Here is a 230686-nt window from a genome sequence, read left to right as displayed (position 1 = left end):
CCCCTGGTGCCCGGAGGCCCAGCCGTTCCCGGCGTACGCGTCGAAGTTGCGCAGGAACGGGAACCGGGTGTCCGACCTGTCCCCGTTGTTGGCGTCGGAGGCGAGCAGCTTGGCCATCGGCCCCCAGCTCGCCGCCCACGCGGAGTCGTACCGCGCCACCGTGGCGGCGGCCATCAGGTAGTAGCCGTAGTGGAAGTGGTGGTCGTTCACCTCGGTGTCGCTGCCGTACGACGCGGGGTATCCGGTGAGCACGCCCCAGGTCGCGTCGTAGCGGAACTGCTCGCCGCCCGCGGTGAACCAGCTCTCCAGCTTCGCCTTGAGGAGGCCGAGCAGCTTGTCCCTGGACGCGGTGTCGCCGAGTTGCTCCGCGATCGGCACGAGCTGGGCCAGGCGGCCGAGAGCCTTGCCGGTCCAGTAGGTGTCGGTCGCCGCCTTCCACGGATCGGAGGCGTTCGCCTCCTGCCTGACGTAGCCGCCGAGCCTCGTCCGGTCGTACGCGCCGAGGTCGGGCAGCGAGGGCAGCACGCCGTGGAAGGTCTGCTTCGTGGTGAACGACGTGCCCTCGCGCAGCTTCATCGTGCCGCGCGGCGAGACGTACGTGTACGGGGTCAGCGTGTCGCTCGTGGCCAGCCACTGGTGCCGGTAGAGAGCGAGGAGCGTGCCGGTCTGGGCGCCCTCCTTGGCCGTCGTAGTCGCCGTGTAGGTGGTGGTGAGCCGGGCGCTCGCCTCGTCGTACGCCCAGGACACCCTGGTCCCGGTGACGAAGCTGAAGGCGTACTTCGCGAACAGGTCGAGCGTCGAGGCGGAGGTGTCCGGCAGCGCGGCGACGGAGAAGTAGTTCTTGCCGCCGAGCGCGTCGGTCGCGACCGTGCCGCTGATCGTCCAGTCCGTCCCCGACGGGGCGAACACGCCGTAGTGGTGGCCGTTGACGGTGACGCCGAGGATGTTGCCCCGGTCGGACCAGACGTTCGGCGTGGCGACGAAGGTGACCTGCGCGTTCCCGCCGCTCGGGGTGGCGTAGACGTACGGCATGCCGTGCCCGATCGTGGCCCTGAGCGTGCGCGTGCCGTCCGACCAGTACGGCGTGACGGCCCAGTCGGACCACCCGTCCACCTTGGTGTCGGGCGAGTTCAGCCCGGTGACACCGATCGTGAGATCACGGGCGTGCGGGTACTCGTACATCCGTCCGTCCCCGCTGATCAGCGGTGTGGTCGGGTAGCTCACCTCCAGCCCTCCGGCGACCGCGTGGAAGGCGAGCGGGTGGCCGTACATGTTCTCGGAGTAGGGGTTGCCGGCGTACCGCTGGAAGGCGAGGGACGACCACCAGTCGTTCGTGGGGACCTTGCCGGTGACGTTCCCGGTCACCTTGGGCGTGACGGGAGCTCCGTCCGAGCCCGCCGGACCGCTCGCCCCGGCGGGCAGGTCGGTGGTGTAGCTGCCCGCTCCGACGGTCACCGTCGCCGCGTGGGCGGGGAGGGCCGGGGCGGTCAGCGCGAGTGCGGTCAGCAGGACCAGGCAGGCTCTCGCCGACATCATCGATCTCATGGAGCGACCTCCGCGAAGTGGGGGGTTCAGGCGGAATCGGGCTGGAAGCGCTCTCAGCGCCGCTGACGCTAGATCCGTGTCAACCGCATGTCAACGAAAAGAGAATGTTTCTCGAAGATCAGGAGAGCGCTCTCTTCCATGGGGCGGTCGAGGGTGCGGGGACCGTGGGTGCCCCGCCTGTCCACCGGGCGCGCACAGCACCGGGCCCGCACGGGACGAAGGGCCTGGGGCGCGGAAGAGCGCGGCGGCGACACTCCACACCTTCTCCCACCTGGCGATTCGTGCCGTGGGAGCGCTCTCACGCATTTCGGGGACGTGAACAGGTAACGGGGATCGTTACTGATCCAACCCTTGACGCTGCGAAACGTGAGACTGAATCTTGTCGGAGAGCGCTCTCTTCATGATCGTTAATTCAGGACCCGAGGAGGGTTCATGGGCATCCCCCGCACGGGCCGCCGGATCACCCGGCTGTTCGCCCCCATGGTCGCCGCCACGCTGCTGACCCTCACCGCGTGCGGTGGAGGCGGCGGCTCCTCCCCCGCGAGCGGAGACTCGGCCGCGCCGGCCGAGAAGATCAAGCTGACCGTCGGCCTGTTCGGCGACTTCGGTTTCAAGCCGCTGTACGAGGAGTTCAGGAAGACGCACCCGAACATCGAGATCGAGGAGCGCCAGGCGGCCTACGCCGACCACCACACCAACCTCGCCGCGCACCTCGCCACCGGCGCGGGCGCCGCCGACGTCGAGGGCATCGAGGTCGGGTTCATCAGCCAGTTCACCGCGCAGCCCGACCGGTTCCAGGACCTCAGGCAGTACGGGCTCGACAAGCGCCAGGGCGACTACCTCGACTGGAAGTGGCAGCAGGGCGTCGGAGCGAACGGCGCCGTGGTGGGCCTCGGCACCGACGTCGGCGGCCTGGCCATGTGCTACCGCACCGACCTGTTCAAGAAGGCCGGCCTGCCGACCAAGCGCGACGAGGTGTCGGCGCTGTGGCCCACCTGGGACCAGTACATCGAGACCGGCAAGAAGTTCGGCGCCGCCGCCGACAAGGGCACGAAGTTCTTCGACAGCCCCGGCGAGATCATTCGCGCGATGATCGCGCAGGCACCGGTCGGCGTGTACGACGCGCAGGACAACGTCGTCGTCGCCAGCAACCCGGACGTGAAGAAGGCCTGGGACCTGTCGGTCCAGATGATCAAGGACGACCTGTCCGCCAAGATCGGCGCGTGGACGCCCGAGTGGAACACCGGGTTCGCCAAGGGCTCCTTCGCCACGATCATCTGCCCGGCCTGGATGACGGCGTACATCCAGGACCAGGCCAAGAACGCGGCCGGCAAGTGGGACATCGCCACCGTCCCCGGCGGCGCGGGCAACGCCGGCGGCACGCACCTCACGGTGCCCAAGCAGAGCAAGCACCCCAAGGAGGCGGCGGAGCTGGTCGACTTCCTGACCTCGGCCGACAGCCAGGCCACCGTCTTCAAGGCGATCGGCAACTTCCCCTCGATCCCGGCGCTGTACGACCAGCCGGACATCCAGAACTTCACCAAGGACTTCTTCAACGGCGCCCCCGTCGGCAAGATCTACTCCGACGCCGCCAAGAACCTCAAGCCGCAGCACCTCGGCCCCAAGGAGGGCGACGTGCGCACGGCGATCGGCAACGGCCTCGGCCGGGTCGAGCAGGGGCAGCAGACCCCCGAGCAGGCGTGGGCCCAGGTCCTCAAGGACGTCGAGAACATCAAGTAGCCAGGCGCCCGGGTGGGCCCCCGACCGTGGGGCCCACCGAACGACCGGAACGTCCGGAACAACCGGAACGAAAGGAGTCCCGATGCCCGTCGCCCATCGGGCGCCGACCCCCGAGACACCGCCGCGACCGCGGCCGGACGGGAGCCGTGCGGGAGCGGCGACCTCGCCGTGGCGCCATCGGCTGGACCGGAAGGTCTCCCCCTACGCCTACGTCGCGCCGTTCTTCCTGCTCTTCGCCGCGTTCGGCCTCTTCCCGCTGATCTACACGGCGTGGGTCTCGCTGCACGACTGGAACCTGCTGAGCAGCGCCAACCCGTTCATCGGCCTGGACAACTACCGGGAGCTGTTCGCCGACGGCTACTTCTGGAACGCGGCGTTCAACACGCTGTCGATCGGCGTCCTGTCGGCGGCACCCCAGTTGGTGCTCGCGCTGGTGCTGGCCCACCTGCTGAACCGGCCGCTCCGGGCGCAGACGCTGTTCCGCATCACGCTGCTGCTGCCGAACGTCACCAGCGTCGTCGCGGTCGTGGTGATCTTCAGCCAGCTCTTCGGCCGTGACTTCGGCCTGGTCAACGCGTTCCTGGACCTCGTCGGCATCGACCGGGTCTACTGGCAGGCGCACGTGGCGTCCTCCCACGTCGCCATCGCCACCATGATCATGTGGCGGTGGACCGGGTACAACGCGCTCATCTACCTGGCCGCGATGCAGGCCGTACCACGGGAGATCTACGAGGCCGCGACCATCGACGGCGCCTCGGCGGCCAGGCAGCTCTGGGGCATCACGATCCCGATGATCCGCCCGACCATCATCTTCACGGTCATCGTCACCACGATCGGCTCCATGCAGATCATCGCCGAGCCGCTGCTGTTCGGCGCCCAGGTGAGCAACGGCGCGTCGACCACGGGCGGCACCGACAGGCAGTTCCAGACCCTCGCGCTCTACTTGTACGAGAAGGGCTTCCGGAGCTTCGAGTTCGGCTACGCCTCGGCCGCCGCGTGGGTGATGTTCCTGCTCGTCGTGGTCGTCGTCGGATTCAACTACCTGGTGGTACGCAGGATGCGCGGAGGACTCGATGTCTAGCGGCTGGTTTCGCAGGAACCCGCTCACCTATCTCACCCTGCTGGCGGTGGCGTTCTTCTCCGCCTTCCCCGTCTACTGGAGCGTGATCGTCGCCTCGCACGACAACGCGGCGATGGCCGAGATGCCGCCTCCGCTGCTGCCGGGCGGCAACTTCCTCGCGAACGTGTCGCGGGTCTTCGACACCACGCCGTTCGCGCTGGCGCTGGTCAACTCGTTCGTGGTGGCGGGCACGATCACCGTCTCGGTGACGTTCTTCTCCACTCTGGCCGGCTTCGCGTTCGCCAAGCTGCGCTTCCGGGGGCGGAACGCGCTGCTGCTGCTGACCGTGGTGACCATGATGGTCCCGACGCAGCTCGGCATCATCCCGCTCTACATGCTGATGATCAAGCTGGAGTGGACCGGGAAGCTGTACGCCGTGATCGTGCCCGCGCTGGTCAACGCGTTCGGCGTGTTCTTCATGACGCAGTACCTCAGCCGGGCGCTCCCCACCGAGTTGCTCGAAGCCGGGCGGATCGACGGCTGCGGCACGTGGCGGCTGTTCCGGCACGTCGTCGTCCCGGCGGCGCGGCCCGCCGCGGCCGTGCTCGGGATGCTGACCTTCATGACGGCCTGGAACGACTACTTCTGGCCGCTGGTCGTCCTCACCCCGGACGACCCGACGGTGCAGGTCGCGCTGTCCCAGCTCGCCAGCGGGTACGTCCGCGACTTCACGCTCGGGCTGACCGGGACGGCGGTGGCGACGCTGCCGCTCGTGCTCGTCTTCGTCCTTCTCGGCAAGCAGATCATCGGAGGAATCATGCAGGGAGCTGTCAAAGGATGAGCGCCACGACCACCGCGTCCCGGGGGCAGGACGGGGACGTCGAGCCGGACGGACGCCACGGGCGACGGCTGGCCTTCCCCGACGGCTTCGTCTGGGGTGCCGCGACCGCCGCGTACCAGATCGAAGGGGCCGCCGCCGAGCACGGCAGGGGGCCCTCCATCTGGGACGGTTTCTCCCGCGTGCCGGGCAAGGTGGCCGACGGCCACACCGGGGACGTCGCCTGCGACCACTACCACCGCTACGAGGAGGACGTCCGGCTCATGGCCGGGCTCGGCCTGGCGGCCTACCGGTTCTCCGTCGCCTGGCCGCGGGTGTGCCCCACCGGTTCCGGCCCGGTCAACGCGCGGGGGCTGGACTTCTACGACCGGCTCGTGGACGAGCTCCTCGCGCACGGCATCGTGCCCTACCCGACGCTCTACCACTGGGACCTGCCCCAGGCGCTCGAGGACGCCGGCGGCTGGACGTCCAGGGACGTCGCGTACCGGTTCGCCGACTACGCGGCAGCCGTACACGATCGGCTCGGTGACCGGATCCGGACCTGGACGACGCTGAACGAGCCGTGGGTGGCGGCCTTCCTCGGCTACTGCTCGGGCGTGCACGCGCCGGGACGGGAGGATCCGGCCGCCGCGTTCCGCGCCGCGCACCACCTGCTGCTCGGGCACGGGCTGGCCGCCTCGGCACTCCGTACGGCCGGCGCGGCCGAGATCGCGCTGACCCTCAACCTGGCGCCGGTGATCGGTACGGACGATGCCGTGGCGGCCGTGACCAGGGTGGACGGGCTGCTCAACCGGCAGTTCCTCGACCCCGCGCTGCGCGGGCACTACCCGCGCGACGTGCTGGAGATCGCCGAGAGGCACGGCGGACTCGGCCACATCCGCGACGGCGACTTGGAGATCATCCACCAGCCGCTGGAACTTCTCGGGATCAACTACTACAACCCGTCCTTCGTCTCCGCCGCCCCCGGAGAGCCGGCGAACCCGGCGTTCCCCGGCAGCGAGGGCATCCGGTTCGATCCGCCGGCCGGGCCGACGACCGCGATGGACTGGCCCATCGACCCGGCCGGTCTGGAGTCGCTCCTGCTGCGGCTGTCGCGCGACTATCCCGAGGTGGGCCTGCTGGTCACCGAGAACGGCGCCGCCTTCGACGACGTCGTCCGGGACGGGCGGGTCGCCGACGCCGAGCGGGTCGGCTATCTGGACGCGCACCTGCGTGCCGCGCACGCGGCGATATCCGCCGGTGCGGACCTGCGGGGTTATCTCGTATGGTCACTGCTGGACAACTTCGAGTGGGCCTACGGCTACCACAAGAGGTTCGGCATCGTGTACGTCGACTTCGCGACCCAGCGGCGCATTCCCAAGGAGAGCGCGCTGTGGTATCGCGAGGTCATCAGCCGCAACGGGCTCTCCTACGGTTCTCAGGGGGACGAATGAAACGACCCACGCTGGAGGCGGTCGCCGCGCGTGCGGGGGTGTCGCGCGCGACCGTCTCCCGGGTCGTGAACGGCCAGGCGACGGTGACGCCGCAGATCAGAGAGGCCGTGATGCGCGCGGTCGACGAGCTGGGATATGTGCCCAACTCGGCCGCGCGCAGCCTGGTCACGCAGCGGACCGACTCGATCGCCCTCGTCGTGTCCGAACCGCCGACCAGGGTCTTCTCGGAGGACCCGATGTTCTCCACGGTCATCAGGTCGGCCAGCCTGGAGCTGGAGGCCGCCGACCGGCAGGTGGTGCTGATGCTGGCGGGCTCGCCCAAGAGCCACGCGAGGATCGAACGCTACATCGCCGGCGGCCACGTGGACGGCGTCATGCTGATCTCGATGCACGGCGCCGACCCGCTCCCCGCCGCGATCACCCGCATGTCCGTGCCGATCGTCTCGTACGGCAGGCCCGCCGTTCCCGTGCCCCTGCCGTACGTGGACAACGACAACGTGGGCGGCGCCGAGAAGGCCGTACGGCACCTGCTGGACAGGGGACGGCGCCGCATCGCGACGATCGCCGGGCCGCAGGACATGATCGGCGGCCAGGACCGGCTGGCCGGATACCGCAACATGCTGCGCGAATCCGACCGCCGCTCGATCGTCGCCGTCGGCGACTTCACCCGCGAGTCCGGCGCGGTGGCCATGCGCCAACTCCTGCGGGACGACCCGGACCTCGACGCCGTCTTCGTGGCCAACGACCTGATGGCCGTCGGCGCGCTGCAGTCGCTCCGGCAGACGGGCAGACGGGTTCCCGACGACGTGGCCGTGGTCGGCTTCGACGACATCGAGGCGGCCAAGTTCACCGAGCCCCCGCTCACCACGATCAGGCACCCGTTCACCGAACAGGCGGCGGCGATGGTCAAACTCCTGCTCGGGCTGTTCGAGGGCGGCCCGGCCGACCCGGTGATCCTCCCCACCGAACTGGTCGTCCGCGAGTCGGCTTAGGTCGTGGTCCGCTCGCACCAGGCCCCCCGTACTAGGGCGAATGCCCCCAAACCGGGGGGCCGCGCCCCTATACTCGCCGGATGCTGAAACGGCTTCCGCTGGCAGTGATCATGGTCACGCTGGCGGGATGCGCCTCGCTCCAACCGGCGGAGCCGACGGGACACCGGAACACGCCGCACGGTACGGCCGACGCCCGGTCGCGGCCGACGGCCACTGCCGTGAGCCCCCGCTGGAGTGTGGTCGGCGACAGCGGCTCGGGCGGTTCCCTGGTCGACGTCGTGGCGACCACCGCGCACGACGCCTGGACGGTCGGCTACCACAACGAGGTGGACCCGTCCATCATGCGCTGGAGCGGCGGCCGGTGGCGCGACGTGCGAGCGCCGGAGGGCGCGAAGCCCGCCGCCGCGGTGGTCGCCACGTCCCCGAGCGAGGTGTGGGTGTTCGACCACACCGCGCACGCGTGGCGGTGGAACGGCACCGGCTGGACGAGCATGGGCGGGCAGGGCGGGCAGGACGGGCGCTGGGTGAGTTCGGCCGCCGCGTCGGGACCCGACGACGTGTGGGTGGCCGGCTCGACCACGTCCGAGCCGCGGCGCGCCTTCGTGGGCAGGTGGTCCGGCGGCCGCTGGTCCGAGTCCGAACTGCCCGCGGGCGTCTCGACGATCTACGGGATCGGCGCGACCTCGCCCGACGACGTGTGGGCGATCAGCCAGACCACCGTCCTGCACTGGGACGGCCGCGCCTGGACCGCGCTGACCATGGGCGACCCCGGGTTCCCGGCGCTGGACGTGCCGGGCCCGCCCTGGCCTGGCGACGGCACGCCGCCCCTTTCGCTGCGGGACGTGGACGCGGTGTCCCCGAACGAGGTCTGGGCAGTCGGGACGGTCAGCACCGGGACAGGGGCGGAGCCCGTGGCGCTGCGCTTCGACGGCGACCGCTGGACCGCCCTGGACGTCCCCGCCCACCCGGACCACGCCGGCAGGGCCGTCGCGGGCGCGTTCAGCGCCGTCACCGCCGACGGGCACGGCGGTTTCTGGGCCGCCGCCGTCCATCCGGTGTCGATCCTGCACTACGCGCGCGACGGCGGCTGGACGGACGAGGGGATCCCACCCAAACCGGGGGCCGACCCCAGGGCGGTGGCCCTCGCCCGGGTGCCCGGCGGCGATCGTGTGTTCGCCGTGGGCGGTCACCCCAGCTACGACGAGGACAGCTCCGGCTGGATCTGGACGCGCTCTCCCTGAGGCGACCGGCCCGGAGCTACGCGAGCGCCCCCGGGATGCGTCCGAGAACGTCGAAGGGCGCCAGGCCGTACGCGTAGAAGTCGACCGCCTCGGCACCGGCGGCCCTGGCGGCGCGGACCTTGGCCGCGAGCCGATCCTCGGAGTCGGTGTCGGGCGAACCCGGCCGCAGTACGGCGCGCAGTTCCCGGTCCTTGCCCACCGACCGCTGGTAGGCGGCGACGTCGTCGGCCACCCGGGCGGCGTCCCTGGCGTACGCGAGAACCGCGAACGACGGCACGATGTCCCCCAGCGCGACCAGGTCCACCCCGAGCTGCCAGGCGTCGTGGGCGGCGAGACCCGCCGGCGGGAGGCCGTCGGCGTACCCCTTGCAGGCGCCGGTCGCGTCCATGAAGGTCAGCCGCGCTCCTTCCGCGCTCACCGCCTCCGACACCTCGGCGACGAGGGACGTCACGGTCTCCGAGCGCGCCCGTGCGTACGCGACGACCTCCGGACCGGCGTAGGCGGTCAGCGCGGCGCGCGTCACCTCGCCCTGGGCGGGCGGGTCGCCGTCCAGGACACCTCCGACGATGCGGGCGCACTCCTCGCGGGCGACCTCGGCGTTCACTCCGAGGTCCGTGGCGCGGCGCATGCACTGGTCGCAGAAGCACAGACCGAACAGGAACGCGTCCATCGGCCCGAGCGCCACGAAGCACCGCTCATGGTGATAACCGTGGCCGAACGTGCCGAAGTGCAGCGCCTCCGCCACCACGCTGTCCACTCCCTGCCGGGCGGCGGCGCGGCCGAGCGCCACCGCGTACGCGCGGACGTCGGGGTGCGCCGGACAGAGATCGGCGGGGGATCCCCGATCGCCGAAGCAGTTCTGCACGGTGACGTCGGGGAAGGCCAGCCCGAGCGTCGTGTTGTGCAGGAAGACCGTCCAGGCGTGCATCTTCAGCCCGCGCTCGGTGCAGGCGCGGCGCAACTCGGCGAGCGGCCGTTCGTCCGCGCCCTCCTGCACCGGGGGGATCAGCCGCAGCCCGGCAAAGATGTCCTCGGGTGGCGGGAAGTGCACACCGTCGCGCCTGAGCGTCACCCGGGAGGCGCCGTGCGGGGTGACGTCCCGGGCCCGGTGGTAGGCGGCGGCGATCGTCACCCCTTTCGCGCCGTATCCGGAGACCCGGTCGAGGACCTTGTCCATTCCCTCGCCGCGCAGGTCCTCGACGAAGACGTAAAGCGAGCTGTCCACGTCAGCGGCCCTTGTACGCCACGAAGTCGATCTCGACCAGGATGTCCTTCAGGTCGGAACCGACCGTCGTACGCACCGGGTAGGGCGCGTTGAAATACGACTTGTAGACCTCGTTGTACGCGGCGAAATCCTCCTTGAGGTTCTGCAGATGGACGGTGGCCTTGACGACGTCGTCGAAGGTCAGCCCCTCCGCCGCGAGCACGGCGCCGAGGTTGCGCATGGTCCGGTGCGTCTGGGCGGCCACGTCAGCGCCCACGACCTCTCCGGTCTCCGGATCGAGGGGGCCCATACCGGAGGTGTAGAGGAAATCACCGACGACGAGCCCCTGCGAGTACGCCCCGACCGGCGGTGCGCCCTCAGATGTACGGATCTCCCGCTTCATGTCTCACAACTCCTGGAAGTCCCTAGAAATATGTTTTGATCAAATCAATCACGACATAGTCATCATCAACCACCGGAATCACCCGCCACTTGTCGAACGCGGTGCAGGGATGGGACACGCCGAACGACACCAGGTCGCCCGGCCGCACCCCCTCCTCCCCCGGCGGGAAGCGCAGGTAGGTGTGCTGGTCCTGGACCTTGACGACCCTGGCCCGGTCCAGCCACCCGGGTGTCCGGCCGCCGACCGTCCGCACCATCGGCAGGTCGATGTCGTACGGGACGTCGCGCTTGCCCATCCCGACCAGCGCGAGACCGGGCTCGGGCACCGACAGCACCTGCGCCCACGCCTCGAGTGCGGGGAGCAGCTCGCCCTCGATCCGGTTGTACGGCGTGACCTCGCGGTAGAAGCCGTCGTCGTGGGCCACGTAGGCGCCGCTCCGCAGGAGCACGAGCGCGCCCGCGGACCGCGACCGGCCCGGCTCCGCACGCGGATGGGCCAGGGGCGCCAGCTCCTCGGCGACGAGATCGAACCAGGCGCTCCCGCCCGCCGAGACGACGAGCCGCCCGTCGACGTACGGGGAGACGGCCTCGGCCGCCGCACGGAGTTCGCGGAGCGTGTCCCGCACCTCGGCCGGCCCCGACCGGGTGCCCTCGTAGCACGCCACGCCCGCCAGCTCCACACCCGGAGATCTCCGTACGGCCTCGGCGACCTCCAGCAGCTCGGTGAGACTCCGGCAACCGGTGCGCCCGTCCATGTGTCCCAGCTCGACGAGGACCCGGAACGGCACGGCGCCGGCCGCGTCGGAGAGGATCCGCACCCCCTCCACGGAGTCGGCGTAGCAGAGGAACTCCAGCCCCCGCTCCACCTCGTACGCCAGCCGGCGCAGCGCGGCGGAGTCGACGATCTCGTTCGCCAGGAGCACCCGGGGCACGCCGAGGCCGCGGTAGACCAGCGCCTGCCCGGGCGTCGCCGCGCTCAGCCCCCACGCGCCGGCGTCGAGCTGGGCCTTGAAGATCGCGGGCGCCATGGTGGTCTTGCCGTGCGGGGCGAACGCGAGCCCGTGACTCCGGGTGAACGCGGCGAGCGTGGCGATGTTGTGGTCGAGCGCGGACCGCTTCACGACCAGCAGCGGCCAGGTGAAGCTCCCGTCGAAAAGGGAGTGCCGCGCCGCGACGAAATCGCGCCCGCTGACCGGTTCCCCGGTGTGCAGGAAACCGCGCGTGCTCCAGTCGATCAGCACGTCCTGAGCGGCTTCGGGCGCGGCGCCGGGAACGCCGAGGCCATCCGCGATGTGCACGCCGCCGCCCCCCTTGCCCCGGTATAGACCACCTGGGTGGATCGTACTGGACCGAGACCCCCGTCAGGAGGGTCGTAGTGCCCGGCCCGGGGTGGCCCCGGTCGGCTCGCCTCCCGCGAGCACCGGGACACCGGAGACCAGCACGTCGTCGATCCCGACCGCGAGGGAACGCGGGTTCTCGTACGTGGCGGTGTCGGCCACCCGCAGCGGGTCGACGACGATCAGGTCCGCGACCTGGCCGCGGCGCAGGAGGCCGCGTTCCGGCAGGCGGAAGCGGCGGGCGGGGTGCGACGCGAGATGGACGGCGGCCTGCTCCCAGGTGAGATCGCCCAGTTCCCTGACGTGCCTGCCCAGATAGCGGGCGAACGCGCCGAACCCCCGGGGATGCGGATGACCGCCCACGTAGATGCCGTCGGAGCCCCCGGTGTGGCCGGGATCGCGCAGGATCGCGCGGACCGACTCCTCGCCTTCCGGTCCCTCGTCGGGCCGGGCCGCCACGCATCCCGCTTCCAGCCGCGTCTCGATCAGGAGAGTACGGCAGAACTCGGCGGGATCCGTGCCGTGCCGCGTGGCGGCGTCGGGCAGGGTCAGGCCCTCCGCCCACTCGAACCCCGGCGCGTGGGACAGCGTGATCCGCTCCCACAGCCCGGCGAATCCCTCCCACTCCCGCGCCAGCCGCTCGGGCTCGGCACGGAGTACGGAGATCGCCCGGTCCGGGTCGGCCGCGGGCACCCACGGCGGAAGCAGCACCATCGCCAGGATCGTGCTGCCCCGAAGGTAGGGGTAGGTGTCGAAGCTCAGGTCGACGTCCCGCCGCCGGGCGTCGTCGAGCAGCGGGAGCAGCGTCCGCGCCGGTCCGTGATAGTGCGAGATGTGCACGGGGGCACCCGAGCGGACGCCGATCTCGGTCGCCTCGGCCATGCCCGTCACCGCCGCCGCGCCGTACCCCCTCATGTGGGTCACGTACGGCAGGCCGCCCAGCGGTTCGCAGAGACGCGCCAGCTCGGCCGCGTCGGCGTACCGTCCCGGGGCGTACTCCAGGCCCGACGACAGGCCCACGGCGCCCTCGGACAGTCCCCGCTCGACGCGTTCCCTCATGACACGCAGCTCGCCCGCGTCGGCACGCCGTTCCGCCGCTCCCATGACATCGAACCGGATGGTGCCGTGCGGCAGGAGGTAGGCGGTGTTCAACGCGGTGGCGCGGTCGTAGGCCGCGAGCAGCTCGGAGACGCCCGTCGGCCCGTCGATGCCGGGAAGCTCGCCGTTGACCGCCGCGAAGTAGCGGCTGGCGTAGTCGAATCCGGCCCGGGTCGTGGTCGGCGCGAACGACAGACCGTCCTGGCCGAGCACGAACGTGGTCACTCCCTGGCGTAGCGCCGCGAGCTGGATCTCCGGCTCGAACACGGCCGCGTCGCCGTGGGCATGACAGTCGATCAGACCCGGAAGCACGTACCTGCCCGACGCGTCGATGACCGTGGCGGCACCGATCTCGCCGGGCGTCCCTGGCACCTCGTCCCGCGCGGCTGGTCCGAGATCTCCCAGGATCGCGACGCGCCCGTCCACGATGCCGACGTCGGCCCGGAACGGGGGCGCCCCGGTCCCGTCGACCACCCAGCCGCCCCGGACCACCACGTCAAGATTCACACGCCCGATTCAATCACTTTCCCAGGAAACCGGCCGTTATCGCCGATATCGGCGCATGCGACGGGAAGCAGCTATCCCCGGAATCGGGACGGGGGACCCGGACACTCGGCGTCCTTCTGGACCGGGTGGCGACGGAGCACGTCACGGGCGCGTTCCCTGGCCAGGTTCCAGCCGTTCCAGGGGTCGGGCCGTTCCAGGTCGTTCGCGACGACCACGTCTCGCAGCACACAACTTCTGACCGGCTCGGGCAACCGGTCCAGGGCAGGTACGGCCTCGGCGCTGAGCCCGGCCAGATAGTCGTGGTCCAGCCGGTTCACCCCGCGTACGGAAAGCTGGGTCTCGGCCACCCGCGCCTCCGGGTTCCAGACGGCGAAGGCCAGCAGCGAAAGGCCCGTGACCAGCACCAGCGTCCGGGAGAACCACGTCGTCCTGCGGCGCGACAGCCGTACCGCGCCCGCCACGAGAACGAGAACGAACACCGCGGCCAGCCACCAGAGCGTGGCCTCGACGATGCCACGCAGCCGGGACAGGCCGTACGCCCCGGTGTACAGGTCCAGGCGGTGCAGTGCCGAGGCGAGGATGACCAGCGTGAACGCGCACAGCGGCCCGAGCAGCCCCGCGAGGAGCCAGCGGTCGGCCGCTCCCCTGAGTTGGAGGAGGACGACGGCGGCACCGACGACGCCCAGCACGAAGACGCTCACCGTGACCAGCTCGAAGAAGCCCGACCGCGCGTACTCGGCATAGGTCAGCCCGGCCGTCGAGAGAACCCGGCGGCTCCCTCCGAACAGCACGGTGATCTGCACCGTGACGAACGACGCGAACAGCAGGTCGAGCCCGGCCAGCGGGACCACCCACACCATGCGGCTGACCGGGGCCCGCAGGTTGGGCGGCTCGGGCTCGACGACGGGCCGCAGGCCGACCAGGACGGACGCGACCACGAGCAGACCGAACACCCCGAAGAGGAACGTCCGGTACGGCAGCTCCGCCGTCCATCCGGGTGCCTGCAGCAGGTCCCGCGCGAAGGCCGAGAAGACCGCGTCGGCCGAGCTGAACAGCAGCCCGAACACCCCGAGAAGCACCACCGTGATGCCGGCGCTCCCCAGGGCGGGGAGCAGCCACCTGCCTTTGAACAACCGTTTCGTCGGCGCGGAGATGAACCAGGGCAGAGGCGGCAGGGCGAGGACGACGGACAAGCCGCCCCTGATCACTCCGAGCCAGCCCGTACCGGCGCCGGACACTCCGAGAGCGGCGATTCCGAACGCCGCCAGCAGCAACGGCGTCACCAGCCAGTCGGCGTCCCGGAAGATCGCCACCGACACGAGAGCGTAGGCGAGGAGGCCCAGCCCCACCGTCCAGGGGGTGATCCGCCTCCACCCGACCGACAGCAGCACGATCAGCGCGGCGACGCCCATGGCCGCCGCCGTCAGCGCGACCCCCGACCCCACCGACGCGTACGGCATGGCGACCGCGGCGACCAGACCGCCTATCGCCGCCGCCGGCAACATCCATCGCGGGGCCTCCGGCAGGTCGGGCCGGGGGAACAACGACGGAGGCACGTATGCGGGCGGAGCGGGCGGCCCCTGGTGCCCGTGAGGTCCGGGGCCTCGGGGTTCTTGCGGTCCCTGAGGTCGCTGAGGTCCGTAGGGCATGTGAATCGGCGGCCCCTGGGGTGCCGCAGGCACGAGTGGCGGCGCCGCAGGATCCGGTACCGGCGAAACCGGCCCTGACGAAGCGGCTACCGAAGGAACCGGCTCCGAAGGAACCGGCTCGGAAGGCACCGGCTCGGAAGGAACCGGCTCGGAGGAGTCCGAAGGCGAGGGCGCCGACGACGGCACCGCTGAGGACGACGACACCAATGGCTCTGACACCGATGACTCCGAATATGAGCGCGAGGCAAGAACCCGCGACGGTGCCGGCGAGTGAGCCGGCGACGGAATCGGCGACTCCGTCTCCGAAGCCGCCGAAGCGGCGGCCATCCCCGGTGACGGCACTACCGACTCCCCCGCCTCTGCCGACGGTGGGACTCGCTCAGACGATGCGGCGGGCGCGGATTCGGCGGGAACGGGCACGGGCGTGGGCACAGAAGGCGCAGCCGGCGTCGCTTCCGACGCTCCTTCAGGTTCCGGCGTCGAATCCGCTACCGACGCAGACGCCTCCGGCGCGGACACTTCGGCCGTTTTCCGTACGACCGCGCGACCGGGCAGGTGGATGACCATGTGGCAGCCGGGGCGGTCGGCGATGCGGATCAGGCCGCCGTGCAGTTCGACGATCTCCCTGGCGATGGCCAGCCCGAGCCCCGCGCCGCCCGCGTCGGCGGCCCGGCCCGCGTCCAGCCGGGAGAAGCGTTCGAAGACCCGCGCGCGCTCGGATGGCGGGATGCCGGGGCCGCCGTCGACGACCGCGATCTCGACGTCGGCCCCCGACACGCGCGCCGACAGCCGTACCGTCCCGCCGGGCGGGCTGTGCCGTACGGCGTTGTCGAGCAGGTTGGCCAGCACCTGGGCCAGGAGGCCGGGGTCGGCGACCAGCGCCGTACCCGGCCGCACCCTGCTCTCGACCGTGACGTCGTCACGAGCCAGCGCGGCCTCGCCCGCGGCCTGGCGGCACATCGACACCATGTCGAGCGTCTCGGGTTCGATCAACCGGGCGCCGGAGTCGAGCCGCGACAGGTCGAGAAGCTGGGCGACCAGGCGGCCCAGCCGCTGCGTCTGGGCCAGAGCGGTGCCCAGCGTGTCGACGTCGGGCGTCGACACGCCGTCCACGACGTTCTCCAGTACGGCCTGCAGGCCGGTGATCGGGGTGCGCAGCTCGTGGCTCACGTTGGCGACGAGCTCACGCCGTTGCCGGTCCACCTCGCCCAGGTCCGCGGCCATCGCGTTGAACGCCCGGGCGAGCTCGCCCACCTCGTCCCTGGACGTGGCCGAGACACGCATGCCGTACCGGCCCTTGGCGATCGTCTGCGCGGCGGCGGCCATCTCGCGGAGCGGCTTGGTCATCCCCCGGGCGAGCAACTGGACCATGATCAGCGCGAGCACGACCGCGATGGCGATCCGGATGTTCCGCGTCAACCCGGAGTTGATGCCGACCTCGTTCACCACGAAGGCCGCGACCACGGCGAGCACGATCACGATGCCGAGCTTGACCTTGATCCGGCCGAGGAAGTCGAGGGGCCTCATGATCGGACCAACGCGTACCCGACGCCGTGGACCGTGCGGACCACCTGGGAGCCGAGTTTGCGGCGCAGGGCCCGGACATGGCTGTCCACGGTCCGCGTGGCGGCGGCCTCCGAGAAGCCCCAGATGTCCGACAGAAGCCGCTCTCGCTCGAATACCTGGCCGGGGCGTTCCGCGAGCCTTCTGAGCAGGTCGAACTCGGTCCTGGTGAGCTGCGCCTCGGTCCCGCGCACGAACACCCGCCGCTCGGCCGTGTTGATCTCCACCTCGCCCACCCGGATCACCGCGTCCTCGTGCGCGAGAGCCGCGGCCCGCTCCACCCGGCGGAGCAGCGCGTGGATCCGCGCGACCAGCTCCCGCATGCTGAACGGCTTGGCGATGTAGTCGTCCGCGCCGACGCCGAGGCCGACCAGGACGTCGGTCTCCTCGCCGAGCGCGGTCAGCATGAGGACGGGGACCGGCCGCGCCGCCTGGATGCGGCGGCACACCTCGAGGCCGTCCACGCCGGGGAGCAGGCGGTCGAGGACCACCACGTCCGGCTCGGCCTTGGCGTACGCGATCAGGGCGGCCTCACCGTCGTGGACGACGCGCACGTCGAAACCCTCGGCGACCAGCCGGTTCCGTACGGCTGTCGCGATCGTCTCGTCGTCCTCGACCACGAGGACCCGCCGATGTTGTGGGGGAGCCATGTCGGCAGCCTAGAACCGCCGTGTGCAGAGAGATCGTGTTCACGTGTGCAGATCCGGTGCAGTACCCCCCGTAGTACCTTGAGCTGGTGATTGACCGATATCTCCGGCGGCTGGGGTTGAGCGAGGAGCCGCCCAGCGTCGAGGCCCTCTTCCGCCTGCAGAGCGCCCACGTCGAGCGGGTGGCGTACGAGAACCTGGAGATCTGGCTGGACCGCCCGACGACGGTGGATCCTGCCGAGTCGGTCCGGCGGATCGCCTCAGGCCGGGGCGGTTACTGCTTCCACCTCAACGGCGCCTTCTCCGTGCTGCTCAAGGAGCTGGGATACCAGGTCACGCGGCACTTCGGCGGCGTGCAGAACTCGCCGGACAACCCGCCGGGCGCCGACGGCAACCACCTCGTGCTCGTGGTCTCCGGGCTGCCGTCCGACGGCAATCCGGACGGGCGGTGGTTCGTGGACGCCGGGCTCGGCGACGCGATCCACGAGCCGCTCCCGCTGGTGGAGGGCGCCTACACGCAGGGCCCGTTCCGGTACGGCCTGCGCCGGTCGGAGGCAGAGCCGGGCGGCTGGCGGTTCGATCACGACCCCCGCGGCGGCTTCGCCGGCATGGACTTCCGGCCGGAACCGACCGGGATGGACGCCTTCGCCGCGAAGCACGAATACCTGTCCACGTCCCCGGAGTCCGGCTTCGTCCAGGTGGCGGCGATCCAGCGGCGCGACATCACCGGCCTCGACAAGCTGACCGGGCTGGTCCTGAAGCGGGTCGGCGCGGGGCCCGAATCCTCGACGACGCTCGACCGGCCGGAGGACTACTTCGGGGCGCTGGCCGATGTTTTCGGTCTCACGCTCGACGACGTGACCGCTCCGGAGAGGGAGAAGCTGTGGCAGCGCCTGTACGGCGCGCACGAGCGGTGGATGGGCCGCAATGATCTCTCCTGAATGGGTTTCGGCTGGTAGGTAAGGGTAGGCCAGACAGAACCCGGAAGGAGGAGCTATGGACCGCCAGACAACGCCGGAGACGATGCGTGAGAACGACGTCATCGACCTGCTATTGCGGCAGCACAGCCTCATCAGGGAGCTGTTCGACGAGGTCGACAAGAGCCAGGGCGACGCCCGCACGGAAGCCTTCAGCCGGCTGCTGCGCCTGCTGGCCGTACATGAGACGGCCGAAGAGGAGATCGTGCATCCCTTCGCCCGGCACAAGCTCGTCAACGGCGACACGATCATCGACAGCCGGCTGCACGAGGAGCACGAGGCCAAGGAGTTGCTGTCCCAGATGGACGGCATGGACACCTCCACCACCGAGTTCTCCCGCCAGTTGGAGATCCTGCGGGCCTCGGTGTTCGCGCACGCCGCGGCCGAGGAACGCTACGAGTTCGCCGAACTGAGGGCGTCGACGAGCCAGGCCGAGCGGCGCGCACTGGCCGTCGGGGTCAAGGCGGCGGAGGCGCTGGCGCCCACCCACCCGCACGCCGGGGTCGAGTCGGGCGCGGCGAACCTGCTGCTCGGACCGCCCGTCGCGATCATGGATCGGGCGCGGGACGTGATCCGCAAGGCGATGGGCAAGAAGACCGGCGGCGAGTAGCCCGGCGCGGCACCGCCAGGAACTCGGCCGCGCCCGTGGACGTTGTCACAGGCGACGCTCTGGACGGAAAGGCCCGGACAATGTCTCCACTCGGGAAGTACTACATCGGCGCGGCTGTGGTTTCCGTGCTCTCGCTCTGGTTGCTGCCGGGCCTGATCGCCTGGCTCGTCGTGCTCGGAGTCCTCGGCGCACCGGTCGTCGCCTACTTCATGCTCGACGAGTCCCAGCGGAAGCGGCTGCGCCGGATCAGAGGCCGCCAGATCGGGCGCTGAACTCCGCTGAGGCCGCGCACCACCTGGTGGCGACCGACTGGTATCGACGCAGTGGCGCCCGTGACCGTTGAGGTCACGGGCGCCATCGTTCTCGGTCAGGCCGTGGCGGCAGCCGCCTTGATCTGACGGTTCACCCGCTCGGTGACGTTCTTCTCGACGACGAACGACAGGAACGGGATGGTGCCCGCGATCAGCACCAGCAGCAGGTACTTCACCGGCCAGCGCGTCTTGAGTCCCAGGTTGAGCGCGGCCAGCAGGTAGATCATGTACAGGAAGCCGTGGACCGGCCCCACGACGGCGACGAGGGAGCCGTTGTCGAATCCGTACTTCACCACCATGGCCACACAGAGCAGGAGCAGCATCACGCCGACGATGTAGGCCATGACACGGTACGGCTTGAGCGCTGATTCCACGACGATCATTACCTCTGCTGGGAAACCTGTTGTCACACGATATCCGCGACGGGGGCCGGTCCTTCCGCCGGTCCACCCCTCGTACCACCCGCTGATCCACTGGCGGGCCGCTCCCCGCGCGATTCGCGTACGGCGTCACGGACGAAGTGGAACCACATGAACACCGCGAAGATCGCGAAGATCCACCACTGGGCGGCGTAGGCCAGGTTGCGCCAGGTGAGCCCGCTTCCGACGGCCGGGGCGGGCACCGCGACCGACTTGGCGCCCGACGGCGTGTCCTGGGCGGTGGCCACGACGAACCCGCTGCGCAGCTTGCCGTCCGTCCACAGGTTGATCAGCTCACTGGTGGACACGGTCGCGACCTGGCCCGCGGGCAACACCCCCGTCCGTTGCACGGCGTCCGTCTGCTCGGCCGGCCGCAGCCGCCCGGTCACCGTCACCGTCCCCGTGGGTACGGCCAGCGCGGGATCGCTCGCCGAGGGAACCCAGCCCCGCACGATGGGGATGATCGTCCCGTCCGTCAGCCGCATCGGCGTGAGGATCCAGAAGCCCCGCCCGCTCGCGACCCGCCCGCCCGGCGCCGAGACGTCGGCCTCGCGGTCGGCGACAAGGAGTTGGCCCTGCGCGTCGAAGGTGCCCTGCGCCGTCACCTGGCGCCCCGCCACGTCCGATTCCGTGTGCCCGCCGAGCGCGGCGAGGTCGGTGACGGCGACCGGCGCCGGGTCGGCGGCCGCCTTGGGCATGCCGGACTCCTCGAACTCACCGAGCTGCCAGCGCCCGAGGAAGAAGAAGGAGACCAGCACTCCGACCGCCAGCAGGTGAAGGGCCACCAGCCGGGGAGAGAACAGGGTACGGAGCATGACTAACACGCTATCCGGCACCCGTACCGGTCCGGCACGTGCGGTCAGCCGGGGCGCCGACACTCCCTCCGGCCCGTCCACGCTCATCGCGAAATCCGACAAAACGGTGCCGCGACCGCAAAGCCTCTCGATAGAGTGCCCCTCATGTCCGAACCGCAGATTGACCCGGCCGGGAACACGCAGGCGTTCCGTGCGTTCGCCCGCGAGCAGGAAGTCGAAGCCGCCAACGAGCAGCCGTCCCGACTGCCGATCTGGATCGTCGTGGGGGTCGTGGCACTGGTCGCGGTCGCCGTCGTCGCGTATCTCCTGATCGCCTGATCTCTGATGTGATCCCGCGCCGGCTGAACGTTCTGCCCGGCGGACATCGCCAATACCCGCCGCCGACGACCGCGCCCGTCGGCGGCTTCCCCATGCCCTGGCCTGCAGTGCCCGGGTACCTGCTGGTGCCCGCCTCCGAATGAACGCGCTACATACAGGGACGCGAGGTTCGGCCTGTCACGGCAGGCGGTACCTCCTCGTGATCGCCCTGGCCTCGTCGAGGGTCACCTTGGGTGGGGTGCGGGCCAGCTCCCCGTGCAGGTCGGCCAGGAACTTGTCCGCCGAACCGCGAACGCGGGCGCGGTGGTGGGCGAGTTGCGCGTCGAACCGTCGGGCGGCCGGTCCCGACCATACATTGCCGGAGTGGAAGTCCTGGTAGGGCGCCTCGATGGTGCTCTCGATCTCGCGGACCAGCGGCTCCACGGTCCGCAACGCGTTCCCCAGCGCCTCGTAGAGAGGGTTCGGCACCATCTCTGTCATTGCCTGATCAGCCCCCCTTCGGAGACGAGGGCGTGGCCGACGGGCTCGGCGATGGCCCACTGGCAGCGGTGATGAGCTTGGGTGCGATCAGCTTCATCAACGCCAGCACGTCCGCCGCGTTGTCCCGCCCCTTGACGCCGTACTCCAACTGCACGCTGAGCTCTGTCTTTCCGCGAGCGAGCACGGCATGGGCCCCGTGCTTCTCGCTGTCCCGGCCCCTGAAGTAGTACCCGATGGAGCCGGGGATGATCTCCGGCAAGGGAGAGGCGCCATCGAGTTCTTCCTCCACCTCACCGGGGACTCTCTCCGGCGTGAGGGTGATCTGCAAGACCTTCAGCCGATCACCGTCTCGGCGATAGACCGCACAGCTTCCATCCCCACTGTCCTGTGAAAGGTCAAAGAAGCCGCGGACCAGAGGGTCGCTCACCCCGGTCATCAACTCCACCGCCTTCAAGGGGATGTATTCACAGATGTACGGCGGAGCGGCCACCGTCTGCAGCGGAGCGTGATCCGCCGTCCTCCGCTCGCCCTGGCATGCCGCCGACAATGCCAAGGCACAAGCGAGCACGACCGTCACGGCTACTCGTGTCCTCATCATGCGTACTGAGCGAAACCGTCGGAGAAGCTCTGGTTAAGGCGAAGCTCGATGTCGTGCCAGAGATCTCCCGACGGCCCCTCGTACAGCCACCGATCGTAGGCGTCCAGCCGGCGGCTCTCATCGGTGCTGTTGGTCGCCGTCTTGTCGATCATCTCCTCCTTGGTCATGAGAGTCCGACCGTCATCCTTCAGGAAGTTGTTGGGATTGTCCCTGGGATCATCTCCCGTGCGCAGGCCTTCAAGAGAGGCCCACGGATGGGTGGGGGCGGCAGGATCCGCCGACCCGAACAACCCGTGGTTGAGCATCGCCTGGACGGTGAGGTCGTGCACAAGGGTCCGCGTCTGGTCGACAGCGGCGTTGGCCTCCCTGCGGGCCTTGGTCTCCGCGCCGCCGTCGCCCTTGAAGACGTCCTCGATCAAACCGGTCCAGGCCCCGATCACCCCAGCGGTGATCGGCCACCCTCCCTTCTGTGGGATGGCCAGCCCGGTGTTGACCACCCCGGTGAACACCTTCATCTTCAGCTGCTGCACCTCATCCAGCGCCTTGCCTTCCTCGATCTTGGCCAAGCCGGCCGCGTCGGTGATCATGCCGAAGCCGGCGCCGCCTCGTTGCGCATTGGTCTTGAGCGTGCCGTCGCCATGCCCGGCGGCTATCTGGGCCGCTCCGTGGTCGAGCAGCCGTCCGGTGAAGGCCGTCTGCGCCAGCAGGACAGGCGTGAACGCGTGGACATCAGCGAAAGCTTCACGCATCACCTGCCGCAACTCCTGCTGGTCGAACTTCGCCCCCCAGGGGTCCTGTCCCGGTGTGCCTGGATTGTCCGCGCCCCCGACGCCGGGTACGACCCGGTCCGTTTTCTGAGCGGCACGGTCGATGTCGGCGATGTAGCCGGCGAGGATGCGGCCGGTGCTGGGCGGGGACACGAGCGACGAAGGCGGATAGCCCTTCTCGATCCGTCCGGCCTCGATGTGCACGAACTCCGATGCCAGCCTGGCCGACAGGTACCCGCGCGAGGGGTTCTGCGGCGAGCCGTCGTGGTCGCGGAACGTCAGCGTCGCGGCCTCCAGGGCCTTGCCCAGCGCCACCCCCTTGTCGGCCATGCCGCGCTCGGTCAGCAGGCGCTTCAAGACGGTCGGATCGGCGGCGAAGAAGTCCTGGGCCGCCACCGGATCGCGGCTGAGCGCCTCCATCAGCGTGGACATGACGCCGGGGTCCTGTCCGGTGGGTGCCTTGGAGACGTTCCGATCCCACGCGTCGAGCTTCCTGGCCGCCGCGAGGAGGAAGCCGGTGGCGACGGTGCCCTGCTTGAGTGCCAGCGCGACCGCATACCCCTCGCTCCATCCGACGCCGAGATCGGAGGTGAGCCCGTCCCGCCAGGTGTCACTCAACCGCGAACTCGCCGTCCCCAGCAGCGTGCCGAGAGCCGCCCGCAGCCGTTTCGTCTCCTTGCCGTCCCCCTGCTCGACGGTCGTGGCCATCAGCTTCCGGTACCCGGTCGCCCCCAGGGCGTTCAGCAACGCGGTGGCGAACGCCGCGTCCCCGGTGCGCTTCTCCAGCGCGGCCAGCGCCTTCCGATCCACCTCGCCCTGGTCGGCGGCTCGGGCGAGCGCGCCCACCGCCGCGTACACGTCCGGGTCGCCGGCCGCCTGGCCGTAGCGTGCCTCGTCGAAGGCGGCGAGCGCGAAAGGGCCGGTGGACACGCCCCAATCGGAGCGTTCCGACGTGATGGCCTCGCTGCGCCGCCGCAGGTCGGGACGGCTCGTCTCGATCCAGCTCCGTGCCTCGCGCAGCACGCCCAACCCGGACGTGTCCAGGTCGAGTTGCTGCAGTACCCGGCGGAGCACCGGCTCGTTGCGCTCCAGCGTGTTCTCCGCCCGCCCCAGAGCCCGCTCGAAAGCGTCCATCCGCGCCGGATCGATGCCCGAATATCCCTCGCTCGCCCCCGTAGAGCCCGGCGGGGCGGTCCAGATCGGCTTACCACCGGACGCACCCGCGGCATCGCCCGCCTTGTGCTCGGAGGACGGCCGAGGATCGGCCGGCGGATCAGGGGTGGCCTGCGACTGGGGCGTGGCCGACGGCCGCTGATCTGACGGCGGCTTGTCCGGCGGCTCGGGCGAGCCGGTCGAGGGCTGCGGGCTCGGCGACGGCTGGGGTAAGGGGTGGGCCATGAGGGCGATGGACTCCAGCGCGGTCGGCGGAACGCGACAACTCCAGCGAAAGATTAATTTCGATTCCCAGGCGAGTAAAGATATCCGTCAGACCGGATATGTCCCTATAGGTGCGACGCGGCCACCACCGCCCGAACCGGGCTGCCCGCGACCCTCTGGACCAGGTGGCATTCCGCCATTAAATTAGACAATTGTTCCAATAATGCGCCGGCAATGTGCCGGCAGGTTTCCGGCAGGGTGAGGAGGCCGCATGGGGATCGCGATCATCGGGGCGGGCTTCGCGGGGCTGTGCATGGCGATCAAGCTCAAGGAAGCGGGCTACCACGACTTCGTGATCCTGGAGAAGGCGGCCGACCTCGGCGGAACCTGGCGCGACAACACCTATCCCGGATGCGCCTGCGACGTCCCCTCGCCCATGTACTCGTTCTCGTTCGAGCTCAACCCCGGATGGTCGCGGATGTTCTCCCCGCAGGAGGAGATCTGGGCGTATATGCGAGCGTGCGCCGACAAGTACGGCGTGACGCCGCATTTCCGGTTCGGCGTGGAGGTCACCGGACTGGAGTACGACGACGACCGGAACCTGTGGCGGGTGTTCACGAGCACGGGAGAGCCGATCACGGCCAACGCCGTCGTCTCCGGAATCGGAGCGCTGCATGTGCCGTCATTTCCTGACATTCCCGGAAAATTCGGGGGCCCGGCCTTCCACTCGGCCCAGTGGGACCACTCCGTCGACCTGACCGGCAAACGGGTGGCGGTGATCGGGACGGGCGCGTCCGCGATCCAGTTCGTCCCCCGGGTGGCGGAGCAGGCAGCCGAGCTGCGCCTGTTCCAGCGCACCCCACCGTGGATCCAGCCGAAACCCGACTTCGCCGTCTCCGACCGCGCGAAGAAGGTGCTGCGACTGCCGGGCGCGGCCAGGATGGCCCGCAACTCGATCTACTGGCTACTGGAGTCGCGCGCGCTGGGCTTCACGATCGACCCCCGGCTGATGAAGGTCCATCGGCGGATGGCCGAACGGCATCTCGCCCGGCAGGTCGCCGATCCCGGGCTCCGTGCCAGGCTGACCCCCGACTACACGATCGGCTGCAAGCGCATCCTGCTGTCCGACGACTACTATCCCGCTCTCACCAGGGACAACGTCGAACTCGTCACGGACGCGATCACGGAGATCCGGGACCGTTCGATCATCGACGCCACGGGCCGCGAGCACGAGGTCGATGTGATCGTCTACGGCACCGGCTTCAAGGTCACCGACGCGCTGAGCGAGCAGCGGATCATCGGCAGGAACGGCCGGAAGATCCAGGACGCCTGGCAGGACGGCGTCGAGGCCTATCTCGGCATCACCGCCTCCGGCTTCCCGAACCTGTTCTTCCTGCTCGGCCCCAACACCGGCCTGGGCCACAACTCGGTCGTATTCATGATCGAGTCCCAGGTCCGGTACGTCATGGACTGCCTGCGGCTGCTGTCCAGGACCGGTGCGAAGGCGTTGGACGTACGGCCCGAGGTCCAGCGTGCCTACAACGACCGCCTCCAGCGGCGGCTGGACCGCCTGGTGTGGACCGACGGCGGGTGCACGAGCTGGTACCTCGACGAGCACGGCAGGAACCGCGCCATCTGGCCCGGTTTCACCTTCGAGTACTGGACCCGTACCCGCAGGATGCGGCCGAGCGCCTACGAGCTGCTCCGCTGAACCACGGCTGAGCGCACGGCGATCCTGAGCAGCGCGCGGGGCCGGATCAGAGGCGCGTGGTCACATAGGTCTTGCGCACGGTCTCGTGGACGTGCCACTCCCCCTGCCATCCCTCGGGCATGACCAGGGTGCTGCCGGGGCCGACCTCCTGGGTCGTGCCGTCCGCGCCGACGATGGTCGCCCGCCCGGAAAGGATCTGGCACACCTCGTGGTAGCCGTCGCGCACGGCGGTGAAGGTGCCGGGGGTGCACTCCCACACCCCGGCGCTGGTCTTACCGTCGGCGGAGGTCCACGCCTTGAGCGACGCCTCCCGCTGCTCCCCGGCGATCGAGGTCGGCTTCGGCGCGTACGGTCCCAGGTCGGCCGTGATCGCGTCCGGCACGACGATGCTCTGCAATGCTCTTCTCCTTGTCGATGAAGCCGCCCGGTCGGACGACCACGGGTCAGTGACGGCGGGCGACCATGTCGGCGACCTTGGCGATGGGCGACGTGGTGGGGCGCCCCTCCACGATCTCGGCCCGGTCGGCGGCGCGGTAGGCCGCGTACATGCCCCGCACGCCGATCCAGCGCAGCGGCTCCGGCTCCCACTTGCGCACCTTCCTGCCGACCCAGGGCAGCCGGGTGAGTTCGGTGTCGGCGCCGAGCACCAGGTCGCGCAGGGTACGGCCGGCGAGGTTGGTGGTCGCCACGCCGTGTCCCACGTACCCGCCGGCCCAGCCGAGACCCGTCCGCTGGTCGAGCACGGCGGTGGAGCACCAGTCGCGCGGCACGCCGAGCACACCGCACCAGGCGTGCTCGACCGCCGCGTCGCGCACCGCCGGGAACAGCCTGACCAGGGCGTCGCGGAGCGCGCGCACCGTGGCGGCGTGCGTGCGCCCGTCGTCGTCCGTCCTGGAGCCGAACCGGTACGGCACGCCGCGCCCGCCGATCGCGATGCGGTCGTCCGCCGTCCGCTGGGCGTAGATGTAGGCGTGCGACATGTCGCCGAGCAGCTCGCGGCCCTCCCAGCCGATCTCGCCCCAGACCCGCTCGGGCAGCCGCTCGGTGACGATCAGCGAGGAGTTCATCGGCAGCCAGGTGCGGCGCTCACCGCTGAGCCCGGCGGTGAACCCCTCCGTCGCCCGCAGCACGAACTTCGCCCGGACGGTGCCGTACGGCGTGCGCGCCTCGTGCGGCACGATGTCGGTGACCGGGGTGGACTCGTAGATGCGCACCCCGAGGTCCTCGACGACCCGTGCCAGGCCCTGCACGAGCTTGGCCGGCTGGACCCGGGCGCAGTGGGGACTGAACGAGGCACCGAGCGCGCCGTCGACCCGGATCCTGGCCGTGGTCCGCGCGGCGTCGAGCAGTTCCAGGTCGTCGTCGCCCCACGAGCGGGCGGTCCGCACGCCCGAGACCAGCCTCGGGAGGTGCGACGGGGCGTGGGCCACCCGCAGGATGCCGCCCTTGACGATGTCGGCGTCGATGCCCTCGGTCCTGGCGACCTGGACGACCTCGTCCACGGTGTCGTTCATGGCCCGCTGGAGGGCGTACACGCCGTCACGGCCGTGGGTCTTGGCGAACCTGCGCGGGGATCCGGCCAGCGCCGCGGTCAGCCAGCCGCCGTTGCGCCCGGACCCGCCGAACCCGGCGAACTTCCGCTCCAGCACGACGATGTCGAGTCCGGGGTCGGCCTTCTTCAGGTAGTAAGCGGTCCACAGCCCGGTGTATCCGGCGCCCACGATGCAGACGTCGGCGGTGATGGAACGCTCCAGCGGTGGGCGCCGGGTGGGGAGCCCGATCTCTCGGTACCAGAACGACACTCCGCCGTTGACGGTCACGTGAAGATCCTTTCAATGGTCGGGTCGTCGGGCAGCAGGACGCCGTCGTCCGGATGCCAGCACAGGGTGGCCCGGTCGCCCACCCGCAGGTCGCTGAGCGCGCCGGCCTGCTCGCGTACGAGGCCGCGAGCACCGCCGGGCAGGATGACCTCCAGCTTGCGGGCCGCGCCCAGGTAGATCTCCTCCACGACCGTGACGGGGACGGCGTTGGTCCCGGACGGGATTCCTGCCGGATCGTCAGTGGTGAGGCGCAGCCGCTCCGGCCGTACGACCAGGGCGGCCGTGCCGCCTGCGCCGCCTTCGACCCGCCCGGCCGTCCGTACGGCGAAGCCGTCGCCGACGAGGGTCGATCCGGCGCCGTCGGGGCGTGCCGTACCGCGAAGGATCGTGGACTCGCCGAGGAAGCGGGCCACGAACAGCGTGGCGGGCCGCTCGTAGAGCTCGTGAGCGGTGCCGACCTGCTCGATCTTGGCGTTGTTGAACACCGCGATCCGGTCGGAGAGGATGAGCGCCTCCTCCTGGTCGTGCGTCACGAAGACGAACGTGGACCCGACCTCGCGGTGGATGCGCTTGATCTCCAGCTGGAGGAACTCGCGGAGCTTGCGGTCGAGCGCGCCGAGCGGCTCGTCCATGAGCAGGACGCGCGGGCTGAACACGATCGCCCGGGCCAGGGCGACCCGCTGCTGCTGCCCGCCGGAGAGCTCGCCCGGATAACGGGCGGCGTGGTCGGGAAGCTGCACGGTCTCCAGGGCGGCGGCGACCATGCGCTGCCGCTCGGCCTTGGGAATCTTGCGCTGGCGCAGCGGGAAGGCGATGTTCTGCGCGACCGTCATGTGCGGGAACAGCGCGTAGTGCTGGAAGACGACGCCGATGTCCCGCTTGTGCGCGGGTATGCCGCCCACCGGGAGGTCGTCGATCTCCAGGCCGCCGGCCGAGATGTCGGTGAATCCGGCGATCATGTTCAGTGTCGTGGTCTTCCCCGAGCCCGACGGGCCGAGGAAGGTCATGAACTCTCCCGGTTCGACGGTCAGGGTGCAGTCGTCGACGGCGACCGAGGCTCCGAAGCGCTTGGTCATCCCGCGCAGGTCGATGCGGGCTCCCTTGGCTGTCGGCGCGGTTCCGCCTTCGGGCCGGTCAACGGGCACGGTTCCTCCTTGCGGACAGGGCGAGTCCACCGGTGACCAGGACCGTGGTGAGCACCAGGATCATGGTCGCCGCGGCGGCGAGCGTCGGGTCGGTCTCGCGGGTCACGCTCGAATACATCTGCACGGGCAGGGTGACGAGGGTCGGGCTCTGGATGAACAGCGACACCACGACCTCGTCGAACGAGGTCACGAAGGCGAACAGCGCGCCCGAGACGACGCCGGGCATGATCAGCGGCAGCGTGACCTGGCGGAACGTCGCCAGGCGGCCGGCGCCGAGGCTGGCCGCCGCCGTCTCCAGGCGTACGTCGAACGTCCCGAGGGCGGCCGTCACCGAGGTGACCACGAACGGCAGCGCGAGCACGGTGTGCGCGGCGACGAACCCGGCGAGGGACCCGGCGAGCTGGAGCTTCAGGAAGACCGCGTAGACGCCGATCGCGACGATGATCCCGGGGACGATCATCGGGGCCAGCAGGAACACGTTCGCGACCGCGGCGCCGCGCCTGCTCGCCCAGCGGCTGAGGCCGAAGGCGGCGGCGGTGCCGAGGACGGTCGCCACGACGGCCACCAGCACGCCGACCAGCAGCGAGTTCGCCAGCGCCATCATCCAGGCGGAGTCGCTGAAGAAGTTGGCGTACCACCGGGTGGACCAGCCGGTCGGCGGGAAGGTCAGCGACACCTTGTCGGTGAAGCTGAGCGGGATCACCACGAGCGTGGGCGCCACCAGCCAGGCGGCGACCAGCACGCCGGTGGCCCACAGCGCGACGCGGGCGAGACGGGCGCTCATCGGGCACCCACCTTGCGTCGGCGGCCGGCTCGCATGGCCAGGCCGAGCAGGCCCATCAACAGCAGCGTGGTCGCGAAGAGCACGACCGCCATGGCGCCGCCCCTGCCCCACATCAGCATGCCGCTGACCTGCGTGTACATGAACTGCGAGATCAGTGCCTCGCTGGGCGACCCGAGCAGGGCCGGGGTGACGTAGAAGCCGAGCGAGGTGATGAACACCATCGTCGATCCGGCCGCGACCCCGGGCAGCGACAGCGGCACGAAGATCCGCGCCAGCGCCACGATCGGGCGGGCGCCGAGGCTCTGGGCGGCGGTGAGGAGCCGCCGGTCGATGCCGCTCATCACCGAGTACAGCGGCAGCACCATGAACGGCATGAGGATCTGCACCATGCCGACGAGCACGCCCACCTGGCTGCGGACGAGACCGAACGGCCCCACCCCGAACAGCCCGAGGAAACCGTTGATCACCCCGGTGTCCTGCAGCAGCACGAGCCAGGCGAAGGTGCGCACCATCAGGCTGGTCCAGAACGGCAGCATGACGATCAGCAGCAGCGCCGCGCGCGCCCGCGGCGACGCCACGGTCATCAGGTACGCGTACGGGTAGGCCAGGGCGAGGCAGATGAGCGTCGACCACAGCGCGGTCGAGAACGTCCGGGTCAGCACGGCGACGTTGGCCGACGAGCCGAAGAACCAGCTGAAGTTCTCCATCCCCGGGTTCGGCGTGGTGAACGCGCTGACGAACGTCTGCGCCACCGGATAGACGAACACCGCGAGGAGGACCAGCAGCGCGGGGACGATGAGCAGGAACGGCCAGTGCCTGGCCAGCCACCCCGACCGCCCGGACGGCGCGGGCGCCGTCCGGGCCTGCCCGCCTGGGGCGACGGGGCTCAGGAGAGCAGCCACTGCTGGAACCTGTCGTTGACGGCGTCCCGGTTCTCGCCCCACCACACGTCGTTCACCTTGATCTGGGTGTCGAGGTGGGTCGTGGGCAGGTTGTCCTTGGCCGAGGGGTCGATCTTGTCCTGCGCGCCGACGTTGACCGGGCCGTACGGCAGGTACTTGGTCAGCTCGGCGGTGGGCTCGGCGGAGGTCATGTGCGCGATGAGCTTCATCGCCTCGGCCTTGTTCTTGGTGCCCTTGGGGACGACCCAGTAGGCCTCCTGCGACAACCACGAGTCCCAGGCGATCGTGATGGGGGCGTTGGCCGCGGACTGCAGGGCGCGGGCGATCCACACCATGCCCATGACCGCCTCACCGCTCTCCAGGTACTGCTGGGCCTGCGCGCCGGTCTCCCACCAGATGAGCTGGTCCTTGATCGTGGCGAGCTTCTTCAGCGCCCGGTCCACGTCGATCGGGTAGAGGTCGGCGGGGGCGACGCCGTCGGCCAGCAGGGCCATCTCGAAGATGCCGCCGCCGACCGACTTCCACGCGGTGCGCTTGCCCGGGTACTTCTTGACGTCGAAGAAGTCCACCCACGGCTTGGGCGCGGTGGCACCGGTCTTGTCCGAGCGGTAGGCGAGGACGGTGCCCTCGACGTCGGCGCAGATGCGGTAGGTCTGCGCGTACCCCTCGATGATCGACGCCTTGTCGATGACGGAGTAGTCGATGGGCTCCAGCCACTTGGCGTCGGCGTCGCCGCCGAAGTCGTTGCCGACGACCACGATGTCCCAGGACGGGTTGCCCGACTCGGCCTGCGCCTTGATCTTGGCGTTGTCCGAGGGGCCGTCCTCCTTGATGGTGATGCCGTTCTTCGTGGCGTACGGCCCCCACAGCGCCTTGGCCTGGAACTTCTGGTAGTCGCCGCCGTAACTGGCGATGGTGAGGGTGGTGCCGCCACCGCCGCCCGGGGACGAGGAGAAGCCGCCGCCGCAGGCGCTGAGAACGCCGGAGGCCGCGAGCAGGCCGAGCCCCTGGCCGCCACGGACGAGCAGGGTCCGGCGGGAGAGCTTCCCGTGCGCGCCGGTGTCACTCACTGGTTCCTCCTGAAGGAGATGGCCGCCCAGCCTGGCCGGGCGAGAGGGGGTATTTCGAAATTTCGGGCCGATCCGAGGAGAGGACTCGGACCACCCTGGAGTGCCGGGTCACGGCGACCACCGGGCCAGGCGGGCGCCTTCCTCTGCGCCCATGTCCAGCGCGGCGGCGGGGTCGGTGACCCCGGCGGCGCCGCCGGCCACGGCCACGCCGCCGGGCAGCCCGCCGTCCCCGGAGGCGCCGCCGAACCCGGCGTCGAGCGTGATGTCCCCGTGGTAGAGCCGCTGGAGGAGCAACTCCTCGGCGGGGCGCCGTCCCGCGGAGACCACGACGACGTCGCAGCTCAGCCGCACGATACGCGCCCCGTTCCGGTGCTGGACCACCAGGCCGGTCACCCTGCGGCGGCCGAGGGCCTCCCGCACGGTGTGTCCCGTCAGGTGCGGCACCCCCGAGGCCGCGACTCCCGACGGGAAGGATGCCGCGGCGTCCGCCCCCGCCTCCGCCTCACCTCGGGCGTCGACCAGGGCGACGATCTCGACGCCGACCGCGCGGAGCTGCGCGGCCACCGCGTAGCCGTGGGGGTCGGCGGTCACCACGACGGCACGGTGGCCGGGCCGTACGTGATCGACATTGATCAGGCGCTGGACCGCGCCGGCCAGCATGACGCCGGGACGGTCGTTGCCGGGGAAGAGCAGCGGCTGGTCGTAGTCGCCGGTCGCGACCAGGAGCCGTTCCGGCCGCAGCGTCAGCACCCCGGCCGGGGTGTGCACCGGCAGCACGCCGCCCTCGTACCAGCCGAGCGCGGTGGATCCGGCGAGCACCTCGATCGACGGATGGGCCGCCGCTCTGGCCGCCAGCCCGGCGACGAGCGCGAACCCCGGCGTCTGGCCGCCGTCCGGCGTCCTGACCGGGCCCGTCTCCGCGCGCAGCGTCCCGCCCGGCTCCTCGCCCTGGTCCACCAGGATGACCTCCATCCCGGCGTCCGCGGCCGCGAGCGCGGCGGCCAGCCCGGCCGCCCCTCCGCCGACGACGGCCAGCGCGGTCCGCCGGTGGCCCAGGCCGGGCCGCGCGGCACGCGCGATCGCGTCGGGCGTGACCTCGCGCGCGCCGCCCGCGACCAGGCCCATGACGCGCTCGGCCAGGTGGGCGAGGCGGGGCGAGCGGCGGAACAGGCGGAACTGGAAGCCCGCGGGGACGAACGCGGAGAACCGGTCGATCAGGCCGAACAGGTCACGGTCCGCGCTGGGCCAGGAACGTTCGCGCCGCACGGTCTCGCCGCCGCGCAGTGGCGTCGCGCACCCCGGCACGCCGTACTGCCCGTCGATGGTGAGCTGGCAGTTGGGGCACGACGGCGCGCCGCAGGTCAGCCCGATGCCCCTGGGGCGGTGGTACTTGAAGCTGCGCGACAGCACCCGCACCCCGGCGGCGTGCAGGGCGGTCGCCACGGGCTCGCCCTCGTATCCGTGGAGCGTGCGGCCCTCGAAGGTGAAGCCGACCCGGCGGGCCCGCGCGTACGGCGCGGCCGGGTGGCCGGTGATCCGCAGGTTCACGCGGCGTTCCCCTCCTCCGCGGCGACCACGAGGGCGCCTTCCTCGATGAACCGGCCCTCGTGCAGCCTCGTGACTGAGAAGGGACGGATCAGTTCGGGCATGACGCCGTCGTGGATGCCCCGGGCGAGCAGCGCGCCGGTGGCCGGGGCGCCCATGAAGCCGTAGACCCATCCGCAGGTGAGGTAGAAGCCGCTGACCTCGGGGACCGGCCCGATCACCGGGGACAGGTCCTCGCTCTGGTCGACCAGCCCGGCCCAGTGCCGGAGCAGCCGGACGCCGGCCAGCCGGGGCAGCAGCCGTACGAACTTGGCGGCCATGTCCAGGAGCAGGTCGTAGGTGCCGTTGAGGCTGTCGCTGACGTCGGGCACGGGCAGCTCGGTGCCGCCGACGAACTCGCCCCTCGCGGTCTGGTGGCAGTAGCCGAGCAGGTCCAGGGTGGCGAGCGCGGGCCGCAGGAACGGCGCGACGGACTCGGTGACGATCATCTCCAGGCGGCAGGTGCGCGTGGGGAGGTCGACCCCCGCCATGTCGGCGATCCGCCGGGCGGCCCCGCCCGCGGCGTTCACCACGATCGGCGCGGAGACGGTCCCCTTGTCGGTGCGTACGCCACGGACCGCTCCTCCGGCGACGTCGACGCCGGTGACGGACACCCCGGTGTGCAACTCCACGCCGAGCCGCGCGGCGGCCCTGGCGTAGCCCCAGACGACGGCGTCGTGGTGGGCGAACCCGGCGTGGTCCTGGTAGACGCCGCCGAGCGCCAGATCGGGGTTGACCTCGGGGACGATCTTCCGCGCCTCCTCGCCGGTGACGAACTCCGAGCGCAGGCCCAGCTCGGCCTGCCGTACGACGTCGGCCCGGCAGCGCTCGACCTGCTCGGGCGTGGAGGCCAGCACGAGGTAGCCGCTGCCGGAGAACAGCACGTTGAAGTCGAGTTCGGCGGACAGCGTGCGCCAGCGGCGCAGCGACTCGTCGAACAGCCCGCTCCATTCGCGGGAGCCGAACGCCGAGCGGATCATCTCGCCGTTGCGCCCGCTGCCGCCCCCGCCGGGGTAGCTCCGGTCGAGCACGGCGACATCGCGGACGCCGAGCTTGGCCAGCTCGTAGGCGAGGGCCAGGCCCTGCACGCCCGCTCCGACGATGACGGCGTCGTACGAGCGGCGCAGCGGGGTCCGGGCGGCTCCGGGGATCGCCATCGCTCAGGCACCCCCCGCCCGCGTCTCGGCGGCCGGTCCCGCGGTCTCGGCCGCGGCGGCGAGCAGGCCGAGCGCGACGGGCCGCAGCGGCGGGCGGGCGGTGGGACGGCGGGTCACGGGCGCGTCGTGCTCGCCGTGCTCGCCGCCCGCGCCGGTCAGCTCGCGCAGCAGCGCCATCACCACACCGGCGCAGTGCTTGCCCTGGCAGGGGCCCATGAAGGCGGCCGTCGCCCGCTTGAGGGTCTCGGGATGGGTGTAGCCGGCCGCGTGCATCGCGCGGACGTCCTCGACGGTCACGTCATGACAGGGACAGATGATCGTCTTGCCCATCGACCCCCTCCAGATCTGTCGCTCACCGGACCGCTCAACTGCTGCTCAAACGGCCTGTCCGTTAGTACCGCATTATTAGAAGAGGGCTCTCACCTGCTTGTCAATAGGCATTCTGAAGTTCCTTTCAGCCGAGATCCGCAGTTATAGTTCCGTCCAGCGCGACAGACGCGCCACGGTCGCCCGCCGCCCACGGCCGGCGAAGAAGGGGCAACGGGTGGACGCCGCACGGCAGTTACGGACCGACGGTCAACGGGGCCGGATCCTCGCCTCCGTCATCGAGCTGGTCTCCGAGATGGGCTACGAACGCGTACGGCTCCGCGACGTCGCCAAGCACGCCGGGGTGTCCATCGGGACCCTGCAGCACTACTACGAGACCCGTGACGGCCTGATGCTGGCCGCCTTCTCACACCACACCGGAAAGATCGTCCAAGGGCTGGAGGAGATCGCCTCCCGCCACGCCGAGCCGTGGGACCGCATCCGCGGGCTGGTGGAGTACATCACCCAGCCGCGCGGCTTCCGGAACCGCTGCCTCACCTTCATGGAGATCGCCGCCGCGTCGGCCAGGGACAAGGAACTCCGGCGCCTCTTCGGCATCCAGTACGACGGCTGGCGGGCCCCGATGAAGGCCGCGATCGAGGAGGGCCTCGCCAGCGGCGCGTTCCGGCTGTCGTCCGACATCGACGAGACCGTGGACCTGATCCTCACCCAGATCGACGGCCTGGAGATCGCGGTGGCGACCCAGGTGGCCGGCCTGACCAGGACGCGCATGCACGACGCACTGCTCCGCGTGATCTCCGTCCACCTCGGCCTCCCGCCGTACACGCCCGGCGCGACCGGCGCGACCGGCGCGACCGACGCGACCGACGCGTCTTAGCGGTCAGGTCCGCGCCGCGGTCAGGTCCTCCTCGCGGGAGCCGAGGGCGAACGCGCCCAGCGTGGTGATGGAGGTGACGCGGGCGAGGACCTCGGGCGGCAGATGCCGCTGGTTGGTGGTCGCGTAGAGCACCGCACAGACGGCGGATCCGACACCCGCCACGAGCGCCGCGCCCGCGACCAGCACAGTGGGCAGGCCGGCCGCCAGAGCGGCCGAGGGCAGCGCCCAGCCGACCGAGGCGACCGTCGCGACCACCAGCGGGCGGCGGGGCGTCCCGCCGCGTCTGCCGCATCGCCCTGGCGAGCCCGCCCGCGACCCCTCGGGCGGCTCCTCTCGGCCTGTCCCCGAACAGGTCGCCGCGCTCTTCGGCCTCCCTGCCGGCCTGCGCGAGCAGGCGTGCTGGCGCCTGATCTACGAGACCACCGCACCCGTCGAGCGCCTGCTCGCGCTCAACGTCGACGACTGACCTCCTCCGGAGGCGGGTACGCGCGGACCCCGGCGTCCGCTGGGGGTCCGCGACCGCTGCCCGGTGACCGGAGGGGGCCGCCTGTCCTACCGGCGCGCGGCCGAGTTGTTCACGGTCGCGACCCGCCCGCTCGACCCGGACGGACAGGGCTGGACACTGCGTCGGCTGCGCTCGGCCGGCGGGTACCGGCGATCAGGGGGACACGACCAGGGCGCTGCCGCCGCCCCTGCGGACCGGCTCCGCGACGGCCTGGACCCTGCCGCGGCCGAGGAACTCCAGCCCGGTGGCGGCGCCGATCTCGGGCGTGGACGTGAACGCGTGCCCGAGCGCGGCGAGCGCCGTGCCGTACCGGTCGATGAAGGCGGGCTCCGCCTGCGTGGCGGCCGCGTTCCGCTGTGAGGCCCGGGGCGCGGCGAGCGCCTCCGGCAGGGCCATCCCGCGGTCGAACCGGTTGACCAGGATCTGCAGCACGGTCGTGATGATCGTCGCGCCGCCCGGGGAGCCGACCGCGAGCAACGGCCTGCCGTCCTTCAGCACGATCGTGGGAGCCATCGACGAGCGCGGCCGCTTACCGGGCGCGGGCAGGTTCGGATCTCCGGGAGCCGGGCCGAACGTGAAGTCGGTCAGTTGGTTGTTCAGCAGGAACCCGCGACCGGGCACGACGATGCCGTTGCCGCCGGTCTGCTCGATCGTGATGTTGTACGCGACGACGTCGCCCCACCTGTCGGTCACCACGAGGTGCGTCGTCTCCGGCCCCTCGGGTTTCTCCTCCTGAACCGCCTGCTCCGTGACGCCCTTGTCCCGCAGGTCACCGGAGGCGCCGGCGGGGGACGCCGCCGAGCAGGGCTCGTACGTCCCGTCGGGTGAGCCGGGCGCCGCCGGGTTCGGCATGGCGACCGGGCCGACGAGGCACGCCCGCTCCTTGGCGAACCCTTCCGACAGCAGCCCCTCCAGCGGCACGTCCACGTACGCGGGATCGCCCACGAACGCGTTCCTGTCGGCGAAGGCCAGCCGTGACGCCTCCAGATACCTGTGCAGTCCGGTGGTCTCGCCGTCCTCACCGAGAGCCGCGAGGATGCCGAGCGCCTCGCCGACGGTCGAACCGCCCGAGGACGGGGGCGCCATGCCGTACACGTCGAGGCCCTTGACGCTGACGTGCGTCGGCGGGCGTTCGAGTGCCCGGTAGGCGCGCAGGTCGGAGAGCTCCATCAACCCGGGCCTGACCACGCGGGAGGAGCCGGTCGTGACCGGCGGGCGCTTCACCGTGGCGACGAGCTCCGCGCCGAGCGTCCCGCCGTACAACCAGGACGGGCCGCGCCTGCCCAGCTCGCGGTAGGTGGCGGCGAGGTCGGGATTGCGGAATGTGGAGCCGACGGCGGGCGGCTGCCCTCCGGGCAGGTACAGCCGGGAGGTGGAGGTGAAGTCCTTGAACCGGTCGGCGTTGTCCGCCGTCTGGTCGCGGAACGTCTGGTCGACGACGAAGCCCCGCTCCGCGACCTCGATCGCGGGGCCGAGGGCCTGGCGGAGCGGGAGCGTGCCGAACCGGCGCAACGCGAGGTCCCACTGCGCGACGCTGCCGGGCACGCCCGCGGAGAGCCCGCTCGTCACCGCCTCCGCGAACGGGATGCCCTCGAAGGAGGTCGCGGTCATCGCCCGCGGCGCGGTCTCCCTGCCGTCGATCGTGAACACGCCCTTGCGCCGGGCGTCGTAGTAGACGATGAAGCCGCCGCCCGCGAGCCCCGCGGAGTACGGCTCGGTCACGCCGAGGGTGGCGGCCGCCGCCACGGCCGCGTCCATCGCGTTGCCGCCCTGCCTGAGGATCTTCAGTGCCGCCCTGCTCGCGTCCAGGTCGACGGTCGCCACCGCGCCGCCGTACCCTTCCGCGACCGGGACCTTGCCCGGCTCGCGGCCGACCTTGGGGCCCAGCTCCGGCAGAGCGTGTGCGGGCGGGGAGACGAGACCGGTGACGAGGATGAGCGCGAGCGGCGCGAGTGCGCCCTGGTGTCCCTTGATGCGCATGAGCGACCTCCACAGATCACTCCAGCATGACTGAGCGAGTCAGGAACGGCCATGGCGTTGTCCGCATCCGGCCAACGGCCGACCGCGGACGGCGGGCTCGACTCAGGGAGCCGAGGGCGCCCGCAGGCTGTGGAACGCCGGGGCGAGCCGGGCGATCTCGGCGAGCATGGCGTCGGCCGACTGGTTCATGACGTCGTTGGGCCGCACGCGCCCCTCCTCGTCGACGAACTCCCGGACGAACGGGATGGCGACCGCCTCGACGACGGGCAGCATCTTCAGCCCGGAGACGATCTGCTTGAGCATCTGCACGGCCCGGGTGCCCGCGGACACGCCGCCGTAGCTGACGAAGCCGACCGGCTTGTACTGCCACTCGCCGTGCAGGTAGTCCAGCGCGTTCTTCAGCACCGCGTTGAAGCTGTGGTTGTACTCGGGGGTGACGAGCACGAACGCGTCGGCCCGCTCGACCGTCGCGCTCCACTCCTTGGTGTGCTGGTGGACGTACTGCCGGAGCCGCGGGTGGTGCGGCTCGTTCATGAACGGCAGGTCGACCTCGGCGAGGTCCACGACCTCGACGTCGAAGACGCCCTGGGCGACGGCGCGGTCACGGAACCACTCGGCCACCGGCAGGCCGACCCGGCCGGGACGGGTGCTCGCCACGATGATCTGGAGAATCGGCCTGGACATAATGCTCCTTACCGCATGCACAAAATGGTTGAATCCTCAACATACCTGGAGGCCGCGACTACTCCCGGCGGTGTAGTCCACGCTCCGGCGCCGGGCGGATGAAGTGGTCGGCCGTACTGGCTAGCGTGCTGATGTGCGCAACCGCTCCCGATGGCACCACCTGGCTCAGTGCGTCCTGCCGCTGACCGTGGCGGTCGCCCAGACGCTCGGATCGCGCGGCGCGGAATACGGCCAGGTCTCGGTCGAGAGGCTCGGCCGGGTGCCGCTGGACTGGCGCGGCTACGCGCTGCTGCTCGTGGGGCCGCTCGCCCTCGCCGTGCGCCGCCGGTTCCCGATCGGCGCCCTACTGGCCACGCTGGCCGCCACCTGGGTGTACCTGCTGCTGGACTTCGCCTACGGCCCGGTGTTCATCAGCCCGGCGGTCGTGCTCTTCTCGGCGATCGTCTCCGGGCACCGCCTGGCCGCGTGGCTCGCCGGGGGCGCCACGTTCCTGTTCTTCGTCGCGTACGCCACCTGGCTCATCCCCGAGCCGCAGGGCTGGTTCCACCACACGGCGGTCGCGGCGTTCCTGCTGCTCACCCTCACCGTCGCGGAGTTCTACCGGGCCAGGCGCGGGCGGCTGATCGAGCGGGAACGGGTGGCCGCCGAGGAGTCCAGGCGCCAGGCCAGCGAGGAGCGGCTCAGCATGGCCCAGGAACTGCACGACGTCCTCGCGCACAACATCTCGCTGATCCACGTCCAGGCGTCCACCGCCCTGCACCTGATCGACGACCATCCCGAGCAGGCGCGCACGGCCCTCGCCACGATCAAGCAGGCGTCCAAGGACGTGCTGACGGAGATGCGCGGCGTGCTCAGCGTCCTGCGGGACGACGCGCCGCGCTCCCCCACCGCCGGGATGGACCGGCTGGACGAGCTGGTCGAGCGCAGCGGCCTGCGGGTGAACGTCACGATCGACGGCGACGTCAGGGCCGTGCCGCCCGGCGTCAACCGGGCCGGATACCGGATCGTCCAGGAGTCCCTCACCAACATCACCCGCCACGCCCCCGGCTCCCGGGTGGCCCTCCGGATCTCGTACGGCCGCCGCGAACTGGCCGTCCTCGTCGAGGACGACGGCGCGGGCGCGGCGAAGGCCGTACCCGGTCTCGGCGGCGGCAACGGCATCCCCGGCATGCGCGAGCGGGCCGCCGCGCTGGGCGGGTCGTTGTCGGCCGGACCGCGGGCCGAGGGCGGTTTCCGCGTCTCCGCGACGCTTCCTTTGCCCGCACCGTCCGACGAGGAGCCCAAGTGATCACAATCGTGCTGGCCGACGACCAGGCGCTGGTCCGGGCCGGGTTCCGCGCCCTGCTCGACGCCCAGGACGGCATGACCGTGGTGGGCGAGGCCGGAGACGGCGCGGAGGCCGTACGGCTGGCGCGGGAGCTCCACCCCGACGTGGTGCTGATGGACATCCGGATGCCCGGCACGGACGGCCTGACCGCCACGAAGACGATCGGCGCCGACGCCTCGCTCGACGCCACGAGGATCATCATGCTGACGACGTTCGAGCTGGACGAATACGTCTTCGAGGCCCTGCGGAACGGCGCGAGCGGCTTCCTGGTCAAGGACACCGAACCCGCGGAGCTCATCCAGGCGGTCCGGGTGGTCGCGTCCGGAGACGCGCTGCTGTCGCCGAGCGTGACCCGCCGCCTCATCGGCGAGTACGCCGCCAGGGCGAAGTCCCCCGGGGCGGCGCGGGAGCTGGACGTGCTGACCGACCGGGAACGCGAGGTCCTCGGCCTGGTCGGCACGGGCATGACCAACGACGAGATCGCGGGCACGCTGTTCATGTCGCCGGCGACCGCCAAGACCCATGTCAGCCGCACGATGATGAAGCTCCGCGCCCGCGACCGCGCCCAGCTCGTCGTGATCGCGTACGAGTCCGGGCTGGTCCGGCCGGGCTGGCTCTGACGGCCCGGCGGCATCGACGAAGTCAACCCGAACCCACGACCTCGGATGACCGCGGTACTCCCAAATGGCCGTACTGTCCTGTGATCGGTTAATGATCGGTTACGGCACGGAGAAGAACACATGAACAACCAGTTCGATGACATTCCCGACATCAGCGCGGAGTGGTACCGGGACATCGTCGAGTTCGCCGGGAGCACCCCGCACTGGTTCCAGAAACTGGCCGAGGTCGGGACGGACGGAGTGCTCTTCGTCTTCGCCGTGCTTTTCCTGGGCGCGTGGTGGCGGGCCAGGAGGCGGGACGACCGCACGATGGCCCTGGCGCTGCTCGCGCCCGTCGCGATGGTGGTGGCGTACGTCGCCAGCGAGGTGATCAAGACCTTCATCCGGGAGGACCGGCCCTGCCGGATCGTGCACGACGTCGTCACGATCGCCCAGTGCCCGCCGCTCGGGGACTGGTCCCTGCCGAGCAACCACTCGACGCTCGTCGCCGCGGCCGCCGCGGCCCTGGTCGTCGCCTGGCGCCGCACCCTGCCGTACGTGACGGTCCTCGCCGTACTCGGGGCGTTCTCCCGCGTCTTCGTCGGCGTGCACTTCCCGCATGACGTCGTCGCCGGAATCCTGCTGGGCGTGATCGCGGCGCCCCTGTTCATGCTGGCCGTGTCCGTGCCCGTGACCTCGCTGGCCGGGTGGGCGCGAGGGCTGACCGCCCTGCGCGTCCTGCTCAGCGACACCAGGACGGATAGGTCAGCCCCGCTTCATAGGCGATGAGCGCCGCTTCCACACGGCCACGCCCACCTCGGTCCCTCACTTTCGGTCGACATCCCAGGAAGCCGGAAGTCGTGGAGCCGGGAACCCCCGCACAGCCGGGAGCCCGGCTCGGCGCGTTTATTCGCCCTTCCGCCCCAGGAACGGAACATCGATCAAGGCAGTGTGCGGTCGGTAACCCTGTGCGACAAGGCGTACAACGGGCGGAGTACGGGCGGGCGGGCGGAACACCACCGGAACGGTAGACGGGGATGATCCGCTCCGGGGACGTCCGAACCGATCGGAGAAGACAGGCTGGGAGCCGTCCACTCGTACCGATCGAAGGCCTAGGGGGCCGTCATGAACCGGATCTATCCCGACCTGCAGGGCAAGGTGGCCGTCGTCACCGGAGGATCGCGCGGCATCGGCGCGGCGACCGCGTACGCGCTGGCGATGAGCGGAGCGAAGGTACTCGTCAACGGGCGGGACAGCGCGGCCATCGACGCGACGGTGAAGGGGATCGCGGCGGCGGGCGGCACGGCCGACGGGTTCGCCGCCGACTCCACCGATTTCGCCGCCGTCGAGGCCATGCGCGGCCACACGGAGAGCACGCTGGGACCCGTGGAGATCCTCGCGGTCTTCGCGGGCGGCGGCATCGCTCCACCGGGGCCGATCGAGCGGCTGACCGAGGAGGAATGGCACTCCAGCGTCGACGGCAACCTGACGGCCACCTTCCTGGTGCTCAAGAGCTTCCTGCCCGGGATGAAGGAACGCCGGTCCGGCTCGATCATCACGATGGCCTCGACGGCGGGCCGCCAGGCCAGCCAGGCTCCCGCGCCTTACGCCGCCGCGAAGGCCGGGATCGTCATGCTGACCAGGCACGTCGCCGCCGAGACCGGACCGTACGGCGTCCGCGTCAACTGCGTGTCGCCCTCGGCCGTACGGACGGAGAGGACGGCCCGGCACATGTCGCCCGAGGCGCAGGAGCAGGTCGCCGCGCTGCACCCGCTGCGCCGCCTCGGCACGCCGGAGGACGTCGCCGACGCGACGTTGTTCCTCGCGTCGGACGCCTCGTCCTGGCTCACCGGGTTGACCATCGACGTCGCGGGAGGCCGGGTGATGTCCTGACGGGGCCACCGAACTGTTACTGGTCGTCCTCGGGTCACCACGTTACGTTGCGCGAGTAGACACGCCTCAAGGAGGACGCTGTGAGATCCATCGCGCGTTTCTGCGGCAACTGCAGCTGCGGCTGCCCGGAGCTCTTCGTCGACTCGTCCGCTCCGCCGGACCGTCAAGTGGTCATCACCGATGATTTCGGGCAACGGGTGGAGATGAGCCTCGACCAGTTCGGGTCCATCGTCGAGGCCGCGAAGAACGGCACGCTGGACGACCTGGCTCTCGTCACCTGAACGTGGGTCCGGTCGCCCTCTTCGCCGGCGGGTTCGCCGCGGGCCTCGCGGCGGGCACCGCCTCGTGCACGGCGGTTCAGGGGGGCCTGCTCGTCGGCCTGACCAGACCCTCCCGATCGCCCACGCGCCCGGAACCGGGGCCGGTGGGACCCGATCCCTCGCGCTCCCCTTCCCCGGCGGCCTGTCACGGGAGCGGGAGGCCGACGGCGACGGACGCCATCGCGGTGGGGGCGTTCCTCGCCGGGCGGCTGGCCTCCCACACGCTCGCCGGTGCGCTGCTCGGCATGGCGGGCTCGGCCGTACGGCTCGGAGCGCCCGTGCGGGCGGCGCTGCTCGTCGGGGCCGGGCTCATGGTGATGGTCTTCGCCATCGGGCTCCTCCGGCGCCGAGAGGCGCCGGGCTGCTCGCCGGGGCGTCCGGACCCGCGTCCTGTCGTCCGGGCGACCGGGCCGTCCGCGTGGGCGGCGAGGTCACCGGCACGGCGCGGCCTGTCGCTGGGCGCGGCCACGGTTCTCGTTCCCTGCGGCGTGACGATCAGCATGGAGGTCGCGGCCGTCTCCACCGGGTCGGCGCTCGCGGGCGCGGCGGCGATGGCCGGATTCGTCCTCGGGACCGCTCCGGCCTTCGCGGTGCTCGGGCTGCTGCTGCGCCGTCTCTCCTCGACCCGGCTGGCGGCCCTCACCGAAGTGGTCGCGCTCATCGCCGGGCTCGTCACGGTGTCGTCGGGACTCCGCCTCGGTGGTTGGCTGCCCGAACTCGGGGGCACCGCGTTCGGCCTCGCCGCGGGGGCCGGCACCCGGGCGAACACCGCCGCGTCGGCCGGGCCCGGCGGCGTCCAGCAGATCACGGTCTGGGCGACAGAACGCGGGTTCCGGCCCGGAATCGCCACGGCCCGGGCCGGCCGACCGCTGGAGATCGTCTTCCGTACCCGGGACAACCACGGGTGCACCCGTACCGTCTCGGTGGACGGCGACGACGTCGTGCTGCCCGTGACCGGCCAGGGCGTCGTACGGCTGGCGTCCCGGCCGCCGGGCGACCTCCGCTACGCGTGCGGCATGGGGATGTACACCGGGTTCATCCGCTTCACGGCACCGTGAGCCCGTGGGCCGTCAGCGTCAACCGGGGCGCGGCGCCACCCCCGTGGCACCGCGCCATAAACGTGTCGTGAACCGTGTCATGAACCGAGTCGTGAACGGGATCAGGCGGCGACGAACTCCTCGACCGGGGTGAACGGCAGGTCGTGCGCCACCGCCACCGGCTCGCTGGTGATCCGGCCCGCGTGGGTGTTGAGCCCCAGCCGGAGCGCGGCGTCACCGCGGAGCGCCTCGCGCCAGCCCAGGTCGGCCAGCTTCACCGCGTACGGAAGCGTGGCGTTGGTCAGGGCGTACGTCGAGGTGTTCGCCACCGAACCCGGCATGTTGGCCACGCAGTAGAAGATCGAATCGTGTACCTGGAACGTCGGCTCGGCGTGGGTGGTCGGGCGGGAGTCCTCGAAGCAGCCGCCCTGGTCGATCGCGATGTCGACGAGCACGGATCCCGGCTTCATCCGGGAGACCAGCTCGTTGGACACCAGCGTCGGCGCCTTGGCACCCGGGATGAGGACCGCGCCGATGACCAGGTCGGCGTCGAGCACGGCCCGCTCGATCGCGTACGCGCTGGACACGACGGTCTTCAGCCGGCCCTGGTAGATCGCGTCGATGAAACGCAGCCGGTCGATGCTGATGTCGAGGATGGTGACGTCGGCCCCCATGCCGACGGCGATCTGCGCGGCGTTGAGGCCGGAGACGCCGCCGCCGATGACGACCACCTTCGCCGGGGAGACGCCGGGGACGCCGCCGGGAAGGATGCCCCTCCCGCCGTTGAACCGCATCAGGTTGTACGCGCCGACCTGCGGGGCGAGCCGGCCCGCCACCTCCGACATCGGAGCGAGCAGCGGGAGGCCGTTCCCGACCTGCACCGTCTCGTACGCGATGGCCGTCGTCTTCGACGAGAGCAGCGCGTCGGTGCAGGGCCGGGAGGCGGCCAGGTGGAGATAGGTGAAGAGCACCTGGTCCTCGCGCAGGCGGTGATACTCCTCCGCGATCGGCTCCTTGACCTTGAGGATCATCTCCGACTCGCCCCAGACGGCGTCGGCGGTGTCCACGATCTTGGCTCCGGCGGCGAGGTACTCCTCGTCGGTGATGTGCGAGCCGAGGCCGGCACCACGCTGTACGTGGACGTCGTGACCGTGGCGGACGAGTTCGTGAACTCCCGCCGGGGTCGCGGCGACGCGGTACTCGTGGTTCTTGACCTCGGCCGGCACTCCGATTTTCATGCTCTAGGTTCCCTTCATGGGGTCACGGTTTCATAGCCGGGCCCAAGCCTCGGTGAGCACCGAGCGGAGGATCCCCTCGATCTCGTCGAACTCCTTGGGGCCACAGATCAGTGGCGGCGCGAGCTGGACCACCGGGTCGCCGCGGTCGTCGGCCCGGCAGTAGAGGCCCGCGTCGTAGAGAGCCTTGGAGAGGAAGCCGCGAAGCAGCCGCTCCGACTCGTCCTCGTTGAAGGTCTCCTTGGTCGACTTGTCCTTGACGAGCTCGATCCCGTAGAAGTAGCCGGAGCCGCGGACGTCGCCGACGATCGGCAGGTCGAGCAGCTTCTCCAGCGTGCCGCGGAACACCGGCTCGTTGGCGGTGACGTGGCCGAGAAGGTCCTCGCGCTCGAAGATGTCGAGGTTGGCCAGGGCGACCGCCGAGGCGACCGGGTGGCCGCCGAAGGTGTAGCCGTGGGCGAACGTCTCGGTGCCGTTCTTGAACGGCTCGAACAGCCGCTCGGAGGCGATCATCGCGCCGATGGGAGCGTAACCGCTGGTCAGTCCCTTGGCGCAGGTGATGATGTCCGGCACGTAGTCGAACTTCTGGCCGCCGAACATCGTGCCGAGGCGCCCGAAGGCGCAGATGACCTCGTCGGAGACGAGGAGCACGTCGTACTGGTCGCAGATCTCGCGCAGGCGCCGGAAGTATCCGGGCGGCGGCGGGAAGCAGCCGCCGGCGTTCTGGACCGGCTCGACGAAGACGGCGGCGACGGTGTCCGGGCCCTCCATCTCGATGGCCCGGCCGACCTCCTCGGCGGCCCACCGGCCGAACGCCTCGGGGTCCTTGTCCGACCCGGCGAAGCCGGTGATCTCGTCGGCGCGGTAGATGTTGGTGTTGGGCACCTTGATGGCGCCGGGCACCAGCGGCTCGAAGACCTGCTTCAGCGCCGGGATGCCGGTGATGGACAGCGCGCCCTGCGGCGTGCCGTGGTAGGCGATGGCGCGGCTGACGACCTTGGTCTTCAGCGGCTTGCCCTGGATCTTGAAGTACTGCTTGGCGAGCTTCCACGCCGACTCCACGGCCTCGCCGCCGCCGGTGGTGAAGAAGACGCGGTTGAGGTCTCCGGGGGTCATCCCGGCGAGCCGCTGCGCCAGCTCCGCCGCCTTCGGGTGGGCGTACGACCAGAGCGGGAAGAACGCCAGGTCACGCGCCTGCTTCGCGGCGGCCTCGGCGAGCTCCTCCCTGCCGTGCCCGACCTGGACGACGAACAGTCCGGCCAGACCGTCGAGATAGCGCTTGCCGTGGATGTCGTAGACGTACGCACCCTCGCCCTTGACGATCATCGGCACTTCGGCGCCCTGGTGGGCGCTGTGCCGGGTGAAATGCATCCACAGGTTGTCCTGTGCGGCCTTGAGAACGTCGGGGTCCGTCATCGCAACCTTCCTAGGGTGATCTGGTGCTTGCTTCAGTCTGCACGTCGAAGTCGCAAAAGCCAAGCGATTGCGTGGCTTCAATGTGCATGAACCTCGGAATCCGTGATATCGACATGTAACCACAACGAAATCCGTTAGGCGATTCTTGGACAAGCCTGGCTTCGCCGGCCGCTGGCGCACGTCAGCGGTGTGATCCAATGAGGCGCATCAGACAAAGGGGTCGGAGAGGGGAAACGCATGACACCCGAAGAGATCGAGAGCGCCGTCGAGGCCGGCATGCCACAGGCGGTGGAGGATCTCAGGCGCCTCGTCGCCATCCCGTCGGTGGCATTCCCCGGCCACCCCGACGAGCCGGTGCTCGCCGCCGCCGCGATGACCGAGGAGTTGCTGCGCGGCGCCGGTCTGCCGAACGTGCGCCAGATCCCGGTCGAGGGCAGCTTCCCGGCCGTGTTCGCGGAGGCGCCCGCCCCCGAGGGGGCTCCCACCGTGCTGCTGTACGCCCACTATGACGTGCAGCCGCCCGGCGACTCCGCCCAGTGGCGTACATCTCCGTTCGAGCCGACGATGATCGACGGCGCGATGTACGGCAGGGGCGCGGCCGACGACAAGAGCGGCGTCATCGCGCACGTGGCGGCGCTGCGCGCCTTCGACGGCGAGTTCCCCGTCGGCGTCAAGGTCATCGTCGAGGGCCAGGAGGAGTACGCCGGGGAACGCCTGGAGGACTTCGTCGAGGCCAACCCCGACCTCGTGCGCGCGGACGCGATCGTGGTCGCCGACTGCGGCAACCCGCGCCTGGGCGAGCCGGCCCTGACGACCACGCTGCGCGGGATGGCCGCCTTCACCGTCGAGGTGCGGACGCTCCGCGAGTCCCTGCACAGCGGCGCGTTCGGCGGCGCCGCCCCGGACGCGCTCGGCGCCCTCATGCGGATGTTGTCCGCCCTGCACGACGATCGCGGCGACGTACGGGTGCCGGGCCTTCCGCAGGGCACCTTCGAGGGCGGCTCCGAGGAGACGGATGACGACTTCCGGGCCACCGCGGGTGTTCTCGACGGCGTCTCGCTCGTCGGCTCCGGGTCAGTGGCCGACCGCCTCTGGTCGTCGTACGCGATCACCGTGACCGGGCTCGACGTGCCGACCGTGTCGGGCGCCATCAACGCCGTGCAGGCGGTGGCCCGCGCCCGCGTCACGATCAGGATCCCTCCGGCGGGCGACGCGAAGACCGCGCTCGACGACGTGACGGGCTTCCTGCAGAAGGTCGCGCCGTGGGGCGCCCAGGTGACGTTCGGCGACTTCGTCACCGGGTCGGGCTTCATGGCCGGTTCGGGCGGCCGGGCGCGGGCCGCGATCGACCGCGCCATGGAGCGGGCCTTCGGCCGGGCGCCGCGCGACGTCGGTCAGGGCGGCTCGATCCCGCTGGTCGCGAAGCTCTCCGGGTTGTTCCCCGAGGCCGAGATCCTGCTCTACGGCGCCGAGGACGGCGACTCGTCGATCCACGCCCCCAACGAGCGGGTGAACCTCGACGAGTTGCGCAAGGTCATCACCGCCGAGGCTCTGTTCCTCGCGAACTACGGCGCCTGATCCGCGTGCCGGACGTGCGGCCTCTTCCGAGAGGTCGCGCGTCCGGCGTTCGCGTTTCCGGGCGTGACCCCTCCTGACCTCAGGAGTCACCGAAATCACATTTCGCCTCACCCTTGCATGGGTCTAGATTTGTACTGACTGGTCAGTTCAAGGAGGAGGCGTGGCGTGGCGTTCACAGGGGTCCGGGTCGTGGCGAAGGACCTCTCGCTGAAGGGCGAGCACGGCCCCGTCTACTCGGGCGTCTCCCTCACCGCCGGGCCGGGCGGCCTCACCGCCGTCGCCGGGGCGGCGGGCAGCGGGCGGACCAGCCTCCTGCTGACCGTCGCCGGCCGGATGCGACCCACGTCCGGCACGCTCGCCGTCGGCGGCCAGAGCGGTATCCGCCGCATCCAGCGGGCCGCCGCGCTCGGCCTCACCTCCGGCGTGAACGAGCTCGACGGCGCGCTGTCCGTACGGGATCACCTGCACGAACGGCTGGGCCCGTGGGGGCTGCCGTGGCGCAGGCGGTACGCGCGCACCGCCGGTGCCGCGCTCGCGCGGGCGGGGCTCGACGTCACCGCCCTGCCCGAAGGCGAGCGCACCCTCGCCCGGCGCCTCACCCGCGACCAGGCGGTCCGCCTCGGGATCGCGCTCGCGCTCCTCGACCGGCCGGGACTGCTCCTGGTCGACGACGTCGATCTCGGCCTGCCCGAGGCGCGCGGGCACGAACTCTGGCGCACCCTGCGCGACCTGTCCGACGACGGCCTCACCGTCGTCGCCTCCTGCACCGGCCCGGACCTCGCCGGGCGCTACGCCGACGCCGTCACAGAACTCCCGTGAAGGACCTCCCGTGAAGCCGCTTCCCCTGCACCTCGGCCGCCTGGAGCTCCGGCGGTTCACCCGGTCCCGGCTGACCCGGGCCGCCCTGGTGGGCGTCGTCATGCTGCCCCTGCTGTACGCCGGTCTCTACCTGTGGTCGTTCTGGGACCCGCAGGGCAACCTGAAGAACATCCCCGTCGCCCTGGTGGTCGAGGACCGGCCGGCGACGGTGGACGGCACGACCGTCAGCGCGGGCCGGGACCTGGCCGAGGAACTCCAGGACCGCGAGGTCTTCTCCTGGCACAGGACCGACGCCGCCGAGGCCGACCAGGGCATGCGGGACGGCACCTACTACCTGTCGCTGACGATCCCGCGCGACTTCAGCGCCAACCTCACCTCGCCCTCCGGCGACGGCGAGCCCCGTCCCGCCTGGCTCGGCGTACGGGTGGACACCGGCCGCAGCTACATCATGCGGACGATCTCCGACGCGGTGTTCGACGAGGTCAAGGCGGCGGTCGACCGCAGCGCGGTGAAGGGCTACCTCGACCAGGTCTTCCTGTCCTTCGCCGATCTGCACGACGCCACCGCCGAGGCGGCCGACGGCGCGGGCCGGCTCCACGACGGATCCGCGACCGCGCGGGAAGGCGCGGCCACGCTCAACAAGGGCCTCGGCAGCGCGCAGAGCGCCGTGCGCAAGCTCTCCACCGGCGCGACCACGCTCCAGGACGGGTCGGGGACGCTCGCCCGTGGGCTCGGCGACGCGTACAAGGGCTCGGCCCGGCTGACGAGCGGCCTGGCCACGGCGGGAAAGGGCGCCGCCGATCTGCGCGCGGGCCTGTCCAGCCTCGACAAGGGCGCCGCGAAGCTCGCCGAGGGCAACCGGCAGGCGTACGAGAGCGTGCACGCGCTGTCCCCCACGATCAACCGCGCGGCGGACACGTACGTGCCGATCCTGACCGAGAACGGCCCGGCCATCCGGTCGGCGGCGCTGGCCGTGGCCGAGGGCGCCGACACGATCGCGAAAGCCCTCGGCGACCTGCCCGACTCGGTACGGAGCCAGGCCGGGGAGGCACAGCGCCACCTGCGTGCGGTCGAGCGGTGGCTGGACGGCCACCCCGACGCCGACCCCGAGCTGCGCTCCCTCGTCAGCCGGGCCTCCGGCTCCGCGGGCGAGCTGGCCGGTACGGCCGGCCGCCTGCAGGACCGGGTCGCGGCCCAGTCCGGCGCGGTGGACGACCTCGCCCGCAAGGCGCGCGCCCTCGCCGACGACGCCCGCGCGCTCGCCGAGGCCGCCCCCGCGCTGGGGAGCAGGCTGGACAAGGCGCGTGACGACTTCAACACGCTGGACGGCGGGCTGAAGCGGCTCACCAAGGGCGCCTCCGACCTGCACGACGGCACCGGAAAGGCGCTGAAGGGCGCCACCTCGCTCGCGAGCGGGGTCGGCGAGCTCGGGAACGGCGCGAAGACCCTGTCCGCCGGTCTGCGTACGCTCGACAGCGGCGCCGACCGGCTCACCGCGGGTCTCGGCACGCTCGCGTCCGGCGCGGGGAGGCTCGGCGACGGCATCGGCGAGCTGCGCGGCGGCGCGGGAAAGCTCGATTCGGGGCTGGGTGAGCTCGCCGACGGCTCGGGCGAACTGGCCGCCAAGCTGGGCGACGGTGCGGCGCGGATCCCCTCCTACGACGCCGCGGGGCGCGACAGCCGTACGGACATGATGAGCGAGCCGGTCCGGCTCGACACCGAGGTGGACAACGAGGTGCCCAACTACGGCACCGGTTTCGCGCCGTTCTTCGTGCCGCTCGCGCTGTGGGTGGGCGCGATGGTGACGTACATGGTGCTGCGGCCGCTCAACCCGCGCCTGCTCGCGGGCTCCGCCCCGGCCTGGCGTACGGCGCTGGCGGGGTGGCTGCCCGGCGTGGCGATGGGCACGTTGCAGGTCGCGGTGCTGCTCGGCGTGCTGCGGTTCGGCCTGGGCCTGGAGGCACGGAACTGGGCCGGTGTCGCCGCGTTCCTGCTGCTCACGGTGGCGGCGTTCCTCGCGATCGTGCAGGCGGTCAACGCGCTCGCCGGGCCGCCGGCCCGCGTGCTGGTGCTCGCGCTGCTGATGTTGCAGCTGACCTCGGCCGCCGGCACCTATCCGATCGAGACGTCGCCCGGGTTCTTCCAGACCATCTCTCCGTGGTTGCCGATGAGCTGGGTGGTCGCGGGGATGCGGCGGCTGATCAGCGGCGGCGATCCCGCCGTCGTGTGGCAGGCTTGCGGCGTGCTGTCCATCTTCGTCGTCGCCGGCCTCGCGCTGACCATGGTCGCCGTGCGCAGGGGCCGTACCTGGACCATGCGCAGGCTCAAGCCGGAGCTGGCGCTGTGACCCGGCAGGAAACGCCGTGACCCGCGAGGACACCAGGAACCGGCTCTTCCGCGCCGCGGTCGAGCTGATCGCCGAGCAGGGGTTCGCCGGGACGACGGTCGACGCGATCGCCGAGCGTGCGGGCGTCGCCAAGGGCACGGTGTTCTACAACTTCGGCAGCAAGGACGCGCTGTTCTCCGCCCTGCTCGACCACGGCATCCAGCGGCTCACCATGTCGCTGGCCGAGGCGGCCGGGGTTCCCTCCGATGCCACCCCGCTGGCCCGGCTCGACGCGGTCGTGCTGGCCCAGCTGCGCTTCTTCGACGAGTACGGCCCGTTCGCCCGGGTGCTGTTCGGGGAGATGTGGCGCACGGCCTGGCAGGACGCCGTCACCCGGCTCCGGGAGGGCGCGCTCGGTGTGTACGAGCGGATCCTCGCGGACGCGGTTGAGGCCGGGGAGCTGCGCGAGGACTTCGATACCGGGACCGCCGCCACCGCGCTGTTCGGCATGGCGTTGACGGTCTCGATCGAGCGGCGGGTGCTGCGGCCCGACCGTCCGCTGGAGGAGGTCCACGCCACGCTCGTCGAGCTGATCCACGGCCGAGTGACCAAATCGGTCGAAGCGGGTTAGCCCTCCGAGACGATCTGCAACTAACGTGGTTCGCCGTTCGTCAGGATAAATACGATCTCAACAGCGCGATTCGAGGTCGTGCCCCGCCTTCCCCCACGGAGGACGCGTGTACCAGCCCCAGCAACAGAGGCGCCGTCGCAGCTTCGCTCCGTTCATCGTCGCGATCATCCTCGCCGGCGCGCTGATCGTCGGGTTGAAGCTGTTCTTCGGCGGGGGCACCGGCCCGGGTGGCGGAGGCGGCACGTCCGGCGGGGACGGCACGGCCCAGAAGCTGGCCTGCGACGACGACGGCACGACGCTGACGATCGCGGCGTCCAGCGAGAAGGCCGAGCTGCTCAGGAAGATGGCGAACGGCTACAACGGCCGCGAGGTCGACGGCCGCTGCGTCGACGTGGTGGTCACCTCCAAGCCGTCGGGCGGCGCGATGCAGGCCCTGGCACGCGGTTGGAACACCAAGCTGGACGGCCCGAAGCCGGACGTCTGGTCCCCGGCGGGCACCGGATGGATCACACTCCTGCGGCAGCGCACCGAGGGGACGGACAAGGGCCAGGTCGTCGGCACCGACACCCCGTCGATCGCCACGACCCCCCTCGTCATCGCCATGCCGAAGCCGATGGCGCAGGCGCTCGGCTGGCCGTCCAAGAAACTCGGCTGGTCGGACGTCCTCGAACTCGCCAACGACCCCAAGGGCTGGGCGAAGTACGGCCACCCCGAGTGGGGGCAGTTCCGGCTCGGCAAGACCAACCCCAACTTCTCGACGGCGGGGCTGAACGCCACGGTCGGCGCGTACTTCGCGGCCACCGGCCTCTCCGGTGACCTGTCGGAGCAGAACATCACCGACCCCAAGACGCGGGCGTTCGTCCAGGGCGTCGAACGGTCGATCGTGCACTACGGCGACACCACGCTGACCTTCCTCGCCAACCTGCAGCACGCCGACGACCAGGGCGCGGCGATGTCGTACATCTCGGCCGTGACCGTCGAGGAGAAGTCGGTCTGGGACTACAACCAGGGCAACCCGAGCGGCGACCCGAAGACGCTCGGCAAGCACGCCAAGCCCAAGGTGCCGCTGGTCGCGATCTATCCGAAGGAGGGCACGCTCTTCTCGGACAACCCGTACGCCGTGCTGTCCTGGGCGGACGACGCCAAGCGCGCCGCCGCGCTCGATTTCCTGAAATATCTCCACAACGAGGAGCAGCAGAAGGAGTTCGCCTCGTACGCGTTCCGCTCCGCCGAGGGCAAGGCGGGCGAGCTGATCACCACGGCGAACGGGCTGAACCCGAAGGAGCCGGGCACCACGCTCAGCGTCCCCATCCCGAACGTGCTCGACAGAACCCTCAAGAGCTGGGCCGAGTTGCGCAAGCCGGCCAACGTGCTCGTCGTCATGGACACCTCGGGCTCGATGGGCGCGGACGTCGCCGGCACCGGCAAGTCCAAGCTCGACCTCGCCCGTGAGGCCGCGATCAACGCGCTGCCCCAGTTCGGCCCGAACGACCGGGTCGGCCTGTGGATGTTCTCCCTCAAGCAGGACGGCAACAAGGACCACCTCGAACTCGTCCCCATGGGCAAGAACAACCGGAAGGCCCTGGTGAGCAAGTTGAACGGCCTCATCCCGAACGGCGGGACCGGGCTGTACGACACCACGCTCGCGTCGTACCGACACGTGTTGGCGCACAAGAGCCGTGACGCGATCAACGCCGTGGTGTTCCTGACGGACGGCAAGAACGAGGACAACAACTCGATCTCCCTGGACACGCTGCTCTCCGACCTGCGCAAGGAGTCGGGGCAGGAGACGGTCCGGGTGTTCACGATCGCCTACGGCGCGGACGCCGACCTCGACACGCTCAAGACGATCTCCCAGACCACCGACGCGGCGGCCTACGACTCCCGCAAGGCCGGGAGCATCGACGAGGTCTTCACCGCCGTGATCTCCAACTTCTGAGCCAGGAGCCCTCCGTGTCCCGATTCACCGACGAGCTCCGCGACCCCTGGGGGCTCCTTCTCGGCGCCACCGCGGGCGGCGTGGCCTGGGCCGTGAATGTGAATCCCGTCGCCGCCGGGGCGGTCGGCGTCGCGGTCTGGCTGGCCAAGTCGTTCGCCTCCGCCTGGGTGGCCACCCCCGGCGGAACGCGCCGTAGCGAACCGGAGCCGCCGCCGGTCACCAAGGGCAGCGTGGAGGCCGGGTGGCTGCAGCGGGCCGAGCGGGCGGCCCGCTCCTTCGCGGACCTGACCGCCTCGATGCGCGGCCAGATCCTGCTCGACCGGATCGCCGCGATGACCCCGCAGGTGAACGACACCGTCGCGACGCTCCGGCGGCTGGCCGGTCAGGCGTCGATCACCGGCTCGGCGCTGACCCGGTTCGACCCGGGCTTCCTGCACAAGGAGCGGGCACGGCTCACCGCGTCCCGCCGGTCGGCCGGGCCGGACGTCGCGGGTGAGCTCGACCGGTCGATCGCCGCGCTGAACGCCCAGCAGGAGGTGTTCGACCGGCTGACGGCGGCCCGGGGCCGGGTGATCGCCCGCCTGGAGTCCGGGACGATCAGCCTGGAGGGCCTGGTCGCCCGGGTGGTCGAGGTGTCGGCGATGACCGCGACCTCGGCGGCGGACGGCGGCACGGCGGCGCTCGACGAGCTGACCTCCGAGCTGGAGTTCACCCGGCAGAGCCTCCGCGAGGTCGAGGAGGCCACCCGCGACGACCTCGGTTAGCTCGGCAGCAGGGAGGCGAGCTCGGCGGGGCCCGCGTTGGCCCCGGTGCAGACGACGGCGACCTTCCGCCCGGCGAACTCGTCGCGGCGGGCGAGCAGCCCGGCCAGCGCGGCGGCGCCCGCCCCTTCGGACAGGGTGTGGGCGTGCGTGAGCAGCAGGCGCTGCGCCGCGTGGATCTCGTCGTCGCCGACCAGCGTGAAGTCCGAGAGGTCCGCGCGCATGATGTCCTGGGTCAGGGCGAAGGCCGACCCCGTGGCCAGCCCGTCGACCCTCGTCTTCACCGGCCGCTGGACCGGCTCGCCGAGACGCCACGAGTCGTGCGCCGCGGGCGCCTGCGCCGACTGGACCGCGATCACCCGGCAGCCGGGTGCGACGGCCCGCGCGACCACACAGGCCGCCGCCGCGCCGGTGCCCGATCCGACCGGGACGAAGATCGCGTCGAGGTCGGGCCGTCCGGCGAGGATCTCCAGGTAGAGCGTGCCGACCCCGGCGATGATGTCCGGCTCGTCCGCCGGGCTGATCAGCCGCGCTCCCTGCCGCGCGGCGTTCTCCCGCGCGTGCCCCGCCGCCTCCACCATGGTCGCTCCGGCGATCTCGACGGTCGCGCCGAGGGCCTCCACCGCCGCGACCTTGGCCGGGTTGGGGTTCTCCGGCATCACGATGGAACAGGGGACGCCGAACAGCCGCGCGGCGTACGCCACGGACTGGGCGTGGTTGCCGGTGGAGTACGTGAGCACACCCGTCGATCGATCTTCCATCCGGGCCAGCAGCGTGATGCCGCCGCGGACCTTGAACGCGCCGGTCGGCTGGACGTTCTCGTGCTTGACGTGCACCTCGACACCGGCGACCGCGTTCAACACGGGGTAGGACCACATCGGCGTCTCGGGCAGGTGCGGGGCCAGGAGCGTCCGGGCGCGCAGGACGTCGCGAAGATCTGTCATGCGCTCCAGGGTCGCGGGACCGGCATTCATCAGTCCAACAGAGATTTTCACGGTTTTATATAGATACGCTTGATATTTCCATTGGGTCCGCGAGGGGGCGAGATGCTCGATCCTGTCCGGCTCCGGGTGCTGGTCGCGGTCGCGGCGCGGGGCTCCGTCACCGCGGCGGCGCGGGAGCTGCACTATTCGCAGCCCTCGGTGAGCCACCACCTCGCCCGGCTGGAGGCCGAGACCGGGGCGAAACTGGTCCAGCGGGTGGGGCGCGGCATCCGGCTGACCGAGGCCGGACGCCTGCTGGCCGAACGCGCGGCGGAGATCCTCGGCCGGATGGAGTCGGCTGCTGCGGAGCTCACCGCCCATGTCGGGCTGCGCGCCGGCCGGGTGCGGCTGGCCGCCTTCCCCTCCGCTCTCGGCACCTTCGTCCCGGCGGCGGCCGTACGTCTCGCTGACGACCATCCGGGGCTGGACCTGCGGCTGGCCGAGGCGGAGCCGCCGGAGGCGCTGCGCATGCTCCGCGCGGGCGACGTGGACGTCGCCGTGATCTTCCGTTACGAGGAGACCGGCCCCGAGGACGACGGCATCCGGCTCACGCATCTCTTCGACGACCCGACCTGCCTCGTCACCCCGGTGGGCATCGGCGGCGCGGACGACGCGGACCACGCGGACGACGCAGGCAGCGTCGGCGCGCACGCGGCGTCGCGGTGGATCGCCGGGTGCGACCGCTGCCGGTCCCACCTGCTCGACCTCTGCTCGCGCGCGGGGTTCGAACCGCGCGTCTCGTTCACGACCGACGACTATGTCGCGGTGCAGGCGATGGTGGCCGCGGGGCTCGGCGTCGCCGTCCTCCCCACGCTGGCGCTGTCCGCGCATCGCTCCCCCGGGATCCGGGCCGTCGAACTGCCCGGGTCGGTCCGGCGGGTGTTCGCCGCGACGTACGGCGAGCCGCCCGACCCACCCGCCACCGCCGCCCTCCTGACCGCTTTGACGCGAGGCGAGCCCCGGGGCGGCCACGCGGAGACCCTCTTCGCGGCCATACGCCCGCGAGATCAGACGTTCTCGCCCTGATCCACGTCGAGGAGTACACGACGGATGTCGCCCGTGTGCATGCGCCTCTGATGGCGCAGGTCCGGCGACAGGGCAAGTCACGCGGAGCGTATGACCTGCAGATCGCCGCCACCGCCGCGGCCACGGCCAGAGCCGTGATCACGATGGATTCGTCCGCGGCGTTCGACGATCTGCCGGGGGTCCGGGCGAGAGTCGTCCTCGCCTGAGGCGGCCGGGGTCGGGGCGGAGGACAGGGCCGATAACCCGATATCGCCGGGATGGGGCCGTCGTCTAAGCTCCGCTGCATGCCCGAGATCACTACACTCGCCCTCTTCGCGGCGGCCACGATGGCGATTCTCATCGTGCCCGGCCCCGCCGTGGTCTACATCGTCACCCGCAGCGTCGCCCAGGGGCGGTCGGCCGGGCTGGTCTCGGTGCTCGGCGTGCACGCGGGCTCGGTGGTCCACGTCGCCGCCGCCGCGCTCGGCATCAGCGCGCTGCTCGCGGCCTCGGCGACCGCGTTCACGATCGTGAAGTACGTCGGCGCGGCCTACCTGGTGTGGCTCGGCGTGCGAAAGCTGATGAGCCGGGCGCCGGAGGGCGAGGCCCCGGAGCTGCTGCAGGCGTCCCGCACCCGGCTCTTCACCGAGGGGTTCGTGGTCAACGTGCTCAACCCCAAGACGGCGATCTTCTTCCTGGCCTTCCTGCCGCAGTTCACCGACCCTTCGCGCGGCCCGATCGCGCCGCAGATCGTGTTGTTCGGCGTGGTCTGGATCGTGCTCGGGATGGCCAGCGACGGCACGTACGCGCTGCTCTCGTCGGCGCTCGCCGGGCGGCTGCGGCGTTCCGCCCGGGCCCGGCGCCGGCTGGACGTCGGCAGCGGCGTCGTCTACCTGGGACTCGGCGCCGTCGCCGCCCTGGCCGGTGAGAGCGCCAAGAAGCTCTGACCCCGCCGGGCTCAGATGACGCCGGCCCGCGCCGCCGTCTCCTTGGCCCACCGGTAGTCGGCCTTGCCCGCCGGGGAGCGGACCATCTCGTCCACGAAGGCGTACGTCCGGGGCACCTTGTACCCGGACAACCGCTCCCTGCAGTGGGCGTCGAGCTCCTCGTCCGTGGGCGAGGTCCCCTCGTACAGCTGGACGACGGCGGCCACCCGGAACCCCCACCGATCGTCGGGGATCCCGGTGACCACGGCGTCGAACACGGCGGGGTGGCCCTTGAGCACCGCCTCGACCTCCTCGGGGAAGACCTTCTCCCCTCCGGTGTTGATGCACTGCGAGCCCCGGCCGAAGACGCGGATGGTCCCGTCCTCCTCCACCAGGGCGAGGTCGCCGGTCAGCAGCCAGCGGGTGCCGTCCTCGTCGGTGACGAACGTCTGGGCGGACTTCTCCGGATCCTTGTAGTACGCGGTGGCGATCCGCCCGCTCTTGGCCACCGTGCCCATCTCGCCGGAGCCCGGCTTGACCGGCCTGAGCGTGTGGTCGAGCACGGCCATCGTCGAGTTCGTGTTGGGCTGGTATTTCATGCCGGACTCGGGTGAGGAGCCGGACACCCCCGACGCGGTGTACCCCGACTCGGTCGAGCCGAAGTTGTCCAGGATCATCGTGTTCGGGAGCATCTCCTGTAGCCGGTCGCGGACCGCTCCGGTCAGGATCGCGCCGGTGGAGCTGACCACACCGAGCGAGGACAGATCGTAGGAGCCCGCCGCGATCTCCTCGGCGAGCGGCCGGGCCATCGCGTCACCGGTGATGTTGATCGTGAAGACCCCGTTCCGCTCGATCGCCCGCAGGACGTCGGCCGCGTCGAACTTCGGGGTGTAGACGATCGTCCCGCCGAACCACCAGGCGATGAACGTCGCCATCTGGGCCGCGCCGTGCATCAGCGGCGCCGCCGCCATCATGACCAGCGGGCCGGAGTTCCTGGCCTGCTCGATCACCGCCTCGGGATTCTCCACCGGGTCGCCGTACGGGTTGCCGGCGCCGAACGCCATGAAGAGGTCCTCGACCCGCCACATGACGCCCTTGGGCATGCCGGTCGTGCCGCCGGTGTAGATGATGTAGAGATCGTCGCCGGAGCGCGCGGAGAAGCCCCGGGTGGCCGGGCTCCCGGCAAGGGCCGTGCCGTACGGCACCGCGCCGGGCACGCGGGAGGCGCCGCCGACCGCGACGAGGTGGCGCAGGTCGGGAGCCTTCGGCGCGACGGCCGCGACCCGGTCGTCGAACTCGACGTCGAAGAGGAGCGCGACGATGTCGGAGTCGCGGTAGAGATAGAGCAGTTCCGACTCGACGTACCGGTAGTTGACGTTCACCGGCACCGCGCGGATCTTCAGTGCCGCCAGCAGCCCGGCGACGTACTCCACCCCGTTGTAGAGATGTAGCCCGACGTGGTGGCCGGGCCCGACGCCATGGGCGGCGAGGTGGTGGGCCAGCCGGTTGGCCCGTTCGTCCAGCTCCGCGTAGGTCACCCGCTCGTCGCCGCAGACGACGGCCACGCGGTCCCCTATCGCGTCGGCGAGCCCCTCGAACAGATCGGCGTGGTTGAACTCCATCCTGGGACCTCTCCCTGCTGTTTAGGGCTTCTCGCTTCCGACGATCCACATGGCGAAGAACTGGGCGCCTCCGCCGTACGCGTGGCCGAGGGCGGTGGCGGCGCCGTCGACCTGGTGCTCCCCCGCCATGCCGCGCACCTGCAGCGCGGCCTCCGCGAACCTGATCAGGCCGGACGCGCCGATGGGGTTGGAGCTGAGCACGCCACCGGAGGCGTTCCACGGGATGTCGCCGTCGAGTGCCGTGCATCCCGCCTCGGTGAGCTTCCAGCCCTCGTTCTCGGGCGCGAAGCCGAGGTTCTCCAGCCACATCGGCTCGTACCAGGAGAACGGGACGTAGACCTCGGCGACGTCGATGTCCCTGCGCGGGTCGGAGATCCCGGCCTGCCGGTAGACGTCGGCGGCGCAGTCCTTGCCCGCCCGGGGGCTGACGGTGTCCCGCCCGGCGCGCATGAGCGGCTCGGACCGCATGGCCGTGCCGTGGATCCACGCGGGCGTCCCGGTGACCGCCTTCTCGGACGACAAGACGATCGCGCAGGCGCCGTCGGACGAGGGGCAGGTCTCCAGATAGCGGATCGGCTCCCAGAGCATCGGCGTCGACTCCACCATCGCCCGGTCGATCCCGGGGATCCGCAGGTGGGCGTAGGGGTTCTTCAGCGCGTTCCGCCGGTCCTTGACCGCGACGAGCGCCCCGATGTGGTCGGGCGCCCCCGACCTGCGCATGTACTCGCGGATGTGCGGGGCGAAGTAGCCGCCCGCGCCGACGACGAGCGAGGCTCCGAACGGCAGGTGCGTGGAGAGCGCCCAGGTGGCGTTGGACTCCGACTGCTTCTCGAACGCGACCACCAGTACGCGGTCGTGCACGCCGCCCTGGACCAGGGACGCGCCCACCAGGGCGGTCGAGCCGCCGACGGAGCCCGCCGTGTGCACCCGCATCATCGGCTTGCCCGCCGCGCCGAGGGCGTCCGCGAGGTACGCCTCCGGCATCATGACGCCCTCGAACAGGTCCGGGGCCTTGCCGATGACGACCGCGTCGATGTCCGCGAAGGTCAGCCCGGCGTCGTCGAGCGCGCGGATCGCCGCCTCGCGGACCAGGCCCGCGATCGAGACGTCCCTGCGCTTGGTGGTGTAGCGCGTCTGGCCGACGCCGATGACGGCGCAGCGGTTACCCACGGTCCGCTCCTTCCGGGGACTCGGCAGCCGACTCCAGCACCGTGACGAGGTTGTGCTGGAGGCAGGGCCCCGAGCTGACGTGGGCCACGGCGCGGCGCGCCCGGCCGTCGAGGATCCGCCGCGCGGCCTCGCCGACGCGGATGAGCCCGGTCGCCATGACCGGGTTGGCGGCGAGCGGCCCGCCCGACGGGTTGATCACCGTGCCCTCCGGGAGTTCGAGCGCCTCGCGCAGGATGATCTCCTCATGGCTGAACTGGACGTGCAGCTCGGCCACGTCGACCGGCCCCTTGCCGACGCCCGCCGCGCGGGCGGCGTCGGCCGCCGACGGCGACCTGGCCAGGTCCCGCATGCCGAGATAGTGCGGTTCGACCCGGTGGGCGATGCCGCCGATGTACGCCGGGTTCTCGGCCAGTTCCCTGGCCAGGTCGCCCGCCGCCAGCACGACCGCCGCCGCGCCGTCCGTGATCGGCGCGATGTCGTACGGCCGGAGCGGCTCGACCTCGTACCCGTCCCCTGACGGGTCGGGCAGGTCGAGGGCGTGGGGATTGGCCCGGCCGTCGGCGCGGCTGCGCCGTACGATCTCGTCCAGCGCGCCCCGGTCACCCCCGAGCGCGGCGGCCTGCAGCGCGGCGTAGGAGACCTGGTCGAGGCCGAGCGGCGCGAGATAGTACGGGTCGAGCTGGAGCGTCATGATCTGCCGCAGGTCTCCCGTCGACGACTTGCCGAAGCCGTAGACGAGGGCCGAGTCGATGTCGCCGTGCTGCAACCGCACCCACGCCTCGTACAGCGCGAACGCGCCGTCCATCTCGACGTGGCTCTCGCTGATCGGCGGCCAGGCGCCGAGCGCGTCGAGCGCGGAGACGAACGAGAACGGCGCCCCGGCCAGGTAGTCGCACGAGCCGGAGCAGGTGAAGCCGAACGTCGTGAGCCCGGTCGTCCGCCGGACCTCCTCGATCACCGGGTGCAGCATCTCGGCCTCGGTCAGGCCGGTGTCGTGGCCGGTGTGCACGGTCTGGGCGAACGCCACGATGGCGACCTCGCGCATCAGTCCCCACCTCCCGGCCGGCCCGCGGAGAGATCGGCGTCGGGCTCGCCGGTGGGGGCGAACCACCTGATGTTCGTCATGGACATCGTCCGTTCCTCGGGCGGCACCCAGACGGCCCGCACCCGCATGCCCTGCCGCACCTCGTGCGCGGGGATGCCGCCGACCAGGGCGATCATCGGGATGTCGGCGCCGTCGAGCAGGATGTACGCGGAGACGAACGGCACCTCGGGAGCGCGCGGGTCGGGCAGGTTGTTGATCGCGAAGGTCTCGACGGTCCCGGTGTCGGCGACCTCGCGCTCCTCCTCGATGACGGATCCGCACGCCGGACAGGAGATCCGATAGGGCACGTAGACCTGGTCGCACCCGGCGCAGTACCCGCCGACGAACACCCCGTCGCGGATGCCCTCGAGGAAGCGGGTGAGCGCCCGGCCCGGCCGCACGCTGTACTCCGCGCGCACCGGCGCGGTGATCACGGTGACCTCGGGGACGAAGCACTCGATGTCGGTGATGTGGCCGGAGGTCTCGGTCCGCCACCGGGGCCGGACCCGCAGCCCGGGCCGCATCGCCCTGGAACCGCCCGCGTCGACCACGTGGACGAGTGAGGTGTCCGCGCCGTCCAGCCTGATCGTCGCCCAGGCGAACGGGCGGTCGAGCGGGTGACCCGGGCGCGGCGCGCTCACCCAGGCCCACGTCTCGACGGTTCCGGCCGGGCCGACCTCGACGTACTCGCCGGTCACGGACTCGCCGGTGGCCGGGTCGTACTCCAGGGGAGGCACCAGCACCCGCTCCGCCGCCGTACGGACTCCGACGATGCGCCGGTCGCGCAGCTCGGTGAGGAAGCGGCCGATGACCGGTCCGGTGCTCCGGGTGTAGCCGCCGGGGAACTCCAGGACGTGCCGCGCCTCAAGCGGCTCCGGTACGGCCCGCGCGTCGGTCGGCACGTCGGTCGGCGCGTCAGATGGCACGGTCCCTGCCCTTCCAGTAGGGGTCGCGGAGTTTGCGTTTGAGCAGCTTGCCGTTCGGCTCGCGCGGCATCTCGGCGATGAAGTCGATGCTCCGCGGCCACTTCATCTTCGCCAGGCGGCCCTTGAGCGAGTCGAGGATCTCGGCGGCCAGCTCGGGTCCGGGGACCTCGCCGGGCGCGGGCTCGACGACGGCCTTGATCTGCTCGCCCCACTCGTCGTCCGGGATGCCGAAGACCGCCGCGTCGGCGACCTTGGGATGGACGAGCAGCTCGTTCTCGATCTCGGCGGGGTAGATGTTGGCACCGCCTGAGATGATCAGGTCGGCCTTGCGGTCGCAGAGGAACAGGAAGCCGTCCGCGTCGAGATAGCCGATGTCGCCGACGGTGAAGTAGTCACGCAGCCGGCCCTCCTCGGTCTTGCCGGGGTCGCCCTTGTACTCGAAGCGGACGCCGGCCATCTTGATGTAGATCGTTCCGGGGGTGCCGGTCGGGACCTCGTCGAGGTTGTCGTCGACGACGAGGATCTCGCTGATCGGCCAGGCGTTGCCCACCGTGCCGGGGTGCTTCTTCCAGTCCTCGGGGGTCGCGATCGTGCCGCCGCCCTCGGTGGCCGCGTAGTACTCGTAGATCACGTCGCCCCACCACTCGAGCATCTGGAGCTTGACCGGCACCGGGCAGGGCGCGGCGGCGTGGATCATCCAGCGCAGCGAGGACAGGTCGTACTTCCGGCGCGTCTCCTCGGGCAGTGACAGCAGCCGCTTGAAGTGCGTCGGGACCATGTGGGAGTTGGTCACCCGGTGCTTCTCGCACAGCCGCAGGGTCTCCTCGGGGTCCCACCTGTCCATGTAGACGAGGGTGTGGCCCATGTGCAGGGCCGTGCCGCCGAACTGGGTGACCGCGGTGTGGTAGCTCGGCGAGGTGACCAGGTGCGCGTTGGGCCGCCCCGGCGTGATCCCGAAGAACCCGAGCAGGAACGTCATCAGCTCGCCGGAGTCGTCCGGGTCCAGGCCGTTGAGCGGCCGCCGCACTCCCTTGGGCCGGCCCGTCGTGCCGGAGGTGTAGTGCATGGTCGCGCCGGCCGTGCGGTTCTCGGGGAGGGTGTCCGGGCGGCCGTCGGTCAGGTCGGAGACGGGGCGGAACCCCTCGACCCGGCCGAACGCGAAGCACCGCTCCGGCGCGATGCCCGACTCCTCGGCTCCCCTGACGCCCTCGGCCGCGTACCGCTCGTGCACGAAGAACGCCTTGGCCTCGCTGTCGGCGACGATGTAGCCGATCTCGGGGCCGGTCAGGTGCCAGTTGACCGGGGTGTAGTACCACCCGGCCTGCAGCGCGGCGAGATAGAGCACCAGGCCATCCGCGCCGTTGGGCACCAGGCCGCAGATGCCGTCACCCGGCTGGAGGCCCAGCTCGCGGAGCCCGTGGACCAGGCGGTTCGCCCGTGCGAGCAGGTCTCCCGCCCGGTGTTCCGTGCCGTCGGGGTCCACCGCGGCGATCCAGTCCGGGTCGGCCTGCGCGATCCTCCAGAAACCAAGCGAGCCCATGTCCATGCTCCCTGTCCGGTGCGTTCCTTGCGCCCGATTCGTACCCCGAGGCCGCCCGTCGTGGCGCGGCCATCCGTCGGCCGGTGATTCACAAACGAGAATCGGTTCTAGTACGTTGCGGGCAGACTAACCCGGCCACCGACGCCGATCAAGCGCTTGATTTGTCCATCTGGCGGGAGCGGGAGTGGCCGATCTAGGATCGGTTCTCGTAACCAAGCGCTTGACTCAAGCGAGGTGTCCGTGGATCTTCTGCCGATCAGCACACCGCACTGCCGGGTCGAGAGGGACGGCGCCGTCGTGATCGTCACGATGGACCGCCCCGAGGCCAAGAACGCGCTCTCCACGGACATGCTGGTCGGCCTGGCCGACGCGTGGACGTACATCTCCGCCGAGCCGGAGGTCCGGGTCGGCATCCTGACCGGGGCGAACGGCACCTTCTGCGCCGGAGCCGACCTCAAGGCGATGGGCTCCCCCTCCGGCGACGAACAGGTCCGGCGGCGGGCCGCGGAGATCGAGAACTACCACTGGAAGGGCCTGCTCCGGGACACCGCGTCCCTGCCGACCAAGCCGATCATCAGCGCCGTCGAGGGGTACGCGGTGGCGGGCGGCACCGAACTCCTCGTCGGGACCGACCTGCGCGTCGTCGGCGAGAGCGCCACCCTCGGCCTCTTCGAGGCCAGGCGCGCGCTGTTCCCCATGGGCGGCAGCGCCATACGGCTCCCGCGCCAGATCCCGTACGCCTTCGCGATGGACGTCCTGCTCACCGGCCGGGCGATCACGGCGGCCGAGGCGCTGGCGATGGGCCTGGTCAACCGGGTCGTCCCGGACGGTCAGGCCCTCTCGAGCGCGCGCGAGCTGGCCGCCGAGGTCGCCGCCTGCGGGCCGCTCGCCGTACAGGCCATCCTGCGTACCTACCGCGAGACGCTGGGGATGGGCGAGGCCGAGGCGCTGGAGGTGTCGGACGCCATCGGCTGGCCGGTGATCGGTTCGGACGACGCCAAGGAGGGCTCGCGCGCCTTCCGGGAGAAGCGCCCGCCGGTTTACCGGGGTAAATGACAAATTTACTCGTCCCCGTGGCCCCGGCGGGTCTCGGTTCCACCGGCTCCGCTCCCCTGTGAGGTCGGCACACCGCCGCAGCGATACTGGGCCGCAGCGGGCCGAAATCATGCTGGAAGTCACGTTCTACCGCAGATCACCACGATGGGATGAGCACACGGCGATAACGTTTGATCGGAAGCCGGTGGCCCGTTTTCTCCGGGTTCAGTCGTGGCCGTCGTCGGTGATGCGGCCGAGGCGTTCCATGGCCTCGACGTATCCCTCGACCATGTCGAACACGACCTGCTTGGCGGGCTTGACCTGGTTCATCGTGCCGATGATCTGGCCGGCGGGGAACGTGGCGAGCTCACCCGCGTCCGATCTGCCGATCCGGCGCAGCGCCTCGGAGACCAGCATGAACTGGAGCGGCATCGGCAGGGTGCCGGGCGACTCCTCCGACTCCCACGCGTCGGTCCACTCGTTCTTGAGCAGCCGGGCGGGCTTGCCCGTCCAGCTCCGCGACCTGACCGTGTCGCGTGAGGTGGCGGTCAGGATCCGGCGGCGGGCCATCTCCGGGGTGTCGGCCTCCTCGACGGTGAGCCAGATGGACCCGGTCCACACGCCGTCGGCGCCGAGGGCCATCCCCGCCGCCATCTGGCGGCCGTCCCCGATGCCGCCCGCGGCGAGAACCGGCACGTCGACCGCGTCGACCACCTGCGGGATGAGCACCATCGTGGAGATGTCCCCGGTGTGCCCGCCCGCCTCGGTGCCCTGGGCGACGACGACGTCCACGCCCACCTCGACCTGCTTCACGGCGTGGCGCGGGGTGGAGGCGAGCGCCGCCACCTTGACCCCGTGGGAGTGCGCCAGCTCCACCACGTCGGCCGGGGGCGGGCCGAGGGCGTTGGCGAGCAGCGCGATCGGATGCCGCAGCGCCACCTCGACCTGCGGCCGCGCGGTCGCGTCGGTCCAGCCGAGCAGCACCTTGGTGGGTTCGCCGCCTTCGAGCGGCGGCACACCGTGGCCGGCCAGCAGGTCCTCGACGAACTGGCGGTGCGCGGCCGGGATCATCCCCTGGAGCCTGGCCACCAGCTCGGTGGGAGAGTCGACGCCGAGGTCCGACCCCTCGTAAGAGGCGGGCATGACCACGTCCACGCCGTACGGCCGGCCGCCGACGTGCTCATCGATCCACTTGAGCTCCAGTTCGAGCTCTTCCGGGGTGAAGTTCAGGGCGCCGAGGACGCCCATGCCACCGGCGCGGCTGACCGCGGCGACGACATCACGGCAATGACTGAAGGCGAAGATCGGGAACTCGATCCCGAACATGTCGGTGACACGTGTCCGCATGGCCTCGACTGTATGTCCGCCCCACGGAGACTGCAACGTGTTCTAGTGAGAAGCTTCGGAGAGCGGTGGGAAGCGCCATGCTACTGACCAGTAACCGGGCATGCGAGGCATATTAGAACACGTTCTATATGATCTTCCGCGCCATTCTTCGCGCTCCGGGGCGTTCCGCGGCGCTCCTCGGCGTTCCGCGCTCCGGGCGGACGGGCGCCCGCCGGGGACGTCACCGGGGCATGCGCCGCCAGATCGCGCGCGGGAGCAGCCGCATGACTGCGAAGGCCGGCCGCAGTTTCGCCGGCACCCACACCACCTGCGCCCGCGACCTGAGCGCCTCCATCACGGCGTCGGCGACGACGTCGACGGTCACCGACATCGGAGCGGGGGTCATGCCCTCGGTCATCCGGCCGATCACGAACCCCGGCCGGACGACCAGGACCCGCGCCCCCGAGCCGTGCAGGGCGTCTCCCAGCCCCTGGGCGAACCCGTCCAGCCCCGCCTTGGCCGAGCCGTACACGAAGTTGGCCCTGCGGACCCGCACCCCGGCGACCGACGACAGGACCACCAGCGTGCCGTGGCCCTGCTCGCGCAGCCGCCGCGCGGCCGCCAGGCCGACCGAGACGTGGCCGCCGAAGTTGACCGCCACGTCCCGCGCGGCGGCCTCCGGATCCTTGTCGTAGGCCGCCTGGCTGCCCAGCACACCGAACGCCGGGATCACCACGTCGAGGTCCCCCAGCGTGGCCGCGGCCTCATCGACCACATCCCCGTGGGTCTCGGGGCGCGCCGCGTCGAAGTCGGTCACGTGCACCTCGGCGCCGAGCGCGCGCAACCGCTCCAGTTCCTCCTCGGGGACCGTGCCGCCGCGCGCCGCCAGCATCACCCGGCTCGCGCCGTCGCGAACCAGGCGCGTCACGATCGCCAAGCCGATCTCGCTCCGGCCGCCCAGCAGCAGCACCGTGTCCACCGAACCCAGAGCGTTCCTCACGCCCACCACTCCTCGTACATCCTGGTCGTCACGGCTCGTCCCGGCTCGTCCCTGCTCACAGGCACAGCCTCCTGGCCAGGTCGGAGCGGAACAGGTCGTCGGGGTCGGCGGCGTCCCTGATCGCGCGCCACTCGTCCAGCCTCGGATAGCTCGCGGCCATCACGGAGGCCGGCATCCGTGAGTCCTTCGCCAGGTAGAGCCGCCCGCCCGCCGCGACGACCCACTCGTCGAACCCGCGCAGCAGCCCGGCCAGCCCGCGCTGGCCCGTCGGGATGTCGAGTGCCAGCGTCCACCCCGGAATCGGGAACGACAACATCCCGGGGGTGCCCGCGCCGAAGCGCTTGAGCACGGTCAGGAACGACACGATCCGCCGCGCGGACAGCGTGGAGACCACCCGTCGCAGGGTGTCCTCGGCACCGAACGGCACCACGAACTGGTACTGGACCAGGCCGCGTGAGCCGTACATCCGGTTCCACTCACCGACGCCGTCCAGCGGGTGGAAGAAGGGAGTGATCCCCTGGATGAGGCCCCGCCTGGCGTTGGGCGCCTTGCCGTACCAGACGGCGTTGAAGGCGGCGACCGTGGCCCGGTTGAGCAGGCCGTCCGGCACCCAGGGCGGCGCGACCAGGCGCGGACGCGGGGCGAAGGCGAGCGGGTCGCCCCTGACCTCACCGCGCGTCGCGTGGTCGCCGCGCGTGAGCACGCTCCGGCCCGTACGGCTCCCCCGCGCCATCAGGTCGATCCAGGCCACGGTGTAGCGGTAGCGGTCGTCGGTCGTGGTCATCACGTCGAGCGTCTCGTCCAGGTCACGGGTCCGCTCGACGTCCACCCGCATCCGGGACGTCTCGATGGGAACGCACGAGAAGGTCGCCTCGACGATCACGCCGGTCAGGCCCATGCCACCCACGGTCGCCCAGAACAGGTCGTCGTCCGGCCCGAGCACCCGGGCGCCGCCGTCGGCCGTGACCAGTGTCAGGGAGCGCAGGTGCGCGCCGAACGACGAGTCGACGTGATGGTTCTTGCCGTGGACGTCGGCCGCGATGGCCCCGCCCACCGTGACATACCTGGTCCCCGGCGTGACCGGCACGAACCAGCCGCGCGGCACCAGGGCGGTCATCAGGTCGTGCAAGCTCGTCCCCGCCGAGGCGGTGACCTCGCCCGCCTCCGGGTCCAGGGTCCAGGACGCCGGGAGGGCGGTGCAGTCCAGCACCGTTCCGCCCGCGTTCTGCGCCGCGTCGCCGTACGCCCTGCCGAGGCCGCGTGCGATGAGGCCGCGCCCGGTCCCGGGTGCCGCGGTCTCCTTCAGCAGCGCCGCGACCTCGTCGGCCGAGCCGGGGCGCGCGAGCGTGGCGGAGGTCGGGGCGGTGCGTCCCCAACCGGTCAGAAGCGTCATGTCAGGTGGATCCCGATGGCGAGCAGGAGGAGCAGCAGAACGAGGAACAGCTGCAACGGCCGATCCCGGAGGGCCAGTTCCTCAGGTTCCTCCCCTATGCCGCGATCCACAAGTAGGGCATGCCTCAGGACGACGAGGACGAACGGGACGATGCTCAGCGCGTAGAAGCCGAGCGCCGTTCCCTTGTGCTCCTGCAACGCCCACAGGCAGTACGTCACGATCATCGCGCCCGAGGTCATCGAGCGGACACCGGACAGATAGGACGTCGTGTACACGCTGAGCGTCGAGCGGGTGCCGCGGGACTTCCCGGCGTTCCGGCTGTTCGCGGCGTTTGTAAGTTTCACCCCCTTCCGCTCCTGGGCCCGCAGCTCGGCCTCCCGCTTGCCCGCGACCAGTAGGAGCGACCCGAGCGTGATCACCACCAGGAACCAGCTCGTGACCGGCACGGCCACGGCCACCGCGCCCGCGTACGCCCTCACGACGTGGCAGCCCGCCACCGCGACGAGGTCGACCACCGGCTGGTGCTTGAGCCAGATCGTGTAGGAGAAGGTCAGCGCGAGATACCCCGCGACGACCAGGCCGAGCCGCCATCCCCCGGCCAGGCCGACGGCGAGACCGGCGACCAGCAGCAGCACGCCGGTGATCCGAGCCACCGGGACCGGGACGATACCGGCCGCGATCGGCCGGAACCGCTTGCGGGGGTGGTTGCGGTCCGCCTCCGCGTCGGCGGCGTCGTTGAAGAGGTACGTGGCGCTGGCCGCCAGGCAGAACGCGGCGAACGCGATGAGCGAGTCGCGGACGCCCGGCCAGGTCGTGAGCACCCCGGCCGCGGCCGGAGCCGCGAACGTCAGCACGTTTTTGAGCCACTGCCGGGGACGGCAGGCCCGTACCAGGCCGACCGCGAGAGCCCTCCCCACGCGAACGCCCGCCGGTGGCGGGACCACCGGCGGGCGAACTGGAGCGCTCTTGCGGCTCATCAGGCGTCGCGGGACGAGGGGACGCGCAGCAGCAGGACCCCGCCGAGGACGAGGGCGATGCCCACGATCAGCGAGACCAGCGGGATCGTGGTCCTGACGAGGGTGATCTGGCTCAGGTTGTCCCTAACCGTGCCGACCAGGTCGGTGACGGATTTCGGCGTCATGACCGCGGTGGCGACGAACGCGGGCTTCCGCTCGACGCCGTCCTTGGTCTTGAGTACCTCGTGACGCTGCTGTTCCTGCTTGACCGGCGCCCCGGTCGTGGGCTCCACCCAGAACGTGTTCACGCCGTCGTACACGCGGTCGACCTGGACGTCACCGGTCTCGGTCATGCCGAGCACGGAGGCCGGAGCGCTGAGGGTCTGGATGACCGTCGGCGGCACCTTCTGCACGAACTTGTAGACCGGAAGACCGTTGATCGTGTCCTCGCCCGCGAACGTCGCGTCGAACGCCTTGTGGGTCGTGGAGTTGAAGACCTTGTACGTCTTCTTCTCGACCCCGAAGGGGAACAGGTAGATCTGCCCTTCGAGCTGCACGGGCTCCTCGTCGACGTTGGCGCCGCAGCAGTTCACGCCGACACCGTCGTATTTGTTGAACGCGCTGCGGAACTGCGTGAAGGTGATGCCCGGTCTCGCGTTGGTGACGTCGTTGACCGCGGTGAACTGGTCCCAGACGACATGGTCGTCCTTCGCCTGAGCGACGTCGCCACGCGTGGTCACCGTGATGTCGAGCGTCCCGGTGAGCACCTTCAGGTCCTGCAGGCTGAAGTACTGCGCGTTCTCCGCGGTGAGGTAGGTGATCCCGTACTGGTCGGCCGGCGCCTGGATGAGCTTGCCCGCCGCCTGGAACTTAATCAATGGTGCGAGAACGATGAAGAACGCGCCGGCTGCCAACAGAACCACACCAACTAAGCGGCGCATCGTTCCTCCTGGGGGGCGGGGGTATCGTCTGCCGTTTGTTCTGAAAACCGGTTCTATTTCGCGACATGTTAGTGCGCAGAGTGATCCACGTCACGAGGGATGCGGAAAAGTGACCGAAACAGGTTCTACATCGGCCCGATTGCCCCGAGCTCAGCGGGCCGCTGCCGCCTAGCCGGCGGCCGGCTTCCGCGCGTGGACCGTCAGGATCGCGGCGGCCGAGGGCCAGGCGCGAAAGAGCCGGTCGATCGGCTTCAGCGGCCCCGGGACATCGTGATAGGTGGCACCGCGCGCCACGAGGCCCGTGAAACCGTACTCCTGGAGGAACTCCCTGAGCGCGACCAACGTGAACAGGCGCAGATGACCGGCGACGGACCGGCCCGGACGTCCGAACACCCGGGCCATGCTGACTTCGGAGAACACGGGCTGGCGACCGAACGCCAGCATCCCCCTGTTGAACCAGGCGGCCAGGTTCGGCGTCGACATCAGCAGGTGACCACCCGGGCGCAGGATTCGATACATCTCCAGAAGAGCGGTGTCCGGGTCCACGAGATGCTCGACGACCTCGGAGAAGATGACGACGTCCACGCTGCCCGACGCGATCGGGATGCCCGGGTGGACAGCTCCCCCGCGCACCACGGCGAGCCCTCGCCCCCTGGCGGCCCGTAGCGGCGTCATCGCCCAGTCCATCCCGGCCACGCGGTGCCCGGGCGCGGCGTCGGCCGCCTGGCGGGTGAGACCGCCGTCGCCGCAGCCCACGTCCAGGATGGTCAGCGGCCCTTTCTCCACCGCCACGATCTCGCGCAGGAAGGCGACGATCCGCGCGGCGCGGTCCTGGGCGACGGACACCGGCGTCTCGGGGTTCTCGTAGAAGTCGCGCAGTTCGCCCGAGGTCTCTGCGGTCACGTCCCCCATGAGCGGGCCCTTCCGAGTCGATGCGATCGCGCCGCGATCGGCGGTACGGCGGGTGGTTGCGGCAGGTCGCACGGCAGACTAGAAGCCGACGATCACGATTGGATAACCGGGCGGCGCGACCTGATCGCCACCAGACCGGCCACCAGCGACAGCGCGGCCAGGGCGCCGAGCGCCCAGGGCGCCGGACCGCGCGCCGCTTTCAGCAGGGCCACCGACGCCCTGATCTGGTCGGCGCGCGCGTCGACGTCCTCGGGCGGCGAGCGGAAGTCGGCGTCCAGGGCCACCAGCCGGGGAACGCCGTCCGCCGTGTTGACGGTCTCGCGCTGCCGTTCCTCGATCTTGACCGGGGTGCCCGTGACCGGCTCCACCCAGTAGCGGCGCTCCACGGAGGCGTGCACGAACGCCCTGACGTCCCCGCGGCCGGACAGGCCGAGCATGGCGGCGGGGAGCCTACCCCCGGGCACTTCGCCGAGCCGTCGCGTGCCCACCGTCTGCTCGTACCGGTAGACCGTCAGCCCCGCGACCTGCTCTTGGCCGCGATACCGCATGGGCAGCGCCTGGGAGGTCACCGTGTCGAAGAAGGGGTAGTCCTTCCGCTCCGCGAAGAACGGCCACTTGAAGGCCAGCCCCGACTGCTCGACCCCGATCGCGTCACCGACATAGGCCCCGCAGCAGTTCACGATCGTTCCCGTGCGCTTGTCGAAGGCCACCCGGCGATCGGTGTAGCTGAGGGTGACAGCCCCGTCCGCGGTCTGCACGGTGGTGAAGTTGTCCCAGACCACGAGGTCCGCGGTGGCGGCGTTCGCGTCCCCGCGCAGCGAGGACACCGCGTCGACCGTCACGCCGGTCAGCGTCTTCCCGGATGAGCGGTCGAGTGCCGTGGCGTCGACCGCGCGCAGGCGGGTTACCGAATAGTAATCATCCGGCGCGACGGCCAGGGATTCGAGGACGTAGGTGGGCACCACGACGGCCAGGACCCCGAAGAATCCCGCCGCGCCGAGAAGGCCCAGCCCCAACGACGCCCTCATGCGTCCCCCTATTACCACACTTGGAGTAGAACAGATTCTAAGTAGGAGGTAGGGTAATGCGACTTATCAGCATTTGTGCACCCCCTTGGCCCTGAATGCATCGTGACCACCCCGCCCTCCCCGCCACCGCGCCCGTCGACGTGCCGCAGAACCGGCTCAACGCGGTCGACGGGCTGCGCGTGCTGGCCGCCCTCGCCGTACTCATCTTCCACATCGCGGGCATCACGGGCCTCCACTACGGCGACGGCCCGCTCGCCTGGGTGATGTCCCGGGGGGAGGCGCGGGTCGCGATCTTCTTCGCCGTCTCCGGGCTCCTGCTGTACCGGCCGTGGGCGAGAAGCCTACTCGGTTCCGGCCCGCCGCCCGGCGTCCGCGTCTACCTGCTCCGCAGAGCGTTGCGGATCTTCCCGCTCTACTGGCTCGTGGCCCTGATCGCGCTGGTCGCGTTCAACCTCGATCGGGCGAAGTCACCCTGGGACTGGATCGAGGTCCTGCTCCTGCTCCACGTCTACGACCCCACGCCCTGGTGGCCGGCGATCCAGCTCGCGCCGGTCGGCCTGCAGCAGATATGGACGCTCGCGATCGACGTCAGCTTCTACCTCGTCCTGCCGCTCCTGGCGGCCGCCATCGCGTTCGTCGCCAAGGCCGGCGGCGCGTCGGTCGACACCCGCGCCAAGCGGGCGCTCCTGGCCCTCGGGCTGCTGTCCCTCGGCTCGTTCGGCTACCTGTACCTGATCCGGTACCCGGTGTACACGATGCGGATGGAATGGTGGCTCCCCCGGTTCTTCCCCTGGTTCGCCGTGGGGATGGCCGTCTGCGTGCTCACCGTGTGGTCCCGTGCGAACACCGAGGGCGGCGAGCGGATCCGCCGCTGGTGCGAGGAGATAGCGGCCAACGCCGGCACCTGCTTCCTGTTCGCGGCGCTCCTGTTCGGCCTGGTCGCGACGCCTCTCGGCGGGCCGAAGACGCCGCAGTCCCTCGTCCCCGACATCACGGCCGACATGTTCCGCCTTACGGCCTACACCCTCATGACGCTCTTTGTCGTCATGCCCGTCGCCGTACGGCCGGCTGTACCCACCTGGGTGCACCGCGCCCTTGGCCACCCGGCCATGAGCAGGCTCGCGAACCTCTCCTACGGCCTGTTCGTCTGGCAGATCATCGTGATCTGGGTCTACTACGACGTCACCGGCCGGCCGCACCTCGACCAGCAGTTCGTCCCCGTCTTCACCGCCGTGTTCGCTGCGAGCACCCTGCTCGCCTGGATCGGCTACCTCGTCATCGAGAAACCGGCCCGCGTACTCGGCCAGCGCCTTGAGACGCGGCGGACGGCACCACCCCCTCAGAGCTGACCACACCTCGTTCGCGGAGGACCACGTGATGGCCACCACCGAGTTCGATCAGGGCACGCCCAGCCCCCGCGGCGGCGCTCCCGCTCCCCCCACCCCCGGCGACGGCGGCAGGAACGGGGCGGTCGGCGGCCTGCGCGCGGTGGCGGCGCTCGCCATCCTGCTCTTCCACGTCGCCGCGATGAGCAACTTCACCACGACGGGCGGGCTGGCCGGCGCGCTGACGGCCCGGCTGGACGTGGCGGTGTCGATCTTCTTCGCGATCTCCGGCCTGCTGCTGTTCCGGCCTTGGGCCCGCCGCACCCTGCTCGGGGCGTCGGTTCCGCGGACAGGTGTCTACCTGTGGCGGCGCGCCGTCCGGATCCTGCCCGCGTACTGGATCACCGCCGTGGTGGCGATGATCGCCCTGGCCGAACCGGCCGGCTATTCGGCGGGCCAGTGGGTCCAGATGCTGCTGCTCGTGCAGATCTACGATCCCGCCCCGGCCTGGCCCAACGGTGGGCTCGGGCCGACGGCTCTCGGCCAGATCTGGAGTCTCGCCGTCGAGGCCGCCTTCTACCTGGCCCTGCCCGCACTCGCCTGGGCGATGCACAGGTACGGCCGGAGAGAGCGCCACGGCGTCGCCTCCCTGGACATGCGCGCCACCCGGATGCTGATCTTCCTCATCCCAGTGGGCCTGGCGTCCTTCGCCCTCGCCGTCGTCATGCACGTCCCCGAGCGGATCTTCTGGATCCAGTTCCTGCTTCCGCACTATCTGATCTTCTTCGCCATCGGCATGGGCCTGGCCTTACTGCTGACCTGGGCCGAGGGCGACTCGCCGGGGGCGGCGCGCGCCCGGCAGCTGCGCGACATGATCGCCTCGTCGGCGGGCACCTGCCTGCTCACCGCGGGCCTGGCGTACTGGCTGCTGATGACTCCGGTGGTTGGGCGGTTCGGCGATCCGTTCACCACCCTGCGCGACGAGGAGCTCCGCATCCTGTTGCACGCGGTCATCACCGTCCTCATCGTGGCTCCGGTCGCGTGCCGGGCTCCCTCCCTGACACACCTGCTCGGGAGCCGGCCGATGGCCTTCCTCGGCGAGATCTCGTACGGGATCTTCCTCTGGCAGTTCGTCGTCATGGAGCTCGTGTACCGGGTGACGGGCATGCACTACTTCGGCGGCGGGTTCCTGCCACTCCTGGCGCTGTCCCTGCCCGGGACCGTGGTCGTCGCCACGGTGACCCACTACCTGGTGGAACGGCCGCTGTCGCGGCTGCGCGGCGCGCCGTCGGCGGAGCCCGCCGCAGCCCCGAACGTGCCCACCGAACCGAACACCACCGAACCGAACACCACCGCGCGGCCGGTCGCTCCCGAAGTGGTCGTTCCTGAGGCGGCGGTACCCGAGGCGGCCCCTCCTCCCCCGGCTCCCGTACCCCTTCCGCGGACGGCACCCGTGGAGAAGGTCGCGGAGACGGTCACGGAAGAGGAAGCACGGCCCCGCCGCCGCGCCGCGGACCCCGAGCACCAGAACGCGCTCGACGGCGTCCGCGCGATCGCCGCCTTGGCGGTCCTTCTCTACCACGTGAGCGGCAAGACAGGGGTGGTCGACGGCTGGGGCGCCTGGGTGCTGTCCCGGGGCGATGTGGGCGTCGCCATCTTCTTCACGCTCTCCGGGCTGCTGCTGTACCGGCCCTGGGCCCGCGCCGCGCTCGATGCGGGCGACCGTCCCGAGACGAGGGCGTACCTGTGGCGGCGTGCCTTCCGTATCCTTCCGGCGTACTGGCTGGTGGCGGCGGTCGCGCTGATCTTCTTCAACCCCGCCCACAACGCGTCGCAGTGGGTCTGGGCGAAATGGCTGCTCCTGCTCCAGGTCTACGACGTGAGCGCGTGGTGGGGCGGCGTGGAAGGCCGCGGTCTCGAGCACATGTGGTCGCTCGGCGTGGAGGTCGCCTTCTACGTGACCCTCCCTCTCATCGCCGCCGCCCTCACCTGGGCGGCCACTCTGGGCGGCGCCCGCGACACCACGACACGGGCACTGCGGCTGTTCGCCGGGCTCGGTGTGATGGTCCTCATCTCGGTCGGCGTGACCGTGGCCGCTCACCAACCCGGCACTCCGGGTGAGGTCAACATGCTGCTCCCCCGCTATTTCATGTGGTTCGCGCCCGGCATGGCCCTCGCCGTCCTCTCGGCCTGGAGCCGGTCCGGCGACGCGTCCGCAGCCGGTGTGCGCGAGTTCTGCCGAAGGGTCGCCGGGCTGCCCATCCTCTCGTGGACCCTCGCGGCGATCGCCTTCGCGATCGGCTGCACCCCGCTGATCGGTCCGCCGCACCTCAGCGCCCTGCCCGTGTTCGAGGGGACGGTCAAGTCCGTGCTGTGGGGTGCCGTCGGGCTCTTCCTGGTCGCCCCCTCCGCATTCGCGACCGGCTACCGCGGGCTGACGAACCGGGTCTTCGGCAACGTCGTGCTGCGCTACCTGGGCAAAATCTCCTACGGCATCTTCCTGTGGCAGTTCGTCGTCATCTACGGCTACTACGCGTTGTCCGGCAGCGCGGTGTACGCCGGCGGCGACTTCTGGGAGGTTCTCGCCATCGCGCTCACAGGCATCCTGATCCTGTCCGCGCTGACCTACCATCTCATCGAGGAGCCCTTCCACCGGCTCGGACGCCAGCTGGGGACACGTCCCGGAGCAGGAAGCGCGCCGGCCTCGGCGCGGCCTGTGCCCTAGACGATTGAGTCCAAGGGATCGCCTGCGGAAATAGGGCGAGGGCGTTCAAGATCCGTTTGTGACGACAGAACTGAACACCCTCGAGCGCGAGACACCGCTGGGGATGCTGGATGCGGCACCCGAGATGGTGGCCGCCCGTCCCGGTCAGACGATCATCGCGGACAAGAACTACTACGGCCGCGCCTTCGAGCATGCCCTCACCTAGCGTGACCTGAGGCTGCTACGCCCGGCCCGAAAGGGCGAGCCCGAGCGGGCCGGAGCACGCCTGTTCAAGCCGTTGCGGCAGACCATTGAGTCGATCAACCAGACCTTCAAGGGCCAGCTCGACCTGGAACGACACGGTGCCCGTACTCCTGCCGGTGTCATCATCCGCGTACTGACACGGATCCTGGCACTGACCGCCGCAACCTGGCACAACGACAGACCGGACAACCGATCAAGCGTTCCCTGATCGCCTACGACCACTAAGCGCGACCGAAGCCCTTGGACTCAATCATCTAGGGAACGCGGGGCACGGGCGCGCCGATGCGGACCGCGCTCACGCACAATCCGGCCCCGGGCGACAGGCTGTCGATCCGGAGGGCGGGACCGCCCGCGACCACCTGCAGATAGAGGACGTGCACGCCCTTGGCGAGGTTGATCGGCACCCGGGCGCCCCCGTACGCGAAGACCGCGAGCGCCTCACGGGTGGCGGTGTAGGAGAGGACGACGGTGTACTTCCGGCGCGGCAGGTCGTACGACAGCGGGACATCGACCCTGCCGCCAGACAGCGGATAGCAGACCGGCTTCGCCTTCGGCGTGGCGACCACCACCGCCGAGACGGCCATGGGCCGCAACTGCCCGGTCGCGTCGAAGACCATCGCGTCGGCGGTGGGGCCAGGGTGGCGCATCACGTCGCGCAGGTCCGGACCGGCGAGCGGGCCGAGGATCCGCGCGGTCGACCGGTACTCCCCCAACCACGCCGAGAGCAACCGCCCTGGCACCGTGGTGTCGTAGATCTGGACGCTCGACGGCGTGCGGGCCAGCTCCCTGGCCGCGGTCGCCAGATAGTCCCGCATCGGCTGAGTTCGCAGACTGGACGCGTACGCCGAGGAGGACCACGCCGAGAGGGCGACGACCGCAAGCACCGTGACCCCCGCCAGGGCCCGCGCCAGCGGCAGTCTCCGCAGGTAGGGCTGTTCCTCTCCCATGAGGGGGAGGAACGCCAGCCCAAGGAGAAGCGTGATCACCGGAACGGCCCCGGCGAGCAGCTCGGACCGCGCGCCCCGGAACTCACCGGCCTGGACGACGTCCGGCAGCGTGGGCACCGCCACCGTCACGATCACGTAGCCGAGCAGAAGCAGCCACGCGGCGGCGGCGTGCCGCCGTGCCCGGACCGTGATCACCACCGCGAGTGCGACCACGACCCAGGCGGCCACGACGAGGGCCGCAGGCGGCAACGCGACGCCGTAGTCCGAACGCGCAAAGTACCAGCGGACCGGCCCGCCGACGAGCCCCGTGACGAGCGTCTGCCCGATCAGCCGCCAGAGGAAGCCCGCGACGGCCGCCGGGCCCGGCAGCCATTCCGCCTGCGGCGGCCGGGTCGCCAGGTGGACACCACCCCCGCCAAGCACGATCGACGCGTACACCGTCCACAGGACGGGGGCGGCGCGCAGCGCCTGACGAACGGCGGACATCCCCCAGCCCTCGGTGAACCAGACCGCGGTCAGCCCGAACAGCAGCAGTGGAAGGAGGGCGACCCCGAGCGAGAAGAACGTTCCGGTGAGGATCCAGAGGATCGCGGCCACGGCGTGGATGCGCCTGCCGTCTCGCTGGTAGAGCACATGGGAGGTGACCGCCATGGCCACCGCGATCTGCGGCACGACGGTGGTCAGCGCGGCCGACCACCAGGTGAGCGCGGCGAGGGCCAGCGGGCTCACCAGGTAGACGGCGAACGGCAGCAGCGTGGCGGGACGGCGCCCGAAGACGACCGTCAGCATCCGGAGTACCGCGAGCGAGGCCAGCGCCTGAATGGCGAGGATCACCCCGGCGACCAGCGCCCAATGGTAGGTGCCCGCGCGCGCCAGCAGCCAGGCGAGCCCGAGCCCCCCGGGCGTCCACCGCCCCGCGTGCGGGGTGAAGAGGTATCCCCAGTCGAGGTTCTGCTCGGTCGCGCGAACGAGCAGGATGTAGTCGTCACCGGTGAAGAACGACTTCGCGACGACACCGGCTCTGCCCGCGATCTGGGCGGCGATCAGGACGACTCCCACGAGAAGCACCGCTCGCGAGGCGCCCAGGGACCTGAACCGCACGAGGCGCCGCCCGCCGTTTCCGAGCCGCCTCACCATCTGGGTCACCACATCGTCTCCTGTCCGTCACACCGTCGGGCGTGCTTCGTCGCGTAGGCCGACCACGAGCCTGCCGAGCACGGGCAGGCAGAGCAGTTGGGCGACGACGTCCTGAAGGGGGCGTGCCAGGGCCTGCTGCTCGATTTCCGCGAAATAGTTACCCAGGGCGACCGAGACGCCGGCGAATGTGAGGAAGACCGCCACCATGACCGGGGAGTACGCGACGAGCGCCACCTGTTGGAAGGTCTCCGGGGCGCCGGGGTTCCCGCGCACCGCCCGTCGCATCCCGGTCACGAGGGCGTAGGTCCCGAGCACGATGAGAAGGCCGAACAGCCCTCCCACCCAGGCGCCCAGCGCCGCCGCGGTGAGGGCGGTGAGGCGGGCGGGGAAGGCCGCCGGTGCGGCGTCCCCCGCACGCGCCGCGGGCCCATCGCTCCTCCCCCGCCATCGGGCGAGCCCGATGAGGACGACGATCAGCGCGAAGCCGCCGAGCAGGGCTCCGCGGTACCAGGTCTCCGGCTGGAAGGTCAGGATGACCCGCTCGCCCGCCGACCCGGCCGGGAGGATCCACGCCTGGCGCCACCCGTCCAGCCGTACCGGTTTCAGCTCCGTCCTGCCCAGGTGGGCGCGCCAGCCGTCGTTGTAGTTCTCATTGACGACGAGGAAGCCGGGCGCGTCGGTCTGGGGGCGGACGGTGCGGTCACCGGACCGCCACCCGTCGACAGCGACCGGCTGGAGGCTCTCGCTGGGCCGGCTCTGCGGGCGCGACTCCCGGATCGCCATGGAGACGACGCGGTACGGATCCGTCTGCGACACGCGGAAGCGGTTCTCCCCCGTGGCCAGCACCCACTTCTGGCAGGTACGGAACGTGAGCGGTCGGCCGTTGACGATGTCCGCGACCGTCCCTCCGATGATCTTGGTTGGTACGGGGAAGCCGTTGATCGCCAGCGTGGGGCCGGTGCCGCACATCGTCCGGACCGGCCAGTCGCCGGGCAGGCCCGTGGGAGTCACGCCCGGGATCCTGAGCTCCGCGACCTGCACCGACTGGCTGCGGCGCGGCAGGAACTGCACGACGAGCTTGCGCGTCACGACCGGCTTGAACCGGAAGACCCCGTCGGCGCCCGCGTACCCCCCGCGCAGCGCCTTGTCCGCCCAGAGGAGGAGTTGCATGGGCGCTGGCCGGTCGAGCGTCTCGGGGCGGACGATCGTGATCTGGTCGATGCGCCGCCGCTTGCCGAAGTCGATGGTGAGCGTGGGCTTGGCGTCGAAAGGGCTCGCGTACCAGACGGTCTTGGGGTCTCCGTCGAACGCCGAGCGCCCGAGGGCGATCGGATGGTCGACGAGGGTGGAGGACGCCTTGACGTGCGGATACATGCCGGGGAACGTCGTGGACCGCTGGGCCGTCGCCGGATCCGTGAGGATCGCCCGGCCGGTGGCCACCCGCTCCGCCGTACCGGGGGAGGTGACGGTCCGGTCGAACCCGAAGCCGTCCTCGCCCCGCATCTGGAGGGTTCCGGAGCACGACCAGACGAACGACCCCTGCATGCACCCCGGCGCGGAGCCGCCGCTGCTGGTCAGCACGTACGTCGGGATGAGCCCGTCCCCCCGGCCCTTCGGGATGCCCGGCACGACGATTGTCCTCGCGGCCGTCACCCCGGGAACGGAGAGCTCGGTGATCCCCACCCGGTTACCGAGCTGGGACTTGGGGCGCCATGCCACCTTGGTCACAGTGATCTTGATGTGGTCGGTCTGCCCCGGAGGCACGTGCAGGAGCTGCGCGGCGCCGGTGTTCTTCACACCCTGGCGGACGGCACCGCCGGAGGTGCTGATCTCCACCTCGGTGACAGGGGGGCCGATGAACTGGGTGAACGCCACCGCCACCTGCGGGACGGCCCGCTTCGCGGCGAAATCCACCCGCAGCCACTCGTTCACCGCGCCCTGCCAGCCGGCCGAGCGCCACGACGTCCGCGCGTCGCCGTCCACCGCAGCGTAAGGGAGGTACCCGGTGTCACGGCTGTCGGGCAGCGCCGTGATGTCCGACGCGGCGGAGGACGCGGTGATCGCCTTGATACCGGAGAGCCTCGCGGTGGAGGTGTACGCGTCCCAGCCAGGGTCACGCAGGTCGTGCTCGGCCGACGGGCGCTTGAACGGCTCCGTCGCGGTGAGCGTGGGAGAGCTCGCGAACCTCAGCTCGCTGAACGCCACCTCCCTCCGGCGCAGAGTGTCGGTGACGATCGTGTCGGCGCCGGGGATCCGGGCGGCGTCACCGTCATCTCCCAGGAGGACGGGCCGAGCGCTGTCCAGCAGCCCGAGGTCCGCGAGCGTCAGGAGGGCCTCCGGGCCACCCGTCACCCGCAGCGGCTCGCGCTCGCTCACGGTTCCGGCCACCGGCGCCGGGCTGTCCACCCGGTAGACCTCGAGCGCGTGGTAGGGCTGGTTGAACCAGGTGGACGCGTTGCCCGCCTTGGGGTCGCCGACCACGGGGCCGAAGGTCATGACCCGCGTGAGCCCCGGCGACCCGGCGATCGCCTCGTGCACCCGCGGCGGCCAGGCCCCCCGGATCGAGAACTTGTCGAGGTCGTTGCGTACCAACACGTAGCCGACGCCGATGCGCCTGAGCACCTCGGTGAGGCCGGGCGACCCCTGGCCGGTGGCGAACCGCTGGTCCACCGCGTCGAGCAGGCGGGTCATGCCGGACGAGCCCCACGGCACGATCATCCGGGTCGTCCAGCGGACGTCGAGCAGGGGTTGCATGGGTTCGTCCATGGGACGGCCCCAGAGGTACTCGCCCCACCGGGAGCCCGGAGCCGCGAGGACCATCGACGTCTCGGCGTTCCGGTTCAGCCACGTGGCCGCCTCACGCCAGTAGCCGGGGATCTCGGTGTACGAGCCGCGGGCGGCCAGCCCGACGGAGGCGATCGGAACGAAGGTGAGCGCCAGCAGGGCCGTCGACGTCGCGGCGATGGGCACGCGCAGCCGCGGCATGCCCGACACGGGCAGATACGCCAGCCCGAACGCGACGGGCAGGCGGACGAGCGCGTCGAACTTGTGGATGTTGCGGAACGCGGCGAGCACCCCGTCGAACAGCTCGCGGAAATCCCCGGCGAACGGGTTCGCGACCACGCTCGTGTGACCGGTGACCATGATCGCCGTACCGAGGAGGGCGACGGAGAGCAGGAACGTGCGCTCGGGCATGCCGCGCCGTACGAGCCCGACCAGGCCCAGGCCCGCCACTGCAGCCGAGACGACGACCAGCCAGGGACGTACGGAGTGCTCGAACGCCGCGGGCCACCACGGCATGCCGTCGATGGGCAGGTAGCCGATCCAGTTCGCGGCGCCCCTGAGCGTGTTGGTCAGGGAGGTCACACCGGTCGTCGTCGCCGCGTTCTCCGTGAACGGCATGAAGGAGAACGTGTATCGGCCCATGAGGACGAGCGGCCCGATCCACCAGAGGGAGGCCGCGGCCGTGCAGCCCGACCACCAGAGCAGCAACCGCCTGCGGCGCGGCCCGCGCTCCCGGGTCAGCAGGTAGACGAAGGGGACGACGAGCACAGCGAGCACGGCCGTGGCGTTGACGCCTCCGCAGAAGACGAAGGCGAGCGCGGACATGGCCGCCGCCCTGCGCGGGCTCTGCCCCTCACGCGTTCCCCGTACGAGCGGCAGCAGCATCCAGGGCAGTACGGCGCTGGGCAGGAACTCCGAGGAGTTGACTCCGACGAGTGCCTGGGCGTGCGGAGCGAGAGCGTACGCGAGGCCGCCGAGGATCCTGGTGTTCGCGGTGCCGATGCGGAAGGCGTCCGCGAGCCGCACCACCCCGAGGAAGGACGCGCTCAGGACGAGCCCGATCCACAGCCGCTGGACCACCCACGGCGGGATCCCGATCTCGATGCCCGCGATGTAGAACGGGCCCATCGGGAACAGGTACCCGTAGGCCTGGTTCTGGATGTATCCGAAGTGGGCGCCGTCCCAGAGTGAGATCGCCCGTGCCAGGAATCCCCACGGATTGATCGGCATGTCGAGCTTGGTCTCCGAGATGATCTTCTCGGGAGCCGTGGAGAGGGCGACGACGAACAGCGCGAGACAGCCGGCCAGGAGACGCAGTCTGCGGCGGAGGTCCGGGCCTTCCTTCTCAGGAGCGCTCAGCACGGGCGGTCGCTCGGCCACCACTACGGCCCCCACTCCTCGTTACCCCCAAGTGGCCTAAGGCTAGAAGCGGTTCCACAATGGGGGACAGCCGGTTGGTCGAATTGTGACAAAACGGGAGCATCATTCGCTGACATCGTGCGCGTAAGCTGCGCGGCGTGGACAGCGTCATTCCCTTCCATGCTGATCTGGCTCGCTCTGTTCGGCTTTTCACGGCTTTCAGAAAAGAACAGGCCGACCCCGATTACTTCTACGGCCTGCTCGCCCGCGACACGGTCGCCCAGCTCGGCACCTACGTCGACCTGGCAGGACGCTTGGTGGTCGATGTCGGCGGCGGGGCGGGGTACTTCGCCGAAGCGCTGCGCGCCGCCGGTGCGCGCATCGTGTGCGTCGACTGCGACGCGGGCGAGATGACCGCCAGGGAGGGCGTCATGCCCGAGGGGGCCGTGCTGGGCAGCGCGTTGCGGATGCCGTTGCGCTCGGACTCCGTCGACGTCTGCTTCTCGTCCAACGTGCTGGAACACGTTCCCGATCCGATCACCATGGCCGAGGAGATGGTCAGGGTCACCCGCCCCGGCGGGACGATCTACCTCTCGTTCACCAACTGGCTCTCGCCGTGGGGTGGACACGAGACATCGCCCTGGCACTATCTCGGCGGCCATCGCGCGGCCCGGCGCTACGAGCGCCGGTACGGCAGGGGCCCCAAGAACGTATTCGGGGAGAGCATGTACGCGGTGTCCGTCTCGACCGTGATCGGCTGGGCCCGCCGGCAGACGGGGGCCGAGGTCGTCGACGTGTTTCCCCGCTACCTGCCCGCATGGGCCAAGCCCGTGGTCCGGATACCGGTGCTCCGGGAGTTCCTGACCTGGAACCTGGTTCTCGTACTCAGGAAGCACTAGATGGTCTCTGGAGAGACGCGCGGCTCGGGCACCAGGCGCCGCGCGCCTGCTCGCGGCTCGTGCTCGGCGAGCTGGCCGAGCAGGAGCGCGGTCATGGCCGCTCCCGTCCGCTCCCAGGTGAAGGACCCAGCCCAGGCCCGGCAGCCCGCCCCGATCTCGGCCCTGGCCGTGGGGTCGGAGAGCTGCTTCAGCGCCCGGTCCACCACGTCCGCCAGCAGCTCACCGTCCCTGACCAGCCAGCCAGTCACGGAGTCCCGTACGGAATCACGCAGGCCGGGCACGTCATAGGCGACCGTGGGAACGCCGAGGATCGCCGCCTCGATGACCGTGAGCCCCCATCCCTCGAACTCCGACGCGGTCACGTGCAGGATCGCCGAGCCGAGCACCGCGGCCTTCCGCCGGTCGTCGAGGAACCCGTGCAGGACGACCCGGTCGCCCAGGGCCCGCTCCCGCACCATCTCGGCCAGCGGTTCGAACTCCGGCCCCCGCCCCACCACGTGCACCTGGATCCCGGGCCAGCGGTCGGCGAGCAGCTCGGCGAGCTCGACCACGCGAGAGACCCGCTTGTGGCCGACGAGACGGCCGACGAAGACCAGGGAGACGTTCCCGTGCTCCGCCGCGGGCACCGGCTCACGGCGGACGCGGCTCGCTCCATTGGGGATCACGTTGATGGGCGCGGCCCAGTCGAGGCGCTCCCTGATCTCCAGCTTCGACGAGTCCGACACCGTCACGGTCGGGCATCTCCGGTACACGCGCCGGGCAACGGGCCCCTCGATGAAGCAGCCGATCGCGGCCAGCCACCTCGGGAAGAACGCGTAGAACTGGCGGGCGTGGACGTGATGGATCAGCGATAGAACCGCGGTACGCCGCCCGACCACCAGGGGCGCGAAGAACGGGATGCCGTTCATCGAGTCGATGACCACGTCGAACGAGCGCCGCCGGAACAGCAGCCACAGCGGCACCAGCAGGTAGACGAGGTAGCGGTTGCCCATGCGCCGCAGCTCGATCCCGTCCCGCCGCTCCGCCGCTGGCTGCCCCGGCTCGCGGCTGGTGGCGAAGTGCACCTCCGCCCCCTCCCTCACCAGGAACCGGCTGACTTGCCAGGCGTACTCCTCGGCGCCTCCGGCGACGGCCTGGAGGGGTTCGCGGAAGTTGAGCACGGCGACGCGCACACCACGCAGGGAGAGGTCCGAGTCACCGGTCCCGTTTTCGTGGAGTTGGATCCGCCGCTCGTGAGCGGACGGCGTACCGTGCACGTGCGTGTCCGGTTGGGCCACGATGACTCCTCGCATTCCCCTGCGTACGGCAAAGCTTCATATTCCGGTGAATCGCCGGAGATCGGGAAATATCTAGAAAACGTCAGAAAATCTGGGCGCGAAAATCACCGGACGGGGCGTCCGGAAATCATTGGGCCGGTGAGTCCGCGAAAAAGGCATGGCGAAAGTGAACTCATCGCCTTCGAACCGGATTACCGGTGCTCTTCCTGTCCGGCGGGTCGGCGGGACCGACCCCGCCGGTCAGCGGGTGCCGTAGTTGTAGAGCGGCTTGTTCGGGGGCTCCGGAGTGGGTGCGGCCACATTGACGACCGCGACCGAGGCGACGCCGGCAAGCACTGCCCCGACCGCCAGAGCGGCTAGCACCTTCACCATCGTGCTTCTCCTCCCAGACCCGTACGCAGTGTGCCGAGAGTAGAACGTGATACACGTCATAAGCCAGAGCGTTAGTCAAACCGTGACAATGCAAGTTACCCTCCGGTACTCGCCCGGTCGGGATGTATTCCCAGCTCACAACCGCAACAGGAGCAGCTCTTCGCCACGGAAAATAGGACTGGCGCCGGAGAGCCGAGACAGGAACTCGTTCTCGTTCGACTGCTCGATAAGAACGAATCTCACCCCCTGCGCGGCGAACTCGGCGGTGAGGGAGCCCTGCCCGCCCCGGATCAGGTCGCCGATCCGCCGGGCCGCCGGGGCCTCCGGCGCGACCCGTATCGCTCCTCCGGCCCGCCGCTCGACCACGAGCGTGTCGTCCCACACGACCGGGCGGGAGAACATCTTGGTGGCCGGATCGAGGATCACCCGCCCGCCGTTCCACGCGAACGCCCGGTGCGCTCCCCACGGCAGCGACACCAGCGCACCCGGCGCCGGATCCCCGTTGACGATGGCCTGGACCCGCCGCCACTCGCCGGGATAGTCCACCGCCGCCAGCCGGCCGAAGGCCCCCAGGGCGAACGTCGGCAACACCAGCACGGGAACGGCGACCGCGGCCGCCCCCAGCCGTCCCAGCCGGTGGACGACGACGGCGAACCCCAGCGCCTGACACAGCACGAGGGGCGCGATGAACAGCTGGCCGTCACGGAACGGGCCGAATCCCGCCCACCATCCGATCAGCCCCTTCAGCACTCCGGGCGCGAACGCCCCCAGACAGGCCACGCCCAGGCCCGCGACCGCCGCCACCGCGAGCCCCCGGGAGCGTCGCTCACCGGCTCTGACGAGCCCGGCGAACCCGGCCAGCGCGACGGCGGTGAGCGCGAGCCGCACGGCGGCGACCGCCCACGATCCCTGTCCCGGCACCTCCGCCTCGGCGTTCCAGACACCGCCGAGGGTGAGCAGGCTGCCGAGCGTCCCGAACGGCCCGTCGGCCCGCGCGGCGAAGGCGTCGACCCCCGCGGGGTCCGTCACGGCACGGGCCCCCAGGGCGGGCACCAGCCACGGCAGGCTGAGCAGCCCGATGACCAGCCCGATGACCAGGAGGCTCCCCGGTACGGCACGCGCCCGGCGGGTCAGCGCCGCCACCGGCAGCACCGTGATCGCGGTGACCAGCGTCGCCTGGAAACCGCCGATCGCGGCGGGAACGAGCGCCACCGCCAGCCGTACGGCGTACCGCCCGGTGGAGCCGCCGCCGGCCGCCGCGCGCACCGCCCAGGGAAGACCGGCGAAGCCCAGGAGGAGCGCCCACTGGCCCAGCAGCAGCCGCTGCGCGAGATAGGCGTTCCACGCGTAGAAGGCGGCGGCCGCGAACCGCCCCGCCGTGCGGCCGTCCTCCGTGCCCGGAGGAACCAGCGCGGCCGCCCCGGACGCGGCCAGCACGAAGAGGCCGAGCAGGATCAGCTTCTGCGCCACCTGCGCCGGGAGGACGGCCGACAGCAGCGCGACGACCTGGTCGCTCGGGACCGCGCGGGGAAAGCCGCCGGACCCGCCTGATCCGAAGACCGGTCCGAAGACCAGCGGCGGGTCCGGCACGAACACCATGTCGTACCGCAGGACGAACCCCGGCCCCAGCGCCGGACCGAGCGCGAGCAGGCCGAGCAGCAGCCCGAGGCCGGCCGGGCCGTGGCGCGCGAGCGCCCGGTGAAGGGACAACAGGCGCTACTTGCCGGGTTCCGGGTCGCGCGGCAGGCCCAGCATGCGCTCGGCGATGATGTTGAGCTGCACCTCGGTGGTGCCGCCGTAGATCGTCATCGCGCGGGTCGCGAGGATCGCCCGGTTCCAGTAGCCAGGATCGCCGAGCTTCCAGTCGGCCGCGGTGACCGCCGCCGCGCCGAGGAGGCCGACCGCCGCCTGCGCGACGTTCTGCGCGTGCGAGGTGGACAGCAGCTTGCGCACCGACGCGTCCGCGCCCGGCTCGGCCCCGGCGAGCTGCTTGAGCGTGACCCGCAGCGACAGCGCGTTGATCGAGTGGCTCTCGCAGACGACCTTGGCGAGCTCCTGCCGCTCGACGGGGGTCAGCTCACGGCCGAGCCTGCCGCACAGCCCGACCAGGTCGGGGACCGAGGCACCGGTTCCGCCGGAACCCGACGACAACGACACCCGCTCGTTGGACAGCGTGTTGCGGGCGACCTTCCAGCCCTCGTTGACCTCGCCGACGACGAGGTCGTCCGGCACGAACACGTCGTCGAGGAAGACCTCGTTGAACAGGTTCTCCCCCGTCATCTCGGTCAGCGGCCGCACGGTCACGCCGGGCGACTTCATGTCCACGATGAAGTACGTGATGCCGTCGTGCTTGGGCCGCGAGGTGTCCGACCGGGCGATGCAGATGCCCCACTCGGCGACGTGCGCGACGGAGGTCCAGATCTTCTGGCCGTTGAGCTTCCAGCCGCCCTCGACCTTCTCCGCCTTCATCTGCAGCGAGGCCAGGTCGGAGCCCGCGCCCGGCTCGGAGAAGAGCTGGCACCAGATCATCTCGCCGCTCAGGGTGGGCGGCAGGAAGCGCTCCTGCTGCTCGGCGGTGCCGTACGTGACGATGGACGGCACGACCCAGGCACCGATGATCATCTGGGGCAACTTGACCTTCGCCGCGCGCAGCTCCTGATGGATCAGGACCTGCTCCAGAGGCGTGGCGTCACGCCCCCACGGCCGGGCCAGGTGGGGCAGGACGAATCCGGCGGAGGCGAGGGCCCGCTTCTGCTCGCTGCCCCGGCCGCCGGGACCATCCGGCTCGGTGGGCAGCTCGGCGATCCGGGCGATCTCCGCACGGATGGCGGCGCGCAGCGGCTCCGCCTCCTGGGGCAGGTCGATCTCCAGCTCGCGGGCGACACCGCCGAGCGCCAGCGAGGCGACCGTCTCGGCCCAGTCGGCGGAGGATCCGAGCAACGCCCGGATGGTCAGCGCCCGCCGGTAGTACAGGTGCGCGTCGTGCTCGAAGGTGTAGCCGATGCCGCCGAACGTCTGGATGGCGTCCTTGGCGCACTGCACCGCCGCGTCGGGGGCCATCACGCCCGCGATGGCGGCGGCGTAGGCCAGCTCGTCGCCGGTGGCGCGGGTCGCGTCCCACACCGTGGCCCTGGCCTGCTCCAGCGCGACGAGCATCCGGGAGATCTTGTGCTTGATTCCCTGGAACTGGCCGATCGGGCGGCCGAACTGGATCCGGACCTTGGCGTAGTCGGCCGCGGCCGAGACGCACCAGGACGCGACGCCCGACGCGTCCGCGCCGAGGACGATCGCGGCCAGGCCCCGGACGTCCGGACCCTCCAGCCCGTCGAGGACCCGTTCCGCGGGTACGGCCACCGCCGTCACCTCGACCTTGGCGACGCCACGGGTGAGGTCGAGCGACGCGATCGGCGTCACCGTCGCCTGGGAGGCGTCCAGGGCCACCCATTCCTCACCGCGATCGGTCGAGACCGGCAGCACCAGCACGTCGGCGAGTGTGCCGCCGAGCACGGGTTCGGCGACGCCGCTGACGGTCAGCACGCCGTCCTCGCGGACACCCGTGATCGAGCCGGTCAGGGCGACCGCCCCAATCAGGCTGCCGTCGGCGAGGCCGGGGAGCAGGTCGGCGTGGGCCTTGCCGTCGGCCCCCAGGACGGCGGCGCCGGCGAGGACGGTCGGCGCGATGGGGCCGGGGGCCACCCGCGCGGACAGCGCCTCGATCGCCACCGCGGCTTCGAGCAGGCCGTATCCGGCGCCGCCGTACTCCTCGGGGATGTGCAGGCCGAGCAGTCCCTGCTCGGCGAGACCGGACCAGAAGGCGGGACGTTCCTCCGCGCCGGCACCGAGGGCCGCCACCGCGCTCCGCACCACGTCAGCGGGGATGTTGCGCTCGGCCCACCTGGTGACCGACTCGCGCAGCGCCTCGTGTTCCTCGCTCAGACCGATCGCCATCTGACCCTCCACGAACGTGTCGCACCGGAATTCCCCAGAATCATATTCTGGAATGTTGTTCTCCGGCTACATCGGACGAAGGGTCCAGAAGAGCATGTTCAGGTCGTGGTACAACTCCGCTCGGGTGTCCGGAACCGTGGCGAACAACAACGCGGGTTTCTTCCCGCTCCTGCCGCCCGTGCCGCCCGTGCCGCCCGTGCCGCTCATGCCGCTCATGCCCACGACGGCCACGATCGCCTCCGACGAGTGCCTGCGCCCGTCGACCAGGTACGTGAGCCGATAGCCGAGCAGCCATCCCATGCCCCGACGCAACGGCTGCGACGCCGTCCAGGTGAGGGTGCCGCCGTCCGGCTGGAGGCGCAGCGTCCATCGGGCCGCCCTCGTCGCGACCTTCCGGTACGCGGCGTACGTGGTCAGCGTCTCCGGGACCGCGCCCGGCATCGGGCTGGAGGCGATCAGCGCCCGTCCCGCCCTCTGCGCGTACGCGAACGGGGCCGGATCCGCCTTCCGCCAGGGCCGCCCGAATCCGGCGTAGCCGATGCCGGACCTCTCGTCGACGACGAACGCCGCCGTCGGGGTGCCCTCGCCCGGGTGGACCACCATGGAACGCGCCGCGGGGACCCTGGGCAGCCGCACGACCGGGGTCGGGGAGACGACGGCGCTGGGACTGGCGCCGGGAGTGCCCGCAGGCCGCCCCTGATGGACGGGCCCCGGCGCGGCCTCCGGGCGGTCGCCGGAGAACACCACGAAGACCAGGGCGATGGCGACGACCGTGCCCACACCGGCGAGGACGGCGTAGACGAGACGGAGCGGCATCCCGCCGCCCCGGTCACGGAACCCCCAGGCCGCCGGCGGCTCGCGCCGCTCCGGCGACTGCCCGGTCTGGACCGCGTCCTCCGGGCGTAATCGGGGCATCGGGGTCGTGAACGCCTCCCGCGGGACGTCGCCAGCCTCCGCCATGACCGCAGATTACGCGACAAACGCTGATTGTCACGCTCAGTCGGGAATACCTCCCTCCACGGGGGTAGTCGCTCGCCCATGGCACGTTCACGCACCGTCACGCGCACGGCGGCAGCGATGACGCTGCTCGCCTGTGCGGCCTGCGGAGGACCGATCACCGACATGGCCGCGAAAGGCCCGGTCACAACCCGGACACCGTCGGTAACCACGACGCCGACCCCGTCACCCGGGGGCGGTCCGGCCCAGCTGGAGGCCACGTACGAGCAGGTCATCAAGAAGGTCCTGCCGTCGATCGTGCAGATCACCACGAGCCAGGGCCTCGGTTCCGGGATCATCTACGATAAGGACGGTCACATACTGACGAACGCGCACGTCGTGGGAGGTGAGGAGGAGCTCTCCGTCACCCTCGCGACCGGCGGCAAGAAGCGGACCGCCCGGCTCCTGAACGTCTTCCCCGCCGGGGATCTCGCGGTCATCAAGGTGGACAACACGCAGGGTCTGACACCCGCGTCCTTCGGCCGCTCCTCCGACCTCAAGGTGGGCCAGATCGTGCTGGCCATGGGCAATCCGCTGGGCTACTCGGGCAGCGTCACCCAGGGCATCGTCTCCGCGCTCGGCCGTACCGTCTCCGGCTCGGGCGGTCAGGGGACGCCCAGCTCGACGATCCCCAACGCCATCCAGACGTCGGCCCCGATCAACCCGGGCAACAGCGGCGGCGCGCTGGTGGACCTGACCGGCCACGTCATCGGCATCCCGACCCTGGCGGCCGTCGCCCCCGAACTGGGCGCGGCCCCCGGCATCGGGTTCGCGATCCCGAGCGACACGGCCACCGACATCGCGAGCCAGATCGTCAAGCACGGCAAGGTCGTCAACAGCCACCGGGCCGCACTCGGCGTCCAGGTGGGGACCGCCGTCGACGCGCTGGGCTCGCCCGTCGGCGTCCTCGTCGGCAGGCTCACCCGCGGCGGCTCCGCCGACAAGGCGGGGATCAGGACGGGCGACGTGATCGTCAGCATCGACGGCACCCCGACACCGGACGCGACGACCCTGACCGAGGTGCTCGCCCGGCACCAGCCCGGCGACACCGTCAAGGTCAAGCTGCTCTACCCGAGCGGGCGCGAGAGCACCATCCCCGTCACGCTCGGCGAGCTATCCGGCTGATCATGACAATCTTGTGTGAGAAAGGAGCTTTCAGCTTGGTATCGCCCTGGTGGCCGTTGTTACGGTCATCCGGTGACCGCTGCTGACCTCACCGAATTCATCGCCGGACTGCCCAAGGCCGAGCTGCACGTGCACCACGTCGGCTCCGCGTCGCCCCAGATCGTGGCCGAGCTCGCCGCCCGCCACGAGGGCTCGACGCCCGTCCCCGCCGACCCCGTCCTGCTCGCCGACTACTTCGACTTCCGCGACTTCGCGCACTTCATCGAGGTGTACCTCGCCGTGGTCGACCTGATCAGGGACCCGGAGGACGTCTGGTCGCTCTTCCACGGCGTCGGCCGCGACCTGGCCGCCCAGCGCGTACGGTACGCCGAGCTCACCGTCACACCGCACCTGCACATCCAGAGGGGGTTCGCTCCCGCCGAGTTCTGCGAGGTGATCGAGGACGCCCGCCTCGCGGTCGAGCGCGACTTCGGCACGATCCTGCGCTGGTGCTTCGACATCCCGGGAGAGGACGGCGTCCCCGGCGCCGACCAGACGCTGAAGGTGGCGCTCGAACAGCGGCCGGACGGCCTGGTCAGCTTCGGCCTCGGCGGGCCGGAGATCGGCGTGCCCCGCTCGCAGTTCGCCCCGCACTTCGCGGCGGCACGCGCCGCCGGGCTCCGCTCGGTCCCGCACGCGGGCGAGACGACCGGCGCCCCGACGGTCTGGGAGGCCCTCCGCGACCTGAAGGCCGAGCGGATCGGGCACGGCGTCCACAGTGTGGAGGACCCCGCCCTGCTCGAACACCTCGCCACCGAGGGGATCACCCTGGAGGTGTGCCCCACGTCCAACGTGCGGACCCGCGCCGTGGAGAGCCTGACCGAGCACCCCCTCGCCGCGCTGGTCAAGGCGGGAGTGCCCATCACGATCAACTCCGACGACCCGCCCATGTTCGGCACCACGCTGAACGGCGAGTACGCGGTCGCGGCCGATCTCCTCGGCCTCGACCGGGACGGCGTGGCCGACCTGGCCCGCAGCGCCGTACGCGCGTCGTTCCTCACCTACGAGGGCAAGTCGGCCCTGCTCGGCGAGATCGACGCGTACGCCGCCCGCCGGTGAACCATAGGGTCACCTCGGGCGGAGGACGAACTCGGCCACCAGCCGCACCCACTCCTCCGGACGTTCCATCAGCACGACGTGCCCGCTGTCGATCTCGGCGTACTCGCTCCCGGTTCGGCCGCAGGTTCGGCACCAGCCCCTCCACCCCGTCGGGGCCCAGCGCGTTCAGGAACTCCCGGCTGAACCCGGTGAGGGTCGAGAACCGGCCGCGAAAGCGTCGGCGTCGTCCGCGATCCGTCGCCACACGGTCATGAGGTTCCGCAGGTATTCGTCGCCCGGACCGGCCCACCCGGCCACCAGCACCAGGCTCCGTACCAGCTCGGGCCGGGTGGCCGCGAAGGCGGCGGCCACCGGCGCGCCCAGGGAGAACCCGACCAGATCGACCGGACCGGTCCCGGCGTCCCCGATCACCGCGTCGAGCTGCGCGGTCAGCGACTCCACGGTCAGGTGTTCGGCTGCTCGGGCTGCTCGGCCACGACCGCTTCGCCCGCGCACGCCCCTGGGCAAAACAAAGACCCGTGGAAGACGACTGAAAGCCGTCAACCACGGGTCTCGTCCCGGGGTTCCAGGGGGTCGTCCCCCTGGGCAAAACTAAAGACCCGTGGAAGACGACTGAAAGCCGTCGACCACGGGTCTCCCATGTGGAGGTGGCGGGAATCGAACCCGCGTCCTTCAACACCAAGACAGGGCTTCTCCGGGTGCAGCCTGTTGCGATTTTCTCAGCCCCGGCGATCTCACAGGCGAGTCGCCGACGGGCTCAGTCACTGTTTGGTTTCCCGAACGTCCCCGTGACCGGGTCGGTCGGTTGAGCCTCCTAGCGATGTCAGATCCGGGCCGGAGGCGGTCCCGGGCTGACAGAGGTCACTCGCTGCTTAGGCGGCGAGAGCCAGGGAACCCTGGCTGACCTCAGTGCGCGTGTTATTGGCACTTATTGGTTTGCGGTCACAGTGTTAACGAGGTTATGTCCGCAGTCCTCGACCCGCTTCCCCTGACTTGCAATGTCGAAGTCGAAACCGGTCACCCCCTGTTGAGTTGTCAACCCGCGCCCCGTAGGGCTCGGCATCGCAACCTTACATCCGACAACACCGGGCACGCGAACCGAAATTCCCGATCTCCCCGGCATCTCCCCGGAGAACGACGAAGCCCCCGGAGGCGCGCCACTACGCACGCCCCCGGGGGCCGACCGGCAGGGTCGAGCCGGTCCGGACGGCAGGGCTCCCCCCGAGATGGAGCCCTGGTCTCATCACGCTGACCGAGCCCGCAACCCCCCAAGCGGGCCCAGTCACTTAGAGAGACGCGTGCGAGGGGCCGAATGGTTGCTCGCCCCCCAGATTTTTCCGTCAGAGATTTTTCTGGGCCGCGCCGCGGAAGAATCGCCCGGCCACCGCCGAGGCGGCAGCGGCGTCCGTGCTCTCCGCCAGTACGGCCACCGCCACGTCTCCCTGCCAGCCGACGAACCACGACAGATCCCGCCGCTGCTTCTTCACCACGTAGCCGATTCCGGCCGCCACGCCGTACACGGGCTCACCGGGGGCGGCGGCGGCGCGGGCCGTGCCCGAGGCCACCCCGGCGCGCATGAGCGTACGGATCTGCTCGACGGCGGTGGGGTCGAGCGGGATGGGCGCGGGAGGCGCGGCCGGAGCCACCTCGGCGGTCGGGTCGGGTGACGAGGGCGAGGTGACCAGCACCGGGGGCCGCCACGTGCCGGACTTCACCGCGCCGGCGACCAGCGCCATCGTCAGAGGGTTCACCCGGACACTCTGGCCGGCGATGATCTTCGCGGTGGCCGCGTCGCTCGCCGGGATCGGGACCGAGCCGCTGAACGTGCCCAGCGGGAGCTCCCACGCGCTGCCGATGCCGAACTTCGACGCGCTGGCGGCGACGGCGTCCCCGCTGACCCGCCGGGCCAGGGACGCGAGCGCGGTCACGCAGCCACGCGCGAAATCGGACGAGAACGTGGGAGTGACGACGCCTCCGGAGTATCCGGCCTGCTCGAACCTGGCGCCGCCCACGGACCGGTCGGCGCTGCACGGCACCTTCTGCTTGGGATCGAAGCCGTTCTTCAGCAGCGCGTCGGTCGCGATGATCGAGAAGGTGGTGCCAGCGGGGTACTTCCCGGCGAGGGCGTCCTTCTGCTGGTGCATCCCCTGGGTGGAGATCGCCCGGATCTCACCGGTGGACGCCTGGAGCGCGACGAGGGCGACCCGCTGCGAGGTCGCGACGGCGCTGTCCGCCGCGGCCTGCAGGCTGGAGTCGATGGTGGTGCGGACCGACGTGTTCGCCCGGCCCGGCCACGCCTTGAGCTCCTTGACCTGCTTGCCCGCCGTGTTGAGGATGACGACCCGGGTCTCGGTGGAGCCGGTGAGCTGGTCCTGGTAGGCCTTCTGCAGCCCGTCCCGGCCGACCGTGTCGCCGGCCCGCTGCGGGCCGCCGAGCTGCTGCTCCGCCTCGGGCGTGATCGCCGCGACGCGGCCGACGATGTCTTTTGGCGACTTGGGCGCGACGGGGATGCTGTCGGTCGTGATCGTGATGCCCTTGATGGCCGTCAGCTTGTCCTTGACCTGGGCGAACGTCTTGCCGCCGAAGGTCGCGAGGGGCACGAACGCCTGCGGCGGCGACGACAGGATGCGGCTGAGCAGGCGGTCCTCGGCGAACCCGGTGACCCTGGACAGCTCCGCGCACAGCGCCGACTTGTCCTCGATCTTGTTGGGGTAGACGCCCGCGACGTACCGGATCGTCTCGTCCTGGAGGGACTCACCGGCCCGGTCGAGGATCGGCTGCCTGGCCTGTGGCTCGACGTCGACGGCGAACCGCTCCCCGGCGTGCAGCTCGGGGTGGATCACGCTCGGCGACCAGTGGATCTTCCAGCTGCCGCCGACCATGCGCAGCGGCAGCGTGCTGTCGTACTCCCACAGGGGGTTGTTCTCCCCGAGGTCGACCTCCGCGTGGTACTCGGCCTTGGCGTTCTCGCCGTCGCGCTTCACGCCCTTGAGCGAGAAGCGGAACGAGGCCGCGTCCAACTGGACGCCGACATCCTCCAGGGCCCGCCGTACGGTCGCGGGGTCCCCGTCGGCCCGGCGGGCCGCGGCGGCGTAGTCCCCGCTCTGCCAGCCCACGAGGAAGTCCCGTACGGCGTCGAGCGGGGAAGGCTCTTCGAAACAAGCCGTCAGCATGGGTACGGTCAGCCCCAGAGCCAGAGCTGCCCGTACGGCTTTCGCGGCGGACACGGCCTAGCGGCCCCCCCGACGCCGGACCGAGTTGGACATCGCACGCGCCATCTCGCGGTTGGCCTGCTTCTCCATCAGGGTCTGCCGCTTGTCGTAGTCCTTCTTGCCGCGCGCGACACCGATCTCGATCTTGGCCTTGCCGTCCTTGAAGTACAGGGCGAGGGGGACCAGCGTCAGACCGCGCTCCTTGAGGACCTGCTGGATCTTGCCGATCTCCTTGCGGTGCAGCAGCAGCTTGCGGGTGCGCCGCGCGGCGTGGTTGGTCCACGTTCCCTGGCTGTACTCAGGGATGTACACGTTGATCAGCCATGCCTCACCGCCGTCGACGGTGGCGTAGCCGTCGGTGAGATTGGCCTTTCCCGCGCGGAGGGACTTGACCTCCGTGCCGGTGAGGACGAGCCCGGCCTCGTACGTGTCCTCGATGAAGAAGTCGTGCCGGGCACGCTTGTTCTGAGCGATGAGCTTGCGCCCGATCTCACGTGGCATACAGGGAGCCTACCGGCGGCCGGAGCGTCGAGCGGCGCTGGAGAGCGCGACCATACCCCCGTCACACCCTCAGGTAACGGCGGAGGGTCACGAAGGAGGCGAGCAGACAGATGACCACACCGATGATCATCGTGACGGTGATCACGAAGGCGACCGTGTTCCAGGTGAGCGGCGCGGCCGTGTAGGTCTGGATCTGCTCGAAGATGAAGACCTTCGTGAAGATCAGGAGGACCGCGGCGAAGACGCCGCCGATCAGGCCGGCGATGACGCCTTCCATCACGAACGGCAGCTGGATGTAGACGTTCGAGGCGCCGACCAGCCGCATGATGCCGGTCTCCCTGCGCCGGTTGTACGCCGACAACCGGACCGTGTTGCCGATCAGCAGCGTCGCCGCCAACACCATCAGGATGGCCACACCGAGGGCCATGTTGCGCAGCTTCTCCATGAAGCCGAAGGCCGACTCCAGGATCTGCCGCTGGTTCACGATGTTGGAGACGCCGGCCTGACCCTTCAGGCTGTCCTGTACCGCCGTCGACTTGTCCGGGTCCTTGAGCTTGACCCGGAAGGACTCGGGCAGGTCCTCAGGCTTGATCACGGACAGCAGGATCGAGTTGTTCCCGCCGTCCTTGAAGTTCTCGTACGCCTTGGCCTGGTCCTCGAAGTCGACCCGCTCGACGTCGGGAAGGCTCTCGATCGTCTGCTTCAGGGCCGCCTTCTGCTCCTCCGTGATCGCGCCCTTGTTCTTGCACGCGGGGAAGGGACTGTTCTTCTCGCACAGGAAGACCGACAGCTCGACCTTGTCCGTCCAGTAGCCGGTCAGGGACGAGACCTGGGAGTTGATCATCAATCCGATGCCCAGGAGTCCCATACCGACCGCGACGGTCACGATGACCGCGATGGTCATCGTGAGGTTGCGGCGGAGGCCGATCCAGACCTCGGAGAAGATGAAATTGGCCCGCATGCTCCCCGTTACTCCAAACTGACTACGCGGCGCCCAGGCGGCGCCTGGCTGCCGACCTGGATCGCCACTCGTTGGCTAGTACGCCTGTCCGTACACGCCGCGCGACTGGTCGCGGACGATCTTGCCGTCCTCCAGCTCGACCACACGCTTGCGCATGGAGTCGACGATGGCCGCGTCGTGCGTGGCCATCAGCACGGTGGTACCGGTCCTGTTGATGCGGTCGAGCACCTTCATGATGCCGATGCTCGTCGCGGGGTCGATGTTTCCGGTCGGCTCGTCGGCAAGGAGGATCATAGGGCGGTTGACGAACGCGCGAGCCATGGCGACACGCTGCTGCTCGCCGCCCGACAGCTCCTCCGGCATGCGGTGGGCCTTGCCCTCCAGACCGACCAGCTCGATGACCTCGGGAACCACCTTGCGGATGAACCGCCGTGGCTTGCCGATGACCTCGAGGGCGAACGCCACGTTCTCGTAGACGTTCTTCTTGGGAAGGAGCCGGAAGTCCTGGAAAACGCATCCGATCCGGCGCCGCAGGTGCGGCACCTTGAAGTTCGAGAGCTTCGCGAGGTCCTTGCCGGCGACATGGATCGCACCGGAGTTGGGCCGCTCCTCCTTGAGGACCAGCCTGAGGAAGGTCGACTTGCCCGATCCCGAGGGACCGACGAGGAACACGAACTCGCCCTTGTCGACATCCACGCTCACGTGGTCGAGGGCGGGCCGGTTCTGGTTCGCGTAGACCTTGGTGACATTATCGAAATGGATCACGGGCGCATCACGGCATGCCAGTCTAGGGGTTGGGACATCCAGCTCGGGGGGCGCCGGTCTCTTTACGAAGGATCGACGTTCCGGTTGGCCGAAGGCCAGTCTAGGGGTAACACTGGCATGGAACGTCCATAACGGAAACAAAACGATTAGGGTCGGGCTAGCGGAAAGGTAGAGGTCCCATGAGCTGCGAACATCTGATCTGCGCCGCGTGCGCCGGCCCCGTCGTCGAGGGACGCTGCCCGGTGTGCAGGGAAGGCAGGGCCAAGGTCCACCATCACGGCTTCCTGGGGTTGTCGCCCCTGGTCATCGCCCTGACGGTGATCCTCGCCCTGGCCCTGCTCGCCCTCAAGCACGTCGGCGGCTACTGAGCCGCCGCGGCATCGCTACTGCGACTCCTGGCGGCGCATCCAGCGGATCTCGCCCTCGATGAACTCGTCGAGGTCGCCGTCCAGAACGGCGCTCGGGTTGCCCGCCTCGACGCCCGTGCGCAGGTCCTTCACGATCTGGTACGGGTGCAGCACGTAGTTGCGGATCTGGGTGCCCCATGAGGTCGTCGACTCACCACGGAGCTCGTTCATCGCGGCGGCCTCCTCCTGACGCTTGCGCTCCAGCAGCTTGGCCGACAGGACCGCCATGGCGGAGGCCCGGTTCTGCAGCTGGGAGCGCTCGTTCTGGCAGGAGACCACGATGCCGGTGGGGATGTGGGTGATCCGCACCGCGGAGTCCGTGGTGTTCACGCCCTGACCGCCGGGGCCCGAGGACCGGTAGACGTCGACGCGCAGGTCGTCCTCGTTGATGTCGATGTGGTCGGTCTGCTCGACGACCGGCACGATGTCCACACCCGCGAACGAGGTCTGGCGGCGGCCCTGGTTGTCGAAGGGGCTGATCCGGACCAGGCGGTGCGTCCCGTGCTCCCCGCGCAGCGTGCCGTACGCGTAGGGCGCCTTGACCGTGAACGTGGCCGACTTGATGCCGGCCTCCTCGGCGTACGACGTGTCGTAGACCTCGGTGGAGTAGCCCTTGCGCTCGGCCCAGCGGAGGTACATGCGGAGGAGCATCTGCGCCCAGTCCGCGGCGTCCACGCCGCCGGCCTGCGAGTTGATCGTGATGAGCGCCTCACGGGAGTCGTACTCGCCGGACAGGAGCGTCCGCACCTCCAGGGCGCCGACGTCCGACTTGAGCGAGGCGAGCTCCTTCTCGGCCTCGGCGAGCGCGTCCTCGTCGCCCTCCTCGGCCGCGAGCTCGAACAGGACGGGAAGGTCGTCGAGCCGACGGGCCAGACCCTGGACCCGGTTGACCTCGCCCTGCAGGTGGGAGAGCTTGCTGGTGACCCGCTGCGCCTGCTCCACGTCGTTCCACAGATCAGGCGCGGCAGCCTGCTCCTCCAGCTCGGCGATCTGCTTGAGCAGGGCGTCGAGGTCGAGCACGTCCTGAATGCCCTTCAGGGTGCCGGTAAGCTCGTTGATCTCTTCGGCTGGATCGATGACTGCCACGTCTGTAAAGGGTACGCGAACACCGGACCGTGCCCGTACCGCGCCTTGGCTACGATGTGCCGGTGATGTGGCCGGTGAACCGGGCCGGTGCGCGAGAGGAGGCCTCGGGTGGACGGAGCCACACGCGTGCTCGCGTTCACCTGCCGTTCCGCGCTCGCGCTCGCGCTGGTCGCCGGCACGGCCGCCTGCTCCGGCTCGGCGCCGGCACCCTCGCGCAGTCCGGTCGCGGCGACTTCGGGCGTGTCGCCCTCGCCGAGCCGGCTCCCCGCGAAACCCGCCGTGACACTCGCGGAGGCACGTGACGCGCTGGACACCTACCTCGCGACGGACGACGTCGTCCGCGCGGGCCGGGCCCAGCGGTGGATACTCCAGCTCTCCAGGGACGGGCAGCGCCCGATCACGATCGCCCAGTTCCACTCGTCCGGCAGGAAGCCGCCGCGCTACACGTGGGGCGAGCGGACGCTGCTGGTGCCCCGCCTGGGGCCCAAGGCGTCCCGCCAATGGTTCGCCGCGACCGTCGAGCGCCGCGACTCCTCCGGCGAGGTCAGGATCGCCGTGCTGACGTTCGTCCGGCAGAACTCTGCGTCGGCGTGGCAGAACAGCTTCGAGTCGCTGCTCTACGCGGGCGAGAAGGCCCCCGAGGTGTCCGTCGACGCGGACGGATACGCGACCTCCCTCGACTCCCGTGACCAGACCGTCGCGATCAGCCCCAACCTGATGGGCCCCCTGCACGCCACGATCGCCGAGGAGGGCAAGGACGGCTTCGCGTCCGGCCTGATCGCGCCCGGACCGCAGACGACCGGGTACGCGACCGAGATCAGGAAGCGGCGGGAGAAGGCGCGCCAGGCGGACTGCATGAACTACGACTCGCTGTTCGCCGCCGCCGTGGACTATCCCGTCTTCGCGCTGCGCACGAAGGGCGGCGGCGGGCTGATCCTCTACACGCTGCTGCGGACCAGCACGTGGTCACCCGTGCTCAGCTGCGGGTACGGCCGCCCGCTCGCCATCCCGAAGGACGCCCGGTGGGACCTGGGCAACCCCCTGGTGCGCAGGGACCGGCGGATCGTGGAGACGCAGCAGTACGCGAGCGCGGTGCCGCCCAAGAGCTCCACCGCGCCCGCGCACGTCATCGGCTACGACGGCCTGGTGACCAAGGCCACGACCCGCTGATCCCGTCCACTCCCGCGCCTACTCTTCCGTGTGGGGAAGGTTGCTGGACGTGACCAGGGTCCGTACGGCGCGCAGCGCCACCGAGAGGGTGGCCAGGTCGAAGTGGTCGCTCTCCCAGATCTCCGACAGCGTCTGCCTGGCCCGGCCCACAGCCGCCGCGTTCGCCTCCGACCAGCGAGCCAGCCGCTCCTCGGGAGACAGCCCGGACTCGCTGTGGAGCAGCACCTCCCTGGTCAGGGTGGCGTGCGCGGCGTACAGGTCGTCGCGGAGCGCGGAGCGCGCCATCGAGTTCCACCGGTTGTCCCGGGGCAGCGCGATGACCCGCTCCCGCAGCCTGGCGAGCTGCAGGCGGTCGGCGAGGTCGAAGTAGACCTCGGCGACCTCGTGCAGCGGGAGCCCGGTCAGCGCGGCGATCTCGACCAGGTCGAACGTGGAGTACGCGGGCACCATCACCGCGACCCGCTCGGCCAGTTCCTCCGGCACTCCGCGTGCGACGAAGCCGTCCCTGCGCTCCTCGTACGCGACGAGGTCGAGGCCGGTGAGGAGCTTGGGCAGGTGCGGGAGCAGGGCGCCCGCGCCTTCGGCGAAGAACTCCGCGGTGGAGGAGAGGTCGAGCGGCGGCCTGCGGTTGCCGAGCAGCCACCGGGTGCCGCGCTCGGAGAGCTTGCGGCCCTCCAGCAGCATCGCGATCTGGGTCGCGGTGTCCACCTCGTTGTCCAGCGCCTCGACCTGGCGGGTGAAGCTCGGCAGGTCGAAGACCTCGCGGGCGACCAGGTAGGCCCGGACGATGTCGGGCGTCGACGCGCCGGTCTCCTCGCCGAAACGGAACACGAAGCTCGTCCCGCCGAAGTTGACCACATCGTTCACGACCCGGGTCGTGATGATCTCCCGCCGGAGCGGGTGGGCGTCCATGGAGCCCTGGAACCGGTCCTGGAGCGCCGACGGGAAGTACGACACGAGCCACGGCGCGAGGTACGGATCGTCGGGCAGGTCCGAGGCGAGCAGCTCACCGTCCACCACGAGCTTGGTGTAGGCGAGCAGGACCGAGAACTCCGGCTGGGTGAGGCCGAGGCCCGCCTGACGCCGCTCGGCGAGGACCTTGTCGGAGGGGAGGTTCTCCAGCTGCCGGTTGACCAGTCCGGCCCGCTCCAGCTTCCGCAGGTAGCGCGCGTGGATGTGCAGCATGTCCGGCGCCTGCGCGCGGGCGGCGCCGAGCACCACGTTCTGCGCGTAGTTGTCGCGCAGCACCAGCTCGCCGACCTCGCCGGTCATGTCGAGGAAGAGCTGGTCGCGGTCCTTGTCGGTCATGTCGCCGTCGCGGACGACCCGGTCGAGCAGGATCTTGATGTTCACCTCGTGGTCCGAGGTGTCCACACCGGCCGAGTTGTCGATGAAGTCGGTGTTGACCAGGCCGCCGTTCAGGGCGAACTCGATCCGGCCGAGCTGGGTGAAGCCGAGGTTGCCGCCCTCGCCCACGACCTTGCAGCGCAGGTCGGCGCCGTTGACGCGCAGCCCGTCGTTGGCCTTGTCGCCGACGTCAGCGTGGCTCTCCGACGCGGCCTTGACGTACGTCCCGATGCCGCCGTTCCACAGCAGGTCGACGGGCGCCTTGAGGATCGCGCTGATCAGCTCGTTCGGCGCGAGCGCGGTCACGCCGTCGGGGATGCCCAGCGCGGCCCGCGCCTGCGGCGAGACCGGGATCGACTTGGCGGTGCGGGGCCAGACGCCGCCTCCCGCCGAGATCAGCGAGGCGTCGTAGTCGGCCCAGGAGCTGCGCGGAAGCGCGAACAGCCTGCGGCGCTCGGCGTGGCCGGTCGCCGCGTCGGGTGACGGGTCCACGAAGATGTGCCGGTGGTCGAAGGCCGCGACCAGCCGGATGTGCTCCGACAGGAGCATGCCGTTGCCGAAGACGTCTCCGGACATGTCGCCGACGCCGACGACGGTGAAGTCGGTGGTCTGGACGTCCACGCCCAGACCCCTGAAGTGGTACTTCACCGACTCCCAGGCGCCCCTGGCGGTGATGCCCATGGCCTTGTGGTCGTAGCCGACCGACCCGCCGGAGGCGAAGGCGTCCCCGAGCCAGAAGCCGTACTCCTTGGCCACCGCGTTGGCGATGTCGGAGAACGACGCGGTGCCCTTGTCGGCGGCCACCACGAGGTAGGTGTCGTCGCCGTCGTGCCGTACGACGTCACGGGGCGGGACGACCTCGCCGGCCACCAGGTTGTCGGTGATGTCGAGCAGGCCCGAGATGAACTGCCGGTAGCAGGCGATGCCCTCGGCCATCATCTCGTCCCGTCCGCCCGCGGGCGGACGCTTCACGACGAACCCGCCCTTGGACCCGGTGGGGACGATGACGGTGTTCTTCACCATCTGCGCCTTGACCAGGCCGAGGATCTCGGTGCGGAAGTCCTCCATGCGGTCCGACCAGCGCAGGCCGCCGCGGGCGACCTTCCCGAACCTGAGGTGGACGCCCTCGACCCGCGGCGAGTAGACGAAGATCTCGTACTTCGGCCGGGGCAGCGGCAGCACGCTGATCGCCTGCGGGTCGAACTTCAGCGAGATGTACGGCTTGCGCCCGCCGGACTCCGTCTTCTGGAAGAAGTTGGTCCGCAGCGTGGCCGCGATCATCTCCAGGTAGGCCCGCAGGATGCGGTCCTCGTCGAGCGAGGCGACCTCGTCCAGGGAGGCGAGGACCTCCTCCTTGAGCGCGTCGCACAGCTCCGACCTGACCTCCTCCGAGCGTCCGGGCGCGAGCCGCGCCTCGAAGTAGCGGACGAGCAGCCGGGCCAGCCTGACGTTGCCGAGCAGGACCTTCTCGATGTACTCCTGGCTGAACGTGGTCCCGGCCTGGCGCAGGTACTTGGCGTACGCGCGGAGGATCTCGGCCTGCTCCCAGGTGAGGCCGCCGGCCAGCACGAGCGCGTTGAAGCCGTCGTTCTCGACCTCGCCACGCCACAGCGCCGCGAACGCGTCGTGGAACAGCCGCTTGACGTCGTTCCTGTCGACTTCGCCCGAGGGGGTGTAGCGCAGGCCGAAGTCGTAGATCCAGGCGTCCTTGACCGCGTCGCCGTCGCGCCTGATCTCGTACGGGCGCTCGTCGACGACCTCGACGCCCATGCGCTGCAGCAGCGGCAGGGCGTGGGACAGCGAGATGTGCGCGCCGATCCGGTAGATCTTGAAGCGCCGCTCCCCCTCGGCCGCGCCGTACGGCTCGTAGAGGTTCATCCCGATGTCGCCGGTCTCGTCCTCGGAGAGCTCCTCCAGCCGCTTCAGGTCGGTGACGGCCGTGCGCGCCGGGAAGTCGGCCTTGTAGCCCTCGGGGAAGGCGTTGCCGTACCGGGCGGTGAGGGCGGTGCTCTCCTGCGGGGAGCACAGCTCGGTGATGGCGTCGACCAGGTCCTCGTCCCATGAGCGGGTGGCGGCCGCCAGCCGGGCCTCCAGCTCCTCGACGTCGACCGGCACCTCCGCCAGCGACCTGCCGCGCTCACCGCGGATCACCACGTGGAGGCGGGCCAGCGCCGACTCGCCGATCATGGTGCTGTAGTCCAGCGAGGTACCGCCGAGCGCCTTGAGCAGGATGTCCTGCATGCGCCACCGGATCTTCGTGGTGTACCGGTCACGCGGAAGGTAGACCAGGCAGGAGATGTAGCGGCCGTAGTCGTCCCTGCGCAGGAACAGCTTGACCTGCTTGCGCTCGCGCAGCCGGAGCACGCCGAGCGCGATCGGCAGCAGCTCGTCCACCGGGATCTGGAACAGCTCGGCCCTGGGGTAGGTCTCCAGGATCTCCATCAGGTCCGAGCCGTCGTGGCTGTCGGCCGGCATCCCGGCGCGGTCGAGCACCTCGGCGAGCTTGCGCCGCAGCACGGGGATCCGCGAAATCGACTCGTTGTACGCCACGTGGGTGAACAGGCCGAGGAAGCGGCGCTCGCCGATCACCTCTCCCTCGGGGGAGAAGAGCTTCACCCCGATGTAGTCGAGGTACACCGGGCGGTGCACGGTCGCCCGGCTGTTGGCCTTGGTGACGATCAGGACCTGCTTCTCGCGGGCCTTGGCGCGCAGCTCGGCCGGCATCGCGGCGAAGCTGTCCGAGCCCGCCTTGTCGGCCCGCAGGATGCCGAGACCGGTGCCCGGGATCGCGCGCAGGGTCTCGCCGTCGTCGGACTGCTCCAGGCGGTACTCCCGGGAGCCGAGGAAGGTGAAGTGGCCGTCGGCGAGCCAGCGGAGCAGCTCGACGCTGTCCTCGACGCCGGCGGGGTCCAGCCGCGACGGACCGGCCGCGATGTCCTCGGCCGTGTTCACGGCCAGCGCCCGCATCTTGGGGAAGTCCTCACCGGCGTAGCGGACGTCCTGCAGCACCCGCCGCAGGTCGCTCTCCAGCTCGCTGAGGACGGCGGGATCGGCCTGCCGGTCGATCTCGATGTGCATCCACGACTCCTGGAGGAGCTGGCCGGCGGCCTCCTCCTGGCCGGGACCGAGCATCGCGCCGGTCATGTCCCTGCGGACGCGCATCTGGGGGTGGACGACGAGGTGGGTGCCGACCTGGTGCCGGTCCAGCTCCATCGTCACCGAGTCGACCAGGAACGACATGTCGTCGGTGACGATCTGGATCACCGAGCGGCCGGGGTCCCAGCCGCACTCGTCCAGGGTCGGCGTGTAGGCGCTGACCAGCGCCCGGCCCTGGGGCCGGTGCCGCGCGAGGTGCCGGTGTGCCATCGCCGGGCCGTACACGTCGACGGGGTCGCGGTCGGCCAGGTCCTCCGGCGGGACGTGGCGATAGTAGTCGCGGAGAAAGGCGAGCGTGTCCTCGCCCGAGGGGGCTTCCGATGTGGCCGTGCACTTCTCGGCCGCGTCACGGAGCAATGTGTCCAGTGCCTCGTCCGGCCCGCGCCGCATCCGTGCCCCGTCCGGTTCCGGCTCTGTCAGCGCCGTGTCCGATTCGCGCGCCGTTCCCGGTTCGCGCCGGCTCCCCGCCGTCTCGAGCGGCATCTCGCTACTCACTCCTTTGTGAGGTACTGGGTTCTCGTGCGGTCCTGGTGGTACTGCCCCATGACGGGGCCATCGTTCCGCAAAAGGGGAAATATGTGCGGTCGGCGCCTGATTCCGGGCCGAACCTCCATTTGGCCGCCGACATCTGTGAAGTCCGCCACGTTGCGGTTTCTTCACCATGGTTCGGCTGGCCCTCGGCCGACAACCGCGGGTCATCGTGCGATCCGCGGCCTCCGGTCGCCGTCAGCGGAGAGTCCATGACCTCGTGATCCGAGGCGGACCGGCCACGCTGGGAGAGGACGGTGCGTCCAGCATCCCACAGCGCGGGTTCCGGCGGCCGCCGCGCCGGGCTGGCGAGTTCACCCGGCCGGGCGGGGTCACCCGCCCGGGGGAAGGCCCCCAGATCCCGCGATGCGACCGACGTGTCCCCGACATGTCCATCTCTCCTCAGGTGCCCGTCTCGTCTCCCGATCCCCATTGATCGGGAGCTCCACGCCACCCACGATCCCGATACCACCTCAGAACGTCACACACGTCAACTTGACCACTCCGGCTCGGTGACCAGACTGTGACCAAACCACCGCCGATCGCGGGGCGTCTCACCGAGGGAGATCGAACCTCGGGGAGTGAATCATGATCGATCGGCGCGCCTTCCTCCGTGTCTCGGCGCTGGCTGGCACGGCCATCGCGTCGGGTACCGCCCTCGCGTCCGGCACGCCCGCCTGGGCGGGTCCGCGGCCGGCGGACTGGACGGCACTGGCCCGCGGGCTCGGCGGGCGGCTGGTCCGCCCCGGTGACACGTCCTACGACGCCGCGCGCCTGGTGTTCAACACCGCCTTCGACTCCACGCGGCCCGCCGCCGTCGCCTACTGCCGGACCGCGGCGGACGTCGCCGAATGCCTGGGCTTCGCCCGGCGGTACGGCGTGGCGGTGACCTCACGGTCGGGCGGCCACAGCTACGCGGGCTGGTCGACCGGCCCGGGGCTGGTCGTCGACGTGTCCCCGATGAGCTCGGTCCGCTACTCGGGCGGCCACGCGACGGTCGGCGCGGGCGCCCGGCTGGTCGACGTCTACTCCCAGCTCGGGAAGCACGGGGTCAGCATCCCCGCCGGATCATGCCCGACGGTCGGCGTCGCCGGGCTGACGCTGGGCGGCGGCATCGGCGTGGTCTCCCGGAAGTACGGCCTCACCTGCGACGTGCTGGAATCGGCGCGGATCGTGACGGCCGACGGGCGTGTCCTCACCTGCTCCGCCACGGAGAACCCCGACCTGTACTGGGCGTCCCGTGGGGGCGGCGGCGGCAACTTCGGCGTGGCGACCTCCTTCACGTTCCGGACCCACACCACCCGCGACGTCACCGTGTTCTTCCTGCACTGGCCCTGGAGGAAGGCGGCGGCGGCCGTCAGGGCGTGGCAGGCGTGGGCGCCGTACGCGCCGGACGCGATGTGGTCCAACCTGCACCTGAACCACGACCCCTCGCCCGACGTGCAGATCGGCGGGCTGTACGTGGGCGGCAGGGCGGGCTGCGAGCGGCTCCTCGCCGATCTCGTCCACCGGGTGGGCGCGGACCCGTCGAGCCGGTGGATCAGCGCGTCGTCGTACGACCACGCCATGATGATCATGGCGGGCTGCTCCACGCTGTCCGTGTCGCAGTGCCACCGCCCCGGCTCCCTGCCCGGCCAGACCGCGAACGGGCGGCTCGTACGCGACTCCTTCTCGGCCAAGTCGCACATGGCGTACACGCCGCTGTCCGCGGCGGGGATCAGCGCGCTGATCGGGCAGGTGGCCGCGTCCGGGCGGCACTCCGTCCTCCTCGACGCCCTCGGCGGCGCGGTCGGCCGGGTCACGCCCGACGCCACCGCGTTCCCGCACCGCGAGGCCCTGTTCAGCGTGCAGTACTACGCGCACAGGGCGGGGGCGGCCGCGTGGACCCGGGCGGCCCACACGGCGATGCGGCCCCACTTCGGCGACCACGCGTACGTCAACTACATCGACCCGGAGCTGCCGGCCTGGCGGCGGCAGTACTACGGGGCCAACGCCGACCGGCTGGCCCGGGTCAAGGCCGCGTACGACCCCGGACGCCTGTTCCGTCTCCCCCAGGGCGTCTGAGGGGCGTCACGCGTCGCGGCGGCGGAACACGACGGCCGCCGCGGCGAGGGGCACCACGATGTACGCGGCGAGCACCGTCGCCGCCCAGCCCGGCGACAGGACGGCGACCCGCGCCCACGGACCCACGTAGATCTCAGGCGACGACCAGCCCAGCGCGCCCGCGACCTGGTCGGGCAGGTTCGGCAGCATCACCGCGGACAACCGCCTTCCCCACGGGTCCGGCAGGTACGTGATGAAGGCCGGGGCCACGAACAGCAGCACGACGACCGAGATGACCGCCCCGGCGGTGGACCGCGTCATCACCCCGAAGGCCAGCCCGATCAGAGCGAACGCCATCACCGAGAGACCCAGCAGGAGCAGTTGCGGCGTCTGGTGCCACAGGCCCGTGGTGTGGCCGGGGAAGGGGCGATCCCCCACGATCGCCCGGGTGACGAGAAACGTCGCGAACACCACCGCCTCCCCGGCGGCCAGCGCGACCGCGGCGACGACCCCGGTCTTGGCGGCCAGCACCGCACGCCTGGACGGCACCGCCACGAGGGTGGACCTGATCGTGCCCGTGGCGTACTCGGAGGTGATCGCCAGCACGCCGAGCACGCCCAGCGCGAGCTGGGTCACGGGAAGCGTGTACTCCTCCATCGGGATGGCGCCGAACCGCGCCCGCCGCTCGGGCGGCAGCTCGTCCCACACGACCACCCCCTGCCAGATGAACAGGGCCGCGAGGACCACGGCCACCGCTGCCACGGCGAGGATGTAGTACGTCGAGCGGACCGAGCGGATCTTCAGCCACTCGGCGGAGAGCGCCCCGGTCATCGGCCCGCCCCGAACTCCACGCTGCCGGCGGTGATCCGCAGATAGACGTCCTCCAGCGACGTCCCGTCCGGGGTCAGGTCGCGCGTCGGGGAGTCCGTGATCAGCCGTCCGCGACCGATGATCAGGAGATGGTCGGCGGTCAGCGCCATCTCGCTCATCAGGTGGCTGGACAGCAGGACGGTGCGGCCCTCGGCCGCGAGCGACCGCATCAGCTCGCGGATCCACCGGACGCCCTCGGGATCCAGGCCGTTGACCGGCTCGTCGAACAGGAGCACGCCCGGATCGCCGAGCAGCGCGGCGGCGATGCCGAGCCGCTGCCTCATCCCGAGGGAGAAGCCCCCGACACGCTTCCGCGCGACGCCCGCGAGGCCCACCTCCTCCAGCAGGGCGATCACCCGGCGCGGCCGGATCCCGTTCGTGCGGGCCAGGCTGAGCAGGTGGTCGTACGCGCTGCGACCGCCGTGCACCGCGCCCGCGTCCAGCAGCGCGCCCACGCGGTGCGCCGGCCGCCGGATCGTGGCGTAGCGGCGACCGTCGATGAGCGCCTCGCCGGAGGTCGGCGCGGCCAGGCCCAGGAGGACGCGCATGGTCGTCGACTTCCCCGCGCCGTTGGGACCGAGGAAGCCGGTGACCTGCCCCGGCCTCACTTGGAAGGACAGCCCGTCGACCGCGGTGGTGCCCCCGTAGCGTTTGACCAGATCTCTCACTTCGATCATGACCGCCACGGTCCCGTACGGAGCCGCTCGGCACATCGGACCACGGGATGACAACCCACGGACGGAGGCGGCGCGGGCGCGGCGCGGGTACCGTCGGCGCGTGGACGATTCCCCCCAGGGCGCGGCGTTCGGGGGCGCGGCGCCCGGGAACGGGCCGTCGTTCTCCCGGCGCACGTTGATCGCGCTCGACTGCCTGGCCGCCGCGGCGTACTCGTGCGTGCTGCTCTCGCGGACGCTCGCCCCCGGGCAGGCGTACGTCCCCGGAGTCCCCATGTGGGTCGACGGGCTGATCGTGGCGGGGGTGGGGCTTCCTGTCGCGGTCCGGCGGCTGTGGCCGGTCCCGGTCTTCTGCGCCGTCCTGGCGTTGTCGCTGGCGGCGGTGTTCCTCGGGGTGATGCGGGACCCGTTCGTCGCCGCCTCCTACGCGCTGTACACCGTCGTGGCGGGCCGGCGAGCGGTCGGCCGGGTCGCGACGTCGGCCGTCGGCGTGCTCTCGGGGACGGGCTTCATCGGGCTGCTCACCCTCGGGTTGTCCCTGCCCGCGACACCCTCGTTGTGGATGAACCGCCTCGGCCTGATCCCCGTCGGCCTGGTGGCCATGGGCGGGACGTACACGATCGGCCGTGCCGTACGGGAGCGGCGGGCGTACGCGGCGCGCTGGGCCGAGCAGCTCGCGCGGCGCGCGGTGGCCGAGGAACGGCTGCGCATCGCGCGCGAGCTCCACGACATCGTCGCACACAGCCTGAGCCTGATCGCGGTCAAGGCGGGCATCGCCCACCACGTCGCCGGGGCGCGGCCGGACGACACGGTTGAGGCGCTGCGCGTGATCGAGGCGACCAGCCGCGACGCGCTCACGGAGATGCGCCACATGCTCGGCGTCCTCCGCTCGGAGACCGACGTCGACCTCGCTCCCGCGCCGGGGCTCTCCGGGCTGCCCACGCTGGCCGAGCGCGCCGCGCTGGCCGGGGTACACGTCGATCTGGACGTACGCGGCGCGGACGACCTGCCGGAGGGCGTCGAGCTGTCGATCTACCGGATCGCCCAGGAGTCCCTGACCAACGTGGTGAAGCACGCGGCCCCGGCCCGCTGCCGGGTGCGGATCGAGGCCGACGGACGCGAGGCGCTGATCGAGGTGACCGACGACGGTCCCGGCCACCGCGTCCTCCCCCACACCGCGGGCCACGGCCTGACCGGGATGCGCGAGCGCGTCATGATGTACGGCGGAGCGTTCACGGCCGGGCCGCGGCGCGAAGGCGGGTTCGGCGTGTCCGCCCGCCTGCCGTACGAACCGCGTCGCCTGATGATGGAGGAGTCGTGAGCGAGCCGGTGCGCGTGCTCATCGCGGACGACCAGGCCCTGCTGCGCGGCAGCTTCCGGCTTCTGGTCGAGACGGCGCCCGGCCTGACGGTGGTCGGCGAGGCGGGCACCGGCGCGGAGGCGGTGGACCTGGCGCGCGGCGAACACCCGGACGTGGTCCTCATGGACGTCCGGATGCCGGAGATGGACGGCATCGAGGCGACCCGCAGGATCTGCGGCTCGCCGGAGACGGCCGGCGTACGGGTGCTCATCCTCACGACGTTCGACCTGGACGCATACGTGTACGGCGCGCTGCGCGCGGGGGCGAGCGGGTTCCTACTCAAGGACACGCCGCCGAAGGACCTGCTGGCCGCGATCGAGGTCGTCGCCGCGGGCGAGGCGCTGCTCGCGCCCAGCGTGACCCGGCGGCTCATCGCCGAGTTCGCCCGCAGGCCGGAGCCCGCGCGGCCGTTCTCCCGCGTGCTCGACGGGGTGACGGAGCGCGAGCGCGAGGTGCTCGGTCTGATCGCCCACGGGTTGTCCAACACCGAGATCGCCGAGCACCTGCACCTCAGCATGGCCACGGTCAAGACCCATGTCGGCCGGCTGCTGACGAAGCTGAACGCGCGCGACCGCGCCCAGCTCGTCATCGTCGCCTACGAGACCGGTCTCAGGTCCTGACAGTACAGCCGGTGATCGTGTTCACCTGGATCGCGTCCGTTGGTCAGAGTTCGGGGACGAAGTGGCTGAGGACCTCGGGGTTGGCCATGGCGTCGGGGTTGGCGGCCTTCTCGACGGGGGTGCCGAGCAGGATCTTCCGCACCGGGACCTCGAGCTTCTTGCCCGACAGGGTCCTCGGGATGCCGGGGACCCGGTGGAACTCGTCCGGCACGTGGCGGGGGGACAGCTCGGTCCGCAGCGCCGTACGCAGCCGGGCGACCAGCTCGTCGGACAGCTCCGCACCGGGCACGAGGGTGACGTAGAGCAGCAGGCGGCCGTCCTGGCCGAGCTGGCCGGTGTCGATCACGAGGCTGTCCTCGATCTCCTCGAACCTCTCGACGACCCGGTAGAACTCGCTCGTTCCCATGCGGACGCCGCCGCGGTTGAGCGTGGAGTCGGATCGGCCGTAGATCACGCATCCGCCGCCGGGCAGGATCTTGATCCAGTCCCCGTGCCGCCAGACGCCCGGGTAGTCGGCGAAGTACGACTCCCGGTAGCGGTCGCCGGACGGGTCGTTCCAGAACATGACCGGCATCGAGGGCATGGGCGCGGTCACCACCAGCTCGCCCACCTCGCCGATCACGGGTTCCCCGGCCGGGTCGAAGGACTCCACGCGGGCACCCAGGCAGCGGCACGGGATCACGCCGGCCCTGATCGGCAGCAGCGGCACCGCGCCGACGAAGCCCGTGCACACGTCCGTGCCGCCGGAGAACGAGCCGAGCTGCACGTCGGGCTTCACGTCGGAGTAGATCCAGGCGAAGCCCTCGGGCGGCAGGGGTGACCCCGTCGAGCCGATCCCCCGCAGCCGGTCCAGCCCGGACGGCCGTACTCCCGCCTTCATCGACGCCACGATGTACGGCGCGCCGGTCCCGAAGTAGGTGACCCCCTCCTGGGCGGCCAGCTCCCACAGGGCTCCGGTGTCCGGGTGGGCGGCGCTTCCGTCGTACAGCACGACGGTGGACCCCACGAGCAGGCCGCCGATGAGGAAGTTCCACATCATCCAGCCGGTGGTGGTGTACCAGAAGAACACGTCGCCCTCGCCCAGATCCTGGTGGAAGCTGAGCGCCTTCAGGTGTTCGAGCACGATGCCGCCGTGGCCGTGCACGATCGGCTTGGGCAGCCCGGTGGTTCCCGAGGAGTAGAGCACCCAGAGCGGGTGGCCGAAGGGGACCCGATCGAACTCCGGCTCCGCCGCCTCGGCCCGCAGTTCCTCCCAGCCCAGCTCGGCGGCGGCCGTACCGTCTCGCTCCGCGCCCGGGGTGGAGCCGATCCACACGGTCGCGGCCAGGCTCGGCAGCTTCGCGGCGATGTCGCGCACGACGTCCGCGCGGCCGAACGCCTTGCCGTTGTAGCGGTAGCCGTCGACGGCGACGAGCACCTTCGGCTCGATCTGGGTGAACCGGTCGATGACGCTGGGCGCCCCGAAGTCGGGCGAGCAGGACGACCAGATCGCTCCCAGCGAGGCCGTGGCCAGGAACGCGATCAGCGCTTCGGGGATGTTCGGCACATATCCGGCGACGCGGTCACCGCGCCGCACCCCGAGCCGGGCGAGACCGGCGCGGACCCGGCCCACCTCGGCGCGCAGCTCACCCAGCGTGTACGTCCGCCTGGTTCCGGATTCATCACGAAATATCACGGCAAGGCGGTCGGGATCGCCGCGCAGCGCGTTCTCCGCGTAGTTGAGGGTCGTGCCCTCGAACCAGGTGACGTCCGGCATCGTCCCGTGGAGGACGGGCCCGTCCCCACGGTCGCCCAGCACGTCGAAATAGTCCCAGATCGACGTCCAGAACTCGGCCGGCGAATCGACCGACCAGTTCCACACGTCCTGGTAGTCACCCGGCCTCCCCAGCCACTCGGTGTAGCGGGTGATCCTGGCGTCGCGCACAACCTCCGCGGTGGGTTCCCACAGCAGAGCACCTTCCTCAACCATGCACCCCATCTTGACGAGACGGGCGCGGCGTGTCACCACCTCCACCCACATACGGAGAGGCCGTCATATGGTGCCCGTCCCCACGGAACGGCGCGCGCAGGTGGTCGACCGCGACACGGGCGGCCGAGCCGATGGCCGCGTCCGCCCTCGGCTGGTTCTGCGCGGTGCCGATCGACCGGGTGAAGACGGCGATGGCGTAGCGACCGCCGTCGGGGTACTCGATCACCCCCACCTCGTTCCGGATCGTCGGCAGCGTGCCCGTCTTGCCGCTGACCGCCACGTCGTCGTACGGGAAGCCGGAGGCGAGCCGGTGCGGCCACACCTGGAGCCCCATCAGCCGTCGTACGGCCGAGCACGACTCGGGCCCGGCGGCCTCGTCCCGCCAGATCAGGCCGAGCAGCCGGGTCATGTCCCGAGGGGTGCTGCGGCTGGTCCGCGCCGGATCCAGCACGCGCAGCCGGGCGATCACGCCGGGGTCCGTGGTCATCTGGGACAGCTCGGCCATGTCCGCGGCGCCGGCGTCCTCCCGCATGGCGGTGAACAGCTCGGCGCACGAGTGCTCCACCCTCGTTCCGGCCAGGCCGAGGTCCGCGAGCACGGCGTTGACCTCGTCCAGCCCGACCCGTGCGAGCAGCGCGTCCGCCGAGGTGTTGTCGCTCACGCTGATCATGAGATAGGCGAGGTCCCTGAGGGACGCCGTCACCTCGTCCAGCATGGCCGACAGACCCGTGCCGCCCCCGGGACGCCCCTCCGCCGGGACGGTGATCCGCTCCCCCGGGTCCAGCAGCCCGCGCTCGGCCTTGCGGTGGAACGCGACCAGCAGCGGCACCTTGAACACCGAGGCCAGCACGACGGGCTCGTCGGCGCCCAGCCCGACCTCGCGGCCGGTGTCGATGTCCACCGCGTGCAGCCGTCCGGTGACCCCCGCCGTACGGAAGATCTGTTCGAGCTGTCTCATGCGAGGAACCCCGTGGCGGGGCGGGGGGCAACCCATTGTCGCGGGGATGCGCCTTCATCGGACATGCCCGCATCCTCCCGCAGAACGCGGGTGGTCAACTCGGCGAATCCGGCGACGTGCTCGGACGGCTCCCCGCGCCAGGCGGTGGAGATCCGCCAGGACAGAGGGGTGCCGGCCAGTGGGCGCCAGACGACCCCGGGCACGTCGGCCCGGTGTCCGAGTGCGACGGCGGTGCCGGCGAGGACCAGCCCGATCATGAACTGGCCGTGGACGGCGTGCCTGACCTCGGCGGGGACGAAGCCGTGGCGCCGGCAGCCAGCGAGGGTCTCGTCGTGGAGGCCGGGCTCCAGCGCGCGCGGCGGCAGCACGAGCTCGCGTCCCGCCAGGTCGGCCAGGTGCACCGTCGCGAGGGTCGCCAGCTCGTCCTCCTCACGTAGCAGGACCCCCGGATGCTGAACCAGGATGGGGCCGAAGCCGAGACCCGCGGCCATCACGGGATGCCGTAGGACGCCCAGGTCGAGCTCGCCCCCCAGCAGGGCGTCCACCTGGTCCGAGGTGCCCATCTCGGTGGGCGTCAGCCGTACATCCGGGTGTCCGGCGCGGAACCGGGCGATCAGGGCGGCGAGCACGGAGGCGCCCAGGTCGGGTGGTACGGCGGCGCGCAGGCTCGCCGTGTCACCCCGCACCGTCCTGGCCATCAGCTCCCTGATCCGCTCGGCCCTCTCCACGAGCTCGCGCGCCTCGGGCAGCAGCACCCGCCCGGCGTCGGTGAGCCGGACCTGGCGGCTGGTCCGGTCGAACAGCCGCACGCCCAGCTCGTCTTCCAGCCGCTTCACCCGCTGGCTGAGCGGCGGCTGCGCCATGCCGAGCCGAGCCGCCGCGTTGCCGAAGTGCAGCTCTTCGGCGATCACCACGAAGTACCGCAGGTGCCGAACGAGGTCCATGAGCAGCAATGATACGCAAATCGATATCACTTTCAGCCTGATATCTGTATTGGACATGAATACCCGCCGTCTGCTCCCCTGTGCAAGCACGACACGCAAGGGGGAGAAATGCCGGAAATTTCGTATCACGCGAAGCGGCGGCGCAGGTGGCCGCTCGTGGCGGCCGCCGTACTGGTGCCGGTCGTGGCGGCGGGGGGCACGATCTGGGCGCTGCGCACCCAGGGATCTCCGGCGGAGACCGCGGCGGACTTCCTCTCCGCGTGGTCCAGGTCCGACTACGCGGCGATGCGGGCGCTGACCGCCGACCCGCCCGCCGACTTCCAACGTGTCTACGACCGGTTCCGCGGCGATCTGAAGGTGACGTCCGCCCGCTTCACCCCGGAAGGGAAGGCGGGCGAGAGCGGGGGCGCGGTCAGGACGGTGCGGTTCCGGGCGGCGCTCGACGCCGCGGTGGACTTCTCCTACGACGGCGAGCTGCGCCTCGTGGAACGCGACCGTGCCTGGCGGGTCGCCTGGACGCCGGCCGCCGTCCATCCGCGGCTCGGTGACGGCGCCAGGTTCAGGGTCACCACGGCGAAGCCGGAGCAGGCCCCCGTCACCGCGGCAGACGGCACCAGGATCGACACCGAGACCGCGCCCGGCTCGGTCCAGCAGCTCGTCGATGCGCTCAAGGAGCAGTACCGCTCCCGCCTCACGGGCACCGCGTCCACCCGCGTCGAACTGGTCGGCGCGGACGGCGGGGCCGACACGATCGCCACCACGGAGAAGTCGGCGGGCAAGGCGCTGACCACCACGATCGACCTGGGCGTCCACCAGGCGGGGGCCCAGGCCCTGGAGGGCGTTTCCAAGCCCGCGTCCCTCGTCGCGCTGCGCCCCTCGACCGGGGAGATCCTCGCCGTGGTGAACAAGCCGGGCGGCTTCAACCGCGCCCTGCTCGGCACGTACCCGCCCGGATCGACCTTCAAGGTGGTGACCGCGTCGGCGCTCGTGGCCGACGGCATGAGCGCCGCGCAGACCGTGAAGTGCCCGGCGGAGCAGACGATCGGCGGCTTCACCTTCCACAACTCACACCACGAGGAGTTCGGCGCGCTCCCGCTGCGGGACGCCTTCGCCCACTCGTGCAACACCACGTTCGGCGACCTCGCGGTGAACCGGCTCGGCGGGGCGCGGATGAGCGCGGTCGCGTCGAGCTTCGGCTTCGGTCAGCCGATCCAGCCCGGCGTGCCCGCCGTACGCGCCCAGTTCCCCGCCCCGGAGGGCGACACCGACCTCGCCTCGGCCGCGATCGGGCAGGGCAGGGTGCTGGCCAGCCCGCTCAACATGGCGGCCGTCGCCGCGGCCATCGCGGACGGCACCTGGCGCCCGCCGCGGCTCGTCCCCGCCGGCCTGGTCCCTCCGGACGGCTCGACGCCCAAGAAGCTGGAACCGGGAGTGGTGGCGGCCCTGCGCCGGCTCATGCCCGCGGTGGTCACCGAGGGCACCGCGCGGGGCGTCGCCTTCCCGGCCGGTACGGCGGGCAAGACGGGAACCGCCGAGTACGGCTCGGGCGAGGAGCCGCCGACGCACTCGTGGTTCATCGGCTACCGGGGTGACCTGGCGTTCGCCGTCATCGTGGAGGGCGCGGGCATGGGGGCCGCCGTGGCGGCGCCCGTCGCGGCCCGCTTCCTGACCGGCCTCACCGCCCGGTGAGGCGCGCGACGGCCGCCACCACCTCCGACGCGTTGGCCAGGTCGGGCAGGACGATGTCCGCCCCCTCCTCGCGGAGCTCGGCGGCCGTCGACCGGCCCGACGCGATCGCGATCATGGCCGCGCCGCCGATGCGGGCCGCCTGAACGTCGCGCGTGGAGTCGCCGATCAGCACGGTGTTCGCGGAGGTGAACGCCCCGCCGTACCGCGCCTTGGCCCGGCCCTGCGCCACCTGGAGCAGCGTGGCCTTGGGATAGACCTCCTCGCCGTATCCCCCGACCTCGAAGTCCATCGTCTTGTCCAGCCCGAACGCCTTGAGCTTGTGGACCGCGTTGCTCCTGATCGTCCCGGTGAGTACGGACTGGACGACGCCGCCGAGCCGGGACACCGCCTTGAGCGCGTCCTTGGCTCCGGGCATGGCCCGGCCGTCGGAGGTCAGCCGCTTGCGCTTGTCGGCGAAACAGACCGCCAGCGCGTCGAGGAACTTCGGCAGGTGGTAGTCCTCCACCGCGATGCCGTTGACGGCCAGCGTCTCGAAGACGATCTCGGAGTCGGGGCGGCCCATCGCCGGAGCCAGCTTCACCAGCGGCCGCCCGGTGACCATGCGGAACGCGTCGGCGTAGGCGTCCCTGGTGACGATGGTGACGTCGACCAGGGTGAGATCGACGTTCCAGAGAACGAGGCGGTTGATCACACGCCCAAGAGTACGGCTCCCGGGTACGCCATCGGACTTTCTACCCCGAATGGCGATATCTCCGGGCACCCGGTACCGATCAGATCAGGTCGAGGGCGTTCACCAGCGAGTCGACGACGGGAACGCCGACCTGCTCCAGATCCGCACGGCTCGTCATGCCGCCCGTGTAGAGGATCGCCCGCGCGCCGACGTGCTGCGCGGCGTGCGCGTCGTCGACGCTGTCACCGATCACCACGACGTTCTCCGGGTCCAGGCCGAGCGCGAGGATGTGCGCGGCCATGTGCTCGGCCTTCGGACCGCCCGAGGCGCTGCGCAGACCGTCGACGCGGGCGAAGTGCCGGGCGATGCCGAGCTCGTTCACCTTGGGCACCAGGCGCTCGTGGCCCCACATGGACAGCAGCGACTGCGTCCGCCCCGCCTGCTCCCAGGACTGGAGGCTGGACAGGGCGCCCTCGGCGAGCTCACAGGCCAGCATCAGGCGGTGGTAGTGATCGTGGAAGCCCTCGTCGAGCCGCTCCCACTCGCCGTCGTGGAGCGACCTGCCGAGCATGCGCTCGTACGCGACCCAGATGGGCCGCGTGTAGACGGCGCGGAAGCCGTCCGGGTCGAAGGGGCCGACGCCGTACGGCCGGAAGACTTCGTTCGTCGCACCCACCACGGCATCGATGTCGTGGAACAGAGTGCCGTTCCAGTCCCAAACAATGTGTGTCATATCAGCATGGATGATAGCGACGGGCTAGACCAGCAGGTCGGGAATCTCCTGCGTGGCGAACCACATCAGTTCGTGTGCCTCGGCGCCGTCCAGGGTGAACCGGGCGTCGTCGTCTCCGAGGTCGGCGGCGGGCAGCGCGGCGACGGCCGCCTCGATGTCCGGCGCGGCGGCGGGGTCATCCACGTGCACCGAGGCCAGCCGGGTCAGCGAGACCGGCTCCGTGAGCCGCACCCGCGCCCGCTCGTCCACATCGGCGCCCACGCTGACGGCGGCGTCCGGCACCTCGGCCACCACCACGACCCGGCGGGCCGGAGTCGCAGCCCCCTCGCCCCCCTCGGCGGCGTGGGCGTCCGCGAGCATCCGCAGGGAGGCGCGGGCCGCCTCCGTCATGGCGACGTACTCCAGCTCTTCGGTGTCGCCGGAGGCGTACCACTCGACCAGTGCGGGGGTCACCGCGTAACCGGTCAGCGGCGCGGGGCCCAGCTCGCCCGCGGCGACCACGCGGGCCAGCCCGGGAAGCGTGCACGGGAGATAGACGCGCATTCGAACCTCTCGTCGGTCACGTCAGGAGCGCAGCGACAGGCCGAACAGGCCTTCGAGCTCGCCGATGGTGGCGGGGGCGTCACGGTGGTGGATGCCGACCAGCCCGATGGCCCGCGCGGCGGTGATGTTCGCCTCGATGTCGTCGACGAACACGCACTCCTCGGGCGGCAGCCCGACCAGGCCGAGCGCGTGGTGGAAGATCCGCGCCTCGGGCTTGCGCATCCCGACCTCACCGGAGATGACGATCTCGTCGAAGAGCCCGTCCCAGGTGTGCCGGGGGTAGTCGTTCGCCCAGGAGTTGGACACCAGGCAGGTCCGGATCCCGGCCGTGCGCGCGAGGCGCAGCATCTCGTTCATCTCCTCGACGGGCTGGAACCCGACGAACATCCGGGCGAGCAGCCCCTCGGCCACCGGCGGGACGCCGTCGAGGGTCACCAGCCTGGCCGCGAGGTCGCGCTCGAAGTCGGGCGCCGAGATCTCACCGCGTTCGAGGGCGTGGATGACGCTCTCGCCGTCACCACCCTCGTAGGCGTGCAGGATCAGCTCGCGCATCACGTCCTTGTAGTGCGTGGCGTCGATGCGATCCTCGGTGATCCAGCCCGCGATCGAGTCGGCGAGGCTCGTGGTGAGCACCCCGCCCCAGTCGATCAGTACTCCCTTGAGCACGACACCTCCTGTGTGAACCCGCCTCAAAAGAATAGGGCGTCAGGAAACGCCCGCTTCCCCGGCGATGCGCCGGGCGGCCTTCAGATGGGCCGGCGACCGCACCAGGCCGGGATTCGTCGTCACCGTGCCGAACATGCCCCTCTTCGCCTTCAGCCGGAGGATCCGGGTGACCGACGCGTCCAGCCGGGCGGCCGAGATCCGGCCCGACTTCACCGCCGACAGGACCGCGCCGTACGCCTTGGGCATGTCGGGCGGCATGAGCAGCACGTCGGCCCCGGCCAGCACGGCGCGCACGGCCACCTCGGCGTCGCCGTACTTCTCGCGGACACCGGCCATGTTGAGCGCGTCGGTGCTGATCACCCCCTCGAAGCCCAGTTCGTCGCGGAGCAGCCCGGTCAGGATCGTGCGGGACAGCGTGGCGGGATCGCCTGAGGGGTCGAGCTTCGGCATGACGACGTGCGCGGTCATGATCGCGTCGATGCCGTGCTCGATGGCCTCGCGGAACGGCGGCGCGTCGAGCCTGCGCCACTGCGCCTTCGAATGCTGGATCACCGGGAGGCCGGTGTGGCTGTCCGTCGAGGTGTCGCCGTGCCCGGGGAAGTGCTTCGCGGTGGAGGCGATGCCCGCCGCGTGGAAACCGTCGACCGCGGCGCCGACCATCGTGGCGACCCTCGCCGGGTCGGAGCCGAAGGCCCTCGGGCCGATCACCGGGTTGCGCGGGTTGATGTTGACGTCCGCGACCGGCGCGAAGTCCATGGTGATGCCGAGGGCGCGAAGCTCCGTGCCGGTCAGCCGCGCGGCCTCGCGCGCGTTGGCGGGATCGCCGGTCGAGCCGATGGCCATCGCCCCGGGAAGCTTGGTGACGATCGAGCCCAGCGGCGAGACGATGCCGTGCTCCTGGTCCACACCGATCATCAGCGGAACCTTGCCCGACGCCCTGCGCAGCCCGGTCGTCAGCGCGGCGAGCTGCTTCGCGTCGGAGACGTTGCCCGCCCAGGGAAAGATGATCACACCGCCGGGGTGGTACTTCTCGATCGCCTCGGCCGGGGTGCCCACACCGAACCGCGCGGTGTTCTCCCGGTGCTCGGAGTCGGCGCGGGAGCCGTACACGACCGGCATGAAGAGCTGGCCGACCTTCTCCTCGACGCTCATCCCGGCGAGCGTGGCGGCCACATCGCCCCTGCCCTCCGCCCGCGCCGACGGCGACGGCGCCGTACGGCTCTCGCTCGCCGCGGGCGTGGAAGAGGGAGGAGGAGCGGAGGAGGTGGGGGCGGCGGTCCGCTCCGCCTCCACGGAGGAGCACCCCGCCATAACGATCACCAGCAGTCCGAGGCCCAGTCGTCGCAGCACACCCATCACGGTATCCGCGTATCGCACCACCCGCCTCACCGTTATCCACAAGCTCACTCGGTCACACGGGTGAGGGACCTCAGAGCGACAGCTCGGCGAGCGCGGGGAGTTTCGCGCGAGCGGCGGCGCGCGCGGCCGCCGCGGAGTTCGCCGCCCGCGCGGCGGCGGCGGCCCGGCGGCACGCGTCCAGGGTGTGCCGGGCCAGTGCCGCGCGCACCCGGGGCAGGGCGAGGGCGGCCATGGAGAGCGACGTCACACCGAGCCCGGCGAACACGCATGCCAGGGCCGGGTCGGCGGCCGCCTCTCCGCAGAGGCCGCATTCCCGGCCCGCGGCCGCGGCGGCCGACGCGGCCAGCGCGACGAGATCGAGCACGGCCGGATGCCACGGGTCCTGCAGCCCGGCCAGCGCCCCGGCCTCACGGTCCGCGGCGAGGGCGTACTGGGTGAGGTCGTTGGTCCCGATCGAGAAGAACCCGGTCACCGCGGCGATGTCGGCCGCGCGCAGGGCCGCCGCCGGGATCTCGATCATGACTCCTGAGGACGGCAGTCCCGCCGTACGGCAGGCGTCGGCGAACCAGGCGGCCTCCTCGACCGTGGCGACCATCGGCGCCATCACCTGGACCCGCGCCGACGTGCCCTCGGCCGCCCTGGCCAGCGCATCGAGCTGGGCGGCGAGCACGTCCGGATAGTGGCGGAACATGCGCACCCCCCGCTCGCCGAGCGCGGGGTTGGGCTCCGGGGCCGGAGGCGGCAGGAAGTCGAGCGGCTTGTCGGCCCCGGCGTCGAGGACGCGGACGACCACCCGGGAGCCGGAGAACGCCTCGAAGACGGCGCGGTAGGCGTCCTGCTGCTCCTCCCACGTCGGGGGGTCCTCCCGGTCCAGGAAGAGGAACTCGGTGCGGAAGAGACCCACGCCCTCGGCCCCCGCCGCCAGCGCGGGCGCGATGTCGGCCGGCCCGCCGACGTTGGCCAGCAGGGGTACGGCGTGGCCGTCCGCGGTGGCGCCGGGCCCCGTGACGGTGGCGAGCAGGGCGTCCTGGTCCGCGTCCGCCCGCATGGCGCGGGCGACCTCCTCCTCGGTGGGCGAGAGCCGTACGGCACCGGTGGAGCCGTCGACCAGCACCCGCGTGCCGGGCGGGATCGCGGTCGCCCCGGCGCAGCCCACGACGGCGGGCACTCCCAGCGAGCGGGCCAGGATCGCGGTGTGGCTGGTCGGCCCGCCCTCCTCGGTGACGAACGCCGCCACGGCGGCGGGATCGAGCAGGGCGGTGTCGGCGGGCGCGAGGTCCCTCGCCACCAGCACGTAGGGCTCTGGGGGATCCTGCGGGAGACCCGGCAGCGGCAGGCCCTCCAGCGCCGCGACTGCCCGGTCCCTGATGTCGTCCAGATCGGCGACCCGCCCGGCGAGGTAGTCGCCCGCCCCGGCGAGCAGATCCCGATATTTCCCGAAGGCTTCGAAGACCGCCCGGGGAGCGGAGACACCCTGGCCGACCAACTCGGCCACGACCGAGGCCAGCCCCGGATCGAGGGCCATCATGGCCTGGGCGGCCAGCACGTCCCGCGCCTCACCTCCCGCCCGGTCACCGCGTGCGGAAAGGTCGGCCGCGACCTGTTCCAGGGCCCGTTCCGCCCGCCGCCTCTCCGCTTCCGCGTCCCCGCCGTGGCGCGACCCCCTGGGCGGCTCGGGGATCTCACGAACCAGCCGGTGCGCCGGGCCGTACCCCGCGCCCGGGCTCACGCCCACTCCGGCCAGCCGGTCCGCGCTCATGCTCAGGGTGCCGACGCGATGGCGGCGAGCCGGTCCAGGAGCTCGTCCGCGCCCTCGGCCTCGGCGCTGATGACGATCGTCTCGCCCTGGCGCACGTCCAGGGCCAGCACCGACAGGATGCTCTTCGCGTTCACCGGCGGGACGCCGAACTTGGCGACGGTGACGTCGAAGGGCGCCTGGGCCGCGGTCTGCACGAACGTCGCGGCGGGACGGGCGTGCAGCCCGACTTCCGACATGACGGTGACCTTGCGCTCGGCCACGGGTCCTCCTCTTCTCTCGGGTTCTCGGGATGTCTTGTTCGGTTCTCTCAGGCGGATTCTGCTCGGCGCGAGCGGTCCGGCACCACCCCGAGCCGGATCGTCGGCACTCAATTACCCGGCGGGCCGGACTTCACGACCACTCGAACAGGTCGTCGCCCGCTCCCACGCCACCACGGACCTGCCCGTTGACGTCGCCGTCCGCCGCGTCCAGGGCCACCACGGGGCAGATCGGCGACCGCCCGCCCTCCTCGACCGCGGCGGGATTCCAGAACACCACCGGCTGGCCGGCGCGGACCCGGTCCCCCTCGGCCGCGAGCAACCGGAAACCCTCCCCTTTGAGCTGCACGGTGTCGATGCCGAGGTGCACGAGCACGCCCCTGCCGTCGTCCCCCTCGACGATGTAGGCGTGCGCGTGCAGCTTGACGATCGTCCCGCTGATCGGGGCGACGGCCTGACCGGGAGCGCGTTCGGGATCGATCGCCGATCCGGGCCCGACCATGGCCTGGGAGAAGACCGGGTCCGGCACGGCCGCCAGACCGACCGCCGTCCCCGCCACCGGGGCGAGAACAGTCGTCACGACGCCCCTTCCTGTCGGATCGGCCCGAGCGTCAGCCGATGATCTCCTCGATGTCGCTGGCGATCGTGTCGGCGTCGGGTCCCACGACGACCTGCACGACGTTGCCCGCCAGCATCACGCCGTGGACACCCGCCGCCCTGAGGGCCGCCTGGTCGACCTTGGAGGCGTCGTACACCTCCGTGCGCAGCCGCGTGATGCACGGCTCGATGTCGATGACGTTGTCCACACCACCGAGCCCAGCGATGATCGCCCGGACATCTGCCGCCATGTCGGTCCTCCTCGATATGCGTGCTGTGCGCAGGCTAATCCGTCTGAGTCACCTTGTTCAGGCCTCGGGGGGCATCGGGGTCGATGCCGAGCCTGCGCGCGAGTGCCTCGGTGAGGAGCTGACCGGGCACGATGAGGCCCATGGGCGCCACCCATTCGGGAAGGTCGGGACCGTTCAGCGCGGCGGTGGACACGGCCGCCAGCGCCGTGCCGCCGCCGACACCGTACGCGGCGGCGCCCGCGCCGGTCACCCGCTCGGCCAGCGCGACCGTGCCGGGCAGCGTCGGGCCCTCACCCGCCGCGACCAGGATGGCCGGGGTGTCCTCGTCCACCACCGCGATCGGCCCGTGCAGCAGGTCGGCGTACGAGAGTCCCATGGCGTGCAGGTAGCAGGCCTCTTTCAGCTTGAGCGCGAGTTCGAGCGCGGTGGAGAAGGCGAGTCCCCGGCCGGAGACGACCACGCCCGGCTTGTCGGCGAGGCCCTCGACGACGGCCGCCAGGTCACCGGGGTCGTCGATCAGCTTCTCCACCGCGTCGGGCACCCGCTGCAGGTCGTCCGCGTTCACGTCGGCGCCGAGCCCCAGCGCGAGCACCGCCAGCGCGGCGAGCTGCGTGGTGTACGTCTTGGTGGCCGGGACGGCCTTCTCCTCACCGGCCAGCGTGCACAGGGCCAGATCGGCGATCTCGGCCAGCGGCGAGGCGGGGCCGCCGTTGGTGATCGCCACGGTCTTGGCGCCGCAGCTCTTCGCCCAGTCGAGGGTCTCGACGATCTCCTCGGTCCGCCCGGACTGCGACAGGCCCACGGCCAGCACGCCGTCCAGGTCGAGCCTGCGGCGGTAGGTGGTGGCGATGGACGGCGCCCCCAGAGCGCACAGGCGGCCGGCGTGCGCCTCGATCAGGTAGCGGCCGTACACCGCGGCGTTGTCGGAGGTGCCCCGAGCGACGAAGAGGAGCTGCCGGGTCTCCCCCGCGAGCCGCCGCACCTCGTCCACCCTGGGAAGCAGGGAGTCAAGCGTGTCACGAAGCGCGGCCGGCTGCTCGGCGATCTCGCTGCGCATCTTGGTCGTCATCTGCTGCCATCCTCAAATCCCGGCTTGGCGAGACCTTGCCGTTATCGATCCGTCTCTGGTCCGTACATTGACACACAATTCCAAGCTGTGGTCTAGTCCGGACTAGACCAGCACGAACCATAACTTAGTTCAGATGATCAGATCGAGAGGGGAGGGATCAGTGGCTCAGATCGATCCGGACAGCCCGGTGCCCAAATACTTCCAGCTCCGGGAGATCCTGCTCGATCTCATCGAGAACAACGAGTTGCCGATCGGCGCGGCGATTCCCTCCGAACGCGAGCTGTGCCAGCGTTTCGGCCTCTCCAGAATGACGGTACGGCAGGCGGTCGACCACCTGGTGTCCGAGGGGCGGCTGCACCGGGTCCCCGGCAAGGGCACGTTCGTCGCCCGCCCGAAGATCGAGCTCGCCCTCCAGCTCACGTCGTTCAGCGACGACATGCGGGCCCGCGGCCTCACGCCCGGCTCCCGCGACCTGGACCGCCGGATCGTCAGGGCCAGCGCCCACCTCGCCCGGGAGCTCGGCATCCAGCCCGGCGACGCGGTGCACTTCATCGAACGGCTGCGCACCGCCGACGGCGAGCCGCTGTCCATCGAGCGCGCCCACATCCCCGTGGCCCTCGCCCCGGACCTCGACTCCTACGACCTGTCCGGGCGCTCGCTGTACGCGCTGCTCGAATCGCGGTACGGCCTCGTGCTCGACGCGGGCGAGCTCACCATCGACGGCGGCATCGCCGACCCCGGTGACGCCGACCTGCTCAAGCTGCCCCGGGGCGGCGCGGTGCTGCTGCTCCAGCGGCGTTCCTTCGCCGGCGGGATGTGCGCGGAGCTCGGCGTCTCCACCTACCGGGCCGACCGTTACCAGCTCAGAACCCTTCTCGAGATCCCCGTCCGACGCCCGTAGCGATCCTCCCGAACCCCAGCCCTGGAGGAACATCGATGAGTTCACGCTCGGCCGAGGCGGGATCGCCCGCTCCGCCGTCCTCGGGATCGGCCGTGATGGGCGTGCTGCAACGTCTGGGCCGCTCTCTGATGCTCCCGATCGTCGCCCTGCCGGCTGCCGCGATCCTGAAGCGGTTCGGCCAGCCCGACATGCTGGGGTCCAACGGGGCGATCCCCGGCGGCCTCGCTGACGTGCCGGGCTTCGAGTGGATGGCCAAGGTCGCCACGGTGCTCCTGAACGCCGGCGACTCGCTCTTCGACGCCCTGCCGCTGCTCTTCGCCGTCGGCGTCGCGGTCGGCTTCGCCCGCCGGTCCGACGGGTCCACCGCCGTGGCGGCGCTGGTCGGCTACCTGGTCTTCGACCGGGTCACCAAGGGCCTGTTCTTCCAGGCGCCGACGGTCGACGCGGTGCACCAGCGAGTGGCCCAGACGGTGGTCGGCGCGGACGGCGTGGCCCGGGACACGATCAACTGGTCCGCGAACAACCCGACCGGCGTGCTCGGCGGCATCGTCATCGGCGTCGTCGCGGCCCTGCTGTGGCAGCGGTACTACCGGATCAAGCTGCCGGCCTGGCTGGCGTTCTTCGGCGGGCGCCGCTTCGTCCCGATCGCGACGGCACTCGCCGGGGTCGTGCTCGGCGTCGTCTTCGGCCTCATCTGGCCGCCGGTCGGCGAGTGGATCAACAGCTTCGGCAAGGTGCTCGCCGACAACAGCGTCGTCGGCGCGGGCGTGTACGGCGTGGCCAACCGTCTGCTCATCCCGCTCGGCCTGCACCACATCATCAACTCGATCGTGTGGTTCCAGGTGCCCGGCTGCACCAACGCGGCCGGGGCGCAGTTCTCCGGCGACCTGACCTGCTACCTGCAGGGCGCCGACGGGTTCGGTTCGTTCATGACGGGCTTCTTCCCGGTCATGATGTTCGGCCTGCCCGCCGCGGCGGTGGCCATCTGGCGCGCGGCCCCCGCCCACCGGCGTCCGGCCGTCGGCGGCATCATGATCTCCGCCGCTCTCGTCTCCTTCGTCACCGGCATCACCGAGCCGATCGAGTTCGCGTTCATCTTCGTCGCCCCGCTGCTGTTCGTGGTGCACGCCCTGCTCACCGGCGTCTCGATGGCGCTGGTCGCCTGGCTCGGCGGGCGGCTCGGCTTCGGGTTCTCCGCCGGAGCCACCGACGCGCTGCTCAACATCGGCAAGGACAACACCCACCAATTCTGGCTGGTCATGGGCATCGGCGTCATCTACGCCGTGATCTACTACGTGATCTTCAGCTTCCTGATCAAGAAGCTGAACTTCATGACTCCCGGCCGCGAACCCGAACTCGACGTCGACTCCGGGGAGAGCGCGGAACCGGTCCGCACACGCACCTGATCGGGGCGGCCCGAAACCTCGTCCCGCATGCGCCGAAACCCCTCGCGTGCCGCTCCAACCGGGCGCCGTACGCCGTGGACCTTCCGCGCATAGCCCCACAACGCGTCCGGTCGTACCGGAAAGTTGGCGGTCCTCGTATCAACGGGCCGGGCCGGAATCTCTAGTAGTCGTCACGTTCACCGACGACCGGGGAGTCCCGATGCCCACACCCACGCCGGAGCCGTTCCGCCTGCCACGCCTCCTGCCCGTTCCCGCCGCCGACCCCGCCCACGGCGACGAGCGCCCGGCGAGCGGGACCCCCCGCACGTACGGCGCGCTCGCCCTGGCGCGGGGCGGCGGGCCGCTCGTCATCGGGCCGCCCGGCGCGGTGCCCGACGAGCGGCGGCTGCGCGGGCTCGGCCAGGCCATGGCCGAGATCCTCTGCGGGCGCCGCCCGCCCGCGACCGTGCAGGACAGGCTCAGCGAGCGCGCGTACGGCGAGCTGATCCGCGCCGGAAGGATGATCGACGCTCCGCGGCCGCCGATGGTCGGCGCTCCGCACATCCAGCAGCCGGGCGACGGGATGCTGGAGATGTGCCTGCTCGTCCACTGCGGGGCGCGCAGCCACGCCCTCGCCCTGCGCCTCGAACGCCGCGGCGTCCAGTGGCTCGTGACCGACTTCGAGACCGCGTGACGCGGGACCGCGGGAAGACTCCGGCTCGGCGGGGCAGCTCGCCGGGACAGCTCGATGAGAAAAGGGGAAGCCCCCGCCGATCTTCCGGCAGGGGCCTCTCCTCAGACCAGGTCAGGCCTCGACGCTCTTGGGGTCGCCGTGGCACCGCTTGAACTTCTTGCCCGAACCACAGGGGCACGGGGCATTCCGCTCGACGTTGCCGTACGCGGCGCGCTGCTCAGGGGTGGAGCGCACCCTGCTGACCTCGACGTCGCCGGTCTCGCCCGGCGCCGTGTAGACCATCTCGCTCGGCCGGGCCGGCTGGCGCAGCGCCCTGGCGATGATGGACCCCGCCTCCGCGACGGCGCTCTCCTCCTCGTTCTCCTCGACGATCGGGTTCGCCTGAACCTCGACCTCCAGGTTGAACAGGTAGCCGACCGACTCCTCCTTGATGCCGTCCAGCATCGCGGAGAACATCTCGAAGCCCTCCCGCTGGTATTCCACCAGGGGGTCCTTCTGCGCGTAGGCGCGCATGCCGATGCCCTCCTGGAGATAGTCCATCTCGTAGAGGTGCTCACGCCACTTGCGGTCGATCACCGACAGGATCACCCGGCGCTCCAGCTCGCGCGTCGCCTCGGCGCCGAGCTCCTCCTCGCGCCGCTGGTACGCCTCGATCGCGTCGGCCTTGATCTTCTCGGCGATGAGGTCGGCGGTCAGGTCCTCGCGGTCGCCGCCGGCCTCCTGGACGAGCTGCTCGACGGTCAGCGAGACGGGGTAGAGCTGCCCGAACGCCTTCCACAGCTTGTCGAGGTCCCACTCCTCGGCGAACCCCTCGGCGGTGGCGGCCCTGACGTAGTCGTCGATGACGTCGGTGACGAAACCGCGAACCTGCTCGTGCAGGTCGGCGCCCTCCAGCACCCGGTGGCGCTCACCGTAGATGACCTTGCGCTGCCGGTTCATGACTTCGTCGTACTTGAGGACGTTCTTGCGGATCTCGAAGTTCTGCTGCTCGACCTGGTGCTGAGCGGACGCGATCGCCTTCGAGACGATGCCGGACTCGATCGGCACGTCGTCGGGGATGTTCAGCCGCGTCATGATCATCTCGACCCGGGCGGAGTTGAACAGCCGCATCAGGTCGTCCTCCAGCGACAGGTAGAACCGGGACTCGCCCGGGTCGCCCTGGCGGCCGGAACGACCGCGGAGCTGGTTGTCGATGCGCCGGGACTCGTGCCGCTCGGTGCCGAGGACGTACAGGCCGCCGAGGTCGATGACCTCCTCGTGCTCGGCCTTGACGGCCTCCTTGGCCTTCTCCAGCGCCTCGCCCCACGCCTTGTCGTACTCCTCGGGGGTCTCCGCCGGCGACAGGCCGCGCTGCTCCAGTTCGAGGGCGGCACGGAACTCGGGGTTGCCTCCGAGCATGATGTCGGTGCCGCGGCCGGCCATGTTGGTGGCGACCGTGACGGCGCCCTTCCGGCCCGCCTCCGCGACGATCACGGCCTCACGCGCGTGGTTCTTGGCGTTGAGCACCTCGTGCGGCACGCCCTGGCGCTTGAGCATCCGCGACAGCTTCTCGGACTTCTCGACGCTGGTCGTGCCGACCAGGACCGGCTGGCCCCGGTCGTAGCGCTCCTTGATGTCCTCGACGCAGGCCTGGAATTTGGCGTCCTCGGTCTTGTAGACCACGTCCGCCTGGTCCTTGCGGACCATCGGGCGGTTGGTCGGAATGGGGACGACGCCCAGCTTGTAGGTCTGGTGGAACTCGTTGGCCTCGGTCGCGGCGGTACCGGTCATGCCGCCGAGCTTGGAATAGAGGCGGAAGTAGTTCTGCAGGGTGATGGTCGCGAGCGTCTGGTTCTCGTCCTTGACCTTCACCCCTTCCTTGGCCTCGATGGCCTGGTGCATGCCCTCGTTGTAGCGGCGGCCGTGCAGCACGCGCCCGGTGAACTCGTCGACGATCAGGACCTCGCCGTCGACGACGATGTAGTCCTTGTCCTTCTTGAACAGTTCCTTGGCCTTGAGCGCGTTGTTGAGGAACTGCACGAGGTGGGTGTGCTCGGGCTTGTAGAGGTTGTCGATGCCGAGCCAGTCCTCGACGCGCTCGACACCGGCCTCCAGGATGCCGACGGTGCGCTTCTTCTCGTCGACGACGTAGTCGCCGGTGCTGTCCTCGCCGTCCTTGCCCTCGGTGCCTCGCCGGAGCCTGGGGACGATCTTGGCGAACTCGGCGTACCACTTGCCGGACTGCTCACCGGGACCGGAGATGATCAGGGGGGTCCGGGCCTCGTCGATGAGGATCGAGTCGACCTCGTCGACGATCGCGAAGTTGTGACCGCGCTGTACGCACTCCTCCATGGACCAGGCCATGTTGTCGCGCAGGTAGTCGAAGCCGAACTCGTTGTTCGTGCCGTACGTGATGTCGGCGTTGTACTGCCTGCGGCGCTCGTCCGGCGGCATGTTGGCGAGGATGACGCCGACCTCGAGGCCGAGGAAGCGGTGCACCCGGCCCATGGTCTCGGCGTCGCGCTTGGCGAGGTAGTCGTTGACCGTGACGACGTGAACGCCCTTGCCGGAGATCGCGTTCAGGTAGGCGGGGAGGGTACAGGTGAGCGTCTTGCCCTCACCGGTGCGCATCTCGGAGATGTTGCCCATGTGGAGGTTGGCGCCGCCCATGAGCTGCACGTCGAAGTGGCGCTGGCCCAGGACCCGGCGCGCGGCCTCGCGAACGGTGGCGAACGCCTCGGGCAGCAGGTCCTCCAGGGACTCGCCGTCGGTGTGGCGCTGCTTGTACTCGTCGGTCAGAGCGCGCAGCTCGGCGTCGGACAGGCTCTTGAAGTCTTCTTCAATGGAGTTGACCTGCTCGGCGATCCGCTTGAGCTTACGCAGAGTCTTACCTTCGCCGGCGCGAAGGATCTTGTCGAGAATGGCTGCCACTTTTAGTAAAGCTCCTCGCAGGTCTACCCCGGCGGATCCACCGGAGTGTGAGGACAAGACATACTTCCCCGCTGCCATCGTAGGCCGTTCCACCACCGGACACAGCCACCGGAGAGAGGACGGAGCGGCGCGCCATTACAACGGTCGAAGCCTCTCAGTCGTTCCCCGGCTCGCGTACCGACAAGGCCATCGGGTAGAAAACGGTGTATGGCAGAAAGCGCACATCAGGGCAGTCATGGCGGAAGCCCCAAGTCATGGTTCGCCGTCATCATCATTCTCGCCGGTTTCACCGTCGGCGGTGTCGGCCTCACCATCGGACCCAACTGGCTCATTTTCTGGATCGGCGCCGCCATCTGCGCGGTCGGGGGTGTGGTCGCCCTCCTCGTCGACATCTTCTCCGACGTGATCATCGACGCTCCCCGGGTGATGCCGGAAGGGGAGCACCAGTCCCCGTTCGAGCACCACGAGCTCACCCACCACTGATCTCCCTGCAACCGTCGTAAGCGTTTTGTCAGTCACAGCGTCTACCATCGGCGCCTGTGACGGACCTGACTGCAGACGAGGCCCGCAGGATCATCCTCCGGGCCCAGGGTTTCCTCGGCGCCGGCTCCCGGAGTGGCGGAGTGCGCGGCATGCTCCGGCGCGTGGGCGCGGTACAACTCGACACCATCTCGGTGCTCGCACGTTCTCATGAACTGGTCGCGTACGCCCGGCTCGGCCCCATCGGCCGGGCGTCCGCCGAACGGGCGTACTGGCACGATCCGGCCCAGGCCTTCGAATACTGGTGCCACGCCGCCTGCATCCTTCCCCTCGAACACTGGCCGTTGTACGGCTTCCGCCGCCGGGCCTACCGTGACCGGCGCTACCGCTGGCACGAGGTCCCGCCCACGGTGGACAAGATCCTCGATCAGGTCCGCCAGGACGGGCCGATCACCACCACCGACATCGGCGGCGCCAAGAACGGCGGTCCCTGGTGGGACTGGTCCGACGCCAAGATCTCCATCGAGTACCTCCTCGACATCGGCGAGGTCGTCTGCACCCGCCGGGTCGGCTGGCGGCGCGTCTACGACCTGGCCGAGCGGGCCGTCCCCGGTGACCTCCTCTCGGGAGACCTCCCCGACGCCGACGGCGTGACCGCGCTCACCTCCATCGCCGGCCGGTCCCTCGGCGTGGCCACGCGGGCCGATCTCGTCGACTTCACCCGAGTGAAGGGCAGGTACGCCGACCTCCTCGACGAGGCCCTGCGCAGCGGAGCCGCGGGCCTGGTGCCCGTCCACGTGTCCGGGTGGCCCGCTCCGAGGGCCAGGCGAGGCCCCGCGGGCGACGGGACGGCCAACGCGTGGGCGGACCCGGCGGCGTTGGAGAGCGAGCCGCGCGGGCGGCACCGCACCACACTCCTGTCCCCCTTCGACTCCCTCATCTGGGAGCGCGCGCGGGCCGAGCGCGTCTTCGGGCTGAGCCACCGCCTGGAGGCGTACGTCCCCAAGCACAAGCGCGTACACGGCTATTTCGCGATGCCGGTGCTGGCAGGCGGGCGGCTCATCGGCCGCGTGGACCCGGCCCGTGAGGGCTCGACCCTGGTCGCCCGCCAGGTGGGGTTCGAGCCGGGCGGCAGCCGGGCCGGTGCCGTCGAGGCGATGCGAACCGCGCTGTGGGAGGCCGCGAGCTGGGTGGGCTGCACGAGCGTTCGCGTGGAGCGCGTCACGTCGCCGGAGCACGAGGCCCCGCTGCGCGCCGCGCTGGCGGCGGAGCCGCCGGACGGTTCCGCCTAGCGGCCGTCAGGTGATCTCGAGCAGGCGCTCCCGGACGGCGTACACCACGGCCTCCATCCGGGAGTGCAACTGCAGCTTCTCCAGGATGTTGCGCACGTGGTTCTTCACGGTGTTCTCGGAGATGAACAGGTCCTTGGCGATCTCGCGGTTGTTCATGCCCTTGGCGACGAGCCGGAGCACCTCCATCTCGCGCTCCGTCAGCCGGGGGACCGGGAGCTGCGGCGGCCGCTCGGCCTCCTTGCGGCTCATGTGCTGGAACTCGCTGATCAGCTTGGCGGCCATCGCCGGGTTGATGAGCGACTGGCCCTCGTGCACGCCGCGCACGGCGTCGGGCACCTCGTCGATCTGGACGTCCTTGAGCAGGTAACCGGTGGCACCCGCCTTGATGGCCTCGAAGAGGTCCTCCTCCTCGTCGCTGACCGTCAGCATGATGATCCGCGTGCTCGGCACCGACTCCTTGATGCTCCGCGTCGCGCCGATGCCGTCCTGTCTGGGCATCCGTACGTCCATGAGCACCACGTCGGGCAGCAACCGGTCGGCGAGCTCCACCGCCTCCTGACCGTCGCTCGCCTCACCGACCACCTCGATGTCGGCCTCGGCCGCCAGGGCGAGCTCCAGGCTGCGGCGGATCAGCGCGTGATCGTCCACGATGAGGACGCGGATCGGTTCGCCACCGCGCTCGCTCCGCTCGCTCACTTCTCCTCCTTGCGGGGGTCAAGGTAGCCGGATCGCCATCATTACACGGGTTCCGGCGTGGGAGAGGATCTTCGTCGACGGGGGACGGCCTGGCCCGTGGATTCCGCCGGACGCGGAATCCACGGGGGGCTCTTATCGCTCGACGAGCCTGAGCACGCCATAGTTGTAGCCGCGCCGACGGTAGACGACGCTCGGCTGGCCGCTCTCCTTGTCACGGAAGAGATAGAAGTCGTGCCCGACGAGTTCCATCTCCAGCAGAGCCTGGTCGATGGTGATGGGGTCGGCCTCGTGGAACTTCTCCCTCACGACGACCGGCCCCTCGCCGTCCATCTCGATCGGGACGATCGGCTCCTCATAGGCGGTCTGCTGCGGGACCTCGCTCCGGGACTCGGTCCGGGGCGGCGTTTCGACGACCTGAGGGGCCACGTCGCCCAGTCCGGCGGTGAGCACGCCCACCGACGGCGGGCAGTTCTTTCCGTGGTGGATCTTGCGCCGGTCGGCGAGCCGCCGCAGGCGCGCTTCCAGCTTTCCCAGCGCGATGTCCAGCGCCGAGAACCGATCGTCCGCAGCGGCCTCGGCCCGGATCGCCGGACCTCGGGAGCGGATCGTCAGCTCGACGCGTTCCCGCTGGTCGCTCATCCGCGGATTCCGCTCCTTGGACACCTCCACGTCCGCCCGGATGAGCCGGTTGTCCAGTCGCTCGATTCTGGCCAGCTTGGTGGTCACATGCTCGCGGAATCGGTCACTCACACCGGTGTGCCGTCCCTTGACGATGATGTCCACGCAATAGCCCCCCTTCGCATCTCGACTGTGATGGAGAGCGCGAAGCGCTCGAGGCACCCGTCCGGCCGACCTGGTCTTCGTCCCCACATCCGCCTGCTGAGGGTCTCGCAGCTCTTTGCCACTACTGCCCTTCTCCTCTTGCGGGGGACATCTGGACCCCCGGGAAGGCAGGACTTACCTCTAAGCCGCACCGTGATCGGACGACCAAGAGTCGCCTTACGTGGACCGTTTCGCCTGCGGCTGGCATCGGCTAGCCGAACCGGCCCCCACCTGGGGGTCGATCCGGTGCAACCACGGACCCGAACGGGTGCCATGTCCTGAACGCTAGTCCCTGCCGGGCCGAATGTCAGCCGCGCGACCCGCCGGATGATCACATCTCGTCATCCCCGAGCGGATCCGCGCCCTCCGCGACCGAGTCGGCGTGGTCGGTTCCCCCTGCCGCACAGGGGTACCAGTGCCCCCTGAGCAGGGCATCCTGTCCATCGAGGAACAAAGATGTGGCATCGGACACGCCTCCACGATCGATCTCTTCTTTACCGTCGGTCATGAACGTGATCTCCGTCTCTCCGGGCGTGTCGCCGTCTCAATCCGGTCCTCTGTTCGGCCCTGTCCCGGTGGTGTTCCTCCGCGCCGTGTCTCCGCGGCGTCGCCCCGTGGCGGCGACCGTGAGGGCCAGCGGGACGTCCGCGCCGGTCTCACGTACGGCACGGGCCGCCTCGGCCAATGTCACTCCGGTGGTGACGATGTCGTCGACCAGCAGAACGACGGCCTCCCGGCCTCCAGAGGCCCGTGTGGCGCCCCTCCGGGCGCGGATGACCTCGAGTGCGCCATGGAGGTTGGCGGCCCGCTGCGTCGAGCTCAGGCCCGCCTGGTCGGCCACCCGCCGGGCCTGCCGCAGCAGCGCCACCGCCCCGGCCGCGATCACGCCGACCGGATCGTGCCCGCGCCTCCGGTACGCGGCACGGGCGCTGGGCACGGGCACCACCGTGACGGGACCGGACACTGCTCCCACAGCGGATCCGGCGAGGGCCGCTTCCGCGACCTCGGCCAGGACGGCGGACAGCACCGGGGCCAGGGCCGTACGGCCGCGCTCCTTGTAGGCGAGCAGCAGACGGCGGGCGGCGCCGTCGTAGCGGGTCGCCGACCAGCACTCGGGCAGGCCGGGAGGTGAGGGATCGGGCGGCCGGGAGGCGGGAGCGCGGAGGATCTCCTCCATGCACAGCGGGCAGACCAGGGCATCCGGCTCGCCGCACCCGGCGCATCGGGGCGGCAGGACGAGATCGAGCAGGGCCGCGAGCATCCGCCCACCCTGCCAGGGGGCACCGACAGTCCAGCGGCTCACCGACGGGCGCGCGGGAGGACCGGAAGGCCGGTCAGCCGAGCGGGTAGACGGGGGAGCCGGCCCCGTCCTTCACCTCGGTCGCCCACTCGCTCTTCTTGCCGTCCCAGGAGAGGACCTCGCCGCCGTCCCCGCCGTCGTCACTGCCGGCGAGCAGGGAGTCCCCCGCCGCGCTGATGCTCGAGACGTGCGCCGCCGACTTGGGCTCCTCCGACCTTCCGTCGGTCACGGAGTAGGTGGTGCAGACGCGGCCGCCCTTCTTGCTCTGGGACAGGACCACCACGTGCTGCCCGTCCTTCCAGGCGACATCGAGGATGCTCTGGCCCTCCTTGGCCTCGACCAGCGTCCTCAGCTCGCCGATCCGGAGGTTGCCCTCGTCCCTGAGGACCGGGCCGGCCTTCAACTCCGGCCCGTGACCGCTGTCGACGATCATCGCCACGCGGGCGCCGTCACGGGCGACCCGCAGGGCCTCCACATTGGCGGAGGCGATCTCCGCCGGGATCATGACCCGTTGCGGCGCCGGGCCGTACGCGGCCCAGACCCGCAGCTCACCGGCGACGTTCTCGGCGGTCCACACGGCGCCGTACCTGTCCCAGGAGGGCGGGGTCAGCGTGCTGCCCTTCACCCCGGCGATCCACTTGTCCCACCGGCTCTCCTCGGTGGTCATATCGGCCACGTACACGGCTCCGTCGTCGCCGAGCGCGGCCACCTTGGCCCGCCGCTCGGTACCGGAGATCGCCGGCGAGGTGAACTCCATGGTCTTCTGGCCCGGGGCGCCCTCGACCACCGGATCGCCCGCGTCGTGGTCGACCCGGCGCAGCACTCCGCCCTTCATGAAATAGGCGGGCTGATCGCCGGTGAGGACGGCGGGGTTGAACTCGGGATAGTTCTGGAACTTGATGCCCCGGGCGTCCGTCGGGAGCGGCTCCCCGTTCACCTGGATCTGGATGCTCTGCCCCGGGATGACCTGGTTGAGGGTCCAGGCGAGTTGCGCCGAGACCGCCCTGATCTGGTCCAGCCGCTCCCCGATCATGGCCATGGACGAGGTGAAGTCGAGGATCACGCTGTCGCCGTCGGGTACGACGCGGATCAGCGCCGTCTCCGGGGGCAGCACCTTCCCGACCGCGCCGCGCAACGAGCGCCCCGGCCCGCGGAGCAGCCACCTGACGAGCGTCTCCACCTGGCTCTCGCTCGGGTCGATGGGGATCGCGACATGGTCGGCGATCAGCCACTTGTGGCTGATGTCGGGGTAGTACAGGTCGAACGCGCCGTAGGCGCGCTTGACGTCGGCGGACGAGAGCAGCAGTCCCGGCGGCGCGGAGGAGATGCGCCACTCACCGTCGACCTTCGTGAGCCCGAACGCGAGATCGCGTTCGATGCTGGAGAGCGTGAGGTCCTGGTAGCGGCCCTCGCCGTCGATCGTCGCGGCGACCGTGCCGTGGAACGTCATGGTCACACCGCTCGCGTCCCCCTGCTCCTTCGGCCCGGCCGAGTCGAACACGGTGACCCCGCCCTTGGGGTTCCATTCGGTGAGCGCGTCGCCGGTGAGGTACTGCCTGGCGACCTTCCAGTCGGAGTCGTCCACGCTCGCCATCGCGGCGCGGAAGCCGGCGACGATGTCCCGCGGCTGCGCGCCGTTCTTCGGCGGGGACGCGATGATGCGCACGTACGGCGCGTTCAGCGGGTCGCTGTTGCTCTCCTCCCTAGCCGGGATGGGGCTGCCACCGGTCGGGATGATCGCGCACCCGGCTCCGCCGCCCGTCATCGCGAGCGCGGTCACCGCGACCACGGCGTACCGGAACGGGCCGGACCTAGTCCACATCGAAGACCACCGCGTCCCCCATCCCCGCCGGCAGCGCGGGGATGTGCCCGCGCCAGCTACGCCGCATCTCGACCTCGGGCGGGACGAGCGGGAGCGGCGACCCCTTGAGCTCGGCCCCCGCCTGCCGCGGCAGGGAGAGCCGGAACTGGGTGCCTTCCCCGGGCGCCCCCCACGCCTGGAGCCAGCCCCCATGAAGGAGCGCGTCCTCCCGGGAGATGGCCAGGCCGAGCCCCGTTCCCCCGATGGTCCGCGCCCGTGACGGGTCGGCCCGCCAGAACCGGTCGAAGACCAGGTTCTCCTCGCCCGATTTCAGCCCCACGCCGTGATCGCGTACGGCGACGGCCACGGCGTCCCTGTCGCCCCCCAGCGTGACGACGATGTCCTTGCCCTCGCCGTGCTCGATGGCGTTGAACAGCAGGTTGCGCAGGATGCGCTCCACCCGGCGGCTGTCCACCTCGGCCATGCAGGGCTCGCTCGGGATCCGCAGCTCGAAGCGGGTGGCGTGCCGCTCCGCCAGGGCCTCGGAATCGCCGATGGCGCTCAGCACCACGTCGCGCATGTCGACCGGATCCAGGTCGAGTGTGGCGGCTCCGGCGTCGTATCTGCTGATCTCCAGCAGGTCGGCGAGCATCGACTCGAAGCGTTCGAGCTGGTTCTGCATGAGCTCGGCCGACCGCGCGGCGGCCGGTTCGAAGTCCTCGCGGCTCTCGTAGAGCAGGTCGGCGGCCATCCTGACCGTGGTCAGCGGGGTGCGCAGCTCGTGCGACACGTCGGACACGAACTGCCGCTGGACCTGGGACAGCTCCTCCAACTGGTGGATCTTGAGGGCGAGGTTGGACGCCATCTCGTTGAAGGAGGTGGCCAGCCGGGCGAGGTCGTCCTCCCCGCGCGCCTTGAGCCGTTCCTCCAGCCGGCCGGCCGCCAGCCGTTCCGCCGCCTGCCGCGCCAGTCGTACGGGCGTGACGACCTGGCGGGTCACCAGGGAGGCGATGGCGGCGAGCAGCAGCACGAGGACGGCGCCGACCACGATGAGCAACTGGCGGATGGACGACAGGGTCCGCTCCTCCTCGCCGAGCGGGAAGAGGTGGTAGATCTCGTAGACGGTGCCGTTGTACGAGACGACCTTGGCCCCCACCACCATGCCGACCTCCGGCGCCTTGCCGAGGAAGTGCAGGGGGACGCCGATCTGGGCGTAGGGCGGGTCCAGCGGGCCGAGCTTGCGGACCTTGTCGCGCATCCTCTCGGGGACACTTCGCCAGTCGATGTCGCCGGTGGCACGTTCCTCGCCCACCGCCCCGTCGTTGCGTATGACGACGCTGTAGCGGGATCCGGCCCGGTCGGCCAGGCTCTTGGCCACCACGTCCACCGGGTTGTCCGACGAGGTCGTGGTGCCGTCACCGGACGCCTGCGGCTTCGCGGAGTCGCCGCCGAGCGGGGCGTTCTCCAGGTAGCCCGCGATGGTCGTGACGTTCGCCGCGGCCTCGGCCACGGCGACGTTCCTGCGGCCGTCCACCATCGACTTGACGATCGACTGCATCAGGAAGACGCCGAGGACCACCACGACGGTCATCGAGATGACCAGCGTGCTGGTCACCACCCGGAGCTGGAGGGACCGCCGCCAGACCCCGCGGGCCCGGCGCGCGGCGCGCCGGGCCCGCCGGCGGACGCCGCGCGCGATCTGGCGCGGGCTCCTCCGGCCGGGCTTCTTCGCGGGGGCGGGCATCGCGGGTCGGCCGGGAGGCTAGGCCGGGCCGGCCTTGTACCCGACGCCGCGGACCGTGACCACGATCTCGGGGTGCTCGGGGTCCTTCTCGATCTTGGCGCGGAGCCGCTGGACGTGCACGTTGACCAGCCGGGTGTCCGCCGCGTGGCGGTAGCCCCAGACCTGCTCGAGCAGGACCTCGCGGGTGAAGACCTGGCGCGGCTTGCGCGCGAGGGCGACCAGCAGGTCGAACTCCAGCGGCGTGAGGTTGATGGTCTCCTCGGCACGCTTGACCGAGTGCCCGGCGACGTCGATCGTGATGTCGCCGATCTGGAGGATCTCGGGGGTCGGCTCGTCGGTGCGGCGGAGCCGGGCGCGCACGCGCGCGACGAGCTCCTTCGGCTTGAACGGCTTGACGATGTAGTCGTCGGCGCCGGACTCGAGGCCGAGCACCACGTCGATGGTGTCGCTCTTGGCGGTCAGCATGACGATCGGCACACCTGACTCCGCGCGGATGCGGCGGCAGACGTCGATGCCGTCGGCCCCTGGGAGCATCAGGTCGAGAAGAACCAGATCCGGCCGCGTGTCGCGGAATGCGTCGAGTGCCTTGTCGCCGTCGGACACGAAGGACGGCTCGAATCCCTCCCCGCGCAACACGATGCCGAGCATCTCGGCGAGAGCGGCGTCGTCATCGACGACCAGCACGCGTCCTTTCATGGCCCCTCATTCGTTCTACGCAAATTTGAGAGATATGGGCGATATCACACGTTCACCGGAAGGCTACCTGTGGCCACCGCATGAGCGATACACGACCATGACAAAGGAAGGAGTTTAGGCGCACGGGGCGGAACGCGCGATGATGTGACCAAATGCGGCCAAGATCGCACCAGCACCTTTGCCCGCCCTCGAGGGAAAATCTCCCGCGCCGCCCGGCCTTGCGCGCGAGCCGCCCCCGGAGGAGCGGCCCCGAATGATCATTTCTGGATTTTCGATCATGACCGGTGCCCGTCGCCTCGGCGATGGCGCGGTTTTCACATACGGCTCGCCACGCCAAGCGGCCGTACATCATGCCAGGATTGGGACATGACAGACGGCCCTGACCACGACGGCCCCGCCCCCGACGTGCCGCCCGGTTGGGCGCCCAACCAGCCTCCGGCGTACGGCGGGGCCCCGGGATCCTGGGCCGCCCCCGGCGCGACCGGCGACACGCCCCCGCCTCCCCCGCCACCGCCGTACGGGCAGCACCCCGGAGGCCCCCAGTACGGGGGCCAGCAGTACGGAGGCCAGCAGTACGGGCAGCAGCAGTACGGCCAGCAGTACGGGCCGCCATATGGGCAGCCGTACGGGCCAGGACCGCAGGGGTTCCGCCCGCCGCCGCAGGCCCCGCGCCCCGGCATCATCCCGCTGCGGCCGCTCGCGCTCGGCGACATCCTCGACGGCACGATCAAGATGGTCCGCTCGAACCCGAAGGCCACCCTCGGCCTGTCGGCGATCGTCGCGGCGATCACCACGCTGCCGGTCTCCGTGGGGCAGGCGATCTATCTCCGGTCCTTCGGCGACGCCCTCACCGATCCCGAGATGGCGGATCCGTCCTCCGCGCTGGGCGGGATGGCCGCGCAACTCGTGGGCACGCTGATCTCGCTGGCGCTGACCTTCGTGGCGACCACGATCCTGACCGGCGTCCTGACCCGGGTGCTCGGCCGCGCGGTGTTCGGCGGGCGGATCACCGTCGGCGAGGCCTGGCGGCTGACCAGGAGGCGGGTTCCCGCCCTGTTCGGCCTCGTGGTCCTGGAGGGCCTGATCCTCATCGTGCCCGCGCTGCTCATCGTCGGCCTGGTCGTCGCGCTGGGCGCCTCGGGGGCCCTGGACGGGACAGCGGATTCCTCCACGGGCGCCCTGGGCGCGTTCTTCGGCCTCATGGTGCTGTTCATCGTCATCTACATCCCGTACGCGCTGTTCTTCACGACCAAGTTCGCGCTGGCGGCGCCGGCCGTGGTGCTGGAGGGACGCGGCCCGACGGACGCCATGTCCCGCTCGTGGCGGCTGGTCAAGGGCGACTCGTGGCGGGTACTCGGCATCCTGCTGCTGACCGGCCTGCTCGTCGGGATCATCGGGTCCGTGCTCTCCTTCCCGTTCTCGTTCGCGGGGACGCTCATCGGCGTCGCGGCCGGGTCGTCGGCGGGGACCGCCGTGATCGTCACCATCCTCACGACCATCGGCGGCACACTGAGTTCGATGATCACCTATCCCTTCCAGGCCGGCGTGAACGGCCTGCTGTACGCCGACCGGCGGATGCGGGCGGAGGCGTTCGACCTGGTGCTGCGGTCGGCTGCGGCGCAGAACCAGACGCAGGGCTGGGTGCACGCCTCGGTCGACGACCTGTGGGATCCGTCCAACGCCGCGGCCGCCGGCGCGGGCGCGGCGGCGTACGGCGCCCACGACACCGGCGGCGCGCAGGGCACGTCCGGCACGCACCCCTTCGGTCCAGGGTCGTGACCCTGCCCGCCTTCCCATGGACAGCGGCCCTGGCGGCGCTGGACCCGCCCGTCGACATCGGCCGCGAGGAGGCCCGGCGCGAGGCCGCCGAGGAGCTGCTGCGCTCGGGTTACCACCAGGAGCCGCTGGTCGACCGGTTGTGGCGGCACTTCACGCAGCTCCTCGGTGACCTGCTCGACTCCACGACCGGAGGGCCGGGCAGCGGCCTCTGGGCGCTGTTCCTCATCGTGGCGATCATCGTGCTCCTGGCGGCGCTGCTGGTGTGGTCCCTGCGGCGGATGTCCCGCGGCCGGCGCGCCGAGGATGAGGCGATCTTCGACGGCCGGGAGCGCACGGCCGCCGAGCACCGCACCGAGGCCGAACGGCTGGCGGCCGCGGGAAGCTGGGCGGAGGCGATCAGGGAACGGCTCCGGGCGATCGCCCGCGACCTGGAGGAGCGGGCCATCGTCAGTCCCATGCCCGGCCGTACCGCCGCCGAGCTGGCCGCGGACGCCGGCCGGGCGCTGCCCGACCACGCCGCCGAGCTGGGCGCGGCCGCGCGCCTCTTCGACGACGTCACGTACGGCGAGGCCCCGGGCACCGCGGAGGGCTACGCGAGCCTGGCCGAGCTGGACCGGCGCCTGGCGGCGGCCCGCGTGAGCCTGCGGGCGGACGCGTGAGCACGGTGACCGCGCCGTCGTCGGCCTCCACGTCCCCGACGACCCGGAGCATGTGGCGGGGCGGGCGCGGCATCCTCCTGGTCGGGCTGCTGGTGCTGGTCACCGCGCTCGTCCCCGTGCTGCTGTCGTCGCCGGGAACGGAAGGCCGCCCGCTCGACCCCGGCGACTCCTCGGACGTGGGTGCCAAGGCGCTCGCGCAGCTGCTCGGCGGCCGGGGCGTGTCCGTCGAACGCGTCGACAGCGTCTCCGCCCTCATCAGCGCCGCGGGCCCCGACAGCCAGCTCCTCATCGGCGACACCGACTTCCTCAGCGAGGCCGACGCGCGCAGGATCGCCGGATCGGGGCAGGACAGGCTGATCGTCGGCGCGGTACCGCACCTCGACGTCCTGGCCGGAGGACTCCTCGTCAAGGAGCATGTGCGGACCAGGTCCCGGGAGCCGCGCTGCGATCTCCGGGCGGCGACCGGGGCGGGCAGCGCCCACCTGGGCGGCGTCTCCTTCACCGCCCCCGCAGGCGGAGCCGGCTGCTATCCGGCCGCCGGGCACCCGACGCTCGTGCGGTACACGACCGGCGGGCGGACGGTCACCGTGGTCGGCGACGGCGCGTTCATGACGAACCTGCGCCTCGCGGAGGACGGCAACGCCGCGCTCGCGATGAACCTGGCCGGGGCCAGGCCCCGGCTGATCTGGCTGGTCGCCCCCGAGCAGTGGGATCCCACCCTGGCCGGGCCCGAGGGCAGGAGCCTGGGCGATCTCATCCCGTCCGGCGTCAGCTGGGCGGTCGTGCAGCTCGCCGTCGCGGTGGGCGTGGTGGCCCTCTGGCGGGGACGCCGCCTCGGACCGGTCGTCGCCGAACGGCTGCCGGTCGTCGTCCGGGCGGCCGAGACCGTGGAGGGACGCGGCCGGCTTTACCGGGCACGGCGGGCCAGGGACCGCGCCGCGCTGGCGCTGCGCGCCGCCGCGATCGACCGGCTGGCCCCGCGCCTGGGGCTGCCGCCGACGGCCGCGCCCGACGAGGTCGTCGCCGCGACGGCCGCACGGACCGGGCTGGACGCGCGGGAGGTGCGGGCCACGCTGTACGGCGCCGTGCCCGCGGACGACGGCGGGCTGGTGGCCCTGGCCGGATACCTCGACACACTGGAAAGGCAGGTACGAGACTCTTGACCACATCTTCACCCGGGTCCCCGGGGGCGGACGCGGCCCGCGAGGCGCTCGCCACGTTGCGCGCCGAGGTCGCCAAGGCGGTGGTGGGACAGGACTCGGTCGTCACCGGGCTGGTGATCGCACTGCTGTGCCGGGGGCACGTGCTGCTCGAAGGCGTCCCCGGGGTGGCCAAGACCCTGCTGGTCCGTACGCTGGCCGCGACGTTGTCGCTCGACTTCAAGCGGGTGCAGTTCACCCCCGACCTGATGCCGGGCGACGTGACCGGCTCGCTCGTCTACGACGCCAGGACGGCCGAGTTCGAGTTCCGCGAGGGGCCGGTGTTCACCAACCTGCTGCTCGCCGACGAGATCAACCGGACGCCTCCGAAGACCCAGGCCGCCCTGCTGGAGGCGATGGAGGAACGCCAGGTCAGCGTCGACGGCGCCGCGCGCAAGCTGCCCGATCCGTTCATCGTCGTGGCGACGCAGAACCCGATCGAGTACGAGGGCACCTACCAGCTTCCCGAGGCCCAGCTGGACCGGTTCCTGCTCAAGCTGACCGTGCCGCTGCCGCCGCGCGAGCAGGAGATCGCCGTGCTGGAACGGCACGCGCTCGGCTTCGACCCCCGTGACCTGTCCTCGATCGCGGCCGTCGCGTCCGCCGCCGACCTGGAGGCGGGCCGTGAGGCCGTGAAGCAGGTCCACGTGGCGCCGGAGGTGCTCGGCTACGTCGTCGACCTGGCCCGCGCCACCCGGCAGTCGCCCTCGCTGCAGCTCGGGGTGTCGCCGCGCGGCGCGACGGCGCTGCTCGCGGCCGCGCGGGCGTGGGGCTGGCTGTCCGGCCGGGCCTACGTGACCCCGGACGACGTGAAGGCGCTCGCCCGGCCCGCCCTGCGGCATCGCGTCCAGCTCCGTCCCGAGGCCGAGCTGGAGGGTGCGACGCCGGACGGCATCCTGGACGGCATCCTCGCCGGCGTCCCCGTCCCCCGTTGATCCGGCCAGGTACGACCGATATGTGGGAAGCGATGAACGCGGAGACGACGCGGTGGCGCTGACGGGACGCGCGGGACTGCTCGCGGCTCTCGGCGCCCTCCTGGTGCTCGCCGCCCCCGACCCGCCCATGGCCGTCCTGGGTGTCGCGCTGCTCCTCGCCGCGCTCGTCGTGATCGACCTGCTCTTCGCGGGCGGTGTGCGGGGGCTGCGCTTCCACCGGGACGGCGAGCGGCTGGTGCGGCTCGGCGAGTCGGTCACCGTGGGACTGGTCGTGGAGAATCCGGGCCGCCGCCGGGTCAGGGGGGTGGTGCGCGACGCCTGGCCGCCGTCGGCGGGGTCCGCGCCGCGGCACCTCCGCGTGGACGTCCCCTCCGGGCAGCGGCGCCGCCTGGTCACCACCCTGACCCCGACGAGGCGGGGCGACCGCGAGGCGGTGACGGTGACCGTGCGGTCGCTCGGCCCGCTCGGACTGGCCGCGCGCCAGGGGTCGCACGTGGTCCCGTGGTCGGTGCGGGTGCTGCCGCCCTTCCTCAGCCGCAAGCATCTGCCGGGCAAGCTGGCGCGGCTCCGGGAGTTGGACGGCCGGCACCCGGCGCTCGTACGGGGCCAGGGCACCGAGTTCGACTCGCTCCGCGAATACGTGGTCGGTGACGACGTCAGGTCCATCGACTGGCGGGCCAGCGCCCGGCGCAGCGACGTCGTTGTGCGCACGTGGCGCCCCGAGCGCGACCGGCGGGTGCTGATCGTCCTCGACACGGGACGCACGTCCGCGGGCCGCGTCGGCGTGGCGCCGGGTGTGGCGCCGGGTGTGGCGCCGCGTGTGGCTCCGCTGCCCGGCCAGGCGTCCGGGTGGCCCAGGCTCGACTGGTCGATGGACGCCGCGCTGCTGCTCGCCGCCCTCGCTTCGCGGGCGGGTGACCGGGTGGACTTCCTGGCCTACGACCGGACGGTGCGCGCCTGGCTGTCCGGGGCATCCCGTACGGACCTGCTGTCGTCGCTGGTCAACGCGATGGCGCCGATCGAGGCGGAGCTCGTGGAGGCCGACTCGCCGGGCATGGTCGCCGCCGTCCTGGCCAGGGCCAAGCGCCGCTGCCTGGTGGTGCTGCTGACCGACGTCAACGCGGCCGCGATGGAGGAGGGGCTGCTGCCGGTGCTGCCCCGGCTGTCGTCCCGCCACACGGTGCTGGTCGCCGCCGTCGCCGATCCGCGGGTCGCCGCCATGGCGTCCGGGCGGGGTACGGCGGAGCAGGTCTACGACGCCGCCGCGGCCGAGCGGCTTCGGGGCGAGCGGCGCAGGATCACCGCCCGCCTGCGCGGCCAGGGCGTCGAGGTGGTCGACGCCCTCCCGGAGGACATCGCCCCCGCGCTCGCCGACGCCTATCTGGCGCTGAAGGCGGCCGGACGGTTGTGATCCGCCCCGGCAGCCCCGGCAGCCCCGGCAGCCCCGGCAGCCCCGGCGGCACCGGTCGTCAGGCGGTGGGGGCGAGGTCGGGGGCCTGTTCGATGTCGCCGGTCTCGCCCGCGCGGGCCGCCCGGCGGCCGAACACCGCCACGTAGACCAGGAAGAGGACCTCGGCCGCCGCGCCGATGCCGATCCGGGCCCAGGTCGGCAGACCGGACGGCGTGACGCCCGCCTCGATCAGGCCGGAGAGCAACAGCACGACGACGAGGCCGAGTGCGACGCTCATCACCGCGCGTCCCTGCTCGGCGAGGGCCTCACCGCGCCGTCGCGGCCCGGGGTCGATGACCGTCCAGCCGAGCCGCAGGCCGACACCGGCGGCGAGGAACACCGCGGTGAGCTCCAGGAGGCCGTGCGGGAGGATCAGTCCCCAGAAGACGTCGGCCTTGCCGTGCGCCGTCATCAGCCCGCCGATGACGCCCACGTTGGCCGAGTTCTGCCACAGGATGTACGGGATCGGCAGCCCGAGGACGATGGCCGAGATGATGACCTGCGCCGACACCCAGGCGTTGTTGATCCACACCTGGCCGGCGAACGAGGCGGCCGGGTTCTCCGAGTAGTAGTCGGCGAAGTCGTGCTCGACCAGTTGCTTGATCTCCTCCGGGGTGCCGACGACGGCCTGCACGGCCGGATCGCCCGCGACCCACACCCCCATCACGTACGCGACCGCGAGGGAGGCGAGGGTGGCGCCGAGCCACCAGCGGCGGGCGCCGTAGGCCACGACGGGGAAGGACACGGTGAAGAACCGGACGACCTCCCGCCAGGCGGGTGTGTGCGCCCCCGTGACGGCGGAGCGGGCGCGCGCGACCAGCGAGGAGAGGCGGCCGACCAGGACCGCGTCGGTCGAGGCGGAGCGGACGACGGACAGGTGGGTCGCGGCCCGCTGGTAGAGCTCGACGAGCTCGTCCACCTCGGCGCCGTCGAGTCGATGGCGCCGCCGCACCAGGTCGTCCAACCGGTCCCACGTCGGCCGGTGGGCGGCGACGAACGCATCGATGTCCACGGACCGAACTCTATCGAGCGGTAATACCCCAGTAGGGTGCGATATGTGGCCGATGTTGTGACCGGCGAGGCCGTCGTCGTCGAGGTGCGGATCGCGCAGCTCCCCAGCCGGGGCGTCGCGTATCTCATCGACTGGATCATCCAGTGGATCATCCTCATCGTGATGTACATCCTGCTGGGGACCGCGTCGTTCGTCACGGACACGGCGATGACGGCGGGGTTGATGATCCTGCTCACCGTCCTCGTCATCGTGGGCTACCCCGTCGTGTTCGAGACGGCCGGTCGGGGGCGCAGCCTCGGCAAGCTGGCCATGGGCCTGCGCGTGGTCAGCGACGACGGCGGGCCCGAGCGGTTCCGCCAGGCGTTGTTCCGCGGTCTCGCGGGCTTCCTGGAGTTCTGGATGTTCTTCGGCGCGCCCGCGCTCATCACGTCGCTCGTGAACCAGCGGGGCAAGCGGCTCGGGGACGTCTTCGCGGGCACGATCGTCATCGGCGAGCGGGGGCCGCGCCAGGAGCCGCCGCCCGAGATGCCGCCGCAGCTCGCGCCGTGGGCGAGCTCCCTGGAGTTGTCGCAGCTGTCGGTCGACCTGGCCGACACCGCCAGGCAGTACCTGACGCGCTGGCACCAGCTCTCCCCCGACGCGCGGCACCAGATGGGCGTCAGGATCGCGAGCCAGGTGGCCGCCCGCGTGGCTCCCCCGCCGCCGCCGGGACTGCCGCCGCACACCTACCTCGCCGCCGTCCTGGCGGAGCGGCGCCGCCGCGAGGAGGTACGGCTCGCGCAGGTGAGAGCCGCCGCCACGCCTTACGGTGGCCCGCCGTATCCGGGCGCGCCATACGGGGGCGCTCCGCCCGCACCCCAGCCGGAGCCACCGGTCGCGTCGAGGTGGGAACCGTCGACGTGGGAACCGCAGCCTCCGTCGAACCCCGCCGGGCCGACCCCGGGAGGATTTGTCCCCCCAAGCTGAGGTGTAGACACCACAAAGCGGGGCACAAGAGACGATCTGCAGGCTATGGGGCATGCCTGCAAGGGGGCAGGGTGGAGACGGCCGGCGCAGAGGGACAGAGTCAGCCGGCCGTCTCCACCCGACTTCGCCCGGCCGGGCTCCACCCGGATTCGCTCAGGACCCGGAGCGCCAGGAGTGCAGGTAGTCCTCCTGGTCGGCGGTGAGCTCGTCTATCGCGATCCCCGTCGCGGCGAGCTTGAGCCTGGCCACCTCGGCGTCGATGTCCGCCGGGACGTCGTACACGCCGGGCGGCAGCCGTACGGCCTCGGTGGCGAGCCAGGCGACGGCCAGCGCCTGAGCGGAGAAGGACATGTCCATGACGGCCGCCGGGTGCCCCTCGGCCGCGGTCAGGTTGACGAGACGGCCCTCGGCGAGGAGGAGGAGCCGCCTCCCGTCCGCCAGGACGTACTCATCCACGTTGGGGCGAACCCCGAAATTCACCGACTCCGCCAGACCTTCCAGGGCGCGGACGTCGATCTCGACATCGAAGTGCCCCGCGTTGGCCAGGATGACGCCGTCCTTCATCGCGGCCAGGTGCTCGCCCCGGATGACGTCGCGGTTGCCCGTGACGGTGACGAACACGTCGCCCACCCGCGCGGCCTGCCCCATCGGCAGCACCTCGTAGCCCTGGAGCGCGGCGTCGAGGGCCTTCACCGGGTCGATCTCGGTCACGATCACCCGCGCGCCGAGGCCCTTGGCGCGTTCCGCCACGCCGCGGCCGCAGAAGCCGAACCCGGCGACCACGACGGTACGCCCGGCGAGCAGCGCGTTCGTGGCGCGCATGATGCCGTCGAGGGTGGACTGGCCGGTGCCGTACCTGTTGTCGAACATCCGCTTGGTGCGGGTGTCGTTGACCGCGACCACCGGGAACCTCAGCGCGCCCTCCGCGGCCATCTGGCGCAGCCGGATGATCCCGGTCGTGGTCTCCTCGCACCCGCCCGCCACGGTGAGATCGGGACGCTCGGTGTGCAGGATGTTGACCAGGTCGCATCCGTCGTCGAGCACGATGGCCGGGGAGATGTCCAGCGCCTGATGGATGTGCCGGTAGTAGGTCTCCATGTCCACACCGGCACGGGCGTGCACCGCGATGCCGTACGCGCGGAGCGCGGCGGCGACGTCGTCCTGAGTGGACAGCGGGTTCGAGGCGGCCAGCGCGATCTCCGCGCCGCCCGCCCTGAGCGCGCCCATCAGGACGGCCGTCTCCGCCGTCACGTGCAGGCACGCGGCGACGCGCAGGCCGTCCAGCGGCCGCTCGTCGGCGAAGCGGGCGGCGATCGCGGTGAGCACCGGCATCGACCGCCGTGCCCACCCGATCCGCCGTTCGCCCGCCTCGGTCAGATCCGTCAGATCTCGCGCCGTCATCGTTCCCGCTCGTGGCCGGTTGCGCCCGGTGTGCCGCTCAGTAGCGGTAGTGGTCCGGCTTGTACGGACCCTCGACGTCGACGCCGATGTACTCCGCCTGCTTCTTCGTCAGCGTGGTCAGCTTGACGCCGAGAGCGTCGAGGTGGAGCCGGGCCACCTTCTCGTCCAGGTGCTTGGGCAGCACGTAGACGCCGACGGGGTACTGCTCGGTCTTGGTGAACAGCTCGATCTGCGCGATCACCTGGTTGGTGAACGAGTTCGACATCACGAAGGACGGGTGGCCCGTCGCGCAGCCCAGGTTCATCAGGCGGCCCTCGGCGAGCACGATGATCGAGCGGCCGTCCGGGAAGACCCACTCGTCGACCTGCGGCTTGATGTTGTTCTTGACGATGCCGGGGATGCGGCCCAGGCCGGCCATGTCGATCTCGTTGTCGAAGTGGCCGATGTTGGACACGATCGCCTGGTGCTTCATCCGCGACATGTGGTCGGCCGTGATGATGCCGAAGTTGCCGGTCGTCGTGACGAAGATGTCCGCGATGCCGACGACCTCCTCCAGCGTGGTCACCTGGAAGCCGTCCATGGCCGCCTGCAGCGCGCAGATCGGGTCGATCTCGGTGACGATCACGCGGGCGCCCTGGCCGCGCAGCGCGTCGGCGCAGCCCTTGCCCACGTCGCCGTAGCCGCAGACCACGGCCACCTTGCCGCCGATCAGCACGTCGGTGGCGCGGTTGAGGCCGTCGATGACCGAGTGGCGGCAGCCGTACTTGTTGTCGAACTTCGACTTGGTCACCGAGTCGTTGACGTTGATCGCCGGGAAGAGGAGCTGGCCGGACTTGTGCATCTCGTACAGGCGGTGCACGCCGGTGGTGGTCTCCTCGGTGACGCCCTTGATCTCCTCGGCGATCCTGGTCCAGCGCTTGTCGTCGGATACCGTGCGGCGGAGCGTGTCGAGGATGATGCCCCACTCCTCGGGGTCGTCCTCGCCCGCGGCCGGCACGGCGCCCGCCTTCTCGAACTCGGCGCCCTTGTGGACCAGGAGCGTGGCGTCGCCGCCGTCGTCGAGGATCATGTTCGGGCCGGTGCCGTCAGGCCACGCGAGCGCCTGCTCGGTGCACCACCAGTACTCCTCCAGGGTCTCGCCCTTCCAGGCGAAGACCGGTACGCCGGCCGGGGCGTCGGTCGTACCGTCCGGGCCGACGACGACCGCCGCGGCGGCGTGGTCCTGCGTGGAGAAGATGTTGCAGCTCACCCAGCGCACGTCGGCGCCGAGCGCGACCAGGGTCTCGATGAGCACGGCCGTCTGGATCGTCATGTGCAGCGAGCCCATGATCTTCGCGCCCTTGAGCGGCTGCGCGGCGGCGTACTCCCTGCGGGTCGCCATCAGGCCCGGCATCTCGTGCTCGGCGAGGCGGATCTCCTTGCGGCCGAACTCCGCAAGTGAAAGGTCGGCGACCTTGAAGTCCATGTCGTGTGTCCCTCCGGTATCGGTCGCCTGCGAGTTTAGGCGTCCCGTACGGCACGGCGCACGCCGGGACGCGTGAACCTGACACAAGAATGTAAGGATCCGCATTTCGGGGCTGCCAAACGGGTGCCGATGTGTCTACCGTTACCGGGAGGACCAGGTACGGAGCGGAGAGACCTCGATGCGGATCACGGAGGCGGCCAGGCAGCTGGGCATGTCGCCTCGCATGCTGCGGTACAGGGAGGCGCTGGGCCTGCTGCCGCCCGTCCGGGACAGGGGCGCGCATCGCAGGTTCGGCCCCGAGGAGCTGGCCGCCGTCGGCCAGGCCATGGAGTTGGAGCGCCGGTTCGACGTCTCGCCCGCGGAACTGGCCTTCGCCCTCCGCGCGCTGTCCGACCCCTCCGTGGCGCAGGCCGTACGCGAGTTGGGCGTGCGGATCGGCCGCATCCAGGCCCCGCGCCGGGCTCTCGACTTCGAGAAGGAGAAGGCCCTGCGCCTGCTCAGGAACCGGTTGTGACAGAGCGGGCGGCTCAGCTCACCGGAGCGCTGTCAGAGCGGTAGAGGTCGGGCTCCAGGTAGATGACCCGGGCCATCGGCACGGCCTCGCGGATGCGCCGCTCGGCGTCGTCGATGCCCTGAGCGACCTGCGCCGCCGTGTCGTCGTGCTCGACCGCGATCTTCGCCGCGACCAGGAGCTCCTCGGGGCCGAGGTGCAGCGTCCGCATGTGGATGACCTTGGTGACCTCCGGAGCGCCCTCCAGCGCCGCACAGATCCGCTCCTCGATCTCGGGGGCCGCGCTCTCGCCGATCAGCAGCGACTTGGTCTCCAGCGCCAGGACGACCGCGATGGCGGCCAGCAGCACGCCGATCATCATCGTGCCGACGCCGTCCCAGACGCCGTCGCCGGTGACCACGGCCATGGAAACGCCGAACAGCGCGAAGATCAGACCGAGCAGGGCGCCCAGGTCCTCCAGGAGGACGACGGGCAGCTCGGGCGCCTTCGCCCTCCGGATGAACGAGAACCACGAGTGCTCGCCCTTGAGGGGCCGCGACTCCTTGATGGCCGTACGGAACGAGAAGCCCTCGGCGACGATCGCGAAGATCAGCACGGCGAAGGCCCACTGGGGCGACTCCACCGGATGGGGGTCGGAGATCTTGTGCCAGCCCTCGTAGAGGGAGAACAGGGCGCCGATCGTGAACAGCACGACCGCGACCACGAAGGCGTAGAAGTAGCGCTCGCGCCCGAACCCGAACGGATGGGCCCGCGTCCGCTTCCGCTCCGCCCGCTTGCCACCGACCAGGAGCAACGCCTGGTTGCCCGAGTCGGCCACCGAGTGGACGGACTCCGCCAGCATGGAGGAGGACCCCGTGAACAGGAACGCCACGAACTTCGCGACCGCGATCGCGAGGTTGGCGCTCAACGCCGCGATGATCGCCTTGGTACCGCCACCCGCGCTCACAGATCACTCCTCACAAATCGACCAGAGGGATCCTATTGGGAAATCCTGGCCCGAAGTTCGGTGATGGCCGACATCGGCGCGGGATCGAGACCGTGGCCCAGGGCCAGGTAGACGCCGGCGAAATCCCCCAGGCAGATCAGCGTGGCCAGCCGCTCGAACGGATGGTCCCCCTCGGCCGCGATCTCCGAGGCCGGGACGCCGCGGTCCTGGGCGAGCCGTACGGACGCCTGCCGGCGCTCGGCCACCCGAGGATGCTCGTCGGTGTCACGCAGCACGAACAACCGCATCCGCGCCCGCGGGCCGGAGGACTCGTCGTCCCCGACGTCCTGGAAGATGTCCCGGGTGGCCAGGGGGCCGTCGAAGACGCCCGCCTGGTTGTGCGCGGCCTCCGGGAGCTCTCCCCAGAGGGCGGGATACCCGGCGTGCTCGGCGAGTTGCTCCGCCATCCGGTGCGCCGCCACGGCCGCGATCGGCGAGGATCCCCAGATCATCGGGATGCCGTCGGCGAGCTCCGTGGCCAGTGTCTTGCCGGGATTGATGAACGAGTCGCTCGTCGGCCGGCACCGGTGCGCGATGTCTTCCAGGCGCGCCGCCGCGGCCTCGAAGACCGGCTCGCCCACGTCGCTCAGGCCGAGCGCGGCCGCGGCGACGAGCAGCGGAACCGCCAGGCCCCACATGGTGGCCCGCGGCTGGCCCGCCACGGTCGAGATCGGCACGAAGGGCGCTCCGGCCCGGGCCGCGAGCTCGCTGAGCGGCGTGTCCGGCGCGCCCACCGCGAGGAGCGTGCATCCGCGGCGCGCCGCCTCCGCGCCCACGGACAGGGCCTCGTCGCCGCGCCCGGTGAAGGACACCACCATGACCAGGTCGGCCGCGCCGACCCAGCCGGGAAGCCGGTAGCCGCGGACCGTCACGACGGGCACGGGCGTGCCCGGCCCGCAGACCGCGTCGAGCACCTCGCCAGCGATCCCGGCGGCGCCCACGCCCGCCACGACCACGGCCCGCGGCCGGCCCTGCTCGGCCACTCTCGCCGCGCCCGCCTCCACGGCGGCGCGGTACGCGGTGCGAACCTGGGCGGCGGAGGAAGCCACGGTCCGCAACATGCCCGACGGGTCGCCGTCGGACAGCCGCGTCTGGTCGTCGAGCCTGCTCGGGTCGAACCTCAGGACGGGTGCTCCTCCGGAGCGGCTCATGCCTCCTCCTCGCCTGACGGCTCGGAGTCGCGTTCGCCACGGGCGCCGCGCCCAATGGTTCGCTCGCTACGCTCGCTCACGCCTTGCGCGCCTCGTCCACGAGCAGGACGGGGATGTCGTCCCGGACCGGATAAACCAGCCCGCAGGACTCGGAGGTGCACGCCAGCTCGTCGGCCTCCGTGGACGCGCGCAGCGGGGACTTGCACGCCGGGCAGGCGAGGACGTCCAGCAGCCAGTCGTCGATCTTCAAATCCGTGTCAGCTCCTTAGGGCGGCGAGGGCCTCGTCCCGCACGGCCGCCATCTTCCGCTCGTCGGCCGCCTCGGCGTTCAGTCGCAGCAGCGGCTCGGTGTTGGACGGGCGCAGATTGAACCACCAGTCCCGGCCGCTCACCGTGAGGCCGTCCAACTCGTCGAAGGTAACACCCTCGCGACCCGTGAAAGCCCCGCGCACCGTCTCCAGAGCGGCCGCCTGATCCGCGACCGTGCTGTTGATCTCGCCGGACGCGGCGTACCGGGCGTACCGCTCCAGGACCTGGGACAGCGGCCGGTCCTGACCGCCGAGAGCCGCGAGCACGTGCAGCGCCGCCAGCATGCCCGAATCGGCGTACCAGAAGTCGCGGAAGTAGTAGTGCGCGGAGTGCTCGCCGCCGAAGACCGCGCCCGTGCGGGCCATCTCCGCCTTGATGAACGAGTGCCCGACGCGGGTGCGGACCGGGACGCCCCCGTGCTCGCGCACGATCTCCGGAACGCCCCTGGAGGTGATCAGGTTGTGGATGATCGTGGCGCCCGGATGCCTGGCCAGCTCGCGTGCGGCGACGAGAGCGGTGATCGTGGACGGGGAGACGGACTCACCCCGCTCGTCGATCACCCAGCACCGGTCGGCGTCGCCGTCGAACGCGATGCCGATGTCGGCGCCCCGCTCGATGACGGCCTTCTGCAGGTCGACCAGGTTCGCCGGCTCGATCGGGTTGGCCTCGTGGTTGGGGAAGCTTCCGTCGAGCTCGAAGTAGAGGGGCGTCAGGTCGACGGGCAGGCCGTCGAACACCTCGGGGACCGTGTAGCCGCCCATGCCGTTGCCCGCGTCGACGACCACCTTGAGCGGCCGGATGCCGGAGAGGTCGACGAGCGTCTTGAGATGGCCGGCGTATCCGGCCAGCAGGTCCCGCTCGGTGACGCTCCCCCGGCCCGGCGTGCCTCCGAGGCCCGAGTCGAGCAGTTCGGCGGCACGGTCGCGGATCTCGATGAGGCCCGTCTCACCGCCGATGGGCACCGCGCCCGCGCGGCACATCTTCATGCCGTTGTATTCGGCGGGGTTGTGGCTGGCGGTGAACATCACGCCGGGCAGGCCGAGGCTGCCGCTGGCGTAGTAGAGCAGGTCGGTCGAGCCGAGGCCCGCGTTCACCACGTCGGCCCCGCGCGAGGTCGCGCCGCGCGCGAAGGCGGCGGCCAGCGGACCCGACGACGCCCGCATGTCGTGCGCGATCACCAGCGAACGCGCCCCCGTCACCTCGGCGAAGGCCGCCCCGACCGCCTCCGCGGTCCGCTCGTCGAGCTCCTGCGGCACGACGCCGCGGACGTCGTACGCCTTGAAGATCCTGGTGAGGTCGCCCACCGCAGCTCCCCGATCGTTTGGTATGCCGGGCCCGAGCCTACAAGGCGCCACCGCCACGGCGCGTGTGATCCACTGCCGGCCGCACCCCGGCCCGGGGTGACGTCACCGGTCGCGGTTGGGCTGGGCGGACTTGAGCACCCGGAGATGGCCGCGCCGGCCGACCTCGACGGCCTGGCCGATGGGTTCGCCCGCGGCGGGCGCGGGACGCGCGGCCTCGCGGACCGCGTTGGCGAGCGCCTCAAGATCGTCCCCGCTCGGGGAACCCGCTTCTGACGGGAGTCGCACGACCTCCCACCCACGGGGGGCGGTGAGCCGTTCCGCGTGCTCGGCGCACAGGTCGTAGCAGTGCGGCTCGACGTACGTCGCGAGAGGGCCGAGAACCGCGGTCGAGTCGGCGTAGACATACGTGAGTGTGAAGACGGCAGGCTGCCTGCAGGCGGTACGGGAACAGCTGCGGACGGGGCTCACGGAGGGACCGTATCCGGTCCGCGTTCACATTGCCACCACCCCGCCGCTCTTAACGAGCGTGTCGCCACAATCCGGACACCGCCTCGCCCCCCGTACGACGTGCGCCCGCTCCTTTAAGCTGGCCGCGTGAGCGAGCGAAGCGGAGATCCCCGGCGGCGGGTGCGGCGGCGCGACCGGCATGGTCGCGGGATGCGCGGTCCACTGGCGCCCTCGCACGTCCCGATCGCGAAGTCGCGCGGCGAACGCTTCGACGACCTGGTCCTCGACGCGGTCGACCGGCTCAAGCCCCGATGGGGAAGGCAGCTCGCGACGATGGAGTTCGCGGTCGAGGAGGTGCCGCCGCCGAGCGAGCTGATCGACGGCCCGGCGCGGCTCGACACCGACCCGATTCCCTTCGGCAGGTCGGAGACGGCGGCGGGCTCGGAGCCCGCGGTCGTGGTCGTCTACCGCCGCCCTCTCGAGGCCAGGGCGCGCGACCGCGACCAGCTCGGCGCGATGGTGAGCGACGTCGTCGTGGAACAGGTGGCCAGCCTGCTCGGGCTCACCCCGGAGACGATCGACCCCGGCTACGACGACCGGCACTGAGACCCCGGGGGCGGCCGCCCCGCGCTAGGGAGTGTCTGACACGACCTAGGGCAGGACGGCGCCGGGCGAGTCGACGGTGGCCGGCACGATCGCCCATGTCCTGGCCGGCGCCAGCGGCTGCGTGGTGAGCAGCACACCCTGGGGGGTGTCCTCGCTCAGCACGCGCGCGCCGTACACGGGACCCGATCCGGCGACCGGCACGATGTGGACGGCGAAGCCGGAACCCGCGCCGGCCGGCGGAGTGAGCTTGATCTCCTTGCTGCGGGCCGCGGGCAGCGTCACCTCGACGGGCTCGGCGGGGGTGCCGCGCTGGGGCAGCAGCTGGATCCGTACCGTGGCGGCGGTGAACGGCGCGGAGAGCACCAGGCGGGACTCCCGCTTGCCGCTCCCCTTCGCGGACTTCTTGCCGGGGCCGCCGTCCGCCACCACGCTGCCGAGGTCGATCGGCACCGCGCCCGCCGTGAAGGCCGCGTCCCGCATGTCGCCCGTCCCCGTCATCCTCATCCCGGCGACGATGGGCTCGTCCGAGGTCAGGACCAGGGCGCCGGGCTGGCCGCCGACCCCGGTGGTCAGGTCGATCGTGGTCGTGGAACCCGCGGGCACCTCGACGGACTCCTTGTTCTTCAGCGCGTAGGAGCCGTCCTTCAGCACCGCCTTCACCTGGACGACCGTGTCCCGCTCACCAGGTGTGGCGACGTACAGCTCGCGCTGGCCCGCGCTTCCGGGGAGGCCGGGCACGACGACCCGGGTGGACGGCGGAGCGGAGACGGGGAGCCAGTCCACTCCCTTGCCCTCGCCGAGGGACGCCCTGATCGCGGCGGCCACCCTGCCGCCGCTGGTGCTCACCTGGACGGCCATCACCAGGGGCGAAGGCGCCAGCTCGCGCAGCTTGACCTCGCGGTATTCGCCCGGCTTGACGACCATCCCGTTTCCGCGGTCGGCGAGCACCGGCCCCTCGCCCGCGTAGATCATGATGCCGACGTAGGCCGGAGCCTCGTCGGAGTTGGCCAGATGGAGGGTGACGTCGGCCGCGGCGGGTCCCGGGCCGACGAACCATGCCTCCGCGCCGGGTTCGACGCAGCGCACCCCCGAGAGTCCGCGCTGGGCTCCCGACGTCACCTGGGTGGTCTGCGCCGCCTCCAGGCCCGCGGCCATCGCGCCCATCCCCGCGACCGTGACCGGCCGGGTGCGCACCGGGACGTCCTGCCGCCACAGCGTGCCCACGTGGTCGAGCGTGGCCAGCGGCTTGGCGCCCTTCATCTCGGCGACCGTGGCGGCGCCGCCCTGCCCGCTCGGTCCGCCCAGGGGCGTGACGGCGGTCATCCTGCCGCCACCGGGGTCGGGGCAGACCATGGACACGGACTCGACCGCCACCTTGACCTGCTGGGCGGGCTTCTGGGCCGCGGGCGCGGGACGGCTGACGAAGGCCACGCCGTACAGCGCTCCGAGGGCGAGCAGCACCAGGGCGAGCAGCCCGAAGCGGTTCTCGATCAGCCCCTTCATGCCGGCACCTGCTCCTCGGGGTTCTTCGGACGCCTGCGGGAGGGCCGGGCCGGTGCCGGGGCGTCGCCGTAGTCTTCCTGCTGCTCCGCCGTACGGGCTCCGGGCGAGGCCAGGACCAGCACGAGCGCGACGAGCGCCGCCTGCGCCCACAACCAGGTCCGGTGCCAGCCGTCGCCTCCGGAGGGCGGCTTCGGCACGGTGACGGTCCCGGCCACCCGCCACAACCCGCCGGTCTCCGAGAGGCTCACCCGTACCAGGGCGGGTTCCGAGTCCAGCGAGCGTTGCAGCGCGACGTCGACGGGGCCGGGCACGGTGACGAACTGGACGCCGTACGCCGCCAGGATCTGGACGTCACCGCCGCCCCGGCCGGAGGCCAGGCCCGCGACCGCGGTCCCGACGCGCGCGGTGTCGGCCGCCGGGGCGCGCAGGTCGGACTCCCCGATGAACGGGGCGCGCCCGGACAGGAGCGTGTACGCGAGGCGGCCGCCCTCCGGGCGCATGAGCAGCGTGCGCTCGCCGTTCGGCGACCAGGCGGCGCTGAGCGGCGGCACGGGGTCGCGCAGGTCGCCGCGCAGCGGGCCGCCCGCGCCGCCGACGATCCACAGACCGGCCGCGGCCAGCGGCGTGGCGAACGCGACGATCACGATCAGCAGGGCGCCCGCCCTGCGCGGGCCACCCGCCGCGCGGAACTCGGTGATCCGGTGCGCGGTGAGGGCGGTCGCGACGAGCAGGCCGGTGGCGGCGAAGGCGAGCGGGACGCCGGGCCACTCGGCCAACCGGCTGACCACGACCGCGAGCAGCACGCCGAACAGCGTGACGCCCCAGCCGATCGCGACCACCGTCTGGTGGCGGCGGAGCAGCAGCGCGCCTAGCGCGACGGCGACCAGCCCGGCGGTGACCCAGACGGGCGGCGTTCCGGGGCCGCCCGGGTTGAGCATGAGCAGCGCGTCGGCGCCCAGCCTCGGATCGGCGAGGGAGGGATCGGCCAGACCTGATTCGAGCAGGATGCGGCGCGGTTCCCGCACGATCTCGGCCAGCCAGGGGAACAGCAGGACGATCGGCGTTCCCAGGCCGATCGCCAGGGACACCCCGACGCCGCGCCGGATGCCGCCGAAGGACACGGCGGCGAGCCCGCCCAGGATCGCCACCACGACGTAGACGAGAGGGGCGAAGGCCGTGCCGATCGCGAGGAGCAGGCCGAAGCCCCACGCGGCCCGGCGTGACCCCGCGACGACCCGGGTGGCGAGGGCCGCGTAGACCGGGATCAGCACGAATACCAGCGCGGTGCCCACCCGGCCGCTCGCGACCACCCCGGTCGCCACCGGCAGCAGCGCGTACGTCGCGGCCAGCCACACCCGGGCGGGCGTGTAGGTGATCATCCGTCTCGTCGCGACGTACGCCGAGAGCCCGGCGAGCGGCACGCACCCGAGCAGCAGGACGGACACGGCCAGCCAGGTCTTGCCGAAGAAGATCGTGGAAAGCGCCGCGAGGACCGCCACGTACGGCGGGGCCCAGGTGTCCGAGCCGAGACCGGCGGAGTGGTGGTTCTCGACGTAGAGCCGCCACAGGTCCGAGGCGCCGCCGGTGACCGGCACGAGGGCGCCTCCTCCCAGCAGCCCGCCCGCGAACAGCGACCACTCGGCGGCCACGGTGACCGCGAGGAGCAGGACGCAGAGCCACACGCCGGGGCTGGAGGACATCCGCTGGAACAGCCCGGAGTCCGTGAGCAGCTCGTCGCCCTCGTCCTCGGAGGAGGCGGCCGCGGCGTGATGCCGTCCGGCCGAGTCGACGGGCCCCTCGCCAGCCAGGTAGCGCTGGATCATGTCGGCCAACCGCCGCCAGGTCGCGCCGGGCGGGGTGAACAGCCGCGCGACCGCCGGATAGCCCTGTTTCCTGCCCTTCTTCCGTTCCTTGCGCGCCTTGAACAGCCGTCCGGGATGGCCGAGGACGGAGCCGAGTGCGGCGATCTCGTCCAGGGCGTTCGCCGGTTGCTTGGCGAGGACGAACAGGACCGTGCGGACCAGCGAGCCGGTGATGTTGCGGAACACGGAACGGACCAGCGCCCAGAAGGGCAGGTTCGCCATGACCACGAACAGGGCGTTGCGCCGGTCGATGCGACGCGGGTGGTCGTCGCTGGCGGCGATGCGCCTCCGGCGCCGGGACGCCGCCTCGGCGTGCCAGGCGACGGCGTCGGTCACGTTGAGCACGCGATGCCCAGCGACCCTGGCCCGCCAGCACAGGTCCAGGTCGTCGCGGAACAGCGGGAGGCGCGGGTCGAGCCCGGCGAGTTCCTCCCACACCTCACGGCGGATCAGCATTCCCGCGGTGGAGACCGAGAGGACGTCGAGCACGCCGTGCGTCCCGTCGTGCTGCCCCTGGTCGTATTCGCGGGGCTCCAGGCCGGTGTCCCTGCGTCCGGAGCGTCCGACGGTGACGCCGATCTCGAGCAGGACACGACGGTCGAGCCAGTCACGGAGCTTCGGGCCGAGAATCGCGGCCTTGGGGTTCTGGTCCGCGGCGTGGAGCAGCGCCCGCAGGGCGTGCGCGTCGGGCGCGCAGTCGTCGTGGAGCAGCCACAACCACTCCTGGCCGGACGCTCGCGGGAGCCGTCGTACGACCTCGTGCACGGCCTCGCCGAATCCGGTGGACCTGGACATGCTCAGCACGCTGCTCGGTCCGAACGCCTCGGTCAGGATCCGGCCGCTGCCGTCACGGCTGCCGTTGTCGACGCCAGCGACACGGTCGAGTGGCCGGGACTGCCGGAGCACCGCTTCGAGCGTCTCCTTGAGCCAGCGGGCGCCGTCGTGAGCGACGACTATCGCGGTGACGGAGTGCACGTGGATGAGTCCTCGGGGGGTTGCCCCCACAATCTCAGCAAATATCCGAGATCGCGGGAGATATCGGCCTAACGCGCGACAACCCTACGGCACCCTCGGCTCACTCGATCACGGGAGAGCCGAATCGGTCGGCGGGGTCGCGCGTCGTCCGCGCGACCCCGCCATCTCACACCGCCTGGCGCTTGATTCTGCGCCGTTCCCGCTCTGACAGCCCACCCCAGATGCCGAACCGCTCGTCGTGTTCGAGCGCGTACTCAAGGCACTCCGCTCTCACCTCGCACGAGCGGCACACCTTCTTGGCCTCTCGGGTCGAGCCACCCTTCTCCGGAAAGAACGCCTCCGGGTCGGTCTGAGCGCACAGCGCACGCTCTTGCCACCCAAGATCCTCACCGTCGAGCGCCTGTGCCATGACCTGATCGGCCATTGCACACCTCCCTGTCGCTCGCCAGCCCACAATGGAGCCCCCCATGGAACGCCTTCCTGGTTACCCAGCTATTGGAAGGCGTAACAACATGTCTGTAATTACACGCGCGTGCCGCGTGTGGCGTCAAGCGGCATACCGATACCCGGGGAAAGACCAGCTTGCCCCGGTTCGTAACCCTTGTGTTCAGCCGTATCAGCGTTGGGAACCGTACCAGGGGGCCTGCGGATCAGCTCCGTGACCTGCCTGTTCTGTGCTCACACCTTCCTCAAGCTTTGCCTGCGACCGCTCGGGGGCGTAGATCGCGGTCGGGTCGATGGTGTCCTCTCGACGCGACGGACCGCTCAGCGGGTCGCCCTGGTAGAGGTTCGCGTCGAAGCGCATGGTCTGGTCGCTCGGGGCGGCGTACCGGGCGGGCTCGGGCGTCTGGGCGTGGCCGAGCGGGTTGTCGTAGTAGTCGGGGTAGTCCTGGGGCGCCGTCTGGGATCCGGCGTAGTCGACCGGCTGCGCGTGCTGCTGGTAGCTCTGCGCCTGCTGGTAGGCGGCGGCGAGCTGCTGCTCCCTCGGGTCCACGGCCTGCTCGTACGGGCGGGACGGGTCGAACCCCTGGGCGGGCGGGACCTGGTGCTGAGCCGGCTGCTCGAACGAGGGAGCCTGCTCTGCCGCCTGGTGGCCGAACTGCGCACCCGAGTAGCCGGAGAACGACGAGGACCCCTGCTGCCCGTAGTCCTGCTGCCCGTACGAATCCTGCTGGCCCTGGCGGTTCTGCTGGCTCTGGTGGCTCTGCTGGTTCTGCTGGCCATAGGGCTCCGCCTGCGGCCGGCCGTACGTCTCCTGCTGCTGCGCGTACGGCTGGGCCTGCTCGGCGGCGGGGTAGGCCGCCTGGCCGAACCCCTGGTCGGCGTAGCCCTGCTGGGCGTAGCCGACCGCCTCGATCTGCGGGACCGGCGGGAACGGGGAGTTGTCCTGCTGGCTCCCGAAGGCTCCGTAACCGGAGGCGTCGCCCTGCTGGCCCGCGTAGCCGTGCTGGTCGAACATGGGGCCCTGCGGAGGCTGCGGGTAACCACCGGTCGACTGGGGGAACGCCTGGGGGGCGGGCTGCTGCACGGGCTGTACCGGCTGCACGGGCTGTACCGGCTGCGGCGTGGGCTGCATGGAGTGCTGGGCCGCCGGCGTGGGCTGCATGGAGTGCTGGGCCGCCGGCGAGGGAAGCTGGGCGGGCTGCTGGCCGAACGGCACCACGGCGGCGGTCTGCGGCTCAGGAGCGTAGCCCTGCGGCTCGGAGGCGTACCCCGGGGATTCGGGGGCGTATCCCTGGGGCGGGAAGTGGGCGGCGGGCTGCTGCTCCTGCTGGGGGTAGCCCTGGTTCACCGGCTGGGGCGCCGGCGTGTACCCCTCCTGGAAACCCTGGGCGGGCGCGTACGGCTCGGCGGGCGAGGCGGCGTACGGCTGCTCGGCCTGGCCGGACATGAAGGACGGCTCCGGCTGAGGCTGGCCGTACCCGTGCTCCGGCTGCGGCTGGCCGTACGCGGGCTCCGGCTGGGACTGGCCGTACCCGTGCTCCGGCTGCGGCTGGCCGTACGCGGGCTCCGGCTGGGACTGGCCGTACCCGTGCTCCTGCTGGCCGGAGCCGAAGGGCTGCTCGCTCTGGGCCTGGCCGTAGGCGTGCTCGGCCTGGCCGGGCATGTAGGCGGGCTCCACCTGCGTGGGAGCGAAGGAGGGCGTTCCGGCGGCGGCCTGCGCCGGCTGCACGGCCTGCGCCGGCTGCACGGGCTGGACGGGAGAGACCGGCTGAACCGGAGGGACAGGCTGAACCCCCTGTGCCTGCTGCGGGTTGTATCCGGCGAAATTGTCGTCGGGAAAGCCGAAGAACCGGTCGTCCGCGCGGCCCGGCTTGCTGCGCGGCACGTCCGCGCCGATGGAGCTCCGGGCGAAGACCAGGCCGACGGCGGCGAGGGCGACCATGGGCAGTGCCATCACCAGATATTCGAGCTTGTCGCCCATGGATCCGTCGGCGAAAATCCCGGCAAGCGTGCTGACCAGGCCGAGGAGCGTGGCCAGACCGAGCGTCGCCATGGTCCCGAGGTTGACCAACCGGGCTCGCGGAGTCGGATCGCCGAACCGCGTGACCAGCAGGACCGCGCCCACGGCGAGCGCCGTGGAGACGGGACTCACGAAACTCGACAGGGTGACGGCGGCGCGGCCCGTGAACGACCCCGCTCCGAACAGCAGACGGATGGCGCCGAGGAGAACGCCCGTGGCGACCACCGTCAGCATGATCCACGCGGCAGGCTCGCGCAGCCGTCCGGAATCAACCTTGACCACCACTACCCCCAACGCCTTCCAAAAGACACTCGGGGAAGTTTCGCACAAGAGCGACTTTGGTGTCGGTAGACCCAACAACCTCAAGCCATTACAACTGTTTCCTACCTCACATTTATCGCATATGAGGCGCGTGCCGTCCGCCGGAAGCCGGGTGCGAGACTGGCGGCATGCGCATCGTTTGCCTCGCCGGCGGGATCGGCGGCGCCCGTTTCCTGCGCGGCCTCAAGGCGGCCTGTGCCGCCTCGGAAGAGCCCGCCGAGATCACCGTCATCGGTAACACCGGGGACGACATCACCCTGTTCGGCCTCCGGGTCTGCCCCGATCTCGACACCGTGATGTACACCCTCGGCGGCGGCATCAACGAGGACCAGGGTTGGGGCCGCACCGACGAGACGTTCACCGTCAAGGACGAGTTGGCCGCCTACGGCATGGAGCCCCAGTGGTTCGGGCTGGGTGACCGCGACGTCGCCACGCACATCGTGCGCACCCAGATGCTGGCCGCGGGTTATCCCCTGTCCCAGGTCACGGAGGCGCTCTGCGCGCGCTGGCAGCCCGGCGTCCGACTGCTTCCCATGTCCGACGACCGGACCGAGACCCACGTCGTCGTCGACGACGGCCAGGGCAGGCGCGCCATCCACTTCCAGGAGTGGTGGGTGCGGCTGCGCGCCTCTCTCCCCGCCGAGCAGATCGCCCTCGTGGGCGCGGACGAGGCGAGCCCGGCGCCCGGCGTGCTGGAGGCCGTCCGCGAGGCGGACTTCGTGATCCTGCCGCCGTCGAACCCGGTGGTGAGCATCGGCACGATCCTCCAGATCCCCGGCATCCGTTCCGCGCTCTGCGAGAAGACCGTGGTCGGCGTCTCCCCCATCATCGGCGGCGCGCCGGTGCGCGGCATGGCCGACGCCTGCCTGAGCGCCATCGGCGTCGAGACGAGCGCCCAGGCGGTCCTGGAGCTGTACGGCTCGGACCTCATCGACGGCTGGCTCGTGGCCGAGGAGGACAAGGCCGTCTCCCTCTACGGGGTGACCGTCGAGGCCCGCCCCCTCCTCATGGACTCCCCCGAGGCCACCCGGGACCTCGCCGCCGCCGCGCTCACCCTCGCCCGCACCCTCACCTCGTGACCCCGCGAGAGGACGTACCGTTGACCCTCATCAGCATCACCGGCGTCCCCGGCCTGCCCGAGACCCGGCCGGGGGACGACATCGCCGCCCTGGTGGCGGACGCCGCACCCGACCTGTCCGACGGCGACATCCTCGTCGTGACCTCGAAGATCGTGAGCAAGGCGGAGGGCAGGGCCCGGCCCGGCGAGAGCCGTACCGAGGCGATCATGGACGAGACCGCGCGCGTGGTCGCGCGACGCGGCGACACCGTGATCGCCCAGACCCGGCACGGGTTCGTCATGGCCGCCGCCGGGGTGGACGCGTCGAACACCGAGCCGGGCACGGTCCTGCTGCTGCCGGAGGACTCCGACGCCTCCGCGCGGCGGATCAGGAAGGGCGTGCGGGCCCGGACCGGCGCCGACGTGGGCGTGATCGTCTCCGACACCTTCGGGCGTCCCTGGCGGCACGGCCTGACCGACGTGGCGATCGGCGCCGCCGGGGTGCGGCCCCTGGACGACTTCCGCGGCAAGACCGACGCGTACGGGAACCCGCTGCGGGCGACGGTGACCGCGCTGATCGACGAGATCGCGGCGGCGGCCGAGCTGGCCAAGGGCAAGCTGGCCGGGGTGCCGGTGGCCGTCGTGCGCGGGCTCGGCGACCTCGTCACCAGCGAGGACGGCCCCGGCGCGCGTGTCCTCGTCCGGCCCGCCGACGAGGACATGTTCCGGTACGGCTCCGCCGACGTCGTCTTCGCCCGCCGGACGATCCGGGAGTTCTCCGGCGCGCCGGTCGATCCCGCGGCGGTGCGCCGGGCCGTGGCCGCGGCCGTCGCCGCCCCGGCGCCGCACCATACGACCCCGTGGCGGTTCGTCCTCCTGGAGACCCCCGCGGCCCGTACGGCACTGCTCGACGCGATGCGGGACGCCTGGATCGCGGACCTGCGCGGCGACGGCTTCTCCGAGGAGTCGATCGGGAAGCGGGTCAGGCGGGGCGACGTGCTGCGGAACGCCCCCTACCTGGCCGTCCCTTGCCTGGTGATGGACGGGTCGCACACGTACCGGGACGACCGGAGGAACGCCGCGGAGCGCGAGATGTTCGTCGTCGCGACCGGCGCGGGCGTGCAGAACTTCCTGGTCCAGCTCGCGGTGGAGGGGCTCGGCTCCGCGTGGGTGTCGTCCACCATGTTCTGCCGCGACACGGTGCGGAACGTGCTCGACCTCCCCGAGAGCTGGGACCCGATGGGCGCGGTCGCGATCGGCCACGCCGCCGCGCCGCCCCGGGACCGGTCGCCCAGGGACGCCGCGGACTTCGTGGTCACCCGCTGACGGCGCCCGACGGCTCCGTCAACCCGCCGAACCCGGGCAGGTCGGGTGGCACAACCGCCGCGCCAGCGCCGAGAGGAAGACGTCGATGATCTGTCCGGGCTGCTCGGCCACGTAGAGCTGCCCGTTGGTGACCGAGACGATCTCGTTCAGGGCGTTCCTGTCGGCGCCGGTCCCGAACGCGACCACGATGATCTGGACCGGCCGCTCGGGGTCCCACTCCGCGCGGAGCGCCTTGACGAGTTCCGCGCGGGACACGCCCCTGCCGTCGTCCTCGCCGGCGGTGAGCAGGAGCAGCGAGTTGCTCATCAGCGGGTCGTAGTCCTTGGACACGTCGCGGAAGCCCGCGAGGATCGAGTCGTACAGCGAGCTGGCCCTGCCGGGGAACGCCTTGATGCCGTCCGCGATGCGGAACAGGCTGGTCCTGCGGATCTCCTGGCCGGAGTCCGGCTCGGTGATCGAGCCGAGGCCGACGAGCCTGCGCTGGTCCGCGCCGCCCTGGAGCTTCCTGGCGAACTCCCAGACGCCGATGGCGGTCTCGTCCGGGAACATCTTGATGACGATCTTGGCCGCCTCTATCGCCACGTCGAGCCGGGTCTCGCCGCCCGGCCTGATCGGCTCGGCCGTCTCCTTGGAGACGTCGGCGAGGACCAGGATCCTGGTCGGCGGCGCCAGCCTGCTCCACGCCTCCAGCGCCTCGTCGATGACCTCGGGCGTGATGGAGGGGCGCGCATCCGGCGCGTCCGCCGGGATGTCGGGTCCACGGGGAACGGCGGCTCCCGGCCGTCGGCCGTGCGGAACCCGTCGCGGCGCACGGCCTCCTGCGTCTCGGCCGAGCGCAGCCAGCCCGCGAACAGCCGTGACCCGGCCGCCCGGTCGGGGTCGGCCGAGGTCACGACGTACGGATAGTCGAGGTTGATCGTCCCCTCCTTGGGGTGGAGGGCGACCACGGGCGCCACGCCCGCCCCCTGGTTGTGAGCCCACACCGACTGCTCGGGGACGACCACGACCGGGCGTGTCCAGAAGCCGGGGGCGTCGATGGCGGCGAGCATGCCGCGGTAGTCGGGCGCGGAACCGGCCTGCGCCATCCGGACGAACGCGGTCAGCTCCTTGCTCGCGTCCGGGCCGGTCCCGACGATGTCCCGCGCCGCCGCGACCGTGGCGACGCCCGCGCCGGACACCGAGGGGTCCGGAACGCGGACCACGTCCGGCTCGCGGTCCGTGGGCTCCAGCCGGCCCCGTACGGTGGCGGGGAAGACCATGTCCCAGCTCATGGCCGTACGACCGGCCGCGAAGCGCTGGGCGAGGGACCGGCTCGTCGCGAACACCAGCGGGGACGTCGCGACGACCGTCTCGTCCGAGGCGACGTCCTGCGCGCCCTGCTTGCGGGCGAGGCGCACCCAGGCGGAGGAGTCCGCGATCCAGCCGTCAGGCCGCTGCGGCAGGGCGCCCGCGCGGTCGCCGATCAGCGTGCGCAACACGGGCGCGGGGGGCTGCTCGGCGACCTGGACCTTGACGCACCGCCCGTCGACTCCGGCCTCGGATTCGTTGAACCGCCGGGCGGCCTCCATGACGGGCGGCGCGATGTCCACCGCGGCGGCCACACCGACCAGGATCGGATCGCGGGCAGAACACGTTCCCAGACCCGCCCCCATCACGCGGACGGCCCCCGCGGCCAACAGAAGCACCACCACCGCCGACGCCGCCACGACGACGCTTCTCCGTACCGGAAGGCGCGGCTGGTCAGCGGGTGTCGCGGCGCGGTGACGACCGTACGGCACGGGCATGACCCCTCTCGGTCAAGGGGTCACGATTGTGCCAACGGGCCCCGCACAGGACGCAAGTACCTCGACGGCAAATATGTAGAACTTGTTATAACCACATCACGCGATGGGCAGGGTCCTCCTGACGCTCTGGCAGACGCCGTCGCTCCGCTCCGCCGCGGCGATCCGCTCGGCGCTCGGCGCCTCGTACGACGTGGTGCGCTGGCGCAGCGGCCGCCCGATCGGGGCCACCATGGCGGCGATCTCGCTGATCGTCTTGTAGGAGCCGTTCTCCGACCCGGCCATGCGGCTGATGGTCTCCTCCATCAGCGTGCCGCCGAGGTCGTTCACGCCTCCGTCGAGCACGGCGCGGCAGAGGTCGTCACGGAGCTTGACCCACGAGCACTGGATGTTCGGGATCGCGCCGTGCAGCATGATCCGCGCCAGGGCGTGCACGGCGCGGTTCTCGCGCGCGGTCGGCCCGGGACGCGCCACCCCCGCGAGGTAGATCGGGGCACTGTGGTGCACGAACGGCAGCAGGACGAACTCGCGGAACCCGCCCGTCTCCTCCTGGATCCTGCGGATGAGCCGGATGTGGCGGACCCAGTGCGCGTGTGTGTCGACGTGCCCGTACATCATGGTCGAGGTCGTCGGGATGCCCACCTTGTGCGCGGTGGTGATCACCTCGATCCACTCCTTCGCCGGGAGCTTGCCCTTGGTCAGCACCCAGCGGACGTCGTCGTCGAGGATCTCGGCGGCCGTGCCCGGCAGCGAGTCGACCCCGGCCTCCTTGGCCGCGTGCAGCCATTCCGCTATGGACAGGTTCGTACGGCTGGCGCCGTTGATGACCTCCATCGGCGAGAACGCGTGCACGTGCATGTCCGGGCAGCGTTCCTTGACCGCGCGGGCGATGTCGAAGTAGGCCGTTCCCGGCAGGTCGGGGTGGATCCCGCCCTGCATGCAGACCTCGGTGGCGCCCGCGTCCCACGCCTCCCGCGCCCGGTCGGCCACCTCGGAGAGCGAGAGCGTGAAGGCGTCGGCGTCGGTGCGGCGCTGCGCGAACGCGCAGAACCGGCAGCCGGTGTAGCAGACGTTGGTGAAGTTGATGTTCCTGTTGACGACGTAGGTGACGTCGTCGCCCACCGCCTCACGGCGCAGCCCGTCGGCGATCCGGGCCAGTTCGTCGAGGCCCGCGTCGTCGGCGCCCACGCCGTTCTGGTCCCCGGCCAGGCCGAGCAGCGCAAGCGCCTGCTCGTCGGTGAGCGTCGCCGGGGCGGTCTCCGCGACGCGCAGCGCCTCCCGGACCTCCGAGGTGGCGCCCCCGCCGGCGCCTGCGGTGTGGGGCAGCCGCTCGCGGAGGGCGTCCCAGTCGCCGTAGACGCTGTCGAAGTCGGCCCGGCGGTCGGCGGTCCGGCCCTCGGAGTCGATCGCGATGTGCAGGTCGGCGCGGCCCGTGGTCCGCGGCGCGGCGTCCGCCTGCGTCTGGAAGCCGCCGTCGGGCTCCTGCCACGGCCGCCCGACCGGCGTCGCGTCCTCCCGGGCCAGGCCGGTACGGGGATCGGCCAGGGCGGCGACGTGCTCGCGCAGCCGGGGGTCGAGCCACGGTTCCCCGGCCAACACGTATTCCGGATATATCGTCAGGCGTTCCCGAAGCTCGAACCCGGCGGCGGCCGTACGGGCGGCGAGGTCGTCGATCTGCGGCCACGGACGCTCGGGGTTCACGTGGTCGGGCGTGAGCGGCGAGACGCCGCCCCAGTCGTCGATGCCCGCGCGGATCATCAGTGTGAACTCGTCGTCGACCAGGTTCGGCGGCGCCTGGATCCGCACCTTGGGCCCGAGCACGAGCCTGGCCACGGCGATCGTCGCGGCGAGCTCCTGGAGGTCGGCGTCCGGCATGCCGCGCATCGCCGTGGCCGGCTTGGCGCGGAAGTTCTGGACGATCACCTCCTGGATGCCGCCGTACTCCCGGGCCACGCGGCGGATCGCGAAGATCGCCTCGGCGCGGTCCTGGACGGTCTCCCCGATGCCGATCAGGATGCCGGTGGTGAACGGCACGCTCGTGCGTCCGGCGTCCTCCAGCACGCGCAGCCGTACGGCCGGGTCCTTGTCGGGCGAGCCGTAGTGCGCCTGGCCCTTCTCGGTGAAGAGCCGCTCGGACGTGGTCTCCAGCATCATGCCCATCGACGGCGAGACCGGCTTGAGCCGCTGGAGATCGCGCCACGTCATCACGCCGGGGTTGAGGTGCGGCAGCAGGCCGGTCTCCTCCAGCACCCGTACGGCCATGGCCCGGACGTAGGACAGGGTGTCGTCGTACCCGTGGGCGTCCAGCCACTCGCGGGCCTGGTGCCACCGGTCCTCGGGGCGGTCTCCCAGCGTGAACAGGGCTTCCTTGCAGCCCATCGCCGCTCCCTGGCGGGCGATCTCCAGGACCTCGTCCGGCGGCAGGAAGGGGCTGTCGAGCTTGTGCGGCGCGGTCGCGAACGTGCAGTAGCCGCACCGGTCCCGGCACAACCGCGTCAGCGGGATGAAGACCTTCCTGCTGTAGGTGACGATCCCCGTCCGGCCCACCGCATCCAGCCCGGCGTCCCTGACCCGTGAGGCGTGGTCGAGCAAGGTCTCCAGGTGATCGCCTCGGGCGTGCAGCAGGACGACGGCCTCGGTGACATCGAGGGCCTTGCCGTCGCGTGCCCGAGCCAGTGCCCGCCGCAGCGCGGCGTCTGTGGGGTTCGCGCTCATGGGCTGCACCATACGTCGCGGCGTACGACGGCCCCTCGGCGGGGTGGGCCCATCAATTCAGAGTCACTTAAGAGACAACTGCAAAAGAATTCAATAGACGTAAATAGATGCACGCAAACATACTGGAGGCATCACCCACTGCCACCACGGAGGTCACCATGACCTGGCTCGTCGTCACCTTCCTGATCGTCGTCGCGGTCCTCGCCCCGCTCTTCGGCACGGACACGCGTGACGGTCGCGACTGGACAGCCGCCGACACGCCCCGAAGTCCCTCGGGCGGCGGCACCCGGCGGTTCCGATCACGCCGGACCCCGGAGCGGCGCGAGGTCAGAACGACCGGTAGTCGCGAACGGGCATCCGCGGGCCGCGCGCCGGTGGCCTGCGGCCACTGAGCGTGATCAGCCACGCCACCCGATGGCGCTGGCCCCTGAACGGTTCGAGGAGTTCCAGCATGGCGGCGTCGTCCACCTTCCGCCCGGTCAACGCGTAGCCCACCAGGCCCGACAGATGGAAGTCCCCCACGCTGGGCGCGTCGGGATCTCCGTGGGCACGCTGGCGGACCTCCGCCGACGTCCAGACCCCGATCCCCGGCAGCGCCCGCAGCAGGCGATCCGCCTCCGCGCAGCCGGCCGCCCCTGACGGCGGCGGCACGGTCGCCTCCAGCTTCACGGCGTGCGCGGCCGCATTGATGATCGTCCGCGCTCGTACGGCCTCCGCCCCGGCCCGATGCCAGTCCCAGGAGGGGATCCGCCGCCAGGTTTCGGGCGACGGGATGACGATCATGCCCTCGGGTGCGGGCCCTGGGGCGGCGTCGCCGTACGTGCGCAGGAGGCGGCGCCAGGCGCGCCACGCCTCCATCCCGACGACTTTCTGCTCCAGCACGGCGGGGACCAGCGCCTCGAAGACGCGGGACGACCGTCCGACGCGCAGGCCCGGATGCCGGGCGGCCAGCTCTCCGACGAAGGCGGCGGTACGCGCGGCTCCTGAGGCGGCCGCCCGCGCCAGCGTGTCCGCGAAGGCCGAAATATCATCATCCGCTCCGAGCAGGGCGGGCAGGGTCTCCAGCAGCCACTCGGCCCCCGGACCCCACGCCTGACCGAACACCTCGCCGGCCGCGGCGGTGATCCGCAGCGTGCCGGGACCGTCCGGGGTGCGTGAGGTCCGCCAGAACGCGCCGTCGGGCGTGCGCCGCCAGGTGGGATCCCCGCCCCCGTGCTGGTGCGGCGACAGCGTCAGGACCAGGTCGAGGGCCCCGGCGGGCCGCCACCGGCGTTCCCGTGCCCGCTCCGCCGCGCCTGTCGGCGTCATCGCTCCTGCCACCACACCATCTCAACGTACTCGGCCGGAGCGGCACCAAATGTCGCTGTATGTCGCTGTATGCCGCTGGACCTCTGCTAGACGTCGCTGGAGAACCGGACCGAGCACTCGCGCAGCGTGACGCCGGGCCAGACGCGCGCACCGGCGGCGAGTTCGTTGCCCGGGCCGATGACGGCGCCGTCTCCCACGACCACGTCGCGCAGCACCGCGCCGGTCGCGATCCGGGCTCCCGTGCCGACGATTGAGTCGACCACGGTGGCGCCGGGCTCCACCACGGCGCCGTCGCCGAGGACGCTTCCCTGGACGCTGGCGCCCGCCTCCACGGAGACGCCGGCGCCGACGACCGTCCCCCCGCCGACCTTGGCCTCGGGCGAGACCGTCGCGCCGTCCAGCAGGAGAAACTCGCCCACCGGCCCCGGCAGGGCGTGCGACTCCAGCTTGCCGAGCACGAGGTCGGCCGAACCCCGCACGAAGGCGGCCGGGGTGCCCACGTCGAGCCAGTACGAGGCGTCGGAGTAGCCGAGCACCAGTTCCCCGGCCTCGATCAACCCGGGGAAGGTCTCCCGCTCCACCGACACGACCTGGCCGGCCGGGATCGAGTCGATCACCGAGCGCTGGAACACGTAGCACCCGGCGTTGATCCGGTTCGTCACCGGATTGGGGGTCTTCTCCAGGAACGCCGTGACACGGCCGTCGGGGGACGTCGGCACGCAGCCGAACCTGGACGGGTCGTCGACCTCGGTCAGATGGAGCGTGGCCGAGGCGCCGCGCTCGACGTGCACCCTGATCTGGTCGGCTATGTCGTGTCCGGAGAGGATGTCGCCGTTCAGCACCAGCACGGGGGCGTCCGGGCCGCAGGTGAGCGCCTCGGCCGCGTTGCGGATCGCGCCGCCGGTGCCCAGCGGCGTCTCCTCCGTCATGTAGACGATGTCGAGCCCCAGGGACGAACCGTCGCCGAAGGCGTCGGCGAACATCGACGCCCGGTAGGAGGTGGCGAACACGATCCGCCGGACCCCGAACGAGCGGGCCTTGGCCAGTTGGTGCGCGAGGAACGGAACCCCTGCCGTCGGCAGCAACGGCTTCGGCGTAAAAAGCGTCAAAGGCCGCAAACGCGTTCCTTGACCACCAACCAGAAGAATCGCCTCATAATGGGCTGACTCCGGCAAACAGCTCTTCCTCACATTGGCGAGGTTAGCCTAACGATCCGCAGGACGCCGTGAGGAAACCAGATGTGCCCGACCTGAGACCTGCCCGGAAAATTCCGCTGACCTGGCAAATGCCGTGAATCACACAAAACCATCGGCGGCCGGTGTGTCCTCGATCGCACGCTATTCCCGCCGCGAATCCTCCGGCCCCGGCGTGACGTCCGACGTGCTCCCGGACGTGCTCTCATGCGCGCTCGGGGAGACGGCGCCGGAGGTCCCGGATCTCCCGGCGGCCACGAGTGCCGCCCGCCGCGCGGAGATCCCGGCGAGGGCCGCACACACGAGATCGCCCACCGAGACGATCAGCCGGGAGCAGAGCGTCGCGGCGATCGCGGTGTCCTGGCTGAGCACCGGCGCCAGTGCCGCGACCATCGCGACCTCGCGCACCCCCACGCCCGCGGGGGCGATCACCACGATGAAGCCCAGGCACCAGGCCAGCGCGAACGCGCCGACGCTCAACAGCGCCGCCTTCGGCCCCGTCGCGCCGAGGCCGTGGACGAGCAGGGCGAGGTGCGTGCCGTACGCGGCCCAACCGGCGAAGGCCCAGCCGCACGCGACGAGCACGCCACGCCGGCTCAGGGGCCGCTCCAGCGGCGGCTTGCGCAGCAGCCTGAGCCCGAGATTGATGCCCCAGTTGACCACGGAGGGATGCAGGGCGGCCGCGAGCACCGGGATCAGCAGCAGCAGCCAGGCGAACTTCGCCACCGAGCCGCCCGCGAGCACCGGCAGCGTCACGGCCGCCGTCAGCAACCCGCTGCCCAGATAGACGGGATAGGTCAGGAAGTACGCCGCCGCGCTGCGCGATCTCGGGATGGCGTGGTCACGGCCCATCTCCATCTGGGCCAGCACCGGCCAGAGCGATCCGGGGATGTACTTCCCGAGCTGGCCGATGAAGAAGATCTTCGCGGCGTCCCGGAACGCCAGCGGCGAGCCGAGGTCGGCGAGCAGGGCCCGCCACATCATCATGCCGCAGACCAGCGCCGCGACCACGGCGAGCAGGGAACCGCCGAGCTCCGGCCAGGACAGCCGCGCGAAGCCCGCCGACACCTCGGTCCACCGGCTCGCGACCGCCCACCCGCCGAAGCCCAGCGCGACGGCCAGGAAGAGCAGCCGGAGGGCCTTGCGCCCGGTCACCGGCGCACCGCCCGCTCCCCCGTCCGATCCTTCGCCGCCGCCCCGCCCGGCTCTCGGCGTCGCGCACCGGTCATGGCGTGGGCACCGGTCATCGTGTGGGCGTCGGTCATCGTGTGCGCACCGGCTCGGGCGGTTGCGGAAGCACGGGTCCGCGCGGGCGGCGCGGCGTCCTGGTCGCGACCCACAGGTACGTCGGCACGATGGGCAGCAGGGCCCGGAGCGCCTCGCGCGGCGCCCGCTCCAGGGTGCTCTTGGCGACCCGGCCCACCGCGCCGGGGAACAGCTCGCCGCCGGCGAACCGCTCGGGCGAGGCCAGCACCGGGAACGTGTAGTCCCACACGTGGAAGTCCCTGAGCATCCTGCGCAGGCCGCCCCGGGTGCGGAAGCGCTCGTAGTAGTTGTCCGCCCGGCCGAACGCCCGCACATAGCGGTCGGCGGCGGCGGGCGGCAGGTAGGACAGGAACGGCAGCTTGTAGTGCGGCTCCATGACGCCGAGCCGGTTGCCGAGGCCCAGGTAGAGCACGCCGTCGTCGGCGAGCACCCGGTGCATGTCCTTGATCACCGCGTCGGGGTCCACCACGTGCTCGTAGATGTGGTTGAACACCAGCACGTCGACCGAGCCGTCGGGGAACGGCAGCGCGCCACCGTCCGCGCACACGAACTCGACCCGCTCGCCGAACCGCTCCGCCGCCCTCCGCAGACCGGGGACGTCGATGTCCACCCCGAACGTGCGGCTCGCTCCCGCGCCGGCGAGCTCGTCGGCGATGAACCCGGCGGAACAGCCGATGTCGGCGACGGTCAGCCCGGCCAGCGGGCGGGCGGGATCCTCGGCGCCGAGGAAGTGCCCGAGCACCGCGATGATCTTGGCGGCCTTGCGGCGGCGCTTCTCCTCGTCCAGCATCGCGGACTGGAACTCGGAGTACTCCAGCTGGGCGGCGCGTTGCCTGCTCACCGGTCGCTCACCACTCCCCGGCCGCTCATCGGCCCTCTCACCACTCCTCCGCTTCCCACGCCGCCCAACAGTACCGGCGCGCCGGGGCGGGCTCGGCCCACCTTGTGGACAACCCACCCCTACCAAACGGTAGCTTCGGGCCGTACTCTTGGCGGATGCTGAGCCGCCTGCGGTCGAGCCGACTGCTCAGGGGCCTCCTGGCCCTGGTCGCGCTGGCCTTCCTCGGGTACGGCCTGGCCAGGAACTGGACCGACACCTCGGCCGCGCTTGTCCGGCTGTCGTGGTGGTCGCTGGCCGGATGCCTCGCCGCCGTACTCGTCAGCTACGCCTTCATGCTGCTCGCCTGGATGGCCGTCCTGGGCGGGATCGGCTCGCGGCTGCCCTTCCGTGTGGCCGCGCGCGTGCTCTACGTGGGGCAACTCGGCAAGTACATCCCCGGCTCAGTGTGGGCGTTCGCGGCCATGATGGAGCTGGCCCGCGACCACGGAGCGCCCCCTCGGCGCACGTTCAGCGCCACGGCGCTCGCCCTGGTCACGTCGCTCGGCTGCGCGCTCACGCTGGCGGCGGCCACCCTCTCCCGGCAGATCGCCGGTCAGGCGTGGCACCTGATGGCGCTGATCCCGCTCATCCTCGTCGGCCTGCACCCCCGCGTACTCACCTGGGGCCTGAACCTCGCCCTCAGGATCGCCCGCAAGGAGCCCCTCGACCGGGTGCTGAGCGGTGCGGACATGCTCAGGGCGGCCACCTGGACGATGATCGGCTGGCTCTGCTACGGCATCCACCTGTGGGTCCTGGTCGCCGACATGCGGTCCGGCGGGCTCACGCTCTACGCCGTCGCCGCCGGGGCGTACGCACTGGCCTGGGCGACCGGCATCCTGACGGTCGTGGTCCCCGCGGGCATCGGCGTACGCGAAGGGGCGATGGTCGTCGCGCTCGCGCCCGTCCTGGACACCCCGAGGGCCCTGGTGGTCGCCGTCGTGTCGCGGGTGGCGTTCACGCTGGGCGACGCGGCCTGGGCCGGGCTCGGCTTCCTCCTCGCCCGCACCCTGCCGCGTCCCGCCCTCCCGCTCGGTCAGGAAAGGCCGAGCAGCGTGTCGACGTAGGTGTCCCAGAAGGGCTCGGGATCGACGGCCTTGACCCCATCGGCCAGCCGCCGTGCCGTACCCGGCTCGTAGAAGCGCGTGATCGCGTCCGCGAGCGCGTCCACGGAGCCCGGCTCGACGAGCAGGCCGTCCACGTCGTCGGTCACGTTGTCGGGAAGCGCGCCGACCCTGGTCGCGATGACCGGGACGCCGTGCTCGTGACCGAGCCACACGTTCTGGCTCGCCGTCGCCGAGCGGTACGGGAGCACGAGGGCGTCGGCCCGCGCGAACAGGCCGGGCACGTCGTCGGCCGCGACGTACCCCGGCCGCAGCTCGACCCGGTCGTCCAGCCCGAGCTCGCCGATGAGCGCCCTGGTCTCCTCCAGGCCGCCCCAGAACTCGCCCGCGACCGTGAGGCGCACGTCCGGCACCCGAGCGAGCGCCCGCAGCAGCAGGTCGAGCCCCTTGTACGGCCGGACGATGCCGAAGAAGAGCAGCTCGCGCCCCGGCTCGCGCTCCCGCGAGGCCGGGAGGCCGCGCGCGGGCAGATGCGGCGCGAGCGCGGACACCCCCACCGGGACCCCGGTGAGTCCCCGGGCCAGCTCCGCCTGCTGCTCCGAATGCGCCAGGACCGCGTCGACCCGGGCGAGCAGCGCCTTCATCAACGGCCGGTCGTACGGCTTGCTCTCGTGCGGAAGCACGTTGTGGCACAGCGCCACCACCCGGGTCCGGCGGCGCAGGCCGTACAGGATGCCGAGGTAGGCGGGCACCTGCACGGGGCTGAGGACGGCCAGGATCACAAGGTCGGCGCCGCGCAGCCGCCGTCCGCGGCGGACCCAGCCGTCGGGCCGTCGCCAGTCGAGCTCGCGGCGCGTCTCGGGGTACGGCTCGCCCTCCGGCGTGTCGATCGTCTGCTGTCCGGGATAGAGGAAGGAGGGGTACTGCGCCTTCCACGACTCGATCACCACGTCGTGGCCACGCGCCCGCAGCCGGTGGGCCAGTTCGGTGGTGTGCTGCGCGCCGCCTCCCTTGTAGGGGTAGGTCGGGCCGACGATCGCGATCCTCATCGCGTCACTCGGCACGCGAGCGGACGATCAGGTCGGCGAGCAATGCCAGCGACCCGATCAGCAGGCCGGAAATGAAGATCACGGTCGTGTTGCCGGCCAGGTAGAACGGGGTCTTGATGTTGTCGTAGACCCCCTTCACCACGCCGATGCCGACCAGCCAGATCGCGGGCGGCATGAGAACCTTGAGCGGATTGAAGTACATCACCATCCGCAGCACCTGCAGGATGTAGCGGTAGGCGTCGGAGATGAAGCTGAACTTCGACTTCCCGGCCCGCTTGCTGTACTCGATCGGCAGGTAGTAGACGTCGTGCTGGTTCGACAGGAACGACAGCGTGATCGTCGTGACGCAGGAGAACCCGGGCGGCAGCAGCCGGAGGTACGGCTTGGCGACCGACTTGCGGAACGCCCGCAGGCCGGAGTTGAGGTCGGGGATCTTCTGCCCGGCGAGCCGCTCCGCGACCTTGCGGATGAACCACTTGGCGGGCACCCGCAGGAACTTGTGCGAGCCTTCCTCGGTGGTCCGCGCGCCGACCACCTGGTCGATGGTCGAGTCCTTCTCCAGGATGCCGACCAGCTCGGGGATGCGCTCGTTGGGGTAGGTCATGTCGGCGTCGGTCCACACGACGATCTCGCCCCGGGCCTCCTGGGAGCCGATCCTGCGCACCGTGCCCGATCCGCCGTTGCGGTGGAACGCCTTGATCCGCATGTGCGGGAAACGCGGCGCCGCCTCCTGGAGCCGCGCGAGCGTCTCGTCGCTGGAGCAGTCGTCCACGGCGAGCAGCTCGTAGGTGTAACCGCTGGCGTCCATGGCCGCGCAGATGCGCTCGACCTCGTCGATCACGTGATCCTGCTCGTTGTAACAGGGCAGGACGATCGTCACGTATGGGGTTTCGGCGGGGATCACGGCGCTTCCAGAGGTATCGGGCGTGCTCACGTCCGGCAAGGGTACTCTGCCCCGGCGACCCCCGACCCCACATCACGATCTCGTAGGGTCCCCGGCCCGCTACGGCCGGACCACCGGTGTCACTTGCGCCACGCCCGCCATGCCGGTGAGCGACTTCTCGATCCGCGCGACGGCCGGGCAGCATGGGTCACTCACGCCACGAACCCTGCCAGGGACAACTACGGCGACAGCGAACCAAGCCCTACGGCGCGGGCTCGTGCGACGCGCTACGGCATGGTCAGCCTCTTCACGAAGGCCACCCCGGCCATACCGGTGAGCGCCTCCTCGACCTGCGGATACGTCGAGGGGTCGGCGAGCTTGACATAGAAGGCGTCGGGCGCCAAGGAGCGCTCCGCGACGGAGCCGATCGGTTTCCACGAGCTGTGCTGGAACTCTCGCAGCGCGCGCATCCAGTTCGCGAAGTAGAGCTTCTCGACACCCGGCAGCCGGCGGATCCGGCCGCTGACGGCCTGCTCCTCGCTCTCGGTGGCCCGGCCGCGCGCTTCGCAGGCCGGGATCCCGGAAACCTTCCTCGGGCACATGGCGACCACGGCATCGGCCTTGCCCTCCCAGAAGCTGTCCAGGTTGGCGGACACGTTGGATACTCCCGGAAGGTTCTCGAGCCGGTCCATCGCCGCGCGCCAGTCCCCCGGGCCGAGCTCTCCTCTGTAGGACTCGGGCATGTCGCTCGCGTCCATCGTGTCGAGAACCGCACGAGAAGCGACATCGACCCCTATTCCGGTCTCGCGCTCCTTTTTGAGGTTCGCGAAGGCCTCTTCGCGGGTCTCGAACCGAAAGCCCGTGACCTCGGGCATCGCCGCGAGCGCCACCTCGATGGCCGCCTTCTCCCCATCCGTGAGCGGCACGGATTCGCGCACTTGGCACGCTCGCCACACGCTGGGCTTCTCATCGCACAGGAAGGCGGAGAAGGTGCCGGTCTCGGGCCAGGGGCCGTCGGGGGGCGGCAGCAGCGGCACGAGGCGCCCGGGACCGTCGGCCACGGCTCCGACGATGAGGAGGCCCATCGACGCGGCCGCCGCGATCGGCTTCCACACTCCCGGTCTCCACACCCGCGACGCCCTCAGGCGGGAACCGAGGCCCCGCAGACCCCCGGTGGCCGGTTCCGGCTCCCGAACGGAGTCCGGCCCGAAAGACAACTCCTCGGTTTCCGGAGTATCCGCCGATAAATCCATGCGCAGACCTTAGCGCCGTGATCGTTCCCTGAGAGGGGTGTTCCTCCACTGCCGGTTCCACCCGAAGCCGCGCGCACCCACGCCGGGTCGCACGCCTGCTTCACCCACGGCGGCGAGACCCCGGACACGATCGGCGAACGACGATCACATGGGGACCGGCGACGATCACATGGAGACCGGCCAGACGGTGAGAACTCCGGGCATCTTTTCCAGCGCCTTCTGGATGCTCCTCACCTGCCCCGGGTCGTCGAGCTTCACGTAGAAGCACTCGGGGACGTCCTCCTCGCGCATGGTGGCCCCGTCCTCCGGCCCGCCCGCGACGTACGCGCGTCGTTCCTTGAGCCCATGCGCACGATCGGCGAAGTAGACGGTCCGTACCCCTGCCAGATCGTGCAGGCGGTCGAGCACGGCCTGTTTCTGCCGCTCGCTGGCCGGGCCTTCACCGCAGTTCTCGTTCAGCAGGGTCGCGGTGCAGAACTCGACGGAGACGTCGGCCTTGCCCAGCCAGAAGCTGATCGGCGCGCGGCGTACGACGCCCACGCCGGGGAGGGAGCCCACCTCGTGGGCCACCCGGGCGAAGACCTCCGGGCTTCTCAGCTCGCCCTCGAAGGAATCCGCGAACGCCTCCTTGTTGATGATGTCCACCGCATCGCCCTCGGCCCGGTAGAAGGCCACGACCTTCGCGTACGCCTCGTCCCTGCCGATGAACGTCACCCCGGTGACATCGGGGAGGGTTCGGAGCTTCTCCTCGACCGCCCGGACCTGCCGCGTGGTGGCGGGATCGCCGTCCGGGCAGGATCCGTAGGGCCGCCTGCCACCGCACATGTCGACGACGAACTTCACCTGCCGGGGCCAGGGGCCCGCGGGCGGGTCCTCAGGAAGCCGCGACTGGCGGTAGAGGAACCAGCCGCCCGCACCCAGCGCGGCCAGGAGGACGACGGACGACATCGCGACGATGACCGCCCTCGTGTGGGACCGCACCCAGGCGGACAGCCGCGGCTCGCGGTCGGTGTCGCCCCCGAAGGACAATTCCTCGGCTTCGGTGGGCTCGGATCGCCACTCCATCCGCCGACCTTAACCCGATAAACATGACATTTCCCGCCACCGGCCGTGACACACGGGTATGGCCATCCAGACGTCGGCCGCGAGGGACCAGACGGCGTCGGGAGGACCGGCGAGTGACCGCTCGTCCTGATGCGTGCGCAGCCGGAGCACCTGCGTGGCTTTGCCGTACCGCATGAGCTGGGGCTGCTCGGCGGCGAGCAGCACGGGACGGCGGCCGGTGGCCCGCACCCGGTCGATCAGCCTGCGGACGTCGGTCTCCAGCGCCACGCTCGACCCCTTGGGGTTCCTGATCCGCGCGGCCGGGACGCCGCACTGACCACGCACGAGCTGGGTGAACCTGTCGCCGGTGACCCTCTCCACGATCAGCACGGACGCGTCGCGGGGGATCGCCGCGCACATCCGGGCGACGGCGGCGGCCTCGCCCCGCTCGACGGGCGAGAACGCGGTCCCGATCGAAGTGACGACAGGGGGGACCACCAGCAGGAGGGCGCCCGCCGCCACCGCGAGGCGGGAGCCGTACCCCGCGCGTCCGAGGCGGTCGCGCAGCCACCGCAGGCCGAAGACGGCGAGCAGGATCAGCCCCGGGATCACGACGGGCACCAGCCGGCGCGCCGCGAACGGATGGTCCGGGGTGATCGCGGGGCGCCAGAGCGTGGTCGCGGTCGTCCAGCCGATGATCGCCAGCGGCAGCAGCCACGCCAGGCCCCGTCCCCGTGCCAGGCGCCCTACGAGAACGGCGGCGGCGAGCGTGGCCAGGACGACGACCGGAACCCCGACGTACCAGATCACCCAGTAGAGGGAGTGCTCGTAGTAGAGCCGGGTGCCGTCCACCGGGAGATGGTTGGCACGCTGGACCTGCTGGATGAAGTCGGCGGTGAGCAGGTCCTCCGGGGTCACCGCCACACGGCGCACGGTCTGCAGCCAGGGCCGTACGGCGAGGCCGGCCACGACGAGCACGACCAGCGCGGCGGCCGAGCCTGGCATCCCGGGCAACCACCGCGGCGCCCGGCCGAGCCGCCCGGGGCTCGCCGGTCCCCGCCCGGAGCCGGTCCGGGCAGCGATCCGAGGGGCGATTCGGAGGGTGATTCGGGGGGCGAGGGCCGTACCGGCGACGGTGACCAGGACGACGACGGCGCAGATCGCGAGCAGCGGCAGCAACGACCCCGAGAGGTATTCCAGATAGGGGCGGGCCAGCAGGTAGCAGGCGGCGAACCCGCAGAACCCGCCCAGCGCCAGCCCGGCCAGGAGCGGCACGCCCAACCGGCCGTCCGGAAATCGCCGGGCCGGTTCGGGACGCGCGGCACCGCCCGCCGCCGGCGGCGGGCTTTCGGGCGGCGGTCCGGAGATGCGGCGCAGCGCGATCAGCAGCCCGGCGTACGCCAGGACGGGGAGCACGTCACGCAGGCCGTCGATCCGCACGAGCAGGGCGAGTCCGAAGACGAGCCCGGCCAGTCCCGCCACGAGCAGCGCGCCGTGGCCGGCCCGGAGCCGGTGCCGGGCGTCGAGCAGCAGCGCCATGCCGCCGAACAGCAGGATCAGGGACGGCATCTCGCTGAACGTCGTCCGCGACGTGTAGATGATCGGCATGCTGACCGCGAAGACCAGTGCCGCGAGCGGCGCCCATCGGCCTCCCGCCAGGCGGGCGACCGTTCCGGCGAAGACGAGCACCGCGAGCGCCCCCAGCACCGGCGGGACCAGTAGGAGACCGGGCACGCCGCCGAGCCAGTAGCCGACGGCGTCCAGCATCGGCGGGCCCGGCATGAACTGGGGCACGATCGCGCCGTGGAAGTCGTAGAACCCCATGCTGTCGAACCGCAGCGCGGGATCGGGGCCGCCGAAGTCGCCGTAGGGAATGGGCAGCGACCCGTGCCGGGCCAGCCAGATCGCGTACTGCGCGTACGTCGCGGGGTCCCGCCGCACGAAGAGCTGCTCGGCCCGCAGGAACCCGTTGAACAGGCCGGATCCGAGCGCGATGCCGATCACCGCCGCCGTGTGCGACGCCAGGGCGTCCACGGTCTCGGGCAGGCGGCGCAGGCCCCACCAGCACAGGACGACGGCCGTCCCCCCGCCGAGCAGCGCCATGGGCAGCGGCCGGAACCAGCCGAGCAGGAGCAGCGGCAACCCGGCGAGCAGCCACCCGGCGAGGGCGAGCGCGGGCACGGCGGAGCAGACGGCGAGCACCCGGCCCGCCGAGGGCCATGTCGTTCGCGGCCGGAGCCGGCCAAACCAGTGCGTTGGGATGAGCCGAGCGTAACGGCCTCCCGCGGCTGACCGTCCCACGCGCCTCGGCGCCGGACGCGGCGCGGCACGATGTGTCGTGGCCGGCCGGTAGCGTACGCCGGGATGAACGCCGGGGGACGGGGAGTCAGGGTGTCGATGGTGGGGCGCGTCGCGCCGTGGGCTCGCCGCCACAGGTGGTTCCTGGGCGTGCTCGCGCTCGGGACCGCGCTACGCGTCGTGACCATGCTGGGATACCGGCCCGCCCTCTGGTTCCCGGACTCCTACAGCTACGTCGTGACCGCGATGCGGCCCAAGCCCGATCTGGTCCGTCCGGCGGGCTATTCGATGTTCCTGCGGCTGTTCGAGCCTCTGCACGGCTTCGGGTTCGTCACGCTCGCCCAGCACCTGCTCGGTCTGCTGACCGGCGTGATGATCTATCTCGCCGTGGTGCGCCGGCGCAGGCCGCGCTGGGTGGGCGCCCTGGCGTCGGCCCCCGTCCTGCTCGACGCGTACCAGATCCAGCTGGAACATCTGCTCGTCTCCGACTCGCTGTTCACGTTCCTGATCGTCGCCGCGGTCTGCCTGACGCTGCGCCCCCTGACCTGGCGTACCGCCCTCGCCACCGGTCTCCTCCTGGCCGCCGCGACGCTGACCAGGACCGTGGCCCTCCCGCTGATCGCCGCCTTCGGGATCCTCCTGCTGTGGTTCGGCTCCCGCGCCGCCCGAGCGGGGAACGGCACGGCCGGCGGCACGGCTGGCGGCGCGGTCGACGGCGGCACCGGGACCGGCACCGGGAGAGCGAGCGGGCGGGTACGGCGCGGCCGGATGCCGTGGCGGGTGACAGGTGTGTTCCTTGCGGCGGCGCTGGTGCCGGTCGCGGCCTACGGCGGCTGGTTCTGGGCCGCCCACCACCGAGTGGGGCTCATCGGCGCGAACGGGGTCTTCCTGTACGCGCGGACCATGTCGTTCGCGGACTGCGCGGTCATGCGGCCTCCGGCCGACCTCGCGGTGCTGTGCGACGACCGGCCCCCGGCCCGCAGGCCCCCGTCGCAGGAGTACATCTGGGACCCGGACGCGCCACTGGTCCGGCTGCCCGGCATCACGTTCCTCCGCGAGACCGACGCGCTGGCCGGACGGTTCGCCTGGCTGGCGATCCGCAGCCAGCCGCTCGACTACGTCGCGACCACCCTGGACGAGCTCGCCCGGTCGTTCGCGTGGGGGCGGCCGGTCTATCCCGACGCCGAGACGTACGGGTACTACGAGTTCCCCGCGGACACCCCCGACCCGCCGGGGCGCCATCCGGCGATCGTCGGCACCCGGTTCGCGGAGCAGTACGAGCGGGGCCCCATCGGCACCCGGGTCGTCGAGCCGTACGCGGGCGTCATGCGGGCCTACCAGAGCGTGGCCTTCCTGCCCGGCGTGCTGCTCCTGCCCGTTCTCCTCTTTCCCCCGCTGGTCGCCGTCGCGCGCTTCGCCGTACGGCGCCTGGCTCCGTCGAAGGGCACGGGGGCCGGATCCCGCAGGGCGCAGGCGTGGCGCGCGGCATGGGCGGTGCCCTGGGCGGTCGCGGGCCTGCTGCTGCTCATCCCGGCCGCGACGGCGGAGTTCGACTATCGCTACGTGCTGCCCGCGACCCCGCTGGCCTGCCTGGCCGCCGCGCTCATGGTGCGGCCGCGTTCCCGGCGTTGATCCTTATCCCGGCATCCCGATCACATCCCGATATCCCGGCCGCCGCATCGGCGCCATATCGAACTCATGTCCGGTTTCATCGACTTTCCGTATGCCAGAGGGCCCTGGACCTGGACGGTTCCTGAGAGTCGGACATTGTTCAGCTATTTGACATACCCCGAAATATCTATGTTTGAGTATGCTTCCGGCTGGATCACCCCCGTCGATGCAAAAGACTGGTCACGTCCAAAATCAGCGATCACGGCGCCCGCCCGCGCGTACGTGACCTAGCCTCGGCGATGAGCAGTCATGCTCTCGGTCAACGGACCGTAAAGCAAGGAGGACACGTGTGCGTGCGAAGCAGTAGTCAGCCCGGCTGTTCGCCCACACGTCCAGCGCGTCCCGCGACGAGGAGGGGCGCATGAGTGACCGCCGCCGCCAGCCTCCGGGGACGCCCGAGCAGCCCGGCCAGCGCGTCTGGGGGCGCGAGGAGTCGGGAGCCCGCTACGGCCGGCCCGACCGTCAGGGGCAGCCCGACCGTCATGGCCAGCACGACCCGCAGGGCCGTTATTCAGGCGATCGGCGCGGGCCTGACGATCGCGCCCCGCGCCAGGACGGCTACCAGGACCAGCGCCGGGACGCCTACCAGGACGCCCAGGACGCTCCGCGCGGCCGCCGCAGGGGCGGAGCCAGAGCCGCCGGGCCCGCCGGCCGCCAGGATCACGGCTACCACGACCAGGGCCACCAGGAGCAGGGCTACCAGGAGCAGGGGCACCAGGGCCGCTCCCGTCAGGACCAGGGCTATCAGGACCAGGCGTACCAGCAGGGCTACCAGGACCCCGGTTACCAGCAGCACGGATACCCGCAGGAAGAGTACGACGAGCCCGAGCCCGAGCGCGGGCCCTGGGGCGAGCGCGAGCCCGACGACGACTACCTCGACGACCCGCCGAAGCGACGCTGGGGCCGACGCTCGAACGTCGACCCCTGGGACGAACCCGACGACGAGGAACCGCGCAAGAAGCTCTGGGGCCGGCGCAAGTCCGGGAACGACGCCGGGAACGAGGCCGCGTCCGACGACGGCCACGACGGCGAGCCCGACGGCGGTCAGGTCCACCCCCAGCGAGACGGGCGTGGCCATGCTCAGGGACATGCGCAGGGACATGCGCAGGGACATGCGCAGGGCGACGCTCAGGGGACCGGGCACGGCGTCCGCCTCGACGACCACTACGAGATGGCCAGGAACGACGCGTACGGCGACGCCGCCACCACCGCCGCCTCGCGACGGGGATCGCGCCGGGCCACGAGCCGGAACGGCGACGGCCCTCCGACCGGCCCTCCCGGTGGCGGGCCGCAGTCACGCCGCCGCGGCGACTCGGGCGGCGGCAAGCGTGGCCTGGGCGTGCTCGGCTGGGCCAGCATCGCCATGACCACCGTCATGGTCGCCGGCACGCTCACCGGGTACAAGATCTACCGGGACACCTTCGACCGCATCGGGCACGACAAGTCCACCGACGACCTGGACATAAACCGCCCCGAGAACGCGACCGGTGCGATCAACGTCCTGCTGGTCGGGTCGGACACCCGTGCCGGAGACAACAAGAAGTACGGCCAGCACATGGAGAACGACGGCGAACGCACCGACACGATCATGTTGCTGCACGTCGCCCCGAACCGGGACGGCGCGACCCTGGTCAGCTTCCCCCGCGACTCCATGGTGCTGATCCCCGACTGCCGCGACGTGAAGACCAAGGCGATCGTCCCGCAGCACCTCGGCATGATCAACTCGGCGTTCTCCTCCGGTGGCATGATCTGCACCCGCCGGACCATCGAGACGCTCACCCAGATCCCCATCGACCACTACGTGAAGGTCGACTTCACCGGCTTCAAGAACATCGTGAACGCCCTGGGCGGCATCGAGATCTGCGTGCCGAAGGACGTCAACGACAAGAAGGCCAAGCTGACCCTGAAGAAGGGCACGCAGACGGTTAGGGGCGAGACCGCCCTCGCCTACGTACGCGCCCGCTACTCCCTCGGCGACGGCGGCGACATCAGCCGGATCGAGCGCCAGCAGGTGTTCATCTCGCAGGTGGTGAAGAAGGCGACCAGCAGCGGGCTGCTCACCGACTGGGGCAAGCTGCAGAAGTTCATCAACGCCACGGCCGACTCCGTCACGACGGACGACAAGCTCAACGCCGACGCGCTCCTCGAGATCGCGAAGAGCGCCTCCAAGCTCAGCGCCAAGGGGTTCAAGGCCACCAAGGTGCCCTGGGAGCCGTACGTCGCGGACAAGAACCGCGTCCAGTGGAAGCAGCCGGCCGCGAACAATCTGTTCGCGGGCATCCGCGGCGACGTGGAGGTCACCGCGTCGCCGAGCCCCGCCGCCTCCTCCTCCGGCGGCACCAAGCCCGCCGCCCCGACCGTCACCAAGCCGGAGCAGGTCAAGGTCCAGGTGTTCAACGGCACCAACACCGGCGGGAAGGCCAAGGAGGTCGCCGAAGCGCTGGCCGCCGAAGGCTTCCGAGTGGTCGGAGTCGGTGACGCGCGCAAGCCCGACGGCAGCGACCAGCCGACGACCATGATCCGCTACACCGGCCAGGGCTGGGACCAGGCCAAGATCCTCAGCGGCAAGCTGGAGAACACGATCAAGCCGGAGACCGGCAAGCTGGCCACCGGCCCGGCGACGCCCTTCACGTCCGCCTCGACCCCGCCCAAGCCCGGACGGGTCGCGGGCCCGATCATCCAGCTCGTGGTCGGCGCCGACTGGAAGGGCGTCAAGGTCGCGCTGAATGTGGGCGACGACGCCGTGACCTCCGAGACGGACATCTGCAAGGGCTGAGGTCCGCCGTTCACAGCAATTATTGATGTCCGTTACAGGAGTGATCGTTGAGACTTGCGTTAAGGTTGGGCGGAGCGGACGCATTCCGTGCTTCCACGTTCGCCTGACCGCACGGGACGTCCGCGCTAGCGTCTTGAACGCAGGCTCCGTCTCGAATGAGCCACCGGCCCCCGCTCGGCGAACCTTGAGAGTTTCCTCCCGTGACTGACACTCGCCCAACCCCTCACGTTCCGGGAGCGAACCCGGGTGAACCGCACGATCCCTCCGAGGACGCACCCACCGGCGTGATCGGCCGCATCACCGGCGAGTGGCCGCCGCCGTCCGCCGCTCCCGGCGGCGGTGCGCCCACCGGCGCCGCTCCGGCTCCGGAGGGCGAGCCGCCCGTACGGCAGGCGTGGGCGGCCCCGCCCGCAGGGGGCGGCTTCGGGGCACCGCAGGGCTCTCCGCCGTCCACCGGACACTTCGCGTCCTTCGGCACCCCGTCCGCGCCCGCGCCCGCAGCGGGGCCGGGAGCAGGACCGGCGACGGGGTCTGCGGCCGGGACGGCGGCGGCGGAAACCCGGGCACCGGCTCCGTCGGCACCCCCATCGGGAACATCGGGGCGACCAGGGATCTCGGGAACACCAGGCTCCGCCACCTCTGAAGGATCCGCGACGTCCGGGGGATCTCCGGCATCCGGAGGATCGGCGGCCTCCGGCCCCGCGTCCGCCGGATCGGATCCCGAGCACCGGCCGCTGCCCAAGCGCCGGCCGCGCACGCCGCGAGCCGGCGGCCCTGAGACGGGGAAGCCCGAGGCGGCCCCCCAGGGGTTCGACTACTTCTCCACGCCGCGCGCGGACTCCGGCCCCGCGCCCGCGTCCGACCCTCTCGGTCCGGCCGCCCCGCAGAGCCCCTTCACCGGCTCGCCGCAGCACCCCTACGCCGCCACGCCCGGACCGGACCCCCTGGCCGCGCGTGACCCCTTCTCCGCCCCGGCACAGGACCCCCTCGCCGCGCCCGTACAGGATCCCTTCGCGCCGCCCGCCGCGGACCAACTGCCCAAGCGGTCACGCCGCGCGTCTCTCCAGGGACAGGCCCCGACGCAGGCGATGCCCGCCGTCCCCCCGGCGGCGCCGGCCCAGCAGTGGCCCGAGTTGCCCGCCGACCCGTGGGACCCCTGGCGCCGCGCGGGCCACGACGTCCCGCAGGGCCTCGCCGTACCGAGCACGGTGGAGCCTCCCCCCGCCGCCCCGGCCGCTCCCCCGCCGCCGAGCCCGGAGCCGCTCCCGCTGCCCGCGTGGGCCCAGGCCCCCCAGCAGGCGTCGCCGTACGCGCCGGGTGGGATGTCCGGCTTCGGCGAGGTCAGGCCGCCCACCGGCTGGGAGGAGCAGGAGCCCGAGGAGGAGCCCGCTCCCCAGCCCAAGCGGCGCGACCCGTACCTGGACAACGTCAAGTTCCTGCTGATCGCGCTCGTGGTGACCTCACACGCGATCCGCCCCACGGTCGGCGCGGACGCCAACCGGGCGCTGTACATCTTCATGTTCTCGTTCCACATGCCGCTGTTCGTGATGATCAGTGGCTTCCTGTCGAAGAACTTCTGGAACTCGAACGCGAAGACCAACAAGCTCGTCGACACCTTCCTGGTGCCGTACGTGATCGTCGAGTTCGGCTACAACCTCCTCCGCGTGGCCTTCGGGCACAAGTGGAGCATCTCGATCCTCGATCCGTACTGGCTCAACTGGTATCTCCTCGCGCTGTTGTTCTGGCGGTTGTCCACACCCGTGTGGAAACGCATGCGCTATCCGCTGCCCACCGCGGTGGTCGTCTGCCTCTTCTCCGGCCTGTCCCAGCTCAGCGGTGATTTCAGCATCGACCGCGTGTTCGGCCTGCTGCCCTTCTTCGCGATGGGCCTGGTCCTCAAGCCCGAGCACTTCGAGGTGCTCAAGCGCACCCCGGTCCGGATCCTGGCCGGAGTCACCCTGCTGGCCTGGGCGGTCGCCGTCTACGTCCTCGCGCCCCGCCTCAAGCTGGGCCTGTGGTACTTCAACGCCAGCTACCACGACCTGCACATGACGTGGTGGTACGGCATGGGCTTCCGCGTCGTCTTCCTCGCGGGGGTCACCGTCATCTGCTTCAGCGTCATGGCCCTCGTGCCCCGGCGCCAGATGTGGTTCTCCGAACTCGGCACGCGCACGCTCTACGCGTACCTGCTGCACGGCGTGCCCGTGATGATCGGCAAGGAGATGGGCTGGCTGAACGCCTCGTGGCTGAACGGCCCCCTCGGCGTCCTCGCCATCCTCAGCGGCAGCTTCGCCCTGGCCACCATCCTGTGCCTGCCGGTGACCCGCACGCTGTTCAAGTGGATGCTGGAGCCCCGACTCGCCTGGCTGTACCGCAGGCCCAGGAAGAGCAACGATCAGCAGCCGGAAGTTCAGCGGTAGTTCCGCATGGATTAACGCGGCACATCCGGGCTCGACGGGATAGGACCGCAGAGTCGTCACATGAGGGTATGTGTCGGCACAATCGTCCACCACCCCGAGGACGCCCGGATCGCGCACAGGCAGATCCGGGCCCTGCTGGACGCGGGGCACCAGGTCACCTACGTCGCGCCCTTCACGCACTGCAACGTGACGCCGCCGCCGGAGATCCAGGCCATCGACGTGCCGCGCGCGGTCGGCATGCGGCGCGCGAAGGCGCTCAGAGCGGCGCGGGCCGCGTTGTCACGGGGCTGCCTGGACGCCGACCTGCTGCTGGTCCATGACATCGAGCTGCTGCTCGCGCTGCCCCGCAGGAGGCCCGTGACGGTCTGGGACGTCCACGAGGACACGCGAGGACTGCTGGAGGCCGAGGCGCGCCTCCCGGGGCCGCTGAGTCCGGTTCTGCCGCGTCTGATCGACGCTCTGGAACGGCGCGCGGAGCGCCGCCTGCATCTCATGCTCGCCGAGGAGTCGTTCCGCGACCGGTTCCCCGGCGGCCACCCGGTGGTGCCGGACCACACCTATGTCCCGTCCGCGCCGCCCCCGCCGCCGGGCGACGACCGGCTGGTCCACATCGGCCGCCTCTCGCGGGCGCGCGGCGCCGCCGAACTGATCGAGCTCGCCCGGCGCCTGCGGCCGTACCGGATCCGGCTCGACCTGATCGGCCCGGCCGACCCGGGGGTACGGCCGCTGCTGCGGGACGCCCAGCGGGAGGGCCTGCTCGACTGGTTCGGGCACGTGCCCAACACGCACGCGCTCCGGATGGCCGAGGGTGCCCTGGCCGGCCTGTCGCTGCCGCACGACGTGCCCGCCTTCCGGAACACCACGCCGACGAAGGTCGTCGAGTACATGGCGCGCGGCCTCCCGGTGATCACCACGCCGCTGCCCGGCGCCGCCTCGCTCGTGCTCGGGACCGGGTGCGGCACCGTGGTCCCCTTCCCGGCGGAGGGCGCCGAGAGCACCGTGGACGCGACCGTGCGGGCCGTCCTCGCCCTACGGGACGACCCCGAGGGGCGCGCCGCGATGGGGGCCCGGGGTCACGCCGAGGCGCGGCGCCGCTTCCACTGGCCGGTACGCGCCGCCGAGTTCGTGGCCCAGCTCGAACGCTGGGCGCAGGCCCCGGACCGGGTCACGGCCCGCCCGCGCGGGCGCGCCCTTCCCGCCTGACCGCGCGGGCGCGCCCTCCGTGAGCCGCCGGGATCCGGCGCGGCCCTCCCCGCGAGCCCACGGCTACCGCCGTGGCGCCGATCTTGTTCTACTTGGAGATGTGAGAAGCCATCTCGTCCAGGGACGCCGGATCGACATGCCGGTACGGATCAGGGACGCGTCGGCGTGCGCCGCGACCTATCTCGTACGGGCCGACGCCGCCCGCGCCGTGATCGCGTACTCGGGACTGGACGTGACCGAGGTGCTGCCCGGCAAGGCCGCCTGCACGCTGGTCTTCGTCCAGTACCGCGACGGAGATCTGGACGCCTACCACGAGTTCGGCATGGCGTTCCTGATCCGGCCGCCGGGTGCCGGACGCCGCCCCGGGCGCGGCCTGCTGGCCGGGCTGAAGGACGTCCGCGCGGCGGGCTCCGGCGCCTTCGTCCATTGGCTGCCCGTCGACCAGGGGTTCACCCTGGAGGCGGGACGGCGGATCTGGGGCTTCCCCAAGGAACGCGCCGAGATCGACCTGCGGCTGGCCACGCCGTACAAGCGGTGCATCCTGCACAGGGACGGGCGGCTGGTGCTCGACCTGCTGCTCCGTCCCGGAGTCCCCCTCCCGCCGGGGACCATGGCGCCGATCGACGCCTACTCGCACCTCGACGGGATCACCCGGCGCGTTCCCTGGACGGCACGCGCGAGCGGTGTCCGGGCGCGACCCGGCGGCGCCCTGATCAGGCTGGGGAACCATCCGATCGCCAAGGAACTGAGCGAGCTCGGCCTACCGGGGACCGCGCTGATGACGGTGACCGCGGATCACGTGACGATGTCGTTCGAGGACGCCGTGCTTATGTGAACCGGTGCCCATGTGAACCGGTGCCCATGTGAACCGGTGACCGGAGCGCCGGGCGCCCCGCGTCGGCGCGCGGCCGTCAGACGATGGGCGGGCGGCCGAGGCGCAGCATCCGCCACGCCGTACGCCAGGCCATCGGGCGGCGCTCACCGGCGGGCTCGCGCAGACCTTCGCGGAAGCCCTGGAACCACGCTTTGAGGGACGGGCCGGACCGCTCCCTGAGCAGGGTGAGGGCGATCCAGTTGCCCAGATAGAGGACGGCGAGCGGCCAGGGCAGGTTCCTGCGCGCCAGCCACACCCGGTTGCGGGCGTTCAACCGGAAGAAGTCGGAGTGCCGGGTCGGCAGCACCAGCGGGTGGTACATGACGGTCTGGGCGTCGTACTCGATCCGGTAGCCCTCGCCCAGCAGCCGCCAGGCCAGGTCGGTCTCCTCGTGCGCGTAGAAGAAGCGCTCGGGCAACCCGCCGACCTGGAGGAACGCCGACCTCCTGATGGCGCAGGCGCCGCCGAGGAAGGTGGTCACCGGCGAGGAGCGCTCGGGGTCTCCGGCACGGAGCCGGGGGACGTGCCGACGCTGCACCGAGCCGCCGTCGGGATCCATGACCCGGAAGGAGATCACCGCCAGGTCGGGCTCGGAGGCGAACCGCTCACGGATGTGCGCGACCAGCTTGGAGTCGGCGTACCACCCGTCGTCGTCGAGGAACAGCACGACGTCGCCCGAGCACTCCTGGACACCGCGGTTGCGCCCCATGGGGATGCCCGCGTTGTGGCCGATCCGTACGGTCCTGATCGTCGCGGCGGAGCCGGGACGTGGCCGCACGCTCAGCTGCGGCACGTCCGCGCCGTTTCCGACGATCACCACTTCGACGTCGCCGTCGGTCTGCGTCAGCGCGGACTCGACCGCCCGGTCCAGCTCGGCGACCCGGTTGCCCATGGTGAGGATGACGCAAGAAATCTTCACCGCGTCATCGCCTCGACGCGTGGCAGAGGGCACACGATTTCATGATCACCGAGTCTGTACGGCTGAACCATCCCGGACCTGTCTGGTTTACTGCGAATCAAGGGTATCGGAACAGCCGCCGAACCCCCACCAAACACTCCGACGCGGGAAGCCGCCCCGTGGTTCCCCGATTCGTCGTCGGCAAACCTCGCCCGCCGTCCGTTCACGACAGCCGCCGCGACGCCAGGATGCTGACGAGGTGCAGGACGAGCTGGAGCAGAGCGATCACCGCACAGGCGACGGTCAGGATCCGCGTCGCCGGGAACCAGAAGTCGAGCACCGCGGCGACCACCACGATCAGGGACAGCTCGACGGCCTGGATCACGCGGTGGAAGCGCAGCGCGGCGGCCACCTTCCTGGCCGCGCCGAGGCGGCGCGACTGGAACTGACCCGCGGACGCCTCGGTGGCGGCGATCAGGCCGGACCTCGCCCTGGCCACGTCGACCAGGTCGGTCTCCGCCTTGATCAGGATCGCGCCGAGCGCGGCCACGACGCCGAGCACGGTGTACCAGTCGGGAAGCACCTCCGAGGCGCGGAAGCCCAGGCCGATGAGCAGCGCCGCCTCGGCGAGGTAGTGGCCCACACGGTCGAGGTAGACGCCCGTGATGGAGGTGCGTCCGGTCCACCGGGCCAGCTCGCCGTCGGAGCAGTCGAGCAGCAGGTAGACCTGGATCAGCACCGCGGCGCCGACGGCGGCCCAGAGCCCGGGGAGCGCGAGCACGGCTCCCGCCAGCACGCCGCACAGGATCATCAGGCCGGTGACCTGGTTCGGCGTGATGGGCGTCTTGGCCAGCACCCATGTCGCGTAGATGGACAGTTTCCGCATGTAGAGCAGGCCGGCCCAGTGCTCGCCGCTGCGGCGGTCCATCGTGGTCTGCGGCTGCGCGACCGCGCGCAGCTCAGCGACCGACGGCGCGGACATAGTCCTCCACCCTCGTCCTGACCTCGGTCTCCGACAGACGGAGGTGTTCGAGGATGGTATACCTGCCGGGCCTCGTCGACGGTGCCAGCATCACGGCGGCGGTGAACTGCTCGGCCGTCAGGCCGACGTCTCCGGGAGTGACGGGCAGCGCGTGCCGCCTCAGGCAGTCGGTGACCTGATCGAGGCGGCGCGAGTCCTCTCTCAGGAAGAAGCAGAACGCCGTGCCGATGCCGGCGAGCTCGCCGTGATTGGACGTTCCGGGAAAGAGCTGATCCACGGCATGAAGGATCTCATGGTCACCACCGCTCGAAGGACGGCTCGACCCCGCGATGACCATCGACATGCCGGAAAGGATCAGAGATTCGGCCAGGACGGTGAGGAAAGCGTCGGACTCGATGGAGTCGGACCGCCCGATCACCGCCTCCGCGGCGGTGCGCGCCATGGAGATGGCGAGGCCGTCGATCGGCTCACCGCGCTCGGCGTTGCCGAGCTGCCAGTCCTCGATCGCGGACAGGTTGCTCATGACGTCGCCGACCCCGGATCGGACCAGAGCCTCGGGCGCGTCGTGCACGAAGTCGAGGTCCACCATGATCGCCAGCGGCATGGGCACCCCGAAGGAGCCCTTGCCGCCGTCGTGGACGAGGGAGGCGACGGGCGAGCAGATCCCGTCGTGCGAGAGGTTGGTGGCGACCGCGACCATCGGGATGCCGGCGAGTGACGCGGCGTACTTGGTCGCGTCGATGGTCTTTCCCCCGCCGATGCCGATGACCGCCTCGTACGCGCCCTTGCGCAGGTCGGCGCCGAGCGAGACGGCCGCGTCGACCGAGCCGTCGGGCACCCGGAAGACCCGGGCTTCTCCCAGGGACGGCGCGATCACCTCGGCGATCTTGTCGCCCTGGCTCACCCCGACCGCCACCGCCACCCGGCCCGAGGTGGCGACCCGGCTGTCGGACAGCAGCACACCGAGTTGCGCGATCGCGCCCCGCCGTACCTCCATCGTGAGGGGGGCGGGGAGCATCCTGGCCAGAATCGGCAAGAGGGTCTCCTTAGGAGGCGAGGGCCAGTGCCCCGACCGGCGGGATCTGCGCGGAGGGAGCGGCGTCCAGGGGGGGTGCATCGCGAGGCGGCGGGGTGCCGCTCCGGGCGACGCCATGGGGCGGGGATCGACCGGAGGGACACTAGTAGCGGCACGCGATCTCGCGAGCCTTGGACAGATCGTCGTGGTTGTCCACCTCGACCCAGTCGACCTTGCCGATCGGAGCGACGGAGATCTTCTCGCCCCGGTTGACCATCTCCTGGTAGCCGTCCTCGTAGTAGAGCTGCGGGTCGCGCTCGAACGTCGCGCGCAGCGCGTCGGCGAGCCGCTCGGCGGCGCCCGGACGGATCAGCGTGGCGCCGATGTACTCGCCGTACGCCTCGGCCGGGTCCATCAGCTTGGTGATGCGCTTGAGGCTGCCGCCGTCGAGGGTGACCTTCATCTCCTCGTCGGCCAGCGACTTCACGTCGTCCACCGCGAGGAGGACGTCACTGGTGTCGTCGGCGGACAGCAGGGTCTCCTCGACCGAGACAGGGTGCACGGTGTCGCCGTTCACCAGCAGCGCGCCCTGGGCGAAGTGGTCGCGCGCGCACCACAGCGAGTAGGCGTTGTTCCACTCCTCCGCCTTGTCGTTGTGCACGAGCGTCAGCTTCACGCCGTAACGGCGCTCCAGGTCCGCCTGACGCTCGTGTACGGCCTGCGCCTGGTATCCGACGATGACGACGACGTCACGCAGGTCCACCGCGGCGAGATTGCGCAGCGCAATGTCGAGGATCGTGGTCTCGCCGTCGACCGGCACGAGCGCCTTGGGCAGCGTGTCGGTGTACGGCCGCAGGCGGCGTCCGGCTCCGGCGGCCAGCACCATTCCCAGCAACGTGCACTCCTAGAGGTCGATCGACTGACAGTAACCCCAAAGATTAGTTGCCTTTGTGCCGTGATCGTGTAATCCGTACGTGGTCGGGGGTTCATCACGGGCCGGCGCGGTCACTCGGGGGTCAGTCTCCGGCGCCGAGATCGGCGGCCTCGACGCCGGAACGCGGCGCCGCCAGCCAGCAGGTCAGGCTCTCCCAGCAGAACAGGCCCCACAGGTAAAGGCCGAGCAGCGCGAACATCGCGGTGACCAGGTCGACGGCGCCGCCGATCGCCACGGCCAGCATCCGCCCGTCCCAGCCCAGCCCGGCCACCGGCAACCACGAGGGCGGGTAGACGTGCTGCCGCACCCGGTAGACCGTGTCGTAGTGGTGGAACACGATCGCGCCGAGCAGCGCGAAGATCAGCAGAGGTGGGACGCCGTGCGCGAAGCCCACGCAGGCGATGAGGCCGTACTCGGTGAGCCGCAGGATCGGCGGGACCATCCAGTCGAGCCGCCCGTCGTGCCGGTGCGAGCTGCCCGGCCCGGCGAGCAGCAGGGCCACCGCCGGACCGAAGACCGCCAGGCCGTCGCTGCCCGCGACGCCGACGAGGAGCAGCACCCCGGTGACGAAGGCCCCCGCGACGGCGGGCGGCAGCGGCGGGAGCTGTCCCGCCACCAGCATGCCCATCGCGCGGGACAGGGCCCCGTCGTCCCGGTACGCGACGACCGAGCTGCGCGGCACCGGCGTCATGTGCACGGAGATCATGCCCGCGCCCTCCGTCATGTGAGAGACCTGCCGATCCGCCCGGCGAGGGTGTAGGTGAGCGCGGCCGCGCCCCAGGCGAGCAGGGCGAGGAAGGTCACCCTGGCGTTGAACACGGCGGCGGTGACCGCGATGAGGGCCATCCGCTCACCGATCGGCAGCACGATGACCTTCTTCGCCCACCGGGTCACGGCGCCGAGGTCGAGCCGCCGGGACAGGCCGACCATCCGGCTCGCGACCGTGCCGCCGGTGCCGCCGGGGGCGCCGAACTCGCCGCCGCGACCGCCCGCGAAGCCGCCCTTGAACGGGCCACTCGTCGCGTCGTCCAGGCGGGGCAACTCCGAGGCGACGGAGAGCGGGAGCGGCGGGCGGTTCCCGGCGGCGCCGTCCTTCGCGGCGTCCGCCACGGCGCCCGCGTACGAGAAGTCGATCATATGCCGGATGGCCTGCAGCAACATGGCGGCGACCGCGAGCGCCCAGATGCCGCCCGGCCCGGTCGCCCCGCCCTGCGTGGTCCCGGCGTAGCCGATGGCGAGGCCGGCGTACACGAGGTATTCCTTCACCCTGTCGAAGGTGGCGTCGAGCCAGGCGCCGAGCGGCGAGAAGCCGCGGGTGTAGCGGGCGAGCTGGCCGTCCACGCAGTCCAGCGCGAACGACAGGTAGAGCGCCACGGCGCCGGCGATCTGGGCGGTCCGCTCCCCCGCCGAGAACCAGATCGCGGCGATGACGGCCAGGCCGACCGAGACGCCGGTGACCGCGTTGGGCGTCATGCGCAGCCGCGCGGCCAGCCGTACGAGATGGGGGGACCACGTGCTCACGCAGAAGGTGGCGAACAGGCCGTCGTCGGACTTGACCGCGGCCCGCAATCTCGCCCCGGTCTCGTCCACGTCGGCCAGCCGGCGTATCGCCTCCTCGGCCGCGGGCCGGCTCCCGACCCGCTCGCAGCGCAGCCCGCCGAGCGGGGCGGCGCGTACGGGCACCCCCGCGCGGACCAGGCCGGCGAGCAGCAGGCCGGCCACCTCGGTGTCGCTCACGCGCCCGAGCCTGCGGTTCTGGGCGAGGTCGGCGAGCTCCTCGGCCACGTCGGCGAGGCTCGCCAGATGGGCCTCGCCCACCTGGAGGACGCCGCGGAAGGTGGCGTCCGGCGACTCGACCCGATGGAAGGAGTTGCCCGCCGCCGCGATCTGTCCGCGCTCGGTCCGCACCGGAGGGAGCAGCGGGGTGGCGGCGCCGGGCGCGACCAGCGCGCCGGAACCGCGCGAGGGATGGTCGAGCAGTACGGCCAGGGCCTCGGTGTGGGCCACGAGATCGCCGTGGAGCACGGCCACGGGGCAGGTGGAGGCGCGGGCCACCTTGGCGACGGCACGCAGGTCGTCGGCGAGCCCGCCACCGGTGTCCTCGGCCCGGATCACGACCTGGACGTCACGGACGGACAGCGTCCGGAGCTGGCCGGTGACACGTTCGAGGAGGCTCGTCCTGCCGCAGACCAGACCGGCCGCGGGTGTCGTCGCGAAGACCACGGCGACGGCGCCGGGTGTGGTGCCCGGGGTCCCCCGGGCCGCTTCTGCCCCCATGGTCTCCCGCTCCACTTCGATCACTGCCGTGTCCACACCGCAACGTAACTGAGCGATCACTAGGTGGCAATGCCATTCGGCAGCGGTTCGTGAACGGCCTGCGGGTATGGTCAGTGCGGGGAGGCATCATGATCGCGAAATCGCGTCTGCGCACGGTCGGCGTCGTACTGGCCGGCGGAGTCGGCCAGCGGGTGGGACTGAACACCCCCAAGCAACTGCTGAAGATCGCTGGCAGGACCATTCTGGAGCACACGCTCGGCGTGTTCGACGGCCATCCGGAGATCGACGAGGTCATCGTGCTGATGACCCCCGGTTTCACCGACGAGGTCGCCTCCCTGGTCGAGCGGAACGGCTACACCAAGGTCACCCAGATCCTCGAAGGCGGCGCCAGCCGCACCGAGACCACGTGGCGCGCCCTCCAGGCGCTGGGCGACGAGGAGTGCGACGTGCTGCTGCACGACGCGGTCCGGCCCCTCGTGGAGCCGCGCATCATCAGCGACTGCGTCGCCGCGCTCAGCCGCTACGAAGCGGTGGACGTGGCCATCCCCTCGTCGGACACCGTCGTCGTGGCCGTCCCCGGGCCGCGCGGCGAGATCATCCGCGACATCCCGGACCGTTCGCGGCTCCGGCGCGGCCAGACCCCGCAGTGTTTCCGGCTGTCGGTCATCCGGGCGGCGTACCGGCGGGCCTTCGCCGACCCCGACTTCGACAAGCTTCCCGCGACGGACGACTGCGGGGTCGTCCTGCGCTACCTCCCCGACGTGCCGATCTACCTGGTGCCGGGCAGCGAGCACAACATGAAGGTCACCCACCCCGTCGACGTGTTCATCGCGGACAAGCTGTTCCAGCTCGCCGAGAGCACCGCGCCCGCGCTGACCGAGGACGGCTACCACGAGGCGCTGCGCGGGAGGAGCCTCGTGGTCTTCGGCGGCAGCTACGGCATCGGCGCCGACATCGTGAAGCTCGCCCGGGGCTACGGCGCGACCGTGCACTCCTTCTCCCGGACCGCGGGCGGCGTACGCGTGCAGGACGCCTCCGCCGTCGAGGACGCGCTCGCCGGGGTGTACGCGGAGACCGGCCGCATCGACTACGTGGTGAACACGGCGGCCGTCCTGCACATGGGCAAGCTCGGCGAGGCCGACCACACCACCATCGAGGAGACCGTCGGCGTCAACTATCTCGGTCCGGTCAACATCGCCCGCGCGTCGCTCAAGTACCTGGCGGAGACCAGGGGGCAGCTCCTCCTCTACACCTCCTCGTCGTACACGCGGGGCCGAGCGGACTACAGCCTCTACTCCTCGACCAAGGCGGCGGTCGTCAACCTCACCCAGGCGCTCGCCGACGAGTGGGCGGACCAGGGCGTACGGGTGAACTGCGTCAACCCGGAGCGCACCGCCACGCCGATGCGGCTGCGGGCCTTCGGTGACGAACCGGCGGGAACGCTGCTCTCTTCGGCCGCCGTCGCCCGTACCAGCATCGACGTGCTCATCTCCCGCCTCACCGGACACGTCGTGGACGTGCGGCTGACCAGGTGAGTGGGTAGGCAGCCATGCATGGGGGGATCGTTCAGGGGGAGAAACGCCCTGCTCATCGGGGTCGTGCTCGCGTCGTATCCGGCAATGGTGGGGGCCGCGCTGTACCCCCTTCCGTGGGTGTTCGTGGTCCTGGTGCCGGTGTCGTACGCCGCGGAGCTGGCCCTGCCGCGGCGGGCGGCCGAACGGCTCGGCCGGCTCCAGCTCGCGGCCACGCCGCGCTTCCTGATGCGCGAGATGGCGGCCGTGCTGCTGCTCGCCAGGACCGCGGGAGCCGAGTCGCCGTGGTTCGCCCTCCTCGCGGGCGGCCTGTTCCTGTTCCACTGGCTGCGTGCCGTCCAGAGCGCGCTGGCCACCTATCTGAACCGGTGCCACAACCTGAAGCCGGTCGACACCAGGAACATCGACGTCACGTTCCCTCCCGCGCCGCCTGAGACGCTCGTCAACTGGCGCGGCGCGCGCCTGCTCTACCTGGACGTGCTGCCCGTGGCGACGGCCGCGTTCGGCGCCCTGGCCGGCATGGACTGGCTCGGCGCGGCCGGTGTGGGGGCGGCGCTCGGACTGGAGACCGCCGCCCTGTTCGCCTTGTATCTCCACGTGGTGCGCGCCGCCCCGCTGGCCGACCGGCGGCGGGTCATCGCGACGGTGGACGACGAGGTACGCGCCTACCGCCCCGAGGTGCTGCTCTACTTCTCCGGCCCGGCCGACTCGGCGTACCAGGCGACCATGTGGCTGGGCACGCTGGAGCGGATCGGCAGCCGGGTGCTGATCGTGCTGCGGGAGCGCGACCTACTGACCGCGCTGGGCCGCACGACCCTTCCGGTGCTGTGCATCCCCTCGGCCGTCGACATGATGAACTTCCGCGGCCTGGACACCGCGCGGGTCGCCCTGTTCGCGTCCAACGTCGGCAACAACATCCACATGCTCCGGATGCCCGGCGTCACCAGCGTCTTCATCGGGCACGGCGACAGCGACAAGGAGGCGTCCTTCAACCCGTTCACGAAGGTGTACGACGAGGTCTGGGTCGCCGGTCCCGCCGGGCGGGACCGCTATCGCCGCGCGCAGGTGGGGGTGCGGGACGAGGTCGTCGTGGAGGTCGGCCGGCCCCAGCTCCACGGGGTGCGGGCGAGCGGTCCCGGCCTGCCCTACCCGAGCGTCCTGTACGCACCGACCTGGGAGGGGTGGACGGACGATCTGTTCCACACCTCGGTCGTCGCGATGGGCCCCACCCTGGTCCGGAAGCTGCTCGCCCTCGGAGTGCGGGTGATCTACAAGCCGCACCCGCTCACCGGCCACCGTTCCGCGCTCGCGCGCGAGGCGCACGCCGCGATCATGCGGCTGCTGCGCGAGGCCGAGCAGGGGGCGGCGGCCCCGCCGCACCTTGCGGTGACGGGGGACGAGCCGCACCTGTACGAATGCTTCAACCAGGCCGACCTGCTGATCAGCGACATCTCCAGCGTGATCGCCGACTTCCTCGCCGGCGGCAAGCCGTACGCGGTCACGAACGTCGCCGGGCTGCCCGCGCACGAGTTCCGGGAGCGCTATCCGACCGCCGCGGCGGCGTACCTGATCGGCCCGGACTGCGGTGAGCTGCCCGGCGTCGTGTCACGGATCCGCCCGGAGGAGGACGTCCTGGCGGGAGCGAGGCGCGAGCTGAGGGCGTACCTGCTCGGCCCCGACCACCCGGACGCGCTCACCCGGTTCGACGACGCCGTCACCGCCGCCGGCGCCCGCGCCGGAGCCGGCGCGGGCGCGGGCGACAGGGGCGACGCGGGGAAGAGCCTCGCGACGACCGGGGACGAGGTCGCCTAGTCTCCGCGGAGGTTCTGCGACAGGGCCGTCTGCCGCGCCGGGCGGGGCTTGCTGAGGCTCGGCGGACTGGTCAGGAAGCCGGTGCCCCAGGAGACGTGCATCGTGACGTAAACCAGCGGGAGCCTGAGCAACGCGGCGGCGGACAACCCGCGGCCGGTGAGCACGGAACCCGCCAGGATCGCCGCGAGATAGACCCCGGGAACGAGCAGGCCGGGCCAGAAGAACGGCGAGACGACGATGCCGAGGAGCATGGCCAGCACCGCCGCCGGCGGCGCGAGGTAGCGCAGGTTGATCGTCCCCTGGTGGGTCCGGGAGACCACGCGCCGCCAGCGACCATAGTGGAAGTACTGCTTGGCCAGCGCCCGCGCGTTCGGCCGGGGACGGTAGGACACCCGCATGCGCGGCTGGAAGAAGACCAGGCCGCCGGTCTCGCGGATGCGGTGGTTCATCTCCCAGTCCTGGGCGCGCTGGAAGTGCTCGTCGTAGCCGCCGACCCGCTCCAGCGCCTCACGGCGGAAGACGCCGAGGTAGACGGTGTCCGCGGGACCCGCCTGGCCGCCGGTGTGGAACCGGGCGTTGCCGACGCCGATCTTGGAGGTCATCGCGCACGCGACGGCCTGCTCGAACGGGGTGACGCCCTCGGCGGCCATGACGCCGCCGACGTTGTCGGCACCCGTCTGCTCGAGCGTCTCGACGGCGGTGGCGAGGTAGTCGGGCGGGAGCATCGCGTGCCCGTCCACCCTGGCGATGATCGGATTACGGGACGCGGCGATGGCCGCGTTCAGGGCGTTGGGGGTGCGACCCGTGGGGTTCGGCACGACGACGACGCGCGGATCCGCCGCGGCGATCGCGTCGGCGACCTCCTGCGTGCGGTCGCGTGACGGGCCGATGCTGAGGACGACCTCGATGGGGCCCTCATACTGCTGGGCGAGGACCTGCCGTACGGCTTCCGCCAGGTGCCGCTCCTCATTGAGCACCGGCATGATCACCGAAATCGGCGGCCAGTCGCGCGCGGGCGACGGGCTCTTTTGTGGCGAGTCGGGGAAGGGCTTCATGGCCTGGCTCACGCTACTGTACGTGGGGGCGAAGACGGCAACCGAAAGGTGACCCGCGGATGCGTGGCGACCACGAGGAGGACTCCGGCGTCCACGTAGGGGGCGACGGCAACGGCGGAGTCAGGCTCGCGGCGCAGCGGGCCAGACGCGGGCGCACCAGCCTCCGGTCGCTGATCATCTCCGGTTCGCTCTCGGGAGCGGTGCTGCTCGGCTCCGGCGCGCTGTGGGCGATTCCCAACTACGCCGCCAGCCAGATCAGGTCGGTCGACGCGGGCATCGACGCGTCGGTGCCCCAGGGCGCGATGAACATCCTCCTGGTCGGGCTGGACAAGCGCGACGACCTCACCCGGCAGCAGCAGAACCAGCTCCACCTGGGCCGCGAAGAGGGCCAGCGCACCGACACGATGATGGTGATCCACCTCTCGGAGGACCACAGGAAGGTCACGGTCGTCAGCCTTCCCCGGGACACCTGGACCGAGATCCCCGGCCAGGGCATGCACAAGATCAACTCCGCGTACCAGTACGGCGGGGCGAAGCTCGCGGTGCGCGCGGTCCAGCAGACCACCGGGCTAAAGATCAACCACTATGTCGAGGTCAACGTCCTGGGGTTCATCGACGTCGTGGAGTCGCTGGGCGGGGTCACCGTCTGCACGCCGGTGCCGATCAACGACTCGAAGACCAAGCTGAACCTCCAGCCGGGAACGCACGAGCTGAACGGCGGCGACGCGCTCGCCTACGCCCGCACCCGCGCCACGGCGCGCTCCGACCTCGACCGCATCGACCGCCAGCAGCAGGTGATCTCGGCGCTCATGCAGAAGGCCATGAGCGGGGGCACGCTGACCAACCCGGCCAAGCTCACCGGCCTGGTCAACTCCACTCTCAAGACGCTCACCGTGGACGACGCCCTCGCCAAGGACCTCGTCGGCCTGGCCGGCCAGCTCAAGGACGTCTCGACGGACGACGTGACGTTCGTGACCGTCCCCCTCGCCGACGTGAACTTCACGACGCCGACCAACGAGTCCGCCGTGCTGTGGGACAAGAAGGCCGCCCGCGAGCTGTTCCAGCGGATCGACTCCGACCAGCCGCTGAGCGGGCCGACGGCCGCGGCCTCCCCCGCCGCCTCCGGGAAGGCTGCCGCCTCCCCCAAACCCAGCCCCTCCGCCTCCGCCGCGCTGACCGTGCCGCCGGAGCGGATCGCGATCCGCGTGCTGAACGGCACGCTGATCACCGGCCTCGGCGCCAGGACCAAGACCGCGCTGATCGGGGCCGGTTTCATGGTGCCCGCCGCTCCGGGCGACACCGCCAACCGCGACTTCACCACCACCGTGGTCCGGTACGCCAAGGGCCGCGAGGACTCGGCCCGCACGGTCGCCGCCGCGATTCCCGGCTCGGAGCTGCGCGAGGCGGACGTCCAGGGCATCGAGGTCGTCGTGGGCCAGAACCACAACACGGTCAAGAAGGTGAAGGTCACCGTCACCCCCTCCGCGGCACCCACGCCCACGCCGTCCGCCAAGACCGCGACGGAGAACATCTGCAAGAAGTGATCACGTTGAAAGAGTCCGTCCACGACGAGGTATTGGATAGAAATCTCGTTCTCACCGACCGGGGGGAATTGCCGGAGCATCCCCCGAGCCAAGCGAACGTTGCCGCATGATTAGCCCGCCGATCGCGGGAGGTCGGTCGCGAGGCCGTTGAGCAGGCGTTCCAGTCCGTACTCGAACCGCTCCTCGATGTCGGCGTACGCGCGGCCGCCCTCGGTCGCCATCCTGGCGACCATGGGAAAGTCGCCGCTCGCGATGGCGGCCATCATGAACGGCGCCTGGAGGGCCGTCCACCCCTTCAGGTCGAGGCCCGTGCGGCGCAGCGCCTCGGCCTCGGCCAGCTCGCTCTGCACGAACCCGTTGACATAGGCGAAGACCGCCCCGATGAGCGTCAGCATCTCGTCGACGCCGAGGCCCAGGCCGTCCACCATGCGAAGGGACGCCTCCAGCAGCCGCAACCGGTTGGGGCTCGCCCCCTGGCGGCTCGCGGCCAGGGGCGCCAGCCACGGATGGCGCAGGACGGTCCGCCGGGCCTGCCGTGCCATCGCGCCGAGATCGGCCCGCCAGTCACCGGAGAGTGCGGTCCCCTCCGGGAGGTAGTCAGCCACCACGGCGTCGACCATCAGCTCGATCACGTCGTCCTTGCCGGAGACGTAGCGGTACAGCGACATGGTGCCCGCGCCGATCTCCGCGGCCAGCCGCCGCATCGAGATCGCCTCCAGCCCCTCCGCGTCCGCGACCCGGATCGCCGCCTCGGTCAGCGCCGCCCGGCTGAAGCTCGGCTGCGGACCCCGGGAGGGGCGCTCGGGGCGCATCCACAGATTCTCCGGCACGTTCCATCGTCCCCCATTGCGTACGCCGTACCTGGTTGAGTATGGTCGAAAAGTAAGTGAGTACGTCGTACCCAGTTTTGTGGACCGCGAGGAGCGCCCGTGGCGATTCGCCTGGCAGACGACGTGTTCCGGGCTCCCGGATTGGAGCTCTTCGACTTTCCGCCGCTGTGGTCCGGCGCCCCGTTCTGGCTGACCAAACCGGTCGTGATGGCCGTGACCGGGGCGTTCCTGCTGTGCGCGCTCGCCTGGGCTGCCTTCGCCAAGCCCACGCTGGTGCCACGGGGCATGCAGAACGCCGGAGAGATCGTCTATCTCTTCATCCGCGACCAGGTGGCGCGGCCGTTCCTCGGCAAGGACGCCGACCGCTGGATGCCGTTGCTGCTCAGCCTGTTCTGCCTGATCCTGCTGTGGAACTTCATGGGAGTGATTCCCGGGATACAGTTCCCGATCAACTCCCACATCGCGTTCCCGATCGTGTTCGCGCTCGCCGCCTACGTGATCAAGATCTATCTCGGCATCAGGCACCAGGGCCTCGTCGGCTACTTCAGGAACCTGATGTTCCCGCCGGGGCTGCCCAAGGCGCTGGCGCTCGTGCTGTACGCGCCGCTCGAACTGCTCTACACCTTCGTCACGGCGCCGTTCACCCACGCCGTACGGCTGTTCGCCAACATGTTCGCCGGGCACCTGCTCCTGGCGTTCTTCAGCGCGGCCGGTTTCTGGCTCCTGTACGAGCATCCGACCGTGGCCGGGGCGCCGGTGGGGCTGCTGAGCGTGGCCGTCGCGGTCGCCATGACCGGGTTCGAGATGTTCCTGCAGTTCCTCCAGGCGTTCCTGTTCACCATGCTCACCGCCATGTACATCGGCGGCGCCCTCCACCCCGAACACTGAACACAGAAGCGGTCGACGGACAGGTCCGATGACCGCGTCTGATTAACGGCGAATCACAGACAATGCAGTGCTTTGCCGATAGAACCAAGACGTGACTACCGGCGTCGCGGACAACGGCACCCCTGTCGCGGAGGTGTCGCCGAACGAGGTTCCCGAGTTCTCCCAGGCGGCCGCGAAGCTGACGCGTGGCCGCAACCGCGGCGCCGAACGAGGTTTCCGCCGATATCTCGACCGGGCCCCCGCGGAAGCCTGCCTGTCCGTGGCCGCGCTGTTCGCCGCCGAGGGCGACCACACCCGGGCTCTGCGCGTACTCGACCGGCTGCTCGGAGCGGACCCGGCGCACGCGAAAGCGCTGGCGTTACGGATCGACTACCTGGCCGCTGCCTCCCGCCCGTACAGCGCCTACGCCGCCGCGCGTGACGCCGCGCGCCGCAGGCCGGACGACGCGCGGTTCCACCTTCTCCAGGCGCGTTGCGCGGAAGCGCTCGGGCTGCGTACCGATGCACTGGCCGCCGCCGAACGCGGGCTGGAGTTGGCCCCCGACGACCAGGATCTGCGGCAGCGCAAGCTCGTGAACCTACTCGACCTGCGCCGGATCGATGCGGCCGCCCGCGTCACATCGGCGCAGCCGAGCCACGAACTCGCCGAGATCTACGACAGCTACCTGTATCCCGCACAGGCGCTGGCGATCCTCGGAGAGGCGGAGGACGTCGCCTCCGTACGCGCCCGAACGAAGATCCTTTCCTCGGAGGGTCGCAGGACCGAAGCCGTGAAGGAGGCACGGGCCGCCGCCGACCGCGACCCGGCCGACCCCGATCTGCGCCTCGTGCTGATCGACGTGCTGACGTGGTGCGACATGGACGAGGAGGCGCTGAGTGAGGCGCACCGCATCCTCACCGTGCACCCGGAGAACGAGGAGGCGCTCTCGGTACGCGATGCCGCGTTGCAGAAGCTCGGCCGGACCACCGCTCCGCCGGCCGACGGCTGGGACCGGTTCGTGAGCCCGGCATCCCCCTCGCCTCCACCGGAGATCCGAGCGGGAGACGGAAGAATCCGCCGATTACTCTCCCGCTGGTCTGACCGGTGGTCCGGCAGTCCGGCCAGGCGGAGCGCCGGCCTGTGGCGAGCTCATACTCCGATCTTCCAGCTGGTCGCCGCGTGGTGTGTCCTCCGGGCGGACCCCGACAACGCGGACGCCCGCGAGGTCCAGGTCTCCGCGCTGCTGCGGCTGCGGTTGCGCCGTCGCGCGCTACGGGCCGCGTATCTCGCCAGCCACCCCGGTCTGCTACTCGACGTGGCGGACGCGTTCACGAGCCGAAACGAGGCGGCCGCGATACGCGTGCTCGCGAGGATGCCTCGGTTCGTGCCCGAGCCGCCGGACCTGACCAAGAGGCGTGTCCAGGTCCTGGGCAGGCTCACCCGGCACGGCGAGGCGGAAAGGGTGGTCTCCGCACTGGTCGCCGAGTCGCCCGGCGACCCCGAAGCCCTGCTCACCGCGGCCTCCGCGGTGTCCGGCTGGGACAACGACGACCTCGCCGCCCGCTACGCCAGGGAGGCCGTCGCCCTGGATCCGTCGTATCCTGCGGCGCACCGGGCTCTCATCCGCTACCTGATCTGGGCGCACCGGCCGGACGAGGCCCTGGAAGCGTCCCGTGCCGCCATCATGGCGGCGCCGGAGAGCGTCGATTTGTGGGGCCAGTTACTCCAGTCGGTCCCGGACGCCGAAGCCGCAGAGGTGATCGAGGACGCGCTGTCCGCGTTCCCTGCCGAGCGGCACGTCGAGGTCCTGACCGCGATGTCGGGTGAGCTGACCAGTGACGTACGCGCGTACGAGTGCCTGACCCGCGCACTCGCCCTTGATGCCGGCGACCACGAGGCGATCATCGCGATGGCGCGCCTGCTCGGCTCCCTGGGAGCGTACGTGGAGGCGCGCCGGCTCCTGAGCGACCGGACCTCGGTCCATGCGTACGAAGAGATCGCCGACCTCCTCGTACGCATGGACCTGAGGGAACTCGCGCGCGAGCTGCGGGACCCCGCTCCCTCGTGGCATCCGCTCGCGCCGGTGCGCAGGGCCCGGCGGGCGATCGAGGCCGATGTCCTGCTCTCGTTCGGATACGGGGTCGAGGAGGCCTCCCACGCTCTCGACGGGATGACGGGGTTCGCGCACACCGTGGCACGGGGTCTCGTCGAGCCCCACGTTCTCGCCCTGGCCTGGCAGGTGGCGCTCACCGAGCGCGCGGAGACCTTCGTGCGCCGGGGCGCCGCGATACTCGGTGCCGTCGCGGCGTGGCTGGCCATAAGGTCCGGCACTCCGGCGATGTGGCCGTGGTCGTGGCCGGGCGACGCGGTCGCGCTGGTGACGATCGTGGTGGTCGCGGGCTTCGCCGCCCACATCCCGATTCGCCGCCTCACGAACCGGATCGCGCGCGGTGTCATGTACACCGGGGCCGTGGAGAGTGTCGCGGTGCTCGCCCCCGCCGCGCTTCTGCTGTATTCGACGCTCGGTCCGGCGACGTCCCTACTGGGTTTGTCGTTGCTGGCGGCCGAGGTGATCCTCCTCGCCCGTGCTGGAGCCGTCCTCGCCCTGAGACTCGGGCGCAATCTGCTCATGAGCAGAACCCGCCGCCGCAATCCCCGCGCGGAGATCCTCGCCCAACTCCTGTACGCCCTCAACACGATGCGCGCCGGACACGGCTACGAGGAACGGTGGCGATGCGCGGGCGGAATCGACATGGCCGCGATCAAACTGGAGAGCGCCCTCGCCAGGACGTTGCCCACCGGCGATCCGATCACCGCGGAATGGCAGGCGCGCGTGACCAGGGAGGCCGCCTACGCCCTGCGTGTCCTGAAGCGTCGGCTGCTCAGCGGCCAAGGGTCGGCAGAACACGTGAGGACCGAGTTGGGTGCGGCCGCGGTCGCCGTCGCCTCGGGCGAGTACGGGAGACTGCGCCGGATGCCGCCTCCGCCGAAGCCGGGGCGGCGTGGGTGGCGGGACTACGTCCTGCCCGTCTCCCGCGCCGTCGTCGTGATGGGCCTGCCGGTTCTGGTTGTCGTCGCCCTCCACCCCTTCATGGGCCTGACCGGGGACGCGTACCGCACCGCTCTTTGGGTGACCATCGCCTGGGCGGCCCTCTATCTTCTGCTCGCGCTCGATCCCGCTCTCCGAGAGAAGATCGAAACAGCCCGCAGCATTTTGAGTACCTCCGGCGCTCCCCCGAAGTTGGATCCCAAGAGCCAGGCCGGTGAACACAAGACCGACTGACCGGAGCAGAAGAACCGGCATTACCGAGGCCTGCCACACCGATCCGACCGGAGATTCCCCAGCTGATCGTCGACGAATTCGTGCGGATATGCTGGCCGCGTCGGGAAGGTCGGCGCCTGGCATTCTTTCCCCCCTTCGCCGGCCACAAGGAGCGACTGATGGCACTCTCGGTGGCCGCCCGTTGGTCGGGAGCAGTTCTCGCCGTTCTCCTGGTGAGCGGTTGTTCGTCACCTCAGTTGGGCGATCGTGGCGGGCAGGAGGAAGCGGCTCCTGACAAGATCAGCGACGTCGACTACGTCGAGGTCTTCCGCAACGTCGACAATTTCCCCAACATCGCTCGCATCTGCATCGAAGGCGTGGCCTTCGCCAGCACGTCGAGCGGGATACGCGGTGAGAACGGTGTCGCCAATCCAGCGCTGCTGCGCGTCCCGGAGTGGGACGCCAAATGCACGAGTCACGCGAAGCCCGGACAAGGACCCACGGTGACTTCCACACCGTCGCCCGGCTGACGCGTGCACGTCAGGCACACCGGCGGCCCGTTATGGTGTCCGGACGACGTGAGGACGGCGACGCGTCCATCACTCGTGGGCCGCGAGCGTACGAACGGCTCTCGATGAGAACGGGAGCCGGAATGACCCGGTGGCGTTCTCGGGTCTCGCGTTCGCCGAGAAGAACGAACTGATCGCCACCCGCCGATACGTCGCAGGTTACGAGATGTGACCATGACGCTCGCGCCCCGTGTCGAAAAAGGTGTCGAGATACTCCTCCGGGTCGAGATCACTGTCTCGCAGGAGGGAGAAGATTTCCGTTCCCGAGCCGATCGTTTCATTGTCCAGGTAATACGCCTGCGCCAGGCCAAGATATTCGAACGGACGGTCGTCGACATATTCTTCGGCCTCACGCTCCGCCATGGCCATGGCCTCGTCGAACGAATCGGCCCTCCACAGGGTGAGGCGTTCCTCGTAGGTATCGTACGGCTGACGCCACCTGAAGATGCAGCGGACCGCATACCAACCCGTTTCGGGCGTCTCGTTCATGACGCAAGAATGCCAGACGCTGCCATCCACCTCAACGGAGGTTGACGCACCCGTCGCCGCCGTCATTGTTTTCCCGGCCAATATATGCGCGCACTGACCTGTCCGGTCGAATTCTTGTCCGCCCATTTGGCAGGAACTTCACCACTGCTCGTTACGATGGTGGCCGCCGAGTAGTAGCCCGCCCGAGGCGGATTCTCCGCGAACGGCCCGCATCTCTGATATCCGTCGCCGAGCTTGATGAGGCACTTGTGCGGCTCCCCCTTCGCGTTCTCCGCGTCCCTCCACCACGCCCACACGACGACTTCATTGGGATCATCCGGACTACCCGGTTCGACGTCGACATAGATCTCGAGGCTGTCGCCTTCCCTGCGAATGCAGGGGTTCACGAGCGCCCCTTCGATCAAAAGGTTGTCCCTGCCTCGGCATGCCGTCGGGGTGCCCGGTTTCGGATTCCCCGGAGCGGCGGAAGGAGTATCCGCTCCCTCCCCGGAAGGCCGCCCTTTGCCACCGGCACACTCGTCGACGACACGGCAGTAGACATCGACCGCCATCGTGCGGATTCCGAAGACGTCGTTGAACAGCGCCAACACGCCGATTATCACGCTCAGGGTGGTCGCGGTGGGCAACCATCTCCGGCGACGGCGAACCGCTTCCCGATTACCCACTCCCTGCCCTCCGCGAATCTCCGCAATATGCTTCGCTCACGTACGGAACGGGTACAAGTCAGAGGAAGTTCCCGGTTCGTTCAGCAGCGGCTCCGTCTGGGCGAAGCCCCGGAGCGAGACGCCGCATTATTGCGATACGGGCTTACCGAAAATACATAACGCCGCTCGTGTTCCTCGTTGTAAGTCAGCGGCCAGAACCGGCTTCTTACGAAACCATGACACCGCGTCCGCCCCTCTGGCCGGACGCGGCGGGGACGGAGACCGTCTAGGCGATGGAGCCGCTCCAGCGGTTGGCGGCGTCCCGGTAGACCGCCGGCGGCCGGGCCCTCATGACTTCTCGTCACACCCCCTACGCCGGGCCTGGCGCTGGCCTCTCGAACCGTCACGCTCGATCCATCAGGGACGACACCGCACGATCCGTCTCTTTGTCGTTACGATGCGAGAAAGCTTCAGATTGCGAGGTAAGAGTGTCGGTCGGACAGAGTTCGCAGAGGCCGAGGCGAGACCTACGGCTGTACGGGTGGATGCTCGTGCTGGCGGCGGTGGTCCTTCTCGCGGATCAGTCCTCCAAGTTCTGGGCGACCTCGGCGCTCTCGGACGGCGAGCGGATCACGGTCATCCCGAACCTGATCCGGCTGCAACTGCTGTACAACCCCGGTGCCGCGTTCTCGATCGGCGTGGGCGCGACGTGGGTGTTCGCCCTGGCGGCGGCTGTCGCGGTCGTCGGTTTGCTGTACGTCGGGCGGCGGCTGCGCTCGCCCGCCTGGACCGTCGTGCTGGGCGCGCTGCTGGGTGGCGCCACGTCCCACCTGCTTGACCGCCTCTTTCGCGCACCCGGCTTCGCCCAGGGGCATGTCGTCGACTTCATCGACTACGGCGGCCTGTTCATCGGCAACGTCGCCGATATCGCTCTCACCGGGAGTTGCGTCCTGCTCGTGCTGCTCAGCCTGCGTGGCGTCCCCCTTGGGGATGCCACCGACAATGCGCATCCTGGCTCATAGCCGGACGCTCCATGCCGTCGTCGTGAGCAGGTCCGGACTCGCCAGGGCAAGGGGGTCTTCGACGTACTCCCCTATAGCGGGCACAATGCCACTGACGGCCACTTCATCCCCTTTGTATTGAACTGAGGGAAATGGAAGGGAGTGGGCCGGCGTCTAGATCGCCGCGCACCATCTCCTTGAACGTCAATCCTCTCCTTCCACGATTGGGTCACCGGCCAGGTTCTTCCGTCTCAATACGACATCGCGCACTACTGCGTACCATTTTCCTATGCTTGCAGAAATCGTGATTTTTGCAGTGGTACTGGGCGTACCCGCGGCGTTCGTGTGCGGTTCCGTATTTTTCGCGGCGAGCTCAGCCCCTCGTGGCCGATACGGCCACATGCGTGGACATCACCTGGTCTTGGGGGCGGCCCTGTCAGCGGCCGGCATCCTGGTGACGGCGCTCACGGCGTGGTCCACGCATGAAGACCAGCACTATGACGACTTCGGGTCAGCGATGACCCTTCTGGCAGGCATGATGGGCGGAGCGCTGTTGATCCTCGGATCAGGCCCCTTAACCCCATGGCTGCTGGGAGTGCTCGGTCGAAACACCGTACGACTGCCGTCAGCATTTCGGCTGGCAGCCCGTCATATGGCCGACAAACGCGCCCGAACCGCACCTGCAGTGGCGACGACAATGAGTACGACCGCCGTCGCAATCGCGGTGATGATCACCTCGGTTGCCGTGGCGGCGCAGAACAGGGCGAACTATCAACCCGAGGCCCGGTACGGCGCGCTCGTCGTGGAGGGGTTCTCCGCAGACCAGGCGGCCGCTGTGCGGGCGGCCATCCAGCACGAATTATCCGGCTTATCCGGTGCGTCCATCGCACAGAACAATGGTCAACGTGAGCCCGGCTACCTCGATGTGGGGACTTCCGAATATGCCATGTGGATGGAGGCCCACATCGGCGACCAGGCACTGCTCCGCTACCTCACCGGAGATCCGTCGACTCCCTACGACGAGGGCACAGCCGTGGTGGTCACAGCAGATGACGAAGAAGCCGACTCGGCGCGGATCACGTACAGCTTCGCCGGAACCGATCCCTCGCCATCCGTCAAAACCATCCCGGCGATCACCGTCAGACCCACCGATCCGCGGGTGGGCGGAGTCTTCATCCCCGCGAAGGTCGTGCAGGATCTCGGATTCCACCTGGAGCCGACGCAGTTGATCATTGACCCTTCGTTTCATCGAACCTCGGCGATCGAGCAGGAGCGGCTCGACCGCCGGCTGGGCGACACCGCCGTCACCTACCTTGAGCGGGGATTCCAGGCTCCGCCAGGCTGGCTGTACTTCGTCGCGGTGATGGTCCTCATCGCCCTCGCCGGCGCACTGACCACGATCCGCTCAGCCGGTTCGGGGCGTGTCCTGCTGCGGGTCGGCGGCGGATCGACCGCGACCCTACGGTTCTTCGTCGCCTGCCGAGCGGCCTTCAGCGCGGCCTGCGGAACGGCGACGGGCGCATTTGCCGGGTGTGTCATCGGCCTGCTCCTGGTGTGGCCCATGACCACCTCGATCGACTGGGACCCGGCCCCACGAGTTCCCTTCGAGACTCCGTGGGCGTCGATCGCCGCTCTGGTCGCCGGACTTCCCGTACTGGCCGCGCCGATCGCGGCCCTCGCCGGCCCCGGTTGGCTCACCCGGTCGGACCTCACGTCGACGCCCTCGGCTTCTGCCAGGCCGCGGTCGGCTCCGCCGACGTAGAGGGCGTTGCGGGCTGTCGAGTGCCTTTCCTCGCGCAGGTACGCCGCTCGACCCGGTTGACTTCCCTCCGCGAGCGCACGATCGGCTCATACATCGAGCTGAGATCGAGATATGTGTTCCCAAACGGACTGTCCAGAGCGTCGGCGCCGTAGAGTCGCACTTTTCTCACGTAAACGATCAAGTGGCGTCAATTCACCACGAAAGTCGTAGCTTAGTACTTATACTTCGCCTTATGGATCGCAGTGGCGCCAGCCGGGGGCGGCGCTCTCGAGACGGGGCACTTTCCCGCGAACCCAGCCTTCACCAACTGCGGTTGTTTTTGGTACTGGCCGAAGAACTCCATTTCGGCCGTGCGGCCCAGCGTCTGTTTCTGACACAGCCGGCGCTGAGCCAACAGATCCGGGCACTGGAGGACCGGCTGGATATCAGCCTGGTGCAGCGCTCCTCCCGTCGTGTGGATCTCACCGCCGCCGGCCGGGCTCTGGTATCCGAAGCGCGTGGCGTCGTGGCGGCCATGGACCGCTTTCGAAAGATGGCCGCCACCCGCGCTCGGCAAGTGCGGGGCCACCTGAGGATCGGCGCCATAGGCGGTGAGGCATTCATGCCTTACGTGAACGCCATCCTCACCGAACTCTCCGCCCGGCACCCTGGTATCACCGTGGAGATCCGCTCCCTGGACTTCGTCGAGCAAACCTACGTCCTGCACCACAGAGAGGTCGACGCCGCGTTCCTCCGGCCCCCTCTGCCGCCCGGGGTGCGGAGCCTGCACCTGGCGACAGGGCCCCGCGTCGCCTGTCTGCCCGCCGACGACCCGCTGGTGGCTCAGGCGCCGTTGACCTTGGCCCAGTTGTCCGACCACGTGGTGGTCGATGTCCCGATCCCGGAATTGCGGGAGTGGTGGGACTACTGGACGGTCAACCCCCGCCCCGACGGCAGGCCCGTACGCTACGGCCCCGTGGCCGGGGACATGGACGCGCTGCTGTCGGCCGTCGCCCGCGGTCAAGCCATCGCCTTCCTGCCCGCCGAGGCTCGCCACGACTACAGCCGCCGTGGTGTCGCGTACGTCGATGTCACGGATCTGCCCCTCTCCACGTCGGCCCTGGTCTGGCTCACCGACCATGACCACCCCCCTGTCGCCGCTCTGCTTCAAGCGGCACGCGCCGCGATACAGCGCGACTGAAAGACCTCGACGTCACACATGCGGCCGAAGGCGGCTCCTGACGAAACACCGTTGGCTCCCCTGGGTCGTCTCGGGCGGTGGCGCTGCTCGGCGCTCAGCGGCTTCAACATCACCCCGACGGCATGGTGGCCAGCGAGGATGCACGTGGGCACGTTTCCTCGGGTGCCGCACTCCCGCGCCAACATTTGCATTCATAACGAATAGCTTATCGATCTCACCATCTTACTTATGGCCGGAATTCTGGCACCTTTCGTAAGGGCGTGAGATTGTTCCGACAGGGCACCCGATGACGGGTTTACCAACGGAATCAAGTCGGGGAAGGAGAATATTGCTCAGCGAACTCGCCACTTTCGTCATCGCGGTTTTCCCGCCGTACTTCCAACGGCCCTTTCGCCCGTACCCGCCTCTGCGAACACCGGCGAAACCGTTCCCCAGGGCCACATCGCCCGATTACGAAGTCGCGTACACCATCGAGAACGAGGAGATTCATGTCCAGGTCGAGAGTCATGGCTGGTCTGCTGGCCGGCGTCGTCACCGTGGTCGTCGCTGCCACCGGCACGGGCCAGGCGATGGCCACGTCCGCCCCGGGACAGGAGCCGGTCTCCTCGCACGGCCTTGACGCAGCGGATGAGGCGTTGCTCCACCGGCCCGCCCGCTCGGACGAAGAATTGCGCAGGCAGATCGCGCTGCAGCTGAAGATCGCCCCCGGGGGCCGGCAAACCGCTCGCAATGAGGTTACATATGGCGATGGAACGTTCGTCGTCACCTACGCCCTTCCCCAGCAAGATGCCTCGACGGTGAGTCCGCTATCAGCAGCGGCCGTGGCCGACTGTCCGTCCGGCTGGTTCTGCTTCTACGACGGGGACAACTACGTATATCCCCGAGGGAAACTCAGTGACCGCGGCTGGCAGGACCTCGCTACATATGGCTGGAGCGACCGTATAAATTCGGTCCACAACAACACAAACACATTGGTGCAATTCATCCAGCACTTGGACTACGGCGATCCCGCGAACGGTCACAGCTATGACTACAACATCTTCGGGGTTTCGGCTGGAAGTCAGATTTCCCATGTGAGCCCTTCCAACGCGGCGGACCACGTGTACCGGTACTGATCGCTCGGCGGCGCACCGGCGCACGCGGGTCGACGTCACAGGGCCAGGCGGCCACACGCAAACCACGCCACGTGTCCGGCGGCCTGGTCGGCGCTGCGGCGGGCACGGGGGGCGGCCTGCCGGCAGGAATTCCGCAGTAGCGGGGGTGACCGGTCGACGCCGCAGTGCCGGCACGAGCACCTCCGTGATCGCTCCGGCCACGCCCTCACCCGGGCGTGGCCGGTTCTCGCCTTCTGATTGCAGGTTCGTGAGCGCTAAGCGGTTCTGCCAAAGCAGCCAGCGATGCGCTCATCGTCGGCTGTGGATCCGGAAGACCGGATACCGGCGCGCGATCTCCTCGAACTCCGACAGCGGTGCCCGCCGGTCGACGGGGATGTGGGGCCGCGCGCCAGGAGCGACGGCGAGATAGCGACGGAGCACGGGGGCTCGTCGCTCCACCGGAATCTCTTCCAGCGTGACCTCCTCGCGGCCACGCCGGTGCAGGATGGCGTGTCCATCTGCGGCGCGGACGTTGCGCACCCAGTTCGCATTCGGTCCGAGCATCGACACCAGGAAGCGCTCCCCGTTATGGTCCGCGACGGCGACCGGCACCGATATCGGCCGTCCTGTGCTCCTCCCGGCCACCTCCAAGGTGACCGCGTTTCGCGGGAAGAAGACTCCCGATGCGTACAGCAGCGCGTCAACGCGGTTCATCGCCCGCATGAACGCCCCCGGCCGACCACCTTCGTACAGCTTGCGCTTGAGCCCACCGAAGTACCCGGCCAACGACTGGATGATCCGGTTCATTGCGACCCTCGGGGAGCGGTCGCGGTGAGCGATTCCCTTGCGATGACGTCCTGGTTCAGCCGACGATCCACCGCATGCGGCGGTCGCCCGTCTCTTGCTTTGACGGCGACGGGCTGCCGGTTCAGCCGGCACAACAGCCGATATCTCGGAAGGGTCATGACTCCGGGTTTCTGCGAGCGCCGTTCGCGGGTGGGCCTGAGGTCACGCATTCGGTCACGCCTGCGATGTCGGCTGCGATCTCCTCCACAGCAGCGCGACCGCCAGGAGTCCTGCCAGGCACGGCAGCATCCCGACCCAACCGAGCAATGGCGGCAGGCCGGTGTCCCCAGAGGTGTCCCTCACGAGCAGGTCGAACAGGGCGATGCCCAGGCCGAGCGCGAACACGAGGGTCACGACGCCGCGGGCCCACCGCTTGCCCGTCCTGGCCGCCCAGATGGCGCAGAACCAACAAATGATGCCGAGTGCCCCGACAACTGACAGGCAGACAAGCCACGTCATGACGGCGGTGTCGATGCGCCCCTGCGGGAAGGTGGGATAGCCGGCCCGGATGTGGCCGGCCAGCACGTTGCCGGTGGCGAGGTCGATCCACGGGACGATCATCGCGACGACGGTGAGCCCGAGGCCCGCGTACATCGCGCCGATGGCTGATTGCGCATGTCGGGTCTTTGTCATCGAACTGTCTCCTTCGAAGTCGACCGCATATGCCGGGCGAATCTCGCGAAATCAGGTGCTCGCGCCGTCGCTCTGCCCGTGACGGTGGACTGGTCAGGCGCAGGATCGTTGATGTGATACCTACACCGTAAGTATTACCTACGGTGGAGAATATAGACCTACGATGTAGGTTGAGCAAGGCGCGGAGAGGGTGACGAGTGGCGAAACGTACGCAGGGCAAACCGGTCGGACTGAGCCGCCAGCGGATTGCCGCCGCGGCAGTGGATCTCGTCGATCGCCAGGGTCTGGAATCATTCGGGGTGCGGCGCCTGGCGTCCGAGCTCGGCGTCGATCCGATGTCGATCTACAACCACATCAAGGGCAAGGCCGCACTGCTGGACGCCGTCTCCGAAGCCGTCCTGACAGAGGTCTCGGCCACCTCCGCGCAGTGGCCGGACGACTGGACGGCCATCGCGCGCACGATGGCCCGTGGATATCGGGACATGGCGATGCGCCATCCCCGAATCTTTCCGTTGCTGGCGACCCGAGCGCAGACCTCAGCGGTGGCCCTGGAGACGCTCGAGCGGCTGACTGCGGCGATGCGTCGCGCCGGGATCCCCGACCAGACGATCGCGGACACCCCCCTGGTTCTCTTTGGATTCCTCAACGGGTACCTGCTCGCCACCGTGAGCGCGGATCCCGGTGGGACCGGTGACCCCGCAACGGGCGCGGCCCCACCGGCGTTCGATCCGACCCTGTATCCGACCCTGTCCGCCCTGGCTCCCCTGCAAGCGGGGTTCGGTGGTGAGGCCGAGTTCGAGCGGATGCTGGAAACGGTCGTGGTCGGCATCGCCGAGGGTGCGACCAGGCCGCAGGCGGCGCGTTCAGGGCGAGGGTCCCGGGGCGCCACGGCCGCAAGGCCTACAAGCGACGGAACAGTGATCGTTTAGCGTCGGATCAGGAAACAGCGAACCCCGCCTCCCAAGAGTGAGAGGCGGGGTTTCCGCACTTCAAGGGGTTACTTCAAGAGCTGGCGGGCCATGACCATGCGCTGGATCTGGTTGGTGCCCTCATAGATCTGGGTGTTCTCCGATGCGCTCTTGGGCCACCTGCGATAGCTGCTGGATCGTGCCGTTGACCAGGGCATACGCTTGCCGGGACCTTCCATCGGTTGCCGCCGGTTTTGATGCTCCCACGGAACAGTCCAAGACCAGGAGGTGTCCGGCGACGCTGCCCAGCAAGGGTTCTCGCCTCATCACTGTGAGTGATGTGGCTTACCGCGCGCCCGCACCCGACCGCTTGACATTGGGCGACCGGCCTGGCATCTCTTCTGGTCGCCGACGGACAGTTGGCCGTCCGGCACCAGCTCTCAAGGCGATGATCCTAGATCACCCGGCCAGATCGCCAGCCGCTTCGTCTGCCCTGTCTCCATGGTCATTCCGTGTGTCAGACTGTGGTAACCCGATCCCCCTGCGAGGCTCTGTGAAAGAGATCGTCATTGCGTTGATCGCGTTATTCGGCACACTGGCCGCCGCTGGAATCGGCCTTCTCTCAACGCGCAGGAGCTACAAGCTGGAGCGGGAGAAGCTGGCGCTCAATACCCCTGCGGCTGCCAGGGTCGTTCCGCCAGGACGCGCCAAGCGACTGCGGGCCGCTCGCGGCCGGGTAGACGGATTGCGCAAGCGCATTATCGACGACCTCGGCAGCTTCAGAATCCTGACGATATCGAAGCCGCTGAAGCTGGAGAAGATCTATATCCAGGTCCGCGTGCACGAGCAGGAAGCGCTGCGCTACGAGCGGGATGACGAACTCAACAAGGCCGCCAAGGGCGATCCAGCGGATCTCATGCGTCTCACCATGGCACGCCGCCAACAGCGTTCCGGCGAGGTCATGTCCCCCGAGGAGGCGCTTGACAAGTACCGCCGTGTTGTGGTGCTCGGCGACCCGGGAGCGGGGAAAACGACGATGCTCCGCCATCTGGCGCTGCTGGCCGCTCGCGAAGACCTCAGGATCGAGGACAGCCTGCCAATCTTCGTGGAACTCCGGCACGCCGCGGGGACGGCCGAACCCAACATTCTCTCCTACGCAGCCAAGCTCTGGCATGACCAGTACGACTTCGCCAACGCGGCCGAGTTCCTCGACGCCGAACTGGCCGCCGGGCGCGGGATCCTTCTGCTCGACGGCCTCGACGAGGTGCAGAGCGGGCCCGACGCCGAGACAGCCCAACAAGGCCACGATCGCATCGTGACCGAGATCGACAGGCTTGCCAGCCGCTATCCCGAAGCGCTCATCGCCGTCACCTGCCGCAAGGCGAGCTGGCGCGGGCAGTTGGCCAGGTTCCGCACGCTAGACGTCCTGGACTTCAACTTCGAACAGATTGACGAGTTCATCGGCAACTGGTTCGACAGCGACGAGCAGCGGGCCGAGGGACTGCGCGCGGCGCTGGCCGTCAACACCCGCATCCTCACGCTCAGCGCCAATCCGCTCCTGTTGTCCCTCATCGCGATCGTCTATGCCAGCGAGCTGGAGCTTCCCGAGAGGCGCGCCGAGCTCTACAAGCGCACGGTATCCGTGCTTCTCAACGAGTGGGACAGCCGCCGCGGTATCAAACGCTTCTCCCGCTTCACCAGCGATCGGAAGCGTGACCTGCTGACCGAGGTCGCGTGGTACTTCCATCAACGCGGTCTCGCTTACTTCGCCAAGGATGAGCTACTCGAGGTCATAGCGGACTTCCTGCCATCGATCGGCCTGCGCCGGGATGACGCCAAGGGCATCCTGGAAGAGATCGTCACCCAGTACGGCCTGCTCAGAGAGCAAGCCCACGACGTGTACGGGTTTCTGCATCTCACACTCCAGGAGTTCTTCGCCGCCGAGGCCATCGCCGAGGCCGGGCCTTCCACTCTTCAGGAGGTCGCCACCCGCCGCCATGACCCGTGGTGGGAGGAGGTCATCCTTCTCCTCGCCGGCAGGCTGAGGGATGCCTCCCCACTCCTGCTCGCCATCCTCGGCCGCGGTGCCACTGAAACCCTGCCCCCGGTGGGCCAACCCCTGGCCGCCGACGACGACCTGCTCCACGGCGACGTGTTCGCGTCAGGTCATTGCCTGATCGGCAACCCTCGGGTACGGCTGGCCGGACTGCGCGAGCGCATTATCGTCGAGCTGCGCGAGCTGTACGTTTCCTCCCCGTACCAGACGGTGTACCGCGAGGCCGCCAATCTGCTCGTCGAGATCGGCGGCGATGCGATGCTCGGCGAATTGACGCTTCTCATGACCGACGCCTCTCTCGATTCGGAGCGGCGGATTACCCTGCTCCAGGCGGTGACGTCGTCGAGTTTCGCGGACGTCAAAGTGCTGTCAGATCTCCTGCCTCAACTCGATGAGGGCGACGACGAGTTGGTCACCACTGTCGTGGATCACCTCGCCGGTCAGGACAGCGCGAATGCGGTGCCCATCCTTCTGGCTCGGCTGAGAAAGATGACCGCGTCCATCGATAGCGTCGGCTATGGGATTAGGGCCATCGCCGACGCCCTGCGCAAGGCGGGAGACACCGCCGCCATTCCTGAGCTTCGCGAGGCGCTGGACGCGGCACTAGCCGACGAGTACTACAACGCGGCGTCCGCACCGCTCTTCGAAGCTCTCGTCGCACTCGGCGACGTGCGCCTTGATGAGGTGGTTCCCCTGCTCCGCGAGGAATCCAAACTCCTGGACTCCACCATCGTCGACGCGATCGCCGAACTGAACGAGCAGGGCTCGGTGTCCCTGCTGGTGGCGGCAATGCTCGATCCCCGAACGCGCTCCGACATCGTCGATAACATCGCTCACCATCTACGGGAGAAACCGGGGGGCCTACCCGTCGAGGTGATGATTGAAGCGGCCCGCGACGAACGATTTGATTGGCCCGTCCGGTGGCATGTCCTGACGGTGCTCCGAAACTCGAGAGAGACCTCGGAACGCCAGATCAGAGAACTCCATGTGGATCTCAAAGTCGACTGGCGCGTTCGGCTCGCCGCCACCGCGCTGCTGGCCTGCTGGGGAGACAGGGAGGCCTTCGATCGGCTTCGCCGATCGATGAACGACGAGGCCGTTCTCCTCGATTTCCGAGTTTCCCGCTCACGATTCGGCTATCTGCGGTACGCCGGCGACCCCGATTGGTTGATCGACCAAGCATTTGCCGAGTTCGCAGAGGAATCCGAGGTCCTCCTAGAAATGGACGAACAGCTCAGCGCGGAGTTCGCCAGGAAGGCCACGGGAGACGGTGATGATTCACCACTCGAGGTGTCCGCGTCGGCGCGAAAGCTGATCGACAGGGCGTCGCCCCGCGGCTCTGAGGGGATCTCTCGCCAGTTGCTCGCACTTCTCGAGACAACACCACTAGATGGCGAATGGCCCGTGCTCAGCATGATCTGGGACCTCTCCCGGGTGATGCCCAGCTCGCTGGCCTTGGAGACGTTACGCAGACTGTCACCACTCGGATTCCCGGACGCTGCGGGCGAGGACCTCGCGAGCCTCGCCGCTCGCATCGCCTCTGTCATCGAGCCTGACAGTATCGAGTTGGCCAGGGAGCTATTCGCGATCTACCTTGCTCCACCGCGCGGATGGCAGGGAGTCGATTTGTTCGATGCGCTGGCAATCACGTCGGAGCGGACGCAGATCAGGTTCTTCGCCGATGGGCGAGTCGAGCTACCAGAGGCGGCCCACACAGAACAATGATCGTTTAGAGCTCCATTCAGCCCCGGCGGACCCCGCCTCCCGAATACGGGAAGCGGGGTTTCTGCACGTCAATGCCTACTTGAGGAGCTGGCGGGCCATGACCATGCGCTGGATCTGGGTGGTGCCCTCGTAGATCTGGGTGATCTCCGATACGCTCGGTGGCCACCTGCGGAAACCCGTCGATCAGGAGCCTGAGCAGGGATTACTGTTGCGACTGGCTCTCGTCGCTTCTCGCTGTTCTCGGCCATCCCACGGAACAGCAACGGAACAGCGCAGGAGGCTGGTCATGACGATCCCGAAGAAATATTCGCGGCTCATCACCGTCAATGGCACCTTATTCCGCTGGCGCATTCGCCATAAGGCCCTACGTACTGCTAGGGGAAGCTGGGCCTGATGACGTTCGCGGTGGGACTGGCTGGCGCTCCGGTTCGCGCATCCGTCATTGGAATCGCGGTGTGCTGCTGGTAGCTGGCAGCGCCGACAACGGCATCGACTTCCATGAAATCCGCATGTAGAGGACGCTGACTTATCGGCCTATGCGTTGAACCCGAAATAGTAGGGCGATCCTTTGGGGTAGTCGATGGCTTCAAGAAACACAGCCTCGGCATCTTGCAGCACAGACAGGTACGGCTCGAGATCCTCATCTTGATTTGCCGCGGCGAAAATCATGTCAGTCCACCTGTCCAGCCGCTTGGACCACACACTTAGGTGTTCGGGAACCCATAGAACCCAGATCGAATCGAGCCCGTCGTAACTCCCCATGTCTGGCGGGTCGCGGTGACGGTGCAGACCTTCCCGTACGCACTCGACCTCTGAAGTGTCGTGGCCCGAATCTTAGATCGTTCCTTTTGCTGGTTGCACGTGAAGGGAGAAGGGGCCGACGAGAAGTGGGGCCAGGACTGGGGGCCGACGCCCGCGTCGTCGGCGAGGAACAACCCGCTGTAGACGAGCACGCCGATGTCATTCTTCGCTTGGGCGAACAGACGTCCCCCATGCGTCCCTGGGTACGGCCCAGCGGTGGGGGTAGACGGTGACGATCTCGCTCTCGGATGCTGAGGCGACCTGCTCGCGCGTAGCGCCTCGGGCCAGAGGTAGCTCTCATCCATTCCCAGGTGTACGGCGACGGCTTACCTGTGCTTTCGGTACGGTGCGCGGCCTTTGGCGATCCACCGCTCGACCGTCTTGGGATCCACTTCGATGGCGGTCGCCAGATCGGCGATACTCACCCCACGTTCCAGAAGTGCCGCGCGTAACCGCTCGTTCGCCATCTCACCTGCCACGTTCGAGGACGTCCAGGGACCTGGCAATCGTAGACGGGACGTCTTGAACATGTCCCGTCGTGTAGTGATCTCGTCCTGCGCCCTTTCGCCGCAATCTCGGTGTCACAACGCAGCACCGCCGCGACGAAAGGAGACGTGATCATGACAAACACCACGATCAACCCGCCCGAGGAGAACCCCGGCCTGCGCGGCCCCTATGCGCCCCACGAACTTCGTCGTACTGACGTGGGAGCATGACTTCATGGCGACATCGAAACAGCCGGTGACGGTCCCGACGGACGCCAGCGTCGACGACTTCCTGGCCGCAGTCCCCGACGAACGCCGGCGGGCCGACGCGGAGCGCCTCTGCACGATTCTGCGCGAGGTGACCGGCGAGCCCGCGGTGATGTGGGGCCCGAGCATCGTCGGCTTCGGCAGCTACCGCTACACCTACGAGAGCGGGCACACGGGCGACTGGCCCCTGGCTGCCTTCTCGCCGCGCAAGCAGCAGCTCGTCGTCTACCTGGTGGGCGGGTTCGAGGAGCGGCACGCATCGGTGCTCGCCCGGCTCGGTCCACACAAAACCGGAAAGGGATGCCTCTACCTGAAACGGCTCGACGAGGTCGACGAGAGCGCGCTGCGCGAGCTCATCGACCGCACGGTGCGGGTGCATAAGGGCGTCGACCGGGCCAGCCAACGCTGACGATAACGGGGAGCCCATAACACGTTGCGCCTCCACATGATGTCCGGCTCCCACGACCGCGCCCGGAAGGCCATCGATGACCGTCTGTTCCGGCCGCGCGGCGTGTCTCACGGAACAGGGACGGAACAGTGATCGTTTAGGGCTCCCTCCCAGAGACAGCGAACCCCGCCTCCTTCACCACAGGAGACGGGGTTTCTGCACGTCAGGGGTTACTTCAAGAGCTGGCGGGCCATGACCATGCGCTGGATCTGGTTGGTGCCCTCGTAGATCTGGGTGATCTTGGCGTCGCGCATCATGCGCTCGACCGGGTACTCGCGCGTGTAGCCGTAGCCGCCGAGAAGCTGGACGGCGTCAGTGGTGATCTCCATGGCGGCGTCGGAGGCGGCGCACTTGGCCGCGCTGGAGAAGAACGTCAGGTCCTTGACCGGCGTGCCGTGCATGGCGAGCTCGGACTTCGCGGCGGCGGCGTAGGTGAGCTGCCTGGCGGCCTCCAGCTTCATCGCCATGTCGGCGATCATGAACTGGAGCCCCTGGAACTCGGCGATCGGCTTGCCGAACTGCTTGCGCTCCTTGACGTACCCGATGGCGTAGTCGAGCGCGCCCTGCGCGATGCCGAGCGCCTGGGCGGCGATCGTGACGCGGGTGTGGTCGAGGGTGGCGAGCGCGGTCTTGAAACCGGTGCCGGGCGCGCCGATCATGCGGGACTCGGGGATCCGCACGTTCTCCAGGATGACCTGCCGGGTGGGCGAGCCCTTGATGCCGAGTTTCTTCTCCTTGGCGCCGAAGGACACCCCCTCGTCGGCCTTCTCGACCACGAACGCGGAGATGCCGCGCGCGCCGGCCGACGGGTCCGTCACGGCCATGACCGTGTAGTACTCCGACACCCCGGCGTTGGTGATCCACATCTTGGTGCCGTTGAGCACGTAGTGGTCGCCGTCCTTGACCGCGCGGGTCTTCATGGCGGCCGCGTCGGAGCCGGCCTCGGGCTCGCTCAGCGCGTACGAGAACATCGCCTCGCCGCGGGCGACGGGCGGGAGGTAACGCCGCTTGAGCTCGTCGGACGCGGACAGCAGCAGCGGGACCGTGCCCAGCTTGTTGACGGCGGGGATGAGCGAGGACGAGGCACAGGCGCGCGCCACCTCCTCGATCACGATGACGGCGGCGAGCGCGTCGGCCCCGGCCCCGCCGTACTCCTCGGGAACGTGCACGGCATGGAATTCGGCGGCGACGAGGTCCTTGTAGACCTCCCACGGGAACTCCTCGTTCTCGTCCGCCTCCGCGGCACGCGGCGCGATCTTCTCGTCGGCGAGGGCCCGGATGGCCTCGCGGAGCATCTGGTGCTCCTCAGATGGCTGGTACAGCTCCGCGTCCACGGTTTATCCTCCTTTGTGGCATCTTGTGCATCACTATAAGACACTGAGTGCCAACCGAGAAGGCGCTCTTACCCGAAAGGACGGGTCACGCGTGCCGGTTCGACGTGACGTACGGCGAAGCTTGACCGCCGCCGCCCTCGACCTGTTCCTCGCCCAGGGCTTCGACGAGACGACGGTGGACCAGATCGCCGAGGCCGCGGGTGTGGCGAGGCGCACCTTCTTCCGGCACTTCCGGGTGAAGGAAGACGCCATCTTCCCCGACCACGACGCCATGCTGCGGGAGATCGTCGCGCATCTGGAGGCGGCGTCCCCGCTGGTCCCACCGCTGACGACCGTCACGGAGGCGGCGCTGATGGTCGTCGACACCTACGCCGAGGATCCGGAGACGTCGGTCAAGCGCTACGAGCTGACCCGGCGCGTCTCGTCCCTGAGGGAACACGAGATCGCGGCGACCAGCCGCTACCAGCGGGCCTTCGCGGCCTTCCTCAACGAGCGCGACGGCGCCGAGGAGCCCCGGCGGCTGCGCCACGAGGTGATCGCGGCGGCCATCGTGACCACCCACAACCACGTGCTGCGCGGCTGGCTTCGCGGCGGCGGGACGGGCGACGTGCGAACCCGGACCGCCGAGGCGCTGTCCGGCGTCCTGGCAGGCCTGGAACCCTGGCTGGACGATCACGATCGACCCGCGGACAACCAGGACGAGGTGCTGATCGTGGTGACCCGCCGCCGCACGCCCCTGTGGAAGATCGCCCAGGAGATCGAGTCCGCCAGGTGACCTCCAGATGTCCTTACAGGAAAGGGATTGTGGACATCAGGTGCGCCTACCAGCGGTCCGACCGTTGTTTGGTGAGGTGCTGACTGGGGCAGTTGACTGGCCCGATACCATGCGCACACCCCGTACAAACAGGTAGATGGGAGCATGGCCGTGCCGTACCGCCTGACAGTGCTCGGGACCGGATACCTGGGAGCCACCCATGCGGCGTGCATGGCCGAGCTGGGCTTCGAGGTGCTCGGCCTCGACGTCGATCCCGGCAAGATCGAGCGCCTCCAGCGCGGCGAACTGCCCATCCACGAACCCGGCCTTGAGGAGCTGCTCCAGCGCAACCTCGCCGCCGGCCGGCTCAGGTTCACGACCTCCTACCAGGAGGCGGCCGAGTTCGGTGACGTCCACTTCGTCTGCGTCGGCACGCCGCAGAAGAAGGGCGAGTACGCCGCGGACGTGTCCTACCTCGACGCCGTCGTGGAGTCCCTCGCCCCTTTTCTCGACCGCGAGTGCCTGGTCGTGGGCAAGTCCACCGTCCCCGTCGGCACCGCCGAGCGGCTCGCCGAGAAGCTGGTACGGCTCTCGCCCGCCGGGTCGCAGGTCGAGCTGGCGTGGAACCCCGAGTTCCTGCGTGAGGGCTTCGCCGTGCAGGACACCCTCAAGCCCGACCGGATCGTGATGGGCGTGGCCTCCGAGCGCGCCGAGAAGGTGCTGCGGGACGTCTACACGCCGCTCGGCGACATCCCGGTGGTCGTGACCGACTACCCGACGGCCGAGCTGGTCAAGTCGGCGGCGAACGCCTTCCTCGCCACCAAGATCTCTTTCATCAACGCGATGGCCGAGGTGTGCGAGGCGTCCCACGCGGACGTCAAGCAGCTCTCCCTGGCCCTGTCGTTCGACGAGCGGATCGGCGGGAAGTTCCTCAACCCCGGCCTCGGCTTCGGCGGCGGGTGCCTGCCGAAGGACATCCGGGCGTTCATGGCGCGCGCGGGGGAGCTCGGCGCCGACCAGGCGCTGACCTTCCTGCGCGAGGTCGACGCCATCAACATGCGCAGGCGGGCCCGCATGGTGGACCTCGCGCGCGGCCTCGTCGGCGGCTCGTTCCACGGCTGCACGGTGGGCGTTCTCGGCGCGGCGTTCAAGCCCAACTCCGACGACATCCGGGACTCCCCCGCTCTGGACGTGGCGGTGACGATCAGCCAGGCGGGCGGGCGGGTGACGGTGTACGACCCTGTCGCGCTCGAAAACGCGCGCCGGGCGCACCCCGGGCTCGGCTACGCGGAGAGCGCCACCGGCGCGGTCAGCGGCGCCGACGTCGTGCTGCTGCTGACCGAATGGCGGGAGTTCGTGGTGCTCGACCCCGAGGAGCTCGGTACGGCGGTGCGTACCCGGAACATCGTGGACGGCCGCAACGCGCTCGACGCCGAGACCTGGCGGGCGGCCGGATGGAACTACCGCGCACTCGGCCGCCCGTAGCCCACTTCGCGCCGCCCCGACCGGCCGGTACCGCCGATGGCCGGTACCGCCGCGATCGGGGCGGTCGTGCGTCTGCTGGCCACCGCCATCGAGGAGGGCCGGGACCTGTCCTCGATGAGCGGCGTCCTGGCCGGCACCGCCTACCGTCTGCTGCTGCCCTGACGGCGGGGCCGGCCGGCGGCTAGCTCAGATGCCGGGTGAAGAACCGGGCCGCGGCGTCCCCCGCGAACTCCGGGACGCCGGTGTGCCCGCCCATATTGGCGTGCAGCGTCTTCTCCTTGGAGCCGAAGGCGTCGAACAGGTCCAGGGCCGACTGCCGGTCGTTCCCTTCGTCGTCCCACTGCAGCAGGACGTGCAGCGGAATGGTGACCTGCCGGGCCTCCTCGAACAGGGTGCGGGGCACGAAACTCCCGGCGAACAGAACGGCGGCCGAGATGCGCGGCTCGACCACCGCCAGCCGGACGCCGATGGCGATCACTCCCCCCGAGTACCCGACCGGGCCACCGATCTCGGGCAGCGAAAGGAGGGCGTCCAGGGTGGTCTGCCATTCCGGGACCGCCTTTTCGACCAGCGGGAGGACGAGCCGGTCGACGATCTCCTCGTCGACCGGCTCGCCGGCCTCCAGCGCCCGGCGGAGGTCGGCGCGGGCCTGCTCGGCGACGGCGAAACGGGGCCGGTCACCGCCCCCGGGGAGCTCGATGGTGGCTGCGGCGAAGCCGTCCGCCCCGGAGCGCCGGGCCCGGGCCGCCAGTCGGGGGCGCATCTTGTGCAGTCCGCCGGGGTGGCCGACCAGGATCAGCGGGGCCGGTGCGGATGCGGACGCGGACGCGGGCGTCCACAGGATGCCGGGGATCTCGCCGAGGGTGAATTCGCGTTCGAGGACGCCGTCATCGAGGCGCTGTTCGGAGGTGAATCGCATGGTCGTGCCTTTCGGGAGTGCTCTTGAACGGCACTCCCGGACGACCTATCGCCCGACCGTGACCCCGGAGGGGAGCACCCATGTCGATACTGCGTTCACGGGTACCACCTCCTCGTTCTCTGGCACGGCCTCCGGAAAGGTAGCAGTGGTCGCCGTGGTCCGCCAACGGGTTTTTGCCGAGGCTCCGTGGCCGGACGCCACGGAGCCACTCGCCTAAAGGCAGGCTCCGGGGCCCGCCGCGAAGGCGGTCACGCATGGCCAGCAAGATCCATGGATTCACAGCCGCTCGCTTGACAAGTGCGGAGAAGGCGCCCCGGCGTCCCTCCGGCACACCACTCCATGCGCCGCGCCGGCCGAGGGCTGGGCTCGGCCGGCGCGGTCGGCGCCTCAGGAGAGGGAGCCCAGCTCTCTCGCCTCGGCGCGGAGCCGCTCCCCCTTGGCGTACGCCTGGGCCTTGAGGTTGGCCTGGAACTCCTCCATCCGCTCCCGCAGGGCGGGATCGGCGGCGGCGAGGATGCGTACGGCCAGCAGCCCGGCGTTGCGCGCGCCGCCGACGGCCACGGTGGCGACCGGAACCCCGGCCGGCATCTGGACGATCGACAGCAGCGAGTCCATGCCGTCGAGGTACTTCAGCGGCACCGGGACGCCGATCACCGGCAGCGGTGTGACCGACGCGAGCATCCCCGGCAGGTGCGCCGCGCCGCCGGCTCCCGCGATGATCACCTGCAGGCCGCGGGAGGCCGCATGGGTGCCGTACTCGATCATCTCGGCGGGCATCCGGTGCGCGGAGACGACGTCGGCCTCGAACGGCACGCCGAACTCCTGGAGCGCCTCGGCGGCCTGCCGCATGACCGGCCAGTCCGAGTCGCTTCCCATCACGATCCCGACGGGGGCCCCCATCTCAGACATCGATCGGTCCCCTCAGACAGTCGGCGGCGTGCCAGGCGCGGGCGCGTACCTCGTCGAGGTCGGTGCCGAGCGCGGTGACGTGCCCGATCTTCCGGCCGGGCCGTACGTCCTTGCCGTAAAAATGGATCTTGATGCCGGGGTCGTTCGCCATGACGTGCTCGTACCGGGCGAAGACGTCGGGATCGGGCCCGCCCAGCAGGTTGACCATGACGACGACGGGCGCGGTGGGCGACGGCGAGCCGAGCGGCAGGTCGAGGACGGCCCGCAGGTGCTGCTCGAACTGGGAGGTCCTGGCGCCCTCGATGGTCCAGTGACCGCTGTTGTGCGGGCGCATCGCCAGCTCGTTGACGACCAGTCCGGACGTGGTGGCGAACATCTCGACGGCGAGCAGGCCGGTCACGCCGAGCTGCTGCGCGATGCGGAGGGCGACGCGCTGCGCCGCGGCGGCGTCCTCCGCGGCCAGGCCGGGGGCCGGGGCGATCACCTCGACGCAGATGCCGTCCTTCTGCACGGTTTCGACGACGGGATAGCTGACGCCCTGCCCGTGCGGCGACCTGGCGACCAGCACGGCCAGCTCCCGCTCGAACGGTACGAACGCCTCCGCGAGCAGCGGCACACCGGAGTCGACGACCTCGCGCGCCTCGTCCGCCGACGCGCAGACCCAGACGCCCCGGCCGTCGTAGCCGCCCCGCACGGCCTTCAACACGACCGGCCAGCCGTGCTCCTCGCCGAACGCCTCGACATCGGAGAGCTCGGATACGCGCGCCCAGGCCGGGCAGGGGGCGCCGATCTCCGTCAGCCGCTCCCGCATGACCGCCTTGTCCTGCGCGTGGACCAGCGCCTCCGCCCCCGGATGTACGGAGAGGCCGTCGTCGACGAGGGCCCGGATGTGCGCGGTCGGCACGTGCTCGTGGTCGAAGGTGACCGCGTCGCAACCTTTGGCGAAGTCGCTCAGGTCTCCCAGGTCACGGTAGTCACCGATGCGGGTGTCGACGATCACGCGGGCGGCGCTCTCGTCCCGGGAGTTCGCGAGGACCCGCAGCTCGACGCCGAGCGCGATCGCCGCCTGCTGCATCATCCTGGCGAGCTGTCCCGCTCCCACGACGCCGACAACCGGGCCGACGACCGGGCCGGGGGTTTGGGGCACGTTTGGGCTGTTCACGACATGCCAGCCTACCGATCCCGCCGGACCGGGATTCCCCTGCCATGCCCTCCGCCCGGGACGTAGGCCGCGTTCCGCCGCGGAGCGAGGTCAGGATGTGGTGATGTCCGCGAGAACCCGGCGCAGCCCGACCGTGGACAGCCCGCCGCTCGCCGACACCCGGGTGGCCAGGAAGAGCAGCTCGCCGCCGGTGACGCTGCCGGTGGGCCCCTGCCCGGTGAACGCGCGTACGGCGGCCGCGCCGTACCGGGGATGGGCGAGGGACGAGCGCCCCGCGCCGGGCTTCTGGGTGAGGACGAGCCGCAGCGTGTGGAAGACCAGCGCGCCTCCGTCGGGCAGCGGCAACGCGTACGCGGGCCCTTCCAACCGGACGTCGGCGGACAGCCGGTCCCGCCGGGCTGGCGCGGGCCTCGCCGCCAACTCGCGCAGCAGGTCACGCATGGGATCACCGGACGGGAGCCGGACCCCGCTCACCCCCGCCGGGTCGGTGAGGAACGCGAGCAGCCGGGTGGGCACCAGACTGGCCCGGACCTGCGTGTCCCGGTCGGCTCCCGCGGCGACCGGCCCCTCCTCCAGCTCGGGGACCTCGCCGACGACCGGGATGGGGCCGGCGCCGAGCCGCCAGCGCCCGTCGGACCGTACGAACACGAAGTAGGCGGGCCGCGGCGCCCGGGCGAGGGCCGCGAACCAGGGCCGCTCCCCGGGATCCTCCGGCAGGTAGAACTCGACGTCCGTGTAGGCGTCCGCGGCGGGGACCGGCTGGCCCTTCCTGGCGGCCTGGCAGGCCCGGCCGGACAGCACGCTCTCCGTCCACGCCGTCAGGAACTCGATCTTCGCGCAGTCCTGGTGCTTCCAGGCGTCCCTGAGGTCGGAGAGCCCCGCGAAGGCGGCGGTGGCGTCCTCGCGCGTGGCCGCCGCCGGTCGTGAGACGGTTTCGCCGGGCCGCTCGCCGGCCGTGGCCGGGCTCCGGTCGCCGCATCCCGCCAGCAGTACGGATCCGAGGGCGACGACGGACACGACGGCGGGTGGTCGCATCAAGGGTCGGCGCGGCACGGCGGAGCCACCTTTCCAGTCACGCTTCCGGTCACGCTTTCCGGTCACGCTTTCCAGTCACGCGCCAGTACGCGCTCACGATCCCCGAACCAGTCGGGAGAGTAGTGGGTCTCACTCGCCTTAACCCGAGATAGCCGGATATTTCATGAAACTTTCTTCCGTTTCTGGGAAGACCGGCCCTCCTTCCCAGGTAGTGGAGAGGGACCGGGAGGACTGTGACCATCGGAACCCCCGGGACCGGTAGCCTGGGGAGAACGCAGTGCAGGCCGGGAAGGATCGAGCGAGTCGTGCAGCTTCTCCGAGGCGTCTACGAGCGGTTCGCCGCCATCCTCCATGAACTGATCAAGTTCGGGCTGATCGGCGCGCTCGCGTTCGTCATCGACTTCGGCGGGACCAACCTGCTCCGCTTCGTGATCGAGCTGGGGCCGCTGACCTCCAAGACCATCGCGACCGTCGTGGCGGCCACCTTC

General features: G+C 70.6%; 196 protein-coding genes, 1 other RNA gene and 1 pseudogene (2 of these 198 running past the window's edge). 79 read left to right on the top strand and 119 right to left on the bottom strand.

Annotated features, from left to right (window positions below; translation table 11 throughout):
* On the bottom strand, positions 1 to 1545 hold the 5' portion of the coding sequence (locus tag AB0I59_RS02805; RefSeq protein WP_358129372.1) for a glycosyl hydrolase. Its footprint begins 1200 nt before the window's first position; 1545 of the gene's 2745 nt are visible here — the first part of the coding sequence; the start codon lies at positions 1543 to 1545; its stop codon lies beyond the left edge, outside the window.
* 432 nt (positions 1546 to 1977) lie between these two features.
* Between AB0I59_RS02805 and AB0I59_RS02800 the strand changes: the two genes are divergently transcribed.
* From AB0I59_RS02800 to AB0I59_RS02775, 6 genes are all read left to right on the top strand, one after another.
* On the top strand, positions 1978 to 3285 hold the full coding sequence (locus AB0I59_RS02800) for an ABC transporter substrate-binding protein (protein WP_358129369.1): 1308 nt from the start codon (positions 1978 to 1980) through the stop codon (positions 3283 to 3285).
* Between the two features lie 82 nt (positions 3286 to 3367).
* Positions 3368 to 4366 (top strand): carbohydrate ABC transporter permease, encoded by a 999-nt coding sequence (locus AB0I59_RS02795; protein WP_082776581.1) that lies wholly within the window; start codon positions 3368 to 3370, stop codon positions 4364 to 4366.
* Positions 4359 to 5186: a carbohydrate ABC transporter permease gene (locus tag AB0I59_RS02790; RefSeq protein WP_228637466.1), complete on the top strand. Its 828-nt coding sequence runs from the start codon at positions 4359 to 4361 to the stop codon at positions 5184 to 5186. Before AB0I59_RS02795 ends, AB0I59_RS02790 begins: the two co-directional genes overlap by 8 nt.
* A complete protein-coding gene (locus AB0I59_RS02785; RefSeq protein WP_358129365.1) occupies positions 5183 to 6616 on the top strand; it encodes a GH1 family beta-glucosidase in 1434 nt (477 codons plus the stop codon). Before AB0I59_RS02790 ends, AB0I59_RS02785 begins: the two co-directional genes overlap by 4 nt.
* Positions 6613 to 7608, top strand: a complete 996-nt coding sequence (locus AB0I59_RS02780; RefSeq protein ID WP_061253547.1) for a LacI family DNA-binding transcriptional regulator — start codon at positions 6613 to 6615, stop codon at positions 7606 to 7608. The genes AB0I59_RS02785 and AB0I59_RS02780 overlap by 4 nt, the downstream gene beginning before the upstream one ends.
* 80 nt (positions 7609 to 7688) lie before the next feature.
* On the top strand, positions 7689 to 8849 hold the full coding sequence (locus AB0I59_RS02775; protein ID WP_358129362.1) for a hypothetical protein: 1161 nt from the start codon (positions 7689 to 7691) through the stop codon (positions 8847 to 8849).
* A gap of 16 nt (positions 8850 to 8865) precedes the next feature.
* Here the strand turns inward: AB0I59_RS02775 and AB0I59_RS02770 are convergent, their stop codons facing one another.
* The 6 genes from AB0I59_RS02770 to AB0I59_RS02745 form a co-directional block, all read right to left on the bottom strand.
* Positions 8866 to 10074 carry a hypothetical protein gene (locus tag AB0I59_RS02770; RefSeq protein WP_061253545.1) on the bottom strand — a complete coding sequence of 403 codons (1209 nt, stop codon included), beginning with the start codon at positions 10072 to 10074 and terminating at the stop codon, positions 8866 to 8868.
* A gap of 1 nt (position 10075) precedes the next feature.
* Positions 10076 to 10456, bottom strand: coding sequence for a RidA family protein (locus tag AB0I59_RS02765; protein ID WP_061253544.1), 381 nt, complete (start codon positions 10454 to 10456; stop codon positions 10076 to 10078).
* A gap of 22 nt (positions 10457 to 10478) precedes the next feature.
* Positions 10479 to 11747, bottom strand: coding sequence for an alanine racemase (locus tag AB0I59_RS02760; RefSeq protein WP_435830906.1), 1269 nt, complete (start codon positions 11745 to 11747; stop codon positions 10479 to 10481).
* Positions 11748 to 11816: 69 nt separating this feature from the next.
* Positions 11817 to 13397, bottom strand: coding sequence for an N-acyl-D-amino-acid deacylase family protein (locus AB0I59_RS02755; RefSeq protein ID WP_061253543.1), 1581 nt, complete (start codon positions 13395 to 13397; stop codon positions 11817 to 11819).
* Between the two features lie 71 nt (positions 13398 to 13468).
* Positions 13469 to 16573: a DUF4153 domain-containing protein gene (locus AB0I59_RS02750; protein WP_358129354.1), complete on the bottom strand. Its 3105-nt coding sequence runs from the start codon at positions 16571 to 16573 to the stop codon at positions 13469 to 13471.
* Positions 16570 to 17259 carry a response regulator transcription factor gene (locus AB0I59_RS02745; protein WP_061253541.1) on the bottom strand — a complete coding sequence of 230 codons (690 nt, stop codon included), beginning with the start codon at positions 17257 to 17259 and terminating at the stop codon, positions 16570 to 16572. The genes AB0I59_RS02750 and AB0I59_RS02745 overlap by 4 nt, the downstream gene beginning before the upstream one ends.
* 86 nt (positions 17260 to 17345) lie before the next feature.
* On the opposite strand from AB0I59_RS02745, the gene AB0I59_RS02740 reads away from it, so the two are divergent.
* From AB0I59_RS02740 to AB0I59_RS02730, 3 genes are all read left to right on the top strand, one after another.
* Positions 17346 to 18197 (top strand): arylamine N-acetyltransferase family protein, encoded by an 852-nt coding sequence (locus AB0I59_RS02740; RefSeq protein ID WP_061253540.1) that lies wholly within the window; start codon positions 17346 to 17348, stop codon positions 18195 to 18197.
* A gap of 55 nt (positions 18198 to 18252) precedes the next feature.
* Positions 18253 to 18843: a hemerythrin domain-containing protein gene (locus AB0I59_RS02735; RefSeq protein ID WP_358129350.1), complete on the top strand. Its 591-nt coding sequence runs from the start codon at positions 18253 to 18255 to the stop codon at positions 18841 to 18843.
* Positions 18844 to 18923: 80 nt separating this feature from the next.
* Positions 18924 to 19115, top strand: coding sequence for a tail-anchor membrane protein (locus AB0I59_RS02730; RefSeq protein WP_061253538.1), 192 nt, complete (start codon positions 18924 to 18926; stop codon positions 19113 to 19115).
* A 95-nt stretch (positions 19116 to 19210) separates the two neighbouring features.
* Here the strand turns inward: AB0I59_RS02730 and AB0I59_RS02725 are convergent, their stop codons facing one another.
* Both AB0I59_RS02725 and AB0I59_RS02720 read right to left on the bottom strand, forming a co-directional pair.
* The gene (locus tag AB0I59_RS02725) at positions 19211 to 19537 is read right to left on the bottom strand and encodes a DUF3817 domain-containing protein (RefSeq protein ID WP_061253537.1); all 327 of its coding nucleotides are present in this window, start codon (positions 19535 to 19537) and stop codon (positions 19211 to 19213) included.
* 23 nt (positions 19538 to 19560) lie between these two features.
* Entirely contained in the window at positions 19561 to 20388 is an 828-nt protein-coding gene (locus AB0I59_RS02720) for an SURF1 family protein (RefSeq protein ID WP_063818622.1), read from the bottom strand.
* 144 nt (positions 20389 to 20532) lie between these two features.
* Here AB0I59_RS02720 and AB0I59_RS02715 point away from each other — a divergent pair, with 144 nt between their 5' ends.
* Positions 20533 to 20706: a hypothetical protein gene (locus AB0I59_RS02715; protein WP_358129346.1), complete on the top strand. Its 174-nt coding sequence runs from the start codon at positions 20533 to 20535 to the stop codon at positions 20704 to 20706.
* A gap of 177 nt (positions 20707 to 20883) precedes the next feature.
* Here the strand turns inward: AB0I59_RS02715 and AB0I59_RS02710 are convergent, their stop codons facing one another.
* The 3 genes from AB0I59_RS02710 to AB0I59_RS02700 are packed head-to-tail and all read right to left on the bottom strand — an operon-like array spanning position 20884 to position 23949.
* A complete protein-coding gene (locus tag AB0I59_RS02710; RefSeq protein ID WP_358129343.1) occupies positions 20884 to 21186 on the bottom strand; it encodes a hypothetical protein in 303 nt (100 codons plus the stop codon).
* Between the two features lie 7 nt (positions 21187 to 21193).
* Positions 21194 to 21763: a hypothetical protein gene (locus AB0I59_RS02705; protein ID WP_358129341.1), complete on the bottom strand. Its 570-nt coding sequence runs from the start codon at positions 21761 to 21763 to the stop codon at positions 21194 to 21196.
* 17 nt (positions 21764 to 21780) lie between these two features.
* Positions 21781 to 23949, bottom strand: a complete 2169-nt coding sequence (locus AB0I59_RS02700; RefSeq protein ID WP_358129338.1) for a hypothetical protein — start codon at positions 23947 to 23949, stop codon at positions 21781 to 21783.
* A gap of 250 nt (positions 23950 to 24199) precedes the next feature.
* On the opposite strand from AB0I59_RS02700, the gene AB0I59_RS02695 reads away from it, so the two are divergent.
* On the top strand, positions 24200 to 25639 hold the full coding sequence (locus AB0I59_RS02695; protein WP_358129335.1) for a flavin-containing monooxygenase: 1440 nt from the start codon (positions 24200 to 24202) through the stop codon (positions 25637 to 25639).
* Between the two features lie 46 nt (positions 25640 to 25685).
* Here AB0I59_RS02695 and AB0I59_RS02690 read toward each other — a convergent pair whose 3' ends face one another.
* The 9 genes from AB0I59_RS02690 to AB0I59_RS02650 form a co-directional block, all read right to left on the bottom strand.
* The gene (locus AB0I59_RS02690) at positions 25686 to 26036 is read right to left on the bottom strand and encodes a cupin domain-containing protein (protein ID WP_061253532.1); all 351 of its coding nucleotides are present in this window, start codon (positions 26034 to 26036) and stop codon (positions 25686 to 25688) included.
* Positions 26037 to 26082: 46 nt separating this feature from the next.
* On the bottom strand, positions 26083 to 27459 hold the full coding sequence (locus AB0I59_RS02685; RefSeq protein WP_358129332.1) for an NAD(P)/FAD-dependent oxidoreductase: 1377 nt from the start codon (positions 27457 to 27459) through the stop codon (positions 26083 to 26085).
* The gene (locus AB0I59_RS02680) at positions 27456 to 28604 is read right to left on the bottom strand and encodes an ABC transporter ATP-binding protein (RefSeq protein WP_358129330.1); all 1149 of its coding nucleotides are present in this window, start codon (positions 28602 to 28604) and stop codon (positions 27456 to 27458) included. Before AB0I59_RS02680 ends, AB0I59_RS02685 begins: the two co-directional genes overlap by 4 nt.
* Positions 28594 to 29388 carry an ABC transporter permease gene (locus AB0I59_RS02675; RefSeq protein WP_061253530.1) on the bottom strand — a complete coding sequence of 265 codons (795 nt, stop codon included), beginning with the start codon at positions 29386 to 29388 and terminating at the stop codon, positions 28594 to 28596. Before AB0I59_RS02675 ends, AB0I59_RS02680 begins: the two co-directional genes overlap by 11 nt.
* Positions 29385 to 30290 carry an ABC transporter permease gene (locus tag AB0I59_RS02670; RefSeq protein ID WP_358129327.1) on the bottom strand — a complete coding sequence of 302 codons (906 nt, stop codon included), beginning with the start codon at positions 30288 to 30290 and terminating at the stop codon, positions 29385 to 29387. Before AB0I59_RS02670 ends, AB0I59_RS02675 begins: the two co-directional genes overlap by 4 nt.
* Positions 30275 to 31360: an ABC transporter substrate-binding protein gene (locus AB0I59_RS02665; RefSeq protein WP_061253529.1), complete on the bottom strand. Its 1086-nt coding sequence runs from the start codon at positions 31358 to 31360 to the stop codon at positions 30275 to 30277. Before AB0I59_RS02665 ends, AB0I59_RS02670 begins: the two co-directional genes overlap by 16 nt.
* Positions 31361 to 31468: 108 nt before the next feature.
* Positions 31469 to 32908, bottom strand: coding sequence for a 2Fe-2S iron-sulfur cluster-binding protein (locus AB0I59_RS02660; protein ID WP_061253528.1), 1440 nt, complete (start codon positions 32906 to 32908; stop codon positions 31469 to 31471).
* A complete protein-coding gene (locus AB0I59_RS02655; protein WP_358129323.1) occupies positions 32905 to 34101 on the bottom strand; it encodes an NAD(P)/FAD-dependent oxidoreductase in 1197 nt (398 codons plus the stop codon). The genes AB0I59_RS02660 and AB0I59_RS02655 overlap by 4 nt, the downstream gene beginning before the upstream one ends.
* 3 nt (positions 34102 to 34104) lie before the next feature.
* Positions 34105 to 34431 (bottom strand): (2Fe-2S)-binding protein, encoded by a 327-nt coding sequence (locus AB0I59_RS02650; RefSeq protein ID WP_358129320.1) that lies wholly within the window; start codon positions 34429 to 34431, stop codon positions 34105 to 34107.
* A 214-nt stretch (positions 34432 to 34645) separates the two neighbouring features.
* Here AB0I59_RS02650 and AB0I59_RS02645 point away from each other — a divergent pair, with 214 nt between their 5' ends.
* Positions 34646 to 35305 (top strand): TetR/AcrR family transcriptional regulator, encoded by a 660-nt coding sequence (locus AB0I59_RS02645; protein ID WP_358129317.1) that lies wholly within the window; start codon positions 34646 to 34648, stop codon positions 35303 to 35305.
* 3 nt (positions 35306 to 35308) lie between these two features.
* Here AB0I59_RS02645 and AB0I59_RS02640 read toward each other — a convergent pair whose 3' ends face one another.
* Positions 35309 to 35491 carry a hypothetical protein gene (locus tag AB0I59_RS02640; RefSeq protein ID WP_358129314.1) on the bottom strand — a complete coding sequence of 61 codons (183 nt, stop codon included), beginning with the start codon at positions 35489 to 35491 and terminating at the stop codon, positions 35309 to 35311.
* Position 35492: 1 nt separating this feature from the next.
* On the opposite strand from AB0I59_RS02640, the gene AB0I59_RS02635 reads away from it, so the two are divergent.
* Complete coding sequence (locus AB0I59_RS02635; protein ID WP_358129311.1) at positions 35493 to 35771, top strand: hypothetical protein; 279 nt, start codon at positions 35493 to 35495, stop codon at positions 35769 to 35771.
* A gap of 192 nt (positions 35772 to 35963) precedes the next feature.
* Here AB0I59_RS02635 and AB0I59_RS02630 read toward each other — a convergent pair whose 3' ends face one another.
* On the bottom strand, positions 35964 to 37790 hold the full coding sequence (locus AB0I59_RS02630; RefSeq protein WP_358129308.1) for a gamma-glutamyltransferase family protein: 1827 nt from the start codon (positions 37788 to 37790) through the stop codon (positions 35964 to 35966).
* A gap of 102 nt (positions 37791 to 37892) precedes the next feature.
* Positions 37893 to 38474 (bottom strand): NADPH-dependent FMN reductase, encoded by a 582-nt coding sequence (locus AB0I59_RS02625; protein WP_061253521.1) that lies wholly within the window; start codon positions 38472 to 38474, stop codon positions 37893 to 37895.
* Positions 38475 to 38607: 133 nt separating this feature from the next.
* Between AB0I59_RS02625 and AB0I59_RS02620 the strand changes: the two genes are divergently transcribed.
* The 6 genes from AB0I59_RS02620 (at position 38608) to AB0I59_RS02595 (ending at position 43671) form a co-directional block, all read left to right on the top strand.
* A complete protein-coding gene (locus tag AB0I59_RS02620) occupies positions 38608 to 39762 on the top strand; it encodes a sensor histidine kinase (RefSeq protein WP_061253520.1) in 1155 nt (384 codons plus the stop codon).
* On the top strand, positions 39759 to 40421 hold the full coding sequence (locus tag AB0I59_RS02615; protein ID WP_061253519.1) for a response regulator: 663 nt from the start codon (positions 39759 to 39761) through the stop codon (positions 40419 to 40421). Before AB0I59_RS02620 ends, AB0I59_RS02615 begins: the two co-directional genes overlap by 4 nt.
* 120 nt (positions 40422 to 40541) lie before the next feature.
* Positions 40542 to 41189, top strand: coding sequence for a phosphatase PAP2 family protein (locus tag AB0I59_RS02610; protein WP_358129303.1), 648 nt, complete (start codon positions 40542 to 40544; stop codon positions 41187 to 41189).
* 336 nt (positions 41190 to 41525) lie between these two features.
* Complete coding sequence (locus tag AB0I59_RS02605; protein WP_061253517.1) at positions 41526 to 42293, top strand: SDR family NAD(P)-dependent oxidoreductase; 768 nt, start codon at positions 41526 to 41528, stop codon at positions 42291 to 42293.
* A gap of 80 nt (positions 42294 to 42373) precedes the next feature.
* Positions 42374 to 42574 (top strand): hypothetical protein, encoded by a 201-nt coding sequence (locus tag AB0I59_RS02600; RefSeq protein ID WP_061253516.1) that lies wholly within the window; start codon positions 42374 to 42376, stop codon positions 42572 to 42574.
* Between the two features lie 2 nt (positions 42575 to 42576).
* Complete coding sequence (locus AB0I59_RS02595; protein WP_358129299.1) at positions 42577 to 43671, top strand: sulfite exporter TauE/SafE family protein; 1095 nt, start codon at positions 42577 to 42579, stop codon at positions 43669 to 43671.
* Positions 43672 to 43772: 101 nt separating this feature from the next.
* Here the strand turns inward: AB0I59_RS02595 and ald are convergent, their stop codons facing one another.
* Both ald and AB0I59_RS02585 read right to left on the bottom strand, forming a co-directional pair.
* The gene (gene ald, locus AB0I59_RS02590) at positions 43773 to 44888 is read right to left on the bottom strand and encodes an alanine dehydrogenase (RefSeq protein WP_061253514.1); all 1116 of its coding nucleotides are present in this window, start codon (positions 44886 to 44888) and stop codon (positions 43773 to 43775) included.
* Between the two features lie 30 nt (positions 44889 to 44918).
* Positions 44919 to 46301, bottom strand: coding sequence for an aspartate aminotransferase family protein (locus tag AB0I59_RS02585; RefSeq protein WP_061253513.1), 1383 nt, complete (start codon positions 46299 to 46301; stop codon positions 44919 to 44921).
* 237 nt (positions 46302 to 46538) lie between these two features.
* Here AB0I59_RS02585 and AB0I59_RS02580 point away from each other — a divergent pair, with 237 nt between their 5' ends.
* The 6 genes from AB0I59_RS02580 to AB0I59_RS02555 all read left to right on the top strand — a co-directional run bounded on the left by AB0I59_RS02580 (position 46539) and on the right by AB0I59_RS02555 (position 54358).
* On the top strand, positions 46539 to 47879 hold the full coding sequence (locus AB0I59_RS02580) for a M20/M25/M40 family metallo-hydrolase (RefSeq protein WP_358129295.1): 1341 nt from the start codon (positions 46539 to 46541) through the stop codon (positions 47877 to 47879).
* A gap of 165 nt (positions 47880 to 48044) precedes the next feature.
* Entirely contained in the window at positions 48045 to 48698 is a 654-nt protein-coding gene (locus AB0I59_RS02575) for an ATP-binding cassette domain-containing protein (protein ID WP_358129292.1), read from the top strand.
* A 10-nt stretch (positions 48699 to 48708) separates the two neighbouring features.
* Entirely contained in the window at positions 48709 to 51045 is a 2337-nt protein-coding gene (locus AB0I59_RS02570; RefSeq protein ID WP_358129289.1) for a YhgE/Pip family protein, read from the top strand.
* Between the two features lie 16 nt (positions 51046 to 51061).
* Positions 51062 to 51655 (top strand): TetR/AcrR family transcriptional regulator, encoded by a 594-nt coding sequence (locus AB0I59_RS02565; RefSeq protein WP_061253509.1) that lies wholly within the window; start codon positions 51062 to 51064, stop codon positions 51653 to 51655.
* A gap of 106 nt (positions 51656 to 51761) precedes the next feature.
* Positions 51762 to 53594 carry an extracellular solute-binding protein gene (locus AB0I59_RS02560; protein ID WP_061253508.1) on the top strand — a complete coding sequence of 611 codons (1833 nt, stop codon included), beginning with the start codon at positions 51762 to 51764 and terminating at the stop codon, positions 53592 to 53594.
* Positions 53595 to 53608: 14 nt separating this feature from the next.
* Positions 53609 to 54358, top strand: a complete 750-nt coding sequence (locus AB0I59_RS02555) for a hypothetical protein (protein WP_061253507.1) — start codon at positions 53609 to 53611, stop codon at positions 54356 to 54358.
* On the opposite strand, the gene AB0I59_RS02550 is transcribed toward AB0I59_RS02555, so the two are convergent.
* Positions 54355 to 55299: a threonine ammonia-lyase gene (locus tag AB0I59_RS02550; protein WP_358129284.1), complete on the bottom strand. Its 945-nt coding sequence runs from the start codon at positions 55297 to 55299 to the stop codon at positions 54355 to 54357. The two genes, AB0I59_RS02555 and AB0I59_RS02550, sit on opposite strands and share 4 nt — an antisense overlap.
* 102 nt (positions 55300 to 55401) lie before the next feature.
* Here AB0I59_RS02550 and AB0I59_RS02545 point away from each other — a divergent pair, with 102 nt between their 5' ends.
* The 3 genes from AB0I59_RS02545 to AB0I59_RS02535 all read left to right on the top strand — a co-directional run bounded on the left by AB0I59_RS02545 (position 55402) and on the right by AB0I59_RS02535 (position 57290).
* Entirely contained in the window at positions 55402 to 56364 is a 963-nt protein-coding gene (locus AB0I59_RS02545; protein ID WP_358129282.1) for a LysR family transcriptional regulator, read from the top strand.
* Between the two features lie 35 nt (positions 56365 to 56399).
* Positions 56400 to 56570 (top strand): hypothetical protein, encoded by a 171-nt coding sequence (locus AB0I59_RS02540; protein WP_358129279.1) that lies wholly within the window; start codon positions 56400 to 56402, stop codon positions 56568 to 56570.
* Positions 56571 to 56648: 78 nt separating this feature from the next.
* A complete protein-coding gene (locus tag AB0I59_RS02535; RefSeq protein WP_358129276.1) occupies positions 56649 to 57290 on the top strand; it encodes a LysE family translocator in 642 nt (213 codons plus the stop codon).
* Positions 57291 to 57301: 11 nt separating this feature from the next.
* Here AB0I59_RS02535 and AB0I59_RS02530 read toward each other — a convergent pair whose 3' ends face one another.
* The 5 genes from AB0I59_RS02530 to AB0I59_RS02510 are packed head-to-tail and all read right to left on the bottom strand — an operon-like array spanning position 57302 to position 63611.
* A complete protein-coding gene (locus AB0I59_RS02530; protein ID WP_358129273.1) occupies positions 57302 to 58891 on the bottom strand; it encodes an acyl-CoA synthetase in 1590 nt (529 codons plus the stop codon).
* A gap of 21 nt (positions 58892 to 58912) precedes the next feature.
* The gene (locus AB0I59_RS02525; RefSeq protein ID WP_061253504.1) at positions 58913 to 60061 is read right to left on the bottom strand and encodes a thiolase family protein; all 1149 of its coding nucleotides are present in this window, start codon (positions 60059 to 60061) and stop codon (positions 58913 to 58915) included.
* Positions 60054 to 61106, bottom strand: a complete 1053-nt coding sequence (locus AB0I59_RS02520; protein ID WP_358129269.1) for a thiolase family protein — start codon at positions 61104 to 61106, stop codon at positions 60054 to 60056. The genes AB0I59_RS02525 and AB0I59_RS02520 overlap by 8 nt, the downstream gene beginning before the upstream one ends.
* Entirely contained in the window at positions 61106 to 62071 is a 966-nt protein-coding gene (locus AB0I59_RS02515) for a Zn-ribbon domain-containing OB-fold protein (RefSeq protein ID WP_358129264.1), read from the bottom strand. The genes AB0I59_RS02520 and AB0I59_RS02515 overlap by 1 nt, the downstream gene beginning before the upstream one ends.
* A complete protein-coding gene (locus tag AB0I59_RS02510; protein WP_061253720.1) occupies positions 62061 to 63611 on the bottom strand; it encodes an acyl-CoA synthetase in 1551 nt (516 codons plus the stop codon). Before AB0I59_RS02510 ends, AB0I59_RS02515 begins: the two co-directional genes overlap by 11 nt.
* Before the next feature lie 240 nt (positions 63612 to 63851).
* Between AB0I59_RS02510 and AB0I59_RS02505 the strand changes: the two genes are divergently transcribed.
* Complete coding sequence (locus tag AB0I59_RS02505; protein ID WP_061253719.1) at positions 63852 to 64667, top strand: crotonase/enoyl-CoA hydratase family protein; 816 nt, start codon at positions 63852 to 63854, stop codon at positions 64665 to 64667.
* Between the two features lie 204 nt (positions 64668 to 64871).
* On the opposite strand, the gene AB0I59_RS02500 is transcribed toward AB0I59_RS02505, so the two are convergent.
* From AB0I59_RS02500 to pgfA (AB0I59_RS02470), 7 genes are all read right to left on the bottom strand, one after another.
* Positions 64872 to 65993, bottom strand: a complete 1122-nt coding sequence (locus tag AB0I59_RS02500; RefSeq protein WP_228637516.1) for an NAD(P)H-dependent flavin oxidoreductase — start codon at positions 65991 to 65993, stop codon at positions 64872 to 64874.
* 220 nt (positions 65994 to 66213) lie between these two features.
* The gene (dprE2, locus tag AB0I59_RS02495; protein WP_358129260.1) at positions 66214 to 66972 is read right to left on the bottom strand and encodes a decaprenylphospho-beta-D-erythro-pentofuranosid-2-ulose 2-reductase; all 759 of its coding nucleotides are present in this window, start codon (positions 66970 to 66972) and stop codon (positions 66214 to 66216) included.
* Between the two features lie 55 nt (positions 66973 to 67027).
* Positions 67028 to 68365: an FAD-binding protein gene (dprE1, locus tag AB0I59_RS02490; protein ID WP_358129258.1), complete on the bottom strand. Its 1338-nt coding sequence runs from the start codon at positions 68363 to 68365 to the stop codon at positions 67028 to 67030.
* Entirely contained in the window at positions 68362 to 69282 is a 921-nt protein-coding gene (locus AB0I59_RS02485; protein ID WP_358129255.1) for a decaprenyl-phosphate phosphoribosyltransferase, read from the bottom strand. The genes dprE1 and AB0I59_RS02485 overlap by 4 nt, the downstream gene beginning before the upstream one ends.
* A 59-nt stretch (positions 69283 to 69341) precedes the next feature.
* Complete coding sequence (gene pgfA, locus AB0I59_RS02480) at positions 69342 to 70262, bottom strand: cell envelope lipid trafficking protein PgfA (protein ID WP_061253499.1); 921 nt, start codon at positions 70260 to 70262, stop codon at positions 69342 to 69344.
* A gap of 168 nt (positions 70263 to 70430) precedes the next feature.
* Positions 70431 to 71165 (bottom strand): class I SAM-dependent methyltransferase, encoded by a 735-nt coding sequence (locus AB0I59_RS02475; protein WP_358129252.1) that lies wholly within the window; start codon positions 71163 to 71165, stop codon positions 70431 to 70433.
* A gap of 101 nt (positions 71166 to 71266) precedes the next feature.
* Positions 71267 to 72202 (bottom strand): cell envelope lipid trafficking protein PgfA, encoded by a 936-nt coding sequence (gene pgfA / locus AB0I59_RS02470; protein WP_358129250.1) that lies wholly within the window; start codon positions 72200 to 72202, stop codon positions 71267 to 71269.
* Between the two features lie 95 nt (positions 72203 to 72297).
* On the opposite strand from pgfA (AB0I59_RS02470), the gene AB0I59_RS02465 reads away from it, so the two are divergent.
* The 3 genes and pseudogenes from AB0I59_RS02465 to AB0I59_RS42075 all read left to right on the top strand — a co-directional run.
* The gene (locus tag AB0I59_RS02465; RefSeq protein WP_061253496.1) at positions 72298 to 73551 is read left to right on the top strand and encodes an acyltransferase family protein; all 1254 of its coding nucleotides are present in this window, start codon (positions 72298 to 72300) and stop codon (positions 73549 to 73551) included.
* A gap of 28 nt (positions 73552 to 73579) precedes the next feature.
* On the top strand, positions 73580 to 76252 hold the full coding sequence (locus AB0I59_RS02460; protein ID WP_358129247.1) for an acyltransferase family protein: 2673 nt from the start codon (positions 73580 to 73582) through the stop codon (positions 76250 to 76252).
* 82 nt (positions 76253 to 76334) lie between these two features.
* A pseudogene (locus AB0I59_RS42075) lies at positions 76335 to 76720 on the top strand (IS982 family transposase); the annotation flags it as partial.
* A 29-nt stretch (positions 76721 to 76749) separates the two neighbouring features.
* On the opposite strand, the gene AB0I59_RS02445 reads toward AB0I59_RS42075, so the two are convergent.
* On the bottom strand, positions 76750 to 78588 hold the full coding sequence (locus AB0I59_RS02445; RefSeq protein WP_358129239.1) for a hypothetical protein: 1839 nt from the start codon (positions 78586 to 78588) through the stop codon (positions 76750 to 76752).
* An 18-nt stretch (positions 78589 to 78606) separates the two neighbouring features.
* The gene (locus tag AB0I59_RS02440) at positions 78607 to 82743 is read right to left on the bottom strand and encodes an alpha-(1->3)-arabinofuranosyltransferase (protein WP_358129236.1); all 4137 of its coding nucleotides are present in this window, start codon (positions 82741 to 82743) and stop codon (positions 78607 to 78609) included.
* A gap of 137 nt (positions 82744 to 82880) precedes the next feature.
* Here AB0I59_RS02440 and AB0I59_RS02435 point away from each other — a divergent pair, with 137 nt between their 5' ends.
* A complete protein-coding gene (locus AB0I59_RS02435) occupies positions 82881 to 83621 on the top strand; it encodes a class I SAM-dependent methyltransferase (protein ID WP_061253492.1) in 741 nt (246 codons plus the stop codon).
* On the opposite strand, the gene AB0I59_RS02430 is transcribed toward AB0I59_RS02435, so the two are convergent.
* The 5 genes from AB0I59_RS02430 to AB0I59_RS02410 form a co-directional block, all read right to left on the bottom strand.
* Positions 83618 to 84898, bottom strand: coding sequence for a glycosyltransferase family 4 protein (locus AB0I59_RS02430; protein WP_358129233.1), 1281 nt, complete (start codon positions 84896 to 84898; stop codon positions 83618 to 83620). The genes AB0I59_RS02435 and AB0I59_RS02430 overlap by 4 nt on opposite strands.
* Positions 84899 to 85138: 240 nt before the next feature.
* Positions 85139 to 85270, bottom strand: coding sequence for a hypothetical protein (locus AB0I59_RS02425; protein ID WP_255707309.1), 132 nt, complete (start codon positions 85268 to 85270; stop codon positions 85139 to 85141).
* A gap of 135 nt (positions 85271 to 85405) precedes the next feature.
* Positions 85406 to 86980 carry an MmpA family trehalose lipid delivery protein gene (locus AB0I59_RS02420; protein ID WP_358129230.1) on the bottom strand — a complete coding sequence of 525 codons (1575 nt, stop codon included), beginning with the start codon at positions 86978 to 86980 and terminating at the stop codon, positions 85406 to 85408.
* 6 nt (positions 86981 to 86986) lie between these two features.
* On the bottom strand, positions 86987 to 89218 hold the full coding sequence (locus AB0I59_RS02415) for an acyl-CoA dehydrogenase family protein (protein ID WP_061253489.1): 2232 nt from the start codon (positions 89216 to 89218) through the stop codon (positions 86987 to 86989).
* Between the two features lie 66 nt (positions 89219 to 89284).
* Positions 89285 to 90178 carry a hypothetical protein gene (locus tag AB0I59_RS02410; protein ID WP_358129227.1) on the bottom strand — a complete coding sequence of 298 codons (894 nt, stop codon included), beginning with the start codon at positions 90176 to 90178 and terminating at the stop codon, positions 89285 to 89287.
* A 78-nt stretch (positions 90179 to 90256) separates the two neighbouring features.
* Here AB0I59_RS02410 and AB0I59_RS02405 point away from each other — a divergent pair, with 78 nt between their 5' ends.
* On the top strand, positions 90257 to 91339 hold the full coding sequence (locus AB0I59_RS02405; protein WP_358129225.1) for a S1C family serine protease: 1083 nt from the start codon (positions 90257 to 90259) through the stop codon (positions 91337 to 91339).
* Between the two features lie 72 nt (positions 91340 to 91411).
* Positions 91412 to 92437 (top strand): adenosine deaminase, encoded by a 1026-nt coding sequence (locus AB0I59_RS02400; protein ID WP_228645776.1) that lies wholly within the window; start codon positions 91412 to 91414, stop codon positions 92435 to 92437.
* 165 nt (positions 92438 to 92602) lie between these two features.
* Here AB0I59_RS02400 and AB0I59_RS02395 read toward each other — a convergent pair whose 3' ends face one another.
* The 6 genes from AB0I59_RS02395 to ftsE all read right to left on the bottom strand — a co-directional run bounded on the left by AB0I59_RS02395 (position 92603) and on the right by ftsE (position 97876).
* Positions 92603 to 92932, bottom strand: a complete 330-nt coding sequence (locus AB0I59_RS02395) for an alpha/beta fold hydrolase (RefSeq protein WP_358129222.1) — start codon at positions 92930 to 92932, stop codon at positions 92603 to 92605.
* Positions 92933 to 93076: 144 nt separating this feature from the next.
* Positions 93077 to 93462, bottom strand: a transfer-messenger RNA (tmRNA) gene (gene ssrA, locus AB0I59_RS02390).
* Positions 93463 to 93777: 315 nt separating this feature from the next.
* Positions 93778 to 95664 (bottom strand): penicillin-binding transpeptidase domain-containing protein, encoded by a 1887-nt coding sequence (locus AB0I59_RS02385; RefSeq protein ID WP_082776573.1) that lies wholly within the window; start codon positions 95662 to 95664, stop codon positions 93778 to 93780.
* A gap of 3 nt (positions 95665 to 95667) precedes the next feature.
* Positions 95668 to 96150 (bottom strand): SsrA-binding protein SmpB, encoded by a 483-nt coding sequence (gene smpB / locus AB0I59_RS02380; protein ID WP_228645773.1) that lies wholly within the window; start codon positions 96148 to 96150, stop codon positions 95668 to 95670.
* 61 nt (positions 96151 to 96211) lie between these two features.
* Entirely contained in the window at positions 96212 to 97111 is a 900-nt protein-coding gene (gene ftsX / locus AB0I59_RS02375) for a permease-like cell division protein FtsX (RefSeq protein ID WP_061253482.1), read from the bottom strand.
* 75 nt (positions 97112 to 97186) lie between these two features.
* The gene (gene ftsE / locus AB0I59_RS02370) at positions 97187 to 97876 is read right to left on the bottom strand and encodes a cell division ATP-binding protein FtsE (protein ID WP_061253481.1); all 690 of its coding nucleotides are present in this window, start codon (positions 97874 to 97876) and stop codon (positions 97187 to 97189) included.
* Positions 97877 to 98055: 179 nt separating this feature from the next.
* On the opposite strand from ftsE, the gene AB0I59_RS02365 reads away from it, so the two are divergent.
* Positions 98056 to 98244, top strand: a complete 189-nt coding sequence (locus AB0I59_RS02365; protein WP_061253480.1) for an RING finger protein — start codon at positions 98056 to 98058, stop codon at positions 98242 to 98244.
* A 15-nt stretch (positions 98245 to 98259) separates the two neighbouring features.
* Here AB0I59_RS02365 and prfB read toward each other — a convergent pair whose 3' ends face one another.
* On the bottom strand, positions 98260 to 99369 hold the full coding sequence (prfB, locus tag AB0I59_RS02360; RefSeq protein ID WP_061253479.1) for a peptide chain release factor 2: 1110 nt from the start codon (positions 99367 to 99369) through the stop codon (positions 98260 to 98262).
* Positions 99370 to 99477: 108 nt separating this feature from the next.
* Between prfB and AB0I59_RS02355 the strand changes: the two genes are divergently transcribed.
* Positions 99478 to 100539 carry a DUF8094 domain-containing protein gene (locus tag AB0I59_RS02355; protein ID WP_358129216.1) on the top strand — a complete coding sequence of 354 codons (1062 nt, stop codon included), beginning with the start codon at positions 99478 to 99480 and terminating at the stop codon, positions 100537 to 100539.
* An 18-nt stretch (positions 100540 to 100557) separates the two neighbouring features.
* Here the strand turns inward: AB0I59_RS02355 and AB0I59_RS02350 are convergent, their stop codons facing one another.
* Complete coding sequence (locus tag AB0I59_RS02350) at positions 100558 to 105432, bottom strand: NAD-glutamate dehydrogenase (protein WP_061253717.1); 4875 nt, start codon at positions 105430 to 105432, stop codon at positions 100558 to 100560.
* A 726-nt stretch (positions 105433 to 106158) separates the two neighbouring features.
* Here AB0I59_RS02350 and AB0I59_RS02345 point away from each other — a divergent pair.
* A complete protein-coding gene (locus AB0I59_RS02345) occupies positions 106159 to 107634 on the top strand; it encodes an FAD-binding oxidoreductase (protein ID WP_358129213.1) in 1476 nt (491 codons plus the stop codon).
* A gap of 6 nt (positions 107635 to 107640) precedes the next feature.
* Here the strand turns inward: AB0I59_RS02345 and AB0I59_RS02340 are convergent, their stop codons facing one another.
* A complete protein-coding gene (locus AB0I59_RS02340) occupies positions 107641 to 108444 on the bottom strand; it encodes an ABC transporter permease (protein WP_358129210.1) in 804 nt (267 codons plus the stop codon).
* Positions 108441 to 109160 (bottom strand): ABC transporter ATP-binding protein, encoded by a 720-nt coding sequence (locus tag AB0I59_RS02335; protein ID WP_358129207.1) that lies wholly within the window; start codon positions 109158 to 109160, stop codon positions 108441 to 108443. The genes AB0I59_RS02340 and AB0I59_RS02335 overlap by 4 nt, the downstream gene beginning before the upstream one ends.
* A gap of 100 nt (positions 109161 to 109260) precedes the next feature.
* Here AB0I59_RS02335 and AB0I59_RS02330 point away from each other — a divergent pair, with 100 nt between their 5' ends.
* Complete coding sequence (locus AB0I59_RS02330) at positions 109261 to 110478, top strand: sensor histidine kinase (protein WP_358129205.1); 1218 nt, start codon at positions 109261 to 109263, stop codon at positions 110476 to 110478.
* Positions 110475 to 111137, top strand: a complete 663-nt coding sequence (locus AB0I59_RS02325) for a response regulator (RefSeq protein WP_061253475.1) — start codon at positions 110475 to 110477, stop codon at positions 111135 to 111137. Before AB0I59_RS02330 ends, AB0I59_RS02325 begins: the two co-directional genes overlap by 4 nt.
* Before the next feature lie 43 nt (positions 111138 to 111180).
* On the opposite strand, the gene AB0I59_RS02320 is transcribed toward AB0I59_RS02325, so the two are convergent.
* From AB0I59_RS02320 to AB0I59_RS02310, 3 genes are read right to left on the bottom strand one after another with little or no spacing between them, the layout of a single operon-like run.
* A complete protein-coding gene (locus AB0I59_RS02320; protein ID WP_358129202.1) occupies positions 111181 to 113106 on the bottom strand; it encodes an acetoacetate--CoA ligase in 1926 nt (641 codons plus the stop codon).
* Entirely contained in the window at positions 113099 to 114064 is a 966-nt protein-coding gene (locus tag AB0I59_RS02315; RefSeq protein WP_358129199.1) for a serine hydrolase, read from the bottom strand. Before AB0I59_RS02315 ends, AB0I59_RS02320 begins: the two co-directional genes overlap by 8 nt.
* Positions 114061 to 115008 carry a LysR family transcriptional regulator gene (locus tag AB0I59_RS02310; protein ID WP_358129196.1) on the bottom strand — a complete coding sequence of 316 codons (948 nt, stop codon included), beginning with the start codon at positions 115006 to 115008 and terminating at the stop codon, positions 114061 to 114063. Before AB0I59_RS02310 ends, AB0I59_RS02315 begins: the two co-directional genes overlap by 4 nt.
* A gap of 108 nt (positions 115009 to 115116) precedes the next feature.
* Between AB0I59_RS02310 and AB0I59_RS02305 the strand changes: the two genes are divergently transcribed.
* Positions 115117 to 116697 carry a penicillin-binding transpeptidase domain-containing protein gene (locus tag AB0I59_RS02305; protein ID WP_358129193.1) on the top strand — a complete coding sequence of 527 codons (1581 nt, stop codon included), beginning with the start codon at positions 115117 to 115119 and terminating at the stop codon, positions 116695 to 116697.
* Here AB0I59_RS02305 and AB0I59_RS02300 read toward each other — a convergent pair.
* From AB0I59_RS02300 to AB0I59_RS02255, 10 genes are all read right to left on the bottom strand, one after another.
* Entirely contained in the window at positions 116684 to 117385 is a 702-nt protein-coding gene (locus AB0I59_RS02300) for an HAD family hydrolase (protein WP_061253713.1), read from the bottom strand. The genes AB0I59_RS02305 and AB0I59_RS02300 overlap by 14 nt on opposite strands.
* An 82-nt stretch (positions 117386 to 117467) precedes the next feature.
* A complete protein-coding gene (locus AB0I59_RS02295; protein ID WP_061253471.1) occupies positions 117468 to 118100 on the bottom strand; it encodes an HAD family hydrolase in 633 nt (210 codons plus the stop codon).
* Positions 118101 to 118124: 24 nt separating this feature from the next.
* Entirely contained in the window at positions 118125 to 118643 is a 519-nt protein-coding gene (locus AB0I59_RS02290) for a DUF6912 family protein (protein WP_358129190.1), read from the bottom strand.
* 21 nt (positions 118644 to 118664) lie between these two features.
* The gene (locus AB0I59_RS02285; RefSeq protein ID WP_061253469.1) at positions 118665 to 119309 is read right to left on the bottom strand and encodes an HAD family hydrolase; all 645 of its coding nucleotides are present in this window, start codon (positions 119307 to 119309) and stop codon (positions 118665 to 118667) included.
* Between the two features lie 39 nt (positions 119310 to 119348).
* Entirely contained in the window at positions 119349 to 120659 is a 1311-nt protein-coding gene (locus AB0I59_RS02280) for a glycoside hydrolase family 3 protein (protein ID WP_358129187.1), read from the bottom strand.
* Between the two features lie 79 nt (positions 120660 to 120738).
* A complete protein-coding gene (gene ptsP / locus AB0I59_RS02275) occupies positions 120739 to 122427 on the bottom strand; it encodes a phosphoenolpyruvate--protein phosphotransferase (RefSeq protein WP_358129185.1) in 1689 nt (562 codons plus the stop codon).
* A gap of 2 nt (positions 122428 to 122429) precedes the next feature.
* Positions 122430 to 122687 (bottom strand): HPr family phosphocarrier protein, encoded by a 258-nt coding sequence (locus tag AB0I59_RS02270; RefSeq protein ID WP_061253467.1) that lies wholly within the window; start codon positions 122685 to 122687, stop codon positions 122430 to 122432.
* 130 nt (positions 122688 to 122817) lie between these two features.
* Positions 122818 to 123264, bottom strand: a complete 447-nt coding sequence (locus tag AB0I59_RS02265) for a PTS sugar transporter subunit IIA (RefSeq protein WP_061253466.1) — start codon at positions 123262 to 123264, stop codon at positions 122818 to 122820.
* 31 nt (positions 123265 to 123295) lie between these two features.
* Positions 123296 to 123532, bottom strand: coding sequence for a PTS sugar transporter subunit IIB (locus AB0I59_RS02260; protein ID WP_061253465.1), 237 nt, complete (start codon positions 123530 to 123532; stop codon positions 123296 to 123298).
* 34 nt (positions 123533 to 123566) lie between these two features.
* A complete protein-coding gene (locus tag AB0I59_RS02255; RefSeq protein WP_061253464.1) occupies positions 123567 to 124601 on the bottom strand; it encodes an SIS domain-containing protein in 1035 nt (344 codons plus the stop codon).
* Positions 124602 to 124761: 160 nt separating this feature from the next.
* Between AB0I59_RS02255 and AB0I59_RS02250 the strand changes: the two genes are divergently transcribed.
* The 3 genes from AB0I59_RS02250 (at position 124762) to AB0I59_RS02240 (ending at position 127581) form a co-directional block, all read left to right on the top strand.
* A complete protein-coding gene (locus AB0I59_RS02250; RefSeq protein WP_228645754.1) occupies positions 124762 to 125502 on the top strand; it encodes a GntR family transcriptional regulator in 741 nt (246 codons plus the stop codon).
* 35 nt (positions 125503 to 125537) lie between these two features.
* A complete protein-coding gene (locus AB0I59_RS02245) occupies positions 125538 to 126908 on the top strand; it encodes a PTS transporter subunit EIIC (protein ID WP_061253462.1) in 1371 nt (456 codons plus the stop codon).
* Positions 126909 to 127107: 199 nt separating this feature from the next.
* Positions 127108 to 127581 (top strand): Rv3235 family protein, encoded by a 474-nt coding sequence (locus tag AB0I59_RS02240; RefSeq protein WP_358129180.1) that lies wholly within the window; start codon positions 127108 to 127110, stop codon positions 127579 to 127581.
* A gap of 111 nt (positions 127582 to 127692) precedes the next feature.
* On the opposite strand, the gene secA is transcribed toward AB0I59_RS02240, so the two are convergent.
* Complete coding sequence (gene secA / locus AB0I59_RS02235; RefSeq protein ID WP_061253460.1) at positions 127693 to 130491, bottom strand: preprotein translocase subunit SecA; 2799 nt, start codon at positions 130489 to 130491, stop codon at positions 127693 to 127695.
* A 207-nt stretch (positions 130492 to 130698) separates the two neighbouring features.
* Here secA and AB0I59_RS02230 point away from each other — a divergent pair, with 207 nt between their 5' ends.
* Together AB0I59_RS02230 and AB0I59_RS02225 are read left to right on the top strand one after the other, a co-directional pair.
* Entirely contained in the window at positions 130699 to 130974 is a 276-nt protein-coding gene (locus tag AB0I59_RS02230) for an HGxxPAAW family protein (RefSeq protein ID WP_061253459.1), read from the top strand.
* A gap of 56 nt (positions 130975 to 131030) precedes the next feature.
* The gene (locus tag AB0I59_RS02225) at positions 131031 to 132263 is read left to right on the top strand and encodes a winged helix-turn-helix domain-containing protein (protein ID WP_061253458.1); all 1233 of its coding nucleotides are present in this window, start codon (positions 131031 to 131033) and stop codon (positions 132261 to 132263) included.
* A 6-nt stretch (positions 132264 to 132269) separates the two neighbouring features.
* Here the strand turns inward: AB0I59_RS02225 and AB0I59_RS02220 are convergent, their stop codons facing one another.
* The 7 genes from AB0I59_RS02220 to mtrA all read right to left on the bottom strand — a co-directional run bounded on the left by AB0I59_RS02220 (position 132270) and on the right by mtrA (position 139322).
* Complete coding sequence (locus AB0I59_RS02220) at positions 132270 to 132959, bottom strand: response regulator (protein ID WP_061253457.1); 690 nt, start codon at positions 132957 to 132959, stop codon at positions 132270 to 132272.
* A gap of 132 nt (positions 132960 to 133091) precedes the next feature.
* The gene (hpf, locus tag AB0I59_RS02215) at positions 133092 to 133742 is read right to left on the bottom strand and encodes a ribosome hibernation-promoting factor, HPF/YfiA family (protein WP_358129175.1); all 651 of its coding nucleotides are present in this window, start codon (positions 133740 to 133742) and stop codon (positions 133092 to 133094) included.
* 370 nt (positions 133743 to 134112) lie between these two features.
* Positions 134113 to 134289 (bottom strand): hypothetical protein, encoded by a 177-nt coding sequence (locus AB0I59_RS02210; protein ID WP_358129172.1) that lies wholly within the window; start codon positions 134287 to 134289, stop codon positions 134113 to 134115.
* A 36-nt stretch (positions 134290 to 134325) separates the two neighbouring features.
* Positions 134326 to 135042 (bottom strand): ComF family protein, encoded by a 717-nt coding sequence (locus AB0I59_RS02205; RefSeq protein ID WP_358129169.1) that lies wholly within the window; start codon positions 135040 to 135042, stop codon positions 134326 to 134328.
* A gap of 73 nt (positions 135043 to 135115) precedes the next feature.
* Complete coding sequence (locus AB0I59_RS02200) at positions 135116 to 136903, bottom strand: LpqB family beta-propeller domain-containing protein (protein ID WP_358129166.1); 1788 nt, start codon at positions 136901 to 136903, stop codon at positions 135116 to 135118.
* Positions 136893 to 138626, bottom strand: coding sequence for an MtrAB system histidine kinase MtrB (gene mtrB, locus AB0I59_RS02195; protein WP_061253454.1), 1734 nt, complete (start codon positions 138624 to 138626; stop codon positions 136893 to 136895). The genes AB0I59_RS02200 and mtrB overlap by 11 nt, the downstream gene beginning before the upstream one ends.
* An 18-nt stretch (positions 138627 to 138644) precedes the next feature.
* Positions 138645 to 139322, bottom strand: a complete 678-nt coding sequence (mtrA, locus tag AB0I59_RS02190; protein ID WP_036327899.1) for an MtrAB system response regulator MtrA — start codon at positions 139320 to 139322, stop codon at positions 138645 to 138647.
* 366 nt (positions 139323 to 139688) lie between these two features.
* Between mtrA and AB0I59_RS02185 the strand changes: the two genes are divergently transcribed.
* The 5 genes from AB0I59_RS02185 to AB0I59_RS02165 are packed head-to-tail and all read left to right on the top strand — an operon-like array spanning position 139689 to position 145305.
* Entirely contained in the window at positions 139689 to 141101 is a 1413-nt protein-coding gene (locus AB0I59_RS02185) for a DUF7847 domain-containing protein (protein WP_358129162.1), read from the top strand.
* A complete protein-coding gene (locus AB0I59_RS02180) occupies positions 141098 to 141760 on the top strand; it encodes a DUF4129 domain-containing protein (protein WP_063818618.1) in 663 nt (220 codons plus the stop codon). Before AB0I59_RS02185 ends, AB0I59_RS02180 begins: the two co-directional genes overlap by 4 nt.
* Complete coding sequence (locus AB0I59_RS02175; RefSeq protein WP_358129160.1) at positions 141757 to 142923, top strand: DUF4350 domain-containing protein; 1167 nt, start codon at positions 141757 to 141759, stop codon at positions 142921 to 142923. Before AB0I59_RS02180 ends, AB0I59_RS02175 begins: the two co-directional genes overlap by 4 nt.
* Positions 142920 to 143894, top strand: a complete 975-nt coding sequence (locus AB0I59_RS02170; RefSeq protein ID WP_228646365.1) for an AAA family ATPase — start codon at positions 142920 to 142922, stop codon at positions 143892 to 143894. Before AB0I59_RS02175 ends, AB0I59_RS02170 begins: the two co-directional genes overlap by 4 nt.
* A gap of 52 nt (positions 143895 to 143946) precedes the next feature.
* Complete coding sequence (locus tag AB0I59_RS02165; RefSeq protein ID WP_358129518.1) at positions 143947 to 145305, top strand: DUF58 domain-containing protein; 1359 nt, start codon at positions 143947 to 143949, stop codon at positions 145303 to 145305.
* A 58-nt stretch (positions 145306 to 145363) separates the two neighbouring features.
* Here AB0I59_RS02165 and AB0I59_RS02160 read toward each other — a convergent pair whose 3' ends face one another.
* Entirely contained in the window at positions 145364 to 146356 is a 993-nt protein-coding gene (locus tag AB0I59_RS02160; RefSeq protein ID WP_061253451.1) for a stage II sporulation protein M, read from the bottom strand.
* Positions 146357 to 146401: 45 nt separating this feature from the next.
* On the opposite strand from AB0I59_RS02160, the gene AB0I59_RS02155 reads away from it, so the two are divergent.
* Positions 146402 to 147322: an RDD family protein gene (locus AB0I59_RS02155; protein WP_358129157.1), complete on the top strand. Its 921-nt coding sequence runs from the start codon at positions 146402 to 146404 to the stop codon at positions 147320 to 147322.
* 153 nt (positions 147323 to 147475) lie between these two features.
* Here AB0I59_RS02155 and AB0I59_RS02150 read toward each other — a convergent pair whose 3' ends face one another.
* Together AB0I59_RS02150 and ahcY are read right to left on the bottom strand one after the other, a co-directional pair.
* The gene (locus AB0I59_RS02150; RefSeq protein WP_061253449.1) at positions 147476 to 148723 is read right to left on the bottom strand and encodes an adenosylhomocysteinase; all 1248 of its coding nucleotides are present in this window, start codon (positions 148721 to 148723) and stop codon (positions 147476 to 147478) included.
* A gap of 37 nt (positions 148724 to 148760) precedes the next feature.
* The gene (gene ahcY / locus AB0I59_RS02145; RefSeq protein WP_061253448.1) at positions 148761 to 150188 is read right to left on the bottom strand and encodes an adenosylhomocysteinase; all 1428 of its coding nucleotides are present in this window, start codon (positions 150186 to 150188) and stop codon (positions 148761 to 148763) included.
* Positions 150189 to 150366: 178 nt separating this feature from the next.
* On the opposite strand from ahcY, the gene AB0I59_RS02140 reads away from it, so the two are divergent.
* Complete coding sequence (locus AB0I59_RS02140) at positions 150367 to 150702, top strand: MerR family transcriptional regulator (protein WP_061253447.1); 336 nt, start codon at positions 150367 to 150369, stop codon at positions 150700 to 150702.
* Positions 150703 to 150715: 13 nt separating this feature from the next.
* On the opposite strand, the gene AB0I59_RS02135 is transcribed toward AB0I59_RS02140, so the two are convergent.
* The 5 genes from AB0I59_RS02135 to AB0I59_RS02115 all read right to left on the bottom strand — a co-directional run bounded on the left by AB0I59_RS02135 (position 150716) and on the right by AB0I59_RS02115 (position 154916).
* A complete protein-coding gene (locus tag AB0I59_RS02135) occupies positions 150716 to 151645 on the bottom strand; it encodes a cation diffusion facilitator family transporter (RefSeq protein ID WP_358129153.1) in 930 nt (309 codons plus the stop codon).
* 32 nt (positions 151646 to 151677) lie between these two features.
* Positions 151678 to 152835 (bottom strand): SIS domain-containing protein, encoded by a 1158-nt coding sequence (locus AB0I59_RS02130; protein ID WP_358129150.1) that lies wholly within the window; start codon positions 152833 to 152835, stop codon positions 151678 to 151680.
* A gap of 76 nt (positions 152836 to 152911) precedes the next feature.
* The gene (locus tag AB0I59_RS02125) at positions 152912 to 153085 is read right to left on the bottom strand and encodes a Trm112 family protein (RefSeq protein ID WP_358129147.1); all 174 of its coding nucleotides are present in this window, start codon (positions 153083 to 153085) and stop codon (positions 152912 to 152914) included.
* A gap of 7 nt (positions 153086 to 153092) precedes the next feature.
* Complete coding sequence (locus AB0I59_RS02120) at positions 153093 to 154448, bottom strand: phosphomannomutase/phosphoglucomutase (RefSeq protein WP_061253444.1); 1356 nt, start codon at positions 154446 to 154448, stop codon at positions 153093 to 153095.
* A 102-nt stretch (positions 154449 to 154550) separates the two neighbouring features.
* Positions 154551 to 154916, bottom strand: coding sequence for a DUF3499 domain-containing protein (locus tag AB0I59_RS02115; RefSeq protein ID WP_061253443.1), 366 nt, complete (start codon positions 154914 to 154916; stop codon positions 154551 to 154553).
* A 126-nt stretch (positions 154917 to 155042) separates the two neighbouring features.
* Here AB0I59_RS02115 and AB0I59_RS02110 point away from each other — a divergent pair, with 126 nt between their 5' ends.
* A complete protein-coding gene (locus AB0I59_RS02110; RefSeq protein WP_358129144.1) occupies positions 155043 to 155501 on the top strand; it encodes a metallopeptidase family protein in 459 nt (152 codons plus the stop codon).
* Positions 155502 to 155546: 45 nt separating this feature from the next.
* Here the strand turns inward: AB0I59_RS02110 and AB0I59_RS02105 are convergent, their stop codons facing one another.
* The 4 genes from AB0I59_RS02105 to AB0I59_RS02090 form a co-directional block, all read right to left on the bottom strand.
* The gene (locus AB0I59_RS02105; protein ID WP_358129141.1) at positions 155547 to 157004 is read right to left on the bottom strand and encodes a DUF5719 family protein; all 1458 of its coding nucleotides are present in this window, start codon (positions 157002 to 157004) and stop codon (positions 155547 to 155549) included.
* Positions 157001 to 159841 carry a glycosyltransferase gene (locus AB0I59_RS02100; RefSeq protein WP_358129138.1) on the bottom strand — a complete coding sequence of 947 codons (2841 nt, stop codon included), beginning with the start codon at positions 159839 to 159841 and terminating at the stop codon, positions 157001 to 157003. Before AB0I59_RS02100 ends, AB0I59_RS02105 begins: the two co-directional genes overlap by 4 nt.
* Positions 159842 to 160007: 166 nt before the next feature.
* A complete protein-coding gene (locus AB0I59_RS02095) occupies positions 160008 to 160265 on the bottom strand; it encodes a WhiB family transcriptional regulator (RefSeq protein ID WP_061253439.1) in 258 nt (85 codons plus the stop codon).
* A gap of 192 nt (positions 160266 to 160457) precedes the next feature.
* The gene (locus AB0I59_RS02090) at positions 160458 to 162587 is read right to left on the bottom strand and encodes a hypothetical protein (RefSeq protein ID WP_358129135.1); all 2130 of its coding nucleotides are present in this window, start codon (positions 162585 to 162587) and stop codon (positions 160458 to 160460) included.
* 167 nt (positions 162588 to 162754) lie between these two features.
* Here AB0I59_RS02090 and cofD point away from each other — a divergent pair, with 167 nt between their 5' ends.
* Together cofD and AB0I59_RS02080 are read left to right on the top strand one after the other, a co-directional pair.
* Positions 162755 to 163705 (top strand): 2-phospho-L-lactate transferase, encoded by a 951-nt coding sequence (gene cofD / locus AB0I59_RS02085; protein ID WP_061253437.1) that lies wholly within the window; start codon positions 162755 to 162757, stop codon positions 163703 to 163705.
* A gap of 20 nt (positions 163706 to 163725) precedes the next feature.
* Positions 163726 to 165009, top strand: a complete 1284-nt coding sequence (locus AB0I59_RS02080) for a coenzyme F420-0:L-glutamate ligase (RefSeq protein ID WP_358129132.1) — start codon at positions 163726 to 163728, stop codon at positions 165007 to 165009.
* An 18-nt stretch (positions 165010 to 165027) separates the two neighbouring features.
* On the opposite strand, the gene AB0I59_RS02075 is transcribed toward AB0I59_RS02080, so the two are convergent.
* The 7 genes from AB0I59_RS02075 to AB0I59_RS02045 form a co-directional block, all read right to left on the bottom strand.
* A complete protein-coding gene (locus tag AB0I59_RS02075) occupies positions 165028 to 165591 on the bottom strand; it encodes a vWA domain-containing protein (protein WP_358129129.1) in 564 nt (187 codons plus the stop codon).
* Complete coding sequence (locus tag AB0I59_RS02070; RefSeq protein WP_358129126.1) at positions 165582 to 166787, bottom strand: substrate-binding domain-containing protein; 1206 nt, start codon at positions 166785 to 166787, stop codon at positions 165582 to 165584. Before AB0I59_RS02070 ends, AB0I59_RS02075 begins: the two co-directional genes overlap by 10 nt.
* Positions 166788 to 166889: 102 nt before the next feature.
* Entirely contained in the window at positions 166890 to 169517 is a 2628-nt protein-coding gene (locus tag AB0I59_RS02065; RefSeq protein WP_358129123.1) for a bifunctional FO biosynthesis protein CofGH, read from the bottom strand.
* Between the two features lie 315 nt (positions 169518 to 169832).
* Positions 169833 to 170813: a DNA-3-methyladenine glycosylase family protein gene (locus AB0I59_RS02060; RefSeq protein ID WP_358129120.1), complete on the bottom strand. Its 981-nt coding sequence runs from the start codon at positions 170811 to 170813 to the stop codon at positions 169833 to 169835.
* Positions 170814 to 170899: 86 nt separating this feature from the next.
* Positions 170900 to 172003, bottom strand: coding sequence for a mannose-1-phosphate guanylyltransferase (gene manB, locus AB0I59_RS02055; RefSeq protein ID WP_082776562.1), 1104 nt, complete (start codon positions 172001 to 172003; stop codon positions 170900 to 170902).
* Positions 172004 to 172150: 147 nt separating this feature from the next.
* A complete protein-coding gene (locus tag AB0I59_RS02050) occupies positions 172151 to 173161 on the bottom strand; it encodes a lysylphosphatidylglycerol synthase transmembrane domain-containing protein (RefSeq protein ID WP_061253431.1) in 1011 nt (336 codons plus the stop codon).
* A 106-nt stretch (positions 173162 to 173267) separates the two neighbouring features.
* Complete coding sequence (locus AB0I59_RS02045) at positions 173268 to 174113, bottom strand: class I SAM-dependent methyltransferase (protein ID WP_358129117.1); 846 nt, start codon at positions 174111 to 174113, stop codon at positions 173268 to 173270.
* 155 nt (positions 174114 to 174268) lie between these two features.
* Here AB0I59_RS02045 and AB0I59_RS02040 point away from each other — a divergent pair, with 155 nt between their 5' ends.
* Positions 174269 to 175216, top strand: coding sequence for a lysylphosphatidylglycerol synthase domain-containing protein (locus AB0I59_RS02040; RefSeq protein ID WP_358129114.1), 948 nt, complete (start codon positions 174269 to 174271; stop codon positions 175214 to 175216).
* Here AB0I59_RS02040 and AB0I59_RS02035 read toward each other — a convergent pair.
* The 5 genes from AB0I59_RS02035 to AB0I59_RS02015 form a co-directional block, all read right to left on the bottom strand.
* Positions 175186 to 176262 carry a glycosyltransferase family 4 protein gene (locus AB0I59_RS02035; protein WP_358129515.1) on the bottom strand — a complete coding sequence of 359 codons (1077 nt, stop codon included), beginning with the start codon at positions 176260 to 176262 and terminating at the stop codon, positions 175186 to 175188. The two genes, AB0I59_RS02040 and AB0I59_RS02035, sit on opposite strands and share 31 nt — an antisense overlap.
* 4 nt (positions 176263 to 176266) lie before the next feature.
* Positions 176267 to 177196: a glycosyltransferase family 2 protein gene (locus tag AB0I59_RS02030; RefSeq protein ID WP_061253707.1), complete on the bottom strand. Its 930-nt coding sequence runs from the start codon at positions 177194 to 177196 to the stop codon at positions 176267 to 176269.
* Positions 177197 to 177432: 236 nt separating this feature from the next.
* Positions 177433 to 178260, bottom strand: a complete 828-nt coding sequence (locus AB0I59_RS02025) for a permease-like cell division protein FtsX (RefSeq protein WP_061253428.1) — start codon at positions 178258 to 178260, stop codon at positions 177433 to 177435.
* A 303-nt stretch (positions 178261 to 178563) separates the two neighbouring features.
* Complete coding sequence (locus tag AB0I59_RS02020; RefSeq protein WP_358129110.1) at positions 178564 to 179463, bottom strand: permease-like cell division protein FtsX; 900 nt, start codon at positions 179461 to 179463, stop codon at positions 178564 to 178566.
* 9 nt (positions 179464 to 179472) lie between these two features.
* Positions 179473 to 181644 (bottom strand): hypothetical protein, encoded by a 2172-nt coding sequence (locus AB0I59_RS02015; protein ID WP_358129107.1) that lies wholly within the window; start codon positions 181642 to 181644, stop codon positions 179473 to 179475.
* A gap of 162 nt (positions 181645 to 181806) precedes the next feature.
* Between AB0I59_RS02015 and AB0I59_RS02010 the strand changes: the two genes are divergently transcribed.
* From AB0I59_RS02010 to AB0I59_RS01990, 5 genes are all read left to right on the top strand, one after another.
* Positions 181807 to 183372, top strand: a complete 1566-nt coding sequence (locus AB0I59_RS02010) for a hypothetical protein (RefSeq protein WP_358129104.1) — start codon at positions 181807 to 181809, stop codon at positions 183370 to 183372.
* 400 nt (positions 183373 to 183772) lie between these two features.
* Positions 183773 to 186187, top strand: a complete 2415-nt coding sequence (locus tag AB0I59_RS02005) for an LCP family protein (RefSeq protein WP_358129101.1) — start codon at positions 183773 to 183775, stop codon at positions 186185 to 186187.
* A gap of 284 nt (positions 186188 to 186471) precedes the next feature.
* Positions 186472 to 188607: an acyltransferase family protein gene (locus AB0I59_RS02000; RefSeq protein WP_358129098.1), complete on the top strand. Its 2136-nt coding sequence runs from the start codon at positions 186472 to 186474 to the stop codon at positions 188605 to 188607.
* A gap of 60 nt (positions 188608 to 188667) precedes the next feature.
* Positions 188668 to 189810, top strand: a complete 1143-nt coding sequence (locus tag AB0I59_RS01995) for a glycosyltransferase (RefSeq protein ID WP_358129095.1) — start codon at positions 188668 to 188670, stop codon at positions 189808 to 189810.
* A gap of 100 nt (positions 189811 to 189910) precedes the next feature.
* Entirely contained in the window at positions 189911 to 190645 is a 735-nt protein-coding gene (locus AB0I59_RS01990) for an acetoacetate decarboxylase family protein (RefSeq protein WP_358129092.1), read from the top strand.
* Positions 190646 to 190721: 76 nt separating this feature from the next.
* Here the strand turns inward: AB0I59_RS01990 and AB0I59_RS01985 are convergent, their stop codons facing one another.
* The 6 genes from AB0I59_RS01985 to AB0I59_RS01960 all read right to left on the bottom strand — a co-directional run bounded on the left by AB0I59_RS01985 (position 190722) and on the right by AB0I59_RS01960 (position 196826).
* Positions 190722 to 191603, bottom strand: a complete 882-nt coding sequence (locus AB0I59_RS01985; RefSeq protein WP_061253421.1) for a glycosyltransferase family 2 protein — start codon at positions 191601 to 191603, stop codon at positions 190722 to 190724.
* 202 nt (positions 191604 to 191805) lie between these two features.
* Positions 191806 to 192564: a CDP-alcohol phosphatidyltransferase family protein gene (locus AB0I59_RS01980; RefSeq protein ID WP_061253420.1), complete on the bottom strand. Its 759-nt coding sequence runs from the start codon at positions 192562 to 192564 to the stop codon at positions 191806 to 191808.
* Positions 192542 to 193582 (bottom strand): iron-containing alcohol dehydrogenase family protein, encoded by a 1041-nt coding sequence (locus AB0I59_RS01975; RefSeq protein WP_061253704.1) that lies wholly within the window; start codon positions 193580 to 193582, stop codon positions 192542 to 192544. The genes AB0I59_RS01980 and AB0I59_RS01975 overlap by 23 nt, the downstream gene beginning before the upstream one ends.
* Positions 193583 to 193742: 160 nt before the next feature.
* Positions 193743 to 194474: a phosphocholine cytidylyltransferase family protein gene (locus AB0I59_RS01970; protein ID WP_358129088.1), complete on the bottom strand. Its 732-nt coding sequence runs from the start codon at positions 194472 to 194474 to the stop codon at positions 193743 to 193745.
* Positions 194475 to 194595: 121 nt separating this feature from the next.
* Positions 194596 to 195237, bottom strand: a complete 642-nt coding sequence (locus tag AB0I59_RS01965; protein ID WP_358129085.1) for a DUF5941 domain-containing protein — start codon at positions 195235 to 195237, stop codon at positions 194596 to 194598.
* Positions 195234 to 196826 (bottom strand): CDP-alcohol phosphatidyltransferase family protein, encoded by a 1593-nt coding sequence (locus AB0I59_RS01960; protein ID WP_358129082.1) that lies wholly within the window; start codon positions 196824 to 196826, stop codon positions 195234 to 195236. Before AB0I59_RS01960 ends, AB0I59_RS01965 begins: the two co-directional genes overlap by 4 nt.
* A gap of 92 nt (positions 196827 to 196918) precedes the next feature.
* Between AB0I59_RS01960 and AB0I59_RS01955 the strand changes: the two genes are divergently transcribed.
* Positions 196919 to 198325 (top strand): SDR family NAD(P)-dependent oxidoreductase, encoded by a 1407-nt coding sequence (locus AB0I59_RS01955; protein WP_061253418.1) that lies wholly within the window; start codon positions 196919 to 196921, stop codon positions 198323 to 198325.
* Positions 198326 to 198343: 18 nt separating this feature from the next.
* A complete protein-coding gene (locus tag AB0I59_RS01950) occupies positions 198344 to 200134 on the top strand; it encodes a CDP-glycerol glycerophosphotransferase family protein (protein ID WP_358129079.1) in 1791 nt (596 codons plus the stop codon).
* On the opposite strand, the gene AB0I59_RS01945 is transcribed toward AB0I59_RS01950, so the two are convergent.
* Positions 200131 to 201189, bottom strand: coding sequence for a glycosyltransferase family 2 protein (locus AB0I59_RS01945; protein WP_082776560.1), 1059 nt, complete (start codon positions 201187 to 201189; stop codon positions 200131 to 200133). The two genes, AB0I59_RS01950 and AB0I59_RS01945, sit on opposite strands and share 4 nt — an antisense overlap.
* A 59-nt stretch (positions 201190 to 201248) precedes the next feature.
* Here AB0I59_RS01945 and AB0I59_RS01935 point away from each other — a divergent pair, with 59 nt between their 5' ends.
* A complete protein-coding gene (locus AB0I59_RS01935; RefSeq protein WP_061253416.1) occupies positions 201249 to 202733 on the top strand; it encodes an LCP family protein in 1485 nt (494 codons plus the stop codon).
* A 110-nt stretch (positions 202734 to 202843) separates the two neighbouring features.
* On the opposite strand, the gene AB0I59_RS01930 is transcribed toward AB0I59_RS01935, so the two are convergent.
* Positions 202844 to 203563 (bottom strand): TetR/AcrR family transcriptional regulator, encoded by a 720-nt coding sequence (locus AB0I59_RS01930; RefSeq protein ID WP_358129074.1) that lies wholly within the window; start codon positions 203561 to 203563, stop codon positions 202844 to 202846.
* Between the two features lie 99 nt (positions 203564 to 203662).
* Between AB0I59_RS01930 and atpB the strand changes: the two genes are divergently transcribed.
* The 3 genes from atpB to AB0I59_RS01915 all read left to right on the top strand — a co-directional run bounded on the left by atpB (position 203663) and on the right by AB0I59_RS01915 (position 208222).
* Entirely contained in the window at positions 203663 to 204451 is a 789-nt protein-coding gene (gene atpB, locus AB0I59_RS01925) for a F0F1 ATP synthase subunit A (protein ID WP_358129072.1), read from the top strand.
* 91 nt (positions 204452 to 204542) lie between these two features.
* Positions 204543 to 207713, top strand: coding sequence for a hypothetical protein (locus AB0I59_RS01920; RefSeq protein ID WP_358129069.1), 3171 nt, complete (start codon positions 204543 to 204545; stop codon positions 207711 to 207713).
* Positions 207714 to 207871: 158 nt separating this feature from the next.
* On the top strand, positions 207872 to 208222 hold the full coding sequence (locus AB0I59_RS01915; protein WP_061253413.1) for a hypothetical protein: 351 nt from the start codon (positions 207872 to 207874) through the stop codon (positions 208220 to 208222).
* A 198-nt stretch (positions 208223 to 208420) separates the two neighbouring features.
* On the opposite strand, the gene AB0I59_RS01910 is transcribed toward AB0I59_RS01915, so the two are convergent.
* Positions 208421 to 208750, bottom strand: a complete 330-nt coding sequence (locus tag AB0I59_RS01910; RefSeq protein WP_358129066.1) for a hypothetical protein — start codon at positions 208748 to 208750, stop codon at positions 208421 to 208423.
* Between the two features lie 62 nt (positions 208751 to 208812).
* Complete coding sequence (locus AB0I59_RS01905) at positions 208813 to 209337, bottom strand: hypothetical protein (protein WP_358129064.1); 525 nt, start codon at positions 209335 to 209337, stop codon at positions 208813 to 208815.
* A 602-nt stretch (positions 209338 to 209939) separates the two neighbouring features.
* Between AB0I59_RS01905 and AB0I59_RS01900 the strand changes: the two genes are divergently transcribed.
* The 4 genes from AB0I59_RS01900 (at position 209940) to AB0I59_RS01885 (ending at position 214452) form a co-directional block, all read left to right on the top strand.
* Positions 209940 to 210416 carry a signal peptidase II gene (locus AB0I59_RS01900; protein WP_061253412.1) on the top strand — a complete coding sequence of 159 codons (477 nt, stop codon included), beginning with the start codon at positions 209940 to 209942 and terminating at the stop codon, positions 210414 to 210416.
* A gap of 268 nt (positions 210417 to 210684) precedes the next feature.
* Positions 210685 to 212157 (top strand): hypothetical protein, encoded by a 1473-nt coding sequence (locus AB0I59_RS01895; RefSeq protein WP_358129062.1) that lies wholly within the window; start codon positions 210685 to 210687, stop codon positions 212155 to 212157.
* A gap of 232 nt (positions 212158 to 212389) precedes the next feature.
* Positions 212390 to 213337 (top strand): LysR family transcriptional regulator, encoded by a 948-nt coding sequence (locus AB0I59_RS01890; protein WP_061253410.1) that lies wholly within the window; start codon positions 212390 to 212392, stop codon positions 213335 to 213337.
* Between the two features lie 506 nt (positions 213338 to 213843).
* Positions 213844 to 214452 (top strand): peptidase inhibitor family I36 protein, encoded by a 609-nt coding sequence (locus AB0I59_RS01885; RefSeq protein WP_358129059.1) that lies wholly within the window; start codon positions 213844 to 213846, stop codon positions 214450 to 214452.
* 288 nt (positions 214453 to 214740) lie between these two features.
* On the opposite strand, the gene AB0I59_RS01880 is transcribed toward AB0I59_RS01885, so the two are convergent.
* Complete coding sequence (locus tag AB0I59_RS01880) at positions 214741 to 215238, bottom strand: nitroreductase/quinone reductase family protein (protein ID WP_061253408.1); 498 nt, start codon at positions 215236 to 215238, stop codon at positions 214741 to 214743.
* 213 nt (positions 215239 to 215451) lie between these two features.
* Complete coding sequence (locus AB0I59_RS01875) at positions 215452 to 215910, bottom strand: hypothetical protein (RefSeq protein WP_358129056.1); 459 nt, start codon at positions 215908 to 215910, stop codon at positions 215452 to 215454.
* 197 nt (positions 215911 to 216107) lie between these two features.
* Here AB0I59_RS01875 and AB0I59_RS01870 point away from each other — a divergent pair, with 197 nt between their 5' ends.
* Positions 216108 to 216839 (top strand): TetR/AcrR family transcriptional regulator, encoded by a 732-nt coding sequence (locus AB0I59_RS01870; protein ID WP_358129053.1) that lies wholly within the window; start codon positions 216108 to 216110, stop codon positions 216837 to 216839.
* A 532-nt stretch (positions 216840 to 217371) separates the two neighbouring features.
* Positions 217372 to 220599, top strand: coding sequence for an NACHT domain-containing protein (locus AB0I59_RS01865; protein ID WP_358129050.1), 3228 nt, complete (start codon positions 217372 to 217374; stop codon positions 220597 to 220599).
* A 534-nt stretch (positions 220600 to 221133) separates the two neighbouring features.
* On the opposite strand, the gene AB0I59_RS01860 is transcribed toward AB0I59_RS01865, so the two are convergent.
* Entirely contained in the window at positions 221134 to 221268 is a 135-nt protein-coding gene (locus AB0I59_RS01860) for a hypothetical protein (RefSeq protein ID WP_358129047.1), read from the bottom strand.
* A gap of 852 nt (positions 221269 to 222120) precedes the next feature.
* Between AB0I59_RS01860 and AB0I59_RS01855 the strand changes: the two genes are divergently transcribed.
* A complete protein-coding gene (locus AB0I59_RS01855) occupies positions 222121 to 222561 on the top strand; it encodes a DUF1801 domain-containing protein (RefSeq protein WP_358129044.1) in 441 nt (146 codons plus the stop codon).
* A gap of 209 nt (positions 222562 to 222770) precedes the next feature.
* Here the strand turns inward: AB0I59_RS01855 and AB0I59_RS01850 are convergent, their stop codons facing one another.
* On the bottom strand, positions 222771 to 223934 hold the full coding sequence (locus tag AB0I59_RS01850; RefSeq protein ID WP_308066797.1) for an acyl-CoA dehydrogenase family protein: 1164 nt from the start codon (positions 223932 to 223934) through the stop codon (positions 222771 to 222773).
* Positions 223935 to 224025: 91 nt separating this feature from the next.
* Here AB0I59_RS01850 and AB0I59_RS01845 point away from each other — a divergent pair, with 91 nt between their 5' ends.
* The 3 genes from AB0I59_RS01845 to AB0I59_RS01835 all read left to right on the top strand — a co-directional run bounded on the left by AB0I59_RS01845 (position 224026) and on the right by AB0I59_RS01835 (position 226335).
* The gene (locus AB0I59_RS01845) at positions 224026 to 224709 is read left to right on the top strand and encodes a TetR family transcriptional regulator (RefSeq protein ID WP_358129041.1); all 684 of its coding nucleotides are present in this window, start codon (positions 224026 to 224028) and stop codon (positions 224707 to 224709) included.
* Positions 224710 to 224859: 150 nt separating this feature from the next.
* A complete protein-coding gene (locus AB0I59_RS01840) occupies positions 224860 to 226173 on the top strand; it encodes a UDP-glucose dehydrogenase family protein (protein ID WP_358129038.1) in 1314 nt (437 codons plus the stop codon).
* Between the two features lie 36 nt (positions 226174 to 226209).
* Positions 226210 to 226335, top strand: coding sequence for a hypothetical protein (locus AB0I59_RS01835; RefSeq protein ID WP_358129035.1), 126 nt, complete (start codon positions 226210 to 226212; stop codon positions 226333 to 226335).
* Positions 226336 to 226354: 19 nt separating this feature from the next.
* Here the strand turns inward: AB0I59_RS01835 and AB0I59_RS01830 are convergent, their stop codons facing one another.
* The 4 genes from AB0I59_RS01830 to AB0I59_RS01815 form a co-directional block, all read right to left on the bottom strand.
* Positions 226355 to 227092 (bottom strand): dienelactone hydrolase family protein, encoded by a 738-nt coding sequence (locus AB0I59_RS01830; protein WP_358129032.1) that lies wholly within the window; start codon positions 227090 to 227092, stop codon positions 226355 to 226357.
* A 387-nt stretch (positions 227093 to 227479) separates the two neighbouring features.
* Positions 227480 to 227992 (bottom strand): 5-(carboxyamino)imidazole ribonucleotide mutase, encoded by a 513-nt coding sequence (gene purE, locus AB0I59_RS01825; RefSeq protein WP_358129511.1) that lies wholly within the window; start codon positions 227990 to 227992, stop codon positions 227480 to 227482.
* 1 nt (position 227993) lies between these two features.
* Complete coding sequence (locus tag AB0I59_RS01820) at positions 227994 to 229163, bottom strand: 5-(carboxyamino)imidazole ribonucleotide synthase (protein WP_082776556.1); 1170 nt, start codon at positions 229161 to 229163, stop codon at positions 227994 to 227996.
* Positions 229164 to 229253: 90 nt separating this feature from the next.
* A complete protein-coding gene (locus tag AB0I59_RS01815) occupies positions 229254 to 230216 on the bottom strand; it encodes a DUF8094 domain-containing protein (RefSeq protein WP_358129029.1) in 963 nt (320 codons plus the stop codon).
* A 287-nt stretch (positions 230217 to 230503) separates the two neighbouring features.
* Between AB0I59_RS01815 and AB0I59_RS01810 the strand changes: the two genes are divergently transcribed.
* Positions 230504 to 230686, top strand: the beginning of a protein-coding gene (locus AB0I59_RS01810; protein WP_358129026.1) for a GtrA family protein. Its footprint extends 303 nt past the window's final position; only the first 183 of its 486 coding nucleotides appear in the window; its start codon is at positions 230504 to 230506; the stop codon falls past the right edge of the window.

The organism is Microtetraspora glauca (genome assembly GCF_040656155.1).
In the GTDB taxonomy this organism is placed as follows: Bacteria; Actinomycetota; Actinomycetes; order Streptosporangiales; family Streptosporangiaceae; genus Microtetraspora; species Microtetraspora glauca.
The sequence above is the reverse complement of the archived record's forward strand: the minus strand, read 5'-3'. Positions and strand labels throughout refer to the sequence as shown.

Coding starts and splice junctions, on each gene's coding strand:
- AB0I59_RS02800 (WP_358129369.1), top strand. CDS start 1,978: ATGGGCATCCCCCGCACGGGCCGCCGGATCACCCGGCTGTTCGCCCCC.
- AB0I59_RS02795 (WP_082776581.1), top strand. CDS start 3,368: ATGCCCGTCGCCCATCGGGCGCCGACCCCCGAGACACCGCCGCGACCG.
- AB0I59_RS02790 (WP_228637466.1), top strand. CDS start 4,359: ATGTCTAGCGGCTGGTTTCGCAGGAACCCGCTCACCTATCTCACCCTG.
- AB0I59_RS02785 (WP_358129365.1), top strand. CDS start 5,183: ATGAGCGCCACGACCACCGCGTCCCGGGGGCAGGACGGGGACGTCGAG.
- AB0I59_RS02780 (WP_061253547.1), top strand. CDS start 6,613: ATGAAACGACCCACGCTGGAGGCGGTCGCCGCGCGTGCGGGGGTGTCG.
- AB0I59_RS02775 (WP_358129362.1), top strand. CDS start 7,689: ATGCTGAAACGGCTTCCGCTGGCAGTGATCATGGTCACGCTGGCGGGA.
- AB0I59_RS02765 (WP_061253544.1), bottom strand. CDS start 10,456: ATGAAGCGGGAGATCCGTACATCTGAGGGCGCACCGCCGGTCGGGGCG.
- AB0I59_RS02750 (WP_358129354.1), bottom strand. CDS start 16,573: ATGAGGCCCCTCGACTTCCTCGGCCGGATCAAGGTCAAGCTCGGCATC.
- AB0I59_RS02745 (WP_061253541.1), bottom strand. CDS start 17,259: ATGGCTCCCCCACAACATCGGCGGGTCCTCGTGGTCGAGGACGACGAG.
- AB0I59_RS02735 (WP_358129350.1), top strand. CDS start 18,253: ATGGACCGCCAGACAACGCCGGAGACGATGCGTGAGAACGACGTCATC.
- AB0I59_RS02730 (WP_061253538.1), top strand. CDS start 18,924: ATGTCTCCACTCGGGAAGTACTACATCGGCGCGGCTGTGGTTTCCGTG.
- AB0I59_RS02725 (WP_061253537.1), bottom strand. CDS start 19,537: ATGATCGTCGTGGAATCAGCGCTCAAGCCGTACCGTGTCATGGCCTAC.
- AB0I59_RS02720 (WP_063818622.1), bottom strand. CDS start 20,388: ATGCTCCGTACCCTGTTCTCTCCCCGGCTGGTGGCCCTTCACCTGCTG.
- AB0I59_RS02715 (WP_358129346.1), top strand. CDS start 20,533: ATGTCCGAACCGCAGATTGACCCGGCCGGGAACACGCAGGCGTTCCGT.
- AB0I59_RS02710 (WP_358129343.1), bottom strand. CDS start 21,186: ATGACAGAGATGGTGCCGAACCCTCTCTACGAGGCGCTGGGGAACGCG.
- AB0I59_RS02700 (WP_358129338.1), bottom strand. CDS start 23,949: ATGGCCCACCCCTTACCCCAGCCGTCGCCGAGCCCGCAGCCCTCGACC.
- AB0I59_RS02695 (WP_358129335.1), top strand. CDS start 24,200: ATGGGGATCGCGATCATCGGGGCGGGCTTCGCGGGGCTGTGCATGGCG.
- AB0I59_RS02675 (WP_061253530.1), bottom strand. CDS start 29,388: ATGAGCGCCCGTCTCGCCCGCGTCGCGCTGTGGGCCACCGGCGTGCTG.
- AB0I59_RS02655 (WP_358129323.1), bottom strand. CDS start 34,101: ATGGCGATCCCCGGAGCCGCCCGGACCCCGCTGCGCCGCTCGTACGAC.
- AB0I59_RS02650 (WP_358129320.1), bottom strand. CDS start 34,431: ATGGGCAAGACGATCATCTGTCCCTGTCATGACGTGACCGTCGAGGAC.
- AB0I59_RS02630 (WP_358129308.1), bottom strand. CDS start 37,790: ATGCGCATCAAGGGACACCAGGGCGCACTCGCGCCGCTCGCGCTCATC.
- AB0I59_RS02625 (WP_061253521.1), bottom strand. CDS start 38,474: ATGTCCAGGCCGATTCTCCAGATCATCGTGGCGAGCACCCGTCCCGGC.
- AB0I59_RS02610 (WP_358129303.1), top strand. CDS start 40,542: ATGAACAACCAGTTCGATGACATTCCCGACATCAGCGCGGAGTGGTAC.
- AB0I59_RS02605 (WP_061253517.1), top strand. CDS start 41,526: ATGAACCGGATCTATCCCGACCTGCAGGGCAAGGTGGCCGTCGTCACC.
- ald (WP_061253514.1), bottom strand. CDS start 44,888: ATGAAAATCGGAGTGCCGGCCGAGGTCAAGAACCACGAGTACCGCGTC.
- AB0I59_RS02585 (WP_061253513.1), bottom strand. CDS start 46,301: ATGACGGACCCCGACGTTCTCAAGGCCGCACAGGACAACCTGTGGATG.
- AB0I59_RS02580 (WP_358129295.1), top strand. CDS start 46,539: ATGACACCCGAAGAGATCGAGAGCGCCGTCGAGGCCGGCATGCCACAG.
- AB0I59_RS02550 (WP_358129284.1), bottom strand. CDS start 55,299: ATGACAGATCTTCGCGACGTCCTGCGCGCCCGGACGCTCCTGGCCCCG.
- AB0I59_RS02545 (WP_358129282.1), top strand. CDS start 55,402: ATGCTCGATCCTGTCCGGCTCCGGGTGCTGGTCGCGGTCGCGGCGCGG.
- AB0I59_RS02535 (WP_358129276.1), top strand. CDS start 56,649: ATGCCCGAGATCACTACACTCGCCCTCTTCGCGGCGGCCACGATGGCG.
- AB0I59_RS02530 (WP_358129273.1), bottom strand. CDS start 58,891: ATGGAGTTCAACCACGCCGATCTGTTCGAGGGGCTCGCCGACGCGATA.
- AB0I59_RS02520 (WP_358129269.1), bottom strand. CDS start 61,106: ATGCGCGAGGTCGCCATCGTGGCGTTCGCCCAGACCGTGCACACCGGC.
- AB0I59_RS02510 (WP_061253720.1), bottom strand. CDS start 63,611: ATGGGCTCGCTTGGTTTCTGGAGGATCGCGCAGGCCGACCCGGACTGG.
- AB0I59_RS02500 (WP_228637516.1), bottom strand. CDS start 65,993: ATGCGGACACGTGTCACCGACATGTTCGGGATCGAGTTCCCGATCTTC.
- dprE1 (WP_358129258.1), bottom strand. CDS start 68,365: ATGACGCTTCTGACCGGTTGGGGACGCACCGCCCCGACCTCCGCCACG.
- pgfA (WP_061253499.1), bottom strand. CDS start 70,262: ATGCGCCGCTTAGTTGGTGTGGTTCTGTTGGCAGCCGGCGCGTTCTTC.
- pgfA (WP_358129250.1), bottom strand. CDS start 72,202: ATGAGGGCGTCGTTGGGGCTGGGCCTTCTCGGCGCGGCGGGATTCTTC.
- AB0I59_RS02465 (WP_061253496.1), top strand. CDS start 72,298: ATGCATCGTGACCACCCCGCCCTCCCCGCCACCGCGCCCGTCGACGTG.
- AB0I59_RS02460 (WP_358129247.1), top strand. CDS start 73,580: ATGGCCACCACCGAGTTCGATCAGGGCACGCCCAGCCCCCGCGGCGGC.
- AB0I59_RS02425 (WP_255707309.1), bottom strand. CDS start 85,270: ATGGTGAAGGTGCTAGCCGCTCTGGCGGTCGGGGCAGTGCTTGCCGGC.
- AB0I59_RS02415 (WP_061253489.1), bottom strand. CDS start 89,218: ATGGCGATCGGTCTGAGCGAGGAACACGAGGCGCTGCGCGAGTCGGTC.
- AB0I59_RS02410 (WP_358129227.1), bottom strand. CDS start 90,178: ATGGCGGAGGCTGGCGACGTCCCGCGGGAGGCGTTCACGACCCCGATG.
- AB0I59_RS02405 (WP_358129225.1), top strand. CDS start 90,257: ATGGCACGTTCACGCACCGTCACGCGCACGGCGGCAGCGATGACGCTG.
- smpB (WP_228645773.1), bottom strand. CDS start 96,150: ATGCCACGTGAGATCGGGCGCAAGCTCATCGCTCAGAACAAGCGTGCC.
- ftsX (WP_061253482.1), bottom strand. CDS start 97,111: ATGCGGGCCAATTTCATCTTCTCCGAGGTCTGGATCGGCCTCCGCCGC.
- AB0I59_RS02365 (WP_061253480.1), top strand. CDS start 98,056: ATGAGCTGCGAACATCTGATCTGCGCCGCGTGCGCCGGCCCCGTCGTC.
- AB0I59_RS02350 (WP_061253717.1), bottom strand. CDS start 105,432: ATGCGGCGCGGGCCGGACGAGGCACTGGACACATTGCTCCGTGACGCG.
- AB0I59_RS02345 (WP_358129213.1), top strand. CDS start 106,159: ATGATCGATCGGCGCGCCTTCCTCCGTGTCTCGGCGCTGGCTGGCACG.
- AB0I59_RS02340 (WP_358129210.1), bottom strand. CDS start 108,444: ATGACCGGGGCGCTCTCCGCCGAGTGGCTGAAGATCCGCTCGGTCCGC.
- AB0I59_RS02335 (WP_358129207.1), bottom strand. CDS start 109,160: ATGATCGAAGTGAGAGATCTGGTCAAACGCTACGGGGGCACCACCGCG.
- AB0I59_RS02320 (WP_358129202.1), bottom strand. CDS start 113,106: ATGGTTGAGGAAGGTGCTCTGCTGTGGGAACCCACCGCGGAGGTTGTG.
- AB0I59_RS02315 (WP_358129199.1), bottom strand. CDS start 114,064: ATGAGACAGCTCGAACAGATCTTCCGTACGGCGGGGGTCACCGGACGG.
- AB0I59_RS02310 (WP_358129196.1), bottom strand. CDS start 115,008: ATGGACCTCGTTCGGCACCTGCGGTACTTCGTGGTGATCGCCGAAGAG.
- AB0I59_RS02305 (WP_358129193.1), top strand. CDS start 115,117: ATGCCGGAAATTTCGTATCACGCGAAGCGGCGGCGCAGGTGGCCGCTC.
- AB0I59_RS02295 (WP_061253471.1), bottom strand. CDS start 118,100: ATGACACACATTGTTTGGGACTGGAACGGCACTCTGTTCCACGACATC.
- AB0I59_RS02290 (WP_358129190.1), bottom strand. CDS start 118,643: ATGCGCGTCTATCTCCCGTGCACGCTTCCCGGGCTGGCCCGCGTGGTC.
- ptsP (WP_358129185.1), bottom strand. CDS start 122,427: ATGAGCGCGGACCGGCTGGCCGGAGTGGGCGTGAGCCCGGGCGCGGGG.
- AB0I59_RS02260 (WP_061253465.1), bottom strand. CDS start 123,532: ATGGCGGCAGATGTCCGGGCGATCATCGCTGGGCTCGGTGGTGTGGAC.
- AB0I59_RS02255 (WP_061253464.1), bottom strand. CDS start 124,601: ATGACGACCAAGATGCGCAGCGAGATCGCCGAGCAGCCGGCCGCGCTT.
- AB0I59_RS02245 (WP_061253462.1), top strand. CDS start 125,538: ATGAGTTCACGCTCGGCCGAGGCGGGATCGCCCGCTCCGCCGTCCTCG.
- AB0I59_RS02240 (WP_358129180.1), top strand. CDS start 127,108: ATGCCCACACCCACGCCGGAGCCGTTCCGCCTGCCACGCCTCCTGCCC.
- AB0I59_RS02230 (WP_061253459.1), top strand. CDS start 130,699: ATGGCAGAAAGCGCACATCAGGGCAGTCATGGCGGAAGCCCCAAGTCA.
- AB0I59_RS02210 (WP_358129172.1), bottom strand. CDS start 134,289: ATGACCGACGGTAAAGAAGAGATCGATCGTGGAGGCGTGTCCGATGCC.
- AB0I59_RS02205 (WP_358129169.1), bottom strand. CDS start 135,042: ATGCTCGCGGCCCTGCTCGATCTCGTCCTGCCGCCCCGATGCGCCGGG.
- AB0I59_RS02200 (WP_358129166.1), bottom strand. CDS start 136,903: ATGTGGACTAGGTCCGGCCCGTTCCGGTACGCCGTGGTCGCGGTGACC.
- mtrB (WP_061253454.1), bottom strand. CDS start 138,626: ATGCCCGCCCCCGCGAAGAAGCCCGGCCGGAGGAGCCCGCGCCAGATC.
- mtrA (WP_036327899.1), bottom strand. CDS start 139,322: ATGAAAGGACGCGTGCTGGTCGTCGATGACGACGCCGCTCTCGCCGAG.
- AB0I59_RS02185 (WP_358129162.1), top strand. CDS start 139,689: ATGACAGACGGCCCTGACCACGACGGCCCCGCCCCCGACGTGCCGCCC.
- AB0I59_RS02150 (WP_061253449.1), bottom strand. CDS start 148,723: ATGACGGCGCGAGATCTGACGGATCTGACCGAGGCGGGCGAACGGCGG.
- ahcY (WP_061253448.1), bottom strand. CDS start 150,188: ATGGACTTCAAGGTCGCCGACCTTTCACTTGCGGAGTTCGGCCGCAAG.
- AB0I59_RS02140 (WP_061253447.1), top strand. CDS start 150,367: ATGCGGATCACGGAGGCGGCCAGGCAGCTGGGCATGTCGCCTCGCATG.
- AB0I59_RS02130 (WP_358129150.1), bottom strand. CDS start 152,835: ATGAGCCGCTCCGGAGGAGCACCCGTCCTGAGGTTCGACCCGAGCAGG.
- AB0I59_RS02105 (WP_358129141.1), bottom strand. CDS start 157,004: ATGAAGGGGCTGATCGAGAACCGCTTCGGGCTGCTCGCCCTGGTGCTG.
- AB0I59_RS02095 (WP_061253439.1), bottom strand. CDS start 160,265: ATGGCCGATCAGGTCATGGCACAGGCGCTCGACGGTGAGGATCTTGGG.
- cofD (WP_061253437.1), top strand. CDS start 162,755: ATGCGCATCGTTTGCCTCGCCGGCGGGATCGGCGGCGCCCGTTTCCTG.
- AB0I59_RS02065 (WP_358129123.1), bottom strand. CDS start 169,517: ATGGTGCAGCCCATGAGCGCGAACCCCACAGACGCCGCGCTGCGGCGG.
- AB0I59_RS02060 (WP_358129120.1), bottom strand. CDS start 170,813: ATGACGCCGACAGGCGCGGCGGAGCGGGCACGGGAACGCCGGTGGCGG.
- AB0I59_RS02040 (WP_358129114.1), top strand. CDS start 174,269: ATGCTGAGCCGCCTGCGGTCGAGCCGACTGCTCAGGGGCCTCCTGGCC.
- AB0I59_RS02035 (WP_358129515.1), bottom strand. CDS start 176,262: ATGAGGATCGCGATCGTCGGCCCGACCTACCCCTACAAGGGAGGCGGC.
- AB0I59_RS02020 (WP_358129110.1), bottom strand. CDS start 179,463: ATGGAGTGGCGATCCGAGCCCACCGAAGCCGAGGAATTGTCCTTCGGG.
- AB0I59_RS02010 (WP_358129104.1), top strand. CDS start 181,807: ATGAACGCCGGGGGACGGGGAGTCAGGGTGTCGATGGTGGGGCGCGTC.
- AB0I59_RS02005 (WP_358129101.1), top strand. CDS start 183,773: ATGAGTGACCGCCGCCGCCAGCCTCCGGGGACGCCCGAGCAGCCCGGC.
- AB0I59_RS01995 (WP_358129095.1), top strand. CDS start 188,668: ATGAGGGTATGTGTCGGCACAATCGTCCACCACCCCGAGGACGCCCGG.
- AB0I59_RS01980 (WP_061253420.1), bottom strand. CDS start 192,564: ATGTCCGCGCCGTCGGTCGCTGAGCTGCGCGCGGTCGCGCAGCCGCAG.
- AB0I59_RS01975 (WP_061253704.1), bottom strand. CDS start 193,582: ATGCTCCCCGCCCCCCTCACGATGGAGGTACGGCGGGGCGCGATCGCG.
- AB0I59_RS01965 (WP_358129085.1), bottom strand. CDS start 195,237: ATGACGGAGGGCGCGGGCATGATCTCCGTGCACATGACGCCGGTGCCG.
- AB0I59_RS01955 (WP_061253418.1), top strand. CDS start 196,919: ATGATCGCGAAATCGCGTCTGCGCACGGTCGGCGTCGTACTGGCCGGC.
- AB0I59_RS01950 (WP_358129079.1), top strand. CDS start 198,344: ATGGGGGGATCGTTCAGGGGGAGAAACGCCCTGCTCATCGGGGTCGTG.
- AB0I59_RS01945 (WP_082776560.1), bottom strand. CDS start 201,189: ATGAAGCCCTTCCCCGACTCGCCACAAAAGAGCCCGTCGCCCGCGCGC.
- AB0I59_RS01935 (WP_061253416.1), top strand. CDS start 201,249: ATGCGTGGCGACCACGAGGAGGACTCCGGCGTCCACGTAGGGGGCGAC.
- AB0I59_RS01915 (WP_061253413.1), top strand. CDS start 207,872: ATGGCACTCTCGGTGGCCGCCCGTTGGTCGGGAGCAGTTCTCGCCGTT.
- AB0I59_RS01910 (WP_358129066.1), bottom strand. CDS start 208,750: ATGAACGAGACGCCCGAAACGGGTTGGTATGCGGTCCGCTGCATCTTC.
- AB0I59_RS01900 (WP_061253412.1), top strand. CDS start 209,940: ATGCTCGTGCTGGCGGCGGTGGTCCTTCTCGCGGATCAGTCCTCCAAG.
- AB0I59_RS01895 (WP_358129062.1), top strand. CDS start 210,685: ATGCTTGCAGAAATCGTGATTTTTGCAGTGGTACTGGGCGTACCCGCG.
- AB0I59_RS01890 (WP_061253410.1), top strand. CDS start 212,390: ATGGATCGCAGTGGCGCCAGCCGGGGGCGGCGCTCTCGAGACGGGGCA.
- AB0I59_RS01885 (WP_358129059.1), top strand. CDS start 213,844: ATGGCTGGTCTGCTGGCCGGCGTCGTCACCGTGGTCGTCGCTGCCACC.
- AB0I59_RS01880 (WP_061253408.1), bottom strand. CDS start 215,238: ATGAACCGGATCATCCAGTCGTTGGCCGGGTACTTCGGTGGGCTCAAG.
- AB0I59_RS01875 (WP_358129056.1), bottom strand. CDS start 215,910: ATGACAAAGACCCGACATGCGCAATCAGCCATCGGCGCGATGTACGCG.
- AB0I59_RS01860 (WP_358129047.1), bottom strand. CDS start 221,268: ATGATTTTCGCCGCGGCAAATCAAGATGAGGATCTCGAGCCGTACCTG.
- AB0I59_RS01855 (WP_358129044.1), top strand. CDS start 222,121: ATGGCGACATCGAAACAGCCGGTGACGGTCCCGACGGACGCCAGCGTC.
- AB0I59_RS01835 (WP_358129035.1), top strand. CDS start 226,210: ATGGCCGGTACCGCCGCGATCGGGGCGGTCGTGCGTCTGCTGGCCACC.
- AB0I59_RS01830 (WP_358129032.1), bottom strand. CDS start 227,092: ATGCGATTCACCTCCGAACAGCGCCTCGATGACGGCGTCCTCGAACGC.
- purE (WP_358129511.1), bottom strand. CDS start 227,992: ATGGGGGCCCCCGTCGGGATCGTGATGGGAAGCGACTCGGACTGGCCG.